Here is a 229,777-nt window from a genome sequence, read left to right as displayed (position 1 = left end):
CCCTCCCCGGCGTGCTCGATCCGCTCCCAGGCGTACTCCTCGACGCGGATACGGGCCCCGTGGATCGGCTCCCGCGAGCTCACGAAGTGCCGGGCGAGGTGGATACCGAACTGCTCGGGCGACTCGATCCCGTACTCCTTGGCGAACGCGTACACCGTGTTCTTGGAGGTGTCGGTCGGCAGGACGTTGGCGTTGGAGCCGGAGTAGTGGACCTCGTCCATGTCGCCGGAGAGCGACACGGACACGTTCAGGTCCCTGATGTGGTGGGTGGCGCCGTCCCGCGTGATCTTGACGACCCGGTTCTCGGCCTTGCCGTACTGGTTCTGTCCCAGGATGGGCATGTGTCTGCTAGCTCCCTCGGTAAACGGAGTAGCCGAACGGGTTGAGCAGCAGCGGTACGTGGTAGTGCTCGCCCGGCACGACGGCGAACGTGACCGCCACCTCCGGGAAGAACACACCGGGGCCGCTGTCCCGATTCGCGGGGGCGTCCTGCTGCGCCTCGGCTCGATTCTTCTCGGACTTCTCGAAATACGCCTCGACCGCGAAGTCGAGCCGTACATGGGTCGTCCCCTCCGGCAGGTCCGGAAGGTCCTTGCACCGCCCGTCCGCGTCGGTCGCGGAGCCGCCGAGCGCCTGCCATGCGGCGGCCCTGCCGCCGCGGGCCGCGAGAAGGACGGTCACGCCCCCGGCGGGGCGGCCGACGCTGGTGTCCAGGATGTGCGTGGACACGGAGGCGGTGGTACGGGTGCTCATGGGTCAGGCGTCCTCTTCGACGAGTCGGGCCAGCCGGATGCGGTTGATCTTCCCCAGCTCGGTGCGGACGATCTCCCGCTCCTGCTCGGGCGGGTTCCCGATCCGCCCCTTGAGCGCGTCCCGCATCTGCTCGCCGGTGCGGCCGGTGGCGCAGATGAGGAAGACATGGCCGAACTTCTCCTGGTAGGCCAGGTTGAGTTCCAGCATCTCCGCCTGGAGCTCCGCGGAGGCGTCGGCCATGCCGCGCTGTTCCCGGGCCGAGGCCGGGTCGCCCGGCTCGGGGCGGCCGATCGGCGGATGCCCGGCCATCGCCTCCCCGAGGTCCGCGGTGGTCAGCTCCGCCATGGCGGCGTCGCTCGCGGCGTAGAGGTCGTCGGCGGTGGCGTAGGGACGGGCGGCGAGCAGGTGCCCGGCCCACGCGGTGGAGGCGCACGCCTCGTGGAGGGCGGCGAAGGCCGCGTGCTCCTCCAGGACGTTGAACCGGGCCAGGCCCGGGGGCGTGGAAGTCGAAGTCACGGGAGCCTCCGTGGCCGCGGACGGCCTTCGTGCTGAACGGACTGCCGCCAGCTAACGCCCTCCACCACACGGCGTCAACACTTTGTTGAAAATTCCGCTCAGGGGTGCTTCTCGCGGTTGAGGTAGTTGTAGACGGTGAAGCGGCTGACACCCAGCGCGCCGGCCACGGTCTCCACGCCGTGCCGGACGGAGAAGGCGCCGCGCGCCTCCAGCATCCGTACGACCTCCTGCTTGGCCTTGCGGTCCAGGTCGGCCAGCGGCTTGCCCTTCTTGCGCTCCATGGCGGCGAGGATGTGATCGAGGGAGTCGGCGAGCTGGGGCAGGCGTACGGCGACGACGTCGACACCCGCCCAGGCGAGCACGACATCGTCGGGGCCGGCCTCGTCCGGCGGCAGCATCTCCCCGCCCATGGCGTCGACCAGCGGCTTCACGGCCGTGATGAAGGGCTCGTCGCCGTTGCCGCTCACTCGCCCTCCCCGATGACGTTGACCTGGAGCGTGATCCGGGTGGCACCGGCGTCCAGGGTCTTGCGCAGCAGCGCGCCCACGGCCGTGAGCACCGTGTCGGCGCCCCCCTCCGCCGTGTTGCCGAAGGGGCCGACGTCCACGGCGTCCAGCTCGGCGGCCTCGACGACCTCCCGCGCCACCAGGGCGTGCGCGGGCGCTTCGTCGAGGTCGAAGGGTTCGGTGGTGAACTCCACTCTCAATCGCACAGTGCCCCCAAAATACCCATCTGACCTGCGGTTCTACCTCGATCACCCATCGCGAGGGCACATCAGGGCGCAACGGGGAGCATCGATGGACCGCTTCACAACCACGATGCGCCCGTCATGAGGCGACCCTAGCCGAACCGGCCTCGAATCGGCCCGGCCTGGGCGCGCACCTCCGGACGATCGACCACAGTGAATTTCAGCCGATGTAAATTCAAGCCGAGTTTTGTATTACTATCCATGAGGCGGGTTTGTCTATCTTCTCTCGCGGCAAGGAAAATCCTGGCCGAAGGACGGGAAGGGGTAGAAAAGTGGGGGCACTTGGCCTGCAAGAAAGCATGCACGAACACACTCACTAGGCGTATTCCAGTCGTTCGATCATTGGTGACGTGCATGCAACCATCTGAGAATTTCTCCTGGTGTGAAGTCATCCAGCATCGTGAGCGCCTCATCCGTCTGGTGCGCCGACGGCTGCCCACCCTCCACGACGCCGAGGATTGCGTCCAGGAGGCCCTGCTGCGTGCGGCGGCCCACCGCGATCTGGACCCCGACCGGCTCGGGGCGTTCCTGACCTCGGTCGCCATTCGGCTGTGCGTCGACTATCACCGGGACCGTGAGCGATGGACGCGCCTGCTACAGCGCACCGCTGCCGGGCGAGAGCCGGAGATGGTGGAGGAAGCCGTCTGTGACCGGGAGTTCGGCCGCTGGCTGCTCGGGCAGGCCCATCAGCTCCGCGGCAGGGAGCGGCAGGTCATCCTCGCGCGGGCCGATGGTATCTCCGTCGCTGAATTCGCCCGCATCAACCAGATCTCCGTAAAGGCCGCCGAGGGCGCTTTCACACGTGGCAGGGCAAGGCTCCGGCACATGTGCAGCAAAACCCTGGGCTGACCCTGCGGATAACCGGAAGAAAAGGTTCGGCATCCTGGTCGATTCCATGATGCCAATTCAGGAAGGAAGTCCGTAAGAGTGGCTGACAAGCCGAGCACGCAGGACACCATCAAGAACTTCCTCAGCGACATCGCCGACAGCTCCAACAGGGCCTTCAACGAATTCCTGGATCCGCCGAACAAGTCCAAGAAGTCCGACCTCCCGGACTGGTTCCCCGCCGGCCATCCATTGGCGGCCCTGGCCGGGACGCCGGCCAGTGCGCTCCAGGCGCTGGCGGCGCTCGGCGGCGCCGTGAACCCCATGGCCGCGCTCGCGGGTGCCAACCCGTTCGCCGCCCTGACCGACACCGCGGACCGCAACTCCGGGGCGGTGAACCCCCTGGGGGTCCTCGCCGGGGCGGCCAACCCGCTCGCCGCCCTGGCGGGCGCCGTCAATCCCGTGGCGGCCCTCAGCGGGTCGTCCGCACCGGCCAATCCGTTCGCGGCCTTCGGTCAACTCGCCGGCGCGGCAGCGGCTTTGCCCGCTTCCGCGGGGGAGTTGGGCGGCCTGGCCGAGTCCCTGGCCAAGCTGCCCCAGCAGATCGCCAGGCTGACCGAACTGCTTTCCACGCTCGTCGGTGCCCTGGACGCCGTCCGGGAGATCGCGGAGACGACCACCGCGGTGCGTGCGCCGGCCAAGAAGGGATGACCGCCGCCGTCCCGTCGCTCTGTTGTCGCCCTGCTGACCGCTGACCGTGCCCGGTACTCCGGGCCGGTCACCGCAGAACCCGAGGAGGGAGCCCGCGTCGTGAGGGCCTTGGTCGGCGACCGGCTCCGGCTGGTCGTGAAGGTGCTGGGCAGTCTGATCGCCGATGAGGTCGGTCGTACGGCGCGGGAACGCGGCAGATCCAGAAGGGACGGACTGTCCCCGGCGGAGGCTGAGGAGGCCTCCGCCGGGGACGCGCAGCGGCGTGCCCGAGCCGTACGGCACGCTCTGGAGAGCCTGGGGCCGTTCTATGTGAAGCTCGGCCAGATCCTCTCCACCCGGCCGGACATGGTCCCGCCGTCGATGATCGCCGAGTTCCAGAACCTGCACGACCAGGTCGACGTGCAGCCGTTCTCCACGTTCGAGCCCGTTCTGGAGCGTGATCTCGGCGCTGACTGGAAGCTCAGGTTCGACGACATCGACACCGGGCAGCCCCTGGGAGCCGCATCGCTGGCCCAGGTGTACCGGGTGACCCTCCCCGGGGGACGGCCGGCGGTCGTGAAGATCCAGCGGCCCGCGATCCGCGAGGCGGTACAGGCGGACATGGCCCTGCTGCGCAGGGCGGCCCGGATCGTGGCACGGGTGGCACCGCGGTTCAACGAGGTCATCGACGTCGAGGCGATGCTGGGCTCGATCTTCGACGCCATGGAGCCCGAACTGGACTTCACCGGTGAGGCGCACAACATGGAGGAGGCGCGGGAGGCCGTCCGGGACTTCCGCACGCTGGCGGTCCCGGAAGTGCTGTCGGCCACGCCCCGGGTGCTGGTGCAGTCGCTGGCTCCCGGCATGTCCGTGCGGCATCTGGAGCGGGAAGCCTTCAGCGACAGCGAACGCACCGACATCGGCAAGGACCTGCTGCGGTTCATGTACCGCGGTTACTTCATCCAGCGGACGTTCCACGCGGATCCGCACGCGGGCAACGTCTTCGCCCTGCCCGGAGGGCAGGCGACCCTGATCGACTGGGGCATGGTGGGGCGCCTGGACAAGCGGACCAGCCTCCAGCTGCTTCCGCTGCTGATGGCGCTGGCGCAGAACGACGGACACGGCCTTGCCCGTGCCTGGGCCGACATGGGGAAACTCACCGCCTGGGCGAACCTCCCGGCGTTCGCCGCCGACATGGCGGCGCTGGTCCCCAAGATCGCCAATGCCTCACTGGACGAGCTCAATTTCGGCGTGTCCCTGACCACGGTGCTGGAAAGGGCCACCAAACGGGGTATCGGCTCCGCGCCCGCGATCTCGTTGCTGGGGAAGTCCTTCGCCAATCTCGAGGGCTCGGTCCGCTGCCTGGCGCCCGAACTGTCGCTGGCGGAGATCTTCAAGGGCGAGGTCCGGGGCATCCTGCTGTCCCTGCTCGGCGAATTCATCTCGCTGGAGCAGCTGGCTCGTACGGCGATGGACCTGATGGTCACCGCCAGCACCAGCCCCGAGCAGCTACGTGGACTGCTGGCCGACGCGGCCAACCGGCGGTTCGCGCTCCAGGTCCACCAGCCGAGGACGCCGCCCTCCCTGGGAGGCGAGCGCAGATCTCACCGGGGCCTGCTCGCTCTGGGCGCCATGGCTCTGCTGCTGGACCACCGCCGCCGCAGACCCGGATGAGGCGCGAGGCATGCCCTGGAACCGCATCCGTGCCCGTCTCAGACACCGCTCTCCAGGGCTGCCCGGAGGGCGGCGAGTGTCGTCCTCATCGTCGCGCGGTTGCGTTCACGGCGCCGGACGACGCCGGTGACCACGGGGGCGACCGCCGTGAGCAGTCGTCCGGCGACCCCCGACCGCAGATCCAGCCACTCCTCCGTCACCTCGCATCCCCCGGGCACCTCCGTGAACCGGTACGTCCAGCGGGAGAGGGCCACTCCCAGAAAGCCGGCCTCGAAGGAGAAGCGGACTCCCGGCTCGGCGCAGACCACGGTGCACAGGGTGGCCCAGGGCAGCCACGCAGCGCGGTTGATGCCCACGAAGCGTGTTCCGACGCGGGCGGGCCCACGACCGCCCGGCACCCAGGCGCCGCGCGACTCCGGACTCCACCGTCCCATCCGGCTGACGTCGCTCACGGCGGTGTACGCCGTCAGCGGCGTCACCCGGACCGTGATGCGCTCGGTGAGCGGAGCCGGGCCGGTCATGCGCGGATGGTGATGCCGTGCTCACGGTCGTCCGTGAGGATCTCCATCAGAGCGCGGTTGTCGGTCCTGAGTTCGATCCGCTTGCCGGTCATCCGGTTGACGACCTCCACCGTGCAGGAGCCGATCTTCGTGTTGAGGCAGTGTTTGATCCCGCCGGGCGGGTTGTAGTAGTTCAGGCCGACGAACCGCTCCGCCGGGGCCGTCATCCGCCCGCGGATGTCGACGGTCTCGTCGGACGTGGCGAAGTCCCAGTAGAAGTAGCCGAAGTCCGCCTTGGCGGAGAGGGCCTGCCGCAGCGACACCAGGGAGTACTCGCGGTCCTGGTGGCGCAGGACGAGGAAGGTGACCTGCGGAATGCGCAGCCGGCCGATCTTGGCGCGCGCCGTGACGACCTCCAGAAAGCTGTCGGGTTCCCCGTCGAAGCCGGCGACCTGCCCGAAGGCGTAGTGGTCGGTGTGCCGGCTGCCCCAGTTGTGGTTCTGGCTGCCGGTCCAGCCGTCGACGGCGACGGTCTCGCCGCCCACGTGCAGGCTGCCGCTGTACTGGGCGAGCGGCGTGCCGACCAGGCTCTTGGCCTTGGGGAACCCGCCCGTGTACATCTTCGGCGGCAGCAGGAGAAGCGGCGGCTCGCTCCCGGTGTACGTCAGATCCCAGCCGATGCCGCCGTCCGGCCCGGTCGCCTCGCCCTTGAGGCGACCGGGTTCCAGCAGCCGGTCGCCGATCCGGGCGCCGAACGAGTCGGGGCTGAAGTGGCAGTCGGCGATGGGGTGCTCCTCCTTGGCCACCACATGCCGTCCGGTCACTCCGTCGAACCAGATGGCCCAGAGCTCGCCGATGGCGGCCTCGGGCATCTTCGCGGGGCTGAAGACGGTGTACCTGATCCAGAAGGCGCGGGGCTCCGTAGGGTGGTTGGCGCGCTGGTAGAAGCTCTCGTAGTGGCCGGCCTGCCGGCCCGGGCGGTACCGGGTCCAGTTGATGTGCGCGGGGTCGGAGATCCCAGGGTCAGCGTTCATGAGGTCCGTTCTTCGTGATGAGGTCGGCTCTTCGTGAGGAAGCCGGCCGAGGACGTCCGCTGATGCATCGTCATCAGCATCCCGTACCGCGGCCTCAGAGTGATGGTGGCGTGGTTCACCACCCGGTGTGAGGGGACATGCCGGAACTCCCAGCGGCGCACCAGGGCGGTCAGCAGCAGATGAGCCTCCATGAGCGCGAAGTGCTTCCCGATGCACAGATGGGGCCCCGCGCCGAACGGCAGATAGGCGAAACGGTGGCGCTCCTTCCTGACGTCCGGCAGGAAGCGGTCCGGGTCGAAGCGCTCGGGGTCCGACCAATGTGCTGGGTGGCGGTGGATGTCGTACAGGTTGACCAGGACCCGTGACCCGGCCGGTACCCGGTAGCCGCCCAGTTCGGTGTCCCGCAGTACCAGCCGGGGGACGATCGGCGCCGACGGGTACAGCCGCAGGGCCTCCTCGAAGACCCGCAGGCTGTACGGCATCGCCGCCAGGTCGTCGGGGGTCGGCAACCCGTCCCCCAGCACGCCGTCCACCTCCCGCTGAACCCGCCGCAGCACCTCGCGGTGCCCGGACAGCAGGTAGAAGGCCCAGGTGAGCGTGATCGCGGTGGTCTCGTGCCCGGCGGCGAAGGTGGTGATCACCTCGTCCCGCAGCTCCCGGTCGGTCATCCCCCTGCCGGTGTCGGCGTCGCGGGCGGCCAGCAGCATGTCCAGCAGGTCCCCGCCGCCGGCGGGGCTCTCGGACCGCCGGCGCTCCGCGATGATCCGGTGGATGAGGTCGTCGAGTCCCCGCATGACCTGCTGGAAGCGCCGGTTGCGCGGGGTCGGCCAGTGTGTGGGCGGGCTGAACGGGTTCTGTAGCCGGTCGAAGGCGTAGTTGATCGCGATGTCCACCGCGTCCGGTCCGAGCCCGTCCAGGGTCCGGCTCACATCGGTGCTGAACATGCAGCGGCTGACGATGTCGAGGGTGACCCGCATCATCTCCTTGTGCAGGTCCAGGGCCGCGCCCGTCCGGTAGCGGGCGGCCATGTGCGAGATCTGCTCGGCCGCCGAGACACCCATCATGGCGAACATGCCGGCGAGGGCCTGCTTGGTGTAGATCGGCTGCATCATCCGGCGGTTGCGCAGCCAGCTCTTGTGGTCGTCGCTGGTCAGCAGGCCCTCGCCGAGGACCAGTCGCAGCGGGTTGTCCGGCCCGAGTTTGCCGAACCGGTCGGTGTCGGTGAGTACTTCGGCGGCCAGCTCCGGGCTGGACACGCCGTGCACCGTCACCGGGCCGAGCCGGTAACGGACCAGATCGCCGTGGGCGGTGCGCCCCCGGCCCATGGCCTGAAGGATGTCGCGGCGGAAGTCCAGGACGTTGCCCAGCAGCGGGAAGCCTTCCGCCCTGGGGGCGGGCATCGCCGCGGACGTGCGTGCCTCGGTCATCGGCCCGCCCTCACTTCCGTGCCAGGGCGCAGACCCAGCCCAGCGACCGGCGCGGCTCCGACACGAACCGGGCGTCCCGGAAGCCGGCTTCGGTGAGCCTGTCCACCAGGTCGTCCCCGGAGAGGATGTGCAGCCCCGCACGCTCCGAGCGCTCCGTGAAGCGCCGGCCGAAGACCCGCTGCACCAGTGACGGGTCGTCATCGGCCTCGCGGCTCATCTCCAGCGTGATCGACACCTGGCCGCCCGGTTTGAGCACACGGTGCGCCTCGGCGAGGCCGCGCAGGGGATCCGGCCAGAAGTAGTAGGTCTCGATCGCGCAGACCTGGTCGAAGGAGGAGTCCTCGTACGGCAGGTCCGAACAGTCGCCGTGCCGGATCTCGACCCGGCTCCGCGCGATCCCCGCCTGGTTGCGCCGTACCGCCTGCCGAACCATCTCCATCGAGTAGTCCACCCCGGCGGTGAATCCCTGGCCGGCCCGCTGCGACAGCAGCTTCACCGCCATGCCTCCACCGCAGCCGACGTCCAGCACCCGCTGGCTGCCGCGCACGTCCATGTGCTCGATCGCCCACACGGTGAGACTCCGGTGCTGTACGGCCATGAGGTTGCCGAAGAACCGCCCGGCCCGCCCGGCCGGCCTGCGGAAGTTCGCCTCCATGAGTTCCAGCGGCCTCGCCAGCAGCGTGCCGATCATTCCGGTGCCCCTTTCCCGATCAGTACCGCGTCCGTGCTGTTCTTGAGTCCTGCGTCCGCTACCGCCGTGGACCGAGCTCGGGCCATGCCGCACGGCGTACGGTCCGGTCCATCGAGGCCAGACAGGCCCGCAGCAGCGGCCGGGTGACCCCCGGCACCGGCAGCCGCGGTGCCCGGGAGCGGTGCCAGGGCAGCGGCTCCGGAGTGTCCTCGGCACCCAGCAGGGCCGCGGAGAGGTGGGCGCCGTGCGCCACCGACATCGCCAGCCCGTGCCCGTTGCAGCCGCCCGCGTACCAGACACCGGGACGGCCCCGGACCGGCCCCACCACCGGAAGGCCGTCCGCCGTCACCGCGATCCGGCCCGCCCAGCGGTGCGTGCTCTCCACCTGGGCCAGGGCCGGGTGCAGGGTCCGCAGCCACTGCTCCAGCCGGTTCCAGGCAAAGACCCGCAGCTCCGCGATACGGCGGGGGGCGGTCCCGTCCGGGTGGAGGGCGGTGCCGCCCCCCACGACCAGCCGGCCGTCGTCGGTGAGGCGGAAGTACGGGGCCAGCGGCACGGCGTCGATCACCGCCGGGCCGCCCCCGCCGAGGAGTGCGCGCGCCTCGGGGCCCAGTGGCCCGGTCGCCACCGCGTGCACCTCCAGCGCGAGCACCGTACCCACCGGCAGGCCGAGCCCGGCCACGCCGGCGTTCACCGCCAGCACCACCCGCGGCGCCCGTACCGTGCCGTGCGGGAACACCAGCTCGGACATCCGTCCGTCCCGGTCGTGGACCTCCCGCAGCGGGCTGCCGCCGTACAGTCGCACGCCCTTGGCCGCGCAGGCGCTCGCCAGAGCCGCCGCCAGCGCGGCCGGGTCGAGGGTCGCGGTACGCCGGTGGAGCAGACCCGCCTGGTACGGCACGTCCACCCGCCGCCGGATGTCGGCGGCGCTGAGCACCGGCACGTCCAGGCCCAGGGCGCGGTAGGCGGCGGCCTGCCGCGCCAGCGACGCCAGACCGGTACGGGAGCGCGCGGCGACGATCTGCTCCCCGTCCGTGCGGGACACGCCGAGCCGGGCGCACAGGTCCACGGCGTGCCGTACCGCCTCGACGCTGGCCTGGTGCATCCGGCGGGCGGTGGCCGGCCCGTGGCGGCGCACCGCCCGGTCGACCGGCGGGCCCACCCGCGGGCCCAGCAGCCCGGTGCCGCGCCCGCTGGCACCCGCCGCCGGCCGCTGCGCGTCCACCACGGCGATGTCCAGCGAAGGCAGGCGCTGCGCCAGGTGGTACGCCGTGGACAGCCCCACCAGCCCCGCGCCCACCACCGCGACATCGGCGCTGAGCCGGCCGCGCACCGCGGGCAGCGGGTCCTCGCCGCCCCGCCCGGCCGGGTCGCCGGGCACCCAGCAGGGCGTGCCCCCGGCGAACAGGCTCACCGGGGCGCTCCTTCCCCGGCCGTCGGCCCACCCGGCCCCGACAGAGTGCCGAATCCCCTCTCGTGCCAGAGCAGCGGCCGGCCCGAGGCCACCCGCACCGCGGCCACCTGACCCACCACCGCGCAATGGTCGCCGTACCGGCGGATGTCCTCGACCAGGCAGACCGACCACCCCAGCGCGTCACCGAACACCGGCACCCCCAGGACCCAGCGGATCGGCACCTCGCGGAACCGCTCCGCCGACGAGGCCGCCGGATCCGCGAAGCGGGCCGCCCGCGGTCGCTGCTCCTCCCGCAGCAGGTTCACCGCGAACACGCCCCGCGCCCGGACCGCCCTCAGGGTGTGCGAACCCTCGCGCAGACAGGCGAGCAGCAGTGGGGGCCTGGCCGACAGCGAGGTGAGGGAGGAGACGGTCATCCCGGTGGGTCCGCCCGCGTCCTGTGCGGTGACCGCGGTGACACCGGAGGCGAGTTTCGCGTACAGACGCAGGCAGTGCGCGGTGTCCGGGCCCGGTTCGTCCTGCAACTGCCTGCCCGGCCGAGGCGGCTGCGCCAGGGCGAGGTCAGCCATGCTCGCCGTCCGCGGCTTCGGCCGGCGACACCGTGCCGAGCAGACCCTGGAGGATCTGCCGGATGTTGGTGCGCAGGGTCGACTCGGCCACCGGGTCGAGGATCTCCGCCAGGGTGGGGATCCCCAGGTCGAACGAGGCGTGGAAGGTGACGGCGGTGCCGTCCTCGTGGGCTTCGCAGGTCCAGCTGCCCTCGAAGGTCTCGAAGTCGCCGCTGAGCTGTTCGAAGGCGATGGACCGGGTCAGCGGCGAGAAGGCGTCACGTTCCGTCCAGCACATCAGCCCGTTGCGGAAGGAGACCGTCCAGTCGGAGACCAGCGAGCCGTCGGGTCGAGGAGGGTGCACGGTGACCTCGCGCACCGTTCTGGTGAATTCGGGATACCGGCGGAAGTCGCTGATTCTCCGGTAGGCGTTCTCGGGGTCGATGTCGTGGGCCGTCATCCGTACCGTCACCTGGCGCATGGTGTTCGTCCTCTCCGGTGTGTGGTGCCGATGTCGTGACAGGGCAGCGATGACGGTCAGCCGAGGCGTGCGCGCACCGCCCGCAGGGCTTCGGCGAGGGCGGTGAGGAAGAGTCCGGACTCGTCGGGTCCGGCGATCGCCGGGGGCGTGAGCCGCAGCACCCGCGTGGAGTTCAGCGAGTGGTTCACCAGGACGCCGCGGGCCACGAGCTCCAGCAGCGTCTCGCCGACGGCCTGCGCCTCGGTGAACTCGATACCGATCAGCAGTCCACGGCCGCGGACCTCGCGCACGAGGCGGTCCCGGTAGGGGACGCAGGCTTCGAGGACGCCGGCGAGCAGACGTCGGCCGAGCGAGGCGGCCCGGCCCACGATGTCCTCGCGGTCCATGGTCTCCACCGCCGCCAGGGCCGCGGCGCAGGCGATCGGCGAGGCGCCGAAGGTGGAGGTGTGGAGGTAGGGGTCGCGGGAGAACGGACGGTAGGCGTCCTTGGTGGCCACCATCGCGGCCACCGGCACGACGCCGCCGCTCAGCCCCTTTCCGACGAGGAGGACGTCCGGCACCACGCCCTCGGCGTCCACACCCCACCAGGTGCCGAGCCGGCCCAGACCGGTCTGCACCTCGTCCACGATCAGGAAGGCCCCGTGCGCGCGGCACAGCCGGGCCGCCTCCGCCAGGTATCCGGGAGGCGGAACGCGTACCCCTCCCTCGCCCTGCACCGGCTCCAGGATCACGCACGCGCGGTCGCGGCGCTCGGCGAGCGCGGCCTCCAGCTCGGCCAGGTCCCCGTAGGCGACCTGCGCGGTGTCCGGGAGCAGCGGCTCGAAGGGCGCCTGGTACGTGGTGTTGGCGGTGGCGCTCAGTGCCCCCAGGGTCTTCCCGTGGTAGCCGGACACGGTGGTCACCAGGGCGTTGCGGCGGTGGGCGCGGGCCAGTTTCAGACCCGCCTCCGTGGCCTCGGCGCCGGAGTTGACGAAGTGGACGTGGTCCAGCCCGGCGGGCGTGCGGGAGGCGAGCGCGGCGGCGGCCCGGGCGGCGACGGGTTCCAGGAACACCCGGGTGGCCAGCGGATGTGCGTCCAGCTGCCGGTGCACCGCCTCGACCACCGCGGGGTGGCGGTGGCCCAGGATGAAGACGCCGTAGCCCCCGAAGTCCAGATAGCGGCGTCCGTCGTCGGTGTGCACCCAGGCGCCCTCGGAGTACGTCTCGACCATGCCGCCTAGCACGGTGCCCATGACGGCCCGGCCGGAGCCCAGATGGCGTCGGTAGAGTTCGGCGGTGTCCCCCGGCGACCCCACGGCGGGGTGACGGGCCGGCGGTGCGGCGGTCATGACGCCAGTTCCGCCGGGGCCGACGCCGTCAGCGGACGGCGCGGTCGGCGCAGGCCTCCGCGGCCGGCCGCCCAGCACTCCACGTTGCGCACCAGTGCCGACCGGATCGCGGCGCGTGTGGGGGCCGTGCCGCAGTGCGGCGTCCCCAGATGGGAGACGAAGGGCAGCTCCCGCTGGAAGACGAGCAGCAGCTCCGCGTAGTCCTGGAGCCGGCGCCGCACGGACTCGGGGAAGGACGGTCCCTCTAGCAGCGGGAGCAGCAGGCGGTGCACCGCCTCCAGGGGGATCAGCCGCGGCGGGTGCGGGCGCTCACCGTGGCGTTCGGCGAACTCCAGGCAGACGTCGACCACTTCCCGCTGGAGGATGGCCGCGGCCCCGGCGGTCAGCCAGTACTCGCCCTCGGTCACGCCGGCCCTGACCAGGTCGCCCACCGCGCGGGCCACCACGTCCTGCGGCACCATGTCGATCCTCGTCCCGGGCGAGCCCGGAAGTACCGGGACCTGGCCCTTGACGATCCCTCCCAGCGCCCGGGTCAGGCCCTGCATCCGGGCGATCCGGCCGGTGGCCGAGTCGCCCATGACCACGGACGGACGCAGGACGACTCCGGGAACCGGAGCCGACCGCAGGGCATCCTCGGCCGCCGCCTTGGAGGCGAGGTAGGCCGCCGCCCCGGGAAAGCGCTGCCGTTCCTCGGCGTCGACCGGGTTCGCCACGAAGGCGGTGCTCATGTAGTAGAAGGGAGCGTCCGCGCGGGCCGCCAGGTCGAGCATCGAGCAGGTGCCGTCCAGGTTGGTCCGCCAGATGTCGGCCGGCGTCGCCCGCCAGTTGGTGGCGGCGGCGGAGTGCACCACCACGTCCACCTCGGCGGTGAGGGCGAACCGCTCGGCGGCCGAGAGTCCCAGGCCGGGGGCCTGGAGGTCCGCCGTCACCTCCCGTACCCGGGGGTCGTCCAGCGGTGTCCGGTGGCGCAGGCAGATCACGTCGTGGTCGTCGCAGAGCTCGTCGACCAGGGCCTGGCCGAGTACGCCCGCGGCGCCGGTGAGCAGCAGGGTCGGGCGTTGGTTGCGAGGACGGGACTGGTCGCTGGGTTCGGGCGGCATGGTCGAGTGACTCCCATCGGGCGCGGTGCGAAGCGATGCGGTGCGAAGCGATGCGGTGCGGTGCGGCCTGCTGAGCGCGGTATCCGGGCCGGATCAGGCGATGGTGAGCGGCTTGCCGGCCAGGTGGGCCGCGAGCGGGCCGGTCATCCGGGACCGTGCGGGCGGGTGCAGGGACAGCCCGCCTGCGCAGGCGGCGAGATATCCCACCTCGTCCGAGCTCATGAAGTTGAGGCCGCCGAGCAGTTCCACCGCCCGCGGGACCATGCGTGCGAGGGCGTCCTGCACGCAGTACCGGACGCACAGCGAGTCGGCGAGCGCGGACTCGTCCGGGCGGCCCTCGTCGATCCGGCGGGCGATGCCCTCCGCGGCGGACATCGCGCCCTCGGCCTCCACCAGCAGCCGGACCCGCTCGGACTCGGGCACCCGCTCATTGCACAGCACCCGCTCCACCAGCGCGCTGGCGACCCCCAGGTAACTCCCCGTCATCAGCAGCTCGAACCAGACGAAGCCCGCGGTCTGCAGTTCGTCCAGCCCGCCGGCCGGGGCCGAGGTCCGCAGCAGCAGCTCCGGTGGTACCAGGACGTCCGTGAGGGTGACCTGGTCGCTCTCCGCCCCCGCCAGGAACGAGCTGGACCAGAAACCGCTGACGCTCAGGCCCTCGCTCTCGGCGGGCACCAGCGCGACAGCCAGCTCCTCGCCGGTCCCGTCCTCACGGGGCACCATGACGCTCGCGGTGAGCAGGTCCATCGAGCGGGCCAGGCTGCACGGGCGTTTCACACCGCTGATCCGCACCCCGTCGGGCCCCGTCGTGGCGGTCATCGACGGGGACAGGATGCCGGCGCCGGGGCGTCCCTCGGCGAAGCCGGAGGCCACCAGGCGGTTGGCGGAGGCCACGCCTTCGACGAGCATCCACTCCAGGCCGTCGCCGCCGTCGATCAGGCCGACCAGGGTGGCCATGGAGAAATGGTGCATGGTGGTGGCCACGGCCAAGGACGGCGACCTGCTGCCCAGGGCGCGCTGCACCCGCAGGGCGTCCAGGGCGGTGGCGCCCTTCCCCTGGCAGGACTCTGGCGCCACCAGCCCGGGGCCGCCGCTGTCGCGGAAGAGCCGGATGCCCGGGCCGGAGGGGCCCTCCAGCTCCATGAGGGGCACCGCCCGCAGGCCTTCGTCCAGTCCCGGCAACAGCTTCGTCAGAATGGCGCGTTCGCGCTCCAGAAACCTCATGTCCTCCCCTGCTCTGAACGATCCGGTCGAGGGCCCTCCGGCCGGCTCACAACGCCCGGGTGGCGCGCAGCAGTTGCCACACCGCCTTCGGCCCCGGCCGCCCCTGGAAGGCGATGTACTCGGGGAGCACCACGTGGGGCGCCCATTTCTGCTTGTAGTCGAGCTGTGAGGCGGCTGGGTAGATTCGTTCGCCGTGCTCGGCGAGCAGGCGTACACAGCGCGCGAAGGCACGGCTCGCGGACGGCAGTTCATGCTCGTCGGAGAGTCCGGTGAAGGGAGTGAAGCCGAAGTGCAGCCAGCCCTCGCCGTCGGCCGACATCCGCTCCATCGCGGTCGCGTTGAGCGCTTCCATCACTCCTGGCGGAGCGTCCGGGGAGCGTCGGCTGAGGTCGTGGAGCCAGCCCGGCCGGCTGCCGAACACGGGCGAGTAGCTGATGTACCCGACGGCGACCCCGCCGATCCGCCCCAGGAACAGGCGCCGGTACCGCTGAGCGGCTCCGCTCCGCTCGCCCACCAGGAACCGCAGCTCCTTGGTGTGGCGGCCCTTGCCACGAAGCCAGGCCCGGTCGACCGAGTCCAGTTCCCGCTCGGTGGCCTGGTCGACGGGACCTGCCTCGACCACCTCCAGGCCTGCGCGGCGGGCCCTGGATATCTTGTTGCGCAGCCGGACGAAACGTGAGCCGCGCAGCGTGAACCGGGCCAGGTCGACCGCGTACGACGCCCCCAGTTGATTCACCGTGAAACCGTGCGCCGCGTACAACTCGGCGTCCGAGCGCTGTAGTTGCACCGCCACCACCCGGCGTGGACGGGCCTGTCCCACGAAGGCGTCCAGCAGGTCCGCACGCTGCTCGGCCACCGCGAAGGGCCCCGCGAACTGCAGGAGGTGGCGTCCGGACCGGCGGAAGACGCAGGCGCCGTCGAAACGCGGATCCTGGAAGTATTCGTTGCCCTGGTTGAGAGCGAGAAATGAACTCGGATTGTCACTGTGGCGAACCAGGGAATCAAAGACGGACGGCGTCTGCGCCTCTTCGGGAGGCATCGGATCTCCTTCCGGCTGAAGTGGAATACTCCCTCTCGAAATCGGCATACGCCGGATGCGGGTCCGGTTCGAAACGCACACCGAACGGCTTGAGTGAATTGCCGAACAGAGCACGGTCCCCCAGCAGGTGCAGGGGAAGCGCCAGCAGCGCCCATTCCGGTTTCACCAGCACCGCCCACAGTCCGGCGGCCACACCCGCGGTCACCAGGCTGTGCATGGTGTTGTACGCCACGAAGTAGCCGCGCGAGATGCGCCCGTCGCGGCTCCTCCGGAAGGCCACCGCGCCGGGGACGTAGCCGATGACGTCGATGACGGCGAACAGCCCGGCGAAGACCGCCCAGCGTATCTCCGAGAAATGCCGTACGGCGAGCACGGCACACACCGCCAGACCGCCCAGCCATTCCAGTCGCAGCAGGAAGAAGGTGGTTCTTGTTTCGAACCTGTTCTTTGAATCCATGCGCCTCCGCCCTTCACCCTTGTTTACGGGGGATGCGGGGGAAACCCTCGCGCGAAAAACCATGTGTCCAAAGCGACGGACGAGCCGCCCTCCCGCGTAGAGCAGACGACAGCGGCCCACAGGGAGGGATCACGACGTGGCAGGGCACAGAGTCAGGGGCGCGAGGGGTACGGCGGTCGCGGCGGCGGCGATGGCGGCGCTGACCGCGTCACAGGCGCCGGGCGCGGTGCCTGCGCGGGCCGGCGCGCCGGTGGAGCGGCCCGCCGGGCCCGGACCGGGCGTGTCGGGTGACAGCACGTACCGCACGGACCTGCCGCCGCTCACGAGGAGGCACCCGGGCGGTGCGCCGGCGCCGGTCGCCGTGCTGCCCGCGACCGTCTTCGCCGCCTACCGGCAGGCCGAGTCGGAGCTCGCGCGGACCGCGCCCGGCTGCCGGCTCAGGTGGCAGTTGCTCGCGGCGATCGGCCAGGTGGAGTCGGGGCAGGCGGACGGCGGCCGGGTGACCGCGGACGGCACGACCGTGACACCGATCCTGGGTCCGCGCCTGGACGGCGGCGCCTTCGCCGTCGTACGGGACACGGACGACGGGGTGTACGACGGGGACCGGGTGTACGACCGCGCGGTCGGGCCGATGCAGTTCATCCCGTCGACCTGGGACCGCTGGGGCGCCGACGGGAACGGCGACGGGCGGGCCGACCCGGACAACGTGTTCGACGCGGCGTCGGCCGCCGGGCGCTATCTGTGCGCGGGCGGGAGGGATCTGTCCGCCCCGGCCGGGCTCGACGGGGCGATTCTCGGCTACAACCACTCGGAGGCGTATCTGCGGACGGTGCGGGCCTGGTACGCGTACTTCCTGGCGGGCCACCGGGTGGTTCCGGACGGCCCCGCCACGGCGTCGGCACGGCCCTCGGCCCGCCCCGGCACCCCTCGGCCGAGATCCGCGCCGAAGCCGACGCCGTCACCCCGCCCGAGGGCCACCCCCTCCCCGGCACCGCCCTCGCCCGCCCCGTCGACCCCCTCCAACTCCCTTCCAGCGACCGGGAGAACGGCAAAACCCCTGGTCCCCGTACCCGACCCGGCGACCACTCTGCCCACCGGCGACCTGCTGCCCAGCGGCGGTCCGCTGACCAGTAACAGCGGGGACTCGATGGCCTCCACCCCCTCCACAACCGCGGCTACCGGGCGGTAATGTCGCCACCCGCCGGACGGGACGACGCCGGCGGGCGAGCGCGAAGGGGCCCTCATGGCGACGGACATGCCTGCGGACACACCAGCCGCCGACGAGCGTTGGCAGCGCATGTGGAGCCACCGCGAGCAGCTGCTCAAGGTGGCCCGGCGCCGGTCGATGAGCCAGGAGGACGCCGAGGACGCGGTGCACGAGGCGATGCTGCGCGCGGCGGAGCGGCCCGACCTGGACGAGGAGCGGCTCGCCGCCTGGTTGACCACGGTCACGATGCGGCTGTGCGTGGACCGCTACCGGCAGGTCAACCGTGAGGCCGAGGTCCGCACCAGCCCGACCCTGGTCGCGCCCGGACCGGTACCGATCGAGGAGGCCGTGTGCGACCGGGCCGAGGCGAGATGGCTGGCCGTGCGCAGCGGGGAGCTGCCGGCCCGGCAGGCGGAGGCGCTGCGGCTGAAGTCCGAGGACCTGGACGTGAGCCAGGTCGCCGTCCGGATGGGCCTGAGCTACCGGACCGTCGAATCGCTCCTCGCGCGGGCGCGGCGGACGCTGCGGAACTCGCTGGCCGCGACCCTCGGGTTCGCCGCGTTCCTCGTCGGGCGGCTGCGGGCCAGCGGCAAGGCGCAGGCGGTGGCGGCCGCGTCGACGGCGGCGACCCTGGCGGTGGCGGGGTTCGTACTGCCGTACGCACTGCACGGGGACCCGCCGGGTACGACACCCCTGCCCGCCTCGTCTCCCGTGTCCGGGAACGCCCGAGCCGTACGACCCGACGGCACGGGCCGGCCGTCCGCCCCGGCCGTCCGCGAACTGTCGGCCGCCTCGCCCGGCCGGGCGACGCCGTCGGCCGGCGCCCGCGACCGGTCGCTGCTGCCGCTGTCCGTGCCGCCCCTGCCCGCGGCCTCGCTGTCGCCGGTGCCGACGGTCCCCGGGGTGCCGTCCGTCCCGGCGGTCCCGAGCGTGTCCGAGCTGCCGGGCGTGCCGAGTCCGCCCACGCTGCCGGACCCCTCCACGGCCCCGACGACGCTGCCGCCCGTCACCGAGGCTCCCGTCGGCGTACCGAGCCCGACCCCGCTGCCGTAGGCCCTCGAAAAAGTTCCCCTCTCCCGCGACGGACCCCCGCCCTTCCCCCGTAGAGCAGATGTCGGAGCTGCTCCACGGGCCGAAAGGTGGACCGGATGGGTGTGGAGATCTGTGTGGAAGGGCTGACCAAGTCCTTCGGTCACCAGGTCATCTGGCAGGACGTCTCGCTGACGCTGCCCGCCGGGGAGGTCTCGGTCATGCTCGGCCCCTCGGGCACGGGCAAATCGGTCTTCCTCAAGACGCTCGTGGGACTGCTGAGGCCGGACCGGGGCTCGGTGAAGGTCGCGGGGCGGGACATCACCAGGCTCCGTGAGCACGAGCTGTACGAGGTGCGCAAGCTCTTCGGCGTGCTGTTCCAGGACGGCGCCCTGTTCGGCTCGATGAACCTGTACGACAACATCGCCTTCCCCCTGCGCGAGCACACCCGCAAGCCCGAGAGCCAGATCCGGCGCATCGTGCTGGAGAAGATGGACATGGTCGGGCTGATCGGCTCCGAGGGGAAGCTGCCCGGCGAGATCTCCGGCGGGATGCGCAAGCGGGCCGGTCTCGCCCGCGCCCTCGTCCTCGACCCCGAGATCATCCTGTTCGACGAACCCGACTCCGGCCTCGACCCGGTACGCGTCGCCTATCTCAACCAGCTCATCGTCGACCTCAACGCCCAGATCGACGCGACCTTCCTGATCGTCACGCACGACATCGCCTCGGCCCGCCAGGTGCCGGACAACATCGGCCTGCTGTTCAGACGCGAGCTGGTCATGTTCGGGCCGCGCGAGGAGCTGCTGACCAGTGACGAGCCGGTGGTCCGGCAGTTCCTGAACGGCCGGATGCAAGGCCCCATCGGCATGGCGGAGGAGAAGGACGCGGCCCAGGTCGAGCAGGAGCTGGCCGCGCTCGGCGACGGCGAGAGCGCACAGTCCCCCGGCAGCCGGGCTCTGACTCCCCGCCTGCTGCCGGGACCGGCCATCACCCGGCCGCCCCGCTGGGAGGCGATCGCACGGCACGAGGCCGAGCTGCGCCGCCGGAAGGCGGTGGCCGACGCATGAGACTGTCACCGACCGGAGCGCTGCGGCAGTCGGGGAACCTGTTCGCGATGGCGCTGGACGTCATCCGGACGATGCCCCGACGGCCTTTCCAGGCAAGGGAGTTCATCCAGCAGGCCTGGTTCGTCGCGAGCGTCACCATCCTCCCCACGGCCCTGGTGTCCATCCCCTTCGGCGCGGTGATCGCGCTCCAGATCGGCAGCCTGACCCGGCAGCTCGGCGCCCAGTCCTTCTCCGGGGCCGCCTCGGTGCTGGCGGTGCTGCGGGAGGCGTCGCCGATCGTCACCGCGCTGCTGATCGCGGGCGCCGGCGGCACGGCGATCTGCGCGGATCTGGGGGCGCGGAAGATCCGCGAGGAGATCGACGCGATGCGGGTGCTGGGCATCGACCCGATCCACCGGCTGGTCGTGCCGCGCGTGCTGGCCTCGATGGTGGTGGCCGTGCTGCTCAACGGCCTGGTGTCGGTGGTCGGTGTGGCGGGCGGCTACTTCTTCAACGTGGTGCTCCAGCACGGCACGCCCGGCGCCTACCTGGCGTCCTTCACCACCCTCGCCCAGCTCCCCGACCTGTGGGCGGCGGAGACCAAGGCGCTGCTGTTCGGGGCGATCGCGGCCGTCGTCGCCTCGTACAAGGGGCTCAACGCGAAGGGCGGGCCGAAGGGTGTGGGCGACGCCGTGAACCAGTCGGTGGTGATCACCTTCATGTTGCTGTTCGTGACGAACTTCGTGATGACCGCGGTGTACTTCCAGGTCGTCCCGCAGAGGGGCTGAGGCATGACGCTGTTGAAAGGTCTGGAGGAGCTGGGCGGCCAGCTCTCCTTCTACGGCCGCTCGCTCGCGTGGACCGGCCGCACGCTGCGCCGCTACAAGAAGGAGGTCCTGCGGCTGCTCGCCGAGGTGAGCTTCGGCCGGGGCGCCCTCGCCGTCGTCGGCGGCACGGTCGGGGTGATCGCCTTCCTGTCGTTCTTCACCGGCACGGAGGTGGGCCTCCAGGGGTACGCCGCGCTCAACCAGCTCGGTACCTCCAACTTCGTGGCGTTCCTGTCGGCGTACTTCAACACCCGGGAGATCGCCCCGCTGGTGGCCGGACTCGCGCTGTCCGCGACGGTCGGCGCGGGGTTCACCGCCCAGCTCGGCGCGATGCGGATCAGCGAGGAGACGGACGCACTGGAAGTGATGGGCGTGCCCTCGCTGCCGTTCCTGGTGACCACCCGGATGATCGCCGGCTTCGTCGCCGTGGTCCCGCTGTACGTGATCGGGCTGCTGTCCTCGTACCTCGCGGCCCGCACCATCACCACCGGCTACTACGGGCAGTCGGCGGGCACCTACGACCACTACTTCCAGCAGTACCTGCCGCCGGTCGACGTGCTGTGGTCCTTCGGGAAGGTGCTGGTCTTCGCCGTCCTGATCATCCTGGTCCACTGCTACTACGGCTACCACGCGAGCGGCGGCCCGGCCGGTGTCGGCGTCGCGGTGGGGCGCGCCGTGCGGACCTCGATCGTCGCGATCAACGTCCTGGACTTCTTCCTGTCACTGGCGATCTGGGGCGCCAACACGACCGTGCGGATCGCGGGGTGAGCCGTATGAGAGTGCTGAGACTGCGGTTGTACGGCGTGCTGTTCATCGCCGTGCTCGCCCTGCTGCTGTCGCTGTCGGTCGCCGTCTACCGGCAGGTGTTCACCCCGGCCGTACGGATCGAACTCCAGGCCGACAGCCTCGGCAGCCAGCTCGACCCGATGGCCGACGTCAAGCTGCGCGGGCTGCTGGTCGGCGAGGTGCGCGAGGTGCACGCCGACGGGCGGAAGGCGACGCTCGACATCGCGCTCAAGCCGGAGTACGTCGCCGACATCCCCTCCGACGTGCGTGCGCGCCTGCTGCCCAAGACGCTGTTCGGCGAGAAGTACGTCGACCTGGTCCCGCCCGCGCACGCGGGCTCCTCGGCCGTTCCTCCCATCCGTGCCGGTGACGTCATCACCCAGGACCGCACCCGCGTCGGCATCGAGCTGCAGCGGCTGATGAACGATCTGCTGCCGCTGCTGCGGACCGTGCAGCCCGGCAAGCTCAACGCCACGCTCTCCGCCTTCGCCACCGCACTCGAGGGACGCGGCGACCGCATCGGCGACAACCTCACGCGCGTGCAGGCCTATCTGCACCGCCTCAATCCTCATCTGCCGTCCCTCACCGAGGACTTCGCACGCCTGGCCGATGTCGCCGAGATCTACGGCGACGCGGCGCCGGACCTGATGGAGATCCTGCGCAACACCGTCACCACCAGCCGCACCCTGGTCGAGCAGCAAGGCCGCATCGCGTCCGCGCTCACCACGACGGCCGGCACGGCCGGCACCGCGCGGGACTTCCTCGACACCAACGGCGACCGGCTGATCACCCTGGGCCGGGTCTCCCGTCCCACGCTGGAGCTCTTCGCCCGCTACTCGCCCGAGTACCCCTGTCTCCTCGCGGGCCTGGTCCACGAGGAGCAGGCCTCCGAGCAGGCGTTCCGCGGCGGCAAGATGCACATCACGCTGGAGGTGGTGCGCCCGCAGGGGGCGTACCGGCCCGGTGAGGAGCCCCGCTACGCCGACCGGTCGGGGCCGGACTGCCGCGACCTGCCGCACCCTTCCGTGCCGGCGCCGGGTGTGCGTCTCGACGACGGTTCGGGGAAGCCGGGTTCGACCGCTCCGCCCGGCGTCTCGGCCACCCGGGCCGAACAGCGTGCCGTCGGCTCGCTCGTGTCGCCCGTGCTGGGCGTGGCCGCCGACGAGGTGCCGCCGGTCACGACGCTGTTGTTCGGGCCGATGGCGCGCGGGACGGCGGTGAGCGTCGCATGAGGACCGCAGGAGCCCGGCAGACCGCCGCCCCGCTGATCAAGTTCAGCCTCTTCGCGCTGGTGACGATCCTGGCGACGGCGCTGCTCGCCGCGACGATCGTCAATGTCTCCCTCACCCCCGAGCACACGTACCGCGCGGTGTTCAGCGACGTCACCGGCCTGGAGAAGGGCGACGACATCCGGGTGGCGGGGGTGCGGGTCGGCGAGGTCGAGGGCATCCGGATCAAGGACCGGACGCTGGCGGAGATCACCTTCAGCGTCGGCGCGGACCGGCCGCTGCTCACCGGCACGCACGCGGTCATCCGCTACCGGAACCTGGTGGGGCAGCGGTACGTCGCCCTGACCGAGGGCGCCGGCGACGGCACCCGGCTGAAGCCCGGCGCCACCATCCCGTTGAAGCGCACCCAGCCCGCCCTGGACCTCAACGCGCTGCTGAACGGCTTCAAACCGCTGTTCGCCGCACTCAGCCCCACGGACGTCAACCAGCTGGCCACCGAGATCATCAAGACACTTCAGGGCGAGGGCGGCACCGTGAACAGCCTTCTGGTGCACACCGCCTCGCTCACCACGACACTGGCCGACCGCGACAAGCTGATCGGCTCGGTGATCGACAACCTCAACACCGTGCTGAAGACGCTGGACAAGCGTGGCACCCGCTTCTCCCAGCTGCTGGGGCAGCTGCGCCGGGTGATCTCGGGGCTGTCCGCCGACCGCAAGCCCATCGGTCAGTCGCTGGTGGGCATCGGCGACCTGACGGATGCCACCTCGGGACTGCTGAAGGACGCGCGGCCGCCGTTGAAGGACGACATCGCCGGGCTGACCGGTCTCACCGGAACGCTGAACGGCAACGAGAAGACCGTGGAGGGCGTGCTGAAGCGGCTGCCGAGCAAGCTCGACGCACTGACGGGGGCCGCGTCCTACGGCTCGTGGTTCAACTTCTACCTCTGCGACTTCGACGGCCGGATCGTGCTGCCGAAGACGAAGCAGGTGCTCACCCCCGATCTGCACGTGGCGAGGGCGAGGTGCGGCGCATGACCCGCAGGAAGCGCCCGGAACCACTGTTCAGGGTGCGTATCGACCCGCCGAGGCTGCCGAGGCCACGGCTGCCTCGCAGGGCGCCCCGCCCCGGGAAACCGCAGCCGCTGGTGAAGGTGCGCATCGAGCCGCCCCGGATACGGCTTCCGCGGATCCGGCGTCCCCGCCCGGTCCCGTTCCGCGACCGCAACCCCGTGGTGATCGGTGCCGTCGGCCTCACCGTCCTCGCGCTGCTGACCGTGGCCGCGTTCAACGCCGACAGCCTGCCGTTCATCGGCGACGGCAGGACGTACAGCGCGGCCTTCTCGGAGGCGGGCGGCCTCAAGCCCGGGGACGAGGTGCGGATCGCCGGCGTGAAGGTCGGCAAGGTCGAGGACGTCGACCTGGACGGCGACCACGTCAAAGTCACCTTCAAGGTGAAAGGTGACCCGCGGTTCGGCACGGAGACCGGTGCGTCGATCAGGGTCAGGACGATCCTCGGCGCCAAGTACCTCGCGCTGCGTCCCGAGGGGCCGGGGCAGTTGAAGCCCGGCAGCGAGATCCCGCTGGGGCGGACGGTCGCGGCGTACGACGTCGTGCAGGCGTTCAGCGACCTGACCACGACCTCGGAGAAGGTCGACACCGGCCGGCTGGCGAAGGCCCTGGACACGATCTCCACCACCTTCCAGGACTCGCCCACCGAGGTACGGGCGTCCATCAAGGGCCTGTCGCGGATCTCCCGGACGGTGGCCTCGCGGGACAAGGCCCTCGGCGAACTCCTCGACCACGCGAACGGCACCACGGGCGTGCTGGCCGACCGCTCGAAGGACTTCACCGCCCTGGTCGACGACGGCGACAAGCTGTTCCAGGAGATCAGCAAGCGGCGCAAGGCGATCCACAGGCTGCTGAAGACCTCCGCCGCGCTCGGCATCGAGCTCTCCGGCCTGGTCGAGGACAACGACAAGGAGATCGGGCCCGCGCTGGGGGGCCTGAACCACGTGGTGCAGATGCTCGAACGCAACCAGACCAGTCTGGACCGCAGCGTCAAGCTGCTCGCCCCCTATGTGCGGGTCTTCACCAACACCCTCGGCAACGGCCGTTGGTTCGACTCCTACGTCCAGAACCTCGTCGCCGCTCCGGTGGCGCCGCGGACGGGAGGGGCCCGATGAGGAGAATGCAAAGACGCCTGGCCCTGCTCACCGCGCTGGCCCTGGTCGCCACCCTCGGCTACGTGCTGTGGCCACGCCCCGAGCCGGTGCACGTCACCGCGTACTTCCCGCGCACCGTCGGCATCTACCCCGGCTCCGACGTCCGCGTCCTCGGCGTGCGGATCGGCGAGGTCGAGAAGATCACGCCCGAAGGCGGCCGGGTGCGGGTGGAGCTGCGGTACGACGCGGGGCGCAGGGTCCCCGCGGGCGCCAAGGCCGCGATCATCAACTCCTCGGTGGTCAGCGACCGTTACGTGCAGCTGCTGCCGGTGTACCGCAAGGGTCCGGTGCTCCGCGACGGCGCCGTCATCCCCGAGTCGCGCACCGCCGTACCCGTCGAACTCGACCGCGTCTTCGACAGCCTGCACACCACGGCCGAGGCGCTCGGCCCCCAGGGCGCCAACAAGGACGGATCCCTGTCACGGCTGCTCAAGGTGAGCGCCGGCAACCTCGACGGGCAGGGCACGAACCTCAACCGGACGGTCCAGGACCTCTCGCAGGCGGTCACCACACTGTCCGACGGCCGCACCGACCTGTTCGGCACGGTGCGCAACCTCCAGGTGTTCACGGCGGCGCTGGCCGCCGACGACAAGGGCGTGCGGTCCTTCGACACCAGCCTCGCCGGCGTCGCGAAGCAGCTCTCGGGCGAGCGCAAGGATCTCGCGGCCGCGCTCACGAACCTGGGTACGGCGCTCGGCGACGTGGCCGCCTTCGTGAAGAAGAACAAGAAGTCGCTGACCTCGAACGTGCGGGGCCTCAGCAAGGTGACCAAGGTGCTCGTCACCCAACGGGCCGCACTGGACGAGCTGTTGCGAGTCGCCCCGACAGGCCTGTCGAACCTGAACGACGCCTACAACCCGTCCGCCGGCACCCTCGACACCCGCAACAACGCCCAGCAGGCACAGGACCCGGCGTCGCTGCTGTGCTCGGTGCTGAGGACCACCGGCGACGAGGGCGGCAAGAACCCCGACTGCAAGGAGCTGAAGAAACTCTTCGACTCCCTGCCCGAGGTGCCGGAGGGCTCCGCGGTGACGGGCACGACCGACCGGACGCTCGGCGGGATCCTGGGGGCGAGCGCATGAACCTGCGACGCAAGAGCGGGGCGATCGCCTGGGCGGCGGTCGGTTCGCTGCTGCTGTCCGGCTGCGGGTTCAACGGCTGGTACGACATCCCGCTGCCCGGCGGCGCCGCCGCGGACGGCCACGCGTACCACGTCACCGTCGAGTTCCGCGACGTCCTCGACCTGGTGCCGCAGTCGGCGGTGAAGGTCGACGACGTCACCGTGGGCGCGGTCGAGAAGGTGCGGCTGGACGGCTGGCACGCGCGGGTACGGCTGCGGGTCGCCGACTCGGTGAAACTGCCCGCCAACGCGGTCGCCGAGCTGCGGCAGACCAGTCTGCTCGGCGAGAAGTACGTGGCGCTCGCCGCCCCGGCCGGCACCGCCGCGGTGGGCCGGCTTCGCGACGGCGACCGCATCCCCCTGTCCCGCAGTGGCCGCAACCCGGAGGTCGAGGAGGTGCTGAGCGCGCTGTCCGCCCTGCTCAACGGCGGTGGCGTGGCCCAGCTCAAGACGATCACCGTCGAGCTGAACAAGGCCTTGGACGGCCGGGAGAACCGGGTGCGGTCCCTGCTGAAGGAGCTGAACACCTTCATCGGTGGCCTGGACGACCAACGCGGGGACATCGTCCACGCGATCAAGGCCGTCGACCGGCTCGCGGGACGGCTCGGGAAGGAGAAGAAGACCATCGCCAAGGCCGTCGACACCATGCCGCCCGCGCTGAAGGTCCTCGCCGGCCAGCGGCGCGATCTGACGAAGATGCTCACCGCCCTGTCGAAGCTCGGCAAGACGGGCACCAAGGTGGTCACCGCCTCGCACGACGACACGGTGGCCGACCTCGAACAGCTCCGGCCGATCCTGCGGCAGCTGAACAAGGCGGGCAGCGACCTGCCCAACTCCCTCGAACTGCTCACCACCTACCCGTTCCCGCGCAACGCCGCGGACGCCGTCAAGGGCGACTACGTCAACCTCCACATCACCGCCGACCTCGACCTGGCCGACCTCTACGGCAACCTGACGGACGGCGGCTCCGGCAAGCACGAAGGCCGTTCCCAGGGCCCCGGCACCCCGGGCGTGCCGGATCTCCCCGACGTCCCGGACCTGCCGAGCGTCCCGACACCGACCGCGCTGCCCAGCGCACCGAGCCTGCCGTCGTCGCCCCCCGTGCCGTCGGCCCCCTCGGGCGGCGGCGGGCCGCTGTGCCCGCCGGTGTGCACCAGCGCCTACACCACCGGCGCGAAGGTGCCCGAAGGGATCGACCTCGCACTGGCCGAACTGATGCTGAAGGGGGTCCAGCCGTGATCACCCGTACGGTCAAGGCGCAGTTGCTCGCCTTCGCCGCCATCACCGCCGTCGGGGTGTCGTACGTCGGCGCCGAGTACACCGGCCTGGTGGACGACGTCCTGGACCGCGGCTACACGGTGCGGGCCGACTTCGCCGACTCCGGGGGCGTCTTCCCCGGCGCCGAGGTCACCTACCGCGGGGTGCCGGTCGGCCGCGTCGGCCCGCTGCGGCTGACCGGCGCCACCGGCGTCTCGGTCGCCCTCGACATCGACGACGGGGCGCCCCGCATCCCCGCGGACACCCTCGCGGTGGTGGCGGACCGTTCGGCGGTGGGCGAGCAGTACGTCGACCTCCAGCCGCGTACGTCCAAGGGACCGTACCTCCTCGACGGCAGCACCATCCCGCGCGGCAGCACCCGCGTACCGCTGCCCACCACGGACCTCGTGCTCAGCCTGGACCGGCTGGTGAACTCGGTCGGCAAGGACGATCTGCGGGTCACCGTCGACGAGTTGGGCAAGGCGTTCGCCGGCACCGGACCGGACCTGAGCCGGCTGGTGGACTCGGGCGACGCGCTCGTCGAGTCGGCGTCCGAGTCGCTGCCTCAGACGGTCTCGCTGATCGAGGACTCGCGGAAGGTCCTGAAGACGCAGGCCGACCAGGGCTCGTCGATCAAGTCGTTCGCACACGATCTTTCCCTGCTCACCGCGCAGTTGAAGTCGAGCGACGGCGATCTGCGCAAGCTGATCGGCAACACCGCGCCGGCCGCGCAGCAGGTCGACTCGCTGCTGAGGTCGACCGGGCCCCGGCTGTCGGTCCTGCTGGCCAACCTGATCAGCGGCGGCCAGGTCACGCTGGCCCGTCTGCCCGGTGTGGAGCAGGCCCTCGTCACCTTCCCGGCGCTGGTGTCCGGCAGCTACACGGTCGTGCCGGGCGACGGCACCACCCACTTCGGGCTGGTGGTGAACGCCGACGACCCGCCGCCGTGCACCCAGGGGTACGGCACGAGCCGGCGGGATCCCTCCGACACGAGCACGCGCGAGGCGAACACCGACGCGCGCTGCGCGGCCCCGCGCGGCGGCAGGACGTCGGTGCGGGGCGCCCAGAACGCCCCGGGCGCGGGGGCCGCGTCCGGCGGTGCGAACCAGGCGGCGTACGTCACGCCGTACGACCCGGAGACCGGCACCGCGACCGGCCCGGACGGAAGGCCCGTCGAGATCGGCTCGACGGGCGGCCAGCGGACGGTGTTCGGAAAGGAGTCGTGGCAATGGCTGCTCGTTGGACCGATGGAATGAGCGGGGCCCTGTCGGGCAGGGCCGTGCCGGTGGGGCTCGCTGTGGCGACCCTGCTCACGACGGCGCTGACGGTCTGGCTGGGCCTCCGCCTGGACCAGCAGCACGAGACGGCACAGCGGCGCCAGGACGTCCTGGCCGCGGCCCGCCAGTCGGCGCTGAACTTCACCTCGCTCGACTACCGGCACTACGACCGGGACAGCACGAACGTCCTCAAGGGCGCCACCGGCGACTTCAAGAAGCAGTTCACCGCGCAGACGGCACAGCTGACCAAGCTCGTCGCCGAGAACAAGTCCGTGTCCGAGGGACAGGTCCTCGACGCCGGCATCGTCCGGTCGGACGCCCGCTCTGCACGCGTTCTGGTGGTCGCCGACAGCAAGGTGACCAACACCGCCGTGCCCAAGGGGGAGGCCCGCACCTATCGGCTGCAGCTCGACCTGGTGCACCAGGGCGGGCGCTGGCTGACCTCCGACGTCGAGTTCGTGGGCTGACCGGCACCACCAGTGAGGAGTACGACCATGGCGAACCCGACCGCCCGCAGCCGCGGCGCGGGCGCCCCCGCCCGCCGGACGATGACCGCGGCCGCCCGCGCGGCGGCCAAGCGGGTGGAGCACCGGAAACAGCCCGAGGGGCGGCGCCCGGCGGAGGAACCGCCCCCCGGGCGGACCCTGGTGATCGAGCACCCGGACGGCTGGGACGACCCGCCCGAGCCGTCGCCGGAGTCCCCCGAGGACGAGGTACCACCACCTCCGTCCCGACGATGGCTGCTCGGCGCGGTGCTCGGTGGCCTCCTCGTCGTGGGCCTGGTCGCGGCGTCCCTGCTCGGGTGGCAGTACCGGGAGGGCCGGCGTGCGGAGGCCGCGCGCGGTGCGGCGCTCACGGCCGCACGGAAGGCCGCGCCGGTCGTACTGTCGTACGACTACCGGCATCTGGACCGGGATTTCGCGCGGGCCCGTGAGCGTTTGACCGGGCACTTCCGTGACGAGTACCGCAAGACCACGGCGAGTGTGGTCGGGCCGACGGCGAGGAAGTACCACGGGGTGGTGAAGGCGACGGTCGCCGAACCTTCGAGCGGTGGCGTCCCCGCGGCCTCCGTCGTGTCGGCCTCTCCGGACCGGGCCGTGGTGCTGCTGTTCGTCAACCAGGTCACGCGGAGCACGCAGGTCTCGGGTTCCCGCCTGGATCTGAACCGGGTGCGGATGACGATGACCCGCACCTCCGAGGGCTGGAAGGTGAGCGCCGTCGACGCACTCTGACCGACGTCTTCGCCATGCCCCCGCGCCTTCCGCGCGGGGGTTTTGCCGTGCCGGCGGTCTTGACAGCGCTCCCCAGCCGCATACAGTCTTCCATTAAGCAGAAATAATTTTCCGCAATACGAAATATCCAGTGCCGCCACGGAAGGGAGCGCCGACCCCCATGGGATTCGCAGAGCAGCGCTTCGACGTCAACCTGTCGATCCTCTTCACGGAACTCCCGCTCCTGGAGCGCCCCGCGGCCGCCGCCGCGGCCGGCTTCACCGCGGTCGAGCTGTGGTGGCCATGGGTCGACTCCCCCACCCCCGAGCGGTCCGCACTCGACGCCCTGAGGCAGGCGATCGAGGACGCGGGCGTACGGCTGACGGGCCTGAACCTCTACGCCGGACAGCTGCCAGGACCCGACCGCGGCGCCCTGTCCGTCCCCGGCGAGGAGTCGGAGAGGTTCCGCGCCAACATCGAGGTGGCCGCCGGCTTCGCCGGGTCCCTGGGCTGCGGGGCGCTCAACGCGCTGTACGGCAACCGCGTCGAGGGCGTGGACCCGGCACAGCAGGACGCGCTGGCCCTGGAGAACCTGGTCCTCGCCGCCCGGGCCGCCGACCGTATCGGCGCGGTCCTGCTGATCGAGACGCTCAACAGGCCGGAGTCTCCGCTGTACCCGCTGGTGTCCGCCCCGGCGGGCATCGGCATCGTCGACAAGGTCAACGAGGCGACCGGTCTCGGCAACGCGAAGTTCCTCATGGACCTCTACCACCTGTCCATGAACGGCGAGGACCTGCCGTCGGTGATCGAGCGGTACGCGGCGAAGACCGGTCATGTGCAGATCGCCGACAACCCCGGGCGCGGTGCACCCGGAACGGGCTCCCTGCCCCTCGAAGACCTCCTCGACCGACTGAAGAAGGCGGGCTACGACGGCTGGGTCGGCCTCGAGTACAAGCCGGGCGACCGCCCGAGCACCGAGGCCTTCGACTGGCTGTCCCGCTGACCCCCCTTGGCGAAAGGCACCACACCATGAGCACCCGCCCGGATTCCTCCCACCCGACCCGCCCGGATTCCTCCCACCCGACCCGCCCGGATTCCTCCCACCCGACCCGCCCGGATTCCTCCCACCCGACCCGCCCTGCGATCGCCTGGATAGGCCTCGGCATCATGGGCTCCCCCATGTCCGAGAACCTGATCAAGGCCGGCTACGACGTCACCGGCTTCACCCTCGAACAGGAGAAGCTGGACCGCCTGGCCGCCGCCGGCGGCACCGCGGCCGGTTCGATCGCCGAGGCCGTCCGGGACGCCGACGTGATCATCACGATGGTGCCCGCCTCCCCGCAGGTCGAGGCGATCGCCTACGGCCCGGACGGCATCCTGGAGAACGCCAGGTCCGGCGCCCTGCTGATCGACATGTCCTCGATCACCCCGCAGACCTCGGTCGACCTCGCGAGGGCCGCCGCGGAGAAGGGCATCCGTGTACTGGACGCGCCCGTCTCCGGCGGTGAGGCCGGCGCGATCGAGGCCGTGCTGTCCATCATGGCCGGCGGCGAACAGGCCGACTTCGAGCGGGCGCGGCCGGTCTTCGACGCGCTGGGCAGGACCATCGTGCTGTGCGGTCCGCACGGCTCGGGCCAGACCGTGAAGGCCGCCAACCAGCTGATCGTCGCCGTGAACATCCAGGCGTGCGCCGAGGCCGTGGTCTTCCTGGAGAAGTCGGGCGTGGACCTGGAGGCCGCGCTGGACGTGCTGAACGGCGGCCTCGCCGGCTCGACCGTGCTGACCCGCAAGAAGGACAACCTCCTGCGGCGCGACTTCGCGCCGGGCTTCCGCATCGACCTGCACCACAAGGACATGGGCATCGTCACGGACGCCGCCCGCGCCGTCGGCGCGGCCCTGCCCGTAGGGGCCGTGGTCGCCCAGCTGGTCGCCTCCCTGCGCGCACAGGGCGACGGCGGCCTGGACCACTCGGCCCTGCTGCGGGCCGTGGAGCGCCTCTCGGGCGCACGGGTCTGAGCTTCTCCCCCGAGACTTCCGGGCCGTGGCGCCGCCGACAGCTGTCCTGTCGCGCCCAGGCGGCGCCACGGCCCGGAACCGACGACCGCGGCGGAGTGCGAGCCAGTGCGGTGGTGAAGGATCCGGGCCCCCTTCCCGACCGGAGGGAAGGGGCGTCCCCGGCTCCGTCGTCCCCGCCGCGGTCCTGATCGTTTATCCGGTTGAGCTCGCACCGCCGAGGCGTGTTGGCTGGCCCGCATGGTGCTCGGAGAACTGGTGAGGCTGCGGCCGCTGGAACCGTCGGACGCGGAGGCGATGTGGCGGTGGCACAACGACCCCGACGTGATGCGCTGGATGAGCGACGGCTACCCCTCGTCCCTGGCCCAGACCAGGAAGCGGATGGAGGAGCGGCCGCGCAACGCGTACGGCGAGGTGCTCTTCGGCGTCGAGGTGCCCGCCGACGCGAAGCTCATCGGCGTGGTCCGGCTGCGTGACGCCGAACCGGAGACCGGGTGCGCCGAGCTCGACCTCTATCTCGGTGAGAAGGACTACTGGGGGCGCGGCTACGCCACGGACACGATGCGGACGATCTGCCGCTACGGCTTCCAGAAGATGCGGCTGCACAAGATCAGGCTGACCGTCGTCACCGAGAACCAGGCGGCCCACCGCGTCTACCAGAAGGTCGGCTTCGTCGACGAGGGCCGGCTGCGGCAGGAATTCCGGCGCGACGGCCAGTGGTACGACATGTTCACGATGGGCCTGCTGGAGGACGAACTCCGCTGACGCCCACGCCGTCGGTCCCCCGGGGTAGCGGATGGCCGCCGCCCGCAGCAGCCTGAAGGCATGACACATCCACCGACGCGGCATCCGCACATCGTGGTGCACTCCCCGGCCCTGGACGGGTCCCGGCGGGTCACCGAGGGTGAGGTGACCCTGGGGATCGCCTCCCATCTGGACGACGTGGTCGAGATCCTGCGGCTGGCCGACCTGGACCGGATCGAGGTCGAGGAGAGCGACCTCATCGACTGGCAGGGCGGCGGACCGGAGGACTGGCCGGGGCTGTCCGAGCACGGGGAGCCGTGAAGACCCGTACGACACCTACGGCACCGGACGTATCCGTGCTACGCAATGCTCAAATCAAGCTCTGAAACACCGCCGGGAGGCTTCGGCGGGCCCCCTCGGCGGGCACATTCCCGTCACGCGGGGCCCGCCGGCACGGGGGCGGCGGGCCCCGCACGGGGGTGTGGCATGAGCGCTACGACGACGATCCCACTGCGACCGCACGAGATCGCGCTGCTCCGGGGCGGTCCCCGCGCGGCGCTGACGGTCGCCGTGCTCGACCTGCACCTGCGGGATGCCGCGAAGGCGGGCCGGGCGGGCACGATGCGCGCCTCCGGCCCGGCGGAGCGGGCGGACCTGCCGCCGCTGCCCGCGTTCACCAAGGCCGTGCACGGGGCGCTGTACCGCGCCGCCGGCATGCGGCAGTTACTGGACCGGCAGGGTGTCCGCCGGGCGCTCGCCGACCTGCGCGACGACCTCACGGCCGCGGGCCTGCTGCGCACCTTCCCGCCGGGCCGCCCGCGGGCCGCCCGCCGTGCGCTGAAGGACCTGCGCGCCCGGCATCCGCTGCCCGCCCGCCGCTCCGGCCTGTCCGCCGAGGACAAACTCCTCCTGGTCGCGCTGTACGGCGACGAGGCGCTGACCCTGCTGGCGCGGCGCTTCGCCCAGGAGGCCGGCCTGACGGGCCGGGGCGGCACCACGGAACGGGAGCTCAGGCAGTCCTGGGGCGACTCCAGCGGCGGGGGCTTCAGCTGCGGGACGGTGTGAGGGCGCGGTACGAGGGCGGGGCGGCGCGCCCCGGGATGCCGGTCCGGCAGCAGCCCGCACCGCCGCCCTGCCGTGCTCGCGTGTGTCAGACCTTGAGCGGCCTGATCGCCGTCGGCGCGTGGCCGGGCTCGGTCGCCGGTTCCTCGAACTCGACCACGTCGCCGATGTCGTTGGTGCCGGACATCGAGATGTCGGTGACACGTTCGAGGATCACCTCGACCACGACCGGCACCCGGAACTCGGCGGCGAGCTTCCTGGCCTGCTCGAAGGCCGCGCCCAGTCGGGCCGGGTCGGTGACGCGGATCGCCTTGCAGCCCAGGCCCTCGGCGACCTTGACGTGGTCGACGCCGTAGACGCCCAGCTCGGGCGAGTTGACGTTCTCGAACTCCAGACTGACCTGGAAGTCGATGTCGAACGCCCGCTGCGCCTGGCGGATGAGGCCCAGGTAGGAGTTGTTGACCAGGACGTGGATGTAGGGGATCTTGTGCTGCGCGCCGACCGCCAGCTCCTCGATCAGGAACTGGAAGTCGTAGTCGCCGGACAGGGCGACGACCTGCCCCTCGGGATCGGCCGTGGCCACGCCGAGCGCGGCCGGGACGGTCCAGCCCAGCGGGCCCGCCTGGCCGCAGTTGATCCAGTGCCGCGGCCGGAAGACGTGCAGCATCTGGGCGCCGGCGATCTGCGAGAGGCCGATGGTGGAGACGTACCGCGTCTCGGGGCCGAACGCCTTGTTCATCTCCTCGTAGACCCGCTGCGGCTTGATCGGGATGTCGTCGAAGTGCGTACGGCGCTGGAGTGCGGCCTTCTTCTCCTGCGCGGCGGCGGCCCAGTGGGAGCGGTCGGGCAGAGCGCCCCGGGCGTCGAGTTCGCGGGCCGCCTCGACGAAGAGTTCCAGTGCCGCCTTCGCGTCGGAGGTGATGCCGTAGTCGGGCGCGAAGATCCTGCCGATCTGGGTCGGCTCGATGTCCACGTGGACGAAGGTCCGGCCGGCCGTGTAGACGTCCAGCCGGCCGGTGTGGCGGTTGGCCCAGCGGTTGCCGATGCCGAGGACGAAGTCGGACTCCAGGAAGGTCGCGTTGCCGTAGCGGTGCGAGGTCTGGAGGCCGACCATGCCGGCGTTCAGCTCGTGGTCGTCCGGGATGACGCCCCAGCCCATCAGCGTCGGGATCACCGGGACTCCGGTCAACTCGGCGAATTCGACGAGGAGTCCGGCGGCGTCCGCGTTGACGACCCCGCCGCCCGCCACGATCAGTGGCCGCTCGGCGGCGTCGAGGAGGGCGATCGCCTTCTCGATCTGGGCTCGGGTGGCGGCCGGCTTGTAGGCCGGGAGCGGCGCGTACGTCTCCGGGTCGAACTCGATCTCGGTGAGCTGGACGTCGACCGGCAGGTCGATCAGCACCGGGCCCGGCCGGCCGGAGCGCATCAGGTGGAAGGCCTGCTGGAAGACGCCGGGGACCTGGGCGGCCTCCAGGACGGTGACGGCCATCTTGGTCACCGGCTTCGCGATGGAGGCGATGTCGACGGCCTGGAAGTCCTCCTTGTGGATCACGCCGGTCGGCGCCTGGCCCGTGATGCAGAGGATCGGGACCGAGTCGCCGATGGCCGAGTACAGGCCGGTGATCATGTCGGTGCCGGCCGGGCCGGAGGTGCCGACGCAGACGCCGATGTTGCCGGGGCGGGTGCGGGTGTAGCCCTCGGCCATGTGCGAGGCGCCCTCGACGTGCCGGGCGAGGGTGTGGGCGATGCCGCCGGAGGCCTTGAGAGCCGCGTAGAAGGGGTTGATCGCCGCGCCCGGCACACCGAACGCGTCGGTGACGCCCTCGCGCTTGAGGATCTCGACTGCCGCGCGGGCAGCGGTCATACGAGCCATCGAGTACTCCTTCGAAGGTCGGATTCGCACTCCCGTCGCGCCCCGCGGGTGAGCAGCTGTTCCGAATATTCCGCATGATGGAAAATTTCTTCTGCTATCTGGAAATAATCTAGGCGGGGCCGCGAAAGCCGTCAAGACAGGGGCAAGTGAGGGACAAGGAGGGCCCGCCTGAACGACGATGGGGGGCATGCCCGAGAGCGTGCCGGTGCGCTGCCCGGCCTGCCGGCGTGAGCACGTCTACACCACGCCGTCGTATCCCTGTACCTGCGGGGCCCCGGTCAGCCCGCCGTTGGACCGGAGGACCGCGCCCACCGCCGTCGCGCACCGGGCCTGGGACGAGGACTGGGTCACCGTGGCGTGCGCCTCCTGCGGCCGCCGTGACCAGTGGCCGCACCCGGAACTGGGCTGCCCGTGCGGGACGGTGCTGCGACTACCGGTCTGCGGGGCGCCGCCGCCGGTGGCCCGCCCCGGCGCCGGCCCCGGGCCGGTCCCGCACCCGGTGCGCCGGCCGCCCTTCCACCCGGTGACCATCCGCACCGCGCGCGACGCGGTCACCGCCGCGGCGCTCTACCTGCGCTGGCTCGGCTACCGCGACATCCGGCGCGCCGACCAGCGTCCCCCGTCCGGTATCGGCCTGGCCGCGCGCGGACTGCTGGCCCAGGTCGACCCCACCGTGCGACCGGCCTCGCTGCGGGACGTGGAGTGCCTGTGGCTGACGGCCATGACGGAGTCCGCGGAGTGTGTCTACTTCTCGCTCGCCGGGTACGCCGAGGCCGCCCGCGTCCGCGCCGACGGCCTCGGCATACCCCTGTTCGTCCTGGACCTCACCGGCACCCCGCAGCCGGTGAACGCCGTCGCCGACGACCTCAACGCCACGGGCACCTGAGCATGCGAGAACCTCGGTCCGGGGCTCCTTAGCGCCCGTACGTCTCCCGCAGTTCCACCTTGCGGACCTTCCCGGACACCGTCATCGGGAAGGTGTCGAGGATCTCCACCCGGCTGGGCACCTTGTAGTGCGCGAGCCGTCCCGCGCAGAAGGCGCGCACGTCCTCCAGCGTCGGCGGACCGGCCGGGTCGCGCGGGACGACGCAGGCCAGGACCTCCTCGCCGTACGTCTCGTGCGGCACGCCTACGACCTGGACGTCGCGGATCTTCGGGTGGCCGTAGAGGAACTCCTCGATCTCACGGGGGTAGATGTTCTCCCCGCCCCGGATGATCATGTCCTTGATGCGGCCGACGATCTCGACGTACCCGTCCTCCCGCATCACCGCCAGGTCGCCGGTGTGCATCCAGCGTCCCGCGTCGATCGCTTCGGCGGTCTTCTCCGGCTCGTTCCAGTAGCCGAGCATCACGCTGTAGCCGCGGGTGCACAACTCCCCCGCACTGCCCCGCGGTCGGGTCACCCCGTCGACCGGGTCGACGATCTTCACCTCCAGGTGCGGCAGCACCCGGCCGACCGTGCCGGTGCGGTGCTCCAGGTCGTCGTCGATCCGCGTCTGGAGCGACACCGGGGAGGTCTCGGTCATGCCGTAGCAGATGGACACCTCCGCCATGTGCATCTCGGCGACCACCCGTTTCATCACCTCCACCGGACACGGCGAGCCCGCCATGATGCCGGTGCGCAGCGACGACAGGTCGTACGTGGCGAAGTCGGTGAGGTTCAGCTCCGCGATGAACATCGTGGGCACGCCGTACAGCGAGGTGCAGCGCTCCCGCTCGACCGCCTCCAGCGTGGCCTTCGGGTCGAAGGACGGCGCCGGAACGACCATGCAGGCGCCGTGCGAGGTGGCGGCCAGATTCCCCATGACCATGCCGAAGCAGTGGTAGAACGGCACGGGGATGCAGATCCTGTCCTGTTCCCCGTAGGCGACCGCCTCCCCCACGAAGTAGCCGTTGTTGAGGATGTTGTGGTGGGAGAGGGTGGCCCCCTTGGGGAAGCCCGTCGTCCCCGAGGTGTACTGGATGTTGATGGGGTCGTCGCAGGACAACTCCGCCGCCCGCGCGAGCAGTTCCGCGCGCCGGTCCGGCGTGCCGCGCCCGGCCATCGCCTCCCAGCTCGGGTCGCCGATGTAGACGGTCTCCCGCAACTGCGGGCACCTGCCCCGCACTTCCTCGACCATCGCCCGGTAGTCACTCGCCTTGTGACTGAGGGAGGCGAACAGCAGGGAGATCCCAGCCTGGTTGAGGACGTACTCCACCTCGTGCGTACGGTAGGCGGGGTTGATGTTCACCATGACCGCGCCGATCCGGGCGGTGGCGTACTGGACCAGCACCCACTCGGCGCAGTTGACCGCCCAGATGCCCACCCGGTCGCCCTTCGCGACCCCGCTCGCCAGCAGCGCGTACGCCAACCGGTCGACGTCGGCGGCGAATTCGGCGTACGTCCAGCGCCGCCCCGACGGCACGTCCACCAGCGCCTCGCGGTCCGGCCAGGCGGCGACCGCCCGGTCCAGGTTCGCCCCGATGGTGTCGCCGAGCAGGGCGGTGGCGCCGGTCCCGTGCGTGTACGACAGCTCGCTCACCGGAAGTCCTCCTCGCGGTACTCCTTCTCCGAGCCCGCCGCCGTGGCCTCGCGCAGCTCGATCCGGCGGATCTTGCCGGAGACGGTCTTGGGCAGCTCGCCGAACTCCAGCCGGCGGATGCGCTTGTAGGGGGCGAGGACCTCGCGGGAGTGCTCGAAGAGCACCTTGGCGGTGTCGGGGCCGGGCTGCCAGCCCTCGGCGAGGACGACGTAGGCCTTGGGCACGGCCAGGCGCAGCTCGTCCGGCGCGGGCACGACGGCCGCCTCGGCCACGGCCTCGTGCTCCAGCAGGGCGCTCTCCAGCTCGAACGGACTGATCTTGTAGTCCGAGGCCTTGAAGACGTCATCGCTTCGACCGATGTACGTCAGATATCCGTCTTCGTCCCGTGAGGCGACATCTCCGGTGCGGTAGTAGCCGCCCGCCATCGCCTCCGCCGTGCGGTCCGCGTCCCCGTGGTACCCGGCCATCAGGCCCACCGGCCGGGCGGACAGATCGAGCGCGATCTCGCCCTCGGCCGCGCCGGGGGCACCGGAGACCGGGTCCAGCAGCTCGACCTTGTAGCCGGGGCTGGGCCGCCCCATCGAGCCGGTCTTGAGGGGCTGGCCGGGGCTGTTGGAGACCTGCACGGCGGTCTCCGTCTGGCCGAACCCGTCCCTGATGGTGACGCCCCAGGCCCGCCGCACCTGCTCGATGACCTCGGGGTTGAGCGGCTCACCGGCGGCGAGGGCCTCGCGGGGCGGGGTGGCGAGCACGCTCAGGTCGGCCTGGATGAGCATGCGCCACACGGTCGGCGGGGCGCAGAACGTGGTCACCCCGGCCCGGTCCATCTCGGCCATCAGCCGGGCCGGGTCGAAGCGGGTGTAGTTGTGGATGAAGACGGTCGCCTCCGCGTTCCACGGGGCGAAGAGATTGGACCAGGCGTGCTTGGCCCAGCCGGGCGAGGAGATGTTCAGGTGCACGTCGCCGGGTTCGAGGCCGATCCAGTACATGGTGGCCAGGTGCCCGATCGGGTACGAGGCGTGGGTGTGCTCGACCAGCTTGGGGCGGGCGGTGGTGCCCGAGGTGAAGTAGAGCATCAGCGGGTCGTCGGCCAGGGTGGGGCCGTCGGGGAGGAACTCGGCGGGTGCGGTGTACGCGTCCTCGTACGGCTCCCAGCCCTCCTCGGGCAGACCGCCGACGGCGATCCGGGTGTAGGCGCCGGGCACCTCGGCGAACTTGGCGGTGTCCTCCGCGCGCACGATCACGTGCTTGACCCGGCCCCGTTCGACGCGGTCGCGCAGATCGGCGGGGCCGAGCAGCGGGGTGGCGGGGATGACGACCGCGCGCAGCTTCATCGCGGCCAGCGCCGTCTCCCACAGCTCGGCCTGGTTGCCGAGCATGACCAGCACCCGGTCCTCGGCCTCGACGCCGCGTTCCCGCAGCCGGTTCGCGACCCGGTTGGAGCGCTCGGCGAGCTCCGCGAAGGACAGCCGGGTCTCGGTGCCGTCCTCCTCGACGATGTGCAGGGCGGTGCGGTCGTTGCCGTCCGCGATGACGTCGAACCAGTCCAGCGCCCAGTTGAACCGCTCGGGGCGCGGCCAGTCGAAGCCCTCGTACGCCGTGGCGTAGTCCTCGCGGTGTTCCAGCAGGAAGTCCCGCGCCCTGCGGAAGAGCTCCGTCGCCGTCGTCATCTGTCCTCCTGGTTGCCGGACCATTGCCGGGCGGCTCTCTGGCATCGTGTAATCCGTGATGCAGGTCTCACTACCCCCGAACGGGGGTGTGGGCAGCACGAAGCCGCGATGAAGGGGCGAAGAGGTGACAGCAGACGCCGCCGGGGTGGTGGAGATTCGCAGTGCGCTGGCCCGGCTGCGACGCACGACCGGGCTCCCGGTCGCCTTCGGCGGCCTGGTCGAGGCCGGCCGGCCGCAGATGCGGATCAGCGAGCTGAGCGGCACCGCCACCGTGGCGCTGCGCTCGCTCGCGGTGACCTCCGGCAACGGGCTGGGCGGCAAGGCGGTGGCGCTGGCCCGGCCGTGCGCGGTGACGGACTACTCCGTCTCCCGGCGGATCAGCCACGAGTACGACATCCCGGTGGCCGCGGAGGGCCTGCGCTCGGTGCTGGCCGTGCCGGTGGTGGTACGGCGCCGGGTGCGGGGCGTGCTGTACGGCGCGCTGCGCACGGCCCAGCCGCTGGGCGACCGCGCGCTGGGCGCGGCGATGGAGGCGGCGCGGGACGTGGAGCAGGCGCTGGTGGTCCGGGAGGAGGCGCGGGGCCTGCTGACCGCGGTCCGGCCGGAGCCCGCCCCCGGCGCGACGGCGGCGGGCCGGGAACGGGTGCGCGAGGCGCACGCCGCGCTGCGCGCGCTGGCCCCGCGGATCGGCGACCCGGAGCTGCGGGCCGAGCTGCTGGCGGCCTGCGGCCTGCTGACCGGCACGGGCCCGGCCGCCGGCCCGAGCCTCGCCCCTCGTGAACTGGACGTCCTGGCCTGCGTGGCGGACGGCGCGACCAACGCGACGGTGGCCCAGCGGCTGGGCCTGCGCCCGGAGACGGTCAAGGGGTACCTGCGCTCGGCGATGCGCAAACTGGGCGCGCACACCCGGGGCGAGGCGGTCTCCACGGCACGCCGCGCGGGCCTGTTGCCCTAGGAACCGTCCCGTCGGCCGGATGTCGTCAGGGCCGTGTCCTCGTGCTGGCGGGCGACCAGTGTCGCGTAGGTGCCGCCGCGGTGCAGCAGGTCGTCATGGGTGCCCGTCTCGACGATGCGGCCCGCTTCCAGTACGACGATCAGGTCGGCGTCGCGGATGGTGGACAGCCGGTGGGCGATGACCAGCTGGGTGCAGCCGAGCTCGGCGAGGTTGCGGCGCACGGTGTCCTCGGCGGCGGCGTCGAGGGACGACGTCGGCTCGTCGAGCAGCAGGATCCGCGGGCGTCCGGCGAGTGCGCGGGCCAGGGCCAGGCGCTGGCGCTGGCCGCCGGACAGCCGCCCGCCGCCTTCGCCCACGTCGGTGCCGTAGGTCATGGGCATCCGCGCGATGTCCTCGTCGATCGCGGCCAGCCGGGCGGCGTCCATCACCTCGTCGGGGGCGAGTTCGCCGTGTCCGAGGGCGATGTTGTCGGCGATGGAGCCGGCGAGCAGGAACGGCGCCTGCGGAACGGCACCGACGCGCTCGCGCAGCCATCCGCGGTCGAGCTCGGGCAGCGGCACCCCGTCGAAGCGCACCTCGCCCTCGGTGGCGTCCAGCAGGCCGAGCAGCACCCGGCCGAGGGTGGTCTTCCCGGAGCCGGAGGCGCCGACCAGCGCGACCCGCCGGCCGGCCTCGACACGCAGGTCGATGTCGTGCAGGACCTGTTCACCGCCGTCGTAGGAGAAACCGACGCCGTGCAGCTCGATCGCCCCGGTCAGGTCCGTGCCGGGGCGGCGGCCGCCGGTGGGCTCGGGGGCGGCGCCGACCACGTCGCCGAGGCGGTCGACGTGCGCGAGCGCGAGGTTGAGCTGCTGGACGGTGGTGAGCAGGGAGGCGAGGGGGGCGAGGGCGGAGCCCGCGAAGGCCGCGTAGGCGAGGAGTTCGCTGACGCTGTGGGTGTCGGAGGTCCGGACGATGTGGGCGATGGCGACGAGCAGTCCCGCGGCCAGCCCGAACTGGAGGGCGCCGGTGGCGGCCTGGATGCCGGCGAGATGGCGGTCGCGGCGGCGCGCGGCGCCGAGTTCGCGGTCGTAACGGGATCGCCAGCGGGACAGTACGGCCCCTTCGCCGCCGCACGCCTTGATGGTCTCGATGCCGTTGAGGGCCTCGACCAGGGCGCTCTGGCTGCTGCTCTGGGCGGCGAGCGTGGCCTGTGAGTGCCGCAGGCTGGCTCGGGCGCCGAGGACCGCGACGAGGCCCTGGGCCACTCCGACCAGCGCCGTGACCAGGGCGATCTCGGGCGATTCCAGGGCGACGACGGCGAGGAACCCGAGACCCATGACACTGTCGAACAGCAGCGCGAATGACCGCTCCGTCAGCAGTTCCCGGAGTGTGGACACCGCGCCGAAGCGGCTGATGAGGTCGCCCGCGGTGCGCTGTTCGAAGAACGCGTACGGCAGTGACAGGGTGTGCCCGACGAGCCGTTCCATGACCGCTCCCGAGGCCCGGGTGTGGACCTGGGCGAAGAGCAGCGACCGCATCCGGGCGGCGGCACCCTGACTGGCGACGGCGCAGCCCACCCAGACAGCGAGCATCGGCACCAGCCCGTCGAGCGTGCCCATCGGGGCCCACTGCGTGGCCGCGATCGTGAGCAGCGGGATCAGCAGCGTGAACACCTGCACCAGAAGCGACGCCCCCACGAGGGCGGCGGCGGTCCGCTTGCCGCCGAGACTGCCGGCGAGCAGCCGCCGCACCGGGTGGCGCTCCGCGCGGTCGAGGCGGGGCGCGAGCCCGTCCGGGCCGGGTTCGGCACACATCGCGACCCCGCTGTAGCGCTCCATGAACTCGGAACGCGGCATGCGTACCTTGCCGACGGCGGGATCGGCGACGGTGACGTCGAGGCGGCGGACCCGTTCGACGACGACGTAGTGGTTGTCGTCCCAGTACGCGATCACCGGCATGGGCAGCTGGGCGACGCTGTCGGCGGACGCGGCGACGGCGCGCATCCGCAGGCCGTACTCGGTGCCGGTGTGCAGGAGTGCCCGGCCGCTCACGCCGCTGCGTCCGGCGGGCATGCGCTCGCGGACCTCCGCGACGGTGGTGCGGCGGCCGAACGCGCCGAGCACCATCGCCAGGCACGCCGCGGCGCAGTCGGTGGTGGTGTGCTGGAGTCTCAGCGGCACGTGCATCGCTGGTCCTTTGCGGGATGGGGCGGCGGACGGGGCGGACCGGCGCGGGATCAGAACCAGTGCCAGGTGATCTGCGCGCGGGAGCGGCGTTCGGCGAGCCAGGCGGCGACGGCCGCGCGGCCCGCGGCGGCGAGCGTGTCGTCGTCGTGGGGTGCGGGACGGCGGGTGAGGACGGCGCCGACGAGCAGTTCGCCGTCGTACGGAACGGGCCGGGGGGTGAGCGTGCCCGCCTCGAGGTCGCGCAGCGGGAGCGGCAGGCCGTCGGGCAGGCTGGTGCCGGTGGTCACGCGCAGGGGCGCGCCGGCTTCGGCCGCGGCGCGGGCGAGTGCGGCGAACTCCTCGGCGTCGCGGGCCTCGGCGAGCCGGGCCAGCGGCGCGGACTGCCGGGCGCCGGCCCAGACGGCGTGGACGTGCTCGAAGTCCCGTGCGTGGGTGCGCAGATGGTCGCGGGCCTGGCTCTCGGCGATGCGGCGGCGCAGCCGGGCCGCCAGGGCGTCGTTGGTCATCTGCTGTTCGAACGCGGCGGTGGTCAGGCCGAGCGAGTCGAGCCAGGCGAACAGCGCGTCGCGGCTGTGCAGGCCGCGGCGGCGGCGGAAGTCGTCCGCGGTGGCCTGGATCTCGGCCGGCGTCACCGGCTCGGGGTCGGCGAAGGCGGCCGTGAGCAGCAGGGCGTGGTCCACCAGCTGGTCGTGCAGGGTGCGGTCGCGGAGCCCCGCGGCCCGCAGGACGTACAGCGCCGCGGGGATGGACACCGAGTGCAGCCCGTCGATGGTGAGCACCTGGCCCGCCGCCCAGTGGGTGGAGTGGTCGACGGCCCACGGCAGGCCGTCCTCGGGCTGGGAGTTGACGGCGACGCAGCCGCCGTCGGGATGGTCGATGAGCAGGTCGTAGTCGACCAGGGGGGTGCCCGGCGGTTCGTCCACGACGAGGACGGCGGCGGGTCCGCCGCGGCGGCGCACGTCCGCGGCCCAGCGCTCGGCGCTGCGGCGGGCGCCGGCCAGGCTCTCGCGGCGGCGGGGCAGGGAGCGCAGCAGGGCCACGGCCTCGGCGAGGGTGGCGTCGAAGGACAGTGCCGGGACCGCGGCGGGTGCCGCGGGGGCGGTCGGAACGGCGGTGGCGGGGGTCATGGCGGTCACACCTTCGCGGGCTGGTCGGGGGCGGTCTTGGCGGCGGGGGTCCGGCAGGGCTCGTCGGCGCTGAGCCAGTCGGCGATGGCCTTCGCGATGGGCATGCCGGTGAGCGTCTCGACCCACCCCCACTGGCCGTTGACGTTGATCTCCAGGAAGACGTAGTCGCCGTCGGGCGTGAGGATCAGGTCGATCGCGCCGTAGGAGAGCTCGAGCGACTCGGCGAGGGCGACGCAACGCCGTCGGACGTCGTCGGGCAGCCGGTGCTCGCGGTAGCGGACGGACGCGTCCTCGTAGTGCCGCCAGTCCTGCGCGGTGGTGCGGGACGCCTGCGAGTCGATCTCCGCGGCGAACACCTGTCCGGCGACGACGGTGACGCGCAGCTCCACCTGCTTGGGCACGTTGGGCTGGAGGATCACCGGCGCGTGGTGGATCCGGCGCCGGCCGGCCAGGTCGCGGCGGCGCACCGGCACCGTGTACATGTGGTGGCGCTCGCCGTCGACACGGATGTCGCGGTAGGTGAGCGCCTTGCTGATCAGGCGTCCCCCGGCGGCCTCCCAGGCGGGCACCAGTTCGTCCGGGTCGTTGGTGACCACGGTGTCGGGGACGGTGAAGCCCAGCTGGACCGCGCGGGTCAGGTTGACCAGCTTGTTGTCGGCGACGGCGGCGCGCGAGAGCGGTCCGGGCATCCAGCGGCGCGCGGGCAGGATCTCCTTGAGGCCGCGGAGGAAGTACGTCGAGACGTGCTCCGACCACGCACGGTGCGTCGGCTCCTGGACGACGTCCGCCGCGCGGGCGGGCTCCGGGCGGCGGACCCACACCGCTGTGACGTCGGCGAGGTCATGGGTGGCGCCACCGGTGTGCAGCAGCGTGCGGGTCGTCCCGCCCCGCACCTGAAGGGTCAGCCGGCTCTCCCCCGGGAAGCGGTCGTCGTTCCACCAGAGCACTTGCGCGCCGAACCGCTCCAAATGCGGGAGTACGTAGCCGACCGTGATGTCTTCCGGGTCGCTGATGATCAGAATCATGGTGTGTGGTCTCCTCCGCCGCGCTCTCGCGACCCGGGGCCGGGCGGGTGCACCGGAGTGCACCCGCCCGGACCGTGGGGTCAGTCGTTCCAGCAGTCCTCGCTGCTGCCCGCCTGAGTGGCGGTGCAGAGGTAGCCGGTGCCCAGGCCGCCGGTCATGGGCATGCCGCCGACAACGAGCTCGAGCTCCTCGCCGGTCAGCTCGGTGACGCCCTCGGTCAGGTCGTCGAGGCGGATGTTCTGGCTCTCGGCCATGGCTGGTTCCCTCCGTGTTGTTGCGTGGCCGGCATGCGCTGTTCCGCTGCCGGGAGACCCCTCCGACCGGTGTTTTCCGTCGGCGTCAGCCTCGGGAAGAACTCTCGCGCGCCCCACTGGGAAGCCACTGGGAATCGAATGGGCGTTTCTTTCCAGCCAGTTGCCAGTGAATGTAAGCTCCGCGAAACGATCTACCGGGGGAACGCATGACCGAAATCGGCCTGGGGGTACTAGGACAAATCAGCGCGGACGTGGGGGGTGAGCCCGCCGCGCTCGGCGGCCGGGTGCCCCGCTCACTGCTCGCCCTGCTGGTGTCCGAGCGGGGCCGGATGGTCAGCACCGACCGGATCGTCGAGGAACTGTGGGAGGGCGCACCGCCCGCGAGCGCCGTCACCACACTGCACGGCTACATCGCCGCGCTGCGCCGGGCGCTGGAGCCGGGCCGCGCGGCCCGCACCCCGTCCGTGCTCCTGGTCCGGCAGGGGCCCGGCTATGTGCTGCGCGTACCGCCGGAGGCCGTCGACGCCGAACGCTTCACCCACCACGCCCAGCAGGGCAGTCGCGCGCTGGCCTCCGGCGACCCGGACCGCGCCGCCGCGGAGCTGGATGCCGCCGAGCGGCTGTGGCGCGGTCCCGCGTACGCCGACTGCCGGGACGCCGAGTTCGCCCGCCCCGAGGTGATGCGGCTGGAGGCGCTGCGGCTGGCCGCGCGTGAGGACCGGTTCGCCTGCGCCCTCGAACAGGGCGAGCACGCGACCGCCGTCGCCGGCCTCCAGGCCCACGCCGACGAGCACCCGCTGCGGGAACGGGCGTGGTCGCTGCTGGCCCTGGCGCTGTACCGCTGCGAACGGCAGGCCGACGCGCTCGCCGCGCTGCGCACCGTCCGCAAGCGCCTGGTGGACGAGCTCGGCGCCGACCCGGGGCCGGAGCTGCGCAAGCTGGAGACGGACGTGCTCGCGCAGTCCCCGGCGCTGGACCCGCGCCGGCCCGCCCCGGCAGCGTTCGCGGCGGTCCCGGCTCCCGTGGTCGCCCAGGCCGATCTCGCCCCGGCCCCGGTGCGCAGGGCCTCCGCCGCCGACCGCACCCGCAACCTGCCCCGGCACGTCTCCAGCTTCGTCGGCCGCGAGGACCAGCTGGCGGTCCTGCGCGCGCTGCTGGACGAGCACCGGCTGGTCACCGTCGTGGGACCCGGTGGCATGGGCAAGACCCGGCTCGCCAATGAGGCCGGGGCGGCCCGCGAGGACCTCGACGGGCCGTGGCTGGTCGAACTGACCACCATTCAGGACCCGGCCGACCTCCCCCACGCGATCGGCTCCGTGCTCGGCCTGGCCGGCGCGAGCTCCGCCGAAGCGCTGGCCCCCGCCCTGGCCGGCCGCAGCGCACTGCTCGTACTGGACAACTGCGAGCACGTCATCGACGGCGCCGCCGAGCTCGTGGAGTCGCTGCTGCTGAACTGCCCCGAGCTGCGGGTGCTCGCCACCAGCCGCGAGCCCCTGCGGATCTCCGGCGAGGCCGTGCTCGAACTGCCGCCGCTCGGCTCCGACGGCCCCGGCTCCGAGGCCGTACGCCTCTTCCGCGACCGCGCCCGCACCCTGGTGCCCACCTGGCAGCCGACCGGCCAGGAGCTGGAGACGGTCGCCGAACTGTGCCGCGCGCTCGACGGCATGCCGCTCGCGATCGAGCTGGCCGCCGCGCACAGCCGCACCCTGTCGGTGCGCCAGATCGCCGACCACCTCGACGACCGCTTCGCGCTGCTCAGCGGCGGCGCACGCACCGCGCCCCAGCGGCACCGCTCGCTGGAGGCGGCCGTCGCGTGGAGCCACGAGACGCTGGACGCCGCCGAGCGTCGCTTCTTCGACCGGCTCAGTGTGTTCGCGGGCAGCTTCGACCTCGACGCCGCCCGCCGGGTGACCGGCGACCAGGCCGCGCTGTCGCGGATCACCGGCCTGGTCGCCAAGTCGCTGGTGTCCGTGGTGCCCGGCACCGAGCCGCGCCGCTACCGCATGCTGGAGACCCTGCGCCAGTACGGCGACCGGCAGCTGCACGAGGCGGAGCGCCACGAGCTCGCCGCCCGCCACCGCGCGTGGGCCGCCCGGCTCGCCGTGGAAGCGGGGCGCCGGGCGCGCAGCGCCGACACCTCCCGCTGGCTGAGCCGGCTGGAGACGGAGCTCCCGGACTTCCGCGCCGCCATCGCGTCGGCGTTCACGGCCGGGGAACCGGACGTCGCGCTGCGCATCGCCACCGAGCTGTACTGGTTCTGCTACCGGCGCGGGCACGTCAGCGAGGGCCTGGGCTGGCTCACCCGCGGGCTCGCGGAGGCGCCGCCGGCCGACCCCGGCCTGCATGCCCGGGCGTACATCGGCAAGGCGACCCTGCACTACCTCTCGGCCGACCTGCCCTCCGCGGGCGCCGCCCTCGACGCGGCGGAGCCGTTCGCCCTGGAGGCGGACGACCCCGAGCACCGTGCGCTCGTGCTGTGCTACCGCGCCTACTTCCTCGCCGCGGTCGGCAACGGCGCGGGCGCGGTCGAGTCCGGCGAACAGGCGCTCGCGCTGGCCCGCGAGGCGGCGCAGCCGTGGGTGGAGGCCGAGGCGCTGATGGTGCTCAGCCAGGTCGCCCGGGCGAGCGGCGACCTGGCGGCGGCGGACGCGCTGATCGGGCAGGCGGTGTCGACGGCTCATGCCGCCGGGCACGACTGGGCGGCGCTGTCGTCCACCTGGATCGGCCTGAAGATCGCGATGGACCTGGGTGACCGGGACCATCTGCTGCGGCGCGGCCAGGACATGGTGCGGGAGCTGTTCGACGAGTGGGACGTCACCTCGTGGCTGGTCGGCCTGCACACGGTCGCCGGCTGCCTGGCGATGACGGGGCGCCCGGCGGACGGTGCCGTGCTGCTGGGCACGGTGGCGGCGATCGGCGGGCGGATCGGGTTCTTTCCCGAGCGGATGGATCCGCTGGACGGTCCCCGCAACGTCGAGATCGTGCGGGCGGCACTCCGCCCGGACGAGTTCGACGCACGGTTCGCCGAGGGACGCAGGCTCTCGCGCGCCGAGGCGACGGCGTACGTGCGGGAACTGCTGGACTGAGCCCGGCCCACCGCACGACCGGCAGCCTGCACTCCTCGCGCGGGCGACCGCCGCCCGGACCGCGGCACGGGCAGCCGGGCCATGCGCATGCTGCCGACCGGTCCGACGCAGCGGGACCGAACCCGGTGCCGGGGGCCGGGGGCCGAGGGCCGGCGACCAGACTCGACCAACGCGCAGGCGCCCGGCGCTCGGGCCACGGCCTCCGCGGCACGGGCAGCCGGGCCATGCGCATGCTGCCGACCGGTCCGACGCAGCGGGACCGGTGCCGGGGGGGCCGGCGGCCGGAGTCGACCATGGAGAGTCCTGGGTGTCGGGCGCGGGCGCGTACGGCCCGCCGGCTTCCTTCGCGGGCCGGGCCGGAGTCGCGACGGGCCCTGCCCGCCCTGGGCGGGGCGCCCCGCTCACCTGCGACGATGCGGCTCCGGCCGGTTCCGGCGGCTTGATCCACCGGTCGGGTCCCGGTCCCCGAGAGCGGTTTCCATTCATGTGATCACGGTTTGAATTTGCGTATGCCTGGGCCCCTGTTATTTCCCTCACCACGGCATCCGTCCGAATTTCGGGCTTCATTGCCTAGAATTTGGCCCGGACACGACACAGGAGGGGAGCGGTGACCGTGCGACGGGACTTCCAGGAGCCTGCGAGATGCCGCCCCGACCTGGTCATCGGCCGGGAGGAGCTGTTCGCCGCCGCCCACGAGCAGCTGACCCGAGGTGGCAGCGTCCTGCTCCACGGCCCGGCCGGAATAGGGAAATCGACCGTACTGCGGGCATTGGCAGCGGAATACGCCGGTGCCGCCCACACCGTGTTGCGCTGCTCCGCCACCGAGTCCGAATCCCACCTCCCCTTCCTCGCGCTCGCCGACCTCCTCGGCCTGGTCCTCGACCGGGTGTCCGCACGGCTGCCCTCCGCCCAGGCCACCGCCCTGGAGTCGGCGCTCACCGGCCGCGGCGAGTCCAGCCTCCAGCGCGACGGACTCGCCCTGCGCCTCGCCGTGCTGTCCGCGCTGCGTGCGCTGGCCGCCGAGGGCACCGTCCTCGTCGTCGCCGACGACCTCCAGTGGCTGGACCCGGCCAGCGCCGAACTCCTCGGCTTCGCCGCCCGCCGCCTGGGTGACACCCCGGTCCAACTGCTGTGCGCGGTCCGCACCGAGGGCCAGGAGTACGACCGTCATCTACGCGCGTCCCCGCCCGACACCCTCGCCGTCCGGCTCGGCTCCCTGACCCGCGCCCAGGTCTCCGCCCTGCTCGACCACCGCGGCCACACCGGCCTGACGCGCTCCACGGTCCGCGAGATCCACCGCACCAGCGGCGGCAACCCGCTCTTCGCGCTGGAGCTCGGCCGCGCCCTCGCCGAGAGCCCCACCCCGCCGCGCCCCGGCGAGCCGCTGCCGGTGCCCACCTCGCTGCGCGCGCTGGTGCTCAGCCGCCTGGACATGCTCTCCGTCGAGGCCCGCCGCACCCTGCTGGTGGCCAGCGCGGGCGCCCGCCCCACCCCGGCGCTGCTGCACGCGGCCGGCCGGGAGAACGCCGAGGCCGAGTGCGCGCAGGCCGCCGAACTCGGGCTGCTGGCCACCGAGCCGGAGGACCCCGCCGTACGGTTCGCGCACCCGCTGATCTCCGCCGCCCTGTACGCCGAGGCCCCCGTCCACGAACGGCGGGCCGCGCACGCCGCGCTGTCCACGGCCGCCCCCGACCCGATAGAGCGGGCCCGCCACCTCGCGCTGGCCACCACCGGCACCGACCCGGAGGCGGCCGCCCGGCTCGCCGAGGCCGCCGCGCTGGCCCGGGACCGGGGGGCGCCGTCCGTGGCCGCGCAGCTCGGACTGCTCGCCGCCCGGCACACCCCGGCCGGCAGCGCGCCCGGCCCGGACGAGCGCCGGCTGCAGGCCGCCGAGGACGCCATCACCGCCGGGGAGGTCGACCTCGCCCGGGACATCGCCCGCGAGGTGCTGACCCGGGCGACGGTGCCCGCCGAGCGGGTACGGGCCTGGATGGCCGTGATCGAGACGGCCGGCCACACCATGACCGAGGTCGACGCCGTCTTCCCGCAGGCCCTGGCCGACGCCGGCGAGGACCCGCGGCTGCTCGCCCTCGTCCACTACCAGATGGCGTGGCGGGCGCTGATCGTGGAGGGCGACTTCACCGAGGCGCGCGAGGCCGCCGCGCACACGGCGGAGCTCGCCGAACGCGGCGGCGACCGGCGCACCGAGCTCCTGGCGCTGGCGTTCCTGGCCCAGATCGAGACCCTGATGGGTCATCCGGCGGCCCCCGCCACCATAAAGCGCGCGATGAAGGAGCCCCAGGACCCGCGGGTGGCGTGCCATCACAACGGCGCGGGCAGCGCCCGGTTCCGCTGGCTGGTCATGGGCGACCAGCTGGCCGAGGCGCGGGCCACCGTCACCGCCCTGCTGCGCGAGGTGCGGCGGCGCGGCTCGGTGGAGAGCGAGGTGCACTTCCTGCGCGGGCTCGCCGAGACCGAACTGCGCTCCGGGCACTGCGGCCGGGCACTGGAGCTGGCCCGGGAGAGCCTCGCCCTGGCCCGGGACTCCGGGATCGGCGAGACGGCCTCCGGCATGCTCACCTCCCTGGCGGAGGCCTCCGGCGGCGACGTGGACCGGGCGCTCGCGCTGGCCCGGGAGGCGGTCGAGCACGCCGAGCAGGACGGGGACCAGATGTATCTCTCCCGGGCCCTGGGCGCGCTGGGCTACGCCCAGTTGGTGGCCGGTGATCCGGCGGGCGCGGTGCGCTCGCTGCGCCGGGTGCGGGAACTGGAGCGGCACCTGGGCATCACCGACCCGGCGCGCGGCCGCTGGCACGGCGACCTCGCCGAGGCCCTCGTCAGGATCGGCGCCCCGGACGAGGCGCAGGACGTCATCGACGTCACCCGTGAGCACGCGCTGCGCCTCGGCCGCGAGAGCGTGCTCGCGGTCCTGGACCGCGCCGAGGCCCTCGTCCGCGCCGCCCGCGGGCAACTGGACCCGGCCGTCGCCCAGTTGACGTCGGCCCAGGACCGGCTCGCCAAACTCGGCTACGGCCTGGAGGAGGCCCGCGCCGCCTTCGCGCTGGCCCAGCTGCGCACCGGGAGCCCGGGGCCGACGGCGTACGACGAGGCGGCCCGGCTGTTCCGCCGCTGCCGGGCGCTGCCCTGGCTGCGTCAGGTGGAGGCGGCCGTCACGGCCCCGGAGCCCGAGCCGGAGCCGGTGGTCACCGCGCCCGCCGCCCTGGACGCGCTGGAGGGACTGGCCTCGATGGAGCGTCAGGTGGCCGCGCTGGTCATGGAGGGCGCCACCAACCGGGAGATCGCCGCCCGTCTGTTCATCAGCGTCAAGACCGTCGAGGCGACCCTGACCCGGGTCTACCGCAAGCTGGGGATCCGTTCGCGGGTGGACATCGTCCGATTGGCGGCAGGCCGCCGCGCGAAGTGACGACCCGCCAGGTTTACTGAGCCGGACCGAGGGTTTTCCCTGCCCCACTCCACTAGGGGGTTCCCTCATTGGGAGGAGGCTGTTCCGGGTCCTAGCTTGAACCCATGCCGCTCGCCCGGGCATACGGGGGTCGGTCCCGCGGCCCCCGCAGTGCACCCCCCACACCCGCGCGTCCCCCCACCGGCAACCCCACTGAGGAGACTCATGTTCGGGCCAAACCGCGCCAAGAGAACCGCCGCCGTCGTCGCGGCGACCGCTGCCGCCGCCGCGACCGCCCTGCTCAGCGCCCCCACCGCGCAGGCCGCTCCCCAGCCCATCGTCGGCGGCACGACGACCACGACGGCCGCGTACCCGTTCATGATGCAGATCACGGACGCCTCCGGTAACCAGTTCTGCGGCGGCACCCTGGTGGCGGCCAAGAAGGTCGTGACCGCGGCCCACTGCATGGTCGGCGAGTCCACCAGCAGTGTCCGGGTGGTCGGCGGGCGGACCTATCTGAACGGCACCGACGGCACGGTCAGCAAGGTCAGCAAGATCTGGATCAACCCGGACTACACCGACGCCACCAACGGTGACGACGTGGCCGTGCTGACCCTGTCCTCGTCGATGTCGTACACCCCCGCGTCGTACGTCTCCTCCTCGCAGACCGGCGTGTACGCGGCCGGCACCACGGCCCGCATCCTCGGCTGGGGCACCACCTCGGAGAACGGCAGCTCCTCCAACCAGCTGCGGACCGCGACCGTCCCGATCGTGTCCGACTCCAGCTGCAAGAGCTCCTACGGTTCGGACTTCGTCCAGACCGACATGGTTTGCGCCGGATACACCTCCGGCGGCGTAGACACCTGCCAGGGCGACAGCGGCGGTCCCCTGCTCATCGGGGGCGTCCTGGCAGGGATCACTTCCTGGGGAGAGGGGTGCGCGGAGGCCGGTTACCCGGGTGTGTACACCCGGCTGACCACCTTCTCGAACCTGGTGACCACACAGGTCAACTCGTAACCCGGAAAGCCTCCCGAGGACCCCTCGGGTAGATGCCAGGGAGGCGTTGCGGGCCTCCACGAGCGGCCCGCAGCGCCTCCCTATCCACGTCTCCGGTCGCCCTCAGCTCCGTACGACGGTGCCGAACCGGATGTCGTACGACGCCTCGGGATGCATCGTCTCCAGCATCCGCCGTCCCTCTTCGCGCACTTCCTCCCGCTGGGCCGCGGTCAGCCGCCCGAAGGGCTCCACGACCAGCGCCGCACCGTCGAGCTTCCACACACCCGCCAGGAAGCCGTCGACGAGGAGCGTGCGGTAGGCCTGGTTGCCCTGCCAGCTGCGGCCCCGGTACTCGGGGGGTACGACGCGGGTGCGGTCGGCGTGGGAGAGCAGCAGGTTGTCGAACTCGGGCAGGAAGCGGGGCGGGGCCGGGGTGTCCGGGTCGGGGCGGGGCGCGTCGGGCAGGTCGAACAGCTCCACGCCGTTGCCGTCCCGGAAGGTGACGAGCTGTGGGCGCAGGCGTTCGAAGGCCGCGCGCAGCCGGGTCAGGCCCGCCCAGGTCTGCATGTCCTTGACGGAGGCCGGGCCGAAGGCGGCGAGGTAGCGCAGCACGACGGCGTCCGGTGCCGGGGCGGGCTCGGCGGGGCGGCCCAGCCACCGCTCGGAGGTGGTCAGGGCGACCTGGCCGCTGCGGTCCCAGAGCCCGCGCGGGGTGACCTGGACGAGCGGCAGCCGGCAGCGGGCGGCGACCGCGAGCGCCTGCGGGTCGGCCTCCGGCCACTTGGCGGAGAGGGCCTGACGCAACTGCGCCATGGTGCGCGGCTCGTCCTCCACGAGCTCACGGGCGAGCGTGGCGAGCCGGTCGAGGTCGACGCCGGTGAGCCCCTTGCGGAAGGCGTTCAGCTCCCGGTCCCTGGCGGGCTGGACGAGCGGGCGCAGGGTGAGGCAGTCCTCGGCCGTGTGGGTGTGGATGGTCGAGCGCATCGTGACGATACGGACGGCGGCGCGGTCGGCCATGAGCCGGGAGAGATCCTGCGGCACGAAGCGGTCGAGACGGGCGGCGAGCGCGTAGTACGGCGGCTTCACGTTCTGCGCCTGAAGCCCGACCAGATGCCCGACGGCCGCCCCGGCCGACAGCGCCGACCGGCGCAACAGCAGCTGCCGCTCGAGGGTCGCCCGGTTGAGGGCCCGGACGGAGAGCGGGGACGCGCTCGCCGTGCCCGTGCCCGTCGCGGCAGGCCTCTCGGTACTCGGGCTCCCCGTGCCCCCGCCGTCCGTGCTCCCCGCGCGCGTACTCACCACGCCACCGTCCTCCCCGCCACGACTCCCGGCGCTCCGATCCGTCATGACGGCACGCTAGTGCCAGTTGCGGACACCTTTGGTCCGCAACTCTCACCGGATCCCGGTCCGCGCACCAGGGACGGGCCGGGTATGCCCCGTATATCCTGCTGGTGATCATGCCGACGCAGGCCGACCGAGAGGCAGCACTCGATGCCCGAGCGACGCGCCGTCCCCGCCTCCAGGAGGAACCTCCGCAAATCCGTCTGGCGGCGCACCCTGCCCCCGTCGAAGCCGCCCACGGCCGAACCGTCCGCGCCGCCCGAGCAGCCGCCCGCCGCGGTACCGGCCGAGGCCGCGAGCATCGTCCAGGCGTCCCTGTACCGCGACGGGGTGCGTGTCTCCGACCCCGCCACGCTCGCCGACACCTACCGGGAGCTGCGCGAGCAGCCGGCCGGCATGGCGTGGATCGGTCTGGCACGGCCCACGGAAGGCGAACTCCTCTCCCTCGCCGCGGAGTTCGGACTGCATCCGCTGGCCGTCGAGGACGCGATGGAGGCGCACCAGCGTCCGAAGCTGGAGCGGTACGGCGACACGCTCTTCGTGGTACTGCGCGCCGCCCGCTATCTGGACGCGCCCGAGGAGGTCGACTTCGGCGAGCTGCACGTGTTCGTCGGACCCGACTTCGTCATCACCGTCCGGCACGGCGCCGCCCCCGACCTCTCCGCGGTCCGCGGCCGTATGGAGGACTCCCCCGAGCTGCTCAAGCTGGGCCCGGAAGCGGTGCTCTACGCGATACTCGACGCGGTCGTGGACGGCTACGCGCCCGTCGTCGAGGGCGTCCAGATCGACATCGACGAGATCGAGACGGAGGTCTTCCGCGGCGACCCCGAGGTCTCCCGCCGCATCTACGAACTCTCCCGCGAGATGGTCGAGTTCCAGCGCGCCACCCGCCCCCTGGTCGGCATGCTGCACGGCCTGATGGCCGGCTTCGCCAAGTACGAGACCGACGAGGAGCTCCAGCGCTACCTCCGCGACGTCGCCGACCACGTCACCCACACCAGCGAGCGCGTCGACGGGTTCCGCCAGGCCCTCACCGAGATCCTCACGGTGAACGCCACCCTGGTCACCCAGCAGCAGAACGCGGAGATGCGGGCGCTGGCGGAAGCGGGCTTCGAACAGAACGAGGAGGTCAAGAAGATCTCCAGCTGGGCGGCCATCCTGTTCGCGCCCACCCTCGTCGGGACGATCTACGGCATGAACTTCTCCCATATGCCCGAGCTGCACTGGGCTTTCGGATACCCCTTCGCCATCGCTCTGATGGGGGTCGTCTGCACGACGTTGTACGTGGTCTTCAAACGACGGGACTGGCTCTAGACGTTCAAGGAATTCTGCTGGATGCTCAATGCCGCCTGTCAGTCCCGCCGAGCGCCCCGAACACTCGAAAGGCGGCCGCGTAATTGAGTACGATCGACACCGAGAAAAGTATTCTCGCCGATGCCCCGGGACCTTCGTCGGTCCGGGACGTCGTGGGCGCTTATCTGTCCCTCTGCAAGCCGCGCATAGTCGAGCTCCTGCTGGTCTCGGCGGTCCCCACCCTTTTCGCGGCCAGCCATGGCGTACCCTCGATCACCGCTTTCCTCGCCGTCACATTGGGCGGCACCTGCGCGGCGGCCAGTGCGGGTGCGTTCAACTGCGTGATAGACCGCGATATCGACCGGCTGATGGAGCGCACCAGGAATCGTCCGCTGGCTCGCCATCGGGTCGGCCCGCGGGCGGCCCTGATGTTCGGGACCGCGCTCTGCGTGATCTCCGTCGGAATCTTCCTCGCCCTGGCCAATCCGCTGGCCGCGGTTCTCGCCCTGTGCGCGATCAGCCATTACGCGCTCGTCTACACCCTGTTGCTGAAGCGGCGGACCCCACAGAGTACGCTTTGGGGTGGTCTGTGCGGATCCGCCCCCGTCCTGATCGCCTGGGCGGCAGCAACCGGATCCCTCTCGTGGACCGCGCTGTCGCTCTTCCTGGTCGTCTTCTTCTGGCAGCCGCCGCATTTCTGGGCACTGGCCGTCAAATACCGGGACGACTATTCCCGAGCCGGTATTCCGGTGCTGCCCGTCGTGGCGTCGATCCGACGTGTACTGACCGAAAGCGTCGTGCACAGCTGGCTCATGGTGACGGCGTCCGTCGCGGTGTGGCCGCTCACTCCCACCACACCCCTCTACGGCGTCACGTCCGTCGTTCTCGGCGGCGTGTTCCTCTTCCAGGTGCACGGTCTCCACAAGGCCGCGCGAAGCGGCCAGGAGCCGCGGACCATGCGGCTTTTCCACACGTCGATCGTCTATCTGACATTGCTCTTCCTGGCGCTGGCCGCCGATTCGCTGCTCCGTCACGGGAGCTGAGGCCTGCCCGCACCGGCACGCCTCAGCCGCACGAATTCAGCCGGCCGGGTCTTTCTCCAGGGCCACCGGAAGGCTGCTGACCCCGGTGATGAAGTTCGATTCGATACGCCGCACTTCACCCCGGAGTCTCACATGGGCGACCCTTTCCCGCAGGACACGCAGCATCGTGCGCAGCTCCAGCCGGGCCAGCACCGCGCCGATGCAGAAATGCAGCCCGTGGCCGAAGGTGAGATGCCGGTTCGGTGAGCGCCCGATGTCGAAGACGTCAGGCGCGGCGAACATCTGTTCATCCCGGTTCGCGGAGACGTTCCAGACCGTCACCACGTCGCCCTCGCGTATGACCTCGCCGTGCAGTGTCACATCGGCCAGCGCGGTCCGCCCGATGTGCGACGCGGGTGTGGTCCAGCGCAGGATCTCTTCCGCCGCCGGGTCCACCAGGGCGGGGTCCCCGCGCAGCCGCTCCCACTGTGCCGGGTTCTCCATCAGTGCCAGCAACCCGCCGCTCATGGCGAGCCGCGCCGTCTCGTCCCCTCCGACGATGAGGTTGTAGCAGTTGAGCAGCACCTCCTGCTTGGTGAGCCGGCGCCCGTCGACCTCGCTGGTGGCCAGCAGGCTGACCATGTCGCTGCCCGGCGCCCCGCCGCGCACCGCGGCCAGGTTCGCGTAGTACTGCAGGATCCGGCTGCGGGCGACACGGATCTCGATGTCGGGTGCCTCGAAGTCACCCGAGAGCATCGCCCTGTTCGTCAACTCAAGTACCCGGGGCCGGTCCTGCGGCGGCACCCCGAGCAGTTCGCAGATGACGGTCAAAGGGATCTGCGCCGCGACGTCCCGCGCGAAGTCGCAGGCGCCCCGCTCCAGCGCCCGGCCCACGAGATCACGCGTCGTGGCCTCGGTGAGGTCCTTGACCAGGTCGAGCACCTTGGGACCGATGCCCGAGAGCATGAGCCGGCGCAGCCCCGCGTGCCACCGGCCGTCGGACACGGCGACCATGCGCCCCGCACCGGTGTCACCGCCGTGCAGCAGGGTCGCCAGCATGTTGCCGCGGCCGACGGTGAATCTCTCGTGGTCCTTCAGCAGGCCGAGCACGTCGGCGTACCGGGTGACGACCCAGAATCCGGGGACGCTTCCCTGCGAGGGGTGCCACCATATCGGGGCCTCCTGCCGCAGCTTCCTCCACAACGGCCCCAGATCGGCTGTCGCATGCAGCCCGGGATCCAGCAGATTCACTCTGTCCAGGTCTTCGAAGGCAACGGATTTCAGCCCGAGCACGAATAGTCCTCCCTGTGCGAAATGGGCCTCGCCCGCTCTTGCGGCCGGAAAGCCGAAGGCACGGGCCCGGATCACCATCACCCTTTCCCGTGGCCTCCGTCCACACCGATGCCGGCCGCACTGGGGGCTCACGACTCCCCTTGGTCCGGCTCCTCATGGAGAATCGCCACCGCGTCCGCACCCGTCGCGCGCGACATCCCCGACGGGAAATCACAGAGGAGTTGACGGATGAGCAGCAAATGGGTTTCCCGGATCGGATCCTCCCGCCCGGACCGGCCGCTTCTCCTGGTCTTTCCGCATGCCGGCAGCGGACCGTCCGCCTATCAGCGCTGGCGCACTGTCGTCCCTTTGGAGGTCGAGGTACTCGCGGTGCGATTCCCCGGCCGTGAGACCCGTATCCGCGAGCCGCTGGTTCCCGACGTGGAAACCCTGGTGAAGGAGACCGCGGACGGCCTCGCCGAGATCCTCCAGGGCCGCCGCTTCGCCTTCCTCGGACACAGTGTGGGTTCTCTCGTCGCCTACGAACTGGCCCTTCTGCTCAGGCGCCAGGGGCTGCCCGGACCCGTCTGCCTGGGCGTCTCGGGATACCCGGCACCACAGGTGCGCATACCGGACCCACTGCACGAGGTGCCGGACGAGAAGCTGCTGAGCTTCCTGCTGGAACGTCAGTACGTGCCCCGGTCGCTGCTCTCCCAGCGGGGGTTCCTGCAGATGTTCCTGCCCATACTCCGGGCCGACTTCTCCCTGGCCGGCACGTACCGGCTGCGCGCGGAGCGGCCGCTGGAGTGCCCCGTCCACGCGTTCGCCGGGGCCTCGGACGTCTTCGCCGACCCCGAGGAGCTGCGGGGCTGGGCGGCGCTCACCGAGGCGGAGTTCTCGCTGGACCTCTTCCCCGGGGACCACTTCTATCTCTTCGACCGGGGCGACGACATCCTCCGGAAAGTCACCAAGCCTTTGCTTTGACAAGAGTCATGTCCCGTCGACGGGACACGTCTTCTGTGCGTCGCGTACCGCACCCCACCGTTCCTTGAGTCCGATCCGGGCCCGGAGCTACGGTGGCGCGGCCCCTGTGTGAGATCAATTCGAAGGAGCGATTGCGGTGAATGGAGTTGCTCGGTTCGTCGGGACAGCGACGGGGCGACGAACCAAGTGGCTCGTTCTCCTGACTTGGTTATTCCTGTTGGTTCTGGTGGGTTCCCAGGGCAGCAAGATGTTCACGCTCCAGAAGAACAGCGCCATCAGCGCCCTGCCCGATTCGGCCGAATCCGTCAAGGCCGACCGGCAATACCAGAAATTCCCCCAGAGCAAGCGGATATCCGCGCTCATCGTCTATCAACGCGGCTCCGCTCTGACCGATGCCGACCGGGCCCGGATCGACGCCGACCGAGCGGCCGTCGGCCGGAAGATCACCAAGAAGGCGCAGGTGCACGAGGCCACCTTCGCGCCTGGCGGCGACACGGCCGTCGTCCGGGTGGATCTCCCGGTGCCCGGCACCGGGCTGAGCTTCGACGAGACGGCCGACGTGGCCGACTCCGTGCGCGCCGTGCAGCACCTGGTCGGCCGCGGGGACGGCGGGCTCGCGGTGGCCGTGACCGGACAGGCCGGGTACGCGACAGCCAACGCCGACATCATGAGCGACGTCAACACGACGCTCTTCCTGGTGACCCTGCTGCTCCTGGTGCTGGTCCTGGTCGTCGCCCATCGCAGCCCCTGGCTGTGGGCCGTCACCCTGGCGGTCGGCGGCATCGCCCTGGCGGTCGCCGAGGGCACGGTCTATCTGCTCGGCAGGGCGACCGGACTCACGTACACGACGCTGTCGCAGGGGCTGCTCACCGTGCTCACGGTGTGCGTCTCGACCGGCTACGCCCTGCCGCTCGTCTCCCGGTACCGCGAGGAACTGCGCGGGCACGCCGACAAGCACGAGGCGATGCGTGCCGCGTTGCCCCGGGCCGGCCGTGCCGCCGTCGTGAGCGCGGTCGCGGTGGCCGGTGGTCTGCTCTGCCTGACGGCGGCGGACCTGCGGACGACCCGCGGGCTCGGGCCGGTCGGCGCGGTCGCGGTGCTGTGCGCGCTCGCCGCGGCCACGACGTTGCTGCCGGCCGTCCTGCTGGTGTTCGGCCGCTGGATCCTCTGGCCCCTCGCACCGCGGTACGGGGACACGGCACAGGCCGATGCCGGCTTCTGGGGCCGGCTGTGCGGGCGGGTCGGCCGGCGGCCTCGGACGGTCTGGGCGGTCACGGCCGTCGTGCTCGCCGCGCTGTCGCTCGGACTGTTCGCGTCCCGCACCGGGCTGAGCACCGACGACTCGTTCACCGGCGAGCCCCAGGCCGTCGCCGGCCAGCGGATGCTCGCCCGCGACCTCCCGGCCGGCAGCACGTCACCGGTGACCGTCGTCGTGCGGTCGGCCGCCGAGGAACGGGTGCTCGCGGCGCTGCGCGCCGACGACGGCCTGACACGGGCCGGGCGCGCGGCACGGGCGGGCGACCTGTCCCTGATCACCGCCGTGCCGACCTCGCCGCCCGCGAGCCCGGCCGCCCTCAGCACCGTGGAACGCGTGCGCGACACGCTGCGCGCTCTGCCCGGCGCGTCCGCCGGCGTCGGCGGCCCCGACGCGGTCGCCCTCGACACGGCGGACGCCGAGAGCCGGGACCGCGAGGTCGTCGTCCCGCTGATGCTGCTCGTCCTGGCGGTGCTCCTCGGCCTGCTGTTGCGGGCCGTGGTCGCCCCACTGGTGCTGGTCTCGACGGTGTTCCTCACCTACACGGCGGCACTGGGCGTCTCGGTCGCCGTCCACCGCCCCGTCTTCGGATTCGCCGGGCAGGAGGGAACCCTGGCACTGCACTCCCTGGCCTACCTGGTGACGTTCTGCGTCGGCACCGGTGTCCTCCTGCTGACGCGCGTCGAGGAGGAGTCCGCCCGCCTGGGCCGGCCGGCCGGCACGGTGCGGGCGGTCGCCGCCACCGTCCCGGCGATCACGGGCGCCGCCCTGGTCGTCGCCGCCCTGTTCGCCGCGCTCGGACTCATCCCGCTGGTGGGCATCGTCCAGATCGCCCTCGTGGTGGCCCTCGGAGTGCTCGTGGACGCGTTCGTCGTCCGGCCTCTGCTGCTGCCGGCCCTGCTGATGGACCTCGGGGAGCGGTCGTGGTGGCCACGGCCGCGGTCCGCGCCGGCCGCCTCCGGGGCCGGGCACCCGGCCCCCGCGCAGTCCACGGCCGGCACGGTGGCGGGAGGCCGGGATGTCTGAGGTCCGGTTGGTGCGCATCGGTCCCGAGCGGCCGACCGCGCCGGTGGTGGTCTGCCTCCCGCACGCCGGGGGCGGCGCCCAGGCCTTCCGCCGCTGGGCCCGCGCCCTCCCCACCGGCCTGGAACTGATGGCCGTTCAGCTCCCGGGCCGCGAGGAAAGGGCCGGGGGCCCCTTCCTCACCGACTTCGACGAGCTGGTGTCGAGGACCGCCGGGGCCGTCACCCAGGCCGTCGCCGGCCGCCCCTACGCACTCTTCGGGCACAGCGCGGGCTCGCTGATCGCCTTCGCGCTGGCCCGGCGGGCACGGCGCGACGGCCGGCCGCTGCCGGCCACGCTGGCGGTCTCCTCGTTCCCCGCGCCCCACACCCTGCGGCCGCTCGCTCTGGACGGTGTCCCGGACAAGGACATTCTGGATTTCCTCAGCGGGCTCTCCTACGCTTTTTCGAACGGTCCGGAATCACAGCCCGAGCTGATCCGGGAAATCCTGCCGGTGCTGCGTGCCGACTTCGCCGCCGTGAGCGGCTACCGACATGCCGAAGAGCACCCCCTGGACTGCCCGCTGCATGTATTCGGCGGCTCGGTCGACCGCTTCGTCAGGCCGGCCGAACTGGAACTGTGGCGGCCTTTCACGGAACGTGAGTTCACCCTGCACATCATGCGCGGCGGACACTTCCACCTCCACCGGAGCACCGCTCGCATCCTGCGCGTCCTGGCCGCGCACCTCACCCAGCAGCCCATCACCGAGGAGGTCTGACCGGCATGTCCGAAAGCAAGGCGGTACGCACCATAGGCGTGATCGGCGGCGGCAGCGCCGGATATCTGGCGGCGCTGACCCTGCGCGCCCATCTCCCGGACACCGAGATCAGCCTGCTGGAATCCTCCAGCATTCCGGTCATCGGCGTCGGCGAGGCCACCACCTCCGAATTCCCGCCCTTCCTCTACAAGGTGCTGGGCTTTGACATCGAGGACTTCTACCGGAAGGTGCGCCCGACCTATAAGCTCGGTATCCGTTTCAACTGGGGCGGCACGGACGAGGACCACTTCTTCAACTACTCGTTCGACACCGGCACGGCCGCCGAGTCCCAGGAGTACGACGGGCACATCCGGCGCAGCACGCTCGAGTCCGTGCTCATGACGGAACACCGCCACCTCGTCGTCCGCTCCGGCAGCCGGCCCCCGTTCTCCCTCGAGGCGCTGTACCCGTTCGGCTACCACATCGACAACAAGCGGTTCCTCGCCTATCTACACGAGACGGCGCGCGCCCGGGACATCACCCATGTCGACTGCACCGTGGCCGAGGTCGAGCAGGGTGACGACGGTCTGGTCACCTCGGTCGTGGACACGGAGGGACGGCGGCACCGGTTCGACTTCTTCATCGACTGCACCGGCTTCAAGTCGCTGCTCCTGGAGAAGACCATGGGCTCCGAGTTCCTGTCGTACGGCTCGACGCTGTTCACCGACAGCGCGCTGTTCGGCACGGCCGGGCACGACGGGACCATCAAGCCCTACACCCGGGCGCAGACCATGGACAACGGCTGGGCCTGGACCATCCCCATGCGGGACGAGGACCACCACGGTTACGTGTACTCCTCGGCCTTCGTCTCGGACGAGGACGCCGAGGCGGAGTTCCGGCGGGTGTACCCGGGTCTCGGACCGGTGCGCAAGGTGCGTTTCCGCTCCGGCCGGCACGACGAGTTCGTCAAGGGCAACGTGGCGGCGATCGGGAACTCCTACGGGTTCGTCGAGCCTCTGGAATCCACCGGCCTGTTCGTCATCTGCCGTCAGTCACTGCTGCTCGCCATGGCCCTGGCCGAGAGCGGGGGAAGGCTGACGCCGAAGACGACCGAAGCGGTGAACGGAGCCATCTCCGACACCTGGGACTTCATCCGGTGGTTCCTCTCCGTCCACTACCGCTTCAACACACGCCGGGACACCGAATTCTGGCGGGCCTGCCGCAGGGACACCGACATCTCCGGGGTGGAGAAACTCGTGGCCCGTTTCGGTGAACTGGGCGCGCTCACCTATTCCACCTCCGATCTGAGCGTCGGCGGCACCGTCAACTTCGGCGCCTTCGGACACGACGTACTGCTCTTCGGCCAGCAGGTGCCGCACCAGCGGACGGGTGCCCGGGAATCCCGGGAGGTGTACGAGCGGCGCGCCGCCGGTTACGACCAGCTGGCCGAGGACGCGCTGAGCCAGGCCGATGCCCTGCGTTTCCTCGAGGAGCACCCCGAGATCCTGCGCGAGCCCGTCGTCAACGAATCCTCCTGGATGGCCAAGTTCATGGGCTCCGTGATCGACATCTGCGAGGAAGCCCTGCGCACGGGCCATTCCAAGGACACCACCATGGCGGAAAGGAACCAGCAGTCATGACCCTCCCCCAGGAAGCCGTACCGGCCGGCCGCCTGCTGCACGAGCTGGTGGCGGAGCGGGCCACGGCGGCTCCCGGCGCCATCGCCGTGGAAGCAGGCGACGACCGCGTCACCTATGCCGAACTCGACTCTCGCGCCGACCAGTTGGCCTGGGTGCTGCGGGACCGGGGCGTCGGTCCCGAGTCGGTGGTCGGCGTCTGTCTCCAGCGTGGTGTGGAACTCGTCGTGTCCCACCTGGCCGTGCTCAAGGCCGGCGGCGCGTACCTGGCCCTGGACCCCGCCGACCCCGGTGAGCGCCTGGCCTACACGATCGAGAACGCCGGCGCGGCGGTGGTCCTCTCCGAGTCCGGCGTCGTCCCGGACTGGCCGGAGACCGCGGCGAGCCGCGTGCTGGACGTGCAGGCGGCCGAGAAGGAGGGTGCCGCCCTGGAGCGGCAGGGTCCGCCGCCGGCCGAACTGAGCGGCGAGCACTGCGCGTACGTGATCTACACCTCGGGCTCCACGGGCCGGCCGAAGGGCGTGCTCGTGCCCCACCAGGGCATCGTCAACCTGGCGCGGTGGCACGTCCGCACCCACCGGATCACCGGCGACGACCGGTGCGCCCTGCTCGCCCGGGTCGCCTTCGACGCCATCTGCTGGGAGACGTGGAGCGCACTGGCCGGTGGCGCGACCCTGGTCGCCGCGCCGGAGACGGTCAAGCAGGACCCGGACTCGACCCTCGCCTGGCTCGCCGAGCAGGCCGTCACCGTGGCGTTCCTCCCGCCGCTGCTCGCGGAACGCCTCTACGACAGCCCGTACACCCAGCAGGTCGAGCTGCGGGTCCTGCTGACGGGATCCGACCGGCTGGCCCAGCACCCGCCGGCCGGACGCTCCTTCGAGGTCCACAACCACTACGGGCCCACCGAGTACAGCGTGATCGGCACCGCCGGCCCGGTGCCCGCGGGCGGCGAGGGCTCCCCGTCCCTGGGTTTGCCGGTCGACGGCACCGAGGTCCGCATCCTCGACGCGTCGGGCGTCCCCGTGCGGGCCGGCGCCACCGGCGAGATCCACCTCAGCGGTGTCGGACTGGCCCGCGGCTATCTGAACCGGGCCGCGCTGACCGCGGAGAAGTTCCTGCCGGACCCCTTCGCCACCGTGCCCGGCGCCCGCATGTACGCGACCGGCGACCTGGGGCACTGGAACGCCGACGGGACACTGGCCTTCGAGGGACGCGCCGACCGGCAGGTGAAGATCCGCGGCTTCCGTGTGGAGTGCGGCGAGATCGAGACACGCCTGCTCGCGCATCCGTTCGTCCGCGAGGCGGCCGTCGTGGCCGGTGAGGACTCCAGCGGTACCGCGCGTCTCGTCGCCTACGTCGTCTCCGCGCCCGGTCACGAGCCCACCGAGGCGGAGCTCCGCGAGCACCTCGGCGCCACGCTGCCCGACTGGATGATCCCCGCCGTCTACCACCCGCTGACCAGCCTGCCGAAGAACGCCAACGGCAAGGTCGACCATGCCCAGCTCCCCGACCCGCACACCGAACGGCCGGACACGGGAGAGGCCTTCGTCGGCCCGCGCAACGCCACCGAGGAGAAGATCGCCCGGATCTGGGGCGAGGTGCTCAACCTCGACACGGTCGGTGTGTACGACAACTTCTTCGACCTGGGCGGGCACTCGCTGCTGGCCACCGAGATCGTCGAGCAGATCGCCACCGAGCTCGACGTCGATCTCGACGTGCGGGCCATCTTCGACTACCCGACGATCGCCGAACTCTCCACGAGCCTCACCTGAGGGAGCACCATGACCGTGATCATCGATGTGGACAGCCACTTCCAGGAGCCCCCGGACTGGCTGGTGGAGGCCGACGCGCAGCTGGCGTCGCGCATCGAACCACGTTGGTATTTCCGGACGTCGACGCAGGACCTCTTCGGGTTCTTCTCGGACGCTGCGCCCGCCGACCGGCTCGCCGTGGACGCGGAACGGCTCACCGCGTCCATCCAGCAGTCGCAGGGTTTCTTCGCCGGCTTCCCGACCCTCCAGGAGGCGGCCGCGGCGGCCAACGAGAGCCGGTTCCGCGGCATGGCGTATCCCTTCGGCGGCTATCTGGCCTCCGAACGGCTGGCCTGGCTGGACAAGAACGAGATCGACGCGCAGATCATCAATCCGGCTTCCGCGCTGGTCACCGTCGACCGGGTCAGGGAGTACCTCGAGCCCGAGGACGTACCGCGGGTCATCCGCGCCTACAACGACTGGGCCGCGGGCTGCGTCCAGGGGCACACCGACCGGCTGCTCACCACCACGCTGCTGTGGTGGGAGAACGTGGAGTGGTGCGTGGCCGAGCTGCGCCGCACCCGGGAGCTGGGGGCCCGCGCCTTCCTGATACCGGGCCGGCCGCCCGCCGGGAAGTCGGTCGCCCACTCCGACTTCGAGCCGATCTGGGCGGCCGCCGACGAGCTCGGCATGCTCGGCGTGCTGCACTTCGGCTTCCTGGGCGGCCCCCAGGTGGCGCCCGGCTGGTACCAGACGGGCCGTCAGGAGCTGAAGGACGTCGGCTATGTGCTGGCGTCCGTCTCGGCCGCGACCCCGCAGATGGTGTCGGCCGCACTGATCGCCGCGGGTGTCTTCGAGCGCCACCCCAACTTCCATCTGACGCTCCAGGAGTACCAGGCCACCGGCTGGGCGCCGAACTGGGTGGGGGCGCTGGACTACCTGCTGACCCTGCCGGTCCTGCGCAACATCACCGGCCGCTGGTCCCTTCCGCTGAAACCGAGCGAGTACTTCAGGCGCCAGGTCCTGGTGGTGGCGCAGCCCGGCGACCGGATCCAGCGGGCCATCGAGGAACTCGACGACTGCGTGGTCTTCTCGTCCGACTTCCCGCACCCGGAGGGCTCCTCGACGCCCACGTCGGACTTCCGCAAGCTCCTCGAACAGGAGCCGGTGGACAAGGCCAAGGAGGCCAGGTTCTTCGGCGGAAGGATGCACGACATCCTGTCGGGGACGGCATGAGGTTCCGGTTCGGGATCCAGTTCGTCGGGGCGAGAACGCGGGACGAGTGGGTGGAGGGCGCCCGGCGGGCGGAAGCGCTCGGCTTCTCCTCCTTCGTGCTGCCCGACCACTTCGGTGGCGGGCAGCTCGCCCCCATGCCGGCCCTGATGGCCGCCGCGGACGCGACCTCCACGCTCCGTCTGGGCACCCTCGTGCTGTGCAACGACTTCCGGCACCCGGTGATGCTCGCGCAGGAGGCCGCGACGCTCGACCTGCTCAGCGACGGGCGTCTGGAGCTGGGCATGGGTGCGGGCTGGATGCGCGCGGAGTACGACGCCGTGGACCTGCCCTTCGACCCGGCCGGCACCCGGGTGGAGCGGCTGGAGGAGTCCGTGCAGATCGTGCGGGGCGTGCTGGACGAGGGCAAGGCCGACTTCACGGGCAAGCACTACCGGGTGTCCGGCTTCGAGGGGGCCCCGGAACCCGCCCAGGAGAAGGTGCCGATCCTGGTGGGCGGCGGCTCGCCGCGCATCCTGCGGCTGGCGGGCCGGCATGCCGACATCGTCGGCGTGCACCACGACCTGCGCGCCGGGGAGGCCCGGGTGCACGACATCACCCCGGAGGGGACGGAACGGAAGCTCGCGTGGGTACGCGAAGGCGCCGGCGACCGGTTCCCGGAGATCGAACTCCAGGTCGGCGTCGGCATCTTCTGGGTCACCCCCCGCCCGCACACCGTCCTCGACGGCCTGAGCCGGCGACTGGGGATGCCGCCCGAGACCCTGGCCACGCTGCCCAATGTGCTGGTGGGCAGCGTGCCCGAGATGGCGGAGAAGATCCTGGAGCTGCGCGAGCGGTTCGGGATCAGCTACATCGTGATACAGGGCCGCGACATGGAAGCCGCGGCCCCGCTGGTCAGTGCGCTGTCCGGTTGCTGAGCGGAACCGTCACCCGGCCGGGACCTCCCCGGCCGGGTGCGGGCCGCCGTGCCGGCGCTCGTACTCGGCCATCGCCGCGGCCATGCCCGTGTCCCAGGCCCGCCCGGCGTCCCCGGTGCGGTCCTGAAGGCCGATCAGCTCCATGCGGCGCAGCAGGGTCCGCCGCGCGCCGGAGTAGCGGTGCGCGTGCTGCTTGCCGAGGGCCGCCCGCAGCGGCGGGATCGAGGACCCCGGAAGTTTCCGCTCGGGAGCCACCAGCGCCATGGTGACCTGGGGAATCGCCTCCATCATGGTGCTCAGGACCGCGCTGCCGTGGCCCGTGCGCACACCTTCCCGTGCCGCGTACATCCCGAAGGCCATGTGCCGGGACTCGTCCCGGATCACGTTGCGCAGACCCGTGTTGAGCACCGGGAGGCTGCCGCGCAGTTGCCGGACCATGGAGAGCATGGCGCCGAGGACGGACATCGCGAGCACGCCCTCCGCCATGAGGTGGTAGTACGTCACCGCCTCGTACCAGGCCCGGGTGTCCTCGGGGTGGAAGCGCACATGGTCGGTACGGGCCTTCAGCTCGTCGTCGAAGATCGTCGAGACCGCCTCGCCGGCCGAGGCCCGGGCGTCCGCGATGACCTTCTCGTGGGCGGGCGCGGACGTCCTCATCTCTTGGAGGTACGTGGCGAAGAACCGTGTGTGCCGCGCCTCGTCGGCTATCTGGGTGCACAGGTACTGCTGCGCGTCCAGGCTGGGGGCGGCGTCGGCGAGCGGTGAGAGGGTGTTGCTGACGGCGGCCTCGCCCAGGACGAATCCCTCGATCATCGACTCGAGTTCGCGGCGGCCGTAGGGGCGCATGGCGGCCCAGTCGGCGGCGTCCGAGGCGATGGGGAGTTCCGTCAGCCGCCACTGCCCGTGCTCCCACTTGCGGAAGAGCTCGGCCGGCGAGATGACACGTTCCTCGTCCGCCTCCATCTCCGTCAGCACCACTGCGTCGGTGGTCACGACTCCTCCTTGGCGGAGTCGTGCACCACGACTCCATCGATGGTTCCGGTCATCAGCTGTTCGAACATGGCCCGTCGCTTGGGCTTTCCGCTGGAGGTGCGGCGGACGGCGCCGCGATTGACCGCGGCGACGACGACGCGCAGTCCGCGTGCCTGCCGGCCGAGTTCGTGGAAGACCTCGGCGCTCCACTCCCCGGGCTGCTTCACCACCAGGGCGGCGACGGTGTCCTGCCCTTCGAGGGTGCCGAGCACGACCGCGTAGCGTGCCTGCCGCAGGGCCTCGGCCTTGCCGAGCGCGTTCTCGAGGTCCTCGGCGAACAGCTGGACGCCCCGTACCTTCAGGCTGTCCCCGAGCCGGCCCAGCACGTACAGCCGTCGCTGCCAGAAGAACCCGGCGTCCCCGGTGACGAATTCGCCGGGCCACGGCTCGTGTCCGCGGTAGCCGTCCGCGAGCGAGCTGCCGCCGACCACGATCTCGCCGAGCACGCCCTCCGGCACGGGGTCACCCGCCTCGTCCCGGACGTCGACGGTGACGCCGGGCAGCACGCTGCCGCTGGCGGCCAGTTCGAGTGGTTCGTCGACCGGGACCTCGCCGGAGTCGACCACCACCTTCTCGCCCAGCCGCAGGCGGCCGCGGTCCACCCGTACGTGGTCGGTGGGTACGTCGAGGTCCTTGCCGGTCACCGCGAGGGTGGCCTCGGCGAGCCCGTAGGCGGGCACCAGGGCTCCGGTGGGCCAGCCGAACGGGGCCAGTCGTCGGGTGAAGGCGTCCAGCACGCGGCTGTCGATGGGCTCGGCACCGACCACGTTGACCCGCACCCGGGAGAAGTCGCAGCCGGCCAGATCCTCGTCGCGGACCCGGCGCAGCATGTGCTTCAGGGAGAACGGCGGTACGGCGGTGATCTGCACGGCGCCGCTGCCGAGCAGCCGCAGCCACCGGCTCGCACCGGTGATGAACTGGTCGGGCTGCATCACCCACAGGTTGGACTGGGTCACCACGCTCGGCAGCACCATGCCCACGAGGCCCATGTCGTGGTGGATCGGCAGCCAGGTTCCGCAGGCGTTGCCCGAGTGGAAACCCAGCCACCTGACGAGCAGCCCGATCTGCGCCTGAAGCGCCTCCCAGGAGACGACGACGCCCTTGGGCGTGGCGGACGAGCCCGAGGTGAACTGCAGGAGTGCGGTGTGCGGCCGGGCCGCGCGCCGGGCCGGCGGCGCCGGCTCGACGGCCGTGCCGAGCGTCAGGGGGCGGTGGCCGTGCTCGCTCAGCGCCGGCCCGAGCTGCTCGGCCAGTTCCGTCTCCACGACGACCACGCGAGGGGCGGCCAGGCCGAGGATCGCGCCCATGTGGCGGCTGTACGAGGTCCGGTCCTGGAACAGGGTCGGGGGCACCACGGGAGAGGGGGTGGCCCCGGCGGCCAGCGCGCCGAAGAACGCGGTCACGAACCCGGGGCCGTTGCGGTGGATGATCGAGACCACGTCGCCGGGCCGCACACCGGCGGCGGTCAGCTCGGCGGCCGCCGCCCTGGTGCGCTCCGCGAGTTCGGGGTACGGCATGTACTGCCACTCCCCCGCCAGGTCCAGGGTGTTGATGCCGCGGTCCGCACGGGGTGCGTCGAGCCAGTCGAGCAGCCCGGGCACCGTCACGTCGCTTGTCTCCATGGTCAGCTCCCTTGACTCTTGTTCGCTATCTCGGTGACGGCACGCACGATGAGGACGACGTTGGCGAGTGCCAGCAGGAAGAGCAGGCGGGATCCGATCCAGCTGGTCACCGGTCCGCGCCAGCCGCTCACCACCGCCCGCATCCGGCCTTGGGCGAAGGTGGCCAGCAGTGCCGCGACCACCAGCAGGACCAGGGGCGGCAGCAGGCTGACGTGGACCACCGCCGGTGCGGTCACCACGATGGGGATCCACAACTGCCAGGAGGGTGCGTTCCGGAGCAGTTCCGCGTCGAGCGCGCGCTCGGTCCACAGGCTGAGCAGGTAGCCGAAGCCGGCGGACAGCAGGATGAACGTCGGGACGGTCAGCCAGAGCGGCTTGACCGCGTAGTAGTCGACGCCGTCGGGGTGGATGAACAGCACCCCGCCGGCGGTGGCCCCGAAGAGGCAGGTCTTCAGCGGCCGGTGCCCCTTGTTCAGCCACGGGCGCACCAGGATGTACAGGGCCCCGACCTGGAGGCCCATGGCGATACCGGTCTCGAGGAGCCCGAAGGTCTTCAGGCTCCACTCCCCGATGGTGGATTTGGCGTCGGTCGTCTTGCCCATCGAGGAGTCGGGGGACGTGAAGCGCAGGGCGAACATCACCAGGCGTCCGCCGACGCCACCGACCAGGAGTCCCGCCAGTGCCCCGACCGTGGCCCCGACGGAGAGCTTCCACAGGGCCGAGCCCGTGTCACGGTCTTCGGCGGTCCGGACCGCCTCATTCGCCACTGTCATGGTGCCTGGAGCCTCTTTCGTCGATCGACCGTCTGTTGAGGGGCGCGTCCGGGTGGGACACGCCGTGGGAGAGGGCGAGTTCGAACCGCCGCGCGAGTTCCGCGACGGTGTCGGACGGCACGCGGGGGGAATGGCCGATGCCGAGCCGTCTGTGTCCGGGTGACTCGTGCACCGAGACGTGCAGGTCGGCGGTGAAGCCCGCGCCCTCCATGCCGTACGGCATCCGGTGCAGCCGGCCGCCGGCCGGCGCGTCCTGCTCGTGAAAGGTCTGGTACACCACGTCGACCGCCCCTGCGCTGCCGCGTCGCAGCCCGCGCAGTTCGGGCCGGGCGAGCAGCCGGTGGTAGGGGATCCGGGCCAGCTCCAGGGAGCGCAGGGTGGTCTCGCGGGTGGCGCGCAGCACCTCGCGGAAGCTGTCCGCGGCGCCCAGGACCACGGGCACGGTGCTGATGAAGGGGCCCAGGGTGTCCGTGAGCGGCCTGAGCCGCCGGGTGGAGACCTCGATCGCGATCAGCGCCGTGGACTGGCCCGACAGACTCCGCAGGGCGATCGACAGGGCGGACAGGCCGGCCATGAAGGGGCTGGCGCGCTCCTCGGTGAGCAGCGACCGCAGGGCGCCGTCGGAGACCCGGTCCAGGCCGAAGGAGGCGGCGAGTCCGGATCCGGGGGCCCGGGAGCGGGGTGCGACGCCGGGCAGTTCGTTCGGCCGGGCGTCCTTCAGGGCGATGACCGACTCGTCGACGAGGGCGTCCAGTGCGTCGCCGTACGTGTCGTGCTGCCAGGCCGCGTAGTCGAGGTAGCCGACGCGCTCGCCGTACTCGTCGCCCCTGCCGTCGAGTTCCAGCTCGATGCGGCGTTCGATCTCGTCGAGGGTGACCGCGTCGGCGACGGTGTGGTGGACGACGGTCGCGAAAGCGTGCCCGCCGTCGGGCAGGGGTGCCAGGGCGCTCGCGAAGACGGGGCCGTGGTGCGGGTCGAGGGGCCGGCGCACGAACTCGCCGAGCAGCGCCACGGGATCGCCCCCGCCGAGCCGTTCGGTGAGCGGTTCCGCGGTCTCGTCCACCACCTGCACGAACCGCCCGTCCTGGCGCCGGATCCGGGCGCGGAGCAGGGGGCTGCGCGCCACGACGCGTGCGACGGCCGCGCCGATCTCGTCGGCCGAGGTCGCGGGGCCGATCTCGTACAGGCGCGGCATGTTGAAGGTGCCGGTGCGGCGCATCCTCGACAGGAAGAGCATCCATTCCTGTTCGTACGAGGCGGGGGCCCGCGTCCGGCCGGTGGCGTGGCCGAGCAGGTCGCTGGTGCGGGTCACCGACCGGGCACCTCCTCGGTGGCGTGGAACTCCGGCCGGATCTCTATGAGTTCGGGGAACAGCCGCTGGTCCAGCTGGTCCCGCAGATAGTCGGCGGAGCGTCCGCCGGTGCCGGCGGCGGCGCCGATCTGCCGGCGCACCAGGCGCCAGTGGCAGGTCATCCACTCGAAATGCCGGTCGTCCAGGTCGACCAGCAGCTCCGCCGCCTCGCGGACACCGATGTCCGGAGTGTCGTACACCTTCGTCAGGCCGCCCCGTTTGTCCGCCAGGTCCGCGAACTCCTTCCACAGGGACCGGCCCGGGCCGCGGCAGGCGTGGACGAACTCGACGTACTGTCGCGACTGCACGGCCGAGGCCGTGCCGAGAGCCGGACGGAAGGCCGCGAACTCGGTGGGCAGCATTCCGCAGAGCATGTTGAGCGCGCCGGAGAGCTGGCCCAGCACGTCCGTCGCGGTGCGCAGCCGGCGTGCCGCCTCGGCGGTGTCCTCGTCCGCGAACAGGCGTCCTGCCGCGCGGGTCTCCCTGAGGAGGGCCGCCAGCCACAGTTCGGACACCTGGTGGACGGCGACGAACATGTCCTCGGCGGGGTGTTCGGTGCGGGGCGAGTGGAGTGCGAGCAGCTCTCCGACCCGGATGTACTCCTCATAGGGGCTGGGGGGTGTGCTCACCACTGTCACCGGTCTCCTTCTGGTCCGCTGCTGGGGTTGCTTCGGTCGCGTAGGCGTCGGCCTGCGCCCGGTAGAGCTCGGCGTAGCGGCCGCCGGCCGCCATCAGCTCCGGGTGGGAGCCCGACTCGACGATCCGGCCCCGGTCCATGACCACGATGCGGTCGGCGAAGCGCACCGAGCCGAGGCGGTGGGTGATGACCACGACGACTCCCCGGCCGTCCGCGGTGACGCTGCGGGCGGCCTCGGCGTAGTGCCGGAAGAGCCGGTACTCGGTCTCGGCGTCGAGTGAGGCGGTGGGTTCGTCGAGGACGAGCAGGTGTGGTGTCCGCCGCATCATCGAGCGGGCCACCGCGAGTTTCTGCCACTGCCCCGTCGACAGCTCGGTACCGTCCGGGTGGGAGCGCCCCAACGGGGTCCGCAGTCCGGCGGGCAGCGCCTGTTCGAGGCCCTGTCCGTCGGCCCGGGCCAGGGCGCCGCGTACGGCGTCGGCGTCGTCGAGGCGGGGCAGGTCGCCGAGGCCCACGGTCTGGCCCGCCTCGGTCTCGAACCGTACGAAGTCCTGGTAGGCGGCCGACACGCCGTCGCGCCAGGCGTCGGGATCCAGTTCGGCGAGGTCCACGCCGTGCCAGGTGATCGAGCCGCCCGTCGGCGCGTACAGGCGGCACAGGAGTTTGGCCAGGGTGGTCTTGCCCGCCCCGTTCTCCCCGACGACGGCGATCGTCCGGCCGCCCGGCACGTCCAGGTCGATGCCCCTGAGGGCCGGGGAAACGGCACCGCGGTAGGTGAAGGTGACGTCCCGCAGGGCCAGTCCGCCGCCGGATTCCCCGGGTGCCCGCCCGCCTTTGGAGGAGGACGAGGCGAGCTCCGCGATCCGCAGATAACGGTCGGCGGTCGCCCGGGCCCGCACGAGCTGGGTCACCGCGTCGGTGGCCATGGTCACCTGCCCGGTCACCTGCGCGGCCAGCGTCGCGGTGAGCAGGACCTCCCCGATGCCCGCGTGTCCCGCCACGGCGGCGAGAACCGCGACGGACACGGCCGCGACGTAGGCGGCGGCGAAGAGCACCGTGGCGTCGGCCTGGGCGCGGAAGGAGCGGTGGGCGCCGCGTTCGCGCTCGTCCTGGGCCGCGTCGGAGAGCCGGCGGTGCCGCGCGAGCATCGGCTCCTGCGCGCCGAGCACGGACAGTTCCTGCGCGTGCCCGGCGTCGCACAGCACGGAGTACAGCTCACGCGCCAGGTTGTCCTCGGGCGTGGCCCGTTCCAGGGACGCCTGCCGCCAGCGGTCCCCGCGGCGGCCGGCCCGGACCGGGACGAGGCCTAGGACGGGAAGCAGCAGCAGGGCGGGGTGCACGTCGGCCAGGACGAACACGGCGAAGAGCAGCTGGCCCAGCGCCCCCATCAGGGTCAGCAGGAAGATGACCACCTGGGCGAGCCGGTTGACGTCCCGCTCGACGAGCGCGAGTTCCTCCGCGATCTCGGGGTCCTCGTGGTGCGCGACGCTCCACGGGGCCATGCTCATCGCGGCGATGTCCATCTCCACCGCGTGCCTGACGCGTTCCTCCAGGACGGTGCGCAGCCCGAACGTGTACCACAGCAGGGCCAGCCAGCTCGCGACGGCGCCCGCGAGCGCCATGCCCCAGGCGAGCGCCGCGTCGGCGTCGCCGGCCACCACGGTGTCGGTGAGCCGTCCGATCAGCAGGGCCACGAGTACGGGGTGGGCCGATATGGCCAGCGTCATGACCACCGCGCCCACGGTCCGTACCGGGTCGGTGCGCAGCGCGAGGCGTGCCATGGCGACGGTGCCGCGCCGGTTGTCCGGGGTCATCGCACTCCTCCCTGCTCGGTGAACGGTGCGGCCTGGGCGAGGAACATCCGCCGGTACAGCCCGTCCTCGCGCATCAGTTCGTCGTGCGAGCCGGACGCGACGATCCGCCCCCGTTCCAGTACGACGATCCGGTCGACCCGGCGGACGGTGTTGAAGCGGTGCGAGACGACGATCCGGATCATTCCTTCGGTCTCGTCGAGCAGCCGGTCGAAGAACTCGGTCTCGGCGGAGGGGTCGATGCTGGCGGTCGGTTCGTCGACCATCAGCACCCGGGCCCCCTGGTGGAGGGTGAAGAACGCGCGGGCGAGGGCGAGGCGCTGCCACTCACCTCCGGAGAAGTCGACCCCGCCGGGCAGGCGGGCGCCGAGGACGGTGTCGGCGCCGTGCGGCAGCCTCTCCACCCGTTCGCCGAGCCCGACCCGTTCGAGGCAGGCGAGGACGGTCTTGCGTGTCTGTTCGTCGTCACGGTCCGCCCGCAGCACGTGCACGTTCTCGGCGACGGTGAGCGGAAGCCTGGCGAAGTCCTGGAAGACCATGGCGAGTTGCCGTCGCCAGTCGGCGCGGCCCAGTTCCCGCAGGGGGATGCCGTCGGCCGTGATGCGGCCCGAGGTCGCCTCCAGCAGTCCCGCGAGCAGCTTGAGCAGCGTGGTCTTCCCGGCGCCGTTCTCGCCCACCAGGGCCACGGATTCGCCGGCCCCGACGCTGAACGACACGCCGTCGAGTACGGTCCGCTTCTCGTCGTAGGCGAAGGTGACGTCGGTGACCTCCAGACGGTGGGCGGGCAGGCCGGCCGCTGTGCGTACGGCCGGGTCCGGTGCGCCGCGGTGCGCGGCCTTGCGCTCCTCCAGCCGGCGTACGGCGGCCACGGGGGCCAGCGCGACGTCCAGTCCGAACGCGGCCGTGCCGCCGGAGACCGCTGACGCGCCGATGAGCGCCTGCAGGAAGACGGCGAACGCGCCGGTGTCCAGGGCACCGTGGACGCCGTCGTCGACGAGCTTCCAGAAGACCAGGCCGTACACCGCGACCAGCGCACAGCTGAGCAGCACGATCTTGGCGTCGCTGGGGCGGCGCCGCTCCCAGGTGGGCCGGATCGCGGTCAGCCATTCCCGGTCCAGCCGGGCCAGCACCCACTCGCGCAGCCCGAAGACCCTGATCTCCTTGGCCGCGGCGGCCTGCACGGCGAGTTTGCGGAAGTACTCGGCCCGGCGCATGACGTGGGCCTGCCCGAAGAGGAGTTCCAGCCGTTTGCCGTTCTCGCGGCCGGCGACGAGCCGTACGGCGAACCAGGCCGCCGCGACCGCGGCCCCGGCCCAGACGTGGAAGAACATCAGCAGCAGCAGCGGGCCGAGGGCGCCGACCAGGGCGGCGGTGACCTCGGCGAGACCCGCCACGGCCCGCTCCAGGGGCAGTCCGCCGGCGGCGCCGGAGAGGATCGCCAGGTCGTCGCGTGTCCCGTCGTCCTGGAGGTGGTCGAGGCCGTCGTCGATCGAGCAGGCCCGCATGGCCCGTTCCCGCAGGGTGATCTCGATCCGCTGGCCGAGGATCTCGCCGACCGTGAAGCGGATCCGGCCGGCCACCTGGGTGACGAGGAAGACCACACCGGCGGCGGCGAGGGGACCAGCGACCCGGCCGGCCCCGTCGTCGACGCCGAGCCGCGTCGCCTCCGGCAGCCGGCCGACCGTGACGCCGACGAGCAGCATGAAGACGGCGGGTCCCACTCCGCCGACCAGGATGGTCGCGAACAGCAGGGCCGTGTTCCCCCGTCCCGACCGCCACGCCAGCCCGATGAGATCCCGTCGGTTGCGCCGATGGGTGCGGTTCACGTGACGTCCTGCTCCCCGGCCTGGGCGTGCTGCTCACTCAGGTGGGCGATGGACTTGCGCAGTTGTTCCTCCTCGAACGTCGTCCCCGTGCGCTCGGCCAGGCCGGTGACGAGGAGTTCGACGTCGGCCACGCTGTGGATGTCGGCGGTCTCCTCCCCGGGCAGCGGCGGGAGCCGGAAGATCTCCTCCAGGGCGAAGGCCAGCTCCGCGAGGGCCAGGGAGTCGTAGCCCAGGTCCTCCGACAACAGCTGCTTCGAGGTCGTGGTCTCCGGGCGGTCGGGGGCCAGCCGGAGCACGACCTCGCGGACGCATTCACGCAGGGCGTCGGTACCGATGGCGGGCATCATGCTCCTTGCGGGGTCGTGGCCACCGCGGGAACGGACCCGGACGGTGAGCGCAGGAAGGCGAGCAGGCGTGCGGCCTCCTCGCGGTTGAGGTCGGCGAGTGAGGTCCGGCCGAACTTGTTGAACAGCACCTTCTCGAGCAGCGGCTTCGGGTAGCCCTTGCCGGCGACGGCCTTGTCCAGCGAGGCCAGTTGCGCCGGGGTGGCGGACGGTTCGGGGGTGGTGATGGCCTCCAGCGACGTACGCACGCCCGGCCGGTAGAGGAAGTTGTTGTTGAGCCGCATCTGGTCGTAGTAGTCGGTCTCGTCGTCGAGCGGGAACAGGAACAGGGGCAGCTCGGGGGTCAGGCCCTGCCTCTGGTGGATGTCGCGGAACACCTGGCGCATCGCCCGGTACTTGTCGTGACGGGAGTCGTGGTCCCGGTTGAACGCCTCGACGACCTCGTCGAGGACCTCCAGCTGCGCCGCGTCCGGCCCGGCGCCCGGGGCGATGCCGGCGAAGGGTTCGGCCACGGCCTGGAGGTACTGGTCGGCGAGGAAGTTCTCCACGGACAGGAACTTGCTGTAGGGGTTGCGGCCGAAGCGCACGTTGAAGGACGCACCGAGGTCCAGGTAGTCCAGGTAGTGCCAGAGCAGCGGCGGGATGTAGATGGCGTCGGTCGGGTGGATGACCGCGTAGGCGCCCCCCGCGAGCTCGATGAACTCCCGGCGCTCCTCGGGGGCCATGACCTGGAGGGAGACGGAGCCGAAGTTCCCGAAGGGGTGCAGCCAGGGGGACGAGGAGGGCGGGAAGAGGGCCACGCCCTTGCTGCCGAAGACCTGGGCGAGCAGGACGTGCCGCTGGTCCATGTCGAAGTGCAGGTGGGCCCAGTTCTGCGGGCCGGCGATGAAGGAGTGCAGGTAGAGGCTGTGGTGCGGGGTCGTGGGACGGCAGAAGTCGGGCAGGGTGAAGCTCTGCAGCAGATCGGTGGGCAGATCCCACTCCGTCACCACCTTGCGGCTCTTCTCCTGGGCGCCGTAGTCGTCCAGGTATTCGGCGAGGGTGCCGAGAACCGGGTCCGGGGCCTTCTGCCGCGTCTCGACGAACTCCTTGCGGGTGTAGTCGATCTGGCGGGTGTACTCGTCCTGCACGAGGACCGGCATGGAGCCCAGCAGCCGGCGTGCCCCGTCGGGCGTCGCCGCCTCGGCGATCGGCTGGTCGGCGTAGATACCGCGGATCACGACGGGCTTGCGCGGCAGCACGAAGCGTTCCCAGAAGCCGTCGGTGTCCGCGGCGGATATCTCGGCGATCTCGAATTTCGGCATTGGTGCTCTTCCTTCCTGGGGCCCGCGGGCGTGCTACGCCCCGGCCCTGACGCGCGCGTCGGCCGTGAACTCGGCGATGGTCCGGCGTTCCAGAACGATGCGTGGCTCGATGGGCAGTCCCAGCCGGGCGGTGAGCCTGGTGGAGATGGCGGCCGCCCGCTCCTCGTCGCCGCCGAGGGCGTAGAAGTCCTCGTAGATGCCCACGGGGCCGCGCCCCAGCACTTCGGCCCAGACCTCGGCCACGGTCTCCTGGATCCGGTTGCGGGCCGCGGTCGCACGAGGTGCGACAGCGGCGACGACCGTCAGTGTGCCGTCGTTGTTCCAGCGGCCGCGGTCGCCCGTGGGCCGGCCCGGGTGAGCGTCGGCGACGCCGGGACCGCTGACGTACACCTGCCCGGTGGTTCCGATCGGTACGGGTTCCAGGGCCGCGTCGAGGACCTGGATCCGCAGGTCGCCGACCGGCCTGCCGTCGACGCTGACCAGCCCGATGTCGCCGGGCCGGTAGTCCAGGGCGACGTCGAAGGAGACCCGCGTGGACGACGGGGACGACGTGGACGACGTGGACGACGTGGAGGGCGCGGCCGTACGGTCGCCGCTCGTGATCAGCAGGCGCAGTGCCGTGCCCGTGGCGTGCGCGCCGTAGCGCAGTGCGTCGGCCGACGCCGGGTCGAGCGCGGCCACCGTGACGCCCTGACCGGCCAGCCACGCGCCGGTGTCCTCGGGGGTCAGCACGACGTCGGGCGGTGCGATCACCGCGGTGGCGCCCGCGGCGAGGGCGGTCCACAGGTGCCGGCCGGCCTCTTCGTGCAGGGCTCCGGGCAGCAGCGCCCAGCGGTCGCCGGACGTCACCGCGTAGGCGTTCAGACAGTCGTCGACCACGGCGACGAGCGCGCCGTGCGACAGCGGGGTCCGCCTGGCGCCGCGCTTGATGCCGGTGTACGCGGCGTTCTCCCGGACCACGGTCGCCTCGGGGCGCCGGTCGCCCCCGTGCGGGTCCGCGTCGATCCGCGTCCAGGGTCCGTCGGGGCCGGCGGAGGGAGCGGCGACGAGTGCCTCGGCACCGGCGTCCCGCATGATCTGCTCGCGCCGCCGCGGGGTCAGGGCGGGGTCGAGCGGCACCACCGCTCCGCCGGCCAGGAGCACCGCCAGCTGGGCGGCGACCGTGTCGGGTGACGGCTCGGCGACGACACCGACCGGGGTGTCCGGGCCGACGCCGTGTGCGCGCAGCGCCGCCGCGAGACGGCCGGCCCGGTCGAGGAGTTCGCCGTAGGTGAGGCTCTCCCCGCCGGCCACCACGGCGAGTGCGTCGGGTGTGCGGGCGGCGCGGTCCGCGATCCGCTCGTGCACCAGGGGCACCGGGGTGTTCGTCCGGGGCCGGCCGAACTCGTGCAGGACCAGGCGCCGTTCCTCCTCCGTCAGCAGGTCCAGACGGGACAGCGGCACCGTGGGGTCCTGCACGATCTGCCGCAGGACCAACAGGTACCGGTCCCACAGACGGCGCATCGTCACCTCGTCGAAGAGGTCCGCGGAGTAGACCACGAGGCCGTGCCAGTCGTCGCCGTCCTCCTCGATGAGGTGCAGTTCCAGGTCGGCCCGGGTCGTGACCAGGTCGAGGTGGAAGGGGTCCACCCGGACGCCGTCGAGGCCGAGCCGGGCGGCGGCGGCCGAGCCGGAGTCGGTCGGCTGGACCACCTGGAAGAGCACCTGGATCAGCGGGTTGCGGCTGAGGTCGCGGACCGGTGCGAGTTCCTCGACGAGCTTCTCGAAGGGGAGGTCCTCGTGGTCGAGGGCGTCGTGCACGCCCTCGCGCACCCGGGCGAGCAGGTCGAGGTACGACGGGTCGCCGCCGCAGTCGGTGCGCAGCACCAGCCAGTTGGCGAAGAACCCGATGAGGTGCTCCAGTTCGCGGTACGACCGGCCCGCCACCGGCACGCCCACGGACACGTCCGGCGTGCCGGACCAGAGGCTCAGGAGCGCGTCGAAGGCCGCGAGGAACACCATGAACAGGGTCGCCGAGCCACGCTTCGCGACTCCTTCGAGCGCCGTGACGAGGTCGGCCGGCAGGGTGAAGTCGAGCCGGTGGCCCACGTAGCTGAGGGTCTGCGGCCGGGGACGGTCGATGGGCAGTTCCAGTGGCCGCAGGCCGGCGAGCCGTTCCTTCCAGTAGGAGCCGAGCTCCTCCAGCACCGGGCCACGCAGTCGGCGTCGCTGCCATTCGGCGACGTCGGCGAACTGGACGTCGAGGACGCGGGCTTCGCCGCCGGCGTACAGCGTCTCGAGTTCCTCGCACAGCACCGACAGGGACCAGCCGTCGGCCGCGATGTGGTGGGAGGCGATGACGAGTACGTGGTCCTCGGCGGCGATCCGGTACAGCCGCGCCCGCAGGAGCTGGTCGGCGCCGAGGTCGAAGAGGGTCCGCCCGAACCGCTCTCCGAGCGTACGTGCTTCCTCGGGTCCGGTGACGTCGATCACCGGCACGTCGACCGGGACGGCGTCGTGCACCAGCTGGCGCGGTGCGCCCGCCACGCGAGCGAACGTGGTCCGCAGTACGGTGTGCCGTTCCACGACGGCGCTCAGTGCCCGGGAGAGCCGGGCCACGTCGACGGGGCCGCGCAGCCCGAAGCCGAGGGCCACGTTGTAGAAGGGCTGGTCGGGGGCGAGTTCGCCGAGGAACCACAGGCGTTCCTGGCCGAAGGACATCGGCAGGTCGGTGCGTCCGACGAGGTCGCCGTGGAAGATCCGGGCCGGCCCGTCGCCCTGCGCCCGGCCTCCGGCGGCCTCCACGCGCTCGGCGAGCTCCGCCAGCGTCGGGCTCTCCAGCAGGGCCGACAGCTCCAGCTCCACCCCGAACACACTCCGCAACCGCGACACCACCTGCGCCGCCAGCAACGAATGCCCACCCAGGTCGAAGAAGTTGTCCTCCGCCCCGACCGACTCCACCCCCAGCACCTCGGCCCACATCCCGGCCACCACCTCGGCCACCGCGGACCCGGCAGCCGGCGCCACCTCGCCCCCCGCGGCCACCACACGCTCGGCGAGCTCCGCCAGCGTCGGGCTCTCCAGCAGGGCCGACAGCTCCAGCTCCACCCCGAACACACTCCGCAACCGCGACACCACCTGCGCCGCCAGCAACGAATGCCCACCCAGGTCGAAGAAGTTGTCCTCCGCCCCGACCGACTCCACCCCCAGCACCTCGGCCCACATCCCGGCCACCACCTCGGCCACCGCGGACCCGGTCCCGGGGGCGTCCGGGGCCGTCGTGGTGGGTGCGGGGCCGGCGGCGGGCGCGGGCAGGTTCCGCCGGTCGGCCTTTCCGCTCGTGGTCTTCGGCAGCTCCGTCAGGGTGACGAACGCGGACGGGACCATGTAGTGCGGCAGCCGCTCACGGACGTGCGCGCGCAGCTCCGCCTCGGGAACGGGGGCTGCCGAGGGGACGACGTGGGCGACGAGGCGCCGGTCGCCCGGAGTGTCCTCCCGAGCGGTCACCGCGGTCTCGCGGATCCCGGGATGGGCGAGCAACTGGGCCTCGACCTCGCCGAGTTCGACGCGGAAGCCGCGGATCTTCACCTGGTCGTCGGCCCGGCCGAGGAACTCCAGAGTGCCGTCGGCGTTCCACCGGCCGTAGTCGCCCGTGCGGTAGAGCCGGGCGCCGGGCCGGCGCGCGAACGGGTCGGGTACGAAGCGCTCGGCGGTGAGGGCGCCCTGCCCGGCGTAGCCGCGGGCGACGCCGACGCCACCGACGTACATCTCGCCGCGCGCGCCCACGGGGACCGGCTGGAGCCGCTCGTCGAGGAGGTAGACCTGGGTGTTGTCGACGGGCCCGCCGATCGACAGCGGCCCGCTGACGTCCCCGGTCCGCTCGGGGAGGTACCTGCGCTCCGTGGAGATGACCGACAACTCGGTGAGTCCGTAGACGTGGTGGACGGCGTCCAGCCGGCCCGACCAGCGGTGGATGGTCCGCGCGGCCAGCTGCTCGCCTCCGATCACCAGGCGGCGCAGCCGCACTCCGGAGTCCGGGTCGAGCCCGGACCACAGCGCGGGCACGGTCTGGATGACCTCGATGCCGGAGTTCCGGAGGAACCGCTCCAGGCCGGGACCGGAGGTGTCGTCGGCGGTCGCCAGGTGCAGTTCGGCACCGGCGGTGAGGGCGACGTAGACGTCGAGGACCGATACGTCGAAGACGGGCGAGACGGCTTGGCCGACCTTGGTGCCGCTCGTCACGCCCCAGGTACGGGCGGAGGAGAGGGCGATGTTGACGATGCCGCGGTGCGGCACCACGACGCCCTTCGGCCTGCCGGTGGAACCCGAGGTGAAGATGACGTACGCGCAGTGGTCGGGGCCGGTCACCGCGGGCGGCGGCCCTTGGCGGGGGGCGCCGGCGTGGACGTCGACCACCTGGCACCCCGCCTGCTTCGCCCAGTCGTCGGCGGTGCCCGGCGCGGCGACGACCAGTGAGGCGTGCGCCGTGCCGGCCATGTACGCGAGCCGGTCCGCGGGGTCGCCCGGCGACAGGGGCAGGAAGCCGGCGCCGGCCTTGAGCACCGCGAGCTGCGCGACGATCGAGTCGATGCCCCGTTCCAGGCACACACCCACCACGGAGTCGGGCCGCAGTCCCTGTTCGTACAGCGTCCAGGCCAGCCTGTCGGCCCGGGAGTCCAGTTCCGCGTAGGTGAGGGAGGCGTCCCGGGAGACGACGGCCACGGCGTCGGGGGCGCGTCGGGCCTGTGCCGCAACGAGGTCGTGCAGCACGAGCTCGGGCACCGGGCGCTCGGTCCCGTTGAACCCGCGGACGACCTCGTGCCGTTCGTCCTCCCCGAGGACGTCCAGTCGGGACAGGGGCAGCTCCGGTTCGGTCGCGAACTGGCGGAGCACCCGGACGTAGCGCGACCAGAGGCGGCGCATGGTCGGCTCGTCGAACAGCTCGGTGGAGTAGACGAGCTGGCCCGACCACACTCCGGTGGAGTCCTGGGCCACCTGCATCTCCAGGTCGAGCCGGGTCGTCAGGACGTCCACCTCGAACGGCTCCGCCTCGATGCCCGGCAGGTCGATCCCGGCCGCTCCGGCCTCACGAGCGCCGGCGACGTGGAAGAGCACCTGCACGAGCGGGTTGCGGCTCAGGTCACGCGCCGGCGCGAGCTCCTCGACGAGCTTCTCGAAGGGGAGTTCCTGGTGGTCGAAGGCGGCGTGGGCGTCCGCGCGCACCCGCCCGAGCAGTTCCGCGAGCGTGGGGTCGTCGGCGCAGGACGAGCGCAGCACGACCGTGTTGACCAGGAAGCCCATCAGGGACTCGAGCCTGCGGTGCGAGCGCCCGGCCACGGGGACGCCGACGGCGATGTCGGTCTGTCCCGACCAGTGGCTGAGCAGGGCGTCGAAGGCGGCGAGCAGCACCATGAAGAGGGTGGCCGAGGACTGTTTGGCCACGGCTTCGAGCTCTGCCACGAGCTCGCCCGGCAACGCGAACCGCAGCCGGTTCCCGGCGTAGCTGAGCGCCGCCGGCCGAGCGTGGTCCGTGGGCAGTTCCAGCGGGGCGAGCCCGGCGAGGCGCTCCGTCCAGTAGGCGCGCTGGCCGTCCAGCGCACCGCTCGACATCCGGTCCCGCTGCCAGAGCGCGTAGTCGGCGAACTGCAGTTCCGGGGCGGGGAGTCCGGTGCCCGCGTAGAGGGCGGAGAGTTCTTCGCACAGGACGGACATCGACCAGCCGTCGGCGACGATGTGGTGCACCACGAACAGCAGGACGTGTTCGTCGGGGCCGAGCCTCAGCAGTCCGTAGCGGACCAGCTGTCCCTTCTCGAGGTCGAACGGGTGCAGCAGCCAGGCGCGGGCGGTCTCCCGCGCCGTGTCGATGCCGTCGACGTCGACGGTCTCGAGGTCGACGGGGCCCGGCCGGCGCACCACCTGGTGGGGGACGCCGTCGACGCGCACGAACGAGGTGCGCAGGACGGCGTGGCGCTCGGCGAGGGCGTTCAGGGCGCCGATGAGCCGCTCCCGGTCGAGGGCGCCGTGCAGCCGGAAGGCCAGGGCCACGTTGTAGAAGGGCTGGTCCGGGGCGAGTTCGCTCAGGTACCACAGCCGCTCCTGGTCGAACGACAGCGGCAGGGCGTCGTACCGCGAGAGATCGCCGTCGTGGCGGCGGACCGGGCCGTCCGTCTCGTTCCGGACGGATCCGGAGCCGTCCGCGCGTCCGCCGCGGGCGGCCTCGACACGGGCGGCGAGCCGGCCCACGCTCGGGCCCTCAAGGAGCGCGGAGATCTGCAGGTCCGCCCCGAACGCCCCCCGTACCCGGGCCATGACCTGGGCGGCCAGCAGCGAGTGGCCGCCCAGCTCGTAGAAGTCCTCGTCGACACCGACCCGTTCGACTCCGAGCACTTCGGCCCAGATGCCGGCGATGGTCTCCTGGACGGGGGTCGTGGTGGCGGCGTACGCCTCGTCGCCTTCGGCGCGGGCGCCGCTCGGCCGGGGCAGGGCCTGGCGGTCGACCTTGCCGCTCGCGGTCTTCGGCAGCCGGTCGAGGACCACCACCGCCGACGGCACCATGTAGTCGGGCAGCCGTTCCCGCAGGCCGGCCCTGAGCCGCGCCTCCGTGCAGCCGCCGTCGGCTGCCACCACGTAGGCGACCAGGCGCTTGTCGCCGGGGGTGTCCTCGCGCGCGGTGACGGCTGCCTCGCGTACGTCCGGGTGCGCCAGGACGTGTGCCTCGACCTCGCCCAGCTCGACCCGGAAACCGCGGATCTTCACCTGGTCGTCCACCCGGCCGAGGAAGGTGACGGTGCCGTCCTCGGCCCGGCTCCCGAAGTCGCCGGTGCGGTAGAGGCGGGCGCCGGGCTCGGCGGAGAAGGGGTCCGGTACGAAGCGGTCCGCCGTCTGGGCGGGGCGGCCGGTGTAGCCCCGGGCGACGCCCGCTCCCCCGACGTATATCTCACCCCGCCGGCCCGCTTCGACCGGCCGCAGCCGCTCGTCCAGGACGTGGACGGTGGTCCCGGGCAGGGCCTGGCCGATCGGGGGATAGTCCTGGACCGGAGGCGTCACCTCGCAGCTGGTGCAGATGACCGTGGCCTCGGTGGGGCCGTAGGCGCTGAAGAAGGCACGGTCCTGCGCCCAGTGGCCGGCGACCTCCGGCGGCACGGCCTCGCCGCCGGAGATCAGCTGCCGCAGCAGCGGGAGTTCGGCCCGCGGCATGGACTGCAGCGCGGCGGAGAGCACGGCCGCCGTGGTGACCTCGTAGTCCTCCAGTACGCGCAGCAGGTCGACGCCCGAGCCGACGGCGCCGGGGGGAAGCAGGACGAGTGTTCCGCCGTTGCACAGGGCGAGACACAGGTCGAAGACGCTCGCGTCGAACCGCACGGGGGCGAGCTGGAGCACCCGTTCGCCCGGCCCGTGCCGGTACAGGGTCCGCTGCGCCAGGGCCAGGTTGACCACGGCCCGGTGCGGGACGACGACGCCCTTGGGGGTGCCCGTGGAACCGGAGGTGTAGATCAGATAGATGGCGTTGCCGCCGTCACCACCGGCGGTCACGGGTGCCGTGGGGCACTTCGCGACCTCCTCGGCGGCCTCGTCGACGTGGATCACGCTCCAGGGGCCGTGATCCCGGGTGTCCGTCATACCGGACCGGCTCAGGACGACGGGCGCGCCCGCGTCCGCGAGCATGAACCCCACGCGGTCCGCCGGATCCGCGGGGTCCAGCGGCAGATAGGCGCCGCCCGCCTTCATGATGGCCAGCAGGGCCACCACCTGGTCGATCCCTCGCTCCAGGCAGAGCCCGACCACGGTCTCCGGCCCGACTCCCCGGTTCCGTAGGAAATGGGCCAGCTGGGCGGCGCGTCCGTCGAGTTCGCCGTAGCTGATGTGTTCTGTTCCCGAGACCACGGCGACCGATTCGGGCGAAAGCAGCGCCTGGTCGGAAATCAACTCATGGAGCAGAGACCGGTCCGGCATTGCGGTCAGCCCTCCTGTGCGGCGCTCGCCGCGACGGACTGCCGGACGCTCAACGGTGTTATGTCGGTCCAAACGTTCTCGATATGGGCGAGGCAGTCTTCCTTCGAGCCATGGAATCCCGCATCACGCCACCCGTTCGGCAATTCATTTCCAGAGAGCCAGATCGAGTACTGCTCTTCATGGTTCACGACCACGGAGTATTCGTCTCCACCGATCATCCTGATACCTCGTTCCACATGCCGGATTAGGGTGTGACCAGCGACTGCGGGATGCTATTTATGGCCGATCTCGACCGTCAAGCTTCAGAGGGCCGCGTGACGTTGGCCGACACCGGCGAGTTCTTGGTTGTGGAGAAGCTCGACCGCTTCCCTGTCGAGCACTCGTTGAATCCACTCGTCCAGTGAAGTGCCGGATCGGCTGGCCGCCGCCTGCCATCGCCGCATTCGGTCGGCCGGCGCCTTGAGAGTCACGGTCGACGGAGCCGGAACCGGGATTCTGTCACCGGTCGCCTTGTCTTCCTTGACATTCCGGCGGAGTTCGGTGACCGACCAGCCCTCCTGCTCGGCACGGTCGAGCCACAGTTCCTGCTCCTCCTCGGAGAGGGCCGCCACTTCGGCGTGGTGCTGCATGCTCAGTGTGTCCCGTCGACGGGACACGTCGAACTTGCGTGCCACCCATGCGTAGTTCCGAAGGGTCTTGTAGTGCAGCGAGCTCGCCTCGATTGCCCGCTTGTAGCGGTCCGGATACCGGTTCTGGCCGTAGATGAGCCAGTCACCGAGCCACCAGGACGACGCGTCGGCGACGGAGAATATCTCCACACCGACCGATATCCAGGCCTCCAGGGGAACGGCCCTGGGAAAGCTGAGACTGGTCCGCTTCTTCTGGACTTTGACGGCGGAATTGACGGGCCGTCGTACGCTCATGGGAAATCCCCCGTTAGGTGATGCTGGACAGGAACAGGAGTCCGTCAGGTGGAGATCGCGAGGACGGCCGGGGCGACATGACGAACACCGGACGCCTTGAGCGCCCTCACCAGTGCCTCCGCTTCCTCACGGCTGTCCGCCAGCAGACATCCCGGCTGGATGCGCAGCCGGTCGATGGCGTCGGCGGGGACGCTCAGCGCGGGGTCCGCCACCTCGGTCACCTCGACGCCGGCCAGGTCGCCGGTCCACTCCGCCACCACGTCGGCCGCCGTCGGCAGCCGGTGCGGCACCGTGACGATGATCAGGACCTCGGCCAGCCCTCCAGGGGCGGCCAGGACCTTGGGCAGATGCTCGACGACGTCCTTGACCAGGCCCTCCGCATGGAGCGGGGGCGTACCGTCCGGTTCGCTCACCCCACCGGAAGCCCGGCCCGGCGCATTGAAGACCACATGGTCCACGGGCCCGAACTCCTCGAGCCCCACCCGGAAGTCCCCCACTTCGAAGACCGCCTCGCGCCCGGCGAGGAGCGCGTTGAGGCGGGCGTAGGCGACCGCCCGCGGGTCGATGTCGACTCCCGTCACGGACGCGTAGCGGTGGGCCCGGCCAAGGGCCAGCACCCCCGACCCGGTTCCGATGTCGAGCAGCCGGCCGCCACGAGGCGTGATGTGTCGCATGAAGCGGAGAGTGCTGGCATGCGGCGGCATCACCGGATCGAAGGGGCCTTGGAGCTTCTTGGCCATGACCGGATATCCGCCGGACTCCGCCGGGCACTCGAAGAGCCGATCCGAGAGGTAATACGATGCGCCGAGCGGCGAGATGGAGGCGCGGGCCCGAATCCTCCCGCCGACGTCGAAAACGAGTCGGAGGGCGTCGAATGCGGAGCGCGCGGTCCGGGAGATCCGGCGCTCGTAGGTTCCCCGGGGAACTTCCGCGTTCCTGACGAACAACTCGGTGAGTACGCCCACCGGGGTGGCGGCCAGTTCGTCGGCCCGGTCCCGTGACCACAGTGCGTAGAGCGCGGAGTTGGCCAGGAGGTCGTAATCATTGGCGGCGCCCAGAAGTGCGGCGACAGAATCCGAGGTGAAACCGTGGCTCCGTAATACGTCACCCAGTTCACGGAGCGCCGGCATGAACGCCGACGAGCGGGGAGTCGGTTCATCGGTCCAAGGAATCATGTGGTTCACCTGTGAGTTGACTGGATGAACTGTCGGTCCACATAGAGCAAAGGGCCCGATTCATGCGCTGTGACACGGACGTCCGTGACAAGACCGATCAGGAGGAGATGGGTGGAGCGGTCCACGACTTCGTCGAGCTCGCACACGAAACCGGCCAGGGAATCCGCGAGCAGGGGAGCACCCGGGCGTTCCTCCCACCATGTGCCATACGCGAAACGGGCTTCGCCCCGCACTCCGGGAATCAGTCCGGCGAAGGCCTCGGCGACCGGCCGCTGACGGGCAGACAGCACATTGACCGCGAATACCGGGGCCTTCTGGATCGCACCGCCCAGACGCGTGTCCTTGTTGACGCACGCGACGAGTGCCGGGGGATCCGCCGTGAGAGAGCAGACGGCCGTTGCCGTCAGGCCGCAGGGCTCGCCACTTTCATCGGCGCCGGTGACGACACATACCCCGCCGGCCAGGTGGCGCATCCCCGAACGAAAGTCCTCAGAACGTCCATCAGAACGTCGATGAATCACCGTCAACTCCCCCGTCTTGAGCCGTCCTTGAACTAGCCCGGACAGGTAATCGATTAGATCAACGGCGGATGTCGAGTGGGAAGGAACAAGCCCTCGGCCGTCACGTGCGCCGAGGCCGCGCCCCGGGCCGCCGAAACACAACCGTCCGAAAGTTGGCTGAATCGGCGTCATATCTGGCTGGAACAAGGGCCGTTCGAGGCATCGAGGCAGCGGCGGGCCGGTTCGAAACCTCGAACCGGCACGCGTCCGAGCCTCTCCCGAAATGACAAGGTGTCCTTGACAAACCCGATTTGTCAATCAAACATTGCCGCATCCCCGCTCATCGCAGCACCCACCCACCGAGGAAACGGATCCCGCATGAGCACGTCTCCCCCCACCGACCTCCGGTTCCCGCCCGCATTACGCAGGGTTCTCCTGGTGACCGTGCTGGGCTCGGTCATGTCGTACCTCGACGCCACGGTCGTGAACGTGGCGCTGCGCTCGCTGTCCGACAGCATGGACACATCGCTGGCCACGATTCAGTGGCTGGTCACGGCCTATCTCCTGGGGCTGGCGGCCGTGATCCCGGTGAGCGGATGGGCCGCGGCCAGGTTCGGGGCGAAGCGGATCTACGTGCTGTCCCTCGCCGCCTTCACGCTCGCCTCCCTGGCCTGCGGACTCGCCAGCAACATGGGGGAACTGATCGCGTTCCGCGCCGTGCAGGGCGCCGCCGGAGGTCTCGCGCTGCCCGTCGCCCAGATGATCACCGTGCGCCTCGCGGGTCCCGAGCGCATCGCCCGCGTCATGAGCGTCAGTGGCGTACCGACCCTGCTCGCCCCCGTCTTCGGGCCGGTGCTGGGCGGTCTCCTGGTCGAACACGCGGGCTGGGAGTGGATCTTCTACATCAACGTGCCGATCGGACTGCTGACCGTCGCGCTCGCCCAGTGGCTGGTGCCGGCGGACTCCGCCCAGCAGGCGGGCCCACTCGACGTCCCGGGCCTGGTGACGATGTCGCTCGGCTTCGCCGTCCTCACCTACGGTCTCGCGGAGATCGGTACGACGGCCCGCGTACTGTCCGCCCAGGTGCTGGTCTCCGTCATCGCGGGCGTCGCGCTGATCGCGGTCTTCGTCCTGCGCGCGCTGCGCACCGAACGCCCCCTCGTCGATGTCCGGTTGTTCGCCAACAAGCTGTACTCGGCCGCCCAGTTGACCAATGTCTGCCTCGGCTCGGCGGTCTTCGGCTCCGTCATCCTGATGCCGCTGTACTTCCAACTGGTGTGCGGCGAGGACCCGGTGGCGACGGGACTGCTGCTCATCCCGCAGGGCATCGGCGCGGGGTTCGCGATGATGGTCAGCGCCCGGCTGGTGGACAAGCTCGGCAGCGGGCTCACGGCCTTCCTCGGCGGCGTCGTGAGCACGGTGGCGACCCTGCCCTTCCTGGTCATCGAGGCGGACAGCTCCTACTGGTTCCTGGGAGTCGCCATGGTCGCCCGGGGCTTCGGCATCGGCGCGTGCGCCATCCCGGCGACAACCGCGGCATACCGCGTCATCCCGCCCGCCAAGGTCAACGACGCGACCGTCCAGATCGGCATCCTGCAACGGGTCGGCGGCTCGACCGGCACAGCGCTGTTCGCCGTGGTCCTGCAGAACGCGCTGGACTCCGCGGGCGACCCGGCGGCGCGGGCCTCCGCCTTCGGTACCGCCTTCTGGTGGGTGCTGGCCGCGGCCGTCCTCGCCACCCTCCCCACCCTGCTGCTGACGGCCGCGGAACGGCGCGCGAACAGGGCCGTCGCCGTACCGGAGCACGCCTAGACACCCGAGGGGCATGCCCGGACACCTCCGGGCCATGGTCCCGTTCCCGCCGGCGCCCACGTCGTGAACCCGGGTTCACGACGTGGGCGCCGCCGTTTTCGGCGGCTTCCGTGGGACGGCACATTCCTGGACCTGGAGGCGGGCCGTTCGCTACGTTCACGCAAGGACCGCAGCCGCCACTGCCTTTCCCACCCCCACCAGGCAGGCGGCCGCCCGTACCGGTTGCAGCGCTCCGCGCTCCCGGCCATCCCACTCCCACGGCTGAGGTAGATGTGACACAACGTGCTGTTCGTGCAGCCACATCCCGGTCATCGACGAGCGAGAGCCGGCCCGCCCGGGGCCGGCGTCGTGTGCTCGGCTACGGGCTGCTGGTCGTCCTGCCCCTCCTGGCGTCCGTGGTCGTCCTGGTGTCGCACGGCTCACGTCCGTCCCGCGCCCAGAGCGCCGCCGCTCCCGACCACGCGGCAGCCCTCTTCTTCGCCATAGCCGTCGTGGTCGCCGCGGCCCGGACGGCCGGCCTGCTCGCGGTCCGTCTCGGTCAGCCGCAGGTCGTCGGAGAACTCGTGGCGGGCATCGCGCTCGGCCCGACGGCACTGGAGCGCATCGCCCCCGGTGCCTGGGCGTGGCTCTTCCCCCAGTCCGCCGTCGCCGGCATCGGCGCCCTCGCCCAACTGGGGCTCGTCCTCTTCATGTTCGGCGTCGGACAGGAGGTGGTGCGCAGCAGCCGGGACCGGATGGGAGGGGACGGAAGCCTGATCGCCCTCACCTCCTTCGTGCTCCCGTTCGCCACGGGCACCGCCGTCGCCCTGCCGCTGGCCCGGCACTTCACGGGCAGCGCCGGTGACAGCCTCACCTTCGCCCTCTTCCTCGGGTGCGCGCTGAGCATCACCGCCTTTCCCGTACTCGCCCGCATCCTCACCGACCTGGACCTCGTCCACGCCCGCACCGGACAGCTCAGCCTGTTCGCCGCCGCCGTCGGTGACGGCCTGGGCTGGCTGCTGCTGGCGGCGACCCTGCTGCTGGCCCGCGGCGGGGACCTGGCGTCGCTGTGGCCGAAGCTGGTGCTGGCCCTGGTGACGGCCGCCGTCCTGCTCGGGCCCGTGCGGATCGGGCTGGCGCGGTGTCTGGGACGCGGGGACCGGCGGCCGGGAGCGGCGTTCGTGCTGATGATCGCGGTCGCCGGCCTCGCGCTGTCGTCGGGCGTCACCGCGCTGCTGGGCATCCACCAGCTGATCGGCGCCTTCCTGTTCGGGCTGGCCTGGCCGCCCGACCTGCCGCGCGAGGTGTCCGTCACGCCCTCCCTCGGTGCCATGGCGCACCTTCTCCTGCCGTTCTTCTTCCTGGGCTTCGGGCTTTCGGTGGACCTCGGTGCCCTGCCCTTCACCCCCGGGACCGCGGCCGTCGCCGGCCTCCTGCTGGGCGTGGCCGCCGTCACCAAGATCCTCGGTGTCGCGCTGGCCGCCCGCTTCTGCGGGATGGACCGCGCGGAGGCGACGACCCTCGGCCTGCTGATGAACTCGCGGGGGCTCACCGAGCTCGTGGTCCTGGGAGTCGGTCATGAGGCGCGCCTGATCGACGGGGAGATGTTCGCGATCCTCACCCTGGTCGCCCTGGTCACGACCCTGATGACCGGCCCCGGGGTGCGGCTCTTCGGCACCCTGCGCGAGCCGGCCCCGGAGACCGCACGATGACCGCTGCCCGCCCCGTGCCGGCCGTGGGGCTGCGGGAGAACCTGAGCGGACTCGCCGCGCTCCGCCGTGACCAGGTGGGTCACCTCTGCGCCCTGGTCCGGCGGCACGGGGACATCTTCCGGGTGCTGCTGGGCGGGATGCCGGTCGTGATGCTGAACCACCCGGACCTCGTCCGGCACGTGCTCGTCGACCGCCACACGACCTACGACAAAGACACCTTCATGTACCGCTCGGTCCGGTCCGTGATCGGCGACGGGCTGGTGGCCCACGAAGGCGGCGCGGTCTGGCACCAGCGGCGCAGGATGCTCCAGCCGGCCTTCCACCGCGGGAGCGTCTCCCGCTTCACCTCCGTCATGTCCGACGAGACGGCCCGCATGCTGGCCGCCTGGACCCGGCCCGGCGACGCGGCCCGCACGGTGGACGTCACCGCGTCCGCCGCGGACCTCGCCCTGAAGATCGTGCTGCGGTCCCTGTTCGGCGCCGCGTCGGACGAGCGCGCGGCCCGCTTCGAGCAGGACTTCCTCGAGACCAACGCGCTGGCCGGCGCGTTCTTCCGCTTCCCCTTTCCCCCGCTGGGCTGGCCCACCCCTGCGCACCGGCGGCTGCGCTCCAGAGTCACCGCCATGCACGGGTTCATCGCGGAGCTGATCGAGAGCCGTTCGCACCGCGGGGACGACGACCCGGACCGCCCCGACCTCTTCTCCCTGTTGCTGCACGCCCTCGACGAGGAGACCGGGAGCCGGCTCACCCGTGAGCAGGTCACCAGTGAGGTCCTCTCCATGGTCGTCGCGGGCTACGAGACCACCAGCAACGCCATCGCGTGGATCTGCCATCAGCTCGCGGACCTGCCGGAGGTCCGGCTCCGCCTCCAGGACGAGGCCGACCGCGTGCTGGGCGCCCGCACGCCCCGCTTCGAGGACCTGCCGCGCCTGACGTACACGCGGATGGTGGTGGACGAGACCCTGCGGCTGTTCACCCCGGCATGGCAGACCATGCGCCGGGCGGCGGCCGACGACGTGGTGGGCGGCCACCACATCGCCGCGGGCACCGGGATCTACATCAACTTCCTCACGCTCCACCGCCATCCGGAGTTCTGGCCGGACCCCGAGCGCTTCGACCCCGAGCGCTTCGACCCGAAGGCCCAGGCCGGCCGCCCACGCCATGCCTACCAGCCCTTCGGCGCGGGCCCGCGCCACTGCATCGGCAAGCACTTCGCGCTCACCGAGCTGCTGGTCGTCACGGCCATGATCGCCCAGGCCTGCACCCTGGCGCGGGTGCCGGGAGCGCCCCGCACCGGCTTCGCCCCGCTGCTCACCCTGCACCCCGCGGACAACATCCGCCTTCACATACGGAGTCGCCGACCCCATGACCCCGCAAGACCTGCCCACCGCCGGTGCCCGTGAGCTGTTCGGCGGCGCACTCGCCTTCAAACGCGACCAACTGGGTTTCCTGGCCGAGAACGTGGACCGGCACGGCGATCTCTTCCGGTTCCGCCCCCTCGGGATCCCGATGATCCTGGCCAATCACCCCGACCACATCCAGCACATCCTCGTGGACGGGGAGGAGCGGTACGACAAGGACGCCACCATCTTCAAGGTGGTCCGCCCCGTGCTCCGCGACGGCCTGATCGCCATAGCCGACAAGGACCGGTGGAGCCGTCAACGCCGCATGATGGCACCGCACTTCACTCCGCGCACCGTCGCCGGGTTCGCCGAGAACATGACCGTCGAGACAGAGCGCATGGTGGAGCGCTGGGAGCGCCGGCCGCGCTCCGCCGGCGACCTCCTCGACGTCACCGACGAGGTGGGCCAGCTGGCTCTGCGGATCGTCAACCGCTCACTGTTCAGTGCCGACGTCAGCCGGGCCGCCCAGGCCTTCGAGCGAGCCTTCGGCGCGGCCAACAGCGTGCTCGGCTCCTTCTTCCGGTTCCCGTTCCCGCCGCTGAGCTGGCCCACCCCCCGGCGGCGCCGACTGCGCCGCGCCATCGACGACATGGACCGCTTCGTGTCCGGCGTGATCAGCGAGCGGCTGAGGGGATCCGACGCCGAGCGGGTGCCGGCGGCGAAGCCGGACCTGCTGACACTGCTGCTGAACAGTGTGGACGACGACGGCAACGCGATGGACCTGGAGCAGCTCCACCACGAGGTGCTCAACCTCTGCATCGGGGCCTACGAGACCACCACGAACACCTTGTCCTGGGCGTTCTACATGCTGGCCCGGCACCCGCACGTCGAGGAGCGGCTGCACGCCGAGGTCGACGAGGTGCTGGGCGGGCGCGTTCCGGTCTTCGAGGACCTGCCCCGGCTGCGGTACACCCGGATGATCATCGACGAGACGCTGCGCGTCTACTCCCCCGCGTACCAGACCATGCGGCACGCGCGCGCGGAGGACGTCATCGCCGGTTACCGCATCCCGGCCGGCAGCAACGTGCTCCTCAACAGCTATCTGCTGCACCGCCACCCCGAGTTCTGGCCGGATCCGGAGAGGTTCGACCCGGACAACTTCACCCCGGAGCGGGTGGCCGCGCGTCCGAAGCACGCGTACATCCCCTTCGGCAGCGGCCGGCGCGTGTGCATCGGAAAGCACTTCGCCCTGACCGAACTCACCCTGGCGCTGGCCACGGTGGCCCGCAGGCACCGGCTGGTCCTGCCGGAGCGGGCGCCCGTCGTACGTCCCGAGCCCCTGATCACGCTGCATCCGCGAGGCGGCGTCCACCTCCGCCTCGCCCGCCGCTGACGCCCCGGCCCCTCGTCCCTGGAGCTCCCTTGATCGACGTGAAGTGTCCCTTCCCCTACTCCGTCAACCCGCACGCCCCGCAGGCCCGCGAGCGCCTGGAGGCCTGGACGCGGGAGCACGGTCTGCTGCGCGGTGCCCGAGCCCGGGAACGGTTCGAGCGGGCCGACTTCGGCTGGTTCGCCGCGCTCGTCTATCCGACCGCCGACGCCGAGGCGCTCGACCTCATGGCGGAGTGGTTCGCCTGGCTCTTCCTGGTGGACGACCAGCTGGACGACGGGGCCTTCGGCCGCTCCCCCGAGCGCATGGCGCAGGCCGTCGCACTGATGCGGGAGATACTCGGCGATCCCGCCCCGCCGCGGGACACGTCCCTGCCGCCCGTCGCCGTCGCCCTCGCCGACCTGTGGCGCCGCACCGCCCGCCGGGCCTCACCGCGGTGGCGGGCACGGTTCGCCCGTCACCTGGAGCAGTGTCTGGTCACGGCCACCGTCTGGGAGGCCGAGAACCGCGTCAGCGGAGCCGTGCCCACCGAGGAGACCTACATCGCCAACCGGCGGCACACCGGGGCCATCTACGTCTGCATGGACCTCGTCGAGACGGCCGAGAACGTCGAGGTTCCGGCGCCGGGCTACGACACACCCGCGTTCGAGGCCGCGCTGAACGCCGCCTGTGACGTCGTCTGCTGGGTCAACGACGTCTACTCACTGGCCAAGGAGCGTGCCCTGGGGGAGGTCCACAACCTGGTGTACATCGTCGGTCACCACCGGGGGCTGGACGAACGCCGGGCGCTGGAGACGGTGTGCTCCGCCATCGCCGCGCGTACGGACGACTACCTGGCCGCCGAGCGGGAGCTGCGCCGCGAACACCCCCGGGACGCACCATGGCTGGAACCCACGCTGGCGGGCATGCGGTCGTGGATGCGCGGCAACCTCGACTGGTCGCGGCGCACCGAGCGCTACACCTCGGACCTCGTCCGGGACGGTGCGGACACCCACTATCTGGAGAGCGCGCTGATGGAGGTGGGCCGGTGACCGCCGTCGGACACGACACCGATGTACGGGAGCTGCTGTCCCGGGCCCGGCAACTGACCGAGCCGGCGCTGTGCAAGGCCGTCGCCCGGCTGCCCGAGCCCACTCGCGCGGTGGCGGAATACCACTTCGGCTGGCGGGACCAGGAGGGCAACCCGGCGTCCGGCGGCTGGGGCAAGGGGATCCGTGGGGCGCTGGTCCTCGCCTCGGCCCAGGCCATGGGCGCCGTACCGGAGCGGGCGGTCGCCGCCGCGGCCGGGGTCGAGCTCGTCCACAACTTCTCCCTGGTGCACGACGACCTCATGGACAGGGACGCCCTGCGCCGCGGCCGTCCCGCGGTCTGGGCCCTGTTCGGTGAGGCACAGGCCGTGCTGGCCGGGGACGCGCTGCTGGTCGTGGCGACGGAGATGCTGGCCGGGGATCCGCCGATGCTCCGGGAACTGTGCGACGCGCTGCTCGCCCTGGTCGCGGGCCAGGGCGCGGACCTCGCCTTCGAGGAGCGCACGGACGTGGACCTGACGGACTGTCTGGCGATGGCCGCCGGGAAGACCGCGGCGCTGCTGTCGGCCGCCTGTGCCCTCGGCGCACGGGCGGCCGGGGCCACGCCCCGGCGTACGGAGGCCCTGCGGCGGTTCGGGCATCACATGGGACTGGCGTTCCAGCTCGTCGACGATCTCCTCGGCATCTGGGGACAGAGCCAGGTCTCCGGCAAGCCCGTGGGAGGGGACCTTCGGCGGCGCAAGAAGTCGTTGCCGGTGGTGGCGGCGCTGCGCTCGGACACGCCCGCGGCCCGGCGGCTCGCCGAGCTGTACCTCACGGGCACGCGTCCGCTCGGGGAGGACGAGGTGTGCGAGGCCACCCGCCTGATCGGCCTGGCAGGCGGTCGCGACTGGGCGGAACGGGAAGCGCGCCGGCAACGGTCCCGGGCACTGGCGGCGCTGGCGGCGGCCGACCCGGCGCCCGAGGGGGCACGGGCGCTCACCTCGCTGGCCGAGGCCATCACACGGCGCCACCGGTGAGACCCGGCCGCCTCGCCCGCGCAGGGGACGCCGGCAGTGCCGGCGCCCCGGCCCGATCCGCCGGTCAGACACCTAGTCCGCGTCCGCCAGTACCTTGGCGAGTCGTTCGAGTCCTTCCTCCAGTACGTCGACCGGTCGGGCGAAGCTGATGCGCAGGGCCCGTTCGGCGCCGAACACCTCGGCCGGCATCACGAGCGTCCGGTGCTGCCGCAGCAGCCGCTCGGCGAGGTCCCGGGACGTGGTCCGGGCCAGGGTGTCGACCCAGGCGAAGGGGGTGCCCTGCGGCGCGACCAGCCGCACCCGGTCGGCGTGCCGGCGCGCGAAGCCCTCCAGGATCCGCAGTCCCGGCCCGACGAGGCGGCGATAGCGTGCCACGTGTTCGGCGCGACGCCGCAACGCGGCTTCGGCGGCCCTTTCCCAGACGAGGGAGTTGGAGACCGTGGTGTAGCGCTTGTAGTTCACCACCGCTTCGACGACCTCCGGGGCGGCGCACAGCCATCCCAGCCGCAGGGCGGGCATCCCGAACACCTTGGACAGGCCGGAGACCGAGATGCCGTGGGGGTGGCGGTGGACGACCGACCCGGCGAAGTCGAGCAGGTACTCCTCGTCGTTGACCACCGCGATTCCGCGCTCGGCCGTGGCGGCCACGACGGTGTCCCATTCGCCCTCGGTGAGCACGCAACCGGAGGGGTTCCCGGGGCTGTTGAGGATGATCAGCCTGGTGCGCGGTCCGATCGCGCGCAGCAGCCCCTCGGAGTCGAAGGGGGTGCCGGGCGGCCAGGGCAGCACGGTGACGTCGCAGCCGATGTGGCGGGGCACCTCCCAGGCCTGCTGCCAGCCGGGGCTGGTGGCGACGACATGGTCGCCGGGCCGGAGCAGGCCGCGGTACAGGAGGTAGAGCCCCTCCTGGGCTCCGTGCGTCACGGCGACGCGGTCGGCGGAGAGCGCCGGGCCGCCGTACATCTCGGCGATCGCGGCGCGCAGTTCCGGCCGCCCGCGGTCGAGGCTGTAATCGAGCTCCCATTCCGGCTCGAGTTCCAGATCCCCGAGGAGCTGGAACTGCACGCCGCTTTCGGCCAGGTCGATGTCGTACCGCCCCTGCGCCTCGTCGAAAAGCCAACGCTGGATGGCGTATTCGGGAATACTCACGCGCTCAACTCCCGTCTCGCTGGAGATCGAAGGTGATGACCACCACATCCCGGTGGGCGATGACGCCGGGGTGTTTCGGAGTGATGGGACTGACGTAGTGCACGACTCTGCGGTCATCGAGATACAGCGTCTCGCCGGGCGCCATCACCCGGTCCAACAGGACGTCGCCCGCTCCGTCCGCCGCGTCGCCTCCGTCGTCTTCGCGGACGAGCGAGATACCGCCGCTCACGTTCTCGGCGGAGACCACCGTGACGGCGACGCCGTCGAAGCCGTCCCGGTGGAAGCCCTCCGGTGCCGGCCGGCCGATCTGGTCGTCACCAGCGACGACGCGGATCTGATGGCAGCCGATGAGGAAGTCCTCGCTCCCCACGAGCCGCCGCAGAGCGGCGTCGCGCACCAGTTCCTCGGCGAACTCGCGGACGGGTTCTCCGAGCGGCTGGAACCTGCGCTCGATGCCTCCCGCGTATCCGTTGACGTCCGTACTCTGCAGAAACGGAGAATCCTGCTGCCAGACGGTTTTCTCACCCTCGACCCGGGCGGTTCCGAAGGCCCGGAAACGAAAGGGGACCAGCGACTTCACATAGTCGTCCGGAGCAAGGGCGTGGAAACTCGTGACAAGTTCGTCCGATATTTTCCCGCACATGTTGAGGAGAGCCAGACGCATGCAGTGCTCCACATTCCCGACGATCCGAACTCCAATGTTCATCGAGTCGAACACAATGCGCTTCCAGGGGTCAAGAATTGGTCTCGCGCCCCACGGGACCACTCCTCACCATGCAAGCAGTGCTTGACAAAACAGCAACTGTCAAGAGTTACTTGCCTCATGACGCTTCCAGACCTCGACGACCTCATCGCCGAAGTGGACAGGACCTGTGACTCCGCCCATCGACCGGGCGTCCAGGACCAGCCGGACTGGCTGGCCCTGCTGACCGTGGCCGCCGGCATCTCCGGCCAACTACAGGCACTGGCGGACGACCTGGTCGAGGACTACGTCGAGCACTGCCGTATGCACGGTGTCTCCTGGGCGGACATCGGCGGGGCTCTCGGAGTCACCCGCCAGGCGGTGCAGCAGCGCTTCCACGCACCCCACAAGCGCTACACGCCCGAGATGCTCACCGAAGGCCTGCGGCAGGCCATGACGCACATGAAGCGGGCCGCGGTGCAGCACCGCAACAACTACCTCGGAACCGAGCATCTGCTGTTCGGCCTCACCACCACGGAGGACGAGGGCCCGGAGAACAGCGCGGTGCGGCTCATGCGCGCGGTGGGCGCCTCTCCGGAGAAGATCAACCGCGCGGTGGAGGGGCGGTTGAGCTGGGGAGCCTCCCAGGCGGCGGAACGCATCGCCTGGACCCCCTTCTCACGCAAGGCGATCGCCATCGCGGAGGAGCGGGCCACGCAGGAGGGCCCCGCCACGCTCATCGACTGCGACCACCTGCTGCTCGGGCTGGCCCACATCGGCCGGGGCCTGGCCGCGACGGTGCTGACCGAGGCCGGTGTCGCCCTGGAGGCCCTCGAGGAGGCCTTCGCGCACAGCAGGTCGGCCGGCGACTCCGCGCCGAAGCACTGAGGTCCGTGAGCCGTCACGACGTCAGGCGAGGGCACATCTGGGTTCGGTGAGAACCGACAGGGTCGAGGTCCACTCGGGCTGGTACTGCCCCGCACCCCCCTGCTCGGGGGCCGGGGTGCGTCCGAGGTGCAACGCGGTGAAGCCCTTGCGGGTCAGGTCCCCGATGAGATGGCGCAGCAGCGCGTGGTCCGGCGCGAGGCTGCGGTGCGCGGTGTCCGTCACCGGCACCAGGGAGTAGCAGTGCCGGCCGCGCGTCAGGCAGAGCCGCGCCGCGACCACCGTGTCGTCGATGGCGAGTGTGGCGATGAAGGTCGTCGTGGGGTCCAGCCGGCGCAGGACGGACCGCCAGTGCTCCGGGCGGCCCGTGGGGGCCCGTTCGGAGAGCAGGTCGTCGTACCAGCGGGCCGGCCGCAGACCGGCCATCACGGCATGGGCGTCCAGGAGGGCCTGCGGGTGGTGGGTGCGCGCGTACGTCACCCGGTGGTTCGCGGCCGCCCGGTCCCAGCTGCGCTGCCGCCGCAGGTGTTCCCGCCGCGTGGGGCGGGACAGGGCGGCGTAGACGAACGGCAGGCGGACCGTGGCGTACTTGGTGTCGACGCGGTTCCAGCCGTCGGCCTGGGAGATCTGCCTCAGGTAGCGGCCGAGACCGCTGGTCGCCAGTACGTCGGTCATGCTGATGTCCTGACCGCCCTCTTCGGTCAGCAGCATCAGATGGAACACGAACGACGCCGCGACCTCCGGGTCGTCCGCGAACGGGCCGACGGGCCGTATGCACTCGGCGTACGGCGCCGAGAGCGGGACGATGCGTGTGTCGGCCCCGTCGTCGTGGCGGGCCAGGGCCAGAGCGGCCAGCGGTCTGCCCGTAGCGCCGACCGAGGCGAGGACGACGGGCCTCATCGTGGCCGGCAACTGCTCCGCCCACGCGCTGAGCCATTCCGACGACTGGAACGGGGTGGCGGCCGGGTCCAGCCGGTACAGCTCGCGCCAGCTGCCGGCGAGGAAGTCCATGGCCTGCGAGCCGGTGAGCATACGAAGGGCGTGTGTCATGGTCGTCCTCTTGCGTTTGCATATGTGGGGGGAGGGTCGCGGACGTGGACGCGTGCCCGGCCCGCGTGGGGCGGGACGGCACGGAACGACGCGCGGGCACACCGGACCGGTGGCACGGCCCGGGGCGGCAGTCAGTTTCGCGCCGCTCCGGCGAAGCGGACGGTCGTCACTTCCGCCGTCCCGGACGCACCGGGTGGACGCAGCGAGAACTCAGTCGCGCCACGAGGAACGCGTGCGCACGACCATGGGCCTGCCACTCGGGTCAGGGACGCGTGCGGGTGAAGGCCTGCTGACGAAGTACGGACGAGGCGTGGCCGTGGGCGCACGGCCTCCCGGTTTCGCGCATGAGTGGATCTCCCCGTTTGTCGTGTAGGCGAGCGACGGCCGGAAGCGACACCACGGACAACCGGACGGCACACCTTCGCTGTCCGGGATATTGCTATGCGCAAACGGCGCCTGTCAACGATCGTTGAAGATGCCAGAAGCTCATCGTTGAGCGCCCGGCTCGTGGTGCGTAGGCTGATCGGTCACAATGCATCAGCCCCCTCCGCCTGCCCGGGAGTTGCGTCAGTGGAACCTGTGCCGTCTCTGCGCGAGGCGCTCGAACGCCTCGACGCGGTCATCCAGGAGCGGGGCCTGAAGCGACGCGATCTGCTCGACCCCGAGGCACTCTCGGCCCGGACCGCCCTGCCCGTCACCACCGTCCGCCTCCTGCTCCAGGGCGGCGACCCGCCGGACGAGGCCGTCGGCGAACGGGTCCGTGCCCGCATACAAGCGCTGTCGGAGGCGCGGCTGGCGCGCAGCGGCGGGCGTATGTCGGAACTCACCGGCGACATTTCGCGGCGTCTGGGGGTCTCCGAGTACTGGGCGCGGCAGGTGTGCGACGGCAAGAAGGTGCCGAGCGTGGAGTTTCTGCACGGGCTCGTGAACTTCTTCGGTGTCCCGGGGGGCGAGGCCTTCTTCACCGCCCCGGCCGACGACGCTCTCCGGTACGCTCTGCTGCCCGTCCTGCGCCAACTGGAAGGTTCGGGGGAAGGTTACGTGGTGGCGTCCCCGCAGCATGCCCAGGAAACCCTGGAGGAGGTGCTGCAGCGTTTCCGATGTCTCAACGAGCATGAGCAACTCCAGGTGCTGATGCGGCAGTTCGGCGTCGATCCGCAGCTGATCGCGTTCCGCGGAGGTGACCGTCCCTCGCCCAGCCAGCTGGCCGCCCTGCTCATCCTCGCCCTCAGGGACGACGCATGAGACCGAGAGGACCACGAAAGCCGCCGCCTCCCAGGAGGTTCCTTCCCGGTCTCATCCGGGAGACCGTGAGCCGGCTGACGCTGCCGACCGAGCCGACGGCTTTCCTGCACGCGTTGTGCGCCACGCTCAGCCCGCGGCTCGACCGGCCGGTCCGGCTGAAGTTCCTGCGCTTCCCGCCCGGCCTCGACCTGTCCGGGATGACCTTCGCCAAGGACGACGAGTACGTGGTCGTGGTGGAGGACGGGGTGCCGGACGCCCACAAGTTCGTGATCGCCGGGCACGAGCTGGGCCACTGCTACTACGGGACCCTGGGCGTGCACTACGCGGCCGGGTTGCCGGCGGCGGCCCGCGGACTGCCGACCGGGCCGGACGAGGACATCTCCTGGGACCGTGTCGTCGCCCTGGCCACCCGCTCACCCGCCGCCGAAGACCCGGTGGCCGAGTGGGAGGCGGAGGAGTGCGGCCTGCGTCTGGCGGCGATGTTCCACAAGATCGTCGGCCCGCACGCGACCTCCAGCCGGCTGACGCAGGAGACGCTGACCGAGCGTCTGTCGTCGTCGCTGACCAACGTCGACGGGCTGTGATGCTCGGGAACACCACCGGCCACATCGCCGCCTACGCGGTCCCGGGAGCGCTGGCCGCGGTGGCGTTCGCGATCAAACTGCCGTTGCTGAGGCGAGCACGGCACGACCCGATCCTGCGGGCCACCGCCCTGTTGCTCGCCATCGGGGTGGTCACCTTCGTCTCGCTGCCTCCCCAACACCTGCACCGCATCAACGAGATCACCGGTGTGCCCAACTTCGCGGCGCCGTGGGCGTATTCGCTGATCACCGCCTACTGCGGGGCCTGCCTGTGGCTGGTCATCCTGTGGCGCAAGCCGCCCTCGCCCGGCCGACGGCGGCAGATCCGCCTGGTGTGGGCCGCGTACGCCGCGATCATCGCCGGTCTGTGGGTGACCTTCCTGCTCGGTGACCACCGTGTCGAACGGTTGCGTGACCTGGACACCTACTACGCCAACACTCCCTGGATGCGCGAGCACATCGTGCTCTACCTGCTCGCGCACACGGCGTCCAGTGTCGTCACCACCGTGATGCTGTGGGCCTGGTCCAAGGAGATCGACAAGGGCTGGGTACGCCGGGCCGTGGTGTGCCTGCTGCTGGCCTACGCGTTCGGATTCCTCTACGACGTGGCCAAACTCTGCGCCGTCGGCGCGCGCTGGGCGGGCTGGAACTGGGACTGGCTGTCCACCTACGCGGCACCGCCGTTCTCCGTCGCGGAGGCGTTCCTGGTCGCCGTGGGCTTCATCCTGGGTCAGCTCGGCCCCCTGGTCGAGGGCCGCCTGCACATGCGGCGCGCCTACCGCCGGCTCGAGCCCCTGTGGCGGCTCCTGCAGCCGGTCACCGCCTCCCCGGCGCCGACGACGGGCCGGGTCGGCGGCGCCGCGCTCCAACTGGAGCTGCGCAAGGCCACCATCAACGACGGCCTGCTCAGACTCACCCCGCACCTGAGCGACACGCGCCGGACACGGGCCCGCCGGGCAGCCCTGGCGGCCGGTCATCCGGAGCGGGCCGCGCGCGGTATCGCGGGCGCGGTGGACGTCCTCGTGGCCGTCGACGCCCTCCGGGCGGGGCGAGCGGCCACGGTGAACGGCCGGTCGTCCTCGCCCGGCGCCGCCCCGGACGGGGAGCTGGAAGCCATCGCCCGTGCGCTACGCCATCAGCGGTCGGCCGTGGAGACGTTCCACCACGAGGCGGCCGTGGCCGAGGGTTTCGGCCCACGGGCCTGACCCGCCCGGTCGGCGGCGAGGCGGCATCAGGCACCGAGGCAGCGTCAGCCGCGGGCGCAGACCGACGACAGCCAGGTCAGGCCGCCCTTCTTCCTGAGGGCTTCCAGGTCGCGCAGCAGCGAGTCCAGCCTGTCCGGCCGGGCCAGGAAGTCGATGGTGGCCTGGGCGAAGGCGTCGCGCACCGAGGGGGGCATGGCGTCGGAGGCGTCGAAGCAGTGCACGGCCCCCCGGTCGAGCAGGGTGGCGGCGAGCAAGCGGCGCTGCGCCCCCTTGTACGTGTTCACGTCCACCTCGTTGTTGACGGAGAACCCGGTCTCGACGCTGCTCCAGGCCTGCTGCGCCTCGGCGGAGGCCAGATAGCGGATCAGCTCCCTGGTCTGCGGGGTCTCGTGCAGCAGTGCGACCAGGTCGCCGGAGACCTCCCAGGAGCCGGACCCCGCCTTGCCGGTCAGCAGCGGTGAGGACGGCCCGTACTTGCCCTTCCCGTCCTTCCAGGCGTCCTCGGTGCCGACGAACGAGGCCTGGTGCTCCAGGCTGCACTGCGGCGGTTTCCTCGCGGCGCGCGCGGAGGCGTCCCGGTAGGAGGTCACCAGGGCTCGCCCCACGACCTTCTCGTCCCCGGCGCCGACCAGCCCGTGCCAGGTGTTCCAGGCCTTCTTGACCTCCTTGGAGTTCCAGGACAGCTGCCCGAGGGCCCACCGCTGGTACGTCCGCCAGCCGGCCTGCTGGAGCAGGATGTCCTCGATCCAGTCCGTGCCGGGCCAGCCGCTGGTCGCGCCGGAACCCATCCCCAGGCACCACTGACGCGGCTGCCGGGCGGCGTCGGCGCGCTGCTCGTCGCTCATGCTCCGGGGGGACCAGACGATGCTCTTGAGATCGGCCTTGAGCGGGAACCAGTAGACACCGCCGTCGAAGGTGGGGGTCCAGGACGTTCCGAAGCCGTCCTTGGGAATCAGCCCGTCGATGCGCTTGAGCTTGCCCTGCCGGTAATAGGAGGCGAGTTCGCCGGGCCCGGTGAGCACCACCACGTCCGGCGGGGTGCCCGCCTCCACGTCGGCGCTGAGCACCTGGCTCTCGGCCGAGCTGCCCTGGTAGTCGACGTGGATGTGGTGCCGCTTCTCGAAGGGGACGAGTACGGCGTCCTCGAACTTCTTCGCGTCGCCCAGCGTCCAGTTGGCCAGCAGGGTGACCGTCGGCTCGCGGCCGAAGTGCCGTACGCCCACGATCACGGCGGCCGCGATCAGGGCCAGGCAGCTCGCCACGAGGGTGACGGTACGCAGGAGGCGGCGGGACGGACCGGGCCGGCGGGCGGGGGCGGCCTGGGCTCGGCCGTCGTCGGGCGCGCTCACCGGGGCGTGAACCGGTAGTCGTTGATGTGGCGTCGCAGGCCCGCGTCGGCCAGTGCCATGAGCACGATCCCCCCTACCAGGATCCACACCGCCGCCGCCGCGCGGAAGCCGGTGTTCGACAGGTGGTCGGCGACCTGTTGCCCCACCTCGAGGCTGTCCCGGGGTGGCTTCGCCAGCCGTTGGTGCGTGTCCGCCATGCCCTCGTGCGTCCACAGGGTGAACAGCGCCAGGATCACGGTCCCTCCGGTCATCAGGGCCCCGGCCGCCAGCAGGGGCCTGCTGTACCGCCGCCGGAACCGCCGGCGCAGGAAGACCTGGGTCTCCAGCAGGGCGGCGGCCAGGGCGAGCACGAGCAGCAGGACGAGGCTCCAGCCGAGCCACAACGCCCAGCCGAACCGGGTCTGGCGGTTCACCAGGTCCTGCTGTTGACCCTGCAACGTGAGCAGCCGGGGCAGGATCCCCGTGTCCTTCCCGTCGTGCAGGATGCTGTGGGCATAGCTGAGGTACGCCTCCCGCAGCGGGCCGGTGTCCTGCTCGCGCAGCGCCTTCTGGACCATGCCGGTGTAGACGGTGATCAGTCCGGCGACCGTCTGGAGGGCCTGCCGGCCCGGCGCTCCGCCCTCCTCGTCGGCGGCGGCGACGGCCAGGCTCTGCGCGGCGACCGAGATCTGCGTCTGGAACGTGCTGCCGGAGGGGACGCGGGAGCGGGCCTCGTCGTCGGCCGCGCCGAGCGCGTGCCGGGCGGTGTCGATGGCCACGACGGCCGGCGCGCTCGAGGTCCGCAGCGGGCCCGCGTCGCCGTGCACCCCCTCGTAGGAGAGGAAGAGGACGAGGGTGAGCGCCGCGCTCAGCCCGAGCAGCAGCCGGTGGCGCAGGTTCAGCTCGCGGGCCGTCGTGCTGCCGTCGCTGTCGCCGCCGTCGCCGGTGATCCGGTCGAGGAGTCGGGACAGGGCGGCCGGTGCGGGGTGTCCGGCCGTGTCCAGGACCGGTGTCGTCTTCCTCATGCGGGCTCCCCGAGCGGCCTGCCGCATTCACCGCCGCAGAAGCGGGAGCCCGCCGGGCCGAGCCATTCGCAGTGCGGGCACTGGACGAGCTCGCCGACGCCGTCACCGGCCGGGCCGGGGTCGCCCGGGCCGGCGGCGGCGTACCCGGGTGCCTCCCCCGGTTCGGGCGGGGTGGTCACGGAGCTGGAGAGGATCAGGTGCTGCCAGTCGACGTGCTTGAGGTCGTCGCGGACGTGGACCTCGTGCGGCGGCGTGGCGTCCCGGTCGGCGACCCGCAGCAGTTCGTCCCGCATCCGGGTGTCGCCGAGCCGGTCCGCGAGCGACAGGGCCCTGGCGAGCTCCGCGCTCGCCCGCGCGCGGCCGTCCGCGCCCCGCAGCCAGGCCCGGTAGGCCTCCGCGACCGCCTCGTAGGACTGCTGGTAGAGCTGGTGGCGTGCCACACCGGGGTGGGGCCGGGAGACGTCGTCGGGGTTGTCGGTCCAGTTGACCAGGATGGGCTGCGGGGCGGGCAGCCGCACGGGTGAACCGGTCTCGGGTACCTGCAGTTCCACGGCGGCGAGTTGGAGGTCCTCGCCGAGTTCCCGGCCGGCGGGGTCGGCGGCGAGGACGACCTGGTAGTGCCGGATCTCGTCGGCCCAGCCCCGGGTGACGTACTCGGTGCCGCGCGTCTCCGGTTCGGCGCCGGCCGGCCGGAGTGTCTGTTCGCTCGGCACCACCTGCTTGACCTCCCGGATCTCGGTGCCCTGGGTGGGGACCAGCCGGATGCGCACCTCGGGGAGCGCGGTGCCCAGCAGTCGGTCCATCAACTCCTCATAGGCCGACGGGAGTTCGGCCTCGTCGCGGACCGCGGCCGCGTGCCCGTGCAACTGGTCGGCGACGCTCAGGAGAACCTCGGCGTCCCAGCCGTCGCCGATGCCCCAGGCGTCGCAGATGAACTGTCCGTCACAGGCACGGAGCACCTTCTCCAGCCGTTTCTCGGTCCGGTCGTCGTGCTCGTTGCGTCCGTCGGTGAGCAGCAGGACGTGTTTGACGGGCGCGTCCTGACCGTGGAGGAGCCGCCGGGCGAGGTCGAGCCAGGGGCCGAGGGCCGTACCGCCGTCCGCGTCCAGCATCCGTACGGCGTATTCGGCGCTCTCGCGCTCGCGCGGGTCCGCGACGGCCAGTGCCTCGGTGCCGGAGCCGGGATGGACCACGGTGGCGTCGAAGCGTCCGGACAGTACGGCGAAGGGGGTGCCGTCGGGGAGCAGCCGGATGGCGGCGACGGTGGCGTCCTTGGCCGCGTGGAGTTTGGTCTCGGGGTGGAGCATCGACTTCGAGGTGTCGACGATCAGTACTTCGGCGAGGGCGGCGCCGGTGCCCTCGCGCCGGCCGGACGCGGAGGCGTGGCCGCCGTCGCTGACCCCGACCTCGATGATGGCGTGCATCTCCGCGCGGCCGGGCGGGCCGGTGGACGCGGGCGCGGCGGACAGGTACTTGTTCTGGCCCACCTTCAGCGTCACCTCGACGGCACCGGCCTCGCTCGTCGCGGAACTCCCCGTTGAATTCACGCTCATCACAGCTCTTTCAGAATCTGGTCATCGGACGGACGGTGTTGGCCAGGTCCAGCAGCCGGCCGTGTTCGTCGGCGGTGTGCGCCTGTCCGGCCAGCTGCCGGAAGGACTGCTCGAGGAGTTCCGCGAGCGCCTGCCTGGTGCCGGAACCGAGCAGTGTCCCGGCCGGGAACTCCGGCCCCCAGCCCTGGCGCGGCCAGCGGTCGAGGACGTTCTCCCGGACCTCGGCGACCAGCCGGTCCCTGGACGCGCCGTCGCTCTCACCGCCGTCGAGGCGGAGCAGGGGCAGCCGCCGGGCCGCGTCCCTGAGGTCGGGCACGGACGGCGGGCGGCCCAGCAGGGTGCCGGTGCGGATGCGCACGGCGGCGATCCGGGCCCTGTCGTAGTGCCGTGAGGTGGAGGGGACGTCGTCGAGGACCGCCACGGCCTTGTCGCGTTCGCCGGAGGCCAGATGGCCGCGGGCCAGTCCGAAGGCGGCGGCGGTATGGGCGAAGTCCCGTTTCCACACAGCCTCGTAGAAGGTCATGGCCCGGGTCGTCCGGGCCTGCCGGTGGAGTTCGTCGTCCCGGTCCGCCCAGGCCTCGGCGTGCCGTTCCGCGCAGTAGCCGAGGGCGAGCTTGGGCACGTACTCGCCGGGCAGCGCCTGGAACACCGCGTCGAAGCACCGGTCGGCGCCGTCCACGTCCGAGCTGCTGAGGTGCAGGACGCCGCGGTGCCAGGCGATCCGCCAGTCGTAGCGGGCGTCCTGTTCGCCGAGTTGGGTCTCGGCCTCGGCGAGCCAGGTCTCGGCCTCGTCCTGCCGGCCGGCCCGCAGGTAGGCGCGGCACAGCCACAGCGCGGTCTCGGCGGTGCCGAGGCGGGACTCGCGCCGCCACTGCTCGGCGACCCGGTCCGGGGCGTCCGGCGGGAAGGTGTCCAGCAGCAGGGCGGCCCGGTCGTCGGGGTCCGGGACGGGCTGGGGCAGGGCGCCGGCCACCTCGGCGGCGGCTGGGGCGCTGAAGGAGAGCTCGCGCGGAGTGCCGTCGGGGCGGTTCGTCCAGTGGCCGAGTGAGGGGATGGCGCCCAGCCCGGCGTCGAGGGCGGCGTCGGTGGGCGAGAACCGGGTGGAGCTCTCGGGCAGCTGCTCGCCGAACTGGAGGGAGCGGAACTCCCGCAGCGCCTCCCAGAGTTGGCGGGACATCTCGGCCGCCGAGCGGAACCGGGCGAGCGGGTCGCGGTGGGTGGCCCGCTCGGTGATCAGCCGGAAGGAGTCCGGGGAGAGGCCGGGGGCGGGCTCGGTGCCGCGGGCCAGTGCTTCCAGGGTCACGCCGACCGTGTAGAGGTCGCTGTCGACGTGCCAGCCGCGCCGGTCTATCTCCGCCTGGGGCGGCGCGTACACGTCCGTGTACACGTAGGCGGAGGTGCGGTCGCCGATCGCCCGGACCGCGCCGAGGTCGACGACCTTGATCTCCCGTCCGAAGTGGATGACGTTCGCGGGCTTCATGTCGCAGTAGAGCAGCCCGCGTTCGTGCATGTACTGGAGGGCGCCGAGGATCTTGCACCCGTAGGTCAGCACGTGGTCGAGACGGGGGCGGCCCTTGAAGAGACGGGTGACGTCGTCGGAGTCGAAGAGCCGTTGCAGGGACCGGCCGGCGATGTAGTCCATGACCAGGTAGCCGGTGGGCGACCGGTCGGGTACCTGGTGTTCGGCGTAGGTGATGAGGCGGACGATGTCGGGGTGGTGCAGTTCGGTGAGCGAGCGCTGTTCCTCGACGGCGTTGCGGCGGGCCTGCGCGTCGTGGACGTTGATCAGGCCCTTGAGCACGACGTGCATGCCCTGCGCACGGGTGTCCGCGGCGAGGTAGACCCAGGAGAGGCCGCCGCCGGGGATGCAGCCGAGGATCCGGTAGTGGTCCATGACCTTGCGGCCCGGAATCAGTTCGGGCAGGAAGGAGTAGGGCGTGCCGCACCGCGGGCAGCGGCCGGTGGCCCGGGGCGGCTGGCCGCCGTAGCCGACGCCGACCGTCATGGTGCAGCCCTTGTAGCCGCAACGACGGCCCCCGGAGGGCGGTGCGGCTTCCTCTTCGAGGAGTTCGTCCAGCTCCGGGACCGGGACCTCGGGCAGGACGACCAGGCCGTGCTGGTCCAGGTCGCCGGTGCCGGCGACGGCGTGCACCGGGACCGGGGCGGGCGGCTCGCGGCGGCTCCGGACCGGGGCGCCCGACGTGGCGGGCCGTGGCCCGGGGTCCCGTTCGGCGGCCGGTGTCGCGGCACGGTGGCCGCAGGTGTCGCAGTAGCCGGTGGCCATGACGCGGCCCGCACAGCCGGGCCGGTTGCACGGCTTCATGAGGCCCCCTCCCCCCGCGCACCACCGAAGCCACGAAGGCCGCCGGCACCGCGCAGGCCCCGCAGCCCCTTGACGCCACGGGCGGCCGGGGACACCCCTGCCCTCGCCTCGTCGTGGGCCCGCGGGCCGTCCCCGCCGTCGCCCGGGCCCCCGCCGTCGCCCGGGTCCCCGCCGTCGCCCGGGTCCCGGCCGGAACCGGAGTCAGGGGCCGCCGGATCGCCGGGCTCGGGCGAGTCGTCCTCCCCCGCTGACCCGTCACCCGGGTCACGGCCGTCCCCGCCGTCGTACGGGACTCCGCCGTCGTACGGCACTCCGCCCTCGCCCTGCCGTCCGGACCCGAACGCGACGAACCGCTCGACCGCGGCCTCGGCCTCCTCGATGTCGCAGGGCCGACGGCGCAGCAGGCGGGAGGCGGTTTCGTAGAGCCGGTACGCCTCCATGTCGCGGGTGATGTCCGGTGGCCCGGACCGCTGCCGCCACAGCGCCCATATCCCGGCGACCCGGCCGCGCAGTTCGTCGTGGCGCAGGACGCGGGCGTCGAGGGCGCCGACGGCCTGCTCCAGGCGCCGTCTGCGGCGCCGGGCCGCCGCCTCGTAGGCGAACAAGTCCTCGGCGTGCCGCGGTTCGGGGACCGGGCGGGCGGCCACCTGTTCACGCAGGACGACGGTGCGCCGGAAGGCGTCGTCGGCCCGCGCGATCAGCTCCTCGGTGCCGGGCCGCGGCAGCACCCGGCCGAGGCGTTCGTGCAGGGCGGGGCCGAGCCGGTCGACGATCCGGTCGAGTTCGGCGCGCATCCTGCTCCAGCGGTCCGGCAACGGCACCCGTACCAGGGTCTCCTCGGCCTGTGCCAGGAGCCCGCCCCGCCTGCGGAACACCAGCAGCAGGCGTGCGCCCTGCTGGGCGAGCCGTTCCAGCAGGGCGAGCAGCCGCCCGGGTTCGGCCGCCAGGTCGACGCCCACCAGGACGGCGGCGAGCGGCGTGCGCGCCTCGGCGAGTTCCTCCGGCAGACCGCCCAGGGGATCCACGGGGGCGCCGAGCCGTTCCGTGATCCGCTCGGCGACCTGGGCGACCGTCAGGCCCTGGACGCCGAAGGCGAGGTCGTGGCTGCCGGCCGGGGGGACGGTGTCGGGCGGGTCGTCGGAGAACCGGCTGGTGTTGCGCCGGGTGCGCAGTTCGCGGTCAGCCAGCGTGATGGCCCGGCCCAGCGTCCAGGCCCGGCGGCCGCGGGACGGGACGACGGTCACCAGCACCGGCCAGCCCTCGCCGCGGAACCAGCCCGCCAGTTCGGTGGCGAACTCCACGTCGAGTTCGCCGGTGTCGTGCTTCGGGCGCAGCCCGGGGTCGACGGCGGACCGGCCGGCCGTCCAGGCGGCGACCTGCGGGAGGTGGCGCAGGACGGTCTCGGCGGGGCTCATGTACGTGAAGAGGGAGGCGTGGCCCTCGTCCACGCTGAGCACGATGCCGATGAGCCGGCCGGTCGCCAGGTCGACGACGCCTCCGCCGCTGAATCCCGGGCTGGCCAGTTCTCCCGGGGTGTCGGGGCGGAGTTGGACCTGGCCGTCCCGGCCCCGGCCCCCGACCACCGTGCCGCCGTGCCACCGGCCGCCGTCGTCGCCCACCGGGAAGCCGTACATGCGCACGCCCTGCCGCGAGGTGGCGAGGCGGAACAGCCGGGTGGCGTCCTCGGCGGGCCGGGGTTCGGCCAGGCGCAGCAGGGCGAGGTCTCCGGCGCGGTCGCCGAAGTCGTCCGCCTCCTCCGGGATCCACTCCCGCTCGCCGACGGTGGCGGTCACGGACGGGACGGTTCCCTCGGCCGCGCCGACGAAGCTGACGACGTAGGTCCGGTCCGGTTGGACGACATGGGCGCAGGTGAGCACCCGGTCGGGGCTCAGCAGCACCCCGGCGCCCACGACGTGTCCCTCCGCGTGGTGGATGCGGGCGATCCACCGCGGTGTGCGTAATTCCAGTTCGACGGCTTGCTCCCCCGTGCCTGCCATGTCTTGTGAGGTTACTCGCGATGACTCTCCGGTACCACTGATGTGCGCAGAGTCCCGACAGACGGGGGTGACGGCGGGCGACAGGGCGGGGGCGGGACAGGTACGGGGGCGCGGTCAGTGCGCGTGCAGGGCGTCGAGCACCTCGGCGTCGGTGAGCTGCCCGAAGTCCTCGTACCACTGGCCGACGGCGGCGAAGGAGGCCGGCCGGAGCAGGCAGACCACGTCGTCGGCCTCGCCGCGCAGTTGGTCGAGCGAGCCGGGGGCGCCGACGGGTACGGCCAAGACTACACGGGCGGGTGCCCGGCGGCGCACATGGCGCAGGGCGGCGCGTGCGGTGGAGCCGGTGGCCAGTCCGTCGTCAACGACGATCACGGTGTGTCCCGCGAGGTCGGGCGGCGGGCGGCCCTGCCGGTAGCGCTGCTCGCGGCGGTGGAGTTCGGCGCGTTCGCGTGCCACCACGGGGGCGAGTTCCTCCTCGCTCAGGCCCAGCCCGCGCAGGGTGTCCTCGTCGAGGAGCGGGGGATCGTCACCGGCGATCGCGCCGACGCCGAACTCCTCCTGGGAGGGTGCGCCGATCTTGCGTACGACGAGCACGTCGAGGGGGGCGTCGAGTTCCCGGGCGACCTCCTCGGCCACCGCGACGCCGCCGCGGGGCAGGGCCAGGACGACGGGGTCGGGCAGAGTGCCCTGCTCCTGCATGGTGCGCAGCCGTACGGCCAGTTCCCGTCCGGCCTGCCTGCGGTCCTGGAAGCGCATGGGTCTTCCTCTCCGGCGCGGCTCGGTCCTCTCCCTCCATGGTGACCGGAAACCCCTCCGGGCGAGACTCTCGAACATATGCTCTATACACTGAGTGTATAGTCCGCCCATGCTTCTTTCGACCGACAAGCTCTCGACCAACAAGATGCAGAGACGGGCGCCCCGGTTCCGTCTCACCGCGGCGGCCTCGGCCGCCGGTCTGGCCCTGGTGCTGACCGGCTGCGCGGACGTGGACGCCACCAGCCCCGGCGCCGCCCGCACCCAGGCGGCCGGTGCCCCGGCCCGGTTCGGCACCGTCGACTGCCGCGAGGCAAAGTGCATCGCGCTCACCTTCGACGCCGGGCCCAGCGAGAACTCGGCCCGGCTGCTGGACATCCTGAAGGAGAAGAAGGTCCCGGCGACCTTCTTCCTGCTCGGCAAGCGGCACATCGAGAAGTACCCGGAGCTGGTGAAGCGGATGGCGGCCGAGGGCCACGAGGTCGCCAGCCACACGTGGGACCACAAGATCCTGACCCGGATATCGGACGCGCAGATACGCGAGGAGCTGAAGCGGCCCGACGACGCGATCGAGCGGCTGACCGGGCACAGGCCGACGCTGCTGCGTCCGCCGCAGGGCCGTACGGACGCGAATGTGCACAAGATCGCCAAGGCGGAGGGCCTGGCGGAGGTGCTGTGGAGCGTCACCGCGAAGGACTACACGACCACCGACTCCGCGCTGATCACCAAGCGCGTCCTCGCGCAGGCCTCCCGGGACGGGATCATCCTGCTGCACGACATCTACAAGGGCACCGTGCCCGCCGTGCCCGGCATCATCGACGCGCTGAAGGAGCGCGGGTACGTGTTCGTGACCGTGCCCCAGCTCCTCGCGCCCGGGAAGGCCGAACCGGGGAAGGTGTACCGGCCGTAGGGCTGTTCGCACGGGGATTGCGCCGTCCGCGTGATCCGGCGGCCGATGTGCCACTGGCCCGGCCCGCTTCCCTACGATCGTGCCGTGGTCAACTTCCTCCTCGAACGCACGGCACCGCTCCCCATCGACGAGGCGTGGCGCCGGCTCACGGAGTGGTCCCGGCATGCCGACGCCGTCCCGCTGACCCGGATCACCGTGGTCACGGACCCGCCGACCCGTCAGGGCACGCTGGTCGTGGCCCGTTCGGGGATCGGGCCGCTCGCCATCGACGATCCCATGGAGGTCACCGTCTGGCGCCCGCCGCGGGACGGCGAGCCCGGACTGTGCCGCCTGGTCAAGCGGGGCCGCGTGGTGCTCGGCTGGGCCGAACTGGAGGTACGGCCGGGACCGGGCGGCCGTACCCGGGTGGTGTGGCGGGAGGAACTGCGGGTCCGCTGGCTGCCCTCCGCCTTCGACCGCCCCCTGGCCGCGACGGCCCGGACGGTGTTCGGACGGGCCGTCAACACCTTGCTGCGCAGCCCGTGACGGACGGGGCGGCCCGGACTGTCGTCGACCCGCGGCGCCGGGACGACCGGTTCACCGCCGGGCGCGGCTCCCGCCGGATCGATGCGCACAGGACGCGGCCGCCCGCCCCGGCCGTGCTGCCGCGGCGCGGGGAGGGTTGCCGGACGGGCCGTACGCGCGTGGTGTGCGCAGCCCCTGACGGACAGGACGGCCCCGACGGTCATCGGCCCGCGGCCCGTGCGGGAGGCTCGCGGCCGGGCGCGCCCGGCCGCGGTGTCGTGGTCGGGGCCGCGCCGGTCAGGTGCCGCCGGTTTCCCTCCGGCCTCGCCCGCAGGGGCAGGTGCCGGCCTCGGGCACCGTACGCCCGTGGTCGGCCGCCCTCCGGTGGTGCTCAGGCCACCGAACCGATGCGTCGGGTCGGGGCCGGGGCCGGGTCGTGGTGGATCGGGGTGTGTGCGCCGGTCAGTGAGACGCCGCTGCCGCCGCGCCGGTCGGCGACGATCTCCGCGGCGATGGACAGGGCGGTCTCCTCGGGTGTGCGGGCGCCGAGGTCGAGGCCGATGGGCGAACGCAGGCGGGCCAGTTCCAGCTCGGTGACGCCGACTTGGCGCAGGCGTTCGTTGCGGTCGAGGTGGGTACGGCGGGAGCCCATCGCGCCGACGTACGCGACCGGCAGTCGCAGCGCCAGCTTCAGCAGCGGCACGTCGAACTTGGCGTCGTGGGTCAGCACGCACAGGACCGTCCGGGCGTCCACCGGCGTCCGCTCCAGGTACCGGTGGGGCCAGTCGACGACGATCTCGTCGGCCTCGGGGAAGCGGGCCGGCGTCGCGAAGACGGGACGGGCGTCGCACACGGTCACGTGATGGTTCAGGAACTTGCCGACGCGGACCAGCGCCGAAGCGAAGTCGATCGCACCGAAGACGATCATCCGGGGCGGTGGGACCGACGACTCGACCAGCGCCGTCAGCGGAGCCCCGCAGCGGGAGCCCTGTTCGCCGATCTCCAGGGTGCCGGTGCGGCCCGCGTCCAGGAAGGCCGCCGTCTCGGCGGCCACCGTGCGGTCCAGCTCCGGGTGTCCGCCGAAGCCGCCCTCGGACGAGCCGTCCGCACGCACCAGCAGCGCCCGGCCCAGCAGTTCGGCCGGTCCGGAGACGATCCGCGCCAGCGCCGCCGCCTCCCCTCGCGCGGCGGCGGCGAGCGCGGCGGCGACCACCGGACGGACGGCGTCGCCCGCCCGTACCGGCACGACGAGGATGTCGATCACGCCGCCGCAGGTCAGGCCGACGGCGAAGGCGTCCTCGTCGCTGTACCCGAAGCGCTCGAGCACGGACTCGCCGTCCTCCAGCGCCTGCCCGCACAGCTCGTACACCGCGCCCTCCACACAGCCGCCGGAGACCGAGCCGATCGCCGTCCCGTCGGCGTCCACCGCGAGGGCGGCGCCGGGCCGGCGCGGGGCGCTGCCGCCGACGGCCACCACGGTGGCGACGGCGAAGTCACGGCCCTGCTCGACCCACCGGTTCAGCTCCTCGGCGATGTCCAGCATCTCTCGGTCTCCTTCAAGCGCTCGTGCGGCGGGGGTCCGACGGTCCGGCTAGTGCACGCCCAGCCAGCCCTCAATGGGATGGAGGGCGAAATAGACCAGGAAGATGCCTGTCAGGCCCCACATGAATGCCCCGAGCTCCCGGGCCTTGCCCTGAGCGGCCTTGATGGCCGTGTAGGAGACGACGCCGGCGGCCACGCCCGTGGTGATCGTGTAGGTGAACGGCATCAGCACGACCGTCAGGAACACCGGGACGGCGGTCGCCCGGTCGGCCCAGTCCACGTGCCGGGCGTTCATCAGCATCATCGCGCCGATGACGACCAGGGCGGCGGAGGCGACCTCCTGCGGCACGATCGCGGTGAGCGGGGTGAAGAACAGGCAGGCCGCGAAGAGCAGGCCGGTGACGGCGGAGGCCAGTCCCGTGCGGGCCCCCTCGCCCACCCCGGTCGCCGACTCGATGAAGACGGTCTGGCCGGAACCGCCCGCCACACCGCCGATCGCGCCGCCGGCGCCGTCGATGAACAGCGCCTTGGACAGGCCCGGCATCCGGCCCTCGTCGTCGGCCAGCCCGGCCTCCGTGCCGACGCCGATGATGGTGGCCATCGCGTCGAAGAACCCGGCGAGGACGAGGGTGAAGACGATCATGCCGACGGTCATCGCGCCGACCTGTCCCCAGCCGCCGAACTCGACGTGCCCGAAGAGCGAGAAGTCGGGCATCGACACCGCGCTGCCGTGGAGTTCGGGGGCGCCGCCCGCCCACTGCCCGGGGTCGATGACGCCGAGGCCGTTGAGGACGGCGGCGACGGCCGTGCCGCCGACGATGCCGATGAGGATGGCGCCGGGGACGTTCCGGGCCTGGAGCATGAAGATCAGCAGCAGCGTGCCGGCGAAGAGCAGCACGGGCCAGCCCGCCAGTTCACCCGCGGGTCCGAGGGTGACCGGGGTGGCCTTGCCCTGGTGCACGAAGCCGGACTTGTAGAAGCCGATGAGGGCGATGAACAGGCCGATGCCCATGGTGATCCCGTGCTTGAGCGCCAGCGGGATCGCGTTCATGATCATCTCGCGCAGACCGGTGACGACCAGCAGCATGATGACCGCGCCGTACACCACGCACATCCCCATGGCCTGCGGCCAGGTCATCTCCGGCACGACCTGCGAGGACAGGACACCGGAGACGGAGAGGCCGGCGGCGAGCGCGAGCGGCACCTTGCCGACGAAACCCATCAGCAGCGTGGTGCAGGCCGCCGCGAACGCGGTCGCGGTGATCAGCGCCTGCTGCCCGAGCGTGTCCCCCGCCGCGTCCTTGCCGGACAGGATCAGCGGGTTGAGCAGCAGGATGTACGCCATCGCCATGAAGGTGGTGACGCCGCCGCGGACCTCGCGCGCGACGGAGGATCCGCGCCGGGATATGTGGAAGTACCGGTCGAGCCACGACCGGCCGGCCGGGACGCGGGTTCCCGCGCCCGCGTCCTCGGCGGTGGTCGTCGGCTCCAGGGACTGCTGGGCCATGGGTCATCTCCCAAGGTTCATAGGGACACCCGCGAAGCCTCCCGGCGATCACGGGATTTGGGATGTGGACGACCCGGGGGACGGCCCGAGACGAACAAAGGAACCGGGGGACGAAGCCCCCCGGGAGTCACGCGGTTCCGGTGAGGTGCTCGGGCCGGACCGGCGTGCGGTTCAGCTCCAGCCCGGTCGCGTTCCGGATCGCCGCGAGGACGGCCGGGGTCGACGACAGGGTCGGGGCTTCGCCGACGCCGCGCAGCCCGTACGGGGCGTGGTCGTCGGCGAGTTCGAGAACGTCGACCGGGATGGTCGGCGTGTCGAGGATGGTCGGGATCAGGTAGTCCGTGAAGGAGGGGTTCTGGACCTTCGCCGTCTTCGGGTCGACGATGATCTCCTCCATCACGGCCACGCCCAGGCCCTGGGTGGTGCCGCCCTGGATCTGGCCGATGACCGACAGCGGGTTGAGCGCCTTGCCGACGTCCTGCGCGCAGGCCAGCTCGACGACCTTGACCAGGCCGAGCTCGGTGTCGACCTCGACGACGGCGCGGTGCGCGGCGAAGGAGTACTGGACGTGCCCGTTGCCCTGGCCGGTGCGCAGGTCGAAGGGCTCGGTCGGGCGGTGCCGCCACTCGGCCTCGACCTCGACGGCCTCCCCTTCCAGCACGTCCACCAGGTCGGCGAGGACCTCGCCCGCGTCGGTCACGACCTTGCCGCCCTCCAGGAGCAGCTCGGCGGTGGCCCAGGCGGGGTGGTACGTGCCGAACCGGCGGCGGCCGAGGTCCAGGACCTTCTCGCGCACCAGCTCGCAGGAGTTCCTGACGGCGCCGCCGGTGACGTACGTCTGACGCGACGCGGAGGTCGAACCGGCGCTGCCCACCTGCGTGTCGGCCGGGTGGATGGTCACCTGGGCGACGCCCAGCTCGGTCCGGGCGATCTGGGCGTGGACGGTGACGCCGCCCTGGCCGACCTCCGCCATCGCCGTGTGCACGACGGCGACCGGCTCGCCCGCGATGACCTCCAGGCGGACCTTGGCGGTGGAGTAGTCGTCGAAGCCCTCGGAGAAGCCGACGTTCTTGATGCCGACCGCGTAGCCCACACCGCGTACGACGCCTTCGCCGTGCGTGGTGTTGGACAGACCGCCGGGCAGCTGCCGTACGTCGGCGCCCTCGCTGCTCTCCCACTGGCGCTCCGGCGGCATGGGCATCGCCTTGACGCGGCGCAGGAGTTCGGCGACGGGGGCGGGCGAGTCCACCGGCTGCCCGGTCGGCAGGAGCGTGCCCTGCTCCATCGCGTTGAGCTGCCGCAGCTCCACCGGGTCGATGCCGAGCCGCTTCGCCAGCTTGTCCATCTGCGCCTCGTAGGCGAAGCACGCCTGGACCGCGCCGAAGCCGCGCATGGCGCCGCACGGCGGGTTGTTGGTGTAGAGGGCGATGGCCTCGATGTCGACGTCGTCGACCCGGTACGGGCCGATGCCGAGGGAGGAGGCGTTGCCGACCACGGCCGGGGAGGCGGAGGCGTACGCGCCGCCGTCCAGCACGATGCGGCACCTGACGTGGGTGAGCCTGCCGTCCTTCGTCGCGCCGTGCTCGTAGTAGAGCCGGGCGGGGTGGCGGTGGACGTGGCCGAAGAAGGACTCGAAGCGGTTGTAGACGATCTTGACGGGCTTGCCGGTGCGCAGCGCGAGCAGACAGGCGTGGATCTGCATCGACAGGTCCTCACGGCCGCCGAACGCGCCGCCGACACCGGCCAGCGTCATGCGCACCTTCTCCTCGGGCAGGCCGAGGACGGGCGCGATCTGGCGCAGGTCGGAGTGGAGCCACTGGGTCGCGATGTAGAGGTGGACGCCGCCGTCCTCCTCCGGCACGGCGAGGCCGGACTCCGGGCCGAGGAAGGCCTGGTCCTGCATGCCGAAGTAGTACTCGCCCTGCACGATCACGTCCGCCCTTTTGGCGGCCTCCTTCGCGTCGCCGCGGACGATCGGCTGGCGGTGGACGATGTTCGGGTGCGGGACGTGGCCGATGTGGTGGTCGGTGCGGTTCTCGTGGACGAGGACCGCGTCCGGGGCGGTCGCGGAGGCCTCGTCGGTGATGACCGGCAGCTCGCGGTACTCGACCCTGATCTTGGCGGCGGCGCGGCGCGCGGTCTCCGGGTGGTCGGCGGCGACGATCGCGACCGGCTCGCCGTGGTGGCGTACCTTGCCGTGGGCGAGGACCGGGGTGTCCTGGATCTCCAGGCCGTAGTTCTTCACGTCGGTCGGCAGGTCGTCGTACGTCATCACGGCGTACACGCCCGGCGTCGCGAGGGCCTCGCCCGTGTCGATGGAGACGATCTCGGCGTGGGCGACCGTGGAGCGCAGGATCTGGCCCCAGAGCATGTCCTCGTGCCACATGTCGGACGAGTACGCGAACTCGCCGGTGACCTTGAGGGTGCCGTCGGGGCGGAGCGTGGACTCGCCGATGCCGCCCTTGGTCCGGGTGCCCTGGGTGAGCTTGGTGGGAGCGCCGTTGGTGGGCATCAGACAGCCTCTCCCTGCCGGGCGGCCGCCAGGCGGACCGCGTCCATGATCTTCTCGTAGCCCGTGCAGCGGCACAGGTTCCCCGACAGGGCCTCGCGGATGTCCTCGTCGGTCGGGTCCGGGTTGCGCTCGAGCATCTCGTCGGCGGCGACCAGCAGGCCCGGGGTGCAGAAGCCGCACTGGACGGCGCCGGCGTCGATGAAGGCCTGCTGGATGGGGGAGAGCGCCGCGCGCGGGGACGGGCCGGTGCCTTCGCCGGTCCGGGAGTCGGTGCCCTCGGCCCGCCAGGCCTTGGCCTCGTCCAGCGAGGTCCCGCGGGAGTCGCCGCGGGCCCGCTGCTCGGCGTGGTCGGCCAGCCCCTCGACCGTGACGACGTCCCGGCCCTCCACCTGACCCGCCGCCACCAGGCAGGAGCACACGGGCACACCGTCGAGCCGGACCGTGCAGGACCCGCACTCCCCCTGTTCGCAGGCGTTCTTGGACCCTGGCAGGCCGAGCCGCTCGCGCAGCACGTACAGCAGGGACTCGCCCTCCCACACGTCGTCGGCTTCCTGCGGGCGTCCGTTGACGGTGAAGTTGACACGCATTACGCGACTCCCTCCGAGCTGCGGCGGGTGCCGCGGTACGACTCCCAGGTCCAGGTGAGCGTCCGGCGGGCCATGACGCCGACCGCGTGGCGGCGGTAGCTCGCCGTGCCCCGGACGTCGTCGATCGGGTTGCAGGCGGCGGCGCACAGGTCCGCGAACCGCTTGGCGACCGACGGGGTGATGATCTTGCCGTTGTCCCAGAAGCCGCCCTCTTCGAGCGCCGCGTTCAGGAACTCCTCGGCGGTCTTCGCGCGCACCGGGGTGGGCGCGGCCGAGCCGATGCCGGTGCGGACCGTGCGGGTCCCGGGGTGCAGGGCGAGGCCGAAGGCGCAGACCGCGATGACCATGGCGTTGCGGGTGCCGACCTTGGAGTACTGCTGGGGACCGTCGGCCTTCTTCACCCGCACCGCGCGGATCAGCTCGTCGGGCGCCAGGGCGTTGCGCTTCACGCCGGTGTAGAACTCGTCGATCGGGATCAGCCGGGAGCCGCGCACGGACTCGGCCTCGACCTCGGCGCCCGCCGCGAGCAGCGCGGGGTGGGCGTCGCCGGCCGGGGAGGCGGTGCCGAGGTTGCCGCCGACGCCGCCGCGGTTGCGGATCTGGGGGGAGGCGACCGTGTGCGAGGCGAGGGCCAGGCCGGGCAGCTCGGCGCGCAGGTTCTCCATGATCTGCGTGTAGGGCACCGAGGCTCCCAGCCGCACGCTGTCCTCGCCGGTCTCCCATTCGTAGAGATCACCGATGCGGTTGAGGTCGAGGAGGTACTCGGGCCGGCGGTGGTCGAAGTTGATCTCGACCATCACATCGGTGCCGCCCGCGATCGGCACAGCGGTGGGGTGCTCGGCCTTCGCGGCGAGCGCCTCCTCCCAGCTGGCGGGGCGTAGGAAGTCCATGACCGGCTCTCTTCCTGGTCTCGAGGTCATACGGTTCGAGCCAGATCGGGTGCGGCGGGCCCGGCTCGTTCATGTGGTGTTCACGCTGAACGGGCTCAGTACACAGCGCTGTGCTCCGGCCGGGTCAGTCACGGAAACCATGAAGGAGTTGGCTGGCCAGGGCAGGCATCTTGTAGATTCGTATGAACGGAGGCTCTCAGTAACCTCCTCGTTTTTCCGAGGAAACGTCAGCGGGCCCGCGCCCCACGAGGCCCTCCGAGATCCATCGTAGATTTCGAGACAGAGAACGGCGGACGAGAATGCGGCTGCGCGCACTGCTGGACACCGATGCGCTGGGCCTGAGGCTGCTCGGCGGCGAGGACGAGCTGGACCGCACCGTCCGGGGCGTGATGACCACCGACCTGCGCGACCCCAGCCGCTACCTCTCCGGCGGCGAGCTGGTGCTGACCGGGCTGGCCTGGCACCGGGACGCCGCGGACTCCGAGCCGTTCGTACGGATCCTGGTGCAGGCCGGCGTGGCCGCGCTCGCCGCCGGCGAGGCCGAGCTCGGGGACGTCCCGGACGACCTGGTGGTGGCCTGCGCGCGGCACCGGCTGCCGCTGTTCGCGGTGCACGAGTCGGTGGCGTTCGCGACGATCACCGAGCACGTGGTACGGCAGGTCTCCGGCGAGCGGGCCGGGGATCTCGCGGCCGTGGTGGACCGGCACCGCCGGATGATGACCGCGGGCCCGGCCGGCGGCGGTCCGGACGTCGTCCTGGACCTGCTCGGCTCGGACCTCGACCTGCGGGCCTGGGTGCTGTCGCCGGCCGGGCGTCTCATCGCCGGCCCCAAGACCGGGGGCCCGGCGCTGCCGGCCGAGGCGTGCGCCCGGCTGGCCGCCGAGCACCTGGCCGCCGTGCGCACCGGCCGCCGGGGGCCGCACCGGCTCACGCTGGGGTCCACGACGTACTCGCTCTTCCCGATCCGCAGCAGCGGCCGCTCCCCGCAGGCCGCCCGGGACGTACGCGAGACGGTGCTGTCGGACTGGCTGCTGGCGGTCGAGGCCGACGCCGGGGACTGGCCCGGGGAGCGGCTCGACCTGTTGCAGGGCGTCACCCAGCTGATCGCGGTGGAGCGGGACCGGCGGGACGCGGCCCGCACGGTCCGCAGGCGGCTCGCCCAGGAGGTCCTGGAACTGGTGCAGACGGGCGCGGCGCCCGCCGAGATCGCCGCCCGGCTGAGGGTCGCGGCGCCGGTCCTGCTGCCCGGCCTCGGCGCGGCCCCGCACTGGCAGGTGGTGGTGGCCCGGGTCGAGTGGGAGGGCGGCGCGGTCGAGGGCGGGCCGGTGGCCCAGTCGCTGCTGGAGGAGATCCTGGTGGACCCGCAGGCGACCGGCCCGGAGCCCTCCGACCGGATCGCCGTCGCGCACACCGGTGACGAGGCGATCGCGCTGGTGCCGCTCCCGGCCGTGTCCGCCGAGCACGACGGCTCGGAGGCGGGGATACTCGCCGACGCGCTCCTGGAGTCCGTACGGGCCCCGCTGTCGGCCGGGCTCGAGGAGGACGGGCGGGTCACCCTCGGCGTCAGCGCGGCCGTGCACTCGGCGGAGGGGCTGCGCGGGGCGCTGGAGGAGGCGCGGCACGCGCGGCGGGTGGCGGCGGCTCGGCCGGGCCGGGTGTCCGCGGCGGGGCACCAGGAACTGGCCTCGCACGTACTGTTGCTCCCCTTCGTCCCGGACGACGTCCGCCGGGCCTTCACCGCGCGGCTGCTGGACCCGCTGCGGGACTACGACCGCCGGCACCGGGCGGAGCTGATCCCGACGCTGGAGGCCTTCCTCGACTGCGACGGTTCCTGGACGCGCTGCGCGACGCGGCTGCACCTGCATGTCAACACGCTGCGGTACCGGGTGGGCCGGATCGAGCAGTTGACGGGGCGTGATCTGTCGCGGCTGGAGGACAAGCTCGATTTCTTCCTGGCACTGCGGATGAGCTGAGCGCGGGAAGTGGTCGCGGAGGAGATCACTCCCGTCACTTTGTGAAAAGTTTCACCCAGCCCCTTGGCCCGGCCCGTCGATTGGTGCTGGAATGCGGCCACCACTCACAAGCTCGATGGCGTGCTCGGGGAGGGCAACGTGGCGTATTCCGCCATGTCTGGTAACGGAACGACCGCCGGTGACGATCCACTCCAGACGGCGGTATGGCGGTTGCGCTCGCGGGCCTGCTGGGCCGACGCGGCGGCCCTGCTCCCGCCGGACAGCGCGACCGCCGCGCTGCAACGGGCCGGGCTGCTCGTCGAACGGTGCCTCTACACCGAGCGGGGGTGGGAGGAGGCCGAGGACGCGCTGCGTACCGCCGAGGCGCTGGCGGGCGGTGACGAGGAACGGGGGGCCGCCGCCTGCGAGCGGGGGCAGCTCGCCTACGCGGCCACGCTGCACGGGGTGCGCGACCGGGCCGACGAGGCGCGGGCCGCGCTCGGGCGGGCCGCCGCGCTGATCGCGCCGGACGCTCCCGGCCGGGCCCTGCTGGACTTCCGGCGGGGGCTGCTCGCCGAGAACCTGGCCCGCTCCCCGCAGGCGGCCCGTGCCGCGTACCGCCGCGCCCACGCGGGCGCCGCCGCGTACTCCGATCCGCTGCTGCTGTCCTTCACCTGGCGGCACCTGGCCGGACTCGCCCTGCGGGAGGGGGAGCTGGCGGAGGCCCGGCACGGCTTCGCCGAATCCCTGCGGATCAGGGAGGAGTTGGGCTACCTGGTCGGCACGGCCCCGGCCCTGGCCTCCCTGGCCGACACCGAGACCGAGCCGGAGGCTTCGCGCCTGCGGGATGAGGCCCGGCGGTTGTTCCGGCTGCTCGGCGGCGTACCCACGTGGCTGGCACGGCAGTTGGCCCCGCCGGCGCCGGGGGCGGCCACAGCCTGAGCGTCACCTCAGAGGAAACTGAGAGGTTCCTGTGCCAGGCTGGCGCGCCCGACCGGCGGAGGAACCCCCCGATGAGCCTTGTCAACGGCCTGCCCGCGCACGTCCTGCTCGTCCATGTCGTCGTCGTCCTGGTCCCGCTGACCGCGCTGGCCCTGGTGGCGTGCGCGGTGTGGCCACGGGCCGCCCGGCGCCTCGGCCCGCTGCTGCCGCTGCTCGCCCTCGTCTCGCTCGTCAGCGTGCCGCTGACCACGCAGGCCGGCGAGTGGCTGGAGCGGCACGTCGACAGCGATGCCCTGGTACGGCGACACACCGAACTGGGCGACGGGCTGCTGCCCTGGGTGCTGGGTCTCCTCGTCCTGGCGACGGCCGTGTGGTGGGCGGCACGAAGGCCGGCCGCCGCGGCCGCGACCGACGCGGACGCCGCTGCGACGGACACCGGCCGCTGGTCGGCCCTGCCCGTGCGGATAGCCGTGGCCGTGCTGTCGCTGGCCGTGGCCGCGGGCGCGGTAGTCGACGTCTACCGCATCGGCGACTCCGGCGCGAAGGCGGCCTGGCACGACGGCTTCTCCAAGTCCACGAGCGACGGCTCCTGACCTGCCCCGGGCCCACACGTCCCGGCCCACAGCCGACACCGCTTCGACGGCCGCCGACCGGCCCCCGCCCGTGCGGATCGCCGCGGCGGGGCGGCCGCGAAGGCGGCCCGGGGCGGCTTCTCGAAGACCGCGAGCGACGGCCCCTGACCGGGACCGGGACCACACATCCCGATCCACGACACTTCGGCCGACACCTGGCGCCGACCGGGCCCCGCCCGTGCCAATCGGCCGCAACCGGGCCGCCGCGAAAGCAGCCTCGGGCCGCTTCTCGAAGACCGCGAGCGACGGCCCCTGACCGGGACCGGGACCGCACATCCCGACCCACGACCCACGACACTTCGGCCGACACCGGGCGCCGACGGGGCCCCGCCGGGAGGCCGCTCAGGCCGCGCCCGTGAAGTGCTCTCCCACCAGGGACCGTACGACGGTCAGGTCGCGTGCGATCAGGGCGTCCAGCAGGGCCGTGTGTTCGGACGCGTCTGCCAGGAGGTCGGCTCGGGCGGGGCGGGCGGGGCCGCCGACCAGGGGCCACTGGGCGCGCCGGTGCAGGTCCTCCGCGATGTGGACGAGCTGATCGTTCCCGGAGAGGCGCAGCACCGCCCGGTGGAAGGCCCGGTCGGACTCCGCGTACGTCGCCCGGCAGCCGGAGGACGCCGCGCGGACCGTGTCCTCGGCCAGCGGCCTGAGCTCGGCCCAGTGTTCCGCGGGCACCGTGCGGGCGAGCCGCAGCATCACCGGTACCTCGATCAGCGCGCGCACCTCGGCGAGTTCCGCGAGTTCCCGCGCGCCCCGCAGCACGACCCGGAAGCCCCGGTTGGGCACGACCTCCACCGCGCCCTCGAGCGTGAGCTGCTGCATGGCCTCCCGCACGGGCGTCGCGGAGACCCCGAACCGTTCCCCGAGGGCCGGCGCGGAGTACACCTCGCCGGGCTTCAGGTCGCCGGCCACCAGCGCGTGGCGCAGGGCGTCGAGGATCTGGCCGCGGACCGAGGACCGCTGGACGGCGGGCCGGGAGTCCGGGACGGGCGGCTCGCCGTGCGTGTGCTCGCCGCGGGCGGCCGGGGAGGCCGGGGTGTCCCGCTGACGGTCCACGCCCCGCGCCCGGGGCTGCGGGGGTACCCGGACGTCGCCCCGGAGGTCCGGTGTCCCCGTGCCGCCGGAGTCCTGCACGCCCTGCTTCACGGGGTCCTCCTCCGGCTTGTCGGCACTTGGGGTCATTACGACGGGTTGTTACTCGTCCGTCAAGCACCTTAGGCGCAGGAAGCGCCAGTTCAAACTTCCCCGAGAGGTGAGTAAGGTAAGGCTTACCTCTTTAGCTTCACGATCGGCGGTACCCCCATGCCCGTCCCGGCCTCACCCCTCTCCGGCGCCTACGCCCGCCTCACCGAGGCCTACCCGGGCCTGACCGTCACGGAGCTGGGCCCGGGGGAACCGGCCCCGCGCGGCGGCGACTGGGTCCGGGCCGCCTCGCTCGCGGAGGACGGACCGGCCCTCGCGGGCTTCCTGGCCTGGGACGAGGCCCAGGTGCTGCGGGACTACGGACAGCGGGCCCGGCCGGACGTGGTGGCGAGCTTCGGGCTGCACCGCTACGCCTGGCCCGCCTGCCTGCTGATCACCGTGCCGTGGTTCCTGCACCGGCGGGTGCCGCGCCTGCCCGTGACCCAGGTCTCGTACGACCGCACCGCCGGCCGCATGGCCGTCCGCGCCGCCTCCTTCGCCTGCCTCCCGGACGACCCGGCGGCGGCGCTGCCCGGCGCGGTCGTGGTGCCGGACGAGGAGGCGCTGCGGGACCGGGTGCGGGCGGCGGTGGCCGAGCACCTGGAACCCGTGCTGGCCGGGTTCGGACCGCGGATGCGGCGGCGCGGGCGGGCACTGTGGGGCATGGCGACCGACGAGCTGGTAGAGGGGCTGTGGTACATCGCCCACCTGCTCGACGAGCAGGACCGGGCCGTGCGGGAGCTGGAGCTGCTGCTGCCGGGCGCCACCCGGCCGTACGTCGGCTCCGCCGCCTTCCGCACCCTCACCGGACCGGACGGCGAGCCGCTGCCCACCCGGGACCGGGCGAGCTGCTGCATGTTCTACACACTCCGCCCCGAGGACACCTGCGCCACCTGTCCGCGCACCTGCGACACCGACCGTGTCGCCAAACTGACTGCCACAGCGGCCGCTTGAGGCACCCTCAGGTACGGGGGCGCCGCCGCGTCCACTAGGATCGCCGCGATCGGAGCGCCCGCCCGGAACCGGCGTGCCGGCCGCACGGGAAAGGGAATTCACAACTTCCTCACCCGTCGCGGGAACTTTCCGAGGAACCATCCGTCCGGGTACTCTTATTCGAACTCAACTCCCGCCCCTCACGCGGCAGTTCGAGCAGAACGCCGCCCTGGGCATCCCCTTGCACTTCCTTGGCGGCCTCTTGCCCCGAAACCCCCTGAGGGCCGGTGGGGTTGGGCCACTATGGCGGGCGTTACGCCCTATCCCAATGCAAGGGACCCCAGATGAGATTGACCGACATATCGCTGAACTGGCTGCTTCCCGGCGCCGTACTGCTCCTGGGCATGCTGGCGGCGGTGGCGGTGCTCGCGCGCGGCAAGCGCTCCTCGGGGGAGAACGCGAGCGCGGACGACTCGTGGGAGCGCAGCGAGGAGCGCCGCAGGCGCAAGGAGGCCATCTACGGCACCGCCTCCTACGTCCTTCTGTTCTGCTGTGCGGCGGTCGCCGCCGCCCTCTCCTTCCACGGCCTGGTCGGCTTCGGCCAGCAGAACCTCGGCCTGACCGACGGCTGGGAGTACCTGGTCCCGTTCGGCCTGGACGGCGCGGCGATGTTCTGCTCCGTGCTCGCGGTGCGCGAGGCCAGCCACGGTGACGCGGCGCTCGGCTCCCGCATACTCGTTTGGACGTTCGCCGGCGCGGCCGCCTGGTTCAACTGGGTGCACGCGCCCCGGGGCATCGGCCACGCGGGCGCCCCGCAGTTCTTCTCCGGCATGTCCCTGTCGGCGGCCGTGCTGTTCGACCGCGCCCTGAAGCAGACCCGCCGCGCCGCGCTGCGCGAGCAGGGCCTGGTGCCGCGTCCGCTGCCGCAGATCCGTGTCGTCCGCTGGATGCGGGCCCCCCGCGAGACCTACAAGGCCTGGTCGCTGATGCTCCTGGAGGGCGTGCGCAGCCTGGACGAGGCGGTCGAGGAGGTCCGCGAGGACCAGCGCCAGAAGGAGCAGACACGTCAGCGCCGCCGCGAGCAGAAGCGGGTGGAGCGCGCCCAGCTGAAGGCGATCAGCCGCGGCCACCGGGGCTTCGTCGGACGCGGCGACCGTCAGATGGAGGTGGAGGTGCAGGTGGAGCGCGCCTCCGCCCAGGCCGCCGAACTCACCGCGGAGCCTGCCATATCCGCGCCGGAGCAGCTGCCCGTACGCTCACGGCCCTCCCTTCAGCCCGTCCGCAAAGGGTCTGAGTACGGAACGGTCGACCTGACCGCGGAGGACGACACCATGGCGCTGCCGCGCCTGGACTCCCTGGAGCGCAAACTCAAGGACCTCGAGCAGCAGTTCGGCTAGGTTTCGGATTCGGTCTCGGTCTCGGTGAAGAGGCCGGGGCACAGCGGTCCGGCCGGGACCGGACGCCACGGGACGGGGGCGTGACCTTCAGGGTCACGCCCCCGTCCCGTTCACGCGGCCTCCGCGTCGAGTTCGAACCAGACCGACTTCCCCACCCCGTGTGCCCGTACGCCCCACGCGTCCGCGAGGGACTGCACCAGCAACAGGCCCCGGCCATGCGTGCCGTCGTCGGCGTCCGGCACGCACGGTCGGGGTCTGCGGGCGACGAAGTCCCGTACCTCCACGCGCAGTCCGTGCGGTTCGACCACGGCCGTCAGGACGGCGTCGCGGTCGGTGTGCACGAGCGCGTTGGTGACGAGTTCGCTGGTGAGCAGTTCGGCTATCTCGGAGCGCCCCGGCTTCCCCCAGTGCCCGAGGAGTTCGCGCAGCGCCCTGCGGGCCTCGGGCACCGCCCGCAGATCCGCCCGTCCCAGTCTCCGCCTCAACTGGGGCGGTCGCGTCCGTTCCGTGTTGTCGGCATCTTCCCCCGCCTGCTTCGCCGAGGAGGCCCCGATGACCACGGGACCGCCCCCTCGTGCCTGCCTCTTCATGTCCCCCGCCCGCACGCCGTTGCCGTTGCCCCTCCTGGTCGAACACGTTCACGGGGATCCATGCCCCATGTGCCGGTGGGCAGTCATGCCGGGTCGGCGACGACCAACGGTTCAGCCACGGGTCCACCGTGGCCGAGGCGCGGCTCGAGCACCGTGGTAACCGCGTTCCGGGCGAATGGGCCGCCGCAGTACGTCACGGGCGTCCCGTCACGCCGGAAGGGGGACACCCGCTTCCTGTCCCGGCGACCGCGGCCGGCCGCGCGAATCTGGCCGGAATCCACCGGTCCCCGGAGTGGCCGTTCAGGGCCGGGGTACGTTGCGCAGGTTGGACCGCGCCATCTGAAGCATGCGGCCCACTCCGCCGTCCAGCACCATCTTCGACGCGGACAGCGCGAACCCGGTGACCATCTCGGCGCTGATCTTCGGCGGGATGGACAGCGCGTTGGGGTCGGTGACGACGTCGACGAGGGCGGGGCCCTTGTGCTGGAAGGCCTCCTTCAGGGACCTGGCGAGCTGTTTGGGCTTCTCGACCCGGATCCCGAAGGCGCCGCAGGCGCGGGCCACGGCGGCGAAGTCGGGGTTGGTGTTGGCCGTGCCGTGCGCGGGCAGGCCCGCGACCAGCATCTCCAACTCGACCATGCTGAGCGAGGAGTTGTTGAAGAGCACGACCTTCACCGGCAGGTCGTACTGCACCAGGGTCAGGAAGTCGCCCATCAGCATGCTGAACCCGCCGTCCCCGGACATCGACACCACCTGGCGGCGGCGGTCGGTGAACTGCGCGCCGATCGCCATCGGCAGCGCGTTCGCCATGGACCCGTGGGAGAAGGAACCGATCACCCGGCGGCGGCCGTTGGGCGAGAGGTAGCGGGCGGCCCACACATTGCACATCCCGGTGTCGACCGTGAACACGGCGTCGTCGGCGGCGAGTTCGTCCAGCACGGCGGCCACGTACTCGGGATGGATCGGCACGTGCCGGTCCACCTTGCGGGTGTAGGCCTTGACGACCCCCTCCAGCGCGTCCGCGTGCTTCTTCAGCATCCGGTCGAGGAACCGCCGGTCGTCCTTCTGCCGCACCCGCGGGATCAGACAGCGCAGGGTCTCGCGTACGTCGCCCCACACGGCCAGGTCCAGCCGGGACCGGCGGCCCAGCACCTCGGGCCGCACGTCGACCTGGGCGATCCGTACGTCGTCCGGGAGGAAGGCGTTGTACGGGAAGTCGGTGCCGAGCAGGATCAGCAGGTCGCACTCGTGGGTGGCCTCGTAGGCGGCGCCGTAGCCGAGCAGTCCGCTCATGCCGACGTCGTACGGGTTGTCGTACTGGATCCACTCCTTGCCGCGCAGGGCATGCCCGACCGGTGACTTGACCTTCCCGGCGAACTCCATCACCTCGACGTGCGCGCCCGCCGTGCCGCTGCCGCAGAACAGGGTGACCCGGTCGGCCCGGTCGATCATCCGGACGAGTTCGTCGATCTCGGCGTCACCGGGCCGGACGGTGGGCCGGGAGGTGACGAGGGCGGCCGAGGCGGTCTTCTCCGGGGCGGGCTGGGCGGCGATGTCACCGGGTAGGGACACCACGCTCACCCCGCTGCGGCCCACCGCGTGCTGGATCGCGGTCTGGAGCAGGCGGGGCATCTGCTTGGCGCTGGAGATCAGCTCGCTGTAGTGGCTGCACTCGGTGAACAGCCGGTCGGGGTGGGTCTCCTGGAAGTAGCCCAGGCCGATCTCGCTGGACGGGATGTGCGAGGCGAGGGCGAGGACCGGGGCCATGGAGCGGTGGGCGTCGTACAGCCCGTTGATGAGGTGGAGGTTGCCGGGGCCGCAGGAGCCGGCGCAGGCGGCCAGCTTCCCGGTCACCTGGGCCTCCGCGCCGGCCGCGAACGCGGCGGTCTCCTCGTGGCGTACGTGGATCCAGTCGATCGCGGAGTTGCGGCGCACCGCGTCCACGACCGGGTTGAGGCTGTCGCCGACGACGCCGTACAGACGGCGCACGCCGGCGCGGACGAGGATGTCGACGAACTGCTCGGCGACGTTCTGCTTGGCCATGCCTTCCATCAATCCACAGGAGCGGCGGTTACGCCTCCCACACGGCGGCCACCGTCCGGTCGTCGGCGTAGCCCTTCACCCTCACCTGGGTGTCCCCGAGGAACGCGGCGAGGCCCGGCGCGGTGCGGCCGGACCAGCGTCGTGCCAGGTAGGCGCAGAGGGCGGCCTCGCCGCGCAGCGGGTCGGCGAGGCCCGCGGTGCACATCAGCAGGGCATCACCCGGTCGGGCTATGGAGGTGCGGAAGCGGAAGGGTTCGCGGGGCGGCTCGGGAGCCGGCTCGAAGGGGCTCGGGGGTGTCGGGATGCCGAAGTCCATGGTGAGCCGGTCGCCCTCCGGCGTCTCGGCCGGCAGCGAGCCGAAGCCGACGACGGGCTCGCCGGCCGCGGAGGCGGCGGAGACCCGCGGCTCTATGTCCTGCCACTCGCCGCCACGCAGCCGGAACAGCCCGCCCGCCCCGACGCCGAAGAACACGCGCGTACGGCAGTCGGGGTGGGCGGGCAGCAGCAGGCAGCGCAGGGTGGCCGCGTACTCCTCCGGGTCCACGCCCTGTTCGGTGGCGCTGGCGCGGAGCTGGCCGAGGCTGCGGTCGGTGAGCCGGTGCAGGCCGGACTTGAGCTCGCCGCGGCGGCCGGCCCGGATGTCCTCGACCAGGCGTGCGTGGCTGCGTCCCACGGCCCGTCCGATCCACTGGCAGGCCTCGGCCGCCACCCGGTGCGCGTCCGGGGTGGCCCGGGCCCCGGTCGCCATCGCCACCAGCACCAGCGCCTGCTCCCCGCTGCCGAACCGTGCGGTCAGCAGCGAGTCGCGGCGCGGCTCCCCCCGGAACCGCGCGGAGTCCCCGCGCACGGAAGCGGCCCGCAGCGTGCAGGCCCCGTAACGCGCCCCGTCCAGCACGGTGTCCGCGACCAGTTCGTCCAGTCCCTCCGGGTCGGCGGCCGGCAGCGCGGTGGGCTCGGGATCGTAGGTGGGCGGCCCGGACCCGACGTAGTCGACCCCGGCGGGAGGCGGTGGCAGGGCGGGCAGATCGAGGTGGGTGACCGGGTGGACGGCCTCAGGCTCCGGGGCGGCCGGGGCCACGGCCGGTTTCGGCGGTGCGGAGGGGCGCGGCGGCAAGGACGCCGCGGGGCTCTCCTCGCGTGGTGGTCCGGTGTACTCCGGCGGCTCCCCGGCCTGCCGTACGGGCTCGAACCCCGGCGGCCGCGGACCGGGCGGAAGGACGGCCGGGGACGGGGGTGCGGCGGGGGGTGATGTCCAGGGAGCGCCTTGCGACGGTGAGCCGTCGGGCGGAGCGGCGGCGCGTTGCGGTGGGACCGTGCCCTCGGCGGGCGGCCCCGGCGGCGCGGTTCCCGCGCCGGGCCCCTCACCCTGCCCCGCGTCGCGCGGGTCCGCCGGGCGGTCGGCCGGGCGCGGCTCGTCGGCACCGGGCGGGGCGCCGACCGCTCCCGCCGCCGAGGCGAACCGGTCGTCCAGGGAATCCGCCCCGGCCGTGGGACCCGTGTCCGGGGTCGGGTCGTCGTACAACTGCCGCCACCAGTCGTCCTCGTGGTCGTCCTCGTGACGGATGGGCCTGCCCCCCTGCTGGTTCATGCCCCTAATTGTCCACCGCTCGGGCCATATGAAAACGGGGCATCCCGAAAATCCGGCGCACCTTCCCGCCTCGAACAGCATGCCGAATGCGCCGTCGAACGACCGTACGGGGTACCGGAGTTGCCAGCGACGCGAGAGGTGAGCCGGGGGCGGGCCCGTGCCGTGGCCGGTTTCCGTCTCAAGGGGTCTCAAGCCGCGCACCGGGGGTCCACTGCAGCAGGGCGGCCAGGTCGACCGCGTCGGCCAGCGCCCGCGAACCCTCGTCGTTGAAGTGCAGGTGGTCGCCGCAGTCGTAGGCGGGCAGGATCCGCTGCGGCCGGTCCGGGTCTCGGACGGCCGCGTCGAAGTCGACGACGGCGTCGAAGGCACCGCCCGTCCGGATGAACGCGTTGACCTGCTCCCGTACCGCCTCCCGTGCCGCCGTGAAGGTGCCGTGGCCGCCGTACGGCGTGAGGGTGGCCCCGACGACCCTGATCCCGCGGTGGTGCGCGCGGGCCACGATCGTCCGGTAGGCGTCCTCGAAGGCGAGGACGTCGCCGGTCTGCGGGGTGCTCCTGATGATGTCGTTGATGCCCTCCAGCACGATCAGCGCCCGCGCCCCGGCCCGTGCCAGGGCGTCGGCGTCGAGCCGGGTCAGGGCGCCGGGGCCGGTGCCCTCGCGCAGCAGGCGGTTGCCGGAGATCCCGGCGTTGAGGACACCCGGGCGGCGGCCCGGGGGCAGTGCGCGCAGGCGTTCGGCGAGCCGGTCGGGCCAGCGGTGGTTGGCGTCGGGGGTGGTGCAGGTGCCGTCGGTGAGGGAGTCCCCGAACGCGACGACGCTGCCGGTGGCCGGGCCGCGGACGTCGACGCCGGTGACGTAGTACCAGTGGCTGGTGGCGACCGGATACGCGCTGCCGTCCTCGTCGGCGGCCACGTCGTCGCCGTCGCCCTCGCCGCCGGGGGCGACATAGCCGGTCTGGAGGGCGGTGCTGTGGTACGTGGCGGGGCCGGCGGCGCTGCGCGTGTGGACCGTGACGAGCAGGTCGGAGGCGGCCGGCGCGACCAGCCGCACCGGGTCGGTGACCAGGTCCCGGCCCGGCGGCACGGTGACGGTCGGGGCGCCGTCGAAGGTGGCGGTGCGCATCGTGCCGGGCACCGCGTCCGGGCCGCCCGCCCGCCGCAGGGCGACCGTGACCGCGCCGAGGGTGAGGGGCGCGGTGCCGAGCCGGTTGCTCAGCCGGACCCGCAGCACCCGCCCGCCGACGCTGAGGTGCACCACGTTGCGGATGGTGGCGCCGGGCACCACGGACGCGGTACCGGAGGGGGCGGCCTCCCAGCTGCCGGTCCAGGCGGGCCGCGCCTGCGCCTTCGGGGGTACGGCGGGACCGGCGCCGGTCGTCGTCGCGCCCGCCAGCGTCAGCAGCGCCGCCGCGAGGATCCACCCGGAACCGACCATGTGCGCCCGCCTTTCCCGCAGATCCGCCGGAGGCGAAGGTGCCACACGCGGACCGGACACTGACGGAACATCACCGACGGACCACCCGCACGGCCGAACCCGAACAGGCCGACGGTCCTAGGGCCAGGAGCCGATGCGCCGGACGGGCGGGCGTGTTTGGCTGCTGCCATGACCGAATTCAGCGCGGCCGAGCGCGTCTACCTCCGATCGCAGCGGCTGGGGCGACTGGCCACCGTCGACCCGCACGGTCAGCCACAGGCTAACCCGGTGGGCTTCTTCCCGCAGGACGACGGCACGATCCTGATCGGCGGCCATGCCATGGGCCGCAGCAAGAAGTGGCGCAACCTGCGGCAGAACCCCAAGGTCGCCCTCGTCGTGGACGACATCGTCAGCCTGGACCCGTGGCGGGTCCGCGGTGTCGACATCCGCGGGGAGGCCGAACTCCTCACGGGTCCGCACGACTTGGGCCCACACCTCAGCGGGGAGGTGATCCGCATCCATCCGCGGCGGATCCACAGCTGGGGGCTGGAGGAGGACTGAGACTGAGGAGGACTGAGGAGGACTACGGCCTCCACTCCCCCGCCACCACCAGGTGCTGGACGGCGTACGACCGCCAGGGCCGCCAGTCGTCCGGGAGGGCGGTGCCCGGCGGGGCCACGTCGGGGTCGCCCAGCGCGCGGGCGCGGACGACGGCGACGACGGCCGGATCGAGGCCGGGCAGGGCGAGCAGTGCCGCCTCGGTGTCCTCCCGGTCGGCGCCCGGGTCCAGCCGTACGGTGCCGTCGGCGAGCGCGGCGGCCAGCGCGCCCAGGGGGCCGTGCGGCTCGGCCTCGGCGAGTACGGCGGGCTCCGGGAAGAGGTGGGTGAGGCTGCCGCAGGGGGCGTCCAGCACCTTGCCGTACCGCTGGACGAGACGCTCCGCCGCCACCCGCCCCACCAGCGCCCGCACCGCGAGCTCGGCCGGGTCGGCGGTGCCGGGCGAGCGCAGGCCCGGCCGGGCGGCGACCAGCGGGCCCAGCCGCGGGTCGGCGCCGAGCCGCTCGTCGACCGCGTACGGGTCCGCGTCCAGGTCGAACAGCCGCCGCAGCCGCTGCACGGCGGTCGTCAGGTCCCGCAGGTCGGTGAGGTGCAGCCGGGCGTCGAGCCAGCCCCCCGGGTGGGCGGCCGGCCCCGTCCTCGGCGCGCCCGTGCGCTCCTCGACGGCGACGATTCCGGTGCCGTACGGCAGCCGCAGCGTACGCCGGTGGGTACGCCGGCCGGGCGGGCCGCTCACCTCCTCGACTCCGGGTACGGCCTCCCGCTGGAGCAGGTCGAAGACGGCGGCGGAACGGTACGGGCCCCGGTACGCGAGCCGCAGCGGGATCCCGGCCCCGGGGGTCGCGGTCCGGCGGCCCCGGCCCGGTCCGCGGGGCGCGGCGGCCCGCAGCCCGCTCGGCGTGGCGGCGTACACCGCGCGGATCGTGTCGTTGAACTGCCGCACACTGGCGAACCCGGCCGCGAACGCGATCTCCGTGACCGGCAGTTGGGTGGTCTGGAGCAGCACCCGCGCGGTGTGCGCCCGCTGCGCCCGGGCCAGCGCGACGGGACCGGCGCCGAGCTCACCGGTGAGCTGCCGCTGGACCTGCCGCGCGCTGTACCCCAGCCGCGCGGCGAGCCCGGCGACACCCTCCCGGTCCACGACGCCGTCGCCGATCAGCCGCATCGCCCGGCCCACGACGTCCGCGCGCACGTTCCACTCGGCGGACCCGGGCACGGCGTCCGGCCGGCACCGCCGGCACGCCCGGAACCCCGCCCCCTGCGCGGCGGCGGCCGTCGCGAAGTACCGCACGTTGGGCCGCTTCGGCGTCACCGCCGGGCAACTGGGCCGGCAGTAGATCCCGGTCGTCTCGACGGCGAAGAAGAACTCCCCGTCGAACCGCGCGTCCCTGCTGCGAACGGCCTCGTACCTGGTGTCTTCGTCCGTCATGCCATCCAGTGTGGGCGAGGGCCGGAGCCGACGGCTGGCGGAAATCGGACACGAGCCTCAGCCGGTCCGCCCGGCATCACCACCCCGCCCCGCATTGTTCAGCCCGTCCGGCGTTTGAGGACGAGGCCCGTTCAGGGCCGAAGCGGGGGCCTGGGGGCGGCAGCCCCCAGTCACGGCGACGACAACCCCGCCCCGCCCCCTACCGCCACCCCCTCCGTTTGGCCTCCATCGCGGCCTTACCCTCGGCGCCCTTCCGCTTCCAGTCCCGCCGAAGCTCCGCACGGGCCCGCGCGTCGGTCTTGGCGACGATCCACTGGTTCTCCCGCATGAGCTTGCGGTAGCTCTCCAGCCGCCGCACCGGCAGCTCGCCGGAGTCGAGGGCGGCCAGCACCGCGCACCCCGGCTCGCTCTCGTGCCCGCAGTCCTGGAACCGGCAGCCGTCGGCCAGCTCCTGGATCTCGGAGAACACCTGCCCGACGCCCGTCTCGGCGTCGAACAGCCCCACTCCTCGCAGCCCGGGGGTGTCGATCAGCACGCCCCCGCCGGGCAGCGCGAGCAGATTGCGCGTGGTGGTCGTGTGGCGTCCCTTGCCGTCCACGTCCCGCGCGGCCTGGACGTCCATCACGTCCTCGCCGAGCAGCGCGTTGGCGAGCGTGGACTTGCCGGCGCCGGACTGTCCGAGCAGCACGGACGTACCGCCGCCGACCATGGCGACGAGCACGTCCAGCCCGTCGCCGTGCAGCGCGCTGACGGTGAGCACGGGCACGCCCGGCGCCGACGTCTCCACGTCCTGCACGAGATACGACAGCGCCACCGGGTCCGGCACGAGGTCGGCCTTGGTCAGTACGACCACGGGCTGCGCGCCGGACTCCCAGGCGAGGGCCAGGAACCGCTCGACGCGGCCGAGGTCGAGTTCGAGGGCCAGGGAGACGGCGATGACCGCGTGGTCGACGTTGGCGGCGAGGATCTGCCCCTCGGACCGCTTGGAGGAGGTGGACCGCACGAAGGCGGTACGGCGCGGCAGATACGCCCGCACGTACCGCGGATCGCCGCCTTCGGGGTCGACAGCGACCCAGTCCCCCGTGCACACGACCTTCATGGGGTCCCGGGGGACGACGAACTCGGTGTCGGCCCGGACGGTGCCGAGCAGGGTGACGACGTCGCACTGACCGCGGTCGACACGTACGACACGACCGGGCAGGAGACCCTGCTCGGCATACGGAGCGAACTCCGCTTCCCAATCCTCGTCCCAGCCGTACTGGGCCAGAGGGTGCAGTGAAGCGGAGGAAGCCGAAAGAGAGGAGAAATTCAAGGGGAACCCTTCACAGGGCGGCCCCGGCCGCGCGCGCTCACAGGCGCGAAGAAGACAGGAAAGATCAGCCGGAGACCACGGAGGTGGAGTGGACGGACTTCTGGTCGCGGGCAGCGCCCATCACAGAGACAGCCATCGGTCACACCTCCCGTTTCTCATTTCGGCAGACGGCAGCGGCCAACAGCCACTGCGCGAAGCAGGCTCCACTCTAGAGGCGCCCGCATTCCGGCGCCACCGATTTTCCGGCGGGGTCACAGGCGGTGCTGGTCCGTCCTCGATGGGCACGGATTGATTGCGGCATGGGCTTCCCGCCACGACGGCGCCCGCGCTGCGGCAGCATGACGGCCCATGAGGAGAGACCGCTACGTCGACTTCTTGCGCGCGTGGGCGATCGTACTGGTGGTGCTCGGCCACTGGCTGATCACCGCTCTGGTCCGGGAGCCCGGTGGACGGATCACCGCCCCGGAGCTGCTGGCGACCGTTCCCTGGACCCAGTGGTTGACCCTCGCGTTCCAGATCATGCCGCTGTTCTTCCTGGCCGGGGGCCATGCCGCGGGCGGCTCCTGGTCGCGTGCCCGGGCGGCTGGGGGTACGGCCGCCGGGTGGCTGGGGCGGCGCGCGCTGCGACTGCTTCTTCCGACGGGCCTGTACAGCGGTCTGGTGCTGCTCGCCGTCGGTATCTGTTCGGTGGCCGGCGTGGACGCGGCCACACTGGCGCTGGTGGGCTGGGCGATGGCCATGCAGTTCTGGTTCCTTCCGGTGTATCTACTGCTCAGCGCCCTGACACCGCCGCTGTACGCGGCACACCGGCGCTGGGGACTCCTCGTCCCGCCGGCGATGGGGACGGTCGCACTGGCGGCCGACGCGCTCGTGGTGACCGTGCACGCGCCGTATGTCGGACTGCTCGACCACGTGCTCGTGTGGGGTGTCGCCTACCAGTTGGGCTTCTGCTGGCGGGACGGTCTGCTGACCGGGCGCCGGCCCGTGCCGTTCGCGATGGCGGCGGGCGGCGGGCTGGCGTTCGCCGCGCTCGTGGCCCTCGGGCCGTTCCCGGTCAGCCTGATCCTGGTGACCGGGCAGAGCCCCAGCAACACCAACCCGCCGTCGGCCGCGATGCTGGCGTGGGTCGTGGCCCAGGTCGGACTGTGCCTCCTCGCCGCGCCGCCCGTGCGGCGGCTGCTGGACCGCGAACGGGTGTGGCGCGTGGTCCGCCCCGTGGGTGCGGCCAGCATGACGCTGTATCTGTGGCACATGCTGCCGGTGCTGGTCGCCGCCGCCGCGTTCTATCTGACCGACCTCGCGCCCGAGCCGCCGCTCGGGTCCGCGGCGTGGTGGGGACTGCGCGTCCCGTGGCTGCTCGTGCTCGGCGCCGTCCTGGCCGGCGTCGTGTCCGCACTGCGGCCGTGGGAGCGCGGGCTGGTCGTGCTGTACGAGCGGACCAGTCCGGACGCCGGTCTGCGCCGGGCCTGGCCGCTGTGGCTCGGGCTGGCCATGAACGTCGCCGCGCTGGGCCGCTTGGCCGTGCAGGGCTTCGCACCGAACGGCCGGTTCCCCGTGCTGCCGGCGATGGGCCTGGTGTTGGGTACGGCGCTGGTGATGCTTCCTCGGTGGACGGCGGCGCGCCGGCTCGAACAGCCCGAGGCGGGTCGAGCTCCGGAGCGCGTGTGAAGGTGGCGTCCGGGCGGCCTTCCCTCATGCCCCGGGCTGCCGTGCATGATGGCTTGTTGTTCGGGACCGAGCGTGAATCCGGCATCTCCAGGCAGGAGTTGAGGATGATGCACGCACCGCAGTCGGCGGTAGGGCTGCCCCGCAGGATGAGGCACCTCGAGGTCGACCACCGTGGCTATCCGGTGATCGCCACAGTGGATCGCAGCACGGAGGGGGTGGATTTCGGGGCCGTCAGCGAACGGCGGAAGCTGGTCCTGGCCGCGTTCGACTGGTGTGCGGTGTGCGGCATGCCCTTCGCCGACGAGCCGCGCCGGCAGTCGGTGTACGACAACGGGCCGCTGCCGAGCGCCCTGACCAGCGGGGAGGCCCCGGTGCACGAGGTGTGCGCGCTGTACGCGGCGCAAGTGTGCCCCTACCTCTTCTCCCCTCGCTCGCGTCTGGGGGACGACATGCGCAAGGGAACGGTGCGCGATCCCGTGATGCGCTTCGCCGGCTTCAGGTCCACCAGCGCGGTGACCGCCCGGGAATCGCAGCTCCAGCCCGGCGTCCACACCCTGCACTTCGAACACCGCGGCCAGGCCGACGAGTTCTCCTACCGCTCCCCGGAAGAGATCCGTGACCGGTTCGCCGACGTCCTCGCGCGGGAAAAGGACCTGCCGGTCAGCGATCCGGAAGGCGCCCTCATCCGGCCGTTCAGCCGGCTGGACGAAGGTGGCGAGGTGACCGGCGCGGCCCTGGTGGCGGGGGCCGCCTTCGCCAAGGACGTCTTCGCGATGCCGGGTCTCGAACCGTTCCGCGGCAAGCACCACCTCACGGTCGCCGGGCTGATGCTGAAGGGCACCGAGGAGGAGATCCGTGAGTTCTCCGACGGCTCGCAGGACGAGGCGTTCGGCGCCGTCGGCCCTTGGGTGCTCGAGCGGACCGGCCAGTTCCCCTTGGCTCTGCAACGCTGGCGGGCCCGTGGCCAGGGCATGGTCCGCCGGCCCGCCCCTCCCCCACCACCGGGCCCCGGGCGCACGGTGGCCAAGAACGCGCCCTGTCCGTGCGGCTCAGGCCGCAAGGCCCGCCGCTGCCATCCTTCCGGCCTCGCCGGCTGATGGCAGCCTGCACGCACCAGGGCAGGCGCCACCGATCATCCCCGCAACACGCAGGTCTCTGTTCGCACGCGGCCCTTGACGCCCACTCACGGGCTGCCCAGAATTCGACGGACTGTTAACGAGACCAACCAGAAGGCACACATGGCCTCTGCAAGGGAACCACTTCTCACGGCATCCGGCATCGTCAAGCGATTCGGCCACGTCCAGGCGCTCCAGGGCGCGGACTTCACTGCATACCCCGGCGAGGTCGTCGCCCTGATCGGTGACAACGGTGCCGGGAAGTCGACTTTGGTGAACGTACTGTCGGGCGTCGTCGCCCCGGACGGCGGCGAGGTCCGCCTGGAGGGGGTGCCGGTCCGGTTCACCGGGCCGATGGACGCGCAGCGCCACGGCCTCGAGACCGTCTACCAGGATCTTTCGTTGGCGCCCGACCTCGACGCGGCGGCCAATCTGTACCTCGGCAGGGAACGTGTGCGCGGAGGTGTCCTCGGTCGCCTGGGTGTGCTGGACCGGCCCGCCATGCGGCGGGACGCGGTCAAGGCGTTCGCCGAGCTCGGTGTGGAACTGAAGGACGTGACCGCTCCGGTGACAACGTTGTCGGGTGGTCAGCGGCAGTCCGTGGCCGTGGCTCGCGCGGTCGCGTTCGCCAACAAGGTCATCTTCATGGACGAGCCGACCGCCGCGCTGGGCGTCGTGCAGCGCGCCCGTGTTCTGGAGACCGTGCGCAGGGTCGCCGACCGGGGCATCTGCACCGTGCTGATCAGCCACAACATGCCCGAGGTGCTGTCGGTGGCGGACCGGGTCGAGGTGCTGCGGCTGGGCCGGCGGGTCGCTTCGTTCACCGCGGCCGACACCACGATCGAGGAGCTCGTCGGGGCCATGACCGGATCGCTGGACGACCCCGCGCGGCAGGACCAGGCCCTCGGCCCGGCCGCGGTGAAGGAATCGGAGGACGGGGGATGACCGCCGACAGCCAGAAGATGACACCGCCCGCTCCGGCGCAGGATCCGCCCGTTCCCCCTCGCACGGGGGCGGCGGTCCAAGTGTGGCTGCGGCGGGCGGCCGGCATCAGCGAAGTGTGGACCTTCGTGATCCTCGCGGCGCTGGTCGCGTTCTTCACCATCGCCGCGCCCGGCAAGTTCTTCACCACGTACGACCTCACGCAGATCGCCGTGAACGCCTCCATCTATCTGGTGCTCGGTGTCGGCATGACGTACGTGATCATCACGGCGGGCATCGACCTGTCCATCGGTTCGGTGCTCGTCCTGGCCGCGGTGGCCGCGGGCGAGTACAACCTCCACCACGGCGGGGCCGAAGCGGGCTGGGGCACGGTCGCGGTGTGCGTCCTGATCGCCCTCGCCGTCGGCACCGCGTGGGGCGCCCTCCAGGGAGCGGTGGTGGCGACCGGGAAGGTGCCCCCGCTGATCGTGACGCTCGGCGGCCTCGGCGCGGCGCTCGGCCTGGCCGAACTCGCGACCGGCGGCCAGGATCCGGCCGGGGCGGCCGCCACCCATCTCCAGAACAGCCTCGGCTTCGGCAAGGTGCTCGGCATCCCGTGGATGGTGGTCCTGGCCGCGGTGGTCACCGCCGTGTTCGGCGCGGTGCTGGCCGGTACGACGTTCGGCGAGCACACCCTGGCGATCGGCTCCAACCCGGCCGCCGTACGACGCGCGGGCATCTCGGTGGGGCGGCACCTGATCAAGGTGTACGGGCTGATGGGTCTGCTGGCCGGGCTGGGCGCGGTGATGTGGCTGGCCTCGTACGGCACGACGTCCATCGCCGGTCACTCCACCGACAACCTCAAGGTGATCACCGCGGTGGTCCTCGGCGGTACCAGTCTGTTCGGCGGGCGCGGGTCGGTGCTGGGCACCGTGATCGGCGTGTTCATCCCCGCCGTGCTCACCACCGGACTGATCGTCATCGGCGTCCAGCAGTACTGGCAGGACGTGGCGGTGGGCGTCGTGCTGGTGGCGGCCGTCTACATCGACCAGATGCGCAGGAAGACCCGAGAGCGCTCATGATCAAGGAGAGCACCGTCATGTCCAAGTCGAGTATGCCGAGCGGGTGGAGTGTGTCGAGTGTGCCGGGTCCTCGCGGCAGGCGCAGGCTGCTGGTCGCCGCGGGCGTCGTGCTGGCCCTGACCGGCGCCGCCGCGTGCGGTTCGTCGGACAGCGGCGGTTCCGGGTCCTCGGGCGGCGCCACCCACAAGAAGGTCCGGCTGATCACCGGTGTGAAGAGCGATCCCTTCTACATCACCATGACCTGCGCGGCCAAGGCCGAGGCCAAGGCCAAGGGCATGGAGTTCACCGCCGACGGTTCCGCGCAGTGGGACGTGTCGGTCCAGCGGCCCCTCCTCGACTCCGTCGCGGCGGCCCGGCCCGACGGGCTGATGATCTCGCCGGTGGACACCAGCGCGCTCACCCCCTCGCTCAAGCAGATCCAGTCGTCCGGGACGAAGGTCGCGCTCGTGGACACCACGGTCACCGACTCGTCGGTCGGCATCACCCGCATCTCGTCCGACAACGAGAAGGGCGGCCGGGTCGCCGCCGACGCGCTCGCCAAGCTGATGAACAAGAAGGGCTCGGTGATCGTGATCAGCGTCAAGCCCGGCGTCTCCACCACCGATGCCCGGATCAAGGGCTTCACCGAGGAGATGGCCAAGTACCCGGACATCAAGGTGCTGCCCACCCTCTACGACAACGACCTGCCGGCCACCGCGGCCTCCCAGATCCAGTCGACGCTGGCGGCACACCCCGACCTGGGCGGCGCCTTCGCGGGCAACACCAACACCGGTCAGGGCATCGCCACCGGCCTCAAGCAGGCGGGCAAGCAGGGCAAGGTCAAGGTCGCCGCCTTCGACGCCGAGCCCGATGAGATCGCCGCGCTCAAGGCGGGCACCCTCCAGGTCCTGGTCGCCCAGGATCCGGCGGCGATCGGCAGGCAGGCCGTCGACCAGCTCGCCGCCGCGTTCGAGGGCAAGTCGGTCCAGAAGTCGGTGGGCACCGACATGGTCGCCATCACGAAGGACAACATGAACCAGCCCGCGGTCAGCAAGTACTTCTACAAGTCGGGCTGCTGACCGGCCCGCCCACGACGGCCGGTGGACCCCCTTCCTCGTCGGGGGCCACCGGCCGCGCTACTTCGCGCAGCTCTCGCCGTTGAGCGTGAAGTGGTACGGCGCCGAGTTGTCGCCGTGCCAGGAGGCGAGGAATCCGAAGGAGAGGGTGCCGCCCGCGGCGACGGACTTGTTGTAGTCGGCCGCGGTGGCGGTGACCCGGGAGCCGTTCTGGCTGACACTCGCGTCCCACATCTGGCCGACCGACTGGCCGTCACGGAAGGACCAGGCGACGCTCCAGCCGGACAGGGCCTCGTCGGTGGTGACGGTGACGGTGGCCTGGAAACCGTCGGGCCACTGGTTGACGAGGTCGTACTGGACCCGGCAGACGGCCGAGGTGCCGGTGTCGCCGCTGCCACCGCCGCCGGTGGCGCTGCCGCTGGGGGTCTCGTGGGCGGTCGAGGAGGAGGTGCCCTGCGGTTCCGGGTCGGAGTCGGAGCCGACGGGATCGGCGGGGTCGGACTTGCTCGCCGTACCGCGCGAGGACGGGCCGGTGGAGCGGGCCGAGGCCGAGGGCAGCGGGTCCGCGGACGGCAGGGAGGGGCTGGGGTCGGCGACCGGCTGACGGTCGTCGCGGGCGGCCGCGGTGTCGTGGCCGGAGCCGAACGGCATCATCGACACCCCGAGCGCCAGCAGGGACAGCAGTACGGCGGCGCCGAGCAGCCCGTTGCGCACGACCCGGTGGCGGTGCGTGGCGTCCCTGAGCTCCCCGGCCTCCGGGTCCTGCTGCTGGGGGTGCGCCTTGCCCTGGCGCACCTCCACGGCGCGGCGGCGGCGCTCGAGGTAGGCGAGGCCGCCCCAGCCGATCACGCCGCCGGCCAGGGCCGCGGGTATGCCACCGCCGTGCAGCCGCAGGCAGGCGGCGGCCTCCGCGCACTGCACACAGGTGGCGAGGTGCCGCGAGAGGTCCTCGGGGGTGTCGGCGGCGGGCGAGCGGGTGACCGCGTCGAGGAGACGCGCGTAGCTGCGGCACTGCGCGTCCATCGGCGAGTCGACGTGGGCGCGGTGGCAGCGGTCCCGGAACAGGCCGCGTACCTGGTCCAGTTCGCGGGCCGCGTCGGCCGGGTCGAGGCCCAGGCGGCGGGCCACGTCGGGCAGCGGCAGCGCCTCCACCTCGGCCAGCCACAGCAGCGACGCGTCCGCGTCCTGCATGTCCCGCAGGCCGCACAGGGCGACCGGGCGCAGCAGGGGCGGTCCGGTGTAGCGGGCGGCCTTGTCGGAGTTGAGCCACAGCCTGAGGTCGGGATCGAGCTTGTGGCCGCGGCCGCCTGCCTCCCACGCCGTCGCCGTGGTGCGTACGGCGGCGAGCAGCAGGGGGATCATGGGCAGCCGGGCCGGCCGGCGGCCGGCGCCACGCCCGGGGGAGGCCTCGGCGGCGCGGGCCTCCCGCAGGCCGAGCGCGAAGGCCTCCGTGGCCAGCTCGTTGGCCGAGGCGGCGCCGGAGGTGCACAGATCGGCATAGGAGAGCACCGCGTCCCAGTACTCGGAGAACAGTGCGGCCTCGACGGCGTCCTGGGGCTTCGGCAGGTCGGGCATGGGTCTCCTGCATCCACGAGCGAGGTCAACTCACCATATTGGCAACGGAGTTGGGGGGAACCTCACGGCAGGGCCAGAGCCTTTCACGCCTCAGACACAACTGACAAGCGGCATATTCAAAACCGGTTGCCGGTAACCCCACGACCATGCTCCGCCCCGGCATGTCAGCCCGGATGATACGGACATGACGACCGGGGCCGGCGCATGCGTGCCCGCCGTGACCCACAACTCCGGCCTCTTGTACGGACGGGACCGCGTTTCTACTCACCGTCCGTCGCGGAAGGGTTACACCTGCGCCGGTGCCTCCGCCGATTCCTCCGCCGGTTCCCGCGCCGGAAGGCTGTCCATGAAGGAGCTGACGGAGAACACGGCGCGTCCGGGGCCGGGCGGCCCGTAGCCGGGGGGCGAGGAGAGGCCGAAGTCGTCCATGGTCTGGCGATAGGCCTGGAGCAGCCGGATGTGGTACTCCAGCGGCGCGCCCTGCGGGTTGGCCTTGCCGAGCGGAGTGGTGGGCTCGGGGCACCAGGTGGTGAAGCGGGGCGTGATGCCGTGCGACATGAAGAAGCGCAGGCCCTCCGTGGTGGAGGCGATGGCCTCGTCGACGGTGGCGAAGCCGAAGGGCTCGGCCATCTCCACTCCCGCCACGAAGTTGGGGATCACGTTGCGCGCGCCGAAGATCTCGGCCGAGTCGAGGATCCGCTTGTGCCACTCGTCGCGGCCGACGTAGCGCTCCTTGCCCGGGCAGTACAGCTCGAACAGGCGGCGGTCCCACACCTCGTAGTTGGGGTGGTAGATCTGCACGCCGTAGTCCTTGAACCGCTGCACGTCGTCGCGCGGCAGCGCCTGGGCGACGACCTTGCCGATCCAGCGGCCCGGGAAGCGCTCCTCGATGGCCTTGGCGTAGTGGCCGTAGAAGTCGGCCTCGTCGCGCCCGGCGACCGTCTTGGTGATGGCGCCGCCGGTGAGGGTGTAGGCGGTGGACGCCTTCTGGGTGTCGTACCGGTCGATGATCTCCAGCGCCTCGAGGACCTCCTCCACGTCCTTGACGCCGGTGTACGGGCGGCCGGCCGCCTTGTGCTGGCGCCAGTTGTGGTTGATGTCGCAGTACTGGCACTCCTCCTTGGCGCCGAAGTACTGGCAGACCCGGAAGACGGTCAGGTAGATCAGGTAGCCCCACTGGATGGTCGGGGCGACCTCCATCACGGACTTCCCGTTGGACAGGGTGTGCCGGTAGTACTCGGGCATCGGCGGCACGCCGACGTCCGCGATCCGCTTCCCGTCGAGGTACAGCCCGAGCAGCCCCTCGCCGTCGGCGGCGACCCGGTAGGGCGAGGCCGGGTTGACGCGTACGGAGACGACGGTGCGCCGCAGGTCGTACGGGCCGCCGGTGAGGATGATCTCCTCGGGGGGCCGGCGCAGCGCGGCCTCGCCGAGCTCGGGCAGGGTGCCGTGGTCGAAGGAGAAGATGAAGTACGACTTCGGCTTGACCTCGCCGTTCTCGTTGTCGGAGAGCGCGGACGCGTCGAAGGCGACCCCGCCGCGGAGCAGGTCCTCCTTGAAGACGGCTTCCCGAGGTACGTGCGGGAACCTCTCCATCAGATCCTCGACCAGCGCGGTGCGGCTGCCCATCCCGTGTCTCCTCCCGGCTCAGGCGTTCGACTCCTCACGGTATGCCCCCGCCTGTGCGACTGCCCGGCCGGGTCCCCCCATGGGTGAGGTGTCGGCCGCCGAAGGGTGAGGGGACGGGCCGCCGAGGGGGGAGGGGGCGGCCGCCGGGGGGCGATGGTCAGTCGGCCGCCGGGGGGGTGATGGTCAGTCGGCCACCCGCCGCGTCGACTCCCGGAGCACCACATGGGTGCCCAGCACCAGATGCTGGCCGTCGGGCAGCTCGTCGCGGTGCAGGGCCAGGCGGACGGCGGCGCGGCCCAGCTCCTCCTGGGGGACGCGCACGGTGGTGAGCGCGGGATACACGTCGCGGGCGACCGGGATGTCGTCGTACCCGGCGACCGCGACATCGTCGGGGATGCGCCGGCCCGCCTCGCGCAGGGCCTGGATCACCCCGGTGGCGATCATGTCCGTGGCGGCGAAGACCGCGGTGAACTCCCCGCCGCCGTCCAGGAGTTCACGGATGGCCCGGTAGCCGTACGAGCGGGAGAAGGCACCGTCGAGGATCAGGGCGGGATCCGGGGCCAGGCCGAGGAGTTCGTGGGCCCGGGTGAAGCCGCGGATGCGCTGGCCGCTGGTGGACAGGCCGGGGACCCGGCCGAGGTAGGCGATGCGCCGGTGGCCGGCGGACAGCAGATGGGTGGTCAGGGCGAAGGCGCCGCCCTCGTTGTCGTAGTCGACGACCGTGGCGGGCACGCCCGGTCCGAGCGGCGGGCGGCCGACCAGGACCAGCCGGGAGCCCGCCCGGTCGAGGGCGTGCGCGAAGTGGGTCATGCGGTCCTGGTAGGCCTTGTCCTCCCAGGCGCCGCCGACCACGATCACCGCGTCCGCCCGCTGCTCGCGCATGGTCTCGACGACGGCGAGGACGCGGCGCGGGTCGCCGTGCGTGGTGCACAGCATGCACAGGCGGCCCTCCGCGGAGGCCTGCTCCTCCACCCCGCGCGCGATGTGGGCGTAGAAGGGTCCGGTGACGTCGTCGACGACGAAGGCGACCGTCTTGTTGGTGGCGCCGCCGAGGGCCCGGGCGTGCGCGTTGACCACGTAGTCCAGTTCACGCATGGCCTTGAGGACCCTGGCGCGGGTGGACTCGGCCACCGGGTAGGTGCCGCCGAGGACGCGGGAGACGGTCGAGGCGGAGACCCCGGCGCGCGCGGCGACGTCCCGCACGGTCGAGGCGTCGCCGCCCGCCGGCTGCGTCCGCTTCGCCGTGGTCACGCCGCCCGCTCCAGCGCGGTGTGGTCGATCGCGTACGCCAGCCGGCCGCCGGTCACGAGCCGTTCGGCCTCGTCCACGACCGTCTGCCCGAGACGGGCCACCTCGTTGCCCTGGGAGCCGGCGAGGTGGGGGGTGACGAAGGCGTTGGGCAGGTCGAAGAGGGGCGAGTCGGCGGGCAGCGGCTCGGGGTCGGTGACGTCGAGGACGGCGCTCAGGCGTCCGGCGCGCAACTCGGTGACGAGGGCCTCGTGGTCGACGAGCGAGCCGCGCGCGGTGTTGATCAGGACCGAGCCGGTGGGCATCAGGGCGAGTTCGCGGGCGCCGACGAGGTGCCGGGTCTCCGGGGTCTCGGGGGCGTGCACGGTGACGATGTCCGAGGTGCGCAGCAGTTCGTCCAGCGTGACGAGCGGGACGCCGAGCCGGGCGGCCTCCGTCTCGTCGACGTAGGGGTCGGCGAGGCTCACCCTCAGGTCGTAGGGGCGCAGCAGTTCGATCAGCCGGCGGCCGATGCGGGAGGCGCCGACGACGCCGACGCGGCGGCCGTAGTTGCCGATGCCGGGGAGGATCTCGCCGTAGGGGAATTCGCGGCGGGTGCGGAGCTGGTCGCGGTAGCCGAACACGTCCTTCCCGGCGAGCAGGATCATGGCGAGGGTGTATTCGGCGACGGGCAGCGCGTTGGCGGCGGCGGCCGAGGAGACCGCGATGCCGCGCCGCCAGACCTCCTCGGTGGTGAAGCCCTTGACCGAGCCGGCCGCGTGCAGCACCGCGCGCAGCCGGGGGGCCGCGTCGAGGGCGGCCGCGTCCAGGCGGGGGCAGCCCCAGCCGGTGATGAGGACCTCGGTGCGGGCGAGCGCCTCCCGGATCCGTGGGTCGGTGAAGTCCCGTGCCACCAGAGTGGGATCGATTTCTACGTGCTCACGCAGCCGCGCGAGCACCACCGGCGGGAAGATGTGCGGCACGTTCTGGTCCGTCATGGCGAACAGTGCCTGGGGACGCTCGGGCAAGGAAGTGACCTTCCGGCTCGGTGACGCATGGATAGCAACCGGTCTCTACGGTAGGCGGCGGCGAATGAGAGGGTCAATGGACACGCAGTCATGGACACGCAGTCACCGGGAGGGGCAGGGATGACTCAGGCGGTCACCAACTGGGCGCGCAACATCACCTACACGGCGAAGGAGTTGCACCGTCCGCACTCGCTCGACGCGCTCCGGGCCCTGGTGGCCGGCAGCACGAAGGCGCGGGTGCTGGGCAGCGGGCACTCCTTCAACACGATCGCCGACCCGGGCGCCGACGGCGTCCTGCTGTCGATCGCCGGTCTGCCGCCGGTGCTCGACGTGGACACCGCGGCCCGTACGGTACGGGTCTCGGGCGGCGTCCGGTACGCGGAACTGGCCCGCGCCGTCCACGCGCACGGCCTCGCCCTGCCCAACATGGCCTCGCTGCCGCACATCTCGGTGGCCGGTTCGGTGGCGACCGGCACGCACGGCTCCGGGGTGGGCAACGGGCCGCTGGCCGCGGCGGTGCGCGCGGTGGAACTGGTCGTCGCGGACGGCTCTACGGTGACGTTCGCGCGCGGGGAGGCGGGCTTCGACGGCGCGGTGACCTCCCTGGGCGCGCTGGGGGTGGTCACCGCACTGACCCTGGACCTGGAACCGGCGTACGAGGTGGAGCAGCACCTGTTCACGGAACTTCCGCTGGAGGGGCTGGACTTCGAGGCGGTGGCGGGGGCCGCGTACAGCGTGAGCCTGTTCACCGACGCGCGGGCGGCCGGTTTCCGGCAGGTGTGGGTGAAGCGGCGCACCGACCAGGCGCCGGTGGACTTCCCGTGGGCCGCGCCGGCGACCGTGGCGCTGCATCCGGTGCCGGGCATGCCGGCGGAGAACTGCACCGAGCAGTTCGGGGTGCCGGGGCCGTGGCACGAGCGGTTGCCGCACTTCCGGGCGGAGTTCACGCCGAGCAGTGGGGCGGAGTTGCAGTCGGAGTATCTGCTGCCGCGGTCGTCCGCCCTCGGTGTGCTGTATGCGATCGACGGAATCCGGGAGACGGTGGCCCCCGTGCTCCAGACGTGTGAGGTGCGGACGGTCGCCGCCGACCGGCAGTGGCTGAGCCCGGCCCACGGGCGGGACTCGGTGGCCGTCCACTTCACCTGGGTCGAGGACGCGGCGGCGGTGCTGCCGGTGGTGCGGCGGGTGGAGGAGGTGCTGGGCGCCTTCGATCCGCGGCCGCACTGGGGAAAGGTGTATGCGATGTCTGCATACGATCTCCGTCGACGGTATGCACACCTCACCGACTTCCTGGCGCTGACCCACTCTCTCGACCCCACCGGCAAGTTCACCAACGCCTTCGTGCAGGATGTCCTCGGCACCTGAAGAGCACCGGACTTTATAAAGCCCCTTTCCTAACCCCTTGTCGAAAGTCCTCCGCAGACCATAATCTTGCGCCGCGCCGGTGCCGACGTGCCCCGGCCTGCCTGAGCTGAAGGGACGGGGGCAACCCTGTGAAGCGCACATCACGTGACATCCGCACCGCGAACCGCTACGAGGTGCTGCGCCAGATCATCGCCCACTCGCCCACCTCCCGGCAGGAGCTGGCGGCCGCCACCGGGCTGAGCCTGGCCACGGTCGCCACGCTCGTCGGCGAGCTGCTCGACCTGCGGATGATCACCGAGGTCGGCTTCGAGGACTCGGCCGGGGGCCGCCCCCGGGGACTCGTGGCCGTCAACGCCTCGGGGGGCGCGCTGATCGGCGTGGACATCGCCGAGACGTACGTCCACGTGGAGCTCTTCGACCTCGCGCTGAACGTGCTCGCCCGCGCCGACGAGGACATGCGCCCCGGTGAGAGCCTGCCGGAGCAGGTGGTCAGCCATGTGGCCGCCGCCGTCGGCTCGGTGGTCGCGCAGGCCGGCATCGAGGGTGCTCGGGTGCTGGGCGTCGGGGTGAGCGTGCCGGGGCAGGTGGACCGGGACACCGGCGTCTCGGAGTACGCGCCCAACTGGGACTGGCACGACGTACCCCTGCTCGACCTGCTGTCCGAGGTCATCGCCTACCCCCTCTACCTGGACAATCCGCTGCGCGCCGGCGCGGTCGCCGAGATGTGGTTCGGGGCGGCGCGCGGGCGAGGGGACGCGGTGGTGGTCAACCTCGGGACCGGCGTCGGCGCGGGGCTCGCGCTCCACGGCGGGCTGTACCGGGGAGTGAGCAACAGCGCCGGCGAGTGGGGCCACACCACGCTCGTCCTCGACGGACGGCTGTGCCGCTGCGGCAACCACGGCTGTGTGGAGGCCTACGTCGGCGCGCCCGGCATCATGCTGAACCTGCGGGAGCTGAGCCCGCAGAGCCCGCTGCTGCACCCCGAGGACCAGACCGCCACCATCGACGCGCTGGCCTGCGGCGTGGACGCGAACGATCCCGTGGCCCTCAAGGTCGTCCGGGAGACGGCCCGTTACATCGGCGCGGGCATCGCCAACCTGGTCAACGTCCTCAACCCCGAAGTGGTCGTGCTCAGCAGCTGGGTCGCCCGCAGGCTCGGCGAACCGCTGCTGCACGAAGTGCGCGAGGCCGTCGGGCGGCACGCGCTGAGGCGGCCGTTCGCCGCCACCGAGATCGTCCTCTCCCCCATTCCCACCGATCCGGCCTGCCTGGGCGCGGCGACGTTCGCACTGGAGGGTGCCCTGCAGTCGGTGGGACAGAGGACCGCGAAACGCACCACCCCTGCAAGGAGCCGTACCGCACCACCTTCATGACGACGGAAGGGATGCACATGCCTCACCCCCACCGCAGCAGACCGGTCCTTCTGACCGCCGCGGCCACGCTCGCCGTCGCGGGACCCCTGATATCCGCCCCGCCCTCCTCGGCCGCCACCCCCACGGCGGCCGAGGTCTCCCCACACGCCGCCCAGACGATCGACGACATCGGTGCGTCGGGCGCCTGGTGGGTCAACGACCTCCAGCACTTCTCGCCCAAGGTCCAGGCCCGGGTGGCCAAGCTCCTGTTCTCCTCCAAAGGGCTGGACCTGAGTTCGTACCGCTACAACATCGGCGGTGGCGGAGTCGCCGTCACCACGCCGGCCCGGGCCGCCGAGGACTTCCTGAAGTCCGACGGCAGCTACGACTGGAGCAAGGACGAGGGCGGCCGGACGTTCCTCGAATACGCCGCGAAGTACGGCGTCGAGGACCTGATCGGCTTCGTCAACAGCGCGCCCGCCCGGTGGACGACCAACGGGCAGAGCTGCGGCGGCCAGTTGAAGGCGGAGAACGAGTCGGACTTCGCCAAGTACGTCGCCGACGTCACCGACCACTTCGCCCGCACGGGTGCCCGGCTGGACTACATCAGCCCCTTCAACGAGCCGGACAACGACTTCGGTTCGTGCGGTCAGGAGGGCATGAAGGTCACCCCCGACCAACGCGACGACATCGTACGGGCGTTGGGGGCCGAGCAGCGGGCCCGGCACCAGAAGACCTCCGTCATCGCGGACGAGTCCAGCCAGACGACCCAGTTCGTGTCCGAGGTCCCGCAGTGGATCTCGCAGCCGGGCACCGCGCAGTACGTGTCGGCGCTGGCCCACCACACGTACAACAACCCGAACGACGGCCAGCTCGGCAACGTCTACGAGACGGCGAAGACGGCAGGCAAGAAGTCCTGGGCGACCGAGATCTGCTGCTTCGGCAAGGGCACCACGGGCTGGAACCAGGAGTACGACCCGACCATCGACAACGCCCTGCTGATGTCGAGGATCATCCACAAGGACTTCGCGAGCTCCCACGACTCGGCGTTCCAGTGGTGGGTGGCGCTCGCCAGCGGGTACGGCAGCGACCCGGCCACGAAGAACGACGAGGGCTGGAACGACGGCCTGATCTACTACGACCCCGACTACGCCACGAACGGCGACCAGACGCTGTACTTCACCAAGCGGTACTACGCGCTCGGCCAGTACAGCAAGTTCGTGAAACCGGGCTCGGTCGCGCACAACGTGACCGGGGCGCCGGACGGTGTGGAGGTGTCGTCGTACGACCGGGACGGCAAGTGGGTCGTCGTGGTCAACAACCACAACACCACGGACACCGCGCTGAACCTGCACTTCAACAGCGAGGCGCCGGTACGGGCCAGGCAGGCCGTCCGCACCTCGGCCACCGAGAACTGGGCGGACGTCGCCAAGCCGTCCGTCAGCGACGGCACGGTGTCCGCGACGCTCGCCGCGCGCTCCGTCACGACGTACGTCTTCGACCAGCGGGGCCACGGCGGTTCGGCGGTCACCGGCGCCTGGCAGGGCAAGCAGTCCGGCAAGTGCCTGACGGCGGACGCCTCCGGGGCCGCGATCGGCACCTGCACCGGCGAGGCCGGACAATCCTGGTCGTACGACGCCAAGGGCACCCTGAAGGGCGCCAACGGCTATCTCACCGCCGGTGCTTCGGGCCTGACGACGTCCCCCGAGTACACCGGTGACGCGAGCCAGCGCTGGCTGCTGAACGCCAACGGCCAGATCCTGAGCGAGGCGTCGGGCAAGTGCCTGGACGTCAGCGGACAGGCCACCGCCGACGGCGGCAAGGTGATCCTCTACAGCTGCAACGGCGGCTCCAACGAGGTCTGGAACAAGGCCTAGTCACCCCTGACCGAGGGCCGCCGGCCAGCCCCCCTGACCCGGCGGCCCTCAACCCACCCACACCTCCCCCTTGTTCGCGATTCCGAACCGGACACAACGCTTCGAACAGACTTCGTCCAACCCCTTGCCGAAGCCTTAGCCGAAGGTTAACGTCCCGCACCGCAGCAGCATTTCGAGCCATCGAGCCATCCGGCGCCGAGCTGAAGCGAAGAGCCACAGCACCACTCGACAAGACAAGGACGTCAGCATGTCGGCAATGAGCAGCAGTAACTGGGACCGCCGTTCCATATTCCGGGCCGCCGCGGGCCTGGCCGCCGCCGGCACGCTGGCCGCGTGTGGCAGCAACAACGGCCGGGGCGGCGGCAGCGGTTCGGGCAAGCAGCTCACCCAGTTCTTCCACGCCTACGGCGAGGCAGGCACCCAGCAGGCCCTCAAGCGGTACGCGGCGGCCTACAAGGACGCGAACGTGACCACGCAGTGGATCACCAGTGCCGACTTCGAGAGCAAGCTCTTCGCCACGCTGCTCACCAAGAACGCGCCCGACCTGTTCGAGTTCCACCCGCAGATCCAGATGGTCAAGAGCGGCCAGGTGGCGGACCTGAGCGACATCATCGACCCGGTCAAGGACGACTTCAACCCGGCCGACATCAAGTCGCACACGGTCGACGGCAAGGTCTACGGCGTCCGGATGATCGACGACCCGCAGTTCTTCTTCTACCGCAAGTCGATGCTCGACAAGGCGGGCGTCAAGCCCCCGACCACGTTCGACGAGCTGATGGAGGCCGCCGCCAAGCTCACCACCGGCAAGGTCAAGGGCCTGTACATCGGCAACGACCTGCACGCGGTCATCAACCCGATGATCTGGTCGGCGGGCGCCGACACCCTCGACGACAAGAACCAGATCGCCTACCACACGGACGGCGTCGTCGAGGGCATCAAGAAGATGCGCAAGCTGTTCACCAGCGGCCACCTCCTGCTCGGCGCCCCGACCGACTACTGGGACCCGTCCGCGCTCAACCAGGGCCTGTGCGCCATCCAGTTCTGCGGAATGTGGGCGATGCCGCAGTTCCAGCAGGCGCTCGGCGACGACTGGGGGATCTTCCCCTTCCCGAAGGTCACGGACAACGGCAAGCAGTCGGTCTACAACGGCGGCTGGTCGATGTTCGTCAACGCCAAGGGCAAGAACGTGGACGCGGCCAAGGAGTACGTGAAGTGGCTGTGGATCGAGCAGAAGAAGTACCAGGAGGACTGGGCCACTTCGTACGGCTTCCACATTCCGCCGCGCAAGTCCATCGCCTCGACGGCCACCAAGCTCAAGTCGGGCAACGCGGCCGAGGGCGTCAAGCTCTTCAACGAGTTCGGGCACTTCGACAACATCGGCTGGACGCAGGCCATGATCACGGCGCTGGAGGACGTCTTCGCCGACTCCGTCCGCAAGGGCGGTGACCCGGAGGCGGCCCTCGACAAGGCCGACAAGGCGGTCAACCGCGAGCTGAAGAAGCTCTTCGGATAGGCCGCGGGCGGAACTGCACCATGTCGACGACCACGACGCGCGACCTCGCGCACCCCGCCCCGGCGAAGCCTGCGAAGGCCAGGCCGCGGCGGGGGCTGCGGGCCAGCAGCACCTTCAACTTCTGGCTCTTCTCCGCCCCGTTCCTCATCGGGCTGGCGATCTTCGTCTACGTCCCGATCGGATGGAGCGTCTACCTCAGCTTCTTCGAAGCCCGCTTCACCGTCACGCCGAGCAAGTTCGTCGGCTTCGACAACTACCACTTCATGCTGACGAACGACGACTTCGTCGGTTCCCTCGGCACCTTCACCGTCTTCGCCGCGTTCATCGTGCCCACCACCTGGGCGTTGTCCCTGGGCCTGGCCATGATGGTGAACCGGCTCAGGTTCATGCGGGCGTTCTTCCGCTCGGTCTTCTTCCTGCCCACGGCGTGCAGCTATGTCGCCGCCTCGCTGATCTGGAAGATGTCCATCTTCAACGGGGTCCGCTTCGGCCTCGCGAACACGGTTCTCGGCTGGTTCGGGATCGACAACATCGCCTGGCTGATCACCCCCGACCCGCCCTGGTACTGGCTGGTCATCGTCACCGCCCGTCTGTGGCTCCAGTCCGGCTTCTACATGATCCTGTTCCTGGCCGCGCTCCAGAACATCCCCCAGGAGCTGTACGAGGCCGCCGCCATCGACGGCGCCAAGCCGGGCTGGCAGACCTTCCGGTACATCACCCTGCCCCAGCTGCGGGCCACCTCGACCGCGGTGATCCTGCTCCTGCTCGTCGCCGCCTACCAGGCCTTCGACGAGTTCTTCAACCTGCTGTCGAAGACGACCTGGGGCCGCCCGCCGCTGGTCGAGCTGTACTACCGCGCCCTGGGCGAGAACCAGGACTACGGATCCGGCAGCGCGGGCGCCGTCATCCTGACCGTGCTGATCTGCGTACTCACCCTGTTCCAGGGCAAGATCATGGGCTTCGGAAGGGGGGAGGAGTCCAAGTGACCACCACCGCACCAGAGACCGACAAGAGCGCGCCGCCGTCGAACCGGCCGCGCCGCGCCCGGCGCGGGGGCGGCGTCATGGGCAACACCGGCCTCTACATAGCCGTCAGTGTCGCCGCGTTCCTGTTCCTGATCCCGTTCTACATCATGGTCCGCAACGCCCTCTCCACGGACCCCGAGATCACCGGAGAGCACTGGAAGGTCTTTCCCACGCACCTTCAGTGGGGAAACTTCAGTGAGTTGTTCAACGACCCCATGGTGCCCTTCGGCCGGTCGCTGCTGAACTCCGCGCTCGTCGCCGTCCTGCACACCAGCGGCGTCCTGCTGATCTGCTCCCTCGCCGGCTACGCCCTGGCCCGCATCCCCTACAAGCACGCCAACAAGGTCTTCTACGCGGTCCTCGGCACCCTGATGGTCCCGACCGCCGTGACCTTCGTCCCCAGCTTCGTGCTGGTGTCGTCGCTCGGCTGGGTGGACAGTTACCGGGGTCTGATCATTCCGGGTCTGTTCAGTGGTTTCACCTGCTTCCTGTTCCGGCAGTACTTCCTGGGGTTCCCGAAGGAGCTGGAGGAGGCGGCGCGCGTGGACGGACTCGGCTACTGGGGCGCGTACTGGCGTGTCGTGGTGCCGAACTCGCTGAACTTCTTCGCGGCGATCGCCACCATCACCTTCATCAGCGGCTGGAACTCCTTCCTGTGGCCGCTGGTCATCGGCCAGAGCCCGGACGCGTGGACCGTGCAGGTCGCACTGTCCAACTACATGACCAACCAGACCGTCGTCTTCCACACGATCTTCATGGCCACCGCCATTTCCATCCTGCCCCTGGTGTTCGTGTTCCTCTTCCTCCAGCGCTGGCTGGTGCAGGGGATCGCGCAGACCGGTATCAAGGGATGAGCTAGGAGACCGATGACTTTCCGCACCACAGCCGTCGACTACGTCGAGGACGTCTCACCCGGTGACGGGGCGCTGCCGCCCCGCGCCCGGTATGCCACTTCGGACGCGAGAAACCTTTCCCTGAACGGCAGTTGGCGGTTCCGGCTGTCGGCGACGGCGGACGCAGAGGACGACGCGTTCGCCGAGCCGGGGTACGACGCCGACGGCTGGGCGGAGGTGTCGGTCCCGGGCCACTGGGTGCTCCAGGGCGGGGGCATCTTCGGATCCCCCGCCTACACCAACCATCTGTACCCGTTCCCGGTCGACCCGCCGCGCGTGCCGACCGAGAACCCGACCGGCGACCATCTGCGCGTCTTCGACCTGCCCGAGGACTGGGACCTGGAGGAGGGCGGCGCGGTACTCCGCTTCGACGGCGTGGAGTCCTGCGCCCGGGTCTGGCTGAACGGCACGGACATCGGCGAGTTCAAGGGGTCCCGGCTGCCGCACGAGTTCGCGGTCGGCCATCTGCTGAAGACGGTCGGCAACGTACTGGCCGTCCGTGTCCACCAGTGGTCGGCGGGCTCGTACCTGGAGGACCAGGACCAGTGGTGGCTGCCCGGCATCTTCCGTGACGTCACCCTGCTGCACCGACCGGCCGGTGCCGTCCTGGACCACTTCGTCCACGCCTCCTACGACCACGTCGGCAAGGTGGGCACCCTGCGCGTCGACTCCGACGTGGACGGCCGGGTCACCGTGCCGGACCTCGGCATCGACGTCGCGACCGGTGAGTCGGTGACGGTGCCGGTCGAGCCGTGGTCGGCGGAGACCCCGAAGCTGTACGACGGGGTGCTCGCCACCGAGGGCGAGCGGGTGCCGCTGCGCATCGGCTTCCGCACGGTCGAACTGGCCGACGGCCTGATCAAGGTCAACGGAAAGGCGGTCCTGTTCAAGGGCGTCAACCGGCACGAATGGCACCCGGAGAAGGGCCGCGCCCTCGACCTGGAGACCATGCGCGAGGACGTGCTGCTGATGAAGCGGCACAACATCAACGCCGTCCGCACCGCCCATTACCCGCCGCACCCGGCCTTCCTGGACCTGTGCGACGAGTACGGGCTGTGGGTGATCGACGAGTGCGACCTGGAGACCCACGGCTTCACCGAGCAGGAGTGGCGGGACAACCCCGTCGACGACGACCGCTGGAAGCCGGCGCTGCTGGACCGCGCCGCCCGCATGGTCGAGCGCGACAAGAACCACCCGTCCGTCGTCATCTGGTCCCTCGGCAACGAGGCGGGCACCGGCCGCGGCCTCACCGCCATGGCCGAGTGGATCCACGGCCGGGACTCCTCGCGGCTCGTGCACTACGAGGGCGACATCGACTGCCGTGACACGGACATGTACTCACGGATGTACGCCAGTCACGCGGAGGTCGAGGAGATCGGCAAGGAGCTGGACGGCGGCACGCACAAGCGCCGCGAACTCCCCTTCATCCTCTGCGAGTACGGCCACGCCATGGGCAACGGCCCCGGCGGCATCGGCGACTACCAGCGGCTGTTCGAGACGTACGACCGGCTCCAGGGCGGCTTCATCTGGGAGTGGATCGACCACGGCGTCAAGGACGAGCGGTACGGCTTCGCGTACGGCGGCGACTTCGGCGAGGAGCTGCACGACGGCAACTTCGTCTGCGACGGGCTGCTCTTCCCCGACCGGCGGCCCTCCCCCGGTCTGGTCGAGTACAAGAAGGTGATCGAGCCGGTCCGGATCGAGGGCGACCTCGCCGACGGGACGGTACGGATCACCAACGGCTACGACTTCGCCGATCTGTCCGCGCTGGCCTTCGAGTGGTCGTTCCAGGTGGACGGCGAGACGGTCGAGTCGGGCTCGTTGTCCGTGCCGGTGCTCGCGCCCGGCGAGTTGGCCGACGTGAAGCTGCCCGAGCCGCCCGCGGCCGGAGGCGGTGAGACGCAGTGGACGGTACGGGCGTTGCTCGCCGCCGACACGGCGTGGGGGCCGAAGGGCCATGTCGTCGGGTGGGGACAGTCCCCCGTCTCCGCACGGCAGGTGCCGTCCGTCGCCGCGACCGCCGGACCGGTGCCCGGCGACCGGCTGATCACCCTGGGCCCGGGCTCCTTCGACGCCCGCACCGGGGCGCTGCGGTCGGTGGGCGGGGTGGAGGTCACCGGTCTGCGCCTCGACGTGTGGCGGGCGACCACCGACAACGACGACGGCGCGGCCTGGCAGACGGACATCCGCTACGGCCAACTGTGGCGCAAGTTCGGGCTGCACCGCATGCGGCACCGCCTCGACGCGGTGGAGGCCGGCGACGGCGCGCTCACCGTGCGCACCCGGGTGGCACCGGCCGCCTGGGAAGTGGGGCTGTCGACGGTGTACCGGTGGACGTCCGACGGAGACCGTCTACAGCTGACCGTGTCCGTGACACCGGAAGGCGACTGGACGGTGCCGCTGCCCCGGCTCGGCATCCGCTTCGGGCTGTCCGGCGCGGACACCGACGCGGTGACCTGGTTCGGTGGCGGTCCCGGCGAGGCGTATCCGGACACCCGGGCGGCGTCGATGGTCGGCCGCTGGCAGTCGGCGGTCGACGGTATGCAAACACCGTATGTCCGTCCGCAGGAGAACGGCGCCCGCGCCGACGTCCGCTGGGCGGAACTCGGCGGACTGCACATCGAGGGCGACCCGGCCTTCGGGTTGACCGCCCGGCGCTGGACCACCGAGCAGTTGGACGCCGCCGCCCACCGCACCGACCTCACCCCGGGTGAGACGGTGTGGGTCAACCTCGACCACGGCCAGCACGGCATCGGCTCGCAGTCCTGCGGCCCGGGCCCGCTCCCGCAGTACTACCTGCTCGCCCGCCCCGCCGAGTTCTCGTTCGTCTTCTCCGCGGCAGGCGGACCGGCTGGATCCTGACGAACCCGCGGAATCCGGCGCAGAACCCTGCGCCCGCGCACGACCCCACGCCCGCGTACGACCACGCGCCCGTAAAAGAAGTGGCGCAGGTGACGTACGCGGGTGTGGGCTTGTTCCATCCCGTCTTCCGTCCCCCCTTCCGTCCCGTCCGTCCCGGTTGCCGAAGGAGACATGTCTGGCCATGAATGTGACCGGTAACATCGAGGTTCGCGGCCTCTCCCGCACCTTCCACACCACCGTCCGCCGCCCCGGTTTCGCGGGCGCCCTGAGGTCCCTGGTCAACCCCGAGCGCGTGGCCAAGCACGCCGTCGCCGACATCTCCTTCGACGTGGCCCCGGGTGAACTCCTCGCCCTGCTCGGCCCGAACGGCGCGGGCAAGTCCACCACCATCAAGATGCTGACCGGCATCCTCACCCCGACCGCCGGCGAGGCGCGCGTCGCGGGCGTGGTGCCGTACGAGGAACGCGAGCGCAACGCCCGCAACATCGGGGCGGTGTTCGGGCAGCGCACCCAGCTGTGGTGGGACCTGCCGGTGCGGGAGTCGTTCGCGATCCTGCGGGACATCTACGAGGTCCCGAAGGCCGAACACGCCGTACGGCTGAGGGAGTTCGACGAGCTGCTGGACCTGTCCTCCTTCTGGGACACCCGGGTGCGCCATCTCTCCCTGGGACAGCGGGTGCGCTGCGACCTGGCGGCCGCGCTGCTGCACGATCCGCCGGTCGTCTTCCTCGACGAGCCGACCATCGGCATGGACGTGGTGGTCAAGGAGCAGGTCCGCGAGTTCCTGCGGTACCAGGTCGCCGAGCGCGGCCGTACCGTGCTGCTGACCACGCACGACATGACCGAGGTGGAGCGGCTCGCGGAGCGGGTGGTGCTGGTCAACCACGGGCGGCTGGTACTGGACGGCACGCTGGACGAGATCCGCCGGAAGTTCGGCTCGACGTGGCAGGTGCGGGTGACGCTCGCGGACCCGCACGCCGAGATCCTGCCGCTGCCGGGCATCGCGGTGGTGCGGCGCGAGGGCCCGCAGGTGGTCTTCGGCCCCGAGGGGCCCGAGGGCTCCGCCGCGCCGACGGTGCACCAGGCGCTGAAGCTGGTCGTCGAGCGGTACGAGGTGACGGACATCGCCCTCGACGAGGCCGATCTGGAGGACGTCATGCGGGCCGCCTACGTGCACGCCGAGGCGGTGTGACATGGCCCTCCCCGTCGCCTGGCGCGCCGCCCGCGTCACCCCGCTCGGCGAGCTGTACACCCCGCCCCGCGTCACGGCCGCCCTGCTGCGGCTGACCGTCCAGGTGGTGCTGGTGGCGTCCCTGTGGCGCGGCCTGTACGCGCACACCGGTACGACGGCCGGGCTCTCCCGGGACCAGGCGGTGACCTACGCCGTGCTGGCCGTACTCGCCTCCCGGCTGCGGGAGCTGGACCAGTACGCGGCCCGGGACACGGTCGTCCAGCATCTGCACTACGGCACGATCGTGTACTGGTACCTGCGTCCGCTGCCGCCCCACCGCTACTACGCGCTGCGCGCCCTGGGCGAGCAACTGTACGGCTTCGCCTGGGCGTTCGCCGGATACGTGATCTGCCTGGCGGCCGGCGTGGTCGCGCCGCCCGAGTCGGCCGCCGTCGCCGGAGTGTTCGCGTTCAGCCTGCTGCTCGGGCAGTGGGTGCTGCACTACGTCATGCTGCTCATCGACCAGTTGTGCTTCTGGACGCTGCGCAACGACGCCGCCATCCTCATCCTGATCTTCGCGCAGAACCTGCTGTCCGGGGTGTACGCGCCGCTGTGGTTCTTCCCGCACTGGTTCGTGGTGCTGAGCGGCTTCCTGCCCTTCCAGGCCACGCTGAGCGTGCCGCTGTCGCTGTACGTGGGCCGCATCCCGCTCGCGGACGCGGGTGCCCAACTCGCCGTCCAGGCGGTCTGGGTGGTGGCCCTGCGGTTCCTGACCCGGTTCCTGTGGCGGCGGGCCGGCCGCCGTGTCGTCTCGCAGGGAGGCTGATGCCCGTGAACGCCGTCCGGATCGCCTGGCGCGTCACGCGTCTCAACTTCCGCGCCCAGCTGGAGTACCGCACCGAGTTCCTGATGATGATCGCGATCGGGGCGATCTGGCAGGTGTCGGTGATCGTCTTCGCGACGGTGCTGCTGACCCGGTTCACCGGCATGGGCGGCTGGGACAGCTCCGACGTCCTGCTCATCCCGGCGACCCGCATGCTGGCGCACGGGCTGTTCGTGCTGTTCCTGGGCCGCGTGCACGGCCTGGGCCGGCACATCCAGGAGGGGAAGATCGACGGGTATCTGCTGCGGCCGATGCCGGTCCACCGCCAGGTCCAGCTCCAGTTCTTCCCCACCAACGCCATCGGCGACCTGACGGTGGCCGCGGGCCTGATGGCGGGCGCGCTGGGCCGCAGCCATCTGGACTGGACGGCCGGCCGGATCACCTACCTGATCGCGGCCGTCCTCGGCGGAATGCTCCTGGAGGCGGCCCTGTTCACCGTGGTCGCCGCCGCCTCGCTGCGCTTTCCGGCGGCCGGCTACTGGGGCCGCTGGCTGGAGGAGCTGCTCGGCACCTTCGGCAGCTACCCGCTGAACGTCCTGCCGAAGGTGGTGGGCGGTTTCCTGACCTACGGCCTGCCGCTCGCGTTCGTCGCCTACTTCCCGGCGGCGGTGCTCACGGGCCACGGCCACCACGCCGGGGCCCCGTACTGGCTGGCCGCCGCGTCACCGCTGCTCGGCGCGGTCGCGTACCTGCTGTCCCGGCTGCTGTGGCGGTTCAGCCTCGATCACTACACGGGGGTGAACGGATGACGGCGGTCGCGGACACGTCGTCCGGCTTACGGACCCGGCTCGCGGTCGGTCTGGTCTTCGTCGTCCTCGGCGGCACGCAGGGCGGCTGGATGGCCCGGATCCCCGCGATCCGGGACGCGGTGGGCCTGGACTCCGCCCGGTGGGGGCTGGTGAGCAGTTCCTCGGCGGCCGGGGACGTGGTGGCGCTGGCACTGGTCACGGTCCTGATCGGCCGGGTCGGCAACCGCACGCTGAGCCTCGCGGCGGCCACCCTGGTGCTGGTCAACGCGCCCCTGCTGGCGGGCGCGTCGACCGTACCGGCGCTGGTGGCGGGCCTCGCTGTGTGGGGGCTGGCGGCGACCTTCCTCGCGACTCCGGTCAACGCCCTCGCGGTCGCGGTGGAACGGCGGGCCGGCCGCCCCCTGCTGTCCGGTTTCCACGCCTCGTACAGCTGCGGGGTGCTGGCGGGCGGCGCGCTGGGCACGCTCGCGGCGGCCACCGGTGTGTCGCCGGGCGTGCAGATGGCGGTGAGCAGCGGGGTGCTCGGCGCGCTGCTGATGGCGCTGGGCGGCGGACTGCCGGACGAGAGGGACGGCACTGACGACAGGGTGAAGGAAGCGCGGCGCCCGCTCAGGCGCCGTTTCACCCCGCAGTTGCTGCTGCTGGCCGGCGTCGCGTTCCTCGGTTGCTTCATCGAGGGGGCCGCGTCCCAGTGGAGTTCGGTGTATACGGCCGACTACCTGCGCGAGGGATCGGCGCTCGGCGCGGCGACGTACACCTGCTTCTCCGTCGCGATCCTCGTCGCCCGGCTGCTGGGCGACCGGTTCGTGGCCCGGCTGGGCCGTCGTGTCTTTCTCCGCCTGACCCTGCTGACGGCGGCGGTGGGCGCGACGCTGCCCGTGGTCCACCCGGGCCTGGTGACCGCGCTGGCCGGGTTCACGGTGGTGGGTCTGGGCATCGCCTGCGCGCTGCCCGGCGTGATCGCGCTGGCGGGGCGGCAGCCCGGGATGCCGGCCGGCGAGGCCCTCTCGGTCGTCACGATCGGCCAGTGGCCGGGCTTCCTGCTCGCCGGCCCTGCGGTGGGGCTGCTCGCCGCGGCGACGAGCCTGCGGGTGGCGCTCGGCGCGCTGGTGGTGGCGGGGGCGGGCGCCGCGCTGCTGGCGGGGCGGGCGAGAGTCCCGGCATGACCGGCACGCCTCTGCCGCCACCCGAAGCGGCCAGTCAACTCACAGGCCACGCATTAATGTTGAACAGTTTTCTCAACTACCCTTCAAAATCAGGCCCGTTGACATGAACATGGGCCTCATGCGACCCATGAGACAACTCCTCGGCACCCTCGCGGCGGGCGCGCTCGCCCTCGCCGGACTCTCCGCCTCCGCCGGCACCGCGCAGGCGGAGACCGCCGCCTCCGGCAGCTTCAACGTGCTGACCTACAACGTGGCCGGCCTCCCCGAAGGCCTCAGCTCCAGCCACCCGGCGACCAACACCCCGTTGATATCGCCACGGTTGGCGCCCTACGACATCGTGAACGTGCAGGAGGACTTCAACTACCACGCAGCCCTGTACGCGGGCGACAACCACCCCTACCGCACCGCCACCAGCGGCGGCGCGGGCATCGGCGACGGTCTCAACACCCTGTCCCGCTACCCCTTCGACGACTTCGAGCGCGTCAAGTGGAACGACTGCACGGGCACCAACTGCCTGACCCCGAAGGGCTTCACACTTGCCCGGGTGCGGCTGGCCGAGGGCGTCTACGTCGACCTCTACAACGCCCACCCCAACGCGGACGACACCGACGACGCCCTCGCCGCCCGCCGCGCCAACATCGCGCAGCTCTCCGCCTTCATCCAGGCCAACTCAGCGGGCAACGCCGTCATCGTCATGGGTGACACCAACACCCGCTACACGCGCACCGGCGACAACATCCGCACGCTGGTCGACGACAACGGCCTGACGGACGCGTGGGTGAAGCTGATCAAGGGCGGTACGGCCCCGGCGCAGGGCGCGGACCCGCTGCTGTGCCCGACCTCGGCCCCGCCGAACGACTGCGAGGTCGTGGACAAGGTCCTCTACCGCGGCAGCAACCTCGTCTCCCTCTCCGCCACCCGCTACAACGACGAATGGGCGTCCTTCCTGGACTCCTCCGGCGGCAACCTCTCCGACCACTTCCCGCACACCGTCGGCTTCTCCTACACCCTCAACTCCAAGCTGCGGGCCGGCGACTTCTTCGGAGGTCCGCACGGCACGGCCTTCAACGACGCCGACGACCTGCCGGCCACGGTCTCCCCCCGCACCCTGACCCTGCGCGGCAGCGCCCGCCTGGACGCGGTGTCCCTGACCCACGACGGCGGTACGACCCTGTCCCACGGCGGTACGGGCGGCACGGCGGCCTCCCTGACCCTCGCCTCCGGCGAACACCTCACCTCCGTGAAGCTGACCGAGGGCCAGAAGGACAGCCGCACCCGGATCTTCTCCGCCGCGTTCACGACGGACAAGGGCCGCAGCCTCTCCGCCGGCACGGCGACCACCGACGCCACCACGTTCACGGCCCCGTCCGGCTGGCAGATCGTCGGCTTCACCGGCCGCTCCGGCGACGAGATCGACAAGCTGGGCGTCCTGTACGCGCCGATCGGCTGAACCTAGATGCCCTAGGATTGCACCTAGGCAACCTAGGAGGTGTCGTATGGCTCGCGTCGGACTCACCGCCGACCGCCTGGTGGCGGCGGCGGCCGAGCTCGCCGACGAGGCGGGGTTCGAGAACCTCACCCTGTCGGCGCTGGCCCGCCGCTTCGGCGTGAAGGACGCGAGCCTGTACTCGCATGTCAGGAACATGCAGGACCTGCGCACCCGGCTCGCGCTGTTCGCGGGCGGCGAGCTGGTCGACCGGATCGCGGCGGCCGTGGCCGGCCGGGCCGGCAAGGAGGCGCTGGCCGCCTTCGCGGGGGCGTACCGGGAGTACGCCCTCGAACGGCCCGGCCGGTACGCGGCCACCCAGATCCGCATCGACCAGGACCTCGTCGCCGACTCCCCCGCCATGCGCCGCACCGCCGAGGTCACCTACGGCATGCTGCGCGCCTACGGCCTCGACGAGCCCGACCTCACCGACGCCGTACGCCTGCTGCGCAGCACCTTCCACGGCTACTGCGCCCTGGAGTCCGCCGGCGGCTTCGGCGCCTCCCGTGACGTACAGACCTCCTGGGACAGGGCGATCGACGCCCTGCACGTCGCCCTCACGCACTGGCCACGGGAGAGGAACAGCCATGACTGAGCCGCACTACGACGTCACCGGCAGCGGGCCCGTCCTGCTCGTCGTCCCCGGCGGGGCCGGGCATCCGATGGGGCTCGGCCCGGTCACCGAACGGCTGGCCGAGCGGTTCACGGTGGTGATGTACGACCCGCTCGGCCTCGCCCACGGACGGCTCGGCTCGCCGGTCGCCGACCAGTGGCCGGCGGACTGGAGCGAGGGGGCGCACGCGGTGCTGGAGGAGGTGCTCGCGGCGGACGAGTCCGCGTACGTCCTCGGGACCAGCTCCGGCGGGATCGCGGTCCTCGACCTGCTCGCCCGGCATCCCGGGAGGCTGCGGCACGTGGTGGCGCACGAGCCGCCGTGCGTGACGCTGCTGCCGGACGGTACGGAGCAACGGGCCCGGCTGATCGAGGGGTTGCGGGCCGGTCAGGCCTCGGCCGAAGGACCCATGGCGGTGTTCCTCGCCCACGTCCTCGAGCCGTTCACCTCGTACGCGCCGGCCTTCACCGCCTCCCCCGGCCGTCTCACGGTGGCCGCCGGGACCGGCTCCCGAGGGCACGTCCTGTACGAGGCCGCCGTGTCGGTGGCCGAGCGCACCGGCGGCGCCTTCACCGAGTTCCCGGGCGGCCACCTCGGCGCGCTCGAACATCCCGAGGCGTTCGCCGACCGGGTCGCGGAAACACTGATTCCGGCGGACGCCCCAGGGGCACCGCTGACCACTTAGACTGGAAGCTTCGCGGGTGCCACGTGCCGCCGCCCTGGGGGAGGGAGCGCGCCTTGTCCCAACAGCAGGTCGGACGCGGGCCGTTGAGATCTCCCGGCGCCGCCCCCGTGCCCCCGGACGGCACCGGCACGCCCCCGGCGCGTTTCGTCGGCTGGCTGGGCAGCCTGGGCTGTGCGGCCGCCGGGTACGGGATGTTCCAGTTCCTGTTCGGGGTGCTGCCCGACTCCCTCGGCGGGGAACTCGCCAAGTGGCTGGTCTCCGGGGTGAGCGGGGTCGGTACGGGGCTCGCGGCCTGGCTGGCGGCGGCCCTGCTGAGGGCGCGCTCCGGCCGGGCGGGCCGGGCCGTCCCGGTGACCGTGCGGGCGGCGACCGCCGCTTCCGGTCCGCTGCCCGGGGTGTTCGCCGCCGCGTACGAGACGCTGGTCGACCAGGTGAAGGTGGTCGACGACCCGGCCCGCGGGCGGCTGACCGGCTGGACGCACTCGCTGGGCGAGACCACCCCGTGGCCGCCCACGCCCGTCGGCACCGCGTACGGCCTGCACATCATGCTCGACCTGGGTGTGCCGGACGGGCGGCTGAGCACCGGCGACCTGGTGGACACGCTGTGGCGCCTCAGGCTGCCCGGCGGTGGCTGGTCGGCGCGCTCGCAGGGCTCTCAGGCGCGTCCGGAGGTGACGGCGCTGGTGCTGGGCGCGCTGGCCCGGACGGGCTCCTCCGGTGAGCGGCTCGCCGCGGAGGTCGCCCGGTGCGTCGCCGCGTTCACCCGCGAACTCGACCCGGCCGGGCGGGAGTCCACGCACGTCGTGACGACCGTACTGCGCGGGCTGCTACGCGCGGCGCCCCGCTCGGCGCTGCTGCCGCCGCTGCGGGAGGCCCTGGTGGACGGCGCGATCGACGACGAGCGCCGCGAGCACCTGCGCTGCTGGGGCTACCGGCTCCACCCGCCGTACGGCCCGCCGTCGCCGCTGCACACCGCGCAGGCGGTGGTCGCCCTGGACCGGGCGGCCCGGGTGCTCGGTGAGACGGCGGGGGCGCGGGCGGCCCGCCAGGACGGGGTGCGCTGGCTGCTGGCCTGCCCGGACGCGCCGCACCACGCCTGCCTGGACGTGGAGAACCTGCGCGAGGAGGTCCGCCGGACGCGCACCGACGATCCCACCCGGCAGGAGGTGCTGAACGTACGGCACTTCACCGCGTCCTGGATGGTGCGTGCCCTGCTCACCCCGGGCGCCCGTGAGGTGGCCCGTGCGGACGGGCTCCAGGTGCAGTGGCGGGAGCGGCTGGACGGCGCGGTCGGCGCCGTGTGGGCCGGGCAGTCGGGCGGCATCTGGAGCTGGGGCCGGGGCGACGGCACCGAGCTGCGCCGGCCCATGTGGATGACGTATCAAGGGCTTTCGGCGCTGCGGGCGCATGCCGTATGGATGTATCAGCCGGTCGAGTGACCGTTGGCGAAGTGGGGTGTGCATGGGCGGTCGGCAGGTCCTGGCGGCACGGCGGCTGCTGACCGAGACGCTGGACGGTGAGCTGACCGAGCACGCCACGGTGGCCGCCGCCCGCGCGGTGGTCGCCGAACTCGGTTCGCACGAGCGGCTGTTGGAGCTGGTCGCCGAACTCGCCTCGGGCGAGGGCGATCCGGAGGGCTGCGCCGGCCTGTCGTACCGGCACGTCCTCGGCTTCGACAAGCTGCTGCTGATCGACGGCGGCCCCCGGCACAAGTTACGCGCCCACGTGTGGCATCCGTCGGCGGCCGGCCCCGGCGAGGAGGACGTGCACAACCACCGTTCGCCGCTGGCCTCCCACATCGTGCGGGGCAGGCTCGCGATGGAGCTGTACGAGGCCGGAGCGGACGAGGACGGGATCGGTGCCGACCGTTACGTGGAATCCCTCGCGGACCGGTCGGCCGACTGGCTGCTACAGCCGGCCGGGCGGGCCCGGCTGCGGCTGACGCACGTGGGGCAGTACGCGGCGGGCAGTTCGTACGCGCTGCCCGCGCACACCCTGCACCGCGCCTGGTGCGACACGGACGCGCCGACGGTGACGCTGTTCCTGGAGACGGGCGCCGGACGGCGGCGCCACACCGATGTGTTCACGGCCGCCGGTCCGCACCCGGGGGCGGTGCCCAAGGTGCCGTTGGACGTGGGCGGCTACCTGGCCGCGTTGAGCGATCTCGCGGAGCTGCTCAGGAGTTCGTGAGGGCCTGGCGCACGACGTCGAGGTTGTAGTCGTCGACGTCGACCGTGGGCAGCGCGTCCGGTGTCAGCCAGGCGTACGCCTGGTCGGCCTCGGGCAGCGTGACGAGCCGGGTGAGCGGCCTGACCAGGAAGTTGGCCTGCCAGTTCTTGACCTCGTGCCCGCGATAGTCGCTGACGAAGGACGACTCGCCGACCCGGCGGACCACCTCACCGAGCAGCCCGGTCTCCTCCTTCAGCTCGCGCAGGGCGGCGTCCCCCGGGCTCTCGCCCGGCTCCAGCTTCCCGCACGGCACGCCCCACACCCGCGGCAGGAACCGCTCCCGCTCGCTGCGGCGCACCAGGAGCACCCGCCCTTGCTCGTCCATCACGACGGCGGCCGCCAGTCGCCTCTCGCCGGGGATCTCCATGTCCATGGTTCCTCGGTCCCTCGCCGGTGATGAGTCCACAGGGTCTGATACCCCGGAAAGCGTCCACGGTACCAGGACCGGGCGAACGGGGCTGTGCCGTCGCTCTCAGTCCGGCCGGCGCCCCAGCGCCTGTACGGCGTCGTACGAGGGCGTCGTCCCCGGCGGTGTGCGCCCGCCCGCGATGTCGGCCATCGCGTCCAGCGCGGCGCCCAGCGCGCGGCGGTAGAGCAGGGAACCGAGGCTGATCCGGCTCACCCCGAGTTCGGCGAGGCGGGCGACGGTGGGCCCGGACGGTGAGTAGAGGATGTTGAGGGGGACGTCGAGGTGCCGTACCAGGGCGGTGATCCGCTCCGGGTCGGTCAGGCCGGGGACGAACACGCCGTCCGCACCGGCCTGTCGGTAGGCGTCCAGGCGCGGCAGCGTGCCCTCCCCGTCGGCCAGCCAGTACGTGTCCGTACGCGCGTTCACGAAGAGGCCGGGCGCGGCCGACCTCGCCGCCGCGATCTTCGCCGCGTGCCGGTCCACCGGGCCGTTGCCGTCCTCCAGGTTGATCCCCACGGCGCCGACGGCCCACAGTTCCCGCGCCAACTCCCCCACCTGGTCCGGGTCGTCGCTGAAGCCGCCCTCCGCGTCCACGGACAGCAGGAACGGCCCGGTGCCGAGGGTGCGGGCGAGCCGCAGGGTGTGCTCTCGGGTCGCGGCGGCGCCGTCGGGCAGCCCCACCGCCGCCGCGACGGCGAGGCTGGTCGTGCCGATCGCGGCGTAGCCCTGGGCCGCGAGGGCCGCCGCCGAGGCGTGGTCCCAGGCGTTCGGCAGGAGCAGGGGCGCGCCCGGACGGTGCAGATCGGCGAACCCTGTCCTGCCTGGCACGGCCGTCATGACAGGTCTCCCACGGCGTCGGCGTAGTAGGTGGAGCCGTTCAGGTGGCGGGCGAGTTCGCCGAAGCTCCAGCCCTCGCCGGGCGAGGCGTCGAGCTGCTCCTCGGTCAGCGCGTCCAGGCGGTGTGCCCAGATGCGGGCGAGGCGGGTGAGGCGGCTGCGGGCCTCGTCGAGGTCCTCGGCGGTGAAGGGCGCGAGATCGGCGGTGGTGGTGATCGCGGAGGCGTGCCAGTGGTCGGGCTGGGGCTCCGCACCCGCCAGCCGGGACTCCAGTTCCGCCAGGTGGTCGACCAGGTGGTCGGCCACCCGGCGGATCGCCTTGTGCGGGGTGTAGACGCGGTCGTCGACGGGGGCGGGGATGCCGTCCCAGGCGGTCCAGGTGGCGGCCAGGGCGAGGACGTGGTCGACCATGGCGGTGACGTGCCGGGCGGGGGTGGCGGGTGCGGTGACGGACGTCGTGACAGGTGCGGTGTCGGTCATGCTTCGACGCTAGGCGCGGATCACTTCGGTCGCGGCCGAAGTGTGCGCGCCAGGTGCCCGCGCCGTACCGCTCCTACTGGGCGCGTTCCCCCGCGCTGCGCTCCACGCAGAACTCGTTGCCCTCCGGGTCGGCCAGGAGCGCCCAGCCGGTGCCGTCCGGCCTGCGGTGGTCGGCGACCAGCGTGGCGCCGAGCGCGAGCAGCCGCTGGACCTCCTCGTCTCGGGTGCGGTCCTGCGGCTGGAGGTCCAGGTGGACGCGGTTCTTGACGGTCTTGGCCTCCGGCACGGTGACGAAGAGCAGGCCCGCGCCCTCGATCAGCGCCTCCGGGTCACCCGGGTGGTCGTCGTCGTGCACGGGCAGTTCCAGGACCTGGGACCAGAAGGTGGCGAGCGCGTAGGCGTCGGCGCAGTCGACCGTGATGTGACGGATCTTGGAAGTCATGGACGTGATTCTTGTGGATGTCCGAGAAAAGGGTGACGGAATTTCGGCAACCTTCCCGCATCCGGCGGCGACCCGGGGTCATGACATCTGCACGACGCACGACACGCCACCGCCGGGTACGCGCGGCCCGCAAGCCCGCGATCGGCGCGCTGGCGGCGGCCGGGCTGCTCGCCGGCGCGTGGTACGCGACCGCCGGGGCGGCGACGACCTCCCTCACCGTCACCAGCACAAAGGTCAGCCTGTCGGCCAAGTACCCCTATCTGTCAGCGGGTTACAACGACACCCGGGAGTGGAACCGCACCGCCACCGCGGTCGCGCCCGACGGGACGCTGCGTGTGGCCTGGCCCGCAGCGAACGGCATCCACGTCACCCCGCTGACCTCGGCCGGGAAGCGCTCGGGCGCGGACACGGTCGTCAAGGGCGCCAAGGAGGTCGGCGGGCTGGTCGCGCACAACGACGGCTTCGCGCTGCTCACCCGCGTCGCCGACACCAACAAGTGGCATGAGACGGCCGCCGCGATCGTCCGCTACAAGGGCGGCGCGAAGAGCTGGACGACCAAGCTCACCAGCACCGCCTCCCACGACACCGCCCCGCTGCTGGACGGCCAGTTGACCTGGAACGGCAGCAAGTACGGCGCCTACTTCGTGGTGCACGGAGCGGGCGGCTTCGCCGACGGGCACTACGGCGACAAGCTGTCGTACGTCAGCGCCAAGGGCGCCAGGCTGAGCGGCGGCTGGAGCTGGGGGTGCAGCCACAACGAGGGCATAGCGCTGCACGCGGAGACCTCCGGCGCCTTCACCTCCCTCTGCTTCGACGACTGGCGTTCGGGCCTGTTCGTCTCCACCGGGATCGGCGCCCCGGACGTGGCTCCGGTGGTGCAGCGCGAGCAGTGCTGGGCGGGGTACTGCGGGGGCACCTTCCCCGGCCGCACCGGCGACCTCGTGAAGTCCGCCACCGGCCGCTACGCCACCGCCTTCGCCTCCCGGGGCGCCGCCTCCGCGAAGAAGAACCCGGACGACTCCAGCGGGCGCGGCTGGACGGTCACGCCGAAGACGTCCACCCACCAGGTGGCGATCGCCTTCCTCAAGAACCGCGACTCCGGCCCCGGCAAGGCGGTCTACCTGTCGAACACCAAGGGCACCGAGCACGTGAACGTGCACCTCGCCCCGTACGGCAAGGACAAGCTGCTGCTGTCCTGGGAGTCGCTGAAGAACGCCAGGTGCGCAGCCGGCACCTGCACCGGCACGTTCACCGGCACGCATCTGCGTCTCGTCGACTGGAACGGCAGATTCGTGTCCGCGGACAAGGTGGTGAGCGCGCGGATCACCGGGGACGTCGCGGTCCTCAAGGACGGGACGCTCACCTGGGCCTACGCGCCGGTCACCCCCTCCTACGGCACCAAGCTCACCGGGGCGTCACCGACCACGACGAGCCTGCGGATCGCCCGTCTGACGCCGTGAACCGGAAGGTCCTCGACGGGCCCGCCGCCCAGCGGACCACCAGCTCATGACTCCCCCGCACCTCCACGGTGACCAGTCCCGTGAGGTGCGGGGGTTCCAGCTCGGCACTGAGGCGGGCCAGGGCGACGAACAGGGTCGCCTCCTCGCCCGTCACGCCCTCGAGGTCCTCCGACAGCCCCACGGCGGCGGCGAGTTCGGTCCGTACGCCCTCCGGTGCCGGCCAGCCGGTCACCCGCACCGGTGTCCCGGGAGCCGCGCCCGCCACCAGGTGCGCCCGCACCTCGGCCGCTCCCTCGGCCACCACCAGGCTGATCACCGTGATCCCGTCCCGGACGGTGTGCCGGGAGGCGGCCCAGCCGTCCCCGACGCCCAGCGGCACGATGTCCGTACGGCTCGCGTCGTCGCCGACGATCACGCTGTTGTCCGGCCGGTCGCCGTGGGCGACGGCGGGTGCCGTCACGGTGGAGTAGGCGAGCCGCGTGTAGTGCGGGTCGTAGCGGACGTCCTCGCTGCCGTGGTTGTGCAGGCGGACCAGGCCGTCCGAACGCGTCGACTGGAGCAGCCAGTTGGGGGCGGCGACCGGGGTGACCGCGTCCGCGCGCTCCGCCGGGCCCGGCGCCTCGGCCGCCGTCCACACCTCGTGGTCCGGGGGCAGCAGCAGGCCGAGGAAGCCCTTGCTCGCCCAGTACGGCGACGCGGGTCCCGAATAGCCCTGGAGGACCGCCTCGTCGGGGCCGTGCCAGCCGAGGCTCAGCAGATCCCGGTCGTCGGCCGCTCCCCGGTCCAGGAAGTACTTCAGCGCTCCCGACGCCAGCCGCCGCGTCTCTCCCGGCGCCAGCGGCGTACGGCCCGTGAGCGCACCCAGCCACAGCGGGGCCGTCGTCGCGAAGCGGTAGGTGAGGGAGCGGCCCTGGTGCATCGGGGCACCGTCGGCGCCGAACAGGCGGGCGTAGTCGGCGAGATGGGTTTCGAGGCGGCCGCCATAGAGGTCGAGGAGGCCGGGATCGTCGGCGAGCCAGGCGTGGAGCACCGGGTAGAGGTGCATGGCCCAGCCGTTGTAGTAGTCGAACTTGCGGCCGTCGCCGTCGGTGTACCAGCCGTCGCCGACGTACCACTGCTCGATGCGTTCCAGACCGTGGTCGACGGCCTTGCGGGCGGCGTCGGGCTCGTGGCCGGTCTCCGCGAGGAAGCCGCCCACGGTGACGGGGAACAACTCCCAGTTGCACGGCCAGGGTTCGGCGGTGAGCGCGCCGGCGAGCCAGTCCGCCGCCCGCTGCCGTACGGCGTCGTCCAGGCGGTCCCACAGCAACGGGCGGGTCAGGCGCAGTGCGAGCGCGATCGAGGCGGCCTCGACCAGGGGCTGGCCGCGGTCCTCGATGCGGGGCCAGACGCCCGCGGTGCCCGCGGCGAGGCCTTCGGCGTAACGGCCGAGCGCGGTCTCGTCACGGCGGAAGGCGGCCAGCAGGAGGGTGCGGGCGTACCCCTCCAGGCCGTCGGAGAGGCGGCCCGACCAGCTCGCGCGCTCGCCGGGCAGGTGGTACAGGGCGCGGTCGGGGGTGGCGTACGGCTCCACGGCGGTGAGCAGGGCGTCGGCGGCGGCCTCCCAGTGCGCACGGGTGTAACCGGTGCGAGGGCTGAGGGCGCGGTCGTCGGCGGGCAGGTGCATCAGGTTCCTTCCAGGGCCCGGGGAGGGGGCCTGGGACGCCCCGGTTCCGGTCGGGGCGCCCCAGGGTCACTGTCCCACCCGCACCTTGCCCTTCGGGACCAGGTGCTGGGCGAGGAGTTCGTCGCGGACCAGGCCGGCGTAGACCGTGGCACCGTGTGCGGAGGTGTGCGTGTTGTCCTTCTTCTCGTTGTACAGGTACAGCGCCTTGGAGCCTTCCACGCCCAGCGACTCCACCAGCGCCTTGGTCTTCGCGGTGAGGTCGATCAGCGGGACGTCCTCGGCGGCGGCGACCTGGCGGATCACCTCCGGGTGGTTGACGCCGAGGCCGTTGACCAACAGGGCCGTGTCGTTGTTCAGGGTGCCGTCGGCGTTGAACCAGCGGCGCACGATCGGGGTGACGAGGACCGGTTCACCGCCCTTCTCGCGCACGCCCGCCACCAGTGTCTCCAGGTTCCCCCGGTACGTCGTCTCATCCGTCGTCTTGTCGTTGTGGGCCAACTGGATCAGCACCAGGTCGCCGGGGCGGATCAACGGCTGGACGGTGCCCCACAGTTGCGGGTTCTGAAGATAGGTGACGGTGCTTTCGCCGGAGTCCGCGTAGTTGGCGACGGACAGGCCCTTGCCGAGGTACTGCGGGAGTTGCTGGCCCCAGCCGGAGTACGGGTCGGCGGGCTGGTCGCAGACCGTGGAGTCGCCGACGAGGAGGATCTGGCGGGGGTGCCGGGCGGGGGTGACCCTGATGCCGGCGAGGGCGGGTGCCGAGCCGCCGAGTGCCAGGTCGAGGCCGGGGTTTCCGGCGGGGCCGGTCGGCTCGCCCTCGCGGGTGCGGACGTTCACGGTGAACGCGCGGGTGAGGTGCCGGCCGGCGGCGACGGCGGTCTCGGGGAGCAGGGAGCGCCGGGTCTCGCCGGTGACGGCGGTGCTGGACGCCGTCTCGCCGCCGAGGACCACCTTCACGTCGTAGGTGCCGGGCGGGACGTCGAAGTGGCAGGCGGTGGCGGTGCAGTTGTCGAGGCCGAGGGGTGGTCGCCGGTCGTGGGCGTGGGCGGGCGCGGCCGACAGGACGGCCGTCAGCGTCATGGCCGCCAGCGCGGCCGTACGCACACCGGTGAAACGTCTCACTCCTGGCTCCTCCGTCCCGGCGACATACCTGGCGGCTGGACCGTATCGCTCTCCACAAGCGCTTTCTAGTCCTTAGGTGTTTTTCACAGGACTGCCAAGTGTCTCTCGGTGAAAGCCCTTTCGCGAAATCGATTCAACTGTCACTCTGCCTGACACCCGCACCCCCACATCTCCGAAGGAGGCACCCCCATGTCCGGATCCGTGAACAGGCCGGTCGGACGCCGCACCTTCGTCCTCGGCACGGCCGCGGCCGCCGGTTCGGCCGCCCTCGCCGGACCGCTCGCGACCCCCGCGGCCGCGGCAGGTTTCGGCTACAGCGACGACGGCTCCAACTACGTCGTCGACACCGGCGCCAGCCTGGTCTTCAAGGTCAGCAAGACCAACGGCGACCTGACCTCGCTGGTCTACCGCGGCACCGAGTACCAGGGCTACGGCGGCAAGAACTCGCACGTGGAGTCCGGCCTCGGCACCTCCACGGTGACCGTCAAGCAGTCGGGGACGACGATTCTGATCTCCGTCGCCTTCGGCACGCTGAAGCACTACTACGCGGCCCGCAGCGGCGAGAACAACGTCTACCTGTGGACCGACAAGGCGGACTCCTCGGTCAGCGCCACCCGGTACATCGTGCGCGTCAAGGCGGGCCTCTTCCTCAACGACGAGCCCGACTCCTACACGTACACCACCAGCACCGTCGAGGCCTCGGACGTGTTCGCGAAGTCCGACGGGCAGACGCGGTCCAAGCACTACTCGAAGCTCCGGGTGATGGACTACGACTACATCGGCTGGACGACGGGCGGCGTCGGCCTGTGGATCGTCCGCAGCAACCACGAGAAGGCGTCCGGCGGCCCGTTCTACCGCTCGCTGCTGCGCCACCAGAGCGCGGACGGCGGCGGCCTGTACGAGATCCTGTACTACGGCGAGAACCAGACGGAGTCCGAGCGCTACGGCCTCCAGGGCCCGTACGTCATCGCCTTCACGGACGGCGGGGCGCCCTCCTCGTCGCTGTTCCCGGGCACCCTGACCACGTCGTGGGCGGACTCGCTGGGCATCTCCGGATACGTGCCGGCGAGCGGCCGGGGCCGGGTGGCGGGCGTCGGCATCTCCGGGCGGAACACGGCGTACCCGTACACCGTGGGGCTCGCGAACTCGGCGGCGCAGTACTGGGGGTCGGCGCGGGCGTCGGACGGCTACTTCTCGGTCGGCGGCATACTGCCCGGTGCATACACGCTGACCGTCCACAAAGGCGAGCTGGCTGTGTACAGCACCTCGGTGACGGTGTCCGCCGGCGCCACGACGACCCTGAACACCATCGCCGTCCCGTCCTCCAACGACCCGGGCAACGCCACCGCCGTCTGGCGGATCGGCGACTGGAACGGCTCCCCGGGCGGCTTCAAGAACGCGGACCTGATGACGTACGCGCACCCCTCCGACGTCCGGGCCGCCTCCTGGACCGGCAACGTGGTGATCGGCAGCGGCAGCGAGACGTCCGCCTTCCCGTGCTACCTCTGGAAGGACGTCAACAGCGGCATCGTCGTCTACTTCAAGCTGACCGCCGCCCAGGCCGCCGCCGCGCACACCTTGCGCATCGGCGTCACGACGGCCTACGCCAACGGCCGCCCCCAGGTCGTCGTCAACGACACCTGGACCTCCGCCATCCCCTCCCCGCCCACCCAGCCGAGCACCCGGTCGCTGACCGTGGGCTCGTACCGGGGCAACAACTACACCTTCAGCTACAGCATCCCGGCGTCCGCCTGGCAGACGGACACCAGTGCCTACAACACCCTGAAGATCTACGTGGTGAGCGGTTCGGGGACGACGTCCTATCTCAGCGCGGGCACGTCGGTCGACGCCATCGATCTGCTGGCGTGAGCCGCCGGCTGTTCGTCATGTACCGCGTGTCCACTGCTGGTTGGTGCCTCCGTTGCAGGTGTACGTGATGATCGCGGCGGAGTTGGCGGTGGACGCGCCGGAAACGTCCAGGCACTCGCCGGTGGTGCGGGCCTTGAGGGTCACGTAGGAACCGGAGGCGGTCAGCGACCACTGCTGGCCGGTGGCCGAGGCGTTGCAGTTCTCCTGGGTGACGGTGGCGGCGTTCTCCTGCACGCACAGGGAGCTGTTCCTGACCACCAGTTGGTAGTAGCCGCTGCCGACGGACTTGAACCAGTACTTCTGGTTGTTGCCGCCGTTGCAGTCGTACTGCTTGATCTGGGCACCCTGCCACAGCGACTGGCTGGTGATGTCGGCGCACCTGCCGCTGTGCCGGGCGACCAGCGTGTTGTACGTGGCGGCGGTCCCGGTGACCGTCCCGGCGGCCGTGTCGACGGTGACCTCGGGGTACCAGGACATGGACATCGTGGTGGAGGTCGGGAAGGTCAGCGGCAGCCACACGTAGCGGGAGTCGTTGACGGTGCCGCCGAAGGAGTTGCCCCAGCGGTCGCCCATGTAGAGGTAGGACGTGCCGGATGTCCCCTGTAGGGGAAGAACGTATGCGGTCTGCGATCCGTAGGCGGTCGAGTCGCCGACGTTCGTCATCGACGTCCACGGGCCGGCGAGGGAGGTCGCGGTGGCGTACTGCTGCTGGTTGGGGTTCCAGCCGGTCGCGGCCGAGGTCAGCATGAAGTAGACGCTGCCGCGCTTGAACAGCGCCGGGGCCTCGCGGTGGCCGCCCGGCCAGGGGTTGGCGACCAGGCTCGCGATGCCGGTGTAGTCGGCGGTGAGCTTGTAGATCTGGAGGTCGTAGTTCTCGTTGGCGGCGGAGACCATGTAGGCCGTGCCGTCCGTGTCGACGAACGTGGTGATGTCCCGGGACATGTACTGGCCCAGCGGGCGGAAGCTGCCCTGGTAGGTGTACGTCCCGTCGACGGTGCTGGAGACGGCGACGGCGGCGCGGGCCTCGCTGTAGTCGGTGCCGTTCTCCTTGTGCATCCACATGACGAACTTGCCGGTGGCGGCGTTGTAGATGACCTTGGGCCGCTCGATGTAGGCGGTGGCCAGCTCCGAGGCGCTGGACTGGGTGAGGACGTGGCCCCGGAACTCCCAGCTCTTGAGGTCGGTGGACCGGTAGGCGTCCACGTACCGGAAGGTGTTGTCGGAGTTCCGGTCCTCGCCGAACCAGTAGTAGTAGGACCCGACCTTGATGACTCCGCCGCCGTGGGCGTGCAGGACGGCGCCCGAAGTGTCCGTGAAACCGGTGCCGTCGGTGACGGTCGCGGCCGCGGCCTGGGCGGGCCCGGCGGTCGCCAGAGCCGCGGCGAGGGCGCAGCACAGGGCCAGGAGGATCGCGTACACACGTCTCATCTCAGGCACTCTCCTTCACGGTGTCGGCGACGGGCACACCGAAGTCCGGGGTGCCGTCCGGGTTCCAGCCGAACTTCTGGATCCGGGTGTGGCGGTTGGGGTCGTTCAGCGGGTCGCCGGTGATCTCCTTGTACTGGCGGGCGTGGTAGACGAGGACGTCGGTGCGGCCGTCCTCGGCGACCGTGAAGCAGTTGTGGCCGGGGCCGTACTGCTTGGTGCTGTCGTTGCTGGTGAAGACGGGGGCCGGCGACTTGGACCAGTTCGCCGGGTCCATGAGGTCGCCGCGGGCGTCGGCGGTGAGCAGGCCGACGCAGTAGTGGTAGTCGGTGGCGCTGGCCGAGTAGGTCAGGAAGACGCGTCCGTTGCGCTTCAGGACGTACGGGCCCTCGTTGACCTTGTAGCCGACGCACTCCCAGTCGTACTCGGGTGTGGAGAGCCGGATCTGAGGCCCTGTCAGGGTCCAGGGGTCGGCCATCTCCGAGAGCCACAGCGCGGTGTTGTTGTCCATGCCGGGCTCGTGCTGGGCCCAGGCGAGGTAGTGGGTGCCGCGGTGGGTGAAGGTGGTGGCGTCCAGGGAGAAGGTCTCCCAGGCCGTCTTGATCTGGCCCTTTTCGGTCCAGGTGCCCTTGAGGGGGTTGGGGTGGGCGTTCTCCAGGACCCAGATGCGGATCGCCCATACGTCCTCGGCGGGCGCGGAGGCGAAGTAGATGTACCACTTGCCGTCGACGCGGTGCAGTTCCGGCGCCCAGATGTGCGCGCCCATCGGGCCGGTGGTGTGTGCCCGCCAGATCACCGATTCGGCGGCGGTGGCGAGGCCGTTCAGGGTGCGGGAGCGGCGCAGGACGATGCGGTCGTACTCGGGGACGGTGGCCGTGAAGTAGTAGGAGCCGTCGGTGTGGCGGGTGATGTGGGGGTCGGCTCGCCGGGGAACGAGGGGGTTCAGGTAGGGGGCTGCCTTCCGGGGCGCGGACGCGGCGGACGCCGTGGGGGCCCCGGACACGGCGGTCAGGGCGACACCCGCGGCGGCGCCCTTCAGCAGCACTCTCCGGCTGGGGACTCGGGGCAGGTCGTGATCGCGGCTCATGCGGACTGCCTCTCGGTGGGGGAGACATGAGGATGTTCGAGATCACGGACATGATCTGTGATTACGAACGCCGAAAAGGTAAGGGTGAGCCACCACGGGGTCAACGGGTCTGACGGGACAAGGGGGTAAGCGATTTCTGAGGACGGATTTCCGAGAGCGGATTTCTGTTATCGGCCGACTCCCCGTCCGTCTCCCAGTACGTGCGCAGCCATATCCACAGGACAGCAGCGACCGTCGGCGCCCTCGCGACGGTCGCCCTCATGATCGGCGCTCCCCCGGCCGCGGCCGGCACCCGTGACGTCACCGCCGACGTGCTCGCGGGCCGGGACGTCACGCTCAGCGGCGACACCGTGGTCACCGTGCCCGCCGGGACCACGACGTACGACGGCGTCTTCCACGGCGAGGGCACCCTCACCGTGCGCGGTGGCGGAACGCTGATCCTCACCAGGGACAGCGACTTCACCCTGCCGAAGTCCCGGCAGCGGCAGGCGGTACGGACGGAGGGCGGCAACCACCCGTACGTCACCGTCACCCGCCCGGACCCGCCGGCCGTCACGGTCGAGCGCGGGGCGACCCTCCAGTACGGAAACGGCGGCACGGCCGGGCTGATCGGCCACTTCCCCTACGACACCCCGGCGTTCCGCCTCAACCAGGACAACATCCGGGTGGACGGCACCCTGCGGCTGTCCCTCAAGAGCGCCTACAACCTGGGCACGGTCAGCGGCTCCGGTCTGATCACCCAGCCGAGGTTCCTCTGGGGCACCTGGGACCTCTCCGGCACCCACCCCTTCTCCGGGGTGATCGACAACGGCACCGGGCTCAACGCCGGACGGCCGGAGTACGCGACCTCGCTGCCGAACGTGCGCAAGGTCCTCAACCAGGGCACCTGGACCGTCGACACCCCGCTGGGCCGGACCGTCACCATGGGGATGGACTTCTACCAGCGCGAGTACGGCAGCGACATCAACGTGCAGTCCCGGCCGGGCGGCAAGGTCGTGCTCACCGGCCAGTACAGCTGGTCGAACCGGGGCGGCGACACCGATCCCTCGCTGAGCGACCCCGCCCTGAACTGGACGCCCGCGCGGAAGAACGTCAACAAGCGCGGCACCAACATCAAGGGCGCGAACGTCCAGTGGGGCGACGGCACCACGGACAGGATCTTCATGCCGGGCACCGCCGAGACCGTCTACATCAATCTGCTGGCCGCCCGGTCCCGTTCACTGCTCACCTTCGACTACAACGGGCCCGTGACGCTGGGCGCCCCCATCGGCGGCGGCAAGTACCACGACACGCTGGCCGCGCCCGGCGCCGGCGACATCGTCGTCAAGGGCACGAAGGGCAACGACGTCACCTTCGCGGCCATCCAGTACTACAACGGCTCGACGACCGTCGAGAAGAACGCCGTGCTGCGGCTGGGCAGCGGCAAGTACGGCGGCGACGGCGGACTGTATACAAAAGGCGGCCTCTACAGGATCGTCGACAACGGCTCGCTGGTCCTGAACAACAAGTACACGGGCCTGACCCTGTCCCGGATCAGCGGCAGCGGCTCCCTCACCCAGTCGGGCGCGGCGCCCCTCACGCTCACCGGCAGCGCGGTGACGTACACCGGCACGACCACCGTCACCAGCGGCATCCTCGCCCTGCGCGAGGGCGCCACCCTCACCCGCAGCAAGGCGATCCGGCTCACGTCGGCCGACGCACGGCTGGACACGGGCTCCTCGGCACTGCGCGTGGCCACCGCGCTCACCGGTGAGGGCACGGTGCGGGGTTCGGTGACGAACGACGGTGTGGTCGCCGGGGGTCTGACCGTGACGGGGGACTACACCCAGCGCGCGGAGGGCGAACTGGTGCTGCGCGGCGGGCCGTTGCGGGTGGCGGGCAGGCTTCGGCTGGCCGGTTCCTTCGACATGTCCGCGGCCGGTGGCGACCCCGCGCCGGAGATCACCGTCGTCGATCACCAGGGAGAGTCCGGGACCGTCGGCGCCTTCGACGGCCTGCGCGAGGGCGCCGAGGTGAAGCTGGCGGACACCGTCTACCGGATCACCTACCGGGGCGGCGACGGCAACGACGTCGTCCTCACCGCCGTCGCGGACAGCCCGGCGGCGAGCGCCCGCCCCGAGGCCGCGACAGGCCCGAAGGCGGCCGACACCCGGAGCACGAGCAGCGCGGCCGAGGGTTTCGGCTGGTGGCCTTACGTCCTCGCGGTCGGCCTGCTGGGCGGGCTGATGCTCCCCGCCAGCGTGCGCGGGCGGGGCAGGGCGCGGCGACGGGGCGGACGGCACACCGCGGGCTGAGCTTCGGCGCCCGCCGGGCGCGCTAGGGGCTGTGTGAGGTTGCGATCGGTCTTGGGTTCCATTCCCGTGTGGGGGTGGGGTCTGGTAGGCCGCCGGTGTCTTCACCGGCCAAAAAAAGGGGGCGGCCCGCCGGAACACGACGGGCAGGGCCCGGCCTACCCGTCCCGCTCCAACCGCTTCTACCTCACCCACTTGATCACAACTAGAAGCCTGATGCTTCTAGAGCCTGTCGGGCCTGCGGGTCAGCCCCTGACCTGCGTGTCGAGGAACCTCGCCGTGGTCCGCTGGGGCGCGCCGCACGCGGCTACGGAATTCTGGTACCACTGCTTCCACGGGCCGTAGACGGTGTACGTGTTGCCGTTGATGCCGTCCGTGCAGAGGATCTTGATCCGCTGCTCTCCCGGGCCGTAGTGGCAGGTCGAACTGATCGAGTAGGTGTTGATCTCGTGGAACCCGCAGCCGTGCGGCGCGGCACTGGCCGGGGTGGCCAAGGCGATGGGCGCGGCCACGGCGATGCCGCCGAGCAGAAGCGGGGTGGAGAGGAGCGAGGTGAGCTTCCTCTTGCCGAGCGTCTTCCTGTTGAACACAAGATCCCCTTTGTTCGGGCCGGCTGGTCAGGCCGGCCGCGCGCCGTCGGTTGTGGATGACCGACAGGCTGGTCGCGAAGCACGATACTGATCCGTCGCCGATCATGTCCACGCATTTGGCGGCCGCCCCTGCTGCCCTTCTTCTTGCGGTTGGCGGCCTGGGTTGCGGGGGGCGGCCGACGGGCCGGCCGGTATCTCCCGCCACTGCCCACCCGTGCGAAACGGCCAGATCATCCCCTCGAACTGCTGCCGCAACCGCTCGGGGAACGGCCCGAACCGCCCTATCGGCAAGAAGGGATCGATCAGAACCGGATACCTGCCCTAGGCGGGCTCCTCCGCCGGGCCGCGCCGGCCGCGCAGCCACACGTAGACCGGGATGCCCGCGAAGAGGAACAGCACGCCCTGGTAGACGGCGGCGTAGCCGGCGCCCGCGATCAGCCAGAAGGAGAAGGCGAAGGAGAGGGCGGCGACGATCAGGTCGCGGGTGAGGCCGGCGGGGCGGACGCGGTCGCGGCTGCCGCGGGCCAGCCAGTACAGCTGGGCCGCCGCCGAGAGCAGGTACGGGACGCAGCCGGTGAAGGTGGTGATGAGGACGAGGACGCGGAAGGTGGTGTCCGGGCCCGCCGTGTAGTTCAGGGCGATCAGGACCGTGCCGAGGACCGCGCAGGCCCACACGCCGAACGCGGGCACCCCACCCTTGCCGGCCTTGGCGAAGGGCGCGGGGAAGAGTCCGTCGCGGGCGGCGGCGTACGGCATCTGCGCGGCCATCAGGATCCAGCCGTTGAGGCAGCCGGTGATGGAGGCGACGGCGACCAGGGCGATCGCGGTGCCACCCCAGTGGCCGCCGGTGATCGCGTTCACCGCGTCGGCGAAGGGCGCGCCGGAGTTCACGAGCCTGTCGTGCGGGACCAGGCCGAAGACGGCGACCGTGCCGAGGAGGTAGACGAGGGCGGAGCCGAGGGTGCCGAGGACGCTCGCGCGGCCGACCGTGCGCTCGGGGTCGTCGACCTCGCCCGCGCTGACCGCGGCCGACTCCACGCCGAGGAAGCTGTAGAGCAGCAGCGCGGCGGAGGCGGCGACGGCACCGGGGACGCTGCCGCCGGAGGCGTTGAAGGGGCCGAAGTTGTCGGTGTCGACGAAGAACAGGCCGACGGTGGCGACGAGCAGCAGGGGTACGAACTTCAGGACGGTGGACACGATCTGCACCGCGCCGACCCAGCGGGTGCCGGCGAAGTTCGCGGCGGCGGGCAGCCACAGCGCGGCGGCGGCGACGATGCCTTCCGCGAGGTGGTTGCCGTGCAGGGGGACGAGGACGTCGACGTAGCCGACGACGGCGACCGCGAGGGCGGCGATGCTGACCCAGCACATCGTCCAGTACGACCAGGCCGACAGGAAGCCCGCGAACGGGCCGAAGGCGTCGCGCGGATAGACGTACAGCCCGCCGGTGACCGGGCTGCGCCGGGCCAGCCGGCCGAAGAGCAGCGCGAGCAGCACGGCGGCGACGGACAGGACGAGGAAGGCGAGCAGACTGACCGTGCCGTACGGGGCGACGGTCGCGGGCAGCGCGAAGATGCCGCCGCCGATGATGTTGCCCATGACGAGGGCGGTGGCGGCGCCGAGCCCGAAGGCGCGGCGGCGCGGAGCCGGGGAGAGCTCCGACGGGGTGGTCTCGGTGGGGCTGGGGGAGGTCATGGCGGTTCCGGTGTGAACAGGGGTGGGGAGGGCGTGATCGTAACCCGGCTCCCACATGGTGGGCGATCTGTTCATGTACTGGACATACTCGGCTGTCCGCACCCGCTTGGACTAGCGTCGGGGCATGACCAGCGCCACCCCTCCCCCGCCCGCCGAAACCCTCGCCGAAGCCCTCGCCGCCGGCACCGTCGTGCTCGACGGCGGCATGTCCAACCAGCTCGAGTCCGCCGGGCACGACCTGAGCGACGAGCTGTGGTCGGCGCGCCTGCTCGCCGAGCGGCCGGAGGCGCTCACCGAGGCGCACCTCGCCTACTTCGAGGCGGGCGCGAACGTGGCGATCACCGCCAGCTACCAGGCCACCTTCGAGGGCTTCGCGAAACGCGGGATCGACCGGAAGGAGGCGGCCCGGCTGCTCACGCTGAGCGTGGAGCTGGCCCGGGAGGCGGCGCGGCGGGCCCACGCCGGGGGGACGGCGCGCCCGCTGTGGGTGGCGGCTTCCGTCGGCCCGTACGGGGCGATGCTCGCGGACGGCTCCGAGTACCGGGGACGGTACGGGCTGAGCGTGGCCGAGCTGGAGCGCTTCCACCGGCCCCGTCTGGAGGTGCTGGCGGCGGCCGGGCCCGACGTGCTGGCCCTGGAGACGGTCCCGGACGCGGACGAGGCGGCGGCGCTGCTGCGGGCGGTGCGCGGATTGGATACACCCGCCTGGCTTTCGTATACCGTCGACGGCGGTCGTACCCGCGCCGGACAACCCCTGGAGGACGCGTTCGCCCTGGCCGCCGACGCCGACGAGGTGATCGCGGTCGGCGTCAACTGCTGCGCCCCCGAGGACGTGGAGCACGCGATCGAGACCGCGGTCCGGGTGACCGGCAAGCCGGTGGTGGTCTACCCCAACAGCGGCGAGGCCTGGGACGCCGGGGCCCGCGCCTGGAACGGCCGCTCCAGCTTCTCCGCCGAGCAGGTCGAGGCCTGGCGGAAGACGGGCGCCCGGCTGATCGGCGGCTGCTGCCGGGTGGGCCCGGAGGCGATCGCGTCGATCGCACGAACGCTGGACGCGGCCTGAGGACAGGCTCGCCGTCTCGCCGCAGGGGGTCCCCGCGTCCTTTTGGGCTTGCCCCCCTGCCTGGAACCGGTTGCCGGCATGTTGCCGCTGTTCCCTAGGGCGGGGAGAGGGGCGAGGGGCTTGACCAGGAAGAGCGGGGACGCCGGACGGAGCACGATCCGGGACGTGGCGGCACGGGCGGGGGTGTCCGCCTCGACGGTGTCCCGGGTGCTGGGCGGTGACTACCCGGTGAGCACGGCGACGCGCACACGTGTGCTGCGGGCGGTGCGCGAGATGGACTATGTCGCCGACGCCCGCGCCAAGGCCGTCGCCGGGGCCGGCACGCCCACGCTGGCCTTCGTCCTCGAGGACATCACCGGGCCGTCGTTCGCGCACATGGCGCACGGCGTGGAACGCGAAGCGGCCCGGCTCGGGCACCTGTGCCTGGTGTGCGGCACGGACGGGGAGGTCCGGCACGAGCTGGAGTTCGTCGAGATGACGCGCGCGCAGCGGGCCGCCGCCGTGATCCTGGTCGGCGGGGCGGCGGACACTCCCGAGTACCGCGAGCGCACCCGCCGGATCGCCGACTCGCTGGCGTCGGCCGGTTCCCGGCTGGTGCTGTGCGGCCGCCCGCCGCTGGGGCCGGGCGCGCCGGTGACGGTCATCGAGTACGACAACGAGGGCGGCGCCTACGCCCTGGTCGCTCATGTCCTCGCCCAGGGCCACCGGCGGGTGCTGTTCCTGGGCGGCAAGCCGGACCACACCACGGCGCAGGGCCGTGAGCGCGGCTACCTGGCCGCCCACCGCGCCCGCGGCGTGGAGACCGACCCCGAGCTGCTGCTGCACGGCGACTTCACCCGCGACTCGGGGCACCGGCTGATGAGGGAGGCGCTGCGGCGGGGGCTGGAGTTCACGGCGGTGGTGGCCGCCACGGACATGGTGGCGGCGGGGGCGCTGACCGCCCTGCACGAGGCGGGCCTCGACGTGCCGGGTGACGTGTCGCTGGCCGGGTACGACGACATCCCGTTCGCCCGGGACCTGTATCCGGCCCTGACCACGGTCCACGTCCCGTACGAGGAGCTGGGCCGCCTCGCCGTGCGCACCGCGCTCGGCCACACCGCCGACTCGGCCGACGAGCACCTGCTGCTGGGCACGCACGTGGTGGTGCGGGACTCGGTGGCGAGTCCGGCCGGCTCGGCGGACACGGCGGACACGGCGGACCGCTGACGGCCGGCCGCCGCGGACAGCGGCCGGCACCGGTTCTCAGTGCGGGCGGACGCCGACCGACCGGCGCAGCCTGCGTACCGTCGCCGCGAGTTCGGCGCTGCGGGCGGTGTGTGTGCCGTCGAGCGCGATCGGTGTCCCGGCTGTCCCGGCGGCGGTCGACCACAGTCCGACCTCGGTGTCCCGGGGACCGTATGCGGTATACGGTTCACCGTCGCCGAGGATCCGTACGGGGTGGGCCGGGTCCCACGACTCCCATCCCGGATCCCCGCCGGTCACGAACCGCACCCAGGCCGAGTGCATCGTGTCGGCCAGCTCCTGCGGCGCCCCCTCGCCGGCCAGCCAGGCGGATTCCGGGACGTCCCCGGAGTCGAAGACGAAGCCGAGCTCCAGGGCGTGGCAGGCGCCCAGCCGGGGCAGGTTCGAGGGCCACGCGAACTCGTAGACGTACGACGATCCGGGCCGGGCGTCGGCCAGGCGGTGCATCGGGACCCGCAGCAGATGGTCGGTGACCAGCTGCCCGACTAGCTCGGCGGGTGAGGCGTCCGGGTGCAGGGTGCGGTAGCCGCGGGGCACCTCGTGGCCGCAGTGGCAGCGGGCCATGGCACCGGCCACGGCCACCGCGCCGAGCCGGTCGACGCGCTCGATCAGCCCGCCCGGCACCAGCCACAGCCGGTACTCGTCCCGGGTCCAGCCCATGAGCAGGTCGACGTCGCGTGCGGCCTCGCCGTCGATCAGTGCCTGGAGCGGGTCGCGCGGGACGAGGTCGCCGTCGACGACGATGCCGAAGGACGGGCCGCCCAGCACCGGGCTGCTGAGCCGGCCGGCCTCGGCCTGGGTGTGCAGCAGCAGGTCCCGGTCGACGGCGGCGAAGGCCTCGGCGGTGGCGGGGATCTTCAGCCGGTTCGCCATGCGGCGCACCATCCGCCGTACCTTTTCGCGCTCCGCGGCCTCCGGGGCCCCGCTCTGGAGCACGGCCCGCCGGACGAGGCCCTGTGCCTGGGGTGCGGCGAGCAGGGCGCCGGCGCTGATGGCACCGGCCGACTGCCCGGCCAGGGTCACCTGTTCGGGGTCGCCGCCGAAGGCCGCGATGGAGGCGTGCACCCAGCGCAGGGCGGCCAGCTGGTCGCGCAGGCCGGGGTTGGCGGGGGTGTCCGGGAACAGTCCGTAGCCCTCCGTTCCCAGCCGGTAGTTCACGGAGACGAAGACGACGCCGTCGCGGGCGAAGGCGTGCCCGTCGTAGACGGGCACGGCGGAGGAACCCCTGGTCAGGGCGCCGCCGTGCAGCCATACGAGGACGGGGAGCCGGGCCGCGGGGCCCGGCTCGGGGGTCCATACGTTGAGGTTCAGGCAGTCGTCGCCGGGCACCACCGGGTCGGACAGGTACTGCGCGAAGGCCTCCGAGTACGGCGGTTTCGGCGCCGTGGGCCCGAAGGCGCCCGCGTCGCGCACCCCGTCCCAGAGTTCGGGCGGCTCGGGCGGGCGGAACCGGAGCGGCCCGAACGGCGGGGCGGCGTAAGGGATGCCGCGGAAGACGGCGATCCCGTGCTCGTACCTGCCGCGCACCGCCCCGTGCGGCGTTCTGACGACGGGGTCCGTCCGGTCTGCCGTCATATGACCACCAGCCCTTCGCGGTACTCGTGCACGGGTAACACCACAGCACCACATCACTGCCGGGTATTCCGCCGCTCGAACGCGCGCTGAGGGCTATTTGGCGTACATGAGAGTGCCGAAGCCCAGCCGGCTGCTGCTGGTCGTAGCCTCCGCTGTTGACATCCTCCCCCTCTTAGGACAGGGGGATTCCAATCCGGATGGATTGAGGTTCACGGGCGCTCGAGCGGCTGGCGGCCGCTGTCACCCCTCCGGCACCGGCTGTTCGCCGGGGCGGGGGATCCCGCCCTGTCCTGCCGCGACGTTGATACTTGCGTTCTCATCGGCGTTGCAGGTGAAGCCACAGGACACACAGACGAAGTCGGCTTGGCTCTTGCGCGACTTCTTCTCGATCCATCCGCAGGCACTGCACCGCAGCGACGTAAAAGGTGCGGGCACATCTTCGACCCGGCCCGGAGCCTTCTGCTCCGTGCGCTGCCTCAGCAGTCCGCAGCCCTGAGCGAGGATGCCCCGGTTCAGCCCTGCCTTCTGTCGAACGTTGGTGCCAGGCTGCTCGACCGTACCCTTCGCCGAGCGCGTCATGGTCCTGATGCTCAGCTTCTCGAACCGCACCAGGCGGCACGACCTGGCAAGCATCGTGCTGGTCTTCTCGCACCCGTCCTTGCGCCGATTCGCCTCACGCGCCTTCAACCGGGCGACCTTCGCGTGCTCGGCGGCCCTGCCCTCACTGCCCCTCGGCGCGCGGGCGGCACGCCGCTGGTGCTTGCGGATCTGGGCGCGCTCCCTGACCGTGAGCTGCGGGCAGTTCAGCTTCCGGCCGTCGGACAGAGCGGCCGTGATGGTCACACCCCGGTCGATGCCGATGACCTCGCCCGTTGCCGGCGGGTCGATCGGCTCGGGGACGACGGCGAACGCAACATGCCACTGCCCGTTACGGAAGGTGACCCGGAACGTCTTCGCGACGGGCAGTTCCGCACGGGTGAGGCGGAAACGCACCCAGCCACAGCCGGGCACCTTCACCCGCGCCCACCGCCGGTTCAGCCTCTGCACCACGACCGAGCGGCCCATGACCTGCTTGCCCTTGGCGTTCAGCTTCGGGCTGCCGTCCGACTCAACTCCGGGACACGGTCGGTACCGATGACCCTAAAGCCCTCGTGCACGTGCTTCCTGCGCCAGGTCGGCTCGCGGAACCCCGAGGTGAAGCGGGCGTTCCTGGCTGTAGCGAAGTCCTTCAAAGCCTGCTGCTGCACGTCCGCGTTCCCAGCAGCGAGCCACTCGTTCTCACGCCGCGCCTCGGTCAGCTGACGGCACTGCTCCGCAAAGCCCGGCGCGGACCCGCGGCCGGGCCGCCAGTACGCGTGCTGCTCCACCGCCAGGTTCCACACGTACCGGGCGTGCGCGCAGTGCAACAGCATCTGCTGCGCCTGCACGGGTGTCGGATACAGCCGGAAACGGGACATGCCACGAACACAGCCACCCCGTTCCCCTCCCGCGTACGCCTTCGACCGACATCACCCCCGAGAGTGACCGACATGCCCTGCCATCCAGGGACAGCTCCTGACCAGCGGGCCCTCAACTCGCCATCCGAACCTCCTGCTTGGATCGCCCTGCCCGTAATCGCCAGGCCGGTTGTCCGACGACCACGGCTCCCGGTTGCGCTTCACCGGTGTGACGGCCGCGATCCACGCCGTGGATCTGGTGGACGCGTCCTCCACCGCGGATTTCACCGGGTTCCGGCTCATGTGTACGCCCGACAGGCCGGTTCCACTGTTCGAGGTTTCGAAAGTTCCGCGCGCCGTGATCCTGTGAATTCCCATGTCTTCCCGCCGTGTTGACGCGCACCTATCGTAGGAAGCGCTTTCTGCCCGATCGGTGTCCGGGCCTCGGAAGCAGCGTTGGTCGCAACTTTCGGAGGCCCTCGGGCGGGTTGGGAAGGCGGGTTCGGCGATGGTCCGTACGGGGAGTGCGAGCATGGCGGCCGGTCCGACGCTGGCCGTGGTGGCGCGCGAGGCGGGGGTGTCGGTGCCGACCGCGTCCAAGGTGGTCAACGGGCGCGAGGACGTGGCGCCGGAGACCCGCCGCCGGGTCACCGAGGCGCTGGACCGGCTCGGTTACGTCCGCAGACCCCGCTTCGACGCGGGCAAGACGCCCGGCCTGGTCGACCTCGTGGTGCACTCGCTGGACAGCTCCTGCTCGGGCGCGGTGCTGCACGGCGTGGAGGAGGCGGCGCACGAGGCGGGCCTGGAGGTGGTGGTCTCCGCCGGGCTCAACCGGACCCGGGGCGGGCGGCCGGAACGGGGCTGGCTGGACAAGCTCACCGCGCGCGGCTCCTCCGGGGTGCTGTTCAACCTGGCCGAGCTGTCCCCCTCGCAGTACGCCTGGCTCGACCAGCACCGCATTCCGTACGTGATGATCGACCCGGTGCACGAACCCCCGCCGGGCGTGGTCTCGGTGGGAGCGCAGAACTGGCAGGGCGGGGTGACCGCGACCGAGCACCTGCTGGGGCTGGGCCACGAGCGTGTCGCCGTGATCGCCGGGCACCGGCGCCGGATGGGCAGCAGCGCCCGGGTGGCCGGCTACCGCTCGGCGCTGGCGTCGGCCGGGGTGCGGCAGCGCGCCGAGTACATCCGCCACGCGGGCTTCGACGAGGCCACCGCGCGTCTGCACACGCACGAACTGCTGGATCTGCCCGACCCGCCGACGGCCCTGTTCGTCTGCTCGGACCGGATGGCGCTCGGGGTGTACGCGGCGCTGGCCGAGCGGGGGGTGCGGGTGCCGGACGAGATCAGCGTGGTCGGCTTCGACGACCTGCCCGAGGCCCGGTGGGTCACCCCGCCGCTGACCACGGTCCGACAGCCGCTGTCGGAGGTGGCGGCCACGGCCCTGAGGCTGCTGGTGCGGATGATGCACGGCGAGCGCCCGGAGGGGACGCGCACCGAACTGTCGACCCGGCTGGTACGACGGGCGAGCACGGCACCGCCGCCCGGCGGGGACTGAGCACGGGCGGCGACGGGGACGGCCGGGCAGCTCCCGCACGGGGTGCCCGGCCGACTCGTACCTCACGACGCGATCAGTCCTCGTCGTCCTGGTGCGGGGCACCGACGAGGGCCTCCATCAGGTCGACGGCGCTGCCGTCGTGGTCGCTGCCGGCGGTGCCGCTGCCGGTCGAGATGTTGTTGGTGCGGTCGACCTCGACGATGGAGTCCGCCTGCGAGTTGTCGATGACGGTGACCAGGCTGCCGCCGTTCGCGGCGGCGGGTCCGGCGGCGGCGCCGAGGACGGCCGCCGCGATCACCGTCGCCGTACGCAGCCTGGGGAGGGTACGGCTCACACGCCCACGCCCTGGGGGGCGGGCCGGTGACGGGCGATGTTCCGCTCCAGCAGGCTGGTGGACGCCTTGACGCCGATCCCGCTCGTGGCGTCCACCTCGGGCAGCCGTCCGTCGGCCGCCTTCAGGCCGCCCAGCGCGGAGTCCATCGCCTCGTGCGCGGCGAACAGGCACGGGGTGCTGTAGATCGCGACGTTCACCCCGAGGTCGGACAGCTCGCTCAGCGACAGGCGCGGTGACTTGCCGCCGGCGATCTGGTTGAACAGCAGCGGCTTGTCGCCGACGACCTCGCGGATCCTGCGGATCCACGCCACGCTGCGCACCCCGTCGACCAGGATGACGTCGGCGTCGGTGGCGGCCAGCCGCTCGGCCCGGTGCAGGATGTCGTGCTCGTCCGTGGCGTCCGTGCGGGCGACCACCACCAGGTCCTTGCGGGTGGCGAGGACCTTCTGGAGCTTCTCCAGGTACTCGTCCAGCGGCAGCACCTGCTTGCCGTCGGCGTGCCCGCAGCGGCGGGGCCGCTTCTGGTCCTCGAGGATCACACCCGAGGCGCCGATCCGCTCCAGGCCCTCGACGACATGACAGGCGACCTCCGGATCGACGTACCCGTCGTCGATGTCCACCAGCAGATGGTGGTGCGGGAACGCGCCCCGCAGCCGCTGGACGAACGCGACCATGTCCGGCCAGGCGATGAATCCGATGTCCGGCAGCCCGTAGTACGAGGCCGCGAAGCCGAAGCCCGAGACGAACATCCCGTCGTAGTGCTTGGCCGCGATCGATGCCGAGTACATGTCATAGACGCCGATCAGTGGGGTGGTCCCCGGCCCGGCGATCTGCTCGCGCAGCTTCTTCCCGTGAGTCAAGGTCCGGCTCCTCATGTGGGTGGGTGGCGCGGTCGCCGAAATGGCGCCGCGTCGCGACAGCCCTTTGCCAAGACAAGAGCTTCTCTAGATATTTACGTGGGATGGACCTTAGGAGACCTTTACTCACCCCGATGGAGCAGCCGGTTCACCGCAGAAACGTCACGCGAACCGGTCCGCCGCCCACCCGAGCCCGCCTTCGAGGTGGGCGCGGAAGGCGGGGTCGGCGTAGGCGGCCGAGGCGTGTCCGAGGGCGGTGTAGAAGACCCGGCCCGCGCCCTGCTCCCGGCACCAGGCCAGCGGGTGGTCCTCCCCCATGCCGCCGCCCTGGTACGAGGATTCGTCGGCGCGCAGCAGGACCCGCACGGCGCCGCGCGGGCCGGCCTCGAAGTCGTACCACTCGTCGGTGAAGTCCCAGACGGCGGGCAGGTGCCGGGTGGCCGGGTGCGCCGGGTCCTCGACCACCGCCCGCCCCGGCTGGTACGCGGGGTGCCGGGCGAAGCGGGCGCCGAGCAGGTCGCCGTAGTACGGCCAGCCGTACTCGGTGCACGCCGCCGCGTGCACCCCGGCGAAGCCGCCGCCCGCCTCCACGTACCCGGCGAGCCGGTCTCGGCCGGCGGGGGTGAGCACCTCGCCGCTGGTGGAGAGGAAGACGACCGCCGCGTACCGCTGAAGCGGCTGTTCGAGGGCGGCGGGATCCTCGGTGGCGTCCACCGCGAAGCCGTCGAAGGAGCGTACGGCGGCGACGGCGTCCGGGATGGAGTCGTGGCGGTAGTCGGCGGTGCGGGTGTAGACGAGCAGTCGGGCGGCCATGCCGGGGACCCTAATGCCGCCGGGCGGTACCAAGTCCCTTGAAGGGGCGCGGGGATGACCGTAGCCTCGGGCGGAATGAACCGTATTCCCCCGCTCTTGGACCATCTCGTCCTGGCGACGCCCGACCTGGCGGCGACGGTCACCGACTTCACCCGGCGCACGGGGGTCACGCCCGCGCCGGGCGGGGTGCACGTCGGGCTCGGCACCCGCAACCACCTGGTGTCCCTGGGCGGCCGGAGCTATCTGGAGATCATCGGGCCGGACCCGGAACAGGGCGACCCGGCGGGGCCGCGGCCCTTCGGCGTCGACGGGCAGACCGGACCGCGCACGGTGACCTGGGCGATCAGCCCGCCCGACCTCGCCGCGGCGATCACCGCGGCCCGCGCCCGCGGCCACGATCCCGGACCGGCGTTCCCGATGAGCCGCCGCACCCCCGACGGCACCCTCCTGAGCTGGCACCTGACCGACAGCGACACCGCGGACCCCTCCGGTCTGGTGCCCTTCCTCATCGACTGGGGCACGTCCCGGCACCCGGCCGACTCGGGCCTGCCCGTCACCCCCCTGCTGGACCTGACCGCCACCGCCCCCGACCCGGACCGCATCCGCCCCCTGCTGGCGGCCCTGGACACCGGACTGTCCCTCGCCGAGGGACCGGTGGGCTTCTCCTTCACCGTGGGGACGCCCAAGGGGTCGGTGACCTTTCACTGAGGCCGGCGGCGGACGCGCTGGAACGGCCGCTGCCGCGGGGCCCCGGCGCGATCCCGCGGCCCTAGGGGGCCGGACGTGTCCGATCCGTTCAAGACCGGCCGGCCGGGCCCTGCCTACCGTGATCGCATGACTCCACGATGCGCAGTGATCGGCGTGGTGGCCTCCGACCTGGCCGCCTCGCTCGCCTTCTACCGCCGCCTCGGGCTCGTCTTCCCCGACGGCGCCGAGGACCAGCCCCACGTCGAGGCCGAGCTGCCCGGCGGGCTGACCCTCGCCCTGGACACCGAGGCCACCGTCCGTTCCTTCCACCCCGGCTGGCGGCCGCCGGCCGGCGGGGGCCGCGTCGCGCTCGCCTTCCGGTGCGGGACACCCGCCGATGTCGACGCCGGGTACGAGGACCTGGTGGGCGCCGGATACCACGGGGAGCTCAAGCCGTGGGACGCCTTCTGGGGGCAGCGGTACGCGACCGTGCACGACCCGGACGGCAACGGCGTCGACCTGTTCGCGCCGCTACCGGCGGCCCAGTAGCTCCCCGAGCGTCGCCCCTCCCAGTTCGCGCACGTCCCGGGCCAGGTGCGGCTGGTCGGCGTAGCCGGCCCGCGCCGCGGTCTCGGCGAACGGCACCCCGGTGCGGGCGAGCGCGAGTGCCCGCTGAAGCCGCAGCACCCGGGCCAGCGTCTTGGGACCGTAGCCGAAGGCGCTCAGGCAGCGGCGGTGCAACTGGCGTGCGCCGAGACCGAGTCCGTCGGCCGTGGCGGCGACCGGGCGGCCCGCGTCCAGCGCCGCGACGAGCCGCCCGAGCAGCGGGTCCGGCGGGCCCGCCTCGGCCACCCGCTCCAGCGCGATGTCCTCCAGGGCGGTCGCGGGTTCCGGCGCCGCCTCGACGCGGTCGCGCAGGCGCCGTACCTCGGCGGCGGGCCACAGATCGGCCAGCTCCACCCGTCGGTCGCGCAGTTCGCGGGCCGGGACGCCGAGGAAGCCGGGCGCGGTGCCGGGGCCGAAGCGGAGACCCGCCCAGCGCCGGGCGGGACCGCCGGGGACGTACGCGCGCGTGTCGGGCCCCGCGACCAGCAGGCGTCCCTCGCTCCACAGCAGGTCCATACAGCCGTCGGGCAGCACCGGCCGCACCTCGGGGTCCTCCAGGGTGCGGCGCCACACCACCGCGCCGCTCAGCCGGGACACCCGCTCCTGGTACACGCCCGCCAGGCTACGCCGCCCGCGCTCACTGCTCCGGTGGCCGGGTGTCGTCCCCCGCCTTGTGGTGCGCGTTGTGCCGGCTCTTCACATTGTGCTGGCTCTTCACATGGGCGCGGAGGCGTGCCGTCACGTCCTCCGGGGGCAGGAAGCGGGACCAGCGTTCGGGGAACTCGGACGGCATGTCGGGGTCGTCGGGATCATAGGGGTCCGCCTCGCGGGCCGCGGCGGCCCGGGCGACGTACTCGGCGACCTGGACCTCGCGCAGCCGCCCCTGGGCGGCACGGGCGGCGGCCGTGGCGGCGGCCGGCCAGACCCGGTCGATGGCCGCGTTCACGGCGGCCCCGACCAGCACGGCGAACGCGGACACACCGATCCACAACAGGACCGCGACCGCCGCGGCGAGCGAGCCGTAGATCGTGGCGCCCTCGATGGTGTGGGTGAGGTAGATGCGCAGCAGGAAGCTGCCCAGGACCCACATGGCCAGGGCGACCAGGGCGCCGGGCACGTCCTCGATCCACGGCGAGCGGACGGGCACGGACACGTGGTAGAGCGTGGTGAGGAAGGCGATCGACAGAATGATCACCACCGGCCAGTACAGGACCTGCACCAACGTCTCCGACCACGGCACGATCCGCACCACCGCGTCCGGCCCCGCCACCATCAGCGGCAGCGCCACCGAACCGATCAGCAGCCCCACGATGAACAGCAGGAAGGCCATGATCCGGGTCCGCACGATGCCCCGGACCCCGTCCAGGCCGTACATCACGGTGATCGTGTCGATGAAGACGTTCACCGCGCGGGAGCCCGACCACAGGGCGAACACGAAGCCTATGGAGATGACGTCCGGGCGGCCGCCCTTCATCACGTCGTGCAGGATGGGCTCGGCGATCTCCTTGACGCCCCTGTCGGACAGGACGGTCCGGGAGGCCTCCAGGAGGTTGTTCTCCAGGGACTGGATGGTGTCGGCGCCGGTCCAGTCGTCGACGTAGCCGAGCAGCCCGATCAGGCTCAGCAGCAGCGGCGGCACGGACAGCAGCGTGAAGAACGCCGCCTCGGCCGCCAGCCCCAGGATGCGGTACTCCATGCACGAGTTGACGGTGTCCTTCAGCAGCAGCCAGGCGGTCCTGCGCTTGGAGACGTTCCGGTAGAGGGCTCTGGCCCGGTGGAGCCGGCCGCCGGGCCGCTCGGGGGGTTCACTTGCTGGCTGCACGACCTAAAGGTATCCGCCGGGGACGACCCGGCTCATCTCGCGGGCGACGGTACGGACGGCGGCACCGGCAGCGGCACGGGGCGGCCCCCGGCCAAAAGCGCCCGGCGGCCCGGCCTGTGCCACTCTGGGGCCATCACCGCCGTCGCCCCGGGTAGGTTCGCTGACATGGCAGGCACCAGCACGCACACCGTGACGAACCAGCCACCGCCGCTGGTCGAGTACGACCTTTTCGGCGCGGACCGGGCCCTCTCCGAGGCGGTCGAGCGGCACACCGACCCCGAGCTGATCGACGAGGTGCGCGACGATCTGTCCGGGCTCGGGCGGACCTCTGGCTCGGCGCAGGTGCAGGAATGGGGGGTACTGGCCAACGAGAACCCGCCCAGACTGCGCACCCACGACCGCTACGGCCACCGCGTCGACGAGGTCGAGTTCCACCCGGCCTGGCACCGGCTGCTCGGCAAGGGCGTCTCGGCGGGGCTGACCACCGCCTGGGTGCGCCCGGCCGGGCACGTACGGCGGGCGGCCGGCTTCCTGATCTGGTCCCAGGTCGAGGCGGGCAACGGCTGCCCGCTGTCCATGACCCACGCCGCCGTGCCCGCGCTGCGCACCGACCCGGAACTCGCCGCCGAGTGGGAGCCCCGGCTGACCTCCACGATCTACGACCGCGACCTCAGGCCCGCCCGCCTCAAGGCCGGGGCGGTCTTCGGGATGGGCATGACCGAGAAGCAGGGCGGCAGCGACGTACGGGCGAACACCACCACGGCGACGCCGCTGGCCGAGGCCGGGACGTACACGCTGACCGGGCACAAGTGGTTCTGCTCGGCGCCGATGTCGGACGGCTTCCTGGTGCTGGCCCAGGCGCCGGACGGGCTGACCTGCTTCCTGGTGCCCCGGGTCCTCGACGACGGCACCCGCAACGTCTTCCTCATCCAGCGGCTCAAGGACAAGCTGGGCAACCGGTCGAACGCCTCCGGCGAGATCGAGTTCGACGGGACCTGGGCGCGCCGGGTCGGCGAGGAGGGGCGCGGGGTGCGGACCATCATCGAGATGGTCGCCGCGACCCGGCTGGACTGCGCGCTGGGCTCGGCGGCGCTGATGCGGCAGGCGGTGGCGCAGGCCGTGCACCACTGCGCCCACCGGGAGGCCTTCGGCGGCAAGCTGATCGACAAGCCGCTGATGCGCAACGTCCTCGCGGACCTGGCGCTGGAGTCCGAGGCGGCCACCGTGCTGGCGATGCGGCTCGCGGCCGCCTACGACGACGGGAGCGAGCGGGAGCGGGCGCTGCTGCGCCTGGCGGTGCCCGCCGCCAAGTACTGGGTGACCAAGCGGTGCGCGCCGGTGGTGGTGGAGGCCGCGGAGTGCCTGGGCGGCAACGGCTACGTCGAGGAATGGGGCATGCCGCGGCTGGTGCGCGAGTCGCCGCTCAACTCCATCTGGGAGGGCGCGGGCAATGTGCAGGCACTGGACGTGCTGCGGGCGCTGCAACGCGAACCGGGTGTGCTCGACGCCTATCTGATCGAGGTCGGCCGGGCGCGCGGCGCCGACCACCGGCTGGACGCGGCGGTGAAGCAGCTGCTGGCCGAACTCGGTGAGCTGGAGGCCGTGGAAGGGCGTGCCCGGCGGCTCGTGGAGCGGCTGGCGCTGGTCCTTCAGGGGTCGCTGCTGGTGCGGTTCGCGCCACCGGAGGTCGCCGACGCCTTCTGCGCCTCCCGGCTGGGCGGCGACTGGGGCACGGCCTTCGGCACCCTGCCGTACGGGCTGAATCTGGCCTCGGTGGTGGAGCGGGCCCGCCCGGTGTCCTGAGGGCCTGCGTCACGTCCCCGGCCGGATCGGCGCGCGTCGCGTCCGGTGCGTGCGATCGCAAGGCGCCGGAGTGCCCTCGATGGGGGTCCCCCCGCGCGAGCGAAGCCGAGCGTGGGGGAGTGCGTGCCGGACGACGCGCGCCTGGTCGGGGGCGTGACACAGGCACTGAGGGCGGCCTGCGGCCGGGAGCTGTCGTCGGGGTCCCCGATGCGGGGGTGGTGCTGCGCCGACACGGCACCACCCCCGCCCACGGCCCGTTGCAGGCCACGGCGCCGCCTGGGCGGCGCTGCTCAAGTTTCGGCCACCGCAGGCCCGTTCACCAGGGTTGCAAGGGGTTGCAACTTGTCGTTGGCTGTGCGCGGACCGTGTGTCCTCGAGGTGCCCCGACGGGCACCATGGGGCGCACACTCGGACCGGAAACCGCCGTCCGGACCGCTTGACAACCGCTTGCTCGCGCGGCGGTCCCCGTACCTGTCCCGGGAGGACTCCGTGGCCGACTCGTCGATGGACGTGGCGCGGCTCGCCGCCATGGACGTGACGCGGGCGGCGCGGGTGCTCAGCGAGGTGCGCGCGGCCGCGCTCGCGGGCCGGCGCACACCCCTCGCGCCCCGCCCGGTGATCGAGCAGTCCTGGGGGCGCATGCTGCGGGGCGGCGTCGATCCCGACCGCGGTTCCCAGGGCGGGCTGCTGTCCGCCGAGGAAGTGCGGCGCAGACGGGAGGAGTCGCCGCTCGGGCAGGTCCTGCCGGTGCTGCGGCAGGGGTTGTTGTCGGTCGCGGACGTGGCCCGGCACATCATGGTGGTCGCCGACGCCGACGGGCGGGTGCTGTGGCGCGAGGGCAGTGCGGCCGTGCTGCGCAAGGCCGACGGCGTGGGCCTGGAGGTGGGCGCCGACTGGCGGGAGGACGTCGTCGGCACCAACGGCGTGGGCACCTCGGCGGTGGTGCGCCGGCCCGTCCAGGTGTTCGCCGGCGAGCACTTCGTCCGTTCGCACACCTCCTGGACCTGCACCGGCGCCCCGGTCACCGACCCCCGGGACGGGCGGCTGCTCGGTGTGGTGGACATCAGCGGCCCGCTGGAGACGATGCACCCCGCGACGCTGGCCTGGGTGGACTCGGTGGCCAAGCTCGCCGAGGCCCGCCTCAAAGAGCTGCATCTGACCTCGCTGGAGCGGCTGCGGGCCGAGTCGGCGCCGGTGCTGGCCCGGGTCGGCGGGCGGGCGGTCGTGGTGGACCGGGACGGCTGGACGGCGGCGGTGACGGGGCTGCCGTACACCCCGCGCGTGGGGCTGCCCACGGCACTGTCGGCGGGCCGCCGGTGGCTGCCCGTGCTCGGTCTGTGCTCGGTGGAGCCGCTGGCCGGGGGCTGGCTGGTGCGCGCGGTGGACGAGCCGCCGCCGGGCGCCGCCCGGATCGTGCTGGACCTCGCCCGGCCGCGCCGCTGGACGGTGACGATCTCCGGGCAGGCGGGCTCCTGGTCGCGGGAACTGAGCCCCCGGCATGCCGAGTTGCTGTATCTGCTGGCGCTGCGGCGCACCGGCAGCAGCGCCGCGGGCCTGGCCGCGGACCTGTTCGGCGATCCGTCCCGTACGGTGACGGTACGGGCCGAGATGTCGCGGGTGCGGCGGTACCTCGGAGGGTTCCTGCAACACCGGCCGTATCGTTTCTGCGATGCCGCGGAGGTCGAGGTGCTGCTGCCCGAGGACCCGCGCGAATTACTGCCCCACTCCACGGCGCCGGCCGTGATCACAGGCCGGACATCGTCACCCACGGCCTGAAAAGCGGCAAACTGCACCCTCATTTGGCATATTCAGCGCACGCGAGGGTGCATCTTCCGCATATTTGCGAGGTCTTCGACCTGAGCCGCCCTCAACTGCCGTAGCATCCAACTACGGGCCTCCCCACCTGCTCCTCGGACAACGCACGGACCATCAGGCGCAGTTGGCCCGCCTCGGGAGGAGACATGAAGCATCGCGGCAGACACCGGCGGCGCAGACGGGGCGCGGCACTGCGCGCGGTCCTGGCCGGGACCGCCCTCGCGCTCACCGCGGCAGCCACTCTGATCAGCGCCTCGCAGGCCACGGTCGCCGACGACCCGGGCGCCCTGAAGCCGCTGCCTTCCTCCGCCGAGACCGGCGTACTGCGGCTCCAGGAGCGCATGACGCCGACCCGCTCGCTGGACCGGCTCGCCTCGGCCATGGGCCGCCCGGTCGGTGTCGGCGCGGTCCTCGACAGCGCCGACCGCACCCTGCGCGAGGCGGCCGACTGCACCTCCGAGGAGCGGGACTCGCTGCCCGTCACCCCGGCGGCCACGGCGGCGTACTGCTGGGACCCGGCAGACACCACCGGCACCGACTGGCAGCCGGCCTCGGTGACCACGTCCGGCGACGCGGACGACGACGGCACCTGGGGCGCCCACCGCGTGATCCTCGCGGGCTGGACGCACAGCACGACGACCGGCCCGACAGCCGAGCGGGGCCGGGCCCGGGTCGCCTTCGTCGACGCCGACGACCCGCGCCACCCGGTCTACCGCTGGGTGCTGCTGGTCGTCCCGGACGACGGGGGCCGCGACTACCGGGGCCTGGCCTCGCCCGTCTCCGGCATGGTCTGGTACCAGGACAAGCTGCTCGTCACCGCCGGCACGGGCGCGGCCGAGGCGCTCTACGTCTACGACATGAACCGCATCCAGCGCACCACGGTCGACGGCCCGGCGGTCGGCCGGGTGCCCGGCGGCTGGTCGGCGGACGGCTACGGCTTCGTGATGCCGGCCGTGGGCTCCTACCGCTTCCCCGCCGGACACTGCTCCACCGCGGAGAGCGGCACCCCGTGCCCGGGCAGTCTCTCCCTGGACCGAGGATCGGCCCCCGACAGCCTGGTCGTCGGCGAACGGACCCCCGCCGGCGGCGACCGGGACGCCCGGCTGTGGCGGTACGCCTTCAGCGTGGAGCCGGCCCGCGGCGGTCTGCTCGCCGCGGACCCGCTGGGCCGGGTGGACGCGGTCGAGGCGTACCGGACGGGGGCGACCGGCATCCGGGGTGTGCTGTCGTACCGTCAGCCAGGCTCGGAGCGGTCCACGTGGTACGTCGGGCACCCGCCCGGGGACCTGGACGGCCACGGCACGCTCTGGCGTCAGGACACCGACGGCGCGAAGGCGGCACACTGCGGCTCGGACGCCACGCACCACTGCTGGGCCGAGGACGCCGGGTCCCTGTCCTACTCGCAGGCGACGGGCGAGGTGTGGTCGGTCACGGACCGCATGCTGTTCTCCCTGCCCCTGGCCTCGATCGACAGGTCCCTGGGGTAGATGATTCCCTGACCCCCATGAGCAGCGTCATGGTCACCACCTGGTCCCTGGAGCAGACGTCCCCGGCCGACCTCCTGCCGGCCACCGCCCCCGACGGCGGCGTACGGATCGTCCGCTCCGAGGTCCCCTCCCCCGAGTTCAGCCGCTTCCTGTACGCCTCGGTCGGCGGCGACATCCGCTGGACCGACCGGCTGACCTGGAGCTACGACCGGTGGCGGGAGTTCCTGGACCGGCCGGGCGTGGAGGCGTGGGTCGCCTACGACCGGGGCACCCCGGCCGGGTACGTGGAGCTGGACCCGCAGGACGAGGGGGTCGTGGAGATCGCGTACTTCGGGCTGATCCCCGCCTTCCGCGGCCGGCGCATCGGCGGTCATCTGCTGGCCCACGGCACGGCCCGGGCGTGGGACCTCGCCGACCGGTGGCCCGGGCGGGCGCCGACGAAGCGGGTGTGGCTGCACACGTGCAGCAAGGACGGCGAGTTCGCCATGGACAACTATCTGCGGCGCGGCTTCCGGCTCTTCGACACCAAGGTGGAGGAGGAGCGGGAGGTGCCGGCGCCGGGGCCCTGGCCGGGGGCGTAGCGGCCGGCGTCGTACCACCCACGACGCACTACGCGATGACACAGATCACAGTGTCCACCATTCGGGACACGCATGTCCAACATGCGGATAACGGTGGACTGGCCAGAGATCCGCATGACACGCTTCCGTCATGTCTGGAACTGGAATTGCCTTGGTGAGTCGGCGGCACGTCGACCTCGGCCGCATGTCCAGCGCCATCTGTCCGGCGAGCTGACCACTCCAGCAACGCCGACAGTCCCGACTTTCCCCTCTTCCTGCGCAACGATGCGCACGTATGCCCGTATGCGCCCATACGGGCAGGTCAGAGCCGCTTTCAGCCTGTCCCGAAGGACGTAACAACCATGGCCGCCACCCCGCAGAACCCTGCCGCCTCCGCGCCCCGCCGCAAGGTGAGTCGTCACCGCGGTGAGGGTCAGTGGGCCGTGGGTCACTTCACCCCGCTCAACGGCAACGAACAGGTCAAGAAGGACGACGACGGTCTCAATGTGCGGACACGCATTGAGACGATCTACTCCAAGCGCGGCTTCGACTCGATCGACCCGAGCGACCTGCGCGGGCGTATGCGCTGGTGGGGGCTCTACACCCAGCGCAAGCCCGGGATCGACGGCGGCAAGACCGCGATCCTGGAGCCGGAGGAGCTGGACGACGAGTACTTCATGATGCGCGTCCGCATCGACGGCGGGGCACTGACCACCGAGCAGTTGCGGGTCATCGGCGAGATCTCGCAGGAGTTCGCGCGCGGCACCGCGGACATCACCGACCGGCAGAACGTCCAGTACCACTGGATCCGGATCGAGGACGTACCCACGATCTGGGAGCGCCTGGAGGGCGTGGGCCTGTCGACGGTCACCGCCTGTGGCGACACTCCGCGTGTGATGATCGGCTCCCCGGTGGCGGGCATCGCCGAGGACGAGATCATCGATGCCACCCCCGCGCTGGAGGAGATGAAGCGCCGGGTCCTGAACAACAAGGCGTACTCGAACCTCCCGCGGAAGTTCAAGACGGCCATCTCCGGGTCGCCGCTGCTGGACGTGGTCCACGAGATCAACGACGTCGCCTTCGTAGGTGTACGCCACCCCGAGCACGGCCCCGGCTTCGACGTGTGGGTCGGCGGCGGCCTGTCCACCAACCCCAAGCTCGGTGTGCGCCTCGGCGCCTGGGTGCCGATCGACGAGGTCCCGGACGTCTACGAGGGCGTCATCTCGATCTTCCGTGACTACGGCTACCGCCGGCTGCGCAACCGGGCCCGCCTGAAGTTCCTCGTCGCCGACTGGGGCCCGGAGAAGTTCCGTCAGGTGCTGGAGGACGAGTACCTGGGCGGGCGCAAGCTGATCGACGGGCCCGCTCCCGAGCAGCCCGTCCAGCAGTGGCGCGACCACGTCGGCGTGCACCGGCAGCAGGACGGCCGGTTCTACGTCGGCTTCGCCCCGCGCGTGGGACGCGTCGACGGCGCCACGCTCACGAAGATCGCCGAACTCGCGGAGGCCCATGGCTCGGGCCGGGTCCGCACCACCGTCGAGCAGAAGATGATCGTCCTCGATGTCGAGGCGGACCAGGTCGACTCGCTCGTCGAGGGCCTGGAGGCGCTGGACCTCAGCGCCAGGCCGTCCCCGTTCCGGCGCGGCACCATGGCCTGCACCGGCATCGAGTTCTGCAAGCTCGCCATCGTCGAGACCAAGCAGCGCGGTTCGCAGCTGATCGACGAACTGGAGCGCCGGATCCCGGACTTCGACGAGCCGATCACCATCAACCTCAACGGCTGCCCCAACGCCTGCGCCCGTATCCAGACGGCGGACATCGGTCTCAAGGGGCAGCTGGTCCTGGACGAGCACGGCAACCAGGTCGAGGGCTACCAGGTGCACCTCGGCGGCGCGTTGGGCCTCGAGCCCGGCTTCGGCCGCAAGGTGCGCGGCCTGAAGGTCACCGCCGAGGAGCTCCCCGACTACGTCGAGCGCGTTCTCAAGCGCTTCCAGGCCGAGCGCGAGGACGGCGAGCGGTTCGCCGTCTGGGCGGCCCGTGCCGGCGAGGAGTCCCTCTCATGAGCGAGCGGGCCGCCCCCTTCTACTGCCCCTACTGCGGCGACGAGGACCTGCGTCCCAGCGACGAGGGTCACGGTGCCTGGGAATGCGCGGCGTGCAACCGCGCATTCCAGCTGAAGTTCCTCGGGCTTCTCGCCCGGGGGTTTCAGCGAGCCGACGACGGAGGGGATGACCGGACATGACGACGGCTCAGGAAGAACGTTCCGCCGAGGAACTGAAGGCGCTCGCCGAGCAGGCGGGCCGTGACCTGGAGGACGCCTCCGCGCTGGAGATCCTCCAGTGGGCGGTGGACACCTTCGGCGAGGGTTTCTGCGTCACGTCCTCCATGGAGGACGCGGTGGTCGCCCATCTGGCGTCCCGTGTCCGCAAGGGCGTGGACGTCGTGTTCCTCGACACCGGCTACCACTTCCCGGAGACCATCGGCACCCGCGACGCGGTCGAGGCCGTGATGGACGTCAACGTCATCACCCTCACCCCGAAGCAGACGGTCGCCGAGCAGGACGCCGAGTACGGCCCCAGGCTGCACGACCGCGACCCCGACCTGTGCTGCAGGCTCCGCAAGGTCCAGCCCCTGGAGGAGGGCCTCAAGGGCTACCGGTCCTGGGCGACCGGCCTGCGCCGCGACGAGTCCCCGACCCGGGCGAACACCCCGGTCGTCGGCTGGGACGAGAAGCGCCAGAAGGTGAAGGTCTCCCCGATCGCCCGCTGGACCCAGGACGACGTGGACGCCTACGTCGCCGAACACGGCGTGCTGACCAACCCGCTGCTGATGGACGGCTACCCCTCCATCGGCTGCGCCCCCTGCACCCGCCGGGTGCTCGAGGGCGAGGACGCGCGCGCGGGCCGCTGGGCGGGCCGCGGCAAGACCGAGTGCGGGCTGCACGGCTGACCATGACCGCGATTCCCACGAATTCCCCGACGACCTCCCCGACGACCTCTCCGACGAACAAGGAGACCCACGTGACGACCGGAGCCACCGTCTGGCTCACGGGTCTGCCGAGTGCCGGCAAGACCACCATCGCCCACGAGCTGGCGGGCCGGCTGCGCGAGGAGGGCCACCTCGTCGAGGTGCTCGACGGCGACGAGATCCGCGAGTTCATCTCGGCCGGCCTCGGCTTCAGCCGCGAGGACCGGCACACCAACGTGCAGCGCATCGGCTTCGTCGCCGAACTGCTGGCCCGCAACGGCGTCAAGGCACTGGTACCGGTCATCGCGCCCTACGCGGACAGCCGGGACGCGGTGCGCAAGCGGCACCAGGAGAACGGCACGGCGTACCTGGAGGTGCACGTGGCGACCCCGGTCGAGGTGTGCTCGGTACGCGATGTGAAGGGGCTGTACGCCAAGCAGGCCGCGGGCGAGCTGACGGGACTCACGGGCGTCGACGACCCCTACGAGGAGCCCGAGTCGCCCGACCTGCGCATCGAGTCGCAGCACCAGAGCGTGCCGGAGTCCGCGGCCTCCGTGTACGCCCTGCTCAGCGAAAGGGGACTGGCATGACGACCGTCACCAGGGCCAAGGAGGGCGACGAGGGCACGGACAGCCCGTACGCCCTCAGCCACCTGGACGCGCTGGAGTCCGAGGCGGTGCACATCTTCCGCGAGGTGGCGGGCGAGTTCGAGAAGCCGGTGATCCTCTTCTCCGGCGGCAAGGACTCCATCCTCATGCTGCACCTCGCCCTGAAGGCGTTCGCCCCCGCCCGCGTCCCGTTCTCCCTGCTGCACGTGGACACCGGACACAACTTCCCCGAAGTACTGGACTACCGGGACCGCACGGTCGAAAAGCACGGACTGCGCCTCCATGTGGCCTCCGTACAGGACTACATCGACCGCGGTGTGCTCAAGGAACGCCCCGACGGCACCCGCAATCCCCTCCAGACCGTCCCGCTCACCGAGAAGATCCAGAGCGAACGGTTCGACGCCGTCTTCGGCGGCGGCCGCCGCGACGAGGAGAAGGCCCGCGCCAAGGAACGGGTGTTCTCCCTGCGCGACGAGTTCTCCCAGTGGGACCCGCGCCGGCAACGCCCCGAACTGTGGAACCTCTACAACGGCCGCCACGCCCCCGGCGAACACGTCCGCGTGTTCCCGCTCAGCAACTGGACCGAACTCGACGTCTGGCAGTACATCGCCCGCGAGGGCATCGAGCTGCCCGAGATCTACTTCGCGCACGAGCGCGAGGTGTTCCAGCGTGCCGGGATGTGGCTGACGGCGGGCGAGTGGGGCGGGCCCCGCGAGGGCGAGACCGTCGAGAAACGGCAGGTGCGCTACCGCACCGTCGGCGACATGTCCTGCACCGGCGCCGTCGACTCCGACGCCACGACGCTGGACGCCGTCATCGCCGAGATCGCCGCGTCCCGGCTGACCGAGCGCGGCGCCACCCGCGCCGACGACAAGCTCTCCGAGGCCGCGATGGAAGACCGCAAGCGCGAGGGGTACTTCTAAGCATGAGCACGACGACGACCGAGGTCCTCTCGGCCACCACCCTGCTGCGGTTCGCCACCGCGGGCTCCGTCGACGACGGCAAGTCCACCCTCGTCGGCCGCCTGCTGCACGACTCCAAATCGGTCCTCACCGACCAGCTGGAAGCCGTCGAACACGCCTCCCGCAGCCGCGGCAAGGACACACCCGACCTGGCGCTGCTGACGGACGGTCTGCGGGCCGAGCGCGAGCAGGGCATCACCATCGACGTGGCCTACCGCTACTTCGCCACGCCCAAGCGCCGCTTCATCCTCGCCGACACCCCCGGCCATGTGCAGTACACCCGCAACATGGTCACCGGCGCCTCCACCGCCGAACTGACGGTGATCCTGGTCGACGCCCGCAACGGCGTCGTCGAGCAGACCCGCCGGCACGCCGCGATCGCCGCCCTCCTGCGCGTCCCGCACGTGGTCCTCGCCGTCAACAAGATGGACCTCGTCGACTACCAGGAGTCCGTGTTCGCCGCGATCGCCGAGGAGTTCACGGCGTACGCGCTCGAACTGGGCGTCCCGGAGATCACCGCGATCCCGATCTCGGCGCTGGCCGGTGACAACGTGGTGGACCCGTCCGCGAACATGGACTGGTACGGCGGGCCGACCTTCCTGGAGCACCTGGAGACGGTCCCGGTCAGCCACGACCTGAGCCACTGCCACGCGCGTCTGCCCGTGCAGTACGTGATCCGGCCGCAGACGGCCGAGCACCCGGACTACCGGGGCTACGCGGGCCAGATCGCCGCCGGTTCGTTCCGCGTCGGCGAGGCGGTGACGGTGCTGCCGTCCGGCCGTACGTCGAAGATCTCCGGCATCGACCTGCTGGGCGAGCCGGTCGACGTCGCCTGGACCACCCAGTCGGTGACGATCCTCCTGGAGGACGACATCGACATCTCGCGCGGCGACCTGCTCGTGCCGACCAAGGACGCCCCGGCGACCACCCAGGACATCGAGGCCACGGTCTGCCACGTCGCCGACGCCCCGCTGACCGTCGGCCACCGGGTACTGCTCAAGCACGGCACCCGCACGGTCAAGGCGATCGTCAAGGACATCCCCTCCCGGCTCACACTCGCCGACCTGTCCCTGCACCCGCACCCGGGACAGCTCGTCGCCAACGACATCGGCCGGGTGAAGATCCGCACCGCCGAGCCGCTGCCGGTCGACTCCTACTCGGACTCGCGGCGCACCGGCTCCTTCATCCTGATCGACCCCAGCGACGGCACCACGCTCACCGCGGGCATGGTCGGCGAGTCCTTCGCGGCCCCCGAGCCGGTCAAGGACGAGTCCGAAGACGACGGCTGGGACTTCTGAGCATGAGGACGACCGACGTCTACTCGACGTTCGCGAAGGAGGGCGGCCGCGTCGGCAGCGGCGCCCTCGGCAGCGGGCAGGGCGGAGTGGCGCGATGTGTGCGCTGACGTACGCGCACCGCTTGCGCGCCCTCACCCCCCGCCCGACGTCCCGGAAGCGACGAAGACCCTTAGCCGAACACCCGGCCACGACCTGAAAGACCGTGACCGCCGGGCCAACGAGAGGAACACCTCCCGTGCCTGCCAACCGCTCAGCCCGTCCGCCCCGTTCGAGGTTCCTTCGCCGCGGCGTCGCCGTGGTCGCCGCACTCCCCCTGCTGACCCTCGCAGCCTGCGGCTACGGCTCGAAGTCCGAGGACACCGCCGCCAACCAGAAGGTCGCCGCCGGTGCCAAGAAGATCGACGGCCTCGACTCCGTCAAGATCGGCTACTTCGGCAACCTGACCCACGCGACCGCGCTGGTCGGCCGTGAGCAGGGCATCTTCCAGAAGGAGCTCGGCGCCACCAAGGCCTCGTACGCCACCTTCAACGCCGGCCCGTCCGAGATCGAGGCGCTCAACTCCGGCTCCATCGACATCGGCTGGATCGGCCCGTCCCCGGCGATCAACGGCTACACCAAGTCGAACGGCAAGAGCCTGAAGATCATCGGCGGTTCGGCGTCCGGCGGCGTGAAGCTGGTCGTGAACCCGAAGAAGATCAAGTCCCTGAAGGACCTCAAGGGCAAGAGGATAGCGACGCCCCAGCTCGGCAACACGCAGGACGTGGCGTTCCTCAACTGGATCGCCGACCAGGGCTGGAAGGTCGACGCGCAGAGCGGCAAGGGTGACGTCACGGTCGTCCGCAGCGACAACAAGGTGACCCCGGACGCCTTCAAGGCCGGGTCCGTCGACGGCGCCTGGGTGCCGGAGCCGACCGCGTCCAAGCTGGTCGCCGAGGGCGGCAGGACGATCCTCGACGAGTCCACGCTGTGGCCGGGCAAGAAGTTCGTGATCACGAACATCATCGTGCGGCAGTCCTTCCTCAAGGAGCACCCGAAGGCCGTCGAGGCCGTGCTGAAGGCCTCGGTCGCGGCCAACAAGTGGATCAACGCCAACCCCGACCAGGCGAAGACGGCCGCGAACAAGCAGCTGGAGGCCGACTCCGGCAAGGCGCTGCCCGCGAACGTCCTGGACCCGGCGTGGAAGTCGATCCAGTTCACCGACGACCCGCTGGCCGCCACCCTGAACACCGAGGCGGAGCACGCGGTCAAGGCCGGGCTGCTGGACAAGCCGAACCTGAAGGGCATCTACGACCTCACCCCGCTCAACGCCGTCCTCAAGGCCGAGGGTGAGAGCGCCGTCGACGCCGCCGGTCTCGGCACCAGCTGACCCAAGTCCCCGATGAGTTCCCAGGAGGTGACGACCATGGCCACGACCTTCGCCAAGGCCGACGAGTCCGTCGGACACGCGGCACGCCTCGCGCACGTCTCGAAGTCCTTCGCGACGCCGGGTGGGCAGCAGCTCGTCCTGGACGACATCAGCATCGATGTCGCGCCCGGCGAGTTCGTCACCCTCCTGGGGGCGTCGGGCTGCGGCAAATCCACGCTGCTGAACCTGGTGGCGGGCCTGGACCGGCCCACCGCCGGTGACATCACCACGGACGGCCGCCCGGCCCTGATGTTCCAGGAGCACGCCCTCTTCCCGTGGCTGACCGCGGGCAAGAACATCGAACTCGCCCTGAAGCTCAGGGGGGTTCCCAAGCCCGAGCGGCACGGCAAGGCCGAGGAACTGCTCGAACTGGTCCGGCTGAAGGGCGCGTACGGCAAGCGCGTCCACGAGCTGTCGGGCGGTATGCGGCAGCGCGTGGCGATGGCCCGCGCGCTGGCGCAGGAGAGCAACCTGCTGCTGATGGATGAACCGTTCGCCGCGCTGGACGCCATCACCCGCGACCTGCTGCACGACGAACTGACCCGGATCTGGGAGGAGACGGGACTCTCCGTCCTGTTCGTCACGCACAACGTGCGCGAGGCGGTTCGGCTCGCCCAGCGCGTGATCCTGCTGTCCTCCCGTCCGGGCCGGATCGCACGCGAGTGGACGGTCGACATCCCGCAGCCGCGCCGCATCGAGGACGCGCCCGTGGCCGAACTGTCCCTTGAGATCACCGATGTACTGCGTGGGGAGATCCGCCGTCATGGCCAGCACTGAGACGACACCGGTCAAGGACTCCGGGAGCGTCGAGGCGGGCCTGGACGCCCTCGAGACGACGACCGCCAAACGCCCGCCGTTCCGGAAGACCTTCGTCGACAAGATCCTGCCCCCGATCATCGCGATCGCCGTGGTCCTGGTGGTCTGGCAGGGCCTGATATCCCTGAAGATCGTCGACAACCCCAGCAAGCTGCCCTCGCCGTCGGCGGTGGCGCAGGCCTTCCGGAACGACTGGCTGAAGGGCGATCTGCTCGGCTACATCTGGACCAGCGTCTCCCGCGGTCTGCTGGGCTTCTTCTTCGCGCTGCTGATCGGCACCCCGCTGGGGCTGGTGGTGGCGCGCGTGAAGTTCGTGCGCGCGGCCATCGGCCCGATCCTGTCCGGCCTCCAGTCGCTGCCGTCGGTGGCGTGGGTGCCGCCGGCGGTGATCTGGCTGGGCCTGAACAACTCGATGATGTACGCGGTGATCCTGCTCGGCGCGGTCCCCTCGATCGCCAACGGCCTGGTGTCCGGCGTCGACCAGGTGCCGCCGCTGTTCCTGCGCGCGGGCCGCACGATGGGCGCGACGGGTCTGAAGGGCGTCTGGCACGTCACCCTGCCGGCGGCGCTGCCCGGCTATGTGGCGGGCATGAAGCAGGGCTGGGCGTTCTCCTGGCGCTCGCTGATGGCCGCCGAGATCATCGCGAGCTTCCCCGACCTCGGCGTGGGGCTCGGCCAGCTGCTGGAGAACGCCCGCACCAACAGCGACATGGCCATGGTCTTCGAGGCCATCCTGCTCATCCTGTTCGTCGGCATCGCCATCGACCTGCTGATCTTCAGCCCGCTGGAGCGGTGGGTGCTGCGCAGCCGCGGCCTGCTGGTGAAGGGCTGAGTCCGCCATGCGCACCCCCGCTCGCCCCGTCCTCGTCGTCATCGCCCACGGCAGCCGCGACCCGCGGCACGCCGCGACGGTGCACGCCCTGGTGCGGCGGGTACGGTCGCTCCGGCCGGGGCTGCGCGTGGAGACCGGCTTCCTGGACTTCAACGTCCCGTCCGTGCACGGGGTGCTGGAGTCCCTGGCGGCGGAGGGCGTACGGGACGTCGTGGCCCTGCCCCTCCTGCTGACCCGCGCCTTCCACGCGAAGGCGGACATCCCCGCGGTCCTGCGGGACGCGCCGTCGCGGCTGCGGATCCGGCAGGCGGAGGTGCTGGGCCCGTCCCCGCTGCTGCTGTCGGCGCTGGAACGCCGGCTGTACGAGGCGGGGCTCACGCCTGCCGACAAGTCCTCGACCGGGGTCGTGCTGGCCTCGGCGGGGTCCACCGACCCGGAGGCGATCGCAGTGATCGCAGAAATCGCGCGGGAGTGGCGGCACACCGGTTGGTGCGCCGTGCGGCCTGCGTTCGCCTCCGCGTCCCTTCCGCGCACGGAGGACGCCGTCCGCGAACTGCGCGCCCTGGGCTGCGCGAAGGTCGCGGTCGCCCCGTACGTCCTGGCCCCCGGCTTCCTCCCGGACCGCATCGCGCGGGGCGCGGCGGAGGCCGACGTCCTGGCCGACGTGCTCGGTCCCGCCCCGGAGGTGGCCCGGGTGCTGCTGGAACGCTACGACACGGCACGCCGTCCGGCGCTGGCGGCCGTGGGCGCCTAGGGCCTGTCCGGCGGGGCGATCCGGCGGGGCGGGCCGATGTGGCGGGCAGGTGTCCGCGGTCCGGCGCTCCCCTGTGACGCCGGCCCGCGGACGACGGGCCGGGGCACGGCGTCCGGCTGTGGCCAACCTTCTTGCCGTGCCCGGCACTTGGTACTGCGTCTCGTGCGGCGGATGTGTCACAGCGGTGGGGATTCCGCTGCGATCGAGGTGCGCCGTCAGGGTTTCGTGGTCGCCTCGACGGTTGCCGCGGGCCCGGTGCCCGCTGCCGTCACCGCCGCCACGGTCACCGTGTACGGGGTTCCGGGCCGCAGTTCGCCGAGCACCCGGAACATGCCCTTGGCGGAGGGCTGGGTGACCAGGACGTCCCGGCCGGTGACGTCGACCGGGTCGCGGCCGTCGGAGACGGTCACCCGGTAGCCGATGATCTTCGCGTCGCCCGTCGCGGTGGGCGGGGTCCAGGCGAGCGTGGCCGCGGTGGACGCGGTACGCAGCTTGGGCGCGGTCGGCGCGTCCGGCAGGACGCCCGGGGCCGTCGGGGTCAGCGGCGCCGAGGCCAGGGACGGGGCGCTCGCACCGTAGGCGTTGCGCGCGGTGACCGTCACCGTGAACGGCGCGCCGGACGAGGGCAGTCCGCCGATGCGGACGAGCGCGGTACGCCTGAAGTCCGCGGCGGTGACGCTCTGTTCGCCCACCTGACGGCCGGCCGGGTCGTAGGCGCGCGCCGTGTACGCCGTCACCGGTGAACCGCCGTCCGCGAACGTCGGGTTGAAGGTGGCGTACAGGGCGTCCGCGCCCGCGGTGCTCGTGCCGACCCTGGAGGGCGCCTCGGGGGCGGAGCCGGCGCCGGCACGACGGTTCAGCAGGCCTCGGTAGGCCGGTTCCAGCCCGGCGTCGTCCAGGACCTCCGGGGGCGCGTCGGACGGGGCCGCCATGATCTTGTTGCCGGTGGTCACCAGGCCCTTGTTGTCGCCGTCGGCGGTGCCCTCCTCCCACCAGTTGTCCTTGATCAGGGTCGGGTCGTTGTTGCCGAGGGCGTCGCGGTAGTCGGTGTGGCGGGAGGCGACGTTGGCGTAGGAGGCGTGGTACAGGACGTTGCCCTGGACGGTCTCGTAGGTGCAGCCGTTGTCGGTGTAGACGCTCTTGCCCAGGCCCCACTGGTCGTGGATGACGTTGCCGGTGACCTTCTCGCCGTCCGCCAGGGAGGTGCCGGTCAGGCCCTGGGTGTAGATGCCGCCGCCGTCGTCGAGCATCTGCATGTAGTCGAAGATCAGGTTGTCGCGCACCTCGTTGTCGTGACTGGGGTTCGGGGTGGCGGCGTCGCCGATCTTGTCCGGCCAGCCGCCCCAGCCCATGGACACGGCGCTGTAGCCGACGTGGTCTATCTGGTTGTGGGCGATGGTGTCGTGCTGGGTGTAGCCGTTGAGGACGGCGACGCCGCCGTGGTACTCGCGGGGCAGGCCGTAGAGGTGATTGTTCGTCACCTGTACGCCGGACGCGGGTGCTTGGCCGTCCACTCCGCCGATCTCCAGTCCGTTGCCGGAGATGTCGGTGAAGATGCTGCCGCCCACCGTTGAGTCCGCCGTGCCGGTGCCCAGGTCCAGTCCGGAGGCGCCGAGGTGGGCGAAGACGTCGTCGGTGAACTCGATGTGCCGCCCGTACGCGAAGGAGACGTTGCCGGGCATCTTCGTCCAGGACGCGAAGGGGCAGGTGCCGCCGTCGACGTACTGGCACAGGCCCTGTGTGGCCCAGCCCCGGTCGCCGGTGACGGTGTAGCCGGCCTGGATCTCGGAGAAGCCCTCGGGGCGCGAGGGGGTCAGCCAGGTCGCGTAGCTGAACTGGAGCCCGCGGAAGGCGATGTCGTGGACGGGCGCCTCGGCGGTGCCGCGTGCGTCGACCAGTTTCTCGGCGGCGGCCGCCTCGACGTCGGCGCGGGCGAGGTCCTCGCCCTTGCGGGGCAGGTAGTAGACCTTCCGCGCGGTCCTGTCGAGGTACCACTCGCCGGGCTGGTCGAGGAGTTCGTAGGCGTTCTCGACGTACGACGCCTTGCCGCCGTTGGTGAGGTGTCCCGGGCCGACCATGCTGACCGTGCGGCCGGGGATGTCGGGGAACTCGACCCGCTTGTTGGAGTTGTCCCAGCAGGGCTGCGCCATGGTGATGGCGGTGCCCTCGGCGGAGGCGATCCGGCAGCGCGGCTCGGTCCACTGGCCCAGGCCGTCGCGTTCGACGTTCCACAGGGCCTCGCCGCTGGTGTAGACGAACTCGGCGTCGGAGGGGTGCTTCCAGTGGGCGATGGTGTCGGAGGACGCGTCGTAGCCGGTCGCCGTCTGGGTGAGGGTCACCGGCACGGCCCCGCGGGCCCGCTGGGCGCGCACGCCGTCGACGTACAACTGCCGTGTGTCGGTGAGCCCTGGGGGCGCGGTTGCGGACCACAGGCCGGTGCGGCCCGCGACCGGGCGCCAGTCGGTGACCCGGCGCCCGCCGCTGACGACCGTACGGCCCGTACTGCCCTGCCAGACGACCCGGTGGCCGCCGGTCCCCGAGTCACGGGCGTCGAGCACCAGCGGTTCGGTCTGGCGGTACGTTCCGGGCGCGAGGTGGACCGTCAGGTCGCCGTGGAGGTCCGCGACCCTGGCGCGGACCAGGTCGCGGGCGCGCTTCAGGGTGCGGACGGGATGGCGGGCGGTGCCGTTGGCGTGGTCGTCACCGACGGGTGACACATATACATCGGAGGTCACGGCCGCTTGAGCAGGGACCGTGAGCGAGGGCGCCCCCAGCAGAAGGGCTGCGGACAGGAGGGCAAATAGGGTGCGTCTGGGGTGTGCGGGCATAGACCTCTCCCATGCGGGAAGCGTGTGCCGACCCGGGAAAGGTAGGAGCATTGATGAGTCACCGTCAATGAGGCGGTCTTAGAAACGGGTTCAGTCGAAGGAAAGGGAGCCCGTCCGGGTGCGCTTGAGCTCGAAGAAGTCGGGGTGCCTCGCCAGCACCCGGAAACCGTCGAAGAGCTCGGCCGCCGCCTCCCCTCGCGGAACGGCGCGCAGCACCGGGCCGAACCACACCGTGCCCTCGACATGCAGGGTGGGCGTGCCCACGTAGCCTCCCGAGCCCGGCTCGGCCCAGGCGTCGTGGCTGCGGCGCACCGCCTCGTCGTACGCCGGGTCGTGGGCGGCGTCGGCCAGATCGGCGGGGAGCCCGAGATCGGCGAGGGACTCGGTGACGACCGCGTCGAAATCCTGGGCATACTCGGTACCGCGCTCGTGGATGCGGGTGCCGAAGGCGGTGTAGAGGTCCCGCAGCACCTTCTCGCCGTGCCGGTCGGCGGCGGCCACGGCGACCCGGACCGGGCCGATCGACCGGTCGACGAGATCCCGGTACCAGTCCGGGAGTTCGTTGCCGAGATTGTGCAGGTACAGGCTCATCGTGTGGAAGCGGAGGTCGAGCGGGCGCAGGCGCTCGACCTCCAGCAGCCAGCGGGAGGTGATCCAGGCGAAGGGGCACGCGGGGTCGAAGGCGAAGTCGACGCGGACGGGCGCGCCGGTGCGGTCGGTCTCGGAAGGTGTCACGCGGACGACGCTAGCCGCCGAATGGCGCAGGGTCCCGGCCCAATCGCCCCCTGTTTCAGTGGCCCATTCAGCTGTCCGCGACGGGCGCCTCGGCGGCGGCCTCGCTGATGGCCAGTTGCAGGGCGTCGCCCTTGAAGAACTGGCTGCGCACCGGCTCCTCGACGAGGACGCCGTTCACGGCGAACGTCGGTGTGCCCGTCGCGTGGTCGTGGGTGTAGGCCCGCTGGGAGGCGGTGACGAAGTCCGCGTACTTCATGTCCCGGACGGCGGCGTCGAAGTCCGGGCCGCGCAGGCCATGGACCCGGGAGGCGATGCGCAGCAGGAACGCGTCCGTGTAGCCGTCGGTCTCCTCGGGCGGCTGGTGGGCGTAGAGGGCGTCGTGGTACTCGAGGAACCTGCCCTCGTCCAGCGCGGCCCGCAGCGCGTTGGCCGCCCTGCGGGAGCCCTTGCCGCCGAGCCGGCCGTCGAGGAAGGACGCCAGCGTGTACTCGGTCCTGATCTGGCCGGAGACGGTGATCTTACGCAGGGCCCTGCCCCCGCCGTCCTCCTCGAAGTCCCGGCAGACGGGGCAGCGCGGGTCCTCGTAGAGGTGGACGGTCGTGGCCGCCTGCGGTGCGCCGACGACTATCGTGGTCCCGTCGGCGGCGAGCCGTTCGGGGAGTTCCCCGGAGCTCGTGTAGGTGACGGTGGTGGCGTGCTCGTCCGCCCTGCCGCTCCCCCGGTCCCGGCCGCCGCATCCGGTGGCCAGCGCGCCCACCAGCGCCATCCCCGCGATCACCGCGACCGCGCGAAGTCTCCCGCTTCCCTGCATGGGTCTTCCCTCCCCTGAGTGCGAAGGAGACCCTATGCGAAGGTTCACGCCTGCGGAGCCGTCATCTCCACCAGCTTGACCACGGTGTTCCAGTTCCGGCTCGTGGCGATCACGCCCTTGGTGGCCCGCGGCCGGGACAGGGTCTCGGCGAGCTTGGAGCGGCCGAGGCCCTCCGGGGCGTACAGGTACAGCACCCGGTCGCCGAGGCGGAACTCCTCGGGGAGGTGGGCGGCCCGGTCGATCTCCGCGAAGCGCTCGGCGGTGACGGGCGCGGAGAAGTAGGTGACGTGCAGCTGCTTGGCCTCGAGTTCGGCGGCGGGGAACGGGCAGGCCTCCGCCACCGCCTTCAGATAGGCGTGGGCGCGCACGATCACGTCCACGGAGAAGCCGAACCGGCGCTCGACCGCCCGCGTCAGCTCGGCGGCCAGGGACTCCTCGTCGCCGTGACCGGAGGTGAAGACGGCCTGGCCGCTCTGGAGGTAGGTGCGTACGCCGTCGTGACCGAGACCCGTCATCAGCTCGCGCAGGTCGGCCATCGGCAGCTTCTTGTTGCCGCCCACGTTGATGCCCCGCAGCAGCGCCGCGTATGTCGTCATGCCGACACCCTAGAGCGGGCGTGCGCCCTGGGGCACACCCTGATCATCGCCCCCGAGACGCGCAGATAGATGTAAGGGCCCGTTGTCCTCCCCGGCGATGAGAGGACGTCGCCTTACTTCACCGGGCAGCACGACGAGAAGGCCTTATCCGGCCCATACCTTCGTATCGAGTCCACGTACGGAGCAGAACAAGGGGGATGGCCCGTCATGGGTAACGGAGATACGCGGGTGCGGGGCCTGGCCGCCCGGGCCGGCGGCTGGAGCGCCCGGCATCGCTGGGCGGCCGTCGGTATATGGGTGCTGTTCGTCGTCCTGGCGATGGGACTCGGCTCGGCGGCGGGCCGGGTCGATGTCGACGAGAGCGACCAGCTCAGGGGTGAGACGCACACCGCCGCGCGGATCATCGACGACGCGGGGATCAAGGAGCCGGCCGGGGAGACCGTCCTCATCCAGTCGAAGGACGGCGCCCACAAGGCCACGGACCGCGAGTTCAGGGCCACCGTCGCGGACGTGATGAAGGCCGTCGGCGCCACCGGCAAGGTCACCGGCGTCACCTCGCCGTACGACACACGGACGATCTCGAAGGACGGGCGCAGCGCGCTGGTCCAGTTCGACATGCGCGGCGACGCGAAGACCGCCGGCGAACGGGTCGAGCCGGTGCTGAAGGCCGTCGACGGGGTGCAGAAGGCGCACGGGTCGCTGCGGATCGAGGAGATCGGCGGCGCCAGCATGAACAAGCAGTACAAGGACGCCTTCGGGGACGACTTCCAGAAGGCCGAGTACTCCGCCGTGCCGGTCGCCCTCGGCATCCTGCTCATCGCGTTCGGGGCGCTGGTGGCGGCGCTGCTGCCGGTGGCGCTGGCGATCACCGCGATCATGGCGACGATGGGCCTGATGGGCATCGTCAGCCATCTCCAGCCGATGAGCGACACCGCCAACTCCGTGATGCTGCTGGTCGGCATGGCGGTCGGCGTCGACTACTGCCTGTTCTACCTGCGCCGGGAGCGTGAGGAGCGGGAAGCCGGGCGGGACGCGGGCACGGCGCTGAGGATCGCCGCCGCCACCAGCGGCCGGGCGATCATCGTCTCCGGTGTCACGGTGTGCGTGGCGATGGCGGGCATGCTGTTCACCGGGCTCGCCGCGTTCGAGGCGATGGGCCTGGCCTCGCTGATGGTCGTGGCGGTCGCCATGGTCGGCTCCGTGACCGTGCTGCCCGCGCTGCTGTCGCTGCTGGGCGAGCGGGTGGAGAAGGGACGGCTCCCGTTCCTGCGGCGGCGCCGGACCGGCGGCAGCTCGGAGAGCCGGTTCTGGACGGCCGTGGTGCGCGGTGTGCTCGCCCGGCCGCTGGTCTCCGCGGTCGTGGCGGTGGGCGCGCTGCTGGCCGTGGCCGCGCCCGCGCTCGGCATGAAGACCTCGCAGCTCACCCTGGACCAGGAGTTCGGTGACTCGCTGCCGATCGTGCAGACCTACAACCGGCTCAACGACGCCTTCCCGGGCGGTTCCGAGCCGGCCCAGGTGGTCGTGAAGGCCAAGGACATCAACGCGCCCGAGGTGCGGCAGGCGCTGGCCGACTTCAAGGCGAAGGCGGTCGCTTCGGGCGCCTCCCTCGGCCCGGTCGACATCAAGCTGCACGACGCGCAGAACGTCGCCCTGGTGTCCGTACCGCTGGTCGGCGGCTCGGACATGGACAAGGCGGCCAAGAGCCTGGAGAAACTGCGGGACGAGGTACGGCCCGCCACGCTCGGCAAGGTCGACGGCGTCCAGGCGCCGATCACCGGGAACGTCGCGGGCAACCACGACTTCAACGACCAGCTGATGGGCTCGGTCGTCCCGGTCTTCGCCTTCGTGATCGTCTTCGCCTTCCTGCTGATGCTGCTGTCGTTCCGCTCGCTGACCGTGGCGATCACCTCGATCCTGCTGAACCTGCTGTCGGTGGGCGCGGCGTACGGCATCCTCGTCGCCGTCTTCCAGCACGGCTGGGGCGCCTCGCTGGTGGGCGCGGAGGGCGTCGGCGCGGTCGTCACCTGGCTGCCGCTGTTCCTCTTCGTGATCCTGTTCGGTCTGTCCATGGACTACCACGTGTTCGTGGTCTCCCGGATCCGTGAGGCCCGGATGCGCGGCCGCAGCACCAAGGACGCGATCCAGCACGGCGTGGTCACCACGGCCGGTGTCGTCACCAGCGCCGCCGTCATCATGGTCGCCGTGTTCGCGATCTTCGGCACGCTGTCCATGCAGGACATGAAGCAGATGGGCGTGGGCCTCGCCACCGCCGTGCTGATCGACGCGACGATCATCCGCGGTGTGCTGCTGCCGGCCGTGATGGCGCTGCTGGGCGAGCGCAACTGGTACCTGCCCAAGTGGATGAACCGGCTGCCGGACCTCACCCACGACGAGTCGCCGGAGGCGGTCGCGGCACCGGCCCGTCCCGAGGGTGACCGGCTGAGCGTCTGATTCCGCCCGTTGACAGAGGGCCCGTTGGTCTCCCGGGGGAACCAACGGGCCCTCGCCGTGCTCCAGGAGTACAGACGACGCACGTCCACCACGGGGGAGGACACTCATGGACAGACGGAACCTGCTGAAGGCCGCGCTCGCCGCCCCGGCGGCCGGGCTGCTCGCCCCGGCGGAGGCGTACGCGGCACCGGCGGCGTTCAACGTGCTCATCGGGGACGTCAACTCGGGGAAGATCTACCTCTTCGACCGCAACAAGCCGTTCACCGACGCCAACATCAAGTGGTCACTGAATCCTGCGGGTTCGGGTCATCCGATGGAGCACCGTTTCCGGGACACCACGGGCGACGGCCAGATCCTGCTCGCGGCGACGGGCACGGCGAGCAGCGGCCGGGCGAGCATCTACCGGCGTCGCGACAAGAAGCTGCTGTGGTCGGCGGACGTCCCGAACTACCCGCACTGCGTCGAACGGGCCCAGGGCACCGGTGTGGTCGTGGTCGCCGGGCGCAGCAAGGGCGCGGGCGGCGGCACCGCCAAGGGCGGCAGTCTGCATGTGTTCCGGCCCACCGACAGCCACAGCTCCTCGCTGGTGAGCGCGGGCGCGCCGATCCCGTTCTTCCAGGCGCACGGCCTGCTGTGGGACCCGCTGCTGGAGCGGATGTGGGCGGCGGGCGGCTCGGTGCTGACCGCGTACCGGATCGTGACGACGGCGAACTCGGCGAAGCTGGTGGAGGACACCGCCCGTCGCATCACCTCGTTCCACCACCCGCACGACCTCCAGCCGGATCACCAGCACGTGGGCCGGCTCCTCGTCACCGACACCAACGGCGTCTACTCGGTCGACAAGTCGACGATGACGCCGACCACGCTGCGCACCCGCAAGCTCGTCAAGTCGTACGTGCACCACTCCTCCGGCGAGCAGATGTGGACCGGGGCGGTGGAGGGCGGGAACGACTTCGGGACGAAGTACGTCCACTTCAATGTGAGCGGGGTCGCGCGGGCCCGTGCCGGGGCGGTCGTCTACAAGGCGAGGCTCGACACCACCGCCTACCTCTGACGGTGGCCGTTCACCGCTGGTAGCGGGCCAGCACCAGGTTCCCGTCCTTCTCCAGGCGGTGGCGGAGTTCGGCGAGGCCGATCGCGCCGCTGTAGTACTCCTGGAAGGCCGGGGTCGCCACCTTGTCCTTCCACTCGGGATAGCCGCGCACGGACTGGGCGGGTGCCGGGCTGAGGTGGGCGGCCAGTGCGGTACCGGTGGCCCAGCCGTCCTTCGCGGTGTGCAGCGCGGGGTCGGCGAGGGCCCGGGTGCCGGTGGGCAGCATCCAGTCCCCCAGGGCCAGCCGGACCATGTTCCTCGGCCGCAGCAGGAAGTCGACGAACGCGGCGGCCTCCTTCTTGTGCGGGCTGTCGGCGGCGATGGACAGCGTCTGCGGGCTGACGCCCTGGGTGAGCCCGTCGGCGCCCGCCGGGGCGGGCAGCACCTGCCAGTCGAAGCCCTTGGGTGCCTGCTGGGCTATCTGCTGCCGGTAGGAGAAGCCGAGCGGGACCATGGCGTACTTGCCGCCGAAGAAGCCGGGCAGCGTGTCCGAGCCGCCGCTGCCCAGGGTCGAGGCGGGCGCGCTGTGGTCGGTGCCGGTCTGGTCGTGGACGGTGCGCGGCACCACCTGGTCGGCGGCTTCGAAGCGCACGGTCACCTTGCCGTGCGCGTCCCGGTGGAAGAGCCGGCCGCCCGTCGACAGCGACAGGTTGAGGGTGGCGGAGACCGGTTCCTTCAGCGGCCAGGCGACGCCGTACTTCCCGTCGCCGCTGAGCCGGCGCGTGACCTGCCGGAACTCGTTCCAGCTCCAGGGCCGTTCCGGCGTGGGTATCCGCACTCCGGACCGCTTCAGCCAGGCCGCGTCGGCGATCAGCACCCTGGGCTCCTGAAGGAACGGCACGCCGTAGATCCCGTCGCCGAAGGTCGTCGTCTCCCAGCTGCGCCGCGGGATGTCGGACGTGAGGCGGGGGGACAGCAGGCCGGTCAGGTCGGTGAGGTAGCCGCCGTAGGCGAAGTCCGCGAGGTCGTCGGAGGCGTCGTGGACGACGTCGGGGGCCTCGCCGCCCTCGAAGGCGGTGAGCAGCTGGTCGTGGACGCTGTCCCAGCTGCCCTGGACGTACTCGACATGGACGTCCGGGTGGGCCGCGTTCCACTCCTTCACCAGTTCCTTGTTGGCGGCGACGGACTCCTCCTGCCAGGCCAGGGACTGAAAGCGCAGGGTGATCCGGCCGCCGGTGTCCGTGCCGCCCGAGGAGCAGCCCGCCAGCAGCAGGAGGAGGGCGACGAGGGCGGTGGCGCAGCGGGTGCGCATCAGCTCTTCACCGCCCCGGCGAGCAGGCCGCCCGTGATCCGCCGCTGGACGAGCGCGAAGACGAGCAGCGAGGGCAGGGTGGCGAGGAACGCGGCCGCCGCGAGCGGGCCGAGGTCCGCGACTCCCTCCGCGCCGATGAAGTGCGTGAGGACGACGGGCAGCGTCTGCTTCTCCGGTGTCTTCAGCAGCACCAGCGCGAAGAAGAACTCGTTCCACGCGGTGACGAACGCGAACAGGCCCGTCGCCACGATGCCCGGCGCGAGCAGCGGCGCCGTCACCGACACCAGCGTTCTGAGCCGTCCCGCCCCGTCGACGGCCGCGGCCTCCTCCAGTTCGGCCGGGACCGCGCGTACGTATCCGACGAGCATCCACAGCGCGAACGGCAGCGCCCACACGACGTACACCAGCACCAGTCCGGGCAGGGAGTCGATCAGCCGCAGGTTCTTCAGCACCAGGAACAGCGGGATGATCACCAGGACGAACGGGAACGCCTGGCTGACCACCACCCACCCGGCCGCGGCCCGGGACAGCGGGGTGCGGCGGCGGGCCATGACGTACGCCATGGGGGTCGCGAGCAGTACGGCGATCACCGCCGCCGCGAGCGCCGCGAGCAGCGAGTTGAGGCCGGCGCGCAGCAGTGGCTGCTCGTCGAAGGCCTGCCGGAAGTTGGCCAGGGTCGGATCCCTCGGGATCCAGGCCGGGTGCGCACTGCCCAGCTCGCGCGGGGACTTCAAGGCGGTGGACAGCAGCCACAGGAGGGGGAAGGCGAGGAAGACCAGATACGCCAGCAGGGCGGCGTACTGGCCCACGCGGGCGCCGGTACGGCTTCTCACGCGTCCTCGCCTCCCCGCAGCCGGCCCACCAGGAAGACGGCGAGGAGCACCGAGATCACCGCGACCATCACGCATCCCATGGCCGCCGCGTAGCCGAACTGCCCGTAGCGGAAGGCTTCTTCGTAGGCGAACAGCATCGGCAGCCGGGTCTTGCCGCCGGGGCCGCCGTTCGTCAGCACGTAGACCAGGGCGAAGGAGTTGAAGTTCCAGATGAGGTTGAGCGCGGTGATGGCGAGCGCGACCGGTCTGAGGGCGGGCCAGGTGACCGCGCGGAACCGGCGCCAGGCGCCCGCGCCGTCCACCGCCGCCGCCTCGTGCAGTTCGCGTGGGGTGTTCTGGAGCCCGGCGAGCAGGGCGACCGTCGTCTGCGGCATCCCGGCCCACACACCGACGACGATCACGGCGGGCAGGGCACTGGCCAGGCCGCCGAGCCAGTCCCGGCCGTCGCCGAGACCGAGGTCGCGGAGGGTCTCGTTGAGGATGCCCGCGTCCGGGTCGTAGACCAGCCGCCACATGATGCCGACCACGACCTCGGGCATGGCCCACGGGACGATGGCGAGGGCGCGGGCCAGCGGGCGCAGGCGTAACTCCTGGTTCAGCAGGAGGGCCAGGCCGAGCGCCAGCAGGAACTGCGGCACGGTCACGCCGACGGCCCATACCAGCCCGATCCGGAACGACTCCCAGAATAGCGTGTCGTGCAGCAGGTCCCGGAAGTTGAGGGCGCCGGTCCACCGCGTGGGCGCGGTCCGGCCCGACTGCGCGTCCGTGAAGGCCAGCAGGATGCCGTACAGCAGGGGCCCGACGCTCAGGACGAGGATGGGGATCAGCGCGGGCAGGACGAGGAACCAGGCGCCGTGATCGGGGGCGCGACGCCGCGACCGCCCGGCCTGCACCACCCATGCCACGGAATCAGCCCCTTCGCCCGACTCGGTTGGCGTGTTCATGTTCGTGAAGGCGCGGTGTTCCGTCAAGGGACCGCGCACACGGCCCGACCTGTGGGAATGCGAGACTGGCCAGGACCGGACAGGACACGGAGGCGGACGATGGACGAGGCACGGGCGCGGGACGTACTGGCCGCGGCAGGGGTGCTGCCGGGGACGGCCGAGGACGCGCGGCTGCTCGCCCTGGGCGAGAACGCGGTGTTCGCCGCCGGTGACCTGGTCGTCAAGGTGGGGCGCGACGCCGAACTGCTGGACCGGGCCCGGCGGGAGCTGGCCGTCGCGGCGTGGCTGGCCGAGGCGGAGGTGCCGGCGGTACGGGCGGCCGAGCCGAAGGCGTTGTCGGTCGAGGGGCACCCGGTGACCGTGTGGCACCGCCTGCCCGAGCCCGTACGGCCGGCCGAGCCGCGGGATCTGGCCGAACTGCTGCGGATCGTGCACACACTGCCCTCCCCCTCCTTCACCCTTCCGCCCCGCGAGCTGCTGGGCGGGGTGGAACGCTGGCTGCGGCTCGCGGGCGACGCGATCGACCCGGCGGACGCGGCGTATCTGCGTCAGCGGCGGGACGGTTTCGCGGCGGCCGCGGCCGCGCTGACGCCCCGTCTGCCGCCGGGGCCCATCCACGGCGACGCGCTGCCCCGCAATGTCCACATCGGCCCCGACGGCCCGGTCCTGGTGGACCTGGAGACCGTCTCGGCCGACCTGCGCGAGCACGACCTGGTGGTCATGGCTCTCTCCCGCGACCGCTACGGCCTGCCCGCCGAGGCCTACGACTCCTTCACCGACACCTACGGCTGGGACGTGCGGGAGTGGGAGGGCTGCCCGGTACTGCGCGGCGCCCGCGAGACGGCCAGCTGCGCATGGGTGGCCCAGCACGCCCCGGCCAACCCCAAGGCGCTGACGGAGTTCCGCCGCCGGGTGGCGTCACTGCGGGACGGGGACGAGACGGTGCGGTGGTATCCGTTCTGATCCGGGGCCCTGTGCGGGGACCTGGTCAGACCCGGTCGTCCGCCAACTCCCTCAGCGGCCAGGTCCCGTCGACCACCGCCTCCGCGTCGCCCTTGCGGCGCAGGAAGTTCTGGAAGTCCGCCGCCCAGGCCGCGTACCACTCGATCTGGCGCTGGTGCAGCAGGGCCGGGCCGAGGGCCGCGATCTTCGGGTGGCGGTCGGCTATCGCGGAGGCCAGGCGGGCCGCGGCGAGGGCGTCGGCGGTGGCGTCGTGGGCGGAGTCGAGGACGACGCCGTACTCGGCGCAGACCGCTTCGAGGTTGCGTTTGCCGCGGCGGTAGCGGTCGACCTGACGGTCGATGGTGTACGGGTCGACGACCGGCGCGGGGTCGAGGCCGCCGAGGCGGTCGGACAGCGAGGGCAGGCCGTGGCGCCGCAGTTCGGCGGAGAGCAGGGTGAGGTCGAAGGCCGCGTTGTAGGCGACGACCGGCACGCCCGTCTTCCAGTACCCGGTGAGGACGTCCGCGATGGCGTCCGCGACCCGGTCGGCCGGCGCTCCCTCGGCCGCCGCGCGTTCGTTGCTGATGCCGTGCACCGCCACCGCGTCGGCCGGGATCTCCACGCCCGGGTCGGCCAGCCACTCCCGGCGCCCTATCGGCTGCCCGGCCCTGACCTCGATCACGGCCCCCGTGACGATGCGCGCCTCGCGCGGATCCGTCCCGGTCGTCTCCAGGTCGAAGCCGATCAGCAGCTCCCGGTGCCAGCCCATGGGCGGTCCCCCCTTCTTGGTGGTGCGTTCCCCCGGTGATCTCTCAGTGGCTCCACCCTCGCACGCGCCACTGACAATCCGAGGTCCGCGTTCCGCCTGCGGCCCGGGACAGTTCAGGACACCGGCCGCGAATCCGCCCAAGCCAGCTCGAATTCCTCACGGTATGTAGCGAAGAGTCCGCCTTCACCGACTTCATCCGACTTGACCACCCGGCTGCCGTTGCGCAGCACCAGCACCGGCGACTCCATCCCCCGCGCCCCGCGCAGATAGGACTGCACCACGGCGATGCCGTCGGCGCCGTCCCCGTCGACGAGGTAGGCCGTGAAGCGCGGCGTCTCGTCGTAGACCTGGATGGCGAAGGCATCCGGGTCCCGCAGCCGGGACCGCACCCGGCGCATGTGCAGGATGTTCATCTCGACGGAGCGGCTCAGTTCGCCCCGTTTCATCCCCAGTTCCCGCTCGCGCCGCTTCACCGCGCTGGAGGCGGGGTTGAGGAAGAGCAGCCGGACCCGGCAGCCGGACTCGGCCAGCCGCACCAGCCGCCGTCCGGAGAAGTTCTGCACGAGCAGGTTGAGGCCGATGCCGGTGGCGTCGAGCCGGCGGGCTCCGCCGAAGAGGTCCTCGGCCGGGAACTGGCGCATCAGCCGCACCCGGTCGGGGTGGACGGCGACCACGTCCGCGTACCGGTCGCCGACCAGGCTCTCGACCGCGTCGACGGGCAGCCGCCGGGCCGACGGCACGTCGCCGCCCGCGCCGAGCATCTCCAGCAGCCGGGCGGAGGCCCGCTCGGCCTGGTTCAGGACGGCCTCGGACAGGGCCCGGTTGCGGGAGACGACGTTGCGGGTGACCTCGAGCTCGTCCAGGGCGAGTTCGACGTCCCGCCGCTCGTCGAAGTACGGCTCGAAGCAGGGCCAGTGCTGCACCATCAGCTCGCGCAGCTGGGGCAGCGTGAGGAAGCTGAGGACGTTGTCGTCGGCCGGGTCGAGCAGATAGCCCTTGCGGCGGCTGACCTCGCGCACGGCGACCGCGCGCTGCACCCACTCCTGTCCGGCCGGGCCGGCCGCGGCGACCACCCAGTCGTCGCCGTGGACGGGTTCGTAGATGGGCCGCAGCACGGCGGCCACGACCGCGCGCAGCCGCTGTTCGACGAGGTTCAGCCAGATGTAGGCCCGCCCGGCCCGCTGGGCGCGAGTGCGCACCTCGAGCCAGGCGTCGGCGTCCCAGTCCAGTTCCGGCCCGATGGAACCCGCCGCGTCCATCGGCCGCGCCAGGGACACCGCGCCGGGCGGGACGTCCGTGGAGCTCCCCTCGTGACCCTCGTCACCAGGGGGCAGCTCCAGCCCTCCCGAGCCCACCCGTGCACCGCCTTCCGCTCCCCCGAGCTCTCCCCGTGCCAACGATCAAGGAAGAGTACTCCGCAAGCGGTCGGCGGTGCAGCCGGATGGACAGGTCGTTTCTCAACTGCGCGGCCGCCAGTGGCCGTTCTGCCACGCGAGCTCGTCCGGAGTGAGCGGATTCATAGCCGTGACGTCACGCGGGGCTATGGCGAATCCCTGCCAGTGGATCGGCATGGGCTGCTGGTCCTCGTCCCGGGCGATGTGGTGGAAGCCCACGTTCATCCAGACGATGGGGTGCGTCAGCGTCTGGCCGTTGACCCACTTGTCGACCGACTTGCCCGCGCCCGCCGGGCAGTTGCCCGGGTTGTTGCTGGCGAACTGCTCGCACTTGTTGTACTCGGTGAAGTACACGTCGTGCTTGGTGAAGCTGCGGCCCGGGTACTTGGTGGTCGGGCCGGGGACGATCTCGTACGAACGCGCGTGCCCGTCCTTGTTCTTGCCGGTCGCGCTGACCATCCGCCACCAGCGGTAGGACTTGGCGTCGCCCGCGAGTTCCTTGGTGACCTTGGTGCGGGTGGTCTTCGCGCTCGGGGCCTCCTGGCCGTGGGCCGGCGCCGAGACCGTCGAGTCGTACTGCTCGACCTTCCCCTTGGAGGAGCCGTCGAGACCGAAGTCCAGCCGCCAGAAGACGTTGTGGCTGTGGCTGGTGGCGTAGGCCTTGGCACCCTTGCCGAGGGGCCAGCCGCGGCCGTCGCCGGCGTCGTAGTCCTCGTAGGAGAGGCTGCCGGTGGCGCCGACGTTCATGTTGACCGTGCCGTCGTCCTGGAAGCGCCACTCGGTCATGTACTCGTACCAGCCGACCTTGTTGACCGTGTAGACGAGCAGGTCCTTGCCCTGGGCCTGGAAGACCTTGTTCGCGGTGTCGCCCTGCATGCGGTAGGCGTGGCCGCGGGAACGGGTGGTGGTGCACAGGCCGTTGACGTTCTGGTGCTGCGGGTCCCAGGCGTCGGGGACCTTGACGCTCTTGATGGTGCCGCCGGGGCACTCGCCCGGCGCCAGGTCCATCAGGCCCTGGGCGAAGCCGGCGCCGGTCAGGTCGTCGTACTCGACGCTGCCGTCGTCGTAGGGGACGTCGATCTGGGCGAGCCGGGCGCTGTTGAGGACCTTGATCGGCTGGGCCTCGCCCTTGGGCTGGTAGGAGACGTTCTCCAGGACGAGGCCGGCCATGCTGTCGTAGCGCCAGCACATGCGCCAGGTGGTGCCGCTGGAGAGCTTCTGCTCGATCTTGTAGGCGGCGCTGCAGTCGGCGGCCGCCGGGGCGGTCTTCGGCTGGGCGACGGCCGGTCCCGCGCCGGCCGTGGCACCGGCGGCCAGCGCGGCCACGGTCAGGCCGACGGCCGCCCGCTTACGGGCACGACTGATTCTCCGCGGTCGGAGGCCGCTGATTGGACGCTGCACGTGCATGAAGAGGTGACTCCCTTGCAGGAGGAGCAAGTTGGAAAAGTGAACGGACTACGGTCCGGAGGGCGGCTCAGCGGCCGCCGAGCTTGGCGACCTTGCGGGCGCTCAGGTCGATGATCAGCGACCTGGCGTCGATCCACGGGCCGTTCTTGACCTTCGGGAACAGCCGCACACAGCGGTGTTCGCCGCACTTGTCGAGCACGGCGGGCTGGGCGCCCGGAGTGGCCCGGTAGACCGCACTGTTGAACAGCAACTGGTCCGGGGAGGTGAGTTCGTGCCCGGTGGCGTCCTTGTAGTCCGCCTTCAGGCCCGCGCCCAGCGGGTCGGCGATCAGGAGCCTGGCCGCCTCCACGTTCTCGGCCCGGCTCAGCGGCGGCTGGACGCCGTGCTGGCTGCCGGTCTGCTCCACCTTGCCGGTGTCCAGGTTGACCGTTTTGGTCACCAGGGCGTCGTTCTTGTAGTCGTAGAACGTCACATCGGCCCGGCGCGGTGCGCTCGGGTCGTCCAGCTCGTCGTTCTCCGGGTCGGCGAGGTCCACCCGGAGGCGCTGCGGCCCACGGCCCCCGTCGACGTTCTTGCCCGCGCTGAGCAGCTGCCCGCTCGCGGCGATCTTCCCGGCCTGCTGGATCTCGTCGTCGGTCAGCGGGTCACCGCCGGTGCCCTTCTTGCCCTCGGTCGGGGCCTTCTGGACGACACCCGGCTGGGCGGCGCCGTTCGCCTGGCCCTGGCCCGACTGCTGGGCGCTCTGGCCGCCGCTGCCGTTCGTCCCTCCCGACTCGTCCGCCCCCGCCGTGCCCGGCAGGGTGATTCCGACCATCACGGCGGTCCCCGCCACCGCGATGGCCGTGCCGGCCACCACCTTGCCCAGATGGCGGCGCACTATCTCGCGCACATCTTCCCCCTACTCCCCCTGGTCCACGGGAGTACGTCTCTGCCCCACTGTTTCGGCATACGGGCTCACTCACGTCGCTTGTATGCACTGGTCGCCCGGTAAGAGGGACGTAAGTCATAGGTGGTTCCATCACTTTCCGGGAGACTGGGAGGGCAAGGCAGCCACGGCCGCTCGGCACACCTGGGAGAGTCGTATCCATGCAGGTCTGGCCTGGAGAGGCGTATCCGCTCGGCGCCACGTACGACGGCGCGGGGACCAACTTCGCGGTCTTCACCGAGACCGCGAACCGAGTAGAGCTGTGTCTGCTGCACGACGACGGCTCGGAGACGGCGGTGGAACTGCGGGAGAGCGACGCGTTCGTGCGGCACGCGTACCTGCCGGGCGTGATGCCCGGACAGCGGTACGGGTTCCGGGTGCACGGACCGTACGACCCCGCGCGCGGGCTGCGCTGCAATTCGGCGAAGCTGCTGCTCGACCCCTACGCGAAGGCGGTCAGCGGCGCGGTCCGGTGGGGCGAGGAGGTGTACGGCTACCACTTCGGCTCACCAGACAGCCGCAACGACCTCGACTCGGCGCCGCACGCCATGACGTCGGTGGTGGTCAACCCCTACTTCGACTGGGGCGACGACCGGCGGCCGCGCACCGAGTACCACCACACGGTGATCTACGAGGCCCATGTGAAGGGCCTGACCATGCGCCATCCCGGCCTGCCCGAGGAGCTGCGCGGCACGTACGCGGCGCTCGCGCACCCGGCGGTCATCGAGCACCTGACGGAGCTCGGGGTGACAGCCCTGGAGCTGATGCCCGTACACCAGTTCGTCAACGACCACCGTCTGGTCGACATGGGCCTCAACAACTACTGGGGCTACAACACCATCGGCTTCTTCGCCCCGCACAACGCGTACGCCTCCTGGGGCGACCGCGGTCAGCAGGTCCTGGAGTTCAAGTCGGCGGTCCGGGCGCTGCACGAGGCCGGGATCGAGGTCATCCTGGACGTGGTCTACAACCACACCGCCGAGGGCAACCACCTGGGCCCGACGCTGTCCTTCCGGGGCATCGACAACCCCTCGTACTACCGCCTGACGGACGACCCCCGCTACTACATGGACACCACGGGCACCGGCAACTCCCTGCTCATGCGGTCCCCGCACGTGCTCCAGCTCATCATGGACTCGCTGCGGTACTGGGTCTCCGAGATGCACGTCGACGGGTTCCGCTTCGACCTCGCGGCGACGCTGGCGCGGCAGTTCCACGAGGTGGACCGGCTGTCGTCGTTCTTCGACCTGGTGCAGCAGGACCCCGTGGTCTCCCAGGTGAAGCTGATCGCCGAGCCGTGGGACGTGGGCGAGGGCGGTTACCAGGTGGGGAACTTCCCGCCGCTGTGGACGGAGTGGAACGGCAAGTACCGCGACACGGTCCGCGACCTGTGGCGGGGCGAACCGCGGGCGCTCGCGGAGTTCGCCTCCCGGCTGACCGGCTCCTCGGACCTCTACCAGGACGACGGGCGGCGCCCGCTGGCCTCGATCAACTTCGTGACCTGCCACGACGGGTTCACCCTGCACGACCTGGTCTCCTACAACCACAAGCACAACCGCGCCAACGGCGAGGACAACCGGGACGGCGAGGGCCACAACCGGTCCTGGAACTGCGGGGCGGAGGGCGAGACCGAGGATCCCGGCGTGCTGGCGCTGCGGGGGCGGCAGATGCGGAACTTCATCGCGACGCTGATGCTGTCCCAGGGCGTGCCCATGATCAGTCACGGCGACGAGTTCGCGCGCACCCAGCGCGGCAACAACAACGCCTACTGCCAGGACAACGACCTGTCCTGGGTGGAGTGGCCCGAGACCGGGACGAGCGCCGACGAGCTGCGGGAGTTCACGCGCGCGCTGGTGTGGCTGCGCAAGGAGCACCCGGTCTTCCGCAGGCGGCGCTTCTTCCACGGGCGTCCGGTGGAGGGCACTCACGACGACCTGTCCGACATCGCCTGGTTCACCCCCGACGGCCGGGAGATGACCCAACGTGACTGGGACTCGGCGCAGGCCTCGGCGCTGACCGTGTTCCTCAACGGCAACGCGATCTCCGAGCCCGGCGCGCGCGGGGAGCGCATCTCCGACGACTCCTTCCTGCTCATGTTCAACGCCTCGCCCGAGCCGCTGGAGTTCGAGGTGCCGGTCAACCACGGACGGCAGTGGCAGGTGGTGGTCGACACGGCCCGCACGGACGGGCCGCCCCCGGGCACGGACGCCAAGATCCAGGCCGGC

Annotated in this window: 195 protein-coding genes (2 of these 195 cut by a window edge); 101 read left to right on the top strand and 94 right to left on the bottom strand. The window is 71.8% G+C overall.

Translation table 11 applies throughout. From position 1 onward, the window contains the following. The 5 genes from pucL to ABZ915_RS13950 all read right to left on the bottom strand — a co-directional run. Window positions 1-341: the beginning of a factor-independent urate hydroxylase gene (gene pucL, locus ABZ915_RS13970; RefSeq protein WP_361800955.1), read on the bottom strand. The gene continues 562 nt to the left of window position 1, outside the view; the window shows 341 of its 903 coding nt (coding positions 1-341); the start codon lies at window positions 339-341; its stop codon lies off the left edge, out of view. Window positions 342-348: 7 nt separating this feature from the next. Further along, window positions 349-753: a hydroxyisourate hydrolase gene (gene uraH / locus ABZ915_RS13965; protein WP_361800952.1), complete on the bottom strand. Its 405-nt coding sequence runs from the start codon at window positions 751-753 to the stop codon at window positions 349-351. 3 nt (window positions 754-756) lie between these two features. Continuing rightward, a complete protein-coding gene (gene uraD, locus ABZ915_RS13960) occupies window positions 757-1,269 on the bottom strand; it encodes a 2-oxo-4-hydroxy-4-carboxy-5-ureidoimidazoline decarboxylase (protein WP_361800949.1) in 513 nt (170 codons plus the stop codon). 98 nt (window positions 1,270-1,367) lie between these two features. Further along, the gene (locus tag ABZ915_RS13955) at window positions 1,368-1,736 is read right to left on the bottom strand and encodes a helix-turn-helix domain-containing protein (RefSeq protein WP_361800946.1); all 369 of its coding nucleotides are present in this window, start codon (window positions 1,734-1,736) and stop codon (window positions 1,368-1,370) included. Continuing rightward, entirely contained in the window at window positions 1,733-1,981 is a 249-nt protein-coding gene (locus tag ABZ915_RS13950) for a hypothetical protein (protein WP_361800943.1), read from the bottom strand. The genes ABZ915_RS13955 and ABZ915_RS13950 overlap by 4 nt, the downstream gene beginning before the upstream one ends. Window positions 1,982-2,371: 390 nt before the next feature. Here ABZ915_RS13950 and ABZ915_RS13945 point away from each other — a divergent pair, with 390 nt between their 5' ends. The 3 genes from ABZ915_RS13945 (at window position 2,372) to ABZ915_RS13935 (ending at window position 5,206) form a co-directional block, all read left to right on the top strand. Then, a complete protein-coding gene (locus tag ABZ915_RS13945) occupies window positions 2,372-2,866 on the top strand; it encodes a sigma-70 family RNA polymerase sigma factor (RefSeq protein WP_361800940.1) in 495 nt (164 codons plus the stop codon). Window positions 2,867-2,944: 78 nt separating this feature from the next. Continuing rightward, window positions 2,945-3,553 carry a hypothetical protein gene (locus ABZ915_RS13940; RefSeq protein ID WP_361800937.1) on the top strand — a complete coding sequence of 203 codons (609 nt, stop codon included), beginning with the start codon at window positions 2,945-2,947 and terminating at the stop codon, window positions 3,551-3,553. A 99-nt stretch (window positions 3,554-3,652) separates the two neighbouring features. Then, on the top strand, window positions 3,653-5,206 hold the full coding sequence (locus ABZ915_RS13935; RefSeq protein WP_361800934.1) for an AarF/UbiB family protein: 1,554 nt from the start codon (window positions 3,653-3,655) through the stop codon (window positions 5,204-5,206). A gap of 38 nt (window positions 5,207-5,244) precedes the next feature. Here the strand turns inward: ABZ915_RS13935 and ABZ915_RS13930 are convergent, their stop codons facing one another. From ABZ915_RS13930 to ABZ915_RS13875, 12 genes are all read right to left on the bottom strand, one after another. Beyond that, window positions 5,245-5,727, bottom strand: coding sequence for an SRPBCC family protein (locus ABZ915_RS13930; RefSeq protein WP_361800931.1), 483 nt, complete (start codon window positions 5,725-5,727; stop codon window positions 5,245-5,247). Beyond that, complete coding sequence (locus ABZ915_RS13925; protein WP_361800928.1) at window positions 5,724-6,740, bottom strand: hypothetical protein; 1,017 nt, start codon at window positions 6,738-6,740, stop codon at window positions 5,724-5,726. The genes ABZ915_RS13930 and ABZ915_RS13925 overlap by 4 nt, the downstream gene beginning before the upstream one ends. Then, the gene (locus ABZ915_RS13920; protein WP_361800925.1) at window positions 6,737-8,167 is read right to left on the bottom strand and encodes a cytochrome P450; all 1,431 of its coding nucleotides are present in this window, start codon (window positions 8,165-8,167) and stop codon (window positions 6,737-6,739) included. Before ABZ915_RS13920 ends, ABZ915_RS13925 begins: the two co-directional genes overlap by 4 nt. Before the next feature lie 10 nt (window positions 8,168-8,177). Continuing rightward, window positions 8,178-8,858 (bottom strand): methyltransferase domain-containing protein, encoded by a 681-nt coding sequence (locus tag ABZ915_RS13915; protein WP_361800922.1) that lies wholly within the window; start codon window positions 8,856-8,858, stop codon window positions 8,178-8,180. A 58-nt stretch (window positions 8,859-8,916) separates the two neighbouring features. Further along, window positions 8,917-10,272, bottom strand: a complete 1,356-nt coding sequence (locus ABZ915_RS13910) for an FAD-binding oxidoreductase (protein ID WP_361800919.1) — start codon at window positions 10,270-10,272, stop codon at window positions 8,917-8,919. Continuing rightward, window positions 10,269-10,841: a flavin reductase family protein gene (locus ABZ915_RS13905; protein ID WP_361800916.1), complete on the bottom strand. Its 573-nt coding sequence runs from the start codon at window positions 10,839-10,841 to the stop codon at window positions 10,269-10,271. Before ABZ915_RS13905 ends, ABZ915_RS13910 begins: the two co-directional genes overlap by 4 nt. Beyond that, entirely contained in the window at window positions 10,834-11,301 is a 468-nt protein-coding gene (locus ABZ915_RS13900) for an SRPBCC family protein (protein WP_361800913.1), read from the bottom strand. The genes ABZ915_RS13905 and ABZ915_RS13900 overlap by 8 nt, the downstream gene beginning before the upstream one ends. Before the next feature lie 56 nt (window positions 11,302-11,357). Beyond that, a complete protein-coding gene (locus ABZ915_RS13895) occupies window positions 11,358-12,629 on the bottom strand; it encodes an aminotransferase class III-fold pyridoxal phosphate-dependent enzyme (RefSeq protein WP_361800910.1) in 1,272 nt (423 codons plus the stop codon). Beyond that, window positions 12,626-13,729 (bottom strand): SDR family oxidoreductase, encoded by a 1,104-nt coding sequence (locus ABZ915_RS13890; protein WP_361800907.1) that lies wholly within the window; start codon window positions 13,727-13,729, stop codon window positions 12,626-12,628. The genes ABZ915_RS13895 and ABZ915_RS13890 overlap by 4 nt, the downstream gene beginning before the upstream one ends. 93 nt (window positions 13,730-13,822) lie before the next feature. After that, window positions 13,823-14,953 (bottom strand): acyl-CoA dehydrogenase family protein, encoded by a 1,131-nt coding sequence (locus ABZ915_RS13885; RefSeq protein ID WP_361800904.1) that lies wholly within the window; start codon window positions 14,951-14,953, stop codon window positions 13,823-13,825. Window positions 14,954-14,999: 46 nt separating this feature from the next. After that, window positions 15,000-15,992 carry a DUF2156 domain-containing protein gene (locus ABZ915_RS13880; protein WP_361800902.1) on the bottom strand — a complete coding sequence of 331 codons (993 nt, stop codon included), beginning with the start codon at window positions 15,990-15,992 and terminating at the stop codon, window positions 15,000-15,002. Next, window positions 15,955-16,449: a hypothetical protein gene (locus ABZ915_RS13875; protein WP_361800899.1), complete on the bottom strand. Its 495-nt coding sequence runs from the start codon at window positions 16,447-16,449 to the stop codon at window positions 15,955-15,957. Before ABZ915_RS13875 ends, ABZ915_RS13880 begins: the two co-directional genes overlap by 38 nt. A gap of 190 nt (window positions 16,450-16,639) precedes the next feature. On the opposite strand from ABZ915_RS13875, the gene ABZ915_RS13870 reads away from it, so the two are divergent. The 18 genes from ABZ915_RS13870 to ABZ915_RS13785 all read left to right on the top strand — a co-directional run bounded on the left by ABZ915_RS13870 (window position 16,640) and on the right by ABZ915_RS13785 (window position 33,484). Beyond that, window positions 16,640-17,638 carry a lytic transglycosylase domain-containing protein gene (locus tag ABZ915_RS13870; RefSeq protein WP_361801015.1) on the top strand — a complete coding sequence of 333 codons (999 nt, stop codon included), beginning with the start codon at window positions 16,640-16,642 and terminating at the stop codon, window positions 17,636-17,638. Window positions 17,639-17,692: 54 nt separating this feature from the next. Then, the gene (locus ABZ915_RS13865; protein WP_361800896.1) at window positions 17,693-18,709 is read left to right on the top strand and encodes a sigma-70 family RNA polymerase sigma factor; all 1,017 of its coding nucleotides are present in this window, start codon (window positions 17,693-17,695) and stop codon (window positions 18,707-18,709) included. A gap of 95 nt (window positions 18,710-18,804) precedes the next feature. Beyond that, the gene (locus tag ABZ915_RS13860) at window positions 18,805-19,752 is read left to right on the top strand and encodes an ABC transporter ATP-binding protein (RefSeq protein WP_361800893.1); all 948 of its coding nucleotides are present in this window, start codon (window positions 18,805-18,807) and stop codon (window positions 19,750-19,752) included. Further along, on the top strand, window positions 19,749-20,519 hold the full coding sequence (locus ABZ915_RS13855) for an ABC transporter permease (protein WP_361800890.1): 771 nt from the start codon (window positions 19,749-19,751) through the stop codon (window positions 20,517-20,519). The genes ABZ915_RS13860 and ABZ915_RS13855 overlap by 4 nt, the downstream gene beginning before the upstream one ends. A 3-nt stretch (window positions 20,520-20,522) precedes the next feature. After that, entirely contained in the window at window positions 20,523-21,326 is an 804-nt protein-coding gene (locus ABZ915_RS13850) for an ABC transporter permease (protein WP_361800887.1), read from the top strand. Between the two features lie 5 nt (window positions 21,327-21,331). Further along, window positions 21,332-22,576 (top strand): MCE family protein, encoded by a 1,245-nt coding sequence (locus ABZ915_RS13845; RefSeq protein WP_361800884.1) that lies wholly within the window; start codon window positions 21,332-21,334, stop codon window positions 22,574-22,576. After that, window positions 22,573-23,610: an MlaD family protein gene (locus ABZ915_RS13840; protein WP_361800881.1), complete on the top strand. Its 1,038-nt coding sequence runs from the start codon at window positions 22,573-22,575 to the stop codon at window positions 23,608-23,610. The genes ABZ915_RS13845 and ABZ915_RS13840 overlap by 4 nt, the downstream gene beginning before the upstream one ends. Next, window positions 23,607-24,758 (top strand): MCE family protein, encoded by a 1,152-nt coding sequence (locus ABZ915_RS13835; protein ID WP_361800878.1) that lies wholly within the window; start codon window positions 23,607-23,609, stop codon window positions 24,756-24,758. The genes ABZ915_RS13840 and ABZ915_RS13835 overlap by 4 nt, the downstream gene beginning before the upstream one ends. Next, window positions 24,755-25,879: an MCE family protein gene (locus ABZ915_RS13830; protein WP_361800876.1), complete on the top strand. Its 1,125-nt coding sequence runs from the start codon at window positions 24,755-24,757 to the stop codon at window positions 25,877-25,879. The genes ABZ915_RS13835 and ABZ915_RS13830 overlap by 4 nt, the downstream gene beginning before the upstream one ends. Then, window positions 25,876-27,156 carry an MCE family protein gene (locus ABZ915_RS13825; RefSeq protein WP_361800873.1) on the top strand — a complete coding sequence of 427 codons (1,281 nt, stop codon included), beginning with the start codon at window positions 25,876-25,878 and terminating at the stop codon, window positions 27,154-27,156. The genes ABZ915_RS13830 and ABZ915_RS13825 overlap by 4 nt, the downstream gene beginning before the upstream one ends. Beyond that, window positions 27,153-28,430, top strand: a complete 1,278-nt coding sequence (locus tag ABZ915_RS13820; protein ID WP_361800870.1) for an MlaD family protein — start codon at window positions 27,153-27,155, stop codon at window positions 28,428-28,430. Before ABZ915_RS13825 ends, ABZ915_RS13820 begins: the two co-directional genes overlap by 4 nt. Further along, complete coding sequence (locus tag ABZ915_RS13815; RefSeq protein WP_361800867.1) at window positions 28,403-28,918, top strand: hypothetical protein; 516 nt, start codon at window positions 28,403-28,405, stop codon at window positions 28,916-28,918. The genes ABZ915_RS13820 and ABZ915_RS13815 overlap by 28 nt, the downstream gene beginning before the upstream one ends. Window positions 28,919-28,945: 27 nt before the next feature. Beyond that, on the top strand, window positions 28,946-29,683 hold the full coding sequence (locus ABZ915_RS13810) for a hypothetical protein (RefSeq protein ID WP_361800864.1): 738 nt from the start codon (window positions 28,946-28,948) through the stop codon (window positions 29,681-29,683). 160 nt (window positions 29,684-29,843) lie between these two features. After that, window positions 29,844-30,665, top strand: a complete 822-nt coding sequence (locus ABZ915_RS13805) for a TIM barrel protein (protein WP_361800861.1) — start codon at window positions 29,844-29,846, stop codon at window positions 30,663-30,665. Window positions 30,666-30,691: 26 nt separating this feature from the next. After that, window positions 30,692-31,678, top strand: a complete 987-nt coding sequence (locus ABZ915_RS13800) for a 2-hydroxy-3-oxopropionate reductase (protein ID WP_361800858.1) — start codon at window positions 30,692-30,694, stop codon at window positions 31,676-31,678. A gap of 237 nt (window positions 31,679-31,915) precedes the next feature. Then, on the top strand, window positions 31,916-32,440 hold the full coding sequence (locus ABZ915_RS13795) for a GNAT family N-acetyltransferase (protein ID WP_361800855.1): 525 nt from the start codon (window positions 31,916-31,918) through the stop codon (window positions 32,438-32,440). 60 nt (window positions 32,441-32,500) lie between these two features. Further along, window positions 32,501-32,740 (top strand): hypothetical protein, encoded by a 240-nt coding sequence (locus ABZ915_RS13790; protein WP_361800852.1) that lies wholly within the window; start codon window positions 32,501-32,503, stop codon window positions 32,738-32,740. Window positions 32,741-32,905: 165 nt separating this feature from the next. Then, entirely contained in the window at window positions 32,906-33,484 is a 579-nt protein-coding gene (locus tag ABZ915_RS13785) for a TIGR04222 domain-containing membrane protein (protein ID WP_361800849.1), read from the top strand. Window positions 33,485-33,569: 85 nt separating this feature from the next. On the opposite strand, the gene gcl is transcribed toward ABZ915_RS13785, so the two are convergent. Beyond that, a complete protein-coding gene (gene gcl, locus ABZ915_RS13780) occupies window positions 33,570-35,354 on the bottom strand; it encodes a glyoxylate carboligase (protein ID WP_361800846.1) in 1,785 nt (594 codons plus the stop codon). A gap of 178 nt (window positions 35,355-35,532) precedes the next feature. Here gcl and ABZ915_RS13775 point away from each other — a divergent pair, with 178 nt between their 5' ends. Continuing rightward, window positions 35,533-36,240: a hypothetical protein gene (locus ABZ915_RS13775; RefSeq protein ID WP_361800843.1), complete on the top strand. Its 708-nt coding sequence runs from the start codon at window positions 35,533-35,535 to the stop codon at window positions 36,238-36,240. Between the two features lie 28 nt (window positions 36,241-36,268). On the opposite strand, the gene ABZ915_RS13770 is transcribed toward ABZ915_RS13775, so the two are convergent. Next, complete coding sequence (locus ABZ915_RS13770; RefSeq protein ID WP_361800840.1) at window positions 36,269-37,876, bottom strand: AMP-binding protein; 1,608 nt, start codon at window positions 37,874-37,876, stop codon at window positions 36,269-36,271. Beyond that, window positions 37,873-39,546 carry an AMP-binding protein gene (locus tag ABZ915_RS13765; RefSeq protein WP_361800837.1) on the bottom strand — a complete coding sequence of 558 codons (1,674 nt, stop codon included), beginning with the start codon at window positions 39,544-39,546 and terminating at the stop codon, window positions 37,873-37,875. The genes ABZ915_RS13770 and ABZ915_RS13765 overlap by 4 nt, the downstream gene beginning before the upstream one ends. A 124-nt stretch (window positions 39,547-39,670) precedes the next feature. On the opposite strand from ABZ915_RS13765, the gene ABZ915_RS13760 reads away from it, so the two are divergent. After that, window positions 39,671-40,501 carry a helix-turn-helix transcriptional regulator gene (locus ABZ915_RS13760; protein ID WP_361800834.1) on the top strand — a complete coding sequence of 277 codons (831 nt, stop codon included), beginning with the start codon at window positions 39,671-39,673 and terminating at the stop codon, window positions 40,499-40,501. Here the strand turns inward: ABZ915_RS13760 and ABZ915_RS13755 are convergent. From ABZ915_RS13755 to ABZ915_RS13740, 4 genes are all read right to left on the bottom strand, one after another. After that, complete coding sequence (locus ABZ915_RS13755; protein ID WP_361800831.1) at window positions 40,498-42,669, bottom strand: peptidase domain-containing ABC transporter; 2,172 nt, start codon at window positions 42,667-42,669, stop codon at window positions 40,498-40,500. The genes ABZ915_RS13760 and ABZ915_RS13755 overlap by 4 nt on opposite strands. Window positions 42,670-42,719: 50 nt before the next feature. Further along, complete coding sequence (locus ABZ915_RS13750; RefSeq protein ID WP_361800828.1) at window positions 42,720-43,796, bottom strand: TIGR04500 family putative peptide maturation system protein; 1,077 nt, start codon at window positions 43,794-43,796, stop codon at window positions 42,720-42,722. Window positions 43,797-43,801: 5 nt separating this feature from the next. Continuing rightward, entirely contained in the window at window positions 43,802-44,821 is a 1,020-nt protein-coding gene (locus ABZ915_RS13745) for an MvdC/MvdD family ATP grasp protein (RefSeq protein WP_361800825.1), read from the bottom strand. An 80-nt stretch (window positions 44,822-44,901) separates the two neighbouring features. Beyond that, window positions 44,902-45,075 (bottom strand): hypothetical protein, encoded by a 174-nt coding sequence (locus ABZ915_RS13740; RefSeq protein WP_361800822.1) that lies wholly within the window; start codon window positions 45,073-45,075, stop codon window positions 44,902-44,904. Window positions 45,076-45,281: 206 nt separating this feature from the next. Between ABZ915_RS13740 and ABZ915_RS13735 the strand changes: the two genes are divergently transcribed. The 3 genes from ABZ915_RS13735 to ABZ915_RS13725 all read left to right on the top strand — a co-directional run bounded on the left by ABZ915_RS13735 (window position 45,282) and on the right by ABZ915_RS13725 (window position 52,581). After that, complete coding sequence (locus ABZ915_RS13735; RefSeq protein WP_361800819.1) at window positions 45,282-48,161, top strand: BTAD domain-containing putative transcriptional regulator; 2,880 nt, start codon at window positions 45,282-45,284, stop codon at window positions 48,159-48,161. Window positions 48,162-48,768: 607 nt separating this feature from the next. After that, a complete protein-coding gene (locus tag ABZ915_RS13730; protein ID WP_361800816.1) occupies window positions 48,769-51,585 on the top strand; it encodes an AAA family ATPase in 2,817 nt (938 codons plus the stop codon). A gap of 204 nt (window positions 51,586-51,789) precedes the next feature. Further along, on the top strand, window positions 51,790-52,581 hold the full coding sequence (locus ABZ915_RS13725; RefSeq protein WP_361800813.1) for a serine protease: 792 nt from the start codon (window positions 51,790-51,792) through the stop codon (window positions 52,579-52,581). Window positions 52,582-52,683: 102 nt separating this feature from the next. On the opposite strand, the gene ABZ915_RS13720 is transcribed toward ABZ915_RS13725, so the two are convergent. Beyond that, the gene (locus ABZ915_RS13720) at window positions 52,684-53,907 is read right to left on the bottom strand and encodes a winged helix DNA-binding domain-containing protein (protein WP_361800810.1); all 1,224 of its coding nucleotides are present in this window, start codon (window positions 53,905-53,907) and stop codon (window positions 52,684-52,686) included. A gap of 144 nt (window positions 53,908-54,051) precedes the next feature. Here ABZ915_RS13720 and ABZ915_RS13715 point away from each other — a divergent pair, with 144 nt between their 5' ends. Continuing rightward, window positions 54,052-55,215: a magnesium and cobalt transport protein CorA gene (locus tag ABZ915_RS13715; protein ID WP_361800807.1), complete on the top strand. Its 1,164-nt coding sequence runs from the start codon at window positions 54,052-54,054 to the stop codon at window positions 55,213-55,215. An 83-nt stretch (window positions 55,216-55,298) separates the two neighbouring features. Continuing rightward, a complete protein-coding gene (locus ABZ915_RS13710) occupies window positions 55,299-56,237 on the top strand; it encodes a heme o synthase (protein ID WP_361800805.1) in 939 nt (312 codons plus the stop codon). A 36-nt stretch (window positions 56,238-56,273) separates the two neighbouring features. Here ABZ915_RS13710 and ABZ915_RS13705 read toward each other — a convergent pair whose 3' ends face one another. Further along, entirely contained in the window at window positions 56,274-57,509 is a 1,236-nt protein-coding gene (locus tag ABZ915_RS13705) for a cytochrome P450 (RefSeq protein WP_361800802.1), read from the bottom strand. A gap of 228 nt (window positions 57,510-57,737) precedes the next feature. Here ABZ915_RS13705 and ABZ915_RS13700 point away from each other — a divergent pair, with 228 nt between their 5' ends. The 7 genes from ABZ915_RS13700 to ABZ915_RS13670 all read left to right on the top strand — a co-directional run bounded on the left by ABZ915_RS13700 (window position 57,738) and on the right by ABZ915_RS13670 (window position 67,024). After that, on the top strand, window positions 57,738-58,472 hold the full coding sequence (locus ABZ915_RS13700) for an alpha/beta fold hydrolase (protein WP_361800798.1): 735 nt from the start codon (window positions 57,738-57,740) through the stop codon (window positions 58,470-58,472). Window positions 58,473-58,698: 226 nt separating this feature from the next. Then, entirely contained in the window at window positions 58,699-60,753 is a 2,055-nt protein-coding gene (locus ABZ915_RS13695) for an MMPL family transporter (RefSeq protein ID WP_361801012.1), read from the top strand. Next, window positions 60,746-61,507 (top strand): alpha/beta fold hydrolase, encoded by a 762-nt coding sequence (locus ABZ915_RS13690; RefSeq protein WP_361800795.1) that lies wholly within the window; start codon window positions 60,746-60,748, stop codon window positions 61,505-61,507. The genes ABZ915_RS13695 and ABZ915_RS13690 overlap by 8 nt, the downstream gene beginning before the upstream one ends. 5 nt (window positions 61,508-61,512) lie before the next feature. Continuing rightward, window positions 61,513-63,126, top strand: coding sequence for a tryptophan halogenase family protein (locus ABZ915_RS13685; RefSeq protein WP_361800792.1), 1,614 nt, complete (start codon window positions 61,513-61,515; stop codon window positions 63,124-63,126). Then, the gene (locus ABZ915_RS13680; protein ID WP_361800789.1) at window positions 63,123-64,895 is read left to right on the top strand and encodes an amino acid adenylation domain-containing protein; all 1,773 of its coding nucleotides are present in this window, start codon (window positions 63,123-63,125) and stop codon (window positions 64,893-64,895) included. The genes ABZ915_RS13685 and ABZ915_RS13680 overlap by 4 nt, the downstream gene beginning before the upstream one ends. Before the next feature lie 9 nt (window positions 64,896-64,904). Then, window positions 64,905-66,110, top strand: coding sequence for an amidohydrolase family protein (locus tag ABZ915_RS13675; RefSeq protein WP_361800786.1), 1,206 nt, complete (start codon window positions 64,905-64,907; stop codon window positions 66,108-66,110). After that, on the top strand, window positions 66,107-67,024 hold the full coding sequence (locus ABZ915_RS13670) for a TIGR03621 family F420-dependent LLM class oxidoreductase (protein ID WP_361800783.1): 918 nt from the start codon (window positions 66,107-66,109) through the stop codon (window positions 67,022-67,024). Before ABZ915_RS13675 ends, ABZ915_RS13670 begins: the two co-directional genes overlap by 4 nt. Window positions 67,025-67,033: 9 nt before the next feature. Here ABZ915_RS13670 and ABZ915_RS13665 read toward each other — a convergent pair whose 3' ends face one another. The 14 genes from ABZ915_RS13665 to ABZ915_RS13600 form a co-directional block, all read right to left on the bottom strand. Continuing rightward, window positions 67,034-68,017, bottom strand: a complete 984-nt coding sequence (locus ABZ915_RS13665; protein WP_361800780.1) for a ribonucleotide-diphosphate reductase subunit beta — start codon at window positions 68,015-68,017, stop codon at window positions 67,034-67,036. Further along, window positions 68,014-69,678, bottom strand: coding sequence for an AMP-binding protein (locus tag ABZ915_RS13660; RefSeq protein ID WP_361800777.1), 1,665 nt, complete (start codon window positions 69,676-69,678; stop codon window positions 68,014-68,016). Before ABZ915_RS13660 ends, ABZ915_RS13665 begins: the two co-directional genes overlap by 4 nt. Window positions 69,679-69,680: 2 nt before the next feature. Further along, complete coding sequence (locus tag ABZ915_RS13655; RefSeq protein ID WP_361800774.1) at window positions 69,681-70,451, bottom strand: hypothetical protein; 771 nt, start codon at window positions 70,449-70,451, stop codon at window positions 69,681-69,683. After that, window positions 70,435-71,763 carry a condensation domain-containing protein gene (locus tag ABZ915_RS13650; RefSeq protein ID WP_361800771.1) on the bottom strand — a complete coding sequence of 443 codons (1,329 nt, stop codon included), beginning with the start codon at window positions 71,761-71,763 and terminating at the stop codon, window positions 70,435-70,437. The genes ABZ915_RS13655 and ABZ915_RS13650 overlap by 17 nt, the downstream gene beginning before the upstream one ends. Continuing rightward, a complete protein-coding gene (locus ABZ915_RS13645; protein WP_361800768.1) occupies window positions 71,760-72,431 on the bottom strand; it encodes a tryptophan 2,3-dioxygenase family protein in 672 nt (223 codons plus the stop codon). Before ABZ915_RS13645 ends, ABZ915_RS13650 begins: the two co-directional genes overlap by 4 nt. Continuing rightward, window positions 72,406-74,253, bottom strand: coding sequence for an ABC transporter ATP-binding protein (locus ABZ915_RS13640; RefSeq protein ID WP_361800765.1), 1,848 nt, complete (start codon window positions 74,251-74,253; stop codon window positions 72,406-72,408). Before ABZ915_RS13640 ends, ABZ915_RS13645 begins: the two co-directional genes overlap by 26 nt. Continuing rightward, window positions 74,250-76,076, bottom strand: coding sequence for an ABC transporter ATP-binding protein (locus tag ABZ915_RS13635; RefSeq protein ID WP_361800762.1), 1,827 nt, complete (start codon window positions 76,074-76,076; stop codon window positions 74,250-74,252). The genes ABZ915_RS13640 and ABZ915_RS13635 overlap by 4 nt, the downstream gene beginning before the upstream one ends. After that, window positions 76,073-76,423 carry a hypothetical protein gene (locus tag ABZ915_RS13630; protein WP_361800759.1) on the bottom strand — a complete coding sequence of 117 codons (351 nt, stop codon included), beginning with the start codon at window positions 76,421-76,423 and terminating at the stop codon, window positions 76,073-76,075. Before ABZ915_RS13630 ends, ABZ915_RS13635 begins: the two co-directional genes overlap by 4 nt. After that, a complete protein-coding gene (locus tag ABZ915_RS13625; protein ID WP_361800756.1) occupies window positions 76,420-77,724 on the bottom strand; it encodes a cupin-like domain-containing protein in 1,305 nt (434 codons plus the stop codon). Before ABZ915_RS13625 ends, ABZ915_RS13630 begins: the two co-directional genes overlap by 4 nt. A gap of 33 nt (window positions 77,725-77,757) precedes the next feature. Beyond that, on the bottom strand, window positions 77,758-85,656 hold the full coding sequence (locus tag ABZ915_RS13620; RefSeq protein WP_361800753.1) for an amino acid adenylation domain-containing protein: 7,899 nt from the start codon (window positions 85,654-85,656) through the stop codon (window positions 77,758-77,760). 5 nt (window positions 85,657-85,661) lie between these two features. Further along, window positions 85,662-85,874, bottom strand: a complete 213-nt coding sequence (locus tag ABZ915_RS13615; RefSeq protein ID WP_361800750.1) for an MbtH family NRPS accessory protein — start codon at window positions 85,872-85,874, stop codon at window positions 85,662-85,664. A gap of 84 nt (window positions 85,875-85,958) precedes the next feature. After that, window positions 85,959-86,579 (bottom strand): LmbU family transcriptional regulator, encoded by a 621-nt coding sequence (locus ABZ915_RS13610; protein WP_361800747.1) that lies wholly within the window; start codon window positions 86,577-86,579, stop codon window positions 85,959-85,961. Window positions 86,580-86,623: 44 nt separating this feature from the next. Then, a complete protein-coding gene (locus tag ABZ915_RS13605; protein WP_361800745.1) occupies window positions 86,624-87,754 on the bottom strand; it encodes a 50S ribosomal protein L11 methyltransferase in 1,131 nt (376 codons plus the stop codon). A 5-nt stretch (window positions 87,755-87,759) separates the two neighbouring features. After that, on the bottom strand, window positions 87,760-88,227 hold the full coding sequence (locus ABZ915_RS13600) for a flavin reductase family protein (protein ID WP_361800742.1): 468 nt from the start codon (window positions 88,225-88,227) through the stop codon (window positions 87,760-87,762). 405 nt (window positions 88,228-88,632) lie between these two features. Between ABZ915_RS13600 and ABZ915_RS13595 the strand changes: the two genes are divergently transcribed. The 6 genes from ABZ915_RS13595 to ABZ915_RS13570 all read left to right on the top strand — a co-directional run bounded on the left by ABZ915_RS13595 (window position 88,633) and on the right by ABZ915_RS13570 (window position 96,537). Continuing rightward, the gene (locus tag ABZ915_RS13595; protein WP_361800739.1) at window positions 88,633-90,066 is read left to right on the top strand and encodes a DHA2 family efflux MFS transporter permease subunit; all 1,434 of its coding nucleotides are present in this window, start codon (window positions 88,633-88,635) and stop codon (window positions 90,064-90,066) included. A gap of 350 nt (window positions 90,067-90,416) precedes the next feature. Continuing rightward, complete coding sequence (locus ABZ915_RS13590; RefSeq protein ID WP_361800736.1) at window positions 90,417-91,757, top strand: cation:proton antiporter; 1,341 nt, start codon at window positions 90,417-90,419, stop codon at window positions 91,755-91,757. Further along, a complete protein-coding gene (locus ABZ915_RS13585) occupies window positions 91,754-93,160 on the top strand; it encodes a cytochrome P450 (protein ID WP_361800733.1) in 1,407 nt (468 codons plus the stop codon). Before ABZ915_RS13590 ends, ABZ915_RS13585 begins: the two co-directional genes overlap by 4 nt. Continuing rightward, complete coding sequence (locus ABZ915_RS13580) at window positions 93,123-94,493, top strand: cytochrome P450 (protein WP_361800730.1); 1,371 nt, start codon at window positions 93,123-93,125, stop codon at window positions 94,491-94,493. Before ABZ915_RS13585 ends, ABZ915_RS13580 begins: the two co-directional genes overlap by 38 nt. A 38-nt stretch (window positions 94,494-94,531) precedes the next feature. Next, entirely contained in the window at window positions 94,532-95,521 is a 990-nt protein-coding gene (locus tag ABZ915_RS13575; RefSeq protein ID WP_361801009.1) for a terpene cyclase, read from the top strand. After that, window positions 95,518-96,537, top strand: coding sequence for a polyprenyl synthetase family protein (locus tag ABZ915_RS13570; RefSeq protein WP_361800727.1), 1,020 nt, complete (start codon window positions 95,518-95,520; stop codon window positions 96,535-96,537). Before ABZ915_RS13575 ends, ABZ915_RS13570 begins: the two co-directional genes overlap by 4 nt. Before the next feature lie 72 nt (window positions 96,538-96,609). Here the strand turns inward: ABZ915_RS13570 and ABZ915_RS13565 are convergent, their stop codons facing one another. Beyond that, a complete protein-coding gene (locus ABZ915_RS13565; RefSeq protein ID WP_361800724.1) occupies window positions 96,610-97,686 on the bottom strand; it encodes a pyridoxal phosphate-dependent aminotransferase in 1,077 nt (358 codons plus the stop codon). A gap of 4 nt (window positions 97,687-97,690) precedes the next feature. Continuing rightward, window positions 97,691-98,404 carry a 2OG-Fe dioxygenase family protein gene (locus ABZ915_RS13560; RefSeq protein ID WP_361800721.1) on the bottom strand — a complete coding sequence of 238 codons (714 nt, stop codon included), beginning with the start codon at window positions 98,402-98,404 and terminating at the stop codon, window positions 97,691-97,693. 105 nt (window positions 98,405-98,509) lie between these two features. Here ABZ915_RS13560 and ABZ915_RS13555 point away from each other — a divergent pair, with 105 nt between their 5' ends. Beyond that, window positions 98,510-99,256, top strand: a complete 747-nt coding sequence (locus tag ABZ915_RS13555; protein ID WP_361800718.1) for a Clp protease N-terminal domain-containing protein — start codon at window positions 98,510-98,512, stop codon at window positions 99,254-99,256. Between the two features lie 21 nt (window positions 99,257-99,277). On the opposite strand, the gene ABZ915_RS13550 is transcribed toward ABZ915_RS13555, so the two are convergent. Further along, window positions 99,278-100,303, bottom strand: coding sequence for a GNAT family N-acetyltransferase (locus ABZ915_RS13550; protein ID WP_361800715.1), 1,026 nt, complete (start codon window positions 100,301-100,303; stop codon window positions 99,278-99,280). Window positions 100,304-100,873: 570 nt separating this feature from the next. Between ABZ915_RS13550 and ABZ915_RS13545 the strand changes: the two genes are divergently transcribed. The 3 genes from ABZ915_RS13545 to ABZ915_RS13535 all read left to right on the top strand — a co-directional run bounded on the left by ABZ915_RS13545 (window position 100,874) and on the right by ABZ915_RS13535 (window position 103,334). Then, the gene (locus ABZ915_RS13545) at window positions 100,874-101,548 is read left to right on the top strand and encodes a hypothetical protein (protein ID WP_361800712.1); all 675 of its coding nucleotides are present in this window, start codon (window positions 100,874-100,876) and stop codon (window positions 101,546-101,548) included. Between the two features lie 65 nt (window positions 101,549-101,613). Beyond that, the gene (locus ABZ915_RS13540; RefSeq protein WP_361800709.1) at window positions 101,614-102,132 is read left to right on the top strand and encodes a hypothetical protein; all 519 of its coding nucleotides are present in this window, start codon (window positions 101,614-101,616) and stop codon (window positions 102,130-102,132) included. Further along, window positions 102,132-103,334: an MAB_1171c family putative transporter gene (locus ABZ915_RS13535; protein ID WP_361800706.1), complete on the top strand. Its 1,203-nt coding sequence runs from the start codon at window positions 102,132-102,134 to the stop codon at window positions 103,332-103,334. Before ABZ915_RS13540 ends, ABZ915_RS13535 begins: the two co-directional genes overlap by 1 nt. A 44-nt stretch (window positions 103,335-103,378) precedes the next feature. Here ABZ915_RS13535 and ABZ915_RS13530 read toward each other — a convergent pair whose 3' ends face one another. The 6 genes from ABZ915_RS13530 to ABZ915_RS13505 form a co-directional block, all read right to left on the bottom strand. Beyond that, on the bottom strand, window positions 103,379-104,683 hold the full coding sequence (locus ABZ915_RS13530) for an ABC transporter substrate-binding protein (protein WP_361800703.1): 1,305 nt from the start codon (window positions 104,681-104,683) through the stop codon (window positions 103,379-103,381). Further along, the gene (locus ABZ915_RS13525; protein WP_361800700.1) at window positions 104,680-105,687 is read right to left on the bottom strand and encodes a hypothetical protein; all 1,008 of its coding nucleotides are present in this window, start codon (window positions 105,685-105,687) and stop codon (window positions 104,680-104,682) included. Before ABZ915_RS13525 ends, ABZ915_RS13530 begins: the two co-directional genes overlap by 4 nt. Beyond that, window positions 105,684-107,240, bottom strand: coding sequence for a VWA domain-containing protein (locus ABZ915_RS13520; protein ID WP_361800697.1), 1,557 nt, complete (start codon window positions 107,238-107,240; stop codon window positions 105,684-105,686). The genes ABZ915_RS13525 and ABZ915_RS13520 overlap by 4 nt, the downstream gene beginning before the upstream one ends. A 10-nt stretch (window positions 107,241-107,250) precedes the next feature. Continuing rightward, a complete protein-coding gene (locus ABZ915_RS13515) occupies window positions 107,251-109,563 on the bottom strand; it encodes a tetratricopeptide repeat protein (protein WP_361800694.1) in 2,313 nt (770 codons plus the stop codon). Beyond that, a complete protein-coding gene (locus ABZ915_RS13510) occupies window positions 109,560-111,560 on the bottom strand; it encodes a serine protease (RefSeq protein ID WP_361800691.1) in 2,001 nt (666 codons plus the stop codon). The genes ABZ915_RS13515 and ABZ915_RS13510 overlap by 4 nt, the downstream gene beginning before the upstream one ends. 114 nt (window positions 111,561-111,674) lie before the next feature. After that, complete coding sequence (locus ABZ915_RS13505; protein WP_361800688.1) at window positions 111,675-112,316, bottom strand: phosphoribosyltransferase; 642 nt, start codon at window positions 112,314-112,316, stop codon at window positions 111,675-111,677. 145 nt (window positions 112,317-112,461) lie between these two features. Between ABZ915_RS13505 and ABZ915_RS13500 the strand changes: the two genes are divergently transcribed. Further along, window positions 112,462-113,223 (top strand): polysaccharide deacetylase family protein, encoded by a 762-nt coding sequence (locus ABZ915_RS13500; protein WP_361801006.1) that lies wholly within the window; start codon window positions 112,462-112,464, stop codon window positions 113,221-113,223. A gap of 84 nt (window positions 113,224-113,307) precedes the next feature. Continuing rightward, a complete protein-coding gene (locus ABZ915_RS13495) occupies window positions 113,308-113,748 on the top strand; it encodes an SRPBCC family protein (protein ID WP_361800686.1) in 441 nt (146 codons plus the stop codon). A 370-nt stretch (window positions 113,749-114,118) separates the two neighbouring features. On the opposite strand, the gene ABZ915_RS13490 is transcribed toward ABZ915_RS13495, so the two are convergent. From ABZ915_RS13490 to ABZ915_RS13470, 5 genes are all read right to left on the bottom strand, one after another. Next, window positions 114,119-115,270 (bottom strand): XdhC/CoxI family protein, encoded by a 1,152-nt coding sequence (locus tag ABZ915_RS13490; protein WP_361800683.1) that lies wholly within the window; start codon window positions 115,268-115,270, stop codon window positions 114,119-114,121. 48 nt (window positions 115,271-115,318) lie between these two features. Then, window positions 115,319-116,776: an NCS2 family permease gene (locus tag ABZ915_RS13485; RefSeq protein WP_361800680.1), complete on the bottom strand. Its 1,458-nt coding sequence runs from the start codon at window positions 116,774-116,776 to the stop codon at window positions 115,319-115,321. A gap of 127 nt (window positions 116,777-116,903) precedes the next feature. Then, entirely contained in the window at window positions 116,904-119,288 is a 2,385-nt protein-coding gene (locus ABZ915_RS13480; RefSeq protein WP_361800677.1) for a molybdopterin cofactor-binding domain-containing protein, read from the bottom strand. Then, window positions 119,288-119,875: a (2Fe-2S)-binding protein gene (locus ABZ915_RS13475; protein ID WP_361800674.1), complete on the bottom strand. Its 588-nt coding sequence runs from the start codon at window positions 119,873-119,875 to the stop codon at window positions 119,288-119,290. Before ABZ915_RS13475 ends, ABZ915_RS13480 begins: the two co-directional genes overlap by 1 nt. Continuing rightward, entirely contained in the window at window positions 119,875-120,765 is an 891-nt protein-coding gene (locus ABZ915_RS13470) for a xanthine dehydrogenase family protein subunit M (protein WP_361800671.1), read from the bottom strand. Before ABZ915_RS13470 ends, ABZ915_RS13475 begins: the two co-directional genes overlap by 1 nt. 299 nt (window positions 120,766-121,064) lie before the next feature. Here ABZ915_RS13470 and ABZ915_RS13465 point away from each other — a divergent pair, with 299 nt between their 5' ends. The 3 genes from ABZ915_RS13465 to ABZ915_RS13455 all read left to right on the top strand — a co-directional run bounded on the left by ABZ915_RS13465 (window position 121,065) and on the right by ABZ915_RS13455 (window position 124,252). Then, the gene (locus ABZ915_RS13465; RefSeq protein ID WP_361800668.1) at window positions 121,065-122,738 is read left to right on the top strand and encodes a PucR family transcriptional regulator ligand-binding domain-containing protein; all 1,674 of its coding nucleotides are present in this window, start codon (window positions 121,065-121,067) and stop codon (window positions 122,736-122,738) included. Between the two features lie 153 nt (window positions 122,739-122,891). Beyond that, entirely contained in the window at window positions 122,892-123,659 is a 768-nt protein-coding gene (locus ABZ915_RS13460; RefSeq protein WP_361800666.1) for a hypothetical protein, read from the top strand. Window positions 123,660-123,730: 71 nt separating this feature from the next. Then, on the top strand, window positions 123,731-124,252 hold the full coding sequence (locus ABZ915_RS13455) for a DUF2231 domain-containing protein (protein ID WP_361800663.1): 522 nt from the start codon (window positions 123,731-123,733) through the stop codon (window positions 124,250-124,252). A gap of 381 nt (window positions 124,253-124,633) precedes the next feature. On the opposite strand, the gene ABZ915_RS13450 is transcribed toward ABZ915_RS13455, so the two are convergent. Then, on the bottom strand, window positions 124,634-125,434 hold the full coding sequence (locus ABZ915_RS13450; RefSeq protein WP_361800660.1) for a GntR family transcriptional regulator: 801 nt from the start codon (window positions 125,432-125,434) through the stop codon (window positions 124,634-124,636). A gap of 156 nt (window positions 125,435-125,590) precedes the next feature. Between ABZ915_RS13450 and ABZ915_RS13445 the strand changes: the two genes are divergently transcribed. Both ABZ915_RS13445 and ABZ915_RS13440 read left to right on the top strand, forming a co-directional pair. Next, window positions 125,591-126,424 carry a (2Fe-2S)-binding protein gene (locus ABZ915_RS13445; RefSeq protein ID WP_361800657.1) on the top strand — a complete coding sequence of 278 codons (834 nt, stop codon included), beginning with the start codon at window positions 125,591-125,593 and terminating at the stop codon, window positions 126,422-126,424. Between the two features lie 323 nt (window positions 126,425-126,747). Next, window positions 126,748-127,800 (top strand): DUF2637 domain-containing protein, encoded by a 1,053-nt coding sequence (locus tag ABZ915_RS13440; RefSeq protein ID WP_361800654.1) that lies wholly within the window; start codon window positions 126,748-126,750, stop codon window positions 127,798-127,800. A 110-nt stretch (window positions 127,801-127,910) separates the two neighbouring features. Here the strand turns inward: ABZ915_RS13440 and ABZ915_RS13435 are convergent, their stop codons facing one another. The 4 genes from ABZ915_RS13435 to ABZ915_RS13420 all read right to left on the bottom strand — a co-directional run bounded on the left by ABZ915_RS13435 (window position 127,911) and on the right by ABZ915_RS13420 (window position 133,456). Next, the gene (locus ABZ915_RS13435; protein ID WP_361800652.1) at window positions 127,911-128,390 is read right to left on the bottom strand and encodes an ATP-binding protein; all 480 of its coding nucleotides are present in this window, start codon (window positions 128,388-128,390) and stop codon (window positions 127,911-127,913) included. A gap of 300 nt (window positions 128,391-128,690) precedes the next feature. After that, window positions 128,691-130,433 (bottom strand): pyruvate dehydrogenase, encoded by a 1,743-nt coding sequence (locus ABZ915_RS13430; RefSeq protein WP_361800649.1) that lies wholly within the window; start codon window positions 130,431-130,433, stop codon window positions 128,691-128,693. A gap of 28 nt (window positions 130,434-130,461) precedes the next feature. Further along, window positions 130,462-132,021: a protein phosphatase 2C domain-containing protein gene (locus tag ABZ915_RS13425; RefSeq protein WP_361800647.1), complete on the bottom strand. Its 1,560-nt coding sequence runs from the start codon at window positions 132,019-132,021 to the stop codon at window positions 130,462-130,464. 178 nt (window positions 132,022-132,199) lie between these two features. Beyond that, complete coding sequence (locus ABZ915_RS13420; RefSeq protein WP_361800644.1) at window positions 132,200-133,456, bottom strand: SGNH/GDSL hydrolase family protein; 1,257 nt, start codon at window positions 133,454-133,456, stop codon at window positions 132,200-132,202. A 168-nt stretch (window positions 133,457-133,624) separates the two neighbouring features. Here ABZ915_RS13420 and ABZ915_RS13415 point away from each other — a divergent pair, with 168 nt between their 5' ends. After that, window positions 133,625-133,996 (top strand): PPOX class F420-dependent oxidoreductase, encoded by a 372-nt coding sequence (locus tag ABZ915_RS13415; RefSeq protein ID WP_361800642.1) that lies wholly within the window; start codon window positions 133,625-133,627, stop codon window positions 133,994-133,996. A 22-nt stretch (window positions 133,997-134,018) separates the two neighbouring features. Here the strand turns inward: ABZ915_RS13415 and ABZ915_RS13410 are convergent, their stop codons facing one another. Next, the gene (locus tag ABZ915_RS13410) at window positions 134,019-135,422 is read right to left on the bottom strand and encodes an AlkA N-terminal domain-containing protein (RefSeq protein ID WP_361800639.1); all 1,404 of its coding nucleotides are present in this window, start codon (window positions 135,420-135,422) and stop codon (window positions 134,019-134,021) included. Window positions 135,423-135,621: 199 nt separating this feature from the next. Continuing rightward, entirely contained in the window at window positions 135,622-136,734 is a 1,113-nt protein-coding gene (gene rsgA / locus ABZ915_RS13405) for a ribosome small subunit-dependent GTPase A (RefSeq protein WP_361800636.1), read from the bottom strand. Between the two features lie 348 nt (window positions 136,735-137,082). Between rsgA and ABZ915_RS13400 the strand changes: the two genes are divergently transcribed. The 5 genes from ABZ915_RS13400 (at window position 137,083) to ABZ915_RS13380 (ending at window position 142,578) form a co-directional block, all read left to right on the top strand. Next, entirely contained in the window at window positions 137,083-138,402 is a 1,320-nt protein-coding gene (locus tag ABZ915_RS13400) for an acyltransferase (RefSeq protein WP_361800634.1), read from the top strand. Window positions 138,403-138,506: 104 nt separating this feature from the next. After that, complete coding sequence (locus ABZ915_RS13395) at window positions 138,507-139,499, top strand: SEC-C domain-containing protein (RefSeq protein WP_361800631.1); 993 nt, start codon at window positions 138,507-138,509, stop codon at window positions 139,497-139,499. Window positions 139,500-139,640: 141 nt separating this feature from the next. Next, entirely contained in the window at window positions 139,641-140,462 is an 822-nt protein-coding gene (locus ABZ915_RS13390; protein ID WP_361800629.1) for an ATP-binding cassette domain-containing protein, read from the top strand. Continuing rightward, entirely contained in the window at window positions 140,459-141,520 is a 1,062-nt protein-coding gene (locus ABZ915_RS13385; RefSeq protein WP_361800626.1) for an ABC transporter permease, read from the top strand. Before ABZ915_RS13390 ends, ABZ915_RS13385 begins: the two co-directional genes overlap by 4 nt. A gap of 17 nt (window positions 141,521-141,537) precedes the next feature. Then, window positions 141,538-142,578 (top strand): ABC transporter substrate-binding protein, encoded by a 1,041-nt coding sequence (locus ABZ915_RS13380; protein ID WP_361800623.1) that lies wholly within the window; start codon window positions 141,538-141,540, stop codon window positions 142,576-142,578. Between the two features lie 57 nt (window positions 142,579-142,635). Here ABZ915_RS13380 and ABZ915_RS13375 read toward each other — a convergent pair whose 3' ends face one another. From ABZ915_RS13375 to ABZ915_RS13360, 4 genes are all read right to left on the bottom strand, one after another. After that, entirely contained in the window at window positions 142,636-144,150 is a 1,515-nt protein-coding gene (locus ABZ915_RS13375; RefSeq protein WP_361800620.1) for a cellulose-binding domain-containing protein, read from the bottom strand. 285 nt (window positions 144,151-144,435) lie between these two features. Beyond that, on the bottom strand, window positions 144,436-145,779 hold the full coding sequence (locus ABZ915_RS13370) for a radical SAM protein (protein ID WP_361800617.1): 1,344 nt from the start codon (window positions 145,777-145,779) through the stop codon (window positions 144,436-144,438). Between the two features lie 183 nt (window positions 145,780-145,962). Beyond that, window positions 145,963-147,030 carry a LacI family DNA-binding transcriptional regulator gene (locus ABZ915_RS13365; RefSeq protein WP_361800614.1) on the bottom strand — a complete coding sequence of 356 codons (1,068 nt, stop codon included), beginning with the start codon at window positions 147,028-147,030 and terminating at the stop codon, window positions 145,963-145,965. Beyond that, a complete protein-coding gene (locus ABZ915_RS13360; protein ID WP_361800611.1) occupies window positions 147,027-148,034 on the bottom strand; it encodes a hydroxyacid dehydrogenase in 1,008 nt (335 codons plus the stop codon). The genes ABZ915_RS13365 and ABZ915_RS13360 overlap by 4 nt, the downstream gene beginning before the upstream one ends. A gap of 120 nt (window positions 148,035-148,154) precedes the next feature. Here ABZ915_RS13360 and ABZ915_RS13355 point away from each other — a divergent pair, with 120 nt between their 5' ends. The 16 genes from ABZ915_RS13355 to ABZ915_RS13280 all read left to right on the top strand — a co-directional run bounded on the left by ABZ915_RS13355 (window position 148,155) and on the right by ABZ915_RS13280 (window position 167,864). Then, entirely contained in the window at window positions 148,155-149,399 is a 1,245-nt protein-coding gene (locus ABZ915_RS13355) for an FAD-binding protein (protein ID WP_361800608.1), read from the top strand. A 128-nt stretch (window positions 149,400-149,527) separates the two neighbouring features. Beyond that, the gene (locus ABZ915_RS13350) at window positions 149,528-150,772 is read left to right on the top strand and encodes an ROK family transcriptional regulator (protein ID WP_361800605.1); all 1,245 of its coding nucleotides are present in this window, start codon (window positions 149,528-149,530) and stop codon (window positions 150,770-150,772) included. A gap of 11 nt (window positions 150,773-150,783) precedes the next feature. Next, window positions 150,784-152,628 carry a glycoside hydrolase gene (locus ABZ915_RS13345; RefSeq protein WP_361801003.1) on the top strand — a complete coding sequence of 615 codons (1,845 nt, stop codon included), beginning with the start codon at window positions 150,784-150,786 and terminating at the stop codon, window positions 152,626-152,628. 247 nt (window positions 152,629-152,875) lie between these two features. Continuing rightward, on the top strand, window positions 152,876-154,141 hold the full coding sequence (locus ABZ915_RS13340; RefSeq protein ID WP_361800602.1) for a sugar ABC transporter substrate-binding protein: 1,266 nt from the start codon (window positions 152,876-152,878) through the stop codon (window positions 154,139-154,141). Between the two features lie 20 nt (window positions 154,142-154,161). Further along, entirely contained in the window at window positions 154,162-155,127 is a 966-nt protein-coding gene (locus ABZ915_RS13335; RefSeq protein WP_361800599.1) for a sugar ABC transporter permease, read from the top strand. Next, entirely contained in the window at window positions 155,124-156,020 is an 897-nt protein-coding gene (locus ABZ915_RS13330) for a carbohydrate ABC transporter permease (RefSeq protein ID WP_361800596.1), read from the top strand. The genes ABZ915_RS13335 and ABZ915_RS13330 overlap by 4 nt, the downstream gene beginning before the upstream one ends. Before the next feature lie 12 nt (window positions 156,021-156,032). Continuing rightward, window positions 156,033-158,921 carry a glycoside hydrolase family 2 TIM barrel-domain containing protein gene (locus tag ABZ915_RS13325; protein WP_361800593.1) on the top strand — a complete coding sequence of 963 codons (2,889 nt, stop codon included), beginning with the start codon at window positions 156,033-156,035 and terminating at the stop codon, window positions 158,919-158,921. 187 nt (window positions 158,922-159,108) lie between these two features. After that, window positions 159,109-160,113, top strand: a complete 1,005-nt coding sequence (locus ABZ915_RS13320) for an ATP-binding cassette domain-containing protein (RefSeq protein ID WP_361801000.1) — start codon at window positions 159,109-159,111, stop codon at window positions 160,111-160,113. Between the two features lies 1 nt (window position 160,114). Next, window positions 160,115-160,918, top strand: coding sequence for an ABC-2 family transporter protein (locus tag ABZ915_RS13315; protein WP_361800592.1), 804 nt, complete (start codon window positions 160,115-160,117; stop codon window positions 160,916-160,918). Beyond that, window positions 160,918-161,724 (top strand): ABC-2 family transporter protein, encoded by an 807-nt coding sequence (locus ABZ915_RS13310; RefSeq protein ID WP_361800589.1) that lies wholly within the window; start codon window positions 160,918-160,920, stop codon window positions 161,722-161,724. Before ABZ915_RS13315 ends, ABZ915_RS13310 begins: the two co-directional genes overlap by 1 nt. After that, window positions 161,721-162,890 (top strand): MFS transporter, encoded by a 1,170-nt coding sequence (locus ABZ915_RS13305; protein WP_361800586.1) that lies wholly within the window; start codon window positions 161,721-161,723, stop codon window positions 162,888-162,890. The genes ABZ915_RS13310 and ABZ915_RS13305 overlap by 4 nt, the downstream gene beginning before the upstream one ends. A 127-nt stretch (window positions 162,891-163,017) precedes the next feature. Further along, window positions 163,018-164,340 (top strand): jacalin-like lectin, encoded by a 1,323-nt coding sequence (locus tag ABZ915_RS13300; RefSeq protein WP_361800997.1) that lies wholly within the window; start codon window positions 163,018-163,020, stop codon window positions 164,338-164,340. 46 nt (window positions 164,341-164,386) lie between these two features. Next, complete coding sequence (locus ABZ915_RS13295; protein WP_361800583.1) at window positions 164,387-164,971, top strand: TetR-like C-terminal domain-containing protein; 585 nt, start codon at window positions 164,387-164,389, stop codon at window positions 164,969-164,971. Then, window positions 164,964-165,674: an alpha/beta hydrolase gene (locus ABZ915_RS13290; protein WP_361800580.1), complete on the top strand. Its 711-nt coding sequence runs from the start codon at window positions 164,964-164,966 to the stop codon at window positions 165,672-165,674. The genes ABZ915_RS13295 and ABZ915_RS13290 overlap by 8 nt, the downstream gene beginning before the upstream one ends. Window positions 165,675-165,727: 53 nt before the next feature. Further along, the gene (locus ABZ915_RS13285; protein ID WP_361800577.1) at window positions 165,728-167,113 is read left to right on the top strand and encodes a hypothetical protein; all 1,386 of its coding nucleotides are present in this window, start codon (window positions 165,728-165,730) and stop codon (window positions 167,111-167,113) included. A gap of 22 nt (window positions 167,114-167,135) precedes the next feature. Continuing rightward, the gene (locus ABZ915_RS13280; protein ID WP_361800574.1) at window positions 167,136-167,864 is read left to right on the top strand and encodes a hypothetical protein; all 729 of its coding nucleotides are present in this window, start codon (window positions 167,136-167,138) and stop codon (window positions 167,862-167,864) included. On the opposite strand, the gene ABZ915_RS13275 is transcribed toward ABZ915_RS13280, so the two are convergent. From ABZ915_RS13275 to ABZ915_RS13260, 4 genes are all read right to left on the bottom strand, one after another. After that, complete coding sequence (locus ABZ915_RS13275; protein WP_361800571.1) at window positions 167,851-168,276, bottom strand: NUDIX hydrolase; 426 nt, start codon at window positions 168,274-168,276, stop codon at window positions 167,851-167,853. The genes ABZ915_RS13280 and ABZ915_RS13275 overlap by 14 nt on opposite strands. 99 nt (window positions 168,277-168,375) lie before the next feature. After that, the gene (locus ABZ915_RS13270) at window positions 168,376-169,149 is read right to left on the bottom strand and encodes an isocitrate lyase/phosphoenolpyruvate mutase family protein (protein WP_361800568.1); all 774 of its coding nucleotides are present in this window, start codon (window positions 169,147-169,149) and stop codon (window positions 168,376-168,378) included. Beyond that, window positions 169,146-169,628, bottom strand: a complete 483-nt coding sequence (locus ABZ915_RS13265; protein ID WP_361800565.1) for a hypothetical protein — start codon at window positions 169,626-169,628, stop codon at window positions 169,146-169,148. The genes ABZ915_RS13270 and ABZ915_RS13265 overlap by 4 nt, the downstream gene beginning before the upstream one ends. Before the next feature lie 73 nt (window positions 169,629-169,701). Next, window positions 169,702-170,070 (bottom strand): VOC family protein, encoded by a 369-nt coding sequence (locus ABZ915_RS13260; RefSeq protein WP_361800562.1) that lies wholly within the window; start codon window positions 170,068-170,070, stop codon window positions 169,702-169,704. Between the two features lie 80 nt (window positions 170,071-170,150). On the opposite strand from ABZ915_RS13260, the gene ABZ915_RS13255 reads away from it, so the two are divergent. Beyond that, window positions 170,151-171,530 (top strand): hypothetical protein, encoded by a 1,380-nt coding sequence (locus tag ABZ915_RS13255; RefSeq protein ID WP_361800559.1) that lies wholly within the window; start codon window positions 170,151-170,153, stop codon window positions 171,528-171,530. Here ABZ915_RS13255 and ABZ915_RS13250 read toward each other — a convergent pair. Beyond that, window positions 171,475-173,196: a DUF2264 domain-containing protein gene (locus tag ABZ915_RS13250; RefSeq protein ID WP_361800556.1), complete on the bottom strand. Its 1,722-nt coding sequence runs from the start codon at window positions 173,194-173,196 to the stop codon at window positions 171,475-171,477. The genes ABZ915_RS13255 and ABZ915_RS13250 overlap by 56 nt on opposite strands. Before the next feature lie 66 nt (window positions 173,197-173,262). Beyond that, complete coding sequence (locus ABZ915_RS13245) at window positions 173,263-174,276, bottom strand: rhamnogalacturonan acetylesterase (protein ID WP_361800994.1); 1,014 nt, start codon at window positions 174,274-174,276, stop codon at window positions 173,263-173,265. Between the two features lie 231 nt (window positions 174,277-174,507). Here ABZ915_RS13245 and ABZ915_RS13240 point away from each other — a divergent pair, with 231 nt between their 5' ends. Beyond that, complete coding sequence (locus tag ABZ915_RS13240) at window positions 174,508-176,187, top strand: rhamnogalacturonan lyase B N-terminal domain-containing protein (protein WP_361800553.1); 1,680 nt, start codon at window positions 174,508-174,510, stop codon at window positions 176,185-176,187. 15 nt (window positions 176,188-176,202) lie between these two features. Here the strand turns inward: ABZ915_RS13240 and ABZ915_RS13235 are convergent, their stop codons facing one another. Both ABZ915_RS13235 and ABZ915_RS13230 read right to left on the bottom strand, forming a co-directional pair. Next, window positions 176,203-177,615 (bottom strand): RICIN domain-containing protein, encoded by a 1,413-nt coding sequence (locus tag ABZ915_RS13235; RefSeq protein WP_361800550.1) that lies wholly within the window; start codon window positions 177,613-177,615, stop codon window positions 176,203-176,205. Window position 177,616: 1 nt separating this feature from the next. Further along, window positions 177,617-178,699 carry a glycoside hydrolase family 43 protein gene (locus ABZ915_RS13230; protein WP_361800547.1) on the bottom strand — a complete coding sequence of 361 codons (1,083 nt, stop codon included), beginning with the start codon at window positions 178,697-178,699 and terminating at the stop codon, window positions 177,617-177,619. Window positions 178,700-178,959: 260 nt separating this feature from the next. On the opposite strand from ABZ915_RS13230, the gene ABZ915_RS13225 reads away from it, so the two are divergent. Next, complete coding sequence (locus ABZ915_RS13225) at window positions 178,960-180,993, top strand: autotransporter (protein WP_361800544.1); 2,034 nt, start codon at window positions 178,960-178,962, stop codon at window positions 180,991-180,993. 242 nt (window positions 180,994-181,235) lie between these two features. Here ABZ915_RS13225 and ABZ915_RS13220 read toward each other — a convergent pair whose 3' ends face one another. Both ABZ915_RS13220 and ABZ915_RS13215 read right to left on the bottom strand, forming a co-directional pair. After that, a complete protein-coding gene (locus ABZ915_RS13220) occupies window positions 181,236-181,580 on the bottom strand; it encodes a hypothetical protein (RefSeq protein WP_361800541.1) in 345 nt (114 codons plus the stop codon). Between the two features lie 321 nt (window positions 181,581-181,901). Beyond that, window positions 181,902-183,272: an amino acid permease gene (locus tag ABZ915_RS13215; protein WP_361800538.1), complete on the bottom strand. Its 1,371-nt coding sequence runs from the start codon at window positions 183,270-183,272 to the stop codon at window positions 181,902-181,904. A gap of 124 nt (window positions 183,273-183,396) precedes the next feature. Here ABZ915_RS13215 and mmuM point away from each other — a divergent pair, with 124 nt between their 5' ends. Together mmuM and ABZ915_RS13205 are read left to right on the top strand one after the other, a co-directional pair. Continuing rightward, window positions 183,397-184,335, top strand: a complete 939-nt coding sequence (mmuM, locus tag ABZ915_RS13210; RefSeq protein ID WP_361800535.1) for a homocysteine S-methyltransferase — start codon at window positions 183,397-183,399, stop codon at window positions 184,333-184,335. A gap of 120 nt (window positions 184,336-184,455) precedes the next feature. Next, window positions 184,456-185,541 carry a LacI family DNA-binding transcriptional regulator gene (locus ABZ915_RS13205; protein WP_361800532.1) on the top strand — a complete coding sequence of 362 codons (1,086 nt, stop codon included), beginning with the start codon at window positions 184,456-184,458 and terminating at the stop codon, window positions 185,539-185,541. A gap of 36 nt (window positions 185,542-185,577) precedes the next feature. Here ABZ915_RS13205 and ABZ915_RS13200 read toward each other — a convergent pair whose 3' ends face one another. The 3 genes from ABZ915_RS13200 to ABZ915_RS13190 form a co-directional block, all read right to left on the bottom strand. Further along, window positions 185,578-187,152, bottom strand: a complete 1,575-nt coding sequence (locus tag ABZ915_RS13200; protein WP_361800529.1) for a carboxylesterase family protein — start codon at window positions 187,150-187,152, stop codon at window positions 185,578-185,580. A 240-nt stretch (window positions 187,153-187,392) separates the two neighbouring features. Then, window positions 187,393-188,217, bottom strand: coding sequence for a transposase (locus ABZ915_RS13195; protein ID WP_361800526.1), 825 nt, complete (start codon window positions 188,215-188,217; stop codon window positions 187,393-187,395). A gap of 20 nt (window positions 188,218-188,237) precedes the next feature. Further along, on the bottom strand, window positions 188,238-188,609 hold the full coding sequence (locus ABZ915_RS13190; RefSeq protein WP_361800523.1) for a helix-turn-helix domain-containing protein: 372 nt from the start codon (window positions 188,607-188,609) through the stop codon (window positions 188,238-188,240). Window positions 188,610-189,096: 487 nt separating this feature from the next. Between ABZ915_RS13190 and ABZ915_RS13185 the strand changes: the two genes are divergently transcribed. Then, window positions 189,097-190,146: a substrate-binding domain-containing protein gene (locus ABZ915_RS13185; protein ID WP_361800520.1), complete on the top strand. Its 1,050-nt coding sequence runs from the start codon at window positions 189,097-189,099 to the stop codon at window positions 190,144-190,146. Between the two features lie 73 nt (window positions 190,147-190,219). Here the strand turns inward: ABZ915_RS13185 and ABZ915_RS13180 are convergent, their stop codons facing one another. The 3 genes from ABZ915_RS13180 to ABZ915_RS13170 all read right to left on the bottom strand — a co-directional run bounded on the left by ABZ915_RS13180 (window position 190,220) and on the right by ABZ915_RS13170 (window position 192,150). Then, a complete protein-coding gene (locus ABZ915_RS13180) occupies window positions 190,220-190,480 on the bottom strand; it encodes a hypothetical protein (protein ID WP_361800517.1) in 261 nt (86 codons plus the stop codon). After that, window positions 190,477-191,340, bottom strand: coding sequence for an isocitrate lyase/PEP mutase family protein (locus ABZ915_RS13175; protein ID WP_361800515.1), 864 nt, complete (start codon window positions 191,338-191,340; stop codon window positions 190,477-190,479). The genes ABZ915_RS13180 and ABZ915_RS13175 overlap by 4 nt, the downstream gene beginning before the upstream one ends. Window positions 191,341-191,499: 159 nt before the next feature. After that, on the bottom strand, window positions 191,500-192,150 hold the full coding sequence (locus ABZ915_RS13170) for a ThuA domain-containing protein (RefSeq protein ID WP_361800512.1): 651 nt from the start codon (window positions 192,148-192,150) through the stop codon (window positions 191,500-191,502). A gap of 75 nt (window positions 192,151-192,225) precedes the next feature. Between ABZ915_RS13170 and ABZ915_RS13165 the strand changes: the two genes are divergently transcribed. Then, complete coding sequence (locus ABZ915_RS13165) at window positions 192,226-192,858, top strand: VOC family protein (RefSeq protein WP_361800509.1); 633 nt, start codon at window positions 192,226-192,228, stop codon at window positions 192,856-192,858. Window positions 192,859-192,984: 126 nt separating this feature from the next. Then, window positions 192,985-193,386 carry a VOC family protein gene (locus tag ABZ915_RS13160; RefSeq protein ID WP_361800506.1) on the top strand — a complete coding sequence of 134 codons (402 nt, stop codon included), beginning with the start codon at window positions 192,985-192,987 and terminating at the stop codon, window positions 193,384-193,386. Here ABZ915_RS13160 and ABZ915_RS13155 read toward each other — a convergent pair. Together ABZ915_RS13155 and ABZ915_RS13150 are read right to left on the bottom strand one after the other, a co-directional pair. Continuing rightward, window positions 193,369-194,055, bottom strand: a complete 687-nt coding sequence (locus tag ABZ915_RS13155; RefSeq protein ID WP_361800503.1) for a helix-turn-helix domain-containing protein — start codon at window positions 194,053-194,055, stop codon at window positions 193,369-193,371. The genes ABZ915_RS13160 and ABZ915_RS13155 overlap by 18 nt on opposite strands. Before the next feature lie 25 nt (window positions 194,056-194,080). Beyond that, on the bottom strand, window positions 194,081-195,265 hold the full coding sequence (locus ABZ915_RS13150; protein WP_361800500.1) for a YihY/virulence factor BrkB family protein: 1,185 nt from the start codon (window positions 195,263-195,265) through the stop codon (window positions 194,081-194,083). 165 nt (window positions 195,266-195,430) lie between these two features. Between ABZ915_RS13150 and ABZ915_RS13145 the strand changes: the two genes are divergently transcribed. From ABZ915_RS13145 to ABZ915_RS13075, 15 genes are all read left to right on the top strand, one after another. Beyond that, the gene (locus ABZ915_RS13145; protein ID WP_361800497.1) at window positions 195,431-197,068 is read left to right on the top strand and encodes an acyl-CoA dehydrogenase family protein; all 1,638 of its coding nucleotides are present in this window, start codon (window positions 195,431-195,433) and stop codon (window positions 197,066-197,068) included. Between the two features lie 504 nt (window positions 197,069-197,572). After that, window positions 197,573-198,844: a GAF domain-containing protein gene (locus ABZ915_RS13140; protein WP_361800991.1), complete on the top strand. Its 1,272-nt coding sequence runs from the start codon at window positions 197,573-197,575 to the stop codon at window positions 198,842-198,844. A 185-nt stretch (window positions 198,845-199,029) separates the two neighbouring features. Next, complete coding sequence (locus tag ABZ915_RS13135; RefSeq protein ID WP_361800494.1) at window positions 199,030-200,370, top strand: hypothetical protein; 1,341 nt, start codon at window positions 199,030-199,032, stop codon at window positions 200,368-200,370. Between the two features lie 17 nt (window positions 200,371-200,387). Then, a complete protein-coding gene (locus tag ABZ915_RS13130) occupies window positions 200,388-200,951 on the top strand; it encodes a GNAT family N-acetyltransferase (protein ID WP_361800491.1) in 564 nt (187 codons plus the stop codon). 130 nt (window positions 200,952-201,081) lie between these two features. Continuing rightward, on the top strand, window positions 201,082-201,165 hold the full coding sequence (locus ABZ915_RS13125; RefSeq protein ID WP_309486338.1) for a putative leader peptide: 84 nt from the start codon (window positions 201,082-201,084) through the stop codon (window positions 201,163-201,165). A gap of 127 nt (window positions 201,166-201,292) precedes the next feature. Then, on the top strand, window positions 201,293-202,993 hold the full coding sequence (locus ABZ915_RS13120) for a nitrite/sulfite reductase (RefSeq protein ID WP_361800489.1): 1,701 nt from the start codon (window positions 201,293-201,295) through the stop codon (window positions 202,991-202,993). Further along, the gene (locus tag ABZ915_RS13115; RefSeq protein ID WP_361800486.1) at window positions 202,990-203,172 is read left to right on the top strand and encodes a hypothetical protein; all 183 of its coding nucleotides are present in this window, start codon (window positions 202,990-202,992) and stop codon (window positions 203,170-203,172) included. Before ABZ915_RS13120 ends, ABZ915_RS13115 begins: the two co-directional genes overlap by 4 nt. Then, on the top strand, window positions 203,169-203,879 hold the full coding sequence (locus ABZ915_RS13110) for a phosphoadenylyl-sulfate reductase (protein ID WP_361800483.1): 711 nt from the start codon (window positions 203,169-203,171) through the stop codon (window positions 203,877-203,879). Before ABZ915_RS13115 ends, ABZ915_RS13110 begins: the two co-directional genes overlap by 4 nt. A 71-nt stretch (window positions 203,880-203,950) precedes the next feature. Next, on the top strand, window positions 203,951-204,487 hold the full coding sequence (gene cysC, locus ABZ915_RS13105) for an adenylyl-sulfate kinase (protein ID WP_361451671.1): 537 nt from the start codon (window positions 203,951-203,953) through the stop codon (window positions 204,485-204,487). Beyond that, a complete protein-coding gene (gene cysD / locus ABZ915_RS13100) occupies window positions 204,484-205,428 on the top strand; it encodes a sulfate adenylyltransferase subunit CysD (RefSeq protein ID WP_361800480.1) in 945 nt (314 codons plus the stop codon). Before cysC ends, cysD begins: the two co-directional genes overlap by 4 nt. Before the next feature lie 2 nt (window positions 205,429-205,430). Beyond that, window positions 205,431-206,765: a GTP-binding protein gene (locus ABZ915_RS13095; RefSeq protein WP_361800477.1), complete on the top strand. Its 1,335-nt coding sequence runs from the start codon at window positions 205,431-205,433 to the stop codon at window positions 206,763-206,765. 235 nt (window positions 206,766-207,000) lie between these two features. After that, the gene (locus ABZ915_RS13090) at window positions 207,001-208,131 is read left to right on the top strand and encodes an aliphatic sulfonate ABC transporter substrate-binding protein (protein WP_361800474.1); all 1,131 of its coding nucleotides are present in this window, start codon (window positions 207,001-207,003) and stop codon (window positions 208,129-208,131) included. Between the two features lie 36 nt (window positions 208,132-208,167). Beyond that, window positions 208,168-208,947 (top strand): ABC transporter ATP-binding protein, encoded by a 780-nt coding sequence (locus ABZ915_RS13085; RefSeq protein WP_361800471.1) that lies wholly within the window; start codon window positions 208,168-208,170, stop codon window positions 208,945-208,947. Next, a complete protein-coding gene (locus ABZ915_RS13080) occupies window positions 208,934-209,818 on the top strand; it encodes an ABC transporter permease (RefSeq protein ID WP_361800468.1) in 885 nt (294 codons plus the stop codon). The genes ABZ915_RS13085 and ABZ915_RS13080 overlap by 14 nt, the downstream gene beginning before the upstream one ends. A gap of 7 nt (window positions 209,819-209,825) precedes the next feature. After that, complete coding sequence (locus tag ABZ915_RS13075) at window positions 209,826-210,572, top strand: sirohydrochlorin chelatase (protein WP_361800465.1); 747 nt, start codon at window positions 209,826-209,828, stop codon at window positions 210,570-210,572. Between the two features lie 215 nt (window positions 210,573-210,787). Here ABZ915_RS13075 and ABZ915_RS13070 read toward each other — a convergent pair whose 3' ends face one another. The 4 genes from ABZ915_RS13070 to ABZ915_RS13055 all read right to left on the bottom strand — a co-directional run bounded on the left by ABZ915_RS13070 (window position 210,788) and on the right by ABZ915_RS13055 (window position 215,542). Next, a complete protein-coding gene (locus ABZ915_RS13070) occupies window positions 210,788-213,289 on the bottom strand; it encodes a fibronectin type III domain-containing protein (protein WP_361800462.1) in 2,502 nt (833 codons plus the stop codon). Window positions 213,290-213,490: 201 nt separating this feature from the next. Further along, window positions 213,491-214,135: a DsbA family protein gene (locus ABZ915_RS13065; RefSeq protein ID WP_361800459.1), complete on the bottom strand. Its 645-nt coding sequence runs from the start codon at window positions 214,133-214,135 to the stop codon at window positions 213,491-213,493. Window positions 214,136-214,202: 67 nt separating this feature from the next. Further along, complete coding sequence (locus tag ABZ915_RS13060) at window positions 214,203-214,946, bottom strand: thioredoxin domain-containing protein (protein ID WP_361800456.1); 744 nt, start codon at window positions 214,944-214,946, stop codon at window positions 214,203-214,205. A 44-nt stretch (window positions 214,947-214,990) separates the two neighbouring features. Continuing rightward, on the bottom strand, window positions 214,991-215,542 hold the full coding sequence (locus ABZ915_RS13055; protein WP_361800453.1) for a DUF1697 domain-containing protein: 552 nt from the start codon (window positions 215,540-215,542) through the stop codon (window positions 214,991-214,993). A gap of 207 nt (window positions 215,543-215,749) precedes the next feature. On the opposite strand from ABZ915_RS13055, the gene ABZ915_RS13050 reads away from it, so the two are divergent. Continuing rightward, on the top strand, window positions 215,750-217,993 hold the full coding sequence (locus ABZ915_RS13050) for an MMPL family transporter (protein WP_361800450.1): 2,244 nt from the start codon (window positions 215,750-215,752) through the stop codon (window positions 217,991-217,993). A 106-nt stretch (window positions 217,994-218,099) separates the two neighbouring features. Next, on the top strand, window positions 218,100-219,047 hold the full coding sequence (locus tag ABZ915_RS13045) for a DUF6528 family protein (protein WP_361800447.1): 948 nt from the start codon (window positions 218,100-218,102) through the stop codon (window positions 219,045-219,047). Window positions 219,048-219,057: 10 nt separating this feature from the next. Here the strand turns inward: ABZ915_RS13045 and ABZ915_RS13040 are convergent, their stop codons facing one another. Genes ABZ915_RS13040 through ABZ915_RS13030 form a run of 3 tightly spaced genes read right to left on the bottom strand, consistent with a single transcriptional unit; the run spans window position 219,058 to window position 222,115 of the window. Continuing rightward, window positions 219,058-220,338, bottom strand: coding sequence for a sugar ABC transporter substrate-binding protein (locus ABZ915_RS13040; RefSeq protein WP_361800444.1), 1,281 nt, complete (start codon window positions 220,336-220,338; stop codon window positions 219,058-219,060). Then, on the bottom strand, window positions 220,338-221,171 hold the full coding sequence (locus tag ABZ915_RS13035; protein WP_361800441.1) for a carbohydrate ABC transporter permease: 834 nt from the start codon (window positions 221,169-221,171) through the stop codon (window positions 220,338-220,340). The genes ABZ915_RS13040 and ABZ915_RS13035 overlap by 1 nt, the downstream gene beginning before the upstream one ends. Next, window positions 221,168-222,115: a sugar ABC transporter permease gene (locus tag ABZ915_RS13030; protein ID WP_361800438.1), complete on the bottom strand. Its 948-nt coding sequence runs from the start codon at window positions 222,113-222,115 to the stop codon at window positions 221,168-221,170. Before ABZ915_RS13030 ends, ABZ915_RS13035 begins: the two co-directional genes overlap by 4 nt. Window positions 222,116-222,214: 99 nt before the next feature. On the opposite strand from ABZ915_RS13030, the gene ABZ915_RS13025 reads away from it, so the two are divergent. Continuing rightward, window positions 222,215-223,078 carry an aminoglycoside phosphotransferase family protein gene (locus ABZ915_RS13025; protein ID WP_361800435.1) on the top strand — a complete coding sequence of 288 codons (864 nt, stop codon included), beginning with the start codon at window positions 222,215-222,217 and terminating at the stop codon, window positions 223,076-223,078. Window positions 223,079-223,103: 25 nt separating this feature from the next. Here the strand turns inward: ABZ915_RS13025 and ABZ915_RS13020 are convergent, their stop codons facing one another. From ABZ915_RS13020 to ABZ915_RS13005, 4 genes are all read right to left on the bottom strand, one after another. Beyond that, entirely contained in the window at window positions 223,104-223,826 is a 723-nt protein-coding gene (locus ABZ915_RS13020; protein WP_361800432.1) for a 3'-5' exonuclease, read from the bottom strand. 113 nt (window positions 223,827-223,939) lie between these two features. Further along, window positions 223,940-225,181, bottom strand: a complete 1,242-nt coding sequence (locus ABZ915_RS13015; RefSeq protein ID WP_361800429.1) for an SAV2148 family HEPN domain-containing protein — start codon at window positions 225,179-225,181, stop codon at window positions 223,940-223,942. 102 nt (window positions 225,182-225,283) lie between these two features. Then, complete coding sequence (locus ABZ915_RS13010; protein ID WP_361800426.1) at window positions 225,284-226,627, bottom strand: copper amine oxidase; 1,344 nt, start codon at window positions 226,625-226,627, stop codon at window positions 225,284-225,286. Between the two features lie 67 nt (window positions 226,628-226,694). Beyond that, entirely contained in the window at window positions 226,695-227,516 is an 822-nt protein-coding gene (locus ABZ915_RS13005; protein ID WP_361800423.1) for a Tat pathway signal sequence domain protein, read from the bottom strand. 197 nt (window positions 227,517-227,713) lie between these two features. On the opposite strand from ABZ915_RS13005, the gene glgX reads away from it, so the two are divergent. Next, a protein-coding gene (glgX, locus tag ABZ915_RS13000; protein ID WP_361800420.1) for a glycogen debranching protein GlgX crosses the window boundary here: on the top strand, window positions 227,714-229,777 show its 5' portion. The gene runs 54 nt beyond the window's last position; the window shows 2,064 of its 2,118 coding nt (coding positions 1-2,064); the start codon lies at window positions 227,714-227,716; the stop codon falls past the right edge of the window.

The organism is Streptomyces sp. NPDC046915 (genome assembly GCF_040644935.1).
In the GTDB taxonomy this organism is placed as follows: domain Bacteria; phylum Actinomycetota; class Actinomycetes; order Streptomycetales; family Streptomycetaceae; genus Streptomyces.
The sequence above is the reverse complement of the archived record's forward strand: the minus strand, read 5'-3'. Positions and strand labels throughout refer to the sequence as shown.

Bases quoted from the DNA above. Each gene is read 5' to 3' on its own strand.
- ABZ915_RS13190 (WP_361800523.1), bottom strand. From the start codon at position 188,609: ATGTCCCGTTTCCGGCTGTATCCGACACCCGTGCAGGCGCAGCAGATG.
- ABZ915_RS13020 (WP_361800432.1), bottom strand. From the start codon at position 223,826: ATGGGCTGGCACCGGGAGCTGCTGATCGGCTTCGACCTGGAGACGACC.
- ABZ915_RS13535 (WP_361800706.1), top strand. From the start codon at position 102,132: ATGCTCGGGAACACCACCGGCCACATCGCCGCCTACGCGGTCCCGGGA.
- ABZ915_RS13810 (WP_361800864.1), top strand. From the start codon at position 28,946: ATGGCGAACCCGACCGCCCGCAGCCGCGGCGCGGGCGCCCCCGCCCGC.
- ABZ915_RS13920 (WP_361800925.1), bottom strand. From the start codon at position 8,167: ATGACCGAGGCACGCACGTCCGCGGCGATGCCCGCCCCCAGGGCGGAA.
- ABZ915_RS13095 (WP_361800477.1), top strand. From the start codon at position 205,431: ATGAGCACGACGACGACCGAGGTCCTCTCGGCCACCACCCTGCTGCGG.
- ABZ915_RS13170 (WP_361800512.1), bottom strand. From the start codon at position 192,150: ATGGCCGCCCGACTGCTCGTCTACACCCGCACCGCCGACTACCGCCAC.
- ABZ915_RS13305 (WP_361800586.1), top strand. From the start codon at position 161,721: ATGACGGCGGTCGCGGACACGTCGTCCGGCTTACGGACCCGGCTCGCG.
- gcl (WP_361800846.1), bottom strand. From the start codon at position 35,354: ATGGCTCGTATGACCGCTGCCCGCGCGGCAGTCGAGATCCTCAAGCGC.
- ABZ915_RS13765 (WP_361800837.1), bottom strand. From the start codon at position 39,546: ATGACGACGGCGACGGAGCTCTTCCGCAGGGCGCGGGACTTCCTGCTG.
- ABZ915_RS13250 (WP_361800556.1), bottom strand. From the start codon at position 173,196: ATGCACCTGCCCGCCGACGACCGCGCCCTCAGCCCTCGCACCGGTTAC.
- ABZ915_RS13165 (WP_361800509.1), top strand. From the start codon at position 192,226: ATGAACCGTATTCCCCCGCTCTTGGACCATCTCGTCCTGGCGACGCCC.
- ABZ915_RS13145 (WP_361800497.1), top strand. From the start codon at position 195,431: ATGGCAGGCACCAGCACGCACACCGTGACGAACCAGCCACCGCCGCTG.
- ABZ915_RS13485 (WP_361800680.1), bottom strand. From the start codon at position 116,776: ATGGCCCAGCAGTCCCTGGAGCCGACGACCACCGCCGAGGACGCGGGC.
- cysD (WP_361800480.1), top strand. From the start codon at position 204,484: ATGACGACCGTCACCAGGGCCAAGGAGGGCGACGAGGGCACGGACAGC.
- ABZ915_RS13825 (WP_361800873.1), top strand. From the start codon at position 25,876: ATGAACCTGCGACGCAAGAGCGGGGCGATCGCCTGGGCGGCGGTCGGT.
- ABZ915_RS13460 (WP_361800666.1), top strand. From the start codon at position 122,892: ATGTCTGGTAACGGAACGACCGCCGGTGACGATCCACTCCAGACGGCG.
- ABZ915_RS13605 (WP_361800745.1), bottom strand. From the start codon at position 87,754: ATGATTCCTTGGACCGATGAACCGACTCCCCGCTCGTCGGCGTTCATG.
- ABZ915_RS13670 (WP_361800783.1), top strand. From the start codon at position 66,107: ATGAGGTTCCGGTTCGGGATCCAGTTCGTCGGGGCGAGAACGCGGGAC.
- ABZ915_RS13880 (WP_361800902.1), bottom strand. From the start codon at position 15,992: ATGCCTCCCGAAGAGGCGCAGACGCCGTCCGTCTTTGATTCCCTGGTT.
- ABZ915_RS13240 (WP_361800553.1), top strand. From the start codon at position 174,508: ATGTCCGGATCCGTGAACAGGCCGGTCGGACGCCGCACCTTCGTCCTC.
- ABZ915_RS13030 (WP_361800438.1), bottom strand. From the start codon at position 222,115: ATGAACACGCCAACCGAGTCGGGCGAAGGGGCTGATTCCGTGGCATGG.
- ABZ915_RS13725 (WP_361800813.1), top strand. From the start codon at position 51,790: ATGTTCGGGCCAAACCGCGCCAAGAGAACCGCCGCCGTCGTCGCGGCG.
- ABZ915_RS13740 (WP_361800822.1), bottom strand. From the start codon at position 45,075: ATGGCCGAGAGCCAGAACATCCGCCTCGACGACCTGACCGAGGGCGTC.
- ABZ915_RS13915 (WP_361800922.1), bottom strand. From the start codon at position 8,858: ATGATCGGCACGCTGCTGGCGAGGCCGCTGGAACTCATGGAGGCGAAC.
- ABZ915_RS13325 (WP_361800593.1), top strand. From the start codon at position 156,033: ATGACTTTCCGCACCACAGCCGTCGACTACGTCGAGGACGTCTCACCC.
- ABZ915_RS13475 (WP_361800674.1), bottom strand. From the start codon at position 119,875: ATGCGTGTCAACTTCACCGTCAACGGACGCCCGCAGGAAGCCGACGAC.
- ABZ915_RS13800 (WP_361800858.1), top strand. From the start codon at position 30,692: ATGAGCACCCGCCCGGATTCCTCCCACCCGACCCGCCCGGATTCCTCC.
- ABZ915_RS13415 (WP_361800642.1), top strand. From the start codon at position 133,625: ATGACCGAATTCAGCGCGGCCGAGCGCGTCTACCTCCGATCGCAGCGG.
- ABZ915_RS13515 (WP_361800694.1), bottom strand. From the start codon at position 109,563: ATGAAGCCGTGCAACCGGCCCGGCTGTGCGGGCCGCGTCATGGCCACC.
- ABZ915_RS13685 (WP_361800792.1), top strand. From the start codon at position 61,513: ATGTCCGAAAGCAAGGCGGTACGCACCATAGGCGTGATCGGCGGCGGC.
- ABZ915_RS13135 (WP_361800494.1), top strand. From the start codon at position 199,030: ATGAAGCATCGCGGCAGACACCGGCGGCGCAGACGGGGCGCGGCACTG.
- ABZ915_RS13160 (WP_361800506.1), top strand. From the start codon at position 192,985: ATGACTCCACGATGCGCAGTGATCGGCGTGGTGGCCTCCGACCTGGCC.
- ABZ915_RS13075 (WP_361800465.1), top strand. From the start codon at position 209,826: ATGCGCACCCCCGCTCGCCCCGTCCTCGTCGTCATCGCCCACGGCAGC.
- ABZ915_RS13660 (WP_361800777.1), bottom strand. From the start codon at position 69,678: ATGGAGACAAGCGACGTGACGGTGCCCGGGCTGCTCGACTGGCTCGAC.
- uraH (WP_361800952.1), bottom strand. From the start codon at position 753: ATGAGCACCCGTACCACCGCCTCCGTGTCCACGCACATCCTGGACACC.
- ABZ915_RS13265 (WP_361800565.1), bottom strand. From the start codon at position 169,628: ATGACCGACACCGCACCTGTCACGACGTCCGTCACCGCACCCGCCACC.
- ABZ915_RS13430 (WP_361800649.1), bottom strand. From the start codon at position 130,433: ATGGCCAAGCAGAACGTCGCCGAGCAGTTCGTCGACATCCTCGTCCGC.
- ABZ915_RS13680 (WP_361800789.1), top strand. From the start codon at position 63,123: ATGACCCTCCCCCAGGAAGCCGTACCGGCCGGCCGCCTGCTGCACGAG.
- ABZ915_RS13610 (WP_361800747.1), bottom strand. From the start codon at position 86,579: ATGAGCGTACGACGGCCCGTCAATTCCGCCGTCAAAGTCCAGAAGAAG.
- ABZ915_RS13580 (WP_361800730.1), top strand. From the start codon at position 93,123: ATGACCCCGCAAGACCTGCCCACCGCCGGTGCCCGTGAGCTGTTCGGC.
- ABZ915_RS13055 (WP_361800453.1), bottom strand. From the start codon at position 215,542: ATGACGACATACGCGGCGCTGCTGCGGGGCATCAACGTGGGCGGCAAC.
- ABZ915_RS13550 (WP_361800715.1), bottom strand. From the start codon at position 100,303: ATGACACACGCCCTTCGTATGCTCACCGGCTCGCAGGCCATGGACTTC.
- ABZ915_RS13900 (WP_361800913.1), bottom strand. From the start codon at position 11,301: ATGCGCCAGGTGACGGTACGGATGACGGCCCACGACATCGACCCCGAG.
- ABZ915_RS13270 (WP_361800568.1), bottom strand. From the start codon at position 169,149: ATGACGGCCGTGCCAGGCAGGACAGGGTTCGCCGATCTGCACCGTCCG.
- ABZ915_RS13720 (WP_361800810.1), bottom strand. From the start codon at position 53,907: ATGACGGATCGGAGCGCCGGGAGTCGTGGCGGGGAGGACGGTGGCGTG.
- ABZ915_RS13110 (WP_361800483.1), top strand. From the start codon at position 203,169: ATGACGACGGCTCAGGAAGAACGTTCCGCCGAGGAACTGAAGGCGCTC.
- ABZ915_RS13750 (WP_361800828.1), bottom strand. From the start codon at position 43,796: ATGACCCCCGCCACCGCCGTTCCGACCGCCCCCGCGGCACCCGCCGCG.
- ABZ915_RS13505 (WP_361800688.1), bottom strand. From the start codon at position 112,316: ATGCGCTTCCAGGACCGCAGGCAGGCCGGACGGGAACTGGCCGTACGG.
- ABZ915_RS13380 (WP_361800623.1), top strand. From the start codon at position 141,538: ATGTCCAAGTCGAGTATGCCGAGCGGGTGGAGTGTGTCGAGTGTGCCG.
- ABZ915_RS13480 (WP_361800677.1), bottom strand. From the start codon at position 119,288: ATGCCCACCAACGGCGCTCCCACCAAGCTCACCCAGGGCACCCGGACC.
- ABZ915_RS13230 (WP_361800547.1), bottom strand. From the start codon at position 178,699: ATGAGCCGCGATCACGACCTGCCCCGAGTCCCCAGCCGGAGAGTGCTG.
- ABZ915_RS13895 (WP_361800910.1), bottom strand. From the start codon at position 12,629: ATGACCGCCGCACCGCCGGCCCGTCACCCCGCCGTGGGGTCGCCGGGG.
- ABZ915_RS13845 (WP_361800884.1), top strand. From the start codon at position 21,332: ATGAGAGTGCTGAGACTGCGGTTGTACGGCGTGCTGTTCATCGCCGTG.
- ABZ915_RS13370 (WP_361800617.1), bottom strand. From the start codon at position 145,779: ATGGGCAGCCGCACCGCGCTGGTCGAGGATCTGATGGAGAGGTTCCCG.
- ABZ915_RS13295 (WP_361800583.1), top strand. From the start codon at position 164,387: ATGGCTCGCGTCGGACTCACCGCCGACCGCCTGGTGGCGGCGGCGGCC.
- ABZ915_RS13255 (WP_361800559.1), top strand. From the start codon at position 170,151: ATGACATCTGCACGACGCACGACACGCCACCGCCGGGTACGCGCGGCC.
- ABZ915_RS13840 (WP_361800881.1), top strand. From the start codon at position 22,573: ATGAGGACCGCAGGAGCCCGGCAGACCGCCGCCCCGCTGATCAAGTTC.
- ABZ915_RS13890 (WP_361800907.1), bottom strand. From the start codon at position 13,729: ATGCCGCCCGAACCCAGCGACCAGTCCCGTCCTCGCAACCAACGCCCG.
- ABZ915_RS13120 (WP_361800489.1), top strand. From the start codon at position 201,293: ATGGCCGCCACCCCGCAGAACCCTGCCGCCTCCGCGCCCCGCCGCAAG.
- ABZ915_RS13375 (WP_361800620.1), bottom strand. From the start codon at position 144,150: ATGCCCGACCTGCCGAAGCCCCAGGACGCCGTCGAGGCCGCACTGTTC.
- ABZ915_RS13555 (WP_361800718.1), top strand. From the start codon at position 98,510: ATGACGCTTCCAGACCTCGACGACCTCATCGCCGAAGTGGACAGGACC.
- ABZ915_RS13585 (WP_361800733.1), top strand. From the start codon at position 91,754: ATGACCGCTGCCCGCCCCGTGCCGGCCGTGGGGCTGCGGGAGAACCTG.
- ABZ915_RS13215 (WP_361800538.1), bottom strand. From the start codon at position 183,272: ATGACCTCCCCCAGCCCCACCGAGACCACCCCGTCGGAGCTCTCCCCG.
- ABZ915_RS13600 (WP_361800742.1), bottom strand. From the start codon at position 88,227: ATGCGCCACCTGGCCGGCGGGGTATGTGTCGTCACCGGCGCCGATGAA.
- ABZ915_RS13040 (WP_361800444.1), bottom strand. From the start codon at position 220,338: ATGCGCACCCGCTGCGCCACCGCCCTCGTCGCCCTCCTCCTGCTGCTG.
- ABZ915_RS13315 (WP_361800592.1), top strand. From the start codon at position 160,115: ATGGCCCTCCCCGTCGCCTGGCGCGCCGCCCGCGTCACCCCGCTCGGC.
- ABZ915_RS13745 (WP_361800825.1), bottom strand. From the start codon at position 44,821: ATGATTCTGATCATCAGCGACCCGGAAGACATCACGGTCGGCTACGTA.
- ABZ915_RS13835 (WP_361800878.1), top strand. From the start codon at position 23,607: ATGACCCGCAGGAAGCGCCCGGAACCACTGTTCAGGGTGCGTATCGAC.
- ABZ915_RS13300 (WP_361800997.1), top strand. From the start codon at position 163,018: ATGAGACAACTCCTCGGCACCCTCGCGGCGGGCGCGCTCGCCCTCGCC.
- ABZ915_RS13355 (WP_361800608.1), top strand. From the start codon at position 148,155: ATGACTCAGGCGGTCACCAACTGGGCGCGCAACATCACCTACACGGCG.
- ABZ915_RS13025 (WP_361800435.1), top strand. From the start codon at position 222,215: ATGGACGAGGCACGGGCGCGGGACGTACTGGCCGCGGCAGGGGTGCTG.
- ABZ915_RS13390 (WP_361800629.1), top strand. From the start codon at position 139,641: ATGGCCTCTGCAAGGGAACCACTTCTCACGGCATCCGGCATCGTCAAG.
- ABZ915_RS13235 (WP_361800550.1), bottom strand. From the start codon at position 177,615: ATGAGACGTGTGTACGCGATCCTCCTGGCCCTGTGCTGCGCCCTCGCC.
- ABZ915_RS13130 (WP_361800491.1), top strand. From the start codon at position 200,388: ATGAGCAGCGTCATGGTCACCACCTGGTCCCTGGAGCAGACGTCCCCG.
- ABZ915_RS13735 (WP_361800819.1), top strand. From the start codon at position 45,282: ATGACCGAAATCGGCCTGGGGGTACTAGGACAAATCAGCGCGGACGTG.
- ABZ915_RS13010 (WP_361800426.1), bottom strand. From the start codon at position 226,627: ATGCACGTGCAGCGTCCAATCAGCGGCCTCCGACCGCGGAGAATCAGT.
- ABZ915_RS13830 (WP_361800876.1), top strand. From the start codon at position 24,755: ATGAGGAGAATGCAAAGACGCCTGGCCCTGCTCACCGCGCTGGCCCTG.
- ABZ915_RS13850 (WP_361800887.1), top strand. From the start codon at position 20,523: ATGACGCTGTTGAAAGGTCTGGAGGAGCTGGGCGGCCAGCTCTCCTTC.
- ABZ915_RS13630 (WP_361800759.1), bottom strand. From the start codon at position 76,423: ATGATGCCCGCCATCGGTACCGACGCCCTGCGTGAATGCGTCCGCGAG.
- ABZ915_RS13930 (WP_361800931.1), bottom strand. From the start codon at position 5,727: ATGACCGGCCCGGCTCCGCTCACCGAGCGCATCACGGTCCGGGTGACG.
- ABZ915_RS13785 (WP_361800849.1), top strand. From the start codon at position 32,906: ATGAGCGCTACGACGACGATCCCACTGCGACCGCACGAGATCGCGCTG.
- ABZ915_RS13275 (WP_361800571.1), bottom strand. From the start codon at position 168,276: ATGGACATGGAGATCCCCGGCGAGAGGCGACTGGCGGCCGCCGTCGTG.
- ABZ915_RS13290 (WP_361800580.1), top strand. From the start codon at position 164,964: ATGACTGAGCCGCACTACGACGTCACCGGCAGCGGGCCCGTCCTGCTC.
- ABZ915_RS13140 (WP_361800991.1), top strand. From the start codon at position 197,573: ATGGACGTGGCGCGGCTCGCCGCCATGGACGTGACGCGGGCGGCGCGG.
- ABZ915_RS13790 (WP_361800852.1), top strand. From the start codon at position 32,501: ATGACACATCCACCGACGCGGCATCCGCACATCGTGGTGCACTCCCCG.
- ABZ915_RS13410 (WP_361800639.1), bottom strand. From the start codon at position 135,422: ATGACGGACGAAGACACCAGGTACGAGGCCGTTCGCAGCAGGGACGCG.
- ABZ915_RS13875 (WP_361800899.1), bottom strand. From the start codon at position 16,449: ATGGATTCAAAGAACAGGTTCGAAACAAGAACCACCTTCTTCCTGCTG.
- ABZ915_RS13045 (WP_361800447.1), top strand. From the start codon at position 218,100: ATGGACAGACGGAACCTGCTGAAGGCCGCGCTCGCCGCCCCGGCGGCC.
- ABZ915_RS13435 (WP_361800652.1), bottom strand. From the start codon at position 128,390: ATGAAGAGGCAGGCACGAGGGGGCGGTCCCGTGGTCATCGGGGCCTCC.
- ABZ915_RS13085 (WP_361800471.1), top strand. From the start codon at position 208,168: ATGGCCACGACCTTCGCCAAGGCCGACGAGTCCGTCGGACACGCGGCA.
- ABZ915_RS13420 (WP_361800644.1), bottom strand. From the start codon at position 133,456: ATGGTCGGTTCCGGGTGGATCCTCGCGGCGGCGCTGCTGACGCTGGCG.
- ABZ915_RS13925 (WP_361800928.1), bottom strand. From the start codon at position 6,740: ATGAACGCTGACCCTGGGATCTCCGACCCCGCGCACATCAACTGGACC.
- ABZ915_RS13520 (WP_361800697.1), bottom strand. From the start codon at position 107,240: ATGAGCGTGAATTCAACGGGGAGTTCCGCGACGAGCGAGGCCGGTGCC.
- ABZ915_RS13425 (WP_361800647.1), bottom strand. From the start codon at position 132,021: ATGAACCAGCAGGGGGGCAGGCCCATCCGTCACGAGGACGACCACGAG.
- ABZ915_RS13345 (WP_361801003.1), top strand. From the start codon at position 150,784: ATGCACATGCCTCACCCCCACCGCAGCAGACCGGTCCTTCTGACCGCC.
- ABZ915_RS13400 (WP_361800634.1), top strand. From the start codon at position 137,083: ATGAGGAGAGACCGCTACGTCGACTTCTTGCGCGCGTGGGCGATCGTA.
- ABZ915_RS13615 (WP_361800750.1), bottom strand. From the start codon at position 85,874: ATGATCGGTGGAGACGAATACTCCGTGGTCGTGAACCATGAAGAGCAG.
- ABZ915_RS13870 (WP_361801015.1), top strand. From the start codon at position 16,640: ATGGCGGCGCTGACCGCGTCACAGGCGCCGGGCGCGGTGCCTGCGCGG.
- ABZ915_RS13775 (WP_361800843.1), top strand. From the start codon at position 35,533: ATGGGGGGCATGCCCGAGAGCGTGCCGGTGCGCTGCCCGGCCTGCCGG.
- ABZ915_RS13200 (WP_361800529.1), bottom strand. From the start codon at position 187,152: ATGACGGCAGACCGGACGGACCCCGTCGTCAGAACGCCGCACGGGGCG.
- ABZ915_RS13690 (WP_361800795.1), top strand. From the start codon at position 60,746: ATGTCTGAGGTCCGGTTGGTGCGCATCGGTCCCGAGCGGCCGACCGCG.
- ABZ915_RS13455 (WP_361800663.1), top strand. From the start codon at position 123,731: ATGAGCCTTGTCAACGGCCTGCCCGCGCACGTCCTGCTCGTCCATGTC.
- ABZ915_RS13620 (WP_361800753.1), bottom strand. From the start codon at position 85,656: ATGCCGGACCGGTCTCTGCTCCATGAGTTGATTTCCGACCAGGCGCTG.
- ABZ915_RS13470 (WP_361800671.1), bottom strand. From the start codon at position 120,765: ATGGACTTCCTACGCCCCGCCAGCTGGGAGGAGGCGCTCGCCGCGAAG.
- ABZ915_RS13510 (WP_361800691.1), bottom strand. From the start codon at position 111,560: ATGGCAGGCACGGGGGAGCAAGCCGTCGAACTGGAATTACGCACACCG.
- ABZ915_RS13860 (WP_361800893.1), top strand. From the start codon at position 18,805: ATGGGTGTGGAGATCTGTGTGGAAGGGCTGACCAAGTCCTTCGGTCAC.
- ABZ915_RS13525 (WP_361800700.1), bottom strand. From the start codon at position 105,687: ATGAGGAAGACGACACCGGTCCTGGACACGGCCGGACACCCCGCACCG.
- ABZ915_RS13115 (WP_361800486.1), top strand. From the start codon at position 202,990: ATGAGCGAGCGGGCCGCCCCCTTCTACTGCCCCTACTGCGGCGACGAG.
- ABZ915_RS13225 (WP_361800544.1), top strand. From the start codon at position 178,960: ATGATCGGCGCTCCCCCGGCCGCGGCCGGCACCCGTGACGTCACCGCC.
- ABZ915_RS13885 (WP_361800904.1), bottom strand. From the start codon at position 14,953: ATGAGGTTTCTGGAGCGCGAACGCGCCATTCTGACGAAGCTGTTGCCG.
- ABZ915_RS13060 (WP_361800456.1), bottom strand. From the start codon at position 214,946: ATGCAGGGAAGCGGGAGACTTCGCGCGGTCGCGGTGATCGCGGGGATG.
- ABZ915_RS13905 (WP_361800916.1), bottom strand. From the start codon at position 10,841: ATGGCTGACCTCGCCCTGGCGCAGCCGCCTCGGCCGGGCAGGCAGTTG.
- ABZ915_RS13050 (WP_361800450.1), top strand. From the start codon at position 215,750: ATGGGTAACGGAGATACGCGGGTGCGGGGCCTGGCCGCCCGGGCCGGC.
- ABZ915_RS13080 (WP_361800468.1), top strand. From the start codon at position 208,934: ATGGCCAGCACTGAGACGACACCGGTCAAGGACTCCGGGAGCGTCGAG.
- ABZ915_RS13385 (WP_361800626.1), top strand. From the start codon at position 140,459: ATGACCGCCGACAGCCAGAAGATGACACCGCCCGCTCCGGCGCAGGAT.
- ABZ915_RS13195 (WP_361800526.1), bottom strand. From the start codon at position 188,217: ATGGGCCGCTCGGTCGTGGTGCAGAGGCTGAACCGGCGGTGGGCGCGG.
- ABZ915_RS13185 (WP_361800520.1), top strand. From the start codon at position 189,097: ATGGTCCGTACGGGGAGTGCGAGCATGGCGGCCGGTCCGACGCTGGCC.
- mmuM (WP_361800535.1), top strand. From the start codon at position 183,397: ATGACCAGCGCCACCCCTCCCCCGCCCGCCGAAACCCTCGCCGAAGCC.
- ABZ915_RS13465 (WP_361800668.1), top strand. From the start codon at position 121,065: ATGCGGCTGCGCGCACTGCTGGACACCGATGCGCTGGGCCTGAGGCTG.
- ABZ915_RS13805 (WP_361800861.1), top strand. From the start codon at position 29,844: ATGGGATTCGCAGAGCAGCGCTTCGACGTCAACCTGTCGATCCTCTTC.
- ABZ915_RS13280 (WP_361800574.1), top strand. From the start codon at position 167,136: ATGGGCGGTCGGCAGGTCCTGGCGGCACGGCGGCTGCTGACCGAGACG.
- ABZ915_RS13715 (WP_361800807.1), top strand. From the start codon at position 54,052: ATGCCCGAGCGACGCGCCGTCCCCGCCTCCAGGAGGAACCTCCGCAAA.
- ABZ915_RS13865 (WP_361800896.1), top strand. From the start codon at position 17,693: ATGGCGACGGACATGCCTGCGGACACACCAGCCGCCGACGAGCGTTGG.
- ABZ915_RS13440 (WP_361800654.1), top strand. From the start codon at position 126,748: ATGAGATTGACCGACATATCGCTGAACTGGCTGCTTCCCGGCGCCGTA.
- ABZ915_RS13490 (WP_361800683.1), bottom strand. From the start codon at position 115,270: ATGCTGGACATCGCCGAGGAGCTGAACCGGTGGGTCGAGCAGGGCCGT.
- ABZ915_RS13335 (WP_361800599.1), top strand. From the start codon at position 154,162: ATGTCGACGACCACGACGCGCGACCTCGCGCACCCCGCCCCGGCGAAG.
- ABZ915_RS13655 (WP_361800774.1), bottom strand. From the start codon at position 70,451: ATGACAGTGGCGAATGAGGCGGTCCGGACCGCCGAAGACCGTGACACG.
- ABZ915_RS13595 (WP_361800739.1), top strand. From the start codon at position 88,633: ATGAGCACGTCTCCCCCCACCGACCTCCGGTTCCCGCCCGCATTACGC.
- ABZ915_RS13125 (WP_309486338.1), top strand. From the start codon at position 201,082: ATGTCTGGAACTGGAATTGCCTTGGTGAGTCGGCGGCACGTCGACCTC.
- ABZ915_RS13245 (WP_361800994.1), bottom strand. From the start codon at position 174,276: ATGACGCTGACGGCCGTCCTGTCGGCCGCGCCCGCCCACGCCCACGAC.
- ABZ915_RS13625 (WP_361800756.1), bottom strand. From the start codon at position 77,724: ATGCCGAAATTCGAGATCGCCGAGATATCCGCCGCGGACACCGACGGC.
- ABZ915_RS13260 (WP_361800562.1), bottom strand. From the start codon at position 170,070: ATGACTTCCAAGATCCGTCACATCACGGTCGACTGCGCCGACGCCTAC.
- ABZ915_RS13675 (WP_361800786.1), top strand. From the start codon at position 64,905: ATGACCGTGATCATCGATGTGGACAGCCACTTCCAGGAGCCCCCGGAC.
- ABZ915_RS13700 (WP_361800798.1), top strand. From the start codon at position 57,738: ATGAGCAGCAAATGGGTTTCCCGGATCGGATCCTCCCGCCCGGACCGG.
- ABZ915_RS13755 (WP_361800831.1), bottom strand. From the start codon at position 42,669: ATGCACGTGCCGCTGAGACTCCAGCACACCACCACCGACTGCGCCGCG.
- ABZ915_RS13815 (WP_361800867.1), top strand. From the start codon at position 28,403: ATGGCTGCTCGTTGGACCGATGGAATGAGCGGGGCCCTGTCGGGCAGG.
- ABZ915_RS13340 (WP_361800602.1), top strand. From the start codon at position 152,876: ATGTCGGCAATGAGCAGCAGTAACTGGGACCGCCGTTCCATATTCCGG.
- ABZ915_RS13945 (WP_361800940.1), top strand. From the start codon at position 2,372: ATGCAACCATCTGAGAATTTCTCCTGGTGTGAAGTCATCCAGCATCGT.
- ABZ915_RS13640 (WP_361800765.1), bottom strand. From the start codon at position 74,253: ATGACCCCGGACAACCGGCGCGGCACCGTCGCCATGGCACGCCTCGCG.
- ABZ915_RS13795 (WP_361800855.1), top strand. From the start codon at position 31,916: ATGGTGCTCGGAGAACTGGTGAGGCTGCGGCCGCTGGAACCGTCGGAC.
- ABZ915_RS13445 (WP_361800657.1), top strand. From the start codon at position 125,591: ATGCCCGTCCCGGCCTCACCCCTCTCCGGCGCCTACGCCCGCCTCACC.
- ABZ915_RS13395 (WP_361800631.1), top strand. From the start codon at position 138,507: ATGATGCACGCACCGCAGTCGGCGGTAGGGCTGCCCCGCAGGATGAGG.
- ABZ915_RS13500 (WP_361801006.1), top strand. From the start codon at position 112,462: ATGCAGAGACGGGCGCCCCGGTTCCGTCTCACCGCGGCGGCCTCGGCC.
- ABZ915_RS13310 (WP_361800589.1), top strand. From the start codon at position 160,918: ATGCCCGTGAACGCCGTCCGGATCGCCTGGCGCGTCACGCGTCTCAAC.
- ABZ915_RS13855 (WP_361800890.1), top strand. From the start codon at position 19,749: ATGAGACTGTCACCGACCGGAGCGCTGCGGCAGTCGGGGAACCTGTTC.